Annotated in this window: 205 protein-coding genes, 4 tRNA genes, 1 pseudogene and 1 CRISPR repeat array (2 of these 211 cut by a window edge); of the genes and pseudogenes, 137 read left to right on the top strand and 73 right to left on the bottom strand. The window is 70.0% G+C overall.

Annotation, left to right across the window (positions count from 1 at the left end; genetic code table 11):
- Together DWB05_RS03135 and DWB05_RS14580 are read right to left on the bottom strand one after the other, a co-directional pair.
- Positions 1–108: the beginning of an AbrB family transcriptional regulator gene (locus tag DWB05_RS03135; protein WP_157967056.1), read on the bottom strand. 954 nt of this gene lie to the left of the window's left edge; 108 of the gene's 1,062 nt are visible here — the first part of the coding sequence; its start codon is at positions 106–108; the stop codon falls past the left edge of the window.
- A 2-nt stretch (positions 109–110) separates the two neighbouring features.
- Positions 111–368, bottom strand: a complete 258-nt coding sequence (locus DWB05_RS14580; RefSeq protein WP_157967055.1) for an Lrp/AsnC ligand binding domain-containing protein — start codon at positions 366–368, stop codon at positions 111–113.
- Positions 369–488: 120 nt separating this feature from the next.
- Between DWB05_RS14580 and DWB05_RS03130 the strand changes: the two genes are divergently transcribed.
- From DWB05_RS03130 to DWB05_RS03100, 7 genes are all read left to right on the top strand, one after another.
- Complete coding sequence (locus DWB05_RS03130) at positions 489–1,547, top strand: ABC transporter ATP-binding protein (protein ID WP_114374946.1); 1,059 nt, start codon at positions 489–491, stop codon at positions 1,545–1,547.
- Positions 1,547–2,563, top strand: a complete 1,017-nt coding sequence (locus DWB05_RS03125) for an ABC transporter ATP-binding protein (protein ID WP_114374944.1) — start codon at positions 1,547–1,549, stop codon at positions 2,561–2,563. The genes DWB05_RS03130 and DWB05_RS03125 overlap by 1 nt, the downstream gene beginning before the upstream one ends.
- Positions 2,560–4,908: a xanthine dehydrogenase family protein molybdopterin-binding subunit gene (locus DWB05_RS03120; protein WP_114374942.1), complete on the top strand. Its 2,349-nt coding sequence runs from the start codon at positions 2,560–2,562 to the stop codon at positions 4,906–4,908. The genes DWB05_RS03125 and DWB05_RS03120 overlap by 4 nt, the downstream gene beginning before the upstream one ends.
- Positions 4,909–5,008: 100 nt before the next feature.
- Positions 5,009–6,124 carry an efflux RND transporter periplasmic adaptor subunit gene (locus tag DWB05_RS03115; protein WP_157967054.1) on the top strand — a complete coding sequence of 372 codons (1,116 nt, stop codon included), beginning with the start codon at positions 5,009–5,011 and terminating at the stop codon, positions 6,122–6,124.
- A gap of 28 nt (positions 6,125–6,152) precedes the next feature.
- The gene (locus tag DWB05_RS03110; RefSeq protein ID WP_114374938.1) at positions 6,153–9,266 is read left to right on the top strand and encodes an efflux RND transporter permease subunit; all 3,114 of its coding nucleotides are present in this window, start codon (positions 6,153–6,155) and stop codon (positions 9,264–9,266) included.
- Positions 9,263–10,567 (top strand): MFS transporter, encoded by a 1,305-nt coding sequence (locus tag DWB05_RS03105; protein WP_114374936.1) that lies wholly within the window; start codon positions 9,263–9,265, stop codon positions 10,565–10,567. The genes DWB05_RS03110 and DWB05_RS03105 overlap by 4 nt, the downstream gene beginning before the upstream one ends.
- Positions 10,568–10,602: 35 nt before the next feature.
- Positions 10,603–12,420: a thiamine pyrophosphate-dependent enzyme gene (locus DWB05_RS03100; RefSeq protein ID WP_114374934.1), complete on the top strand. Its 1,818-nt coding sequence runs from the start codon at positions 10,603–10,605 to the stop codon at positions 12,418–12,420.
- Positions 12,421–12,424: 4 nt separating this feature from the next.
- Here the strand turns inward: DWB05_RS03100 and DWB05_RS03095 are convergent, their stop codons facing one another.
- Entirely contained in the window at positions 12,425–13,852 is a 1,428-nt protein-coding gene (locus DWB05_RS03095; RefSeq protein WP_114374931.1) for a mannose-1-phosphate guanylyltransferase/mannose-6-phosphate isomerase, read from the bottom strand.
- Between the two features lie 114 nt (positions 13,853–13,966).
- Between DWB05_RS03095 and DWB05_RS03090 the strand changes: the two genes are divergently transcribed.
- From DWB05_RS03090 to DWB05_RS03080, 3 genes are read left to right on the top strand one after another with little or no spacing between them, the layout of a single operon-like run.
- Positions 13,967–14,899 carry a M48 family metalloprotease gene (locus DWB05_RS03090; protein WP_114374929.1) on the top strand — a complete coding sequence of 311 codons (933 nt, stop codon included), beginning with the start codon at positions 13,967–13,969 and terminating at the stop codon, positions 14,897–14,899.
- 49 nt (positions 14,900–14,948) lie between these two features.
- A complete protein-coding gene (locus tag DWB05_RS03085) occupies positions 14,949–15,134 on the top strand; it encodes a DUF3553 domain-containing protein (RefSeq protein WP_114376521.1) in 186 nt (61 codons plus the stop codon).
- A gap of 53 nt (positions 15,135–15,187) precedes the next feature.
- On the top strand, positions 15,188–15,736 hold the full coding sequence (locus DWB05_RS03080; protein ID WP_332871700.1) for a GNAT family N-acetyltransferase: 549 nt from the start codon (positions 15,188–15,190) through the stop codon (positions 15,734–15,736).
- Here the strand turns inward: DWB05_RS03080 and DWB05_RS03075 are convergent.
- Positions 15,729–16,418, bottom strand: a complete 690-nt coding sequence (locus DWB05_RS03075) for a DUF2848 domain-containing protein (RefSeq protein WP_114374927.1) — start codon at positions 16,416–16,418, stop codon at positions 15,729–15,731. The genes DWB05_RS03080 and DWB05_RS03075 overlap by 8 nt on opposite strands.
- Before the next feature lie 104 nt (positions 16,419–16,522).
- On the opposite strand from DWB05_RS03075, the gene DWB05_RS03070 reads away from it, so the two are divergent.
- A complete protein-coding gene (locus DWB05_RS03070) occupies positions 16,523–17,323 on the top strand; it encodes a creatininase family protein (RefSeq protein ID WP_114374925.1) in 801 nt (266 codons plus the stop codon).
- Here the strand turns inward: DWB05_RS03070 and DWB05_RS03065 are convergent.
- Positions 17,320–18,216 (bottom strand): DUF429 domain-containing protein, encoded by an 897-nt coding sequence (locus tag DWB05_RS03065; RefSeq protein ID WP_114374923.1) that lies wholly within the window; start codon positions 18,214–18,216, stop codon positions 17,320–17,322. The two genes, DWB05_RS03070 and DWB05_RS03065, sit on opposite strands and share 4 nt — an antisense overlap.
- Positions 18,217–18,290: 74 nt before the next feature.
- Positions 18,291–18,971 carry a TenA family protein gene (locus DWB05_RS03060; protein ID WP_232818368.1) on the bottom strand — a complete coding sequence of 227 codons (681 nt, stop codon included), beginning with the start codon at positions 18,969–18,971 and terminating at the stop codon, positions 18,291–18,293.
- A 77-nt stretch (positions 18,972–19,048) separates the two neighbouring features.
- Here DWB05_RS03060 and DWB05_RS03055 point away from each other — a divergent pair, with 77 nt between their 5' ends.
- Entirely contained in the window at positions 19,049–19,636 is a 588-nt protein-coding gene (locus tag DWB05_RS03055; RefSeq protein ID WP_114374920.1) for a cytochrome b, read from the top strand.
- Between the two features lie 16 nt (positions 19,637–19,652).
- Here DWB05_RS03055 and DWB05_RS03050 read toward each other — a convergent pair whose 3' ends face one another.
- On the bottom strand, positions 19,653–19,883 hold the full coding sequence (locus DWB05_RS03050) for a hypothetical protein (protein WP_114374918.1): 231 nt from the start codon (positions 19,881–19,883) through the stop codon (positions 19,653–19,655).
- A 75-nt stretch (positions 19,884–19,958) separates the two neighbouring features.
- Here DWB05_RS03050 and DWB05_RS03045 point away from each other — a divergent pair, with 75 nt between their 5' ends.
- Both DWB05_RS03045 and DWB05_RS03040 read left to right on the top strand, forming a co-directional pair.
- Complete coding sequence (locus DWB05_RS03045; protein WP_114374916.1) at positions 19,959–20,291, top strand: DUF1491 family protein; 333 nt, start codon at positions 19,959–19,961, stop codon at positions 20,289–20,291.
- Between the two features lie 194 nt (positions 20,292–20,485).
- The gene (locus tag DWB05_RS03040) at positions 20,486–21,475 is read left to right on the top strand and encodes a glycerophosphodiester phosphodiesterase family protein (RefSeq protein ID WP_157967053.1); all 990 of its coding nucleotides are present in this window, start codon (positions 20,486–20,488) and stop codon (positions 21,473–21,475) included.
- 9 nt (positions 21,476–21,484) lie between these two features.
- On the opposite strand, the gene DWB05_RS03035 is transcribed toward DWB05_RS03040, so the two are convergent.
- Entirely contained in the window at positions 21,485–23,593 is a 2,109-nt protein-coding gene (locus tag DWB05_RS03035; RefSeq protein WP_232818441.1) for a ComEC/Rec2 family competence protein, read from the bottom strand.
- Positions 23,594–23,674: 81 nt separating this feature from the next.
- Between DWB05_RS03035 and gltX the strand changes: the two genes are divergently transcribed.
- Complete coding sequence (gene gltX, locus DWB05_RS03030) at positions 23,675–25,108, top strand: glutamate--tRNA ligase (protein WP_114374912.1); 1,434 nt, start codon at positions 23,675–23,677, stop codon at positions 25,106–25,108.
- 10 nt (positions 25,109–25,118) lie between these two features.
- Here gltX and DWB05_RS03025 read toward each other — a convergent pair whose 3' ends face one another.
- Positions 25,119–25,670 carry a GNAT family N-acetyltransferase gene (locus DWB05_RS03025; RefSeq protein WP_157967052.1) on the bottom strand — a complete coding sequence of 184 codons (552 nt, stop codon included), beginning with the start codon at positions 25,668–25,670 and terminating at the stop codon, positions 25,119–25,121.
- Positions 25,671–25,729: 59 nt separating this feature from the next.
- On the opposite strand from DWB05_RS03025, the gene DWB05_RS03020 reads away from it, so the two are divergent.
- Together DWB05_RS03020 and DWB05_RS03015 are read left to right on the top strand one after the other, a co-directional pair.
- Positions 25,730–26,356: a 2-dehydro-3-deoxy-6-phosphogalactonate aldolase gene (locus tag DWB05_RS03020; RefSeq protein ID WP_114374908.1), complete on the top strand. Its 627-nt coding sequence runs from the start codon at positions 25,730–25,732 to the stop codon at positions 26,354–26,356.
- Between the two features lie 183 nt (positions 26,357–26,539).
- On the top strand, positions 26,540–27,604 hold the full coding sequence (locus DWB05_RS03015; RefSeq protein ID WP_114374906.1) for an OmpA family protein: 1,065 nt from the start codon (positions 26,540–26,542) through the stop codon (positions 27,602–27,604).
- Between the two features lie 211 nt (positions 27,605–27,815).
- Here DWB05_RS03015 and DWB05_RS03010 read toward each other — a convergent pair whose 3' ends face one another.
- Positions 27,816–28,319 carry a hypothetical protein gene (locus tag DWB05_RS03010; protein WP_114374904.1) on the bottom strand — a complete coding sequence of 168 codons (504 nt, stop codon included), beginning with the start codon at positions 28,317–28,319 and terminating at the stop codon, positions 27,816–27,818.
- 168 nt (positions 28,320–28,487) lie between these two features.
- Here DWB05_RS03010 and DWB05_RS03005 point away from each other — a divergent pair, with 168 nt between their 5' ends.
- Positions 28,488–29,978, top strand: a complete 1,491-nt coding sequence (locus DWB05_RS03005; protein ID WP_114374901.1) for a circularly permuted type 2 ATP-grasp protein — start codon at positions 28,488–28,490, stop codon at positions 29,976–29,978.
- Positions 29,975–30,958: an alpha-E domain-containing protein gene (locus DWB05_RS03000; RefSeq protein WP_114374899.1), complete on the top strand. Its 984-nt coding sequence runs from the start codon at positions 29,975–29,977 to the stop codon at positions 30,956–30,958. Before DWB05_RS03005 ends, DWB05_RS03000 begins: the two co-directional genes overlap by 4 nt.
- A 39-nt stretch (positions 30,959–30,997) precedes the next feature.
- Here DWB05_RS03000 and DWB05_RS02995 read toward each other — a convergent pair whose 3' ends face one another.
- A complete protein-coding gene (locus DWB05_RS02995; RefSeq protein WP_114374897.1) occupies positions 30,998–32,113 on the bottom strand; it encodes an FAD-dependent oxidoreductase in 1,116 nt (371 codons plus the stop codon).
- Positions 32,114–32,226: 113 nt separating this feature from the next.
- Here DWB05_RS02995 and DWB05_RS02990 point away from each other — a divergent pair, with 113 nt between their 5' ends.
- The 3 genes from DWB05_RS02990 to DWB05_RS02980 are packed head-to-tail and all read left to right on the top strand — an operon-like array spanning position 32,227 to position 35,547.
- Entirely contained in the window at positions 32,227–33,732 is a 1,506-nt protein-coding gene (locus tag DWB05_RS02990; protein ID WP_114374895.1) for an ABC transporter substrate-binding protein, read from the top strand.
- A 4-nt stretch (positions 33,733–33,736) separates the two neighbouring features.
- Positions 33,737–34,684, top strand: coding sequence for an ABC transporter permease (locus tag DWB05_RS02985; protein ID WP_114374893.1), 948 nt, complete (start codon positions 33,737–33,739; stop codon positions 34,682–34,684).
- Complete coding sequence (locus tag DWB05_RS02980) at positions 34,681–35,547, top strand: ABC transporter permease (protein WP_114374891.1); 867 nt, start codon at positions 34,681–34,683, stop codon at positions 35,545–35,547. Before DWB05_RS02985 ends, DWB05_RS02980 begins: the two co-directional genes overlap by 4 nt.
- Before the next feature lie 88 nt (positions 35,548–35,635).
- Here the strand turns inward: DWB05_RS02980 and DWB05_RS02975 are convergent, their stop codons facing one another.
- The gene (locus DWB05_RS02975; RefSeq protein WP_114374889.1) at positions 35,636–36,034 is read right to left on the bottom strand and encodes a c-type cytochrome; all 399 of its coding nucleotides are present in this window, start codon (positions 36,032–36,034) and stop codon (positions 35,636–35,638) included.
- A gap of 336 nt (positions 36,035–36,370) precedes the next feature.
- Here DWB05_RS02975 and DWB05_RS02970 point away from each other — a divergent pair, with 336 nt between their 5' ends.
- The 15 genes from DWB05_RS02970 to ettA all read left to right on the top strand — a co-directional run bounded on the left by DWB05_RS02970 (position 36,371) and on the right by ettA (position 52,588).
- Entirely contained in the window at positions 36,371–36,940 is a 570-nt protein-coding gene (locus DWB05_RS02970) for a hypothetical protein (protein WP_114374887.1), read from the top strand.
- A gap of 235 nt (positions 36,941–37,175) precedes the next feature.
- A complete protein-coding gene (locus tag DWB05_RS02965) occupies positions 37,176–38,015 on the top strand; it encodes a 5-bromo-4-chloroindolyl phosphate hydrolysis family protein (RefSeq protein ID WP_114374885.1) in 840 nt (279 codons plus the stop codon).
- Positions 38,016–38,037: 22 nt separating this feature from the next.
- On the top strand, positions 38,038–39,180 hold the full coding sequence (locus DWB05_RS02960) for a toxic anion resistance protein (protein ID WP_114374883.1): 1,143 nt from the start codon (positions 38,038–38,040) through the stop codon (positions 39,178–39,180).
- Between the two features lie 4 nt (positions 39,181–39,184).
- Positions 39,185–40,312 carry an SPFH domain-containing protein gene (locus DWB05_RS02955; RefSeq protein ID WP_114374881.1) on the top strand — a complete coding sequence of 376 codons (1,128 nt, stop codon included), beginning with the start codon at positions 39,185–39,187 and terminating at the stop codon, positions 40,310–40,312.
- Positions 40,272–41,432: a TFIIB-type zinc ribbon-containing protein gene (locus tag DWB05_RS02950; RefSeq protein WP_157967051.1), complete on the top strand. Its 1,161-nt coding sequence runs from the start codon at positions 40,272–40,274 to the stop codon at positions 41,430–41,432. Before DWB05_RS02955 ends, DWB05_RS02950 begins: the two co-directional genes overlap by 41 nt.
- Before the next feature lie 90 nt (positions 41,433–41,522).
- Complete coding sequence (locus DWB05_RS02945; protein ID WP_114374876.1) at positions 41,523–42,536, top strand: efflux RND transporter periplasmic adaptor subunit; 1,014 nt, start codon at positions 41,523–41,525, stop codon at positions 42,534–42,536.
- 6 nt (positions 42,537–42,542) lie between these two features.
- Complete coding sequence (locus tag DWB05_RS02940) at positions 42,543–43,793, top strand: ABC transporter permease (protein WP_114374874.1); 1,251 nt, start codon at positions 42,543–42,545, stop codon at positions 43,791–43,793.
- Positions 43,790–44,485, top strand: a complete 696-nt coding sequence (locus DWB05_RS02935) for an ABC transporter ATP-binding protein (protein WP_114374872.1) — start codon at positions 43,790–43,792, stop codon at positions 44,483–44,485. The genes DWB05_RS02940 and DWB05_RS02935 overlap by 4 nt, the downstream gene beginning before the upstream one ends.
- A 185-nt stretch (positions 44,486–44,670) precedes the next feature.
- The gene (locus tag DWB05_RS02930; RefSeq protein ID WP_114374870.1) at positions 44,671–45,684 is read left to right on the top strand and encodes an ABC transporter substrate-binding protein; all 1,014 of its coding nucleotides are present in this window, start codon (positions 44,671–44,673) and stop codon (positions 45,682–45,684) included.
- The gene (locus DWB05_RS02925; protein ID WP_114374867.1) at positions 45,681–46,472 is read left to right on the top strand and encodes an ABC transporter ATP-binding protein; all 792 of its coding nucleotides are present in this window, start codon (positions 45,681–45,683) and stop codon (positions 46,470–46,472) included. Before DWB05_RS02930 ends, DWB05_RS02925 begins: the two co-directional genes overlap by 4 nt.
- A 12-nt stretch (positions 46,473–46,484) precedes the next feature.
- On the top strand, positions 46,485–47,270 hold the full coding sequence (locus DWB05_RS02920) for an ABC transporter permease (protein ID WP_114374865.1): 786 nt from the start codon (positions 46,485–46,487) through the stop codon (positions 47,268–47,270).
- Positions 47,271–47,274: 4 nt separating this feature from the next.
- The gene (locus DWB05_RS02915; RefSeq protein ID WP_114374863.1) at positions 47,275–48,078 is read left to right on the top strand and encodes a creatininase family protein; all 804 of its coding nucleotides are present in this window, start codon (positions 47,275–47,277) and stop codon (positions 48,076–48,078) included.
- On the top strand, positions 48,071–49,438 hold the full coding sequence (locus DWB05_RS02910) for an FAD-binding oxidoreductase (protein ID WP_232818367.1): 1,368 nt from the start codon (positions 48,071–48,073) through the stop codon (positions 49,436–49,438). The genes DWB05_RS02915 and DWB05_RS02910 overlap by 8 nt, the downstream gene beginning before the upstream one ends.
- Positions 49,435–50,811: an FAD-binding oxidoreductase gene (locus tag DWB05_RS02905; RefSeq protein ID WP_114374859.1), complete on the top strand. Its 1,377-nt coding sequence runs from the start codon at positions 49,435–49,437 to the stop codon at positions 50,809–50,811. Before DWB05_RS02910 ends, DWB05_RS02905 begins: the two co-directional genes overlap by 4 nt.
- Before the next feature lie 94 nt (positions 50,812–50,905).
- Positions 50,906–52,588 (top strand): energy-dependent translational throttle protein EttA, encoded by a 1,683-nt coding sequence (gene ettA, locus DWB05_RS02900; protein ID WP_114374857.1) that lies wholly within the window; start codon positions 50,906–50,908, stop codon positions 52,586–52,588.
- A 336-nt stretch (positions 52,589–52,924) separates the two neighbouring features.
- On the opposite strand, the gene DWB05_RS02895 is transcribed toward ettA, so the two are convergent.
- The 4 genes from DWB05_RS02895 to DWB05_RS02880 are packed head-to-tail and all read right to left on the bottom strand — an operon-like array spanning position 52,925 to position 57,890.
- Positions 52,925–53,248, bottom strand: a complete 324-nt coding sequence (locus DWB05_RS02895) for a hypothetical protein (protein WP_157967050.1) — start codon at positions 53,246–53,248, stop codon at positions 52,925–52,927.
- Positions 53,245–54,642: a hypothetical protein gene (locus DWB05_RS02890; RefSeq protein ID WP_114374853.1), complete on the bottom strand. Its 1,398-nt coding sequence runs from the start codon at positions 54,640–54,642 to the stop codon at positions 53,245–53,247. Before DWB05_RS02890 ends, DWB05_RS02895 begins: the two co-directional genes overlap by 4 nt.
- Before the next feature lie 9 nt (positions 54,643–54,651).
- Positions 54,652–57,345 carry a hypothetical protein gene (locus tag DWB05_RS02885; protein ID WP_114374851.1) on the bottom strand — a complete coding sequence of 898 codons (2,694 nt, stop codon included), beginning with the start codon at positions 57,343–57,345 and terminating at the stop codon, positions 54,652–54,654.
- A gap of 2 nt (positions 57,346–57,347) precedes the next feature.
- Positions 57,348–57,890 (bottom strand): hypothetical protein, encoded by a 543-nt coding sequence (locus tag DWB05_RS02880; protein WP_114374849.1) that lies wholly within the window; start codon positions 57,888–57,890, stop codon positions 57,348–57,350.
- A 62-nt stretch (positions 57,891–57,952) separates the two neighbouring features.
- Between DWB05_RS02880 and DWB05_RS02875 the strand changes: the two genes are divergently transcribed.
- A complete protein-coding gene (locus DWB05_RS02875) occupies positions 57,953–58,927 on the top strand; it encodes a tyrosine-type recombinase/integrase (RefSeq protein ID WP_232818366.1) in 975 nt (324 codons plus the stop codon).
- Between the two features lie 231 nt (positions 58,928–59,158).
- Here DWB05_RS02875 and DWB05_RS02870 read toward each other — a convergent pair.
- The 5 genes from DWB05_RS02870 to infA all read right to left on the bottom strand — a co-directional run bounded on the left by DWB05_RS02870 (position 59,159) and on the right by infA (position 61,473).
- Positions 59,159–59,234: transfer RNA gene (locus tag DWB05_RS02870), tRNA-Phe, on the bottom strand.
- Positions 59,225–59,449: a DNA gyrase inhibitor YacG gene (locus tag DWB05_RS02865; protein ID WP_114374845.1), complete on the bottom strand. Its 225-nt coding sequence runs from the start codon at positions 59,447–59,449 to the stop codon at positions 59,225–59,227. Before DWB05_RS02865 ends, DWB05_RS02870 begins: the two co-directional genes overlap by 10 nt.
- The gene (locus DWB05_RS02860; RefSeq protein WP_114374843.1) at positions 59,442–60,659 is read right to left on the bottom strand and encodes a ribonuclease E/G; all 1,218 of its coding nucleotides are present in this window, start codon (positions 60,657–60,659) and stop codon (positions 59,442–59,444) included. The genes DWB05_RS02865 and DWB05_RS02860 overlap by 8 nt, the downstream gene beginning before the upstream one ends.
- Complete coding sequence (locus tag DWB05_RS02855) at positions 60,635–61,258, bottom strand: Maf family protein (protein ID WP_114374841.1); 624 nt, start codon at positions 61,256–61,258, stop codon at positions 60,635–60,637. The genes DWB05_RS02860 and DWB05_RS02855 overlap by 25 nt, the downstream gene beginning before the upstream one ends.
- Complete coding sequence (infA, locus tag DWB05_RS02850; protein ID WP_114374839.1) at positions 61,255–61,473, bottom strand: translation initiation factor IF-1; 219 nt, start codon at positions 61,471–61,473, stop codon at positions 61,255–61,257. Before infA ends, DWB05_RS02855 begins: the two co-directional genes overlap by 4 nt.
- A 122-nt stretch (positions 61,474–61,595) precedes the next feature.
- Here infA and DWB05_RS14575 point away from each other — a divergent pair, with 122 nt between their 5' ends.
- The 3 genes from DWB05_RS14575 to DWB05_RS02840 are packed head-to-tail and all read left to right on the top strand — an operon-like array spanning position 61,596 to position 65,554.
- Positions 61,596–63,248: a DUF6311 domain-containing protein gene (locus tag DWB05_RS14575; RefSeq protein WP_157967049.1), complete on the top strand. Its 1,653-nt coding sequence runs from the start codon at positions 61,596–61,598 to the stop codon at positions 63,246–63,248.
- On the top strand, positions 63,245–64,747 hold the full coding sequence (locus DWB05_RS14570; RefSeq protein WP_157967048.1) for a glycosyltransferase family 39 protein: 1,503 nt from the start codon (positions 63,245–63,247) through the stop codon (positions 64,745–64,747). Before DWB05_RS14575 ends, DWB05_RS14570 begins: the two co-directional genes overlap by 4 nt.
- A 9-nt stretch (positions 64,748–64,756) precedes the next feature.
- Positions 64,757–65,554 carry a YdcF family protein gene (locus DWB05_RS02840; RefSeq protein ID WP_114374837.1) on the top strand — a complete coding sequence of 266 codons (798 nt, stop codon included), beginning with the start codon at positions 64,757–64,759 and terminating at the stop codon, positions 65,552–65,554.
- 3 nt (positions 65,555–65,557) lie between these two features.
- On the opposite strand, the gene DWB05_RS02835 is transcribed toward DWB05_RS02840, so the two are convergent.
- The 6 genes from DWB05_RS02835 to DWB05_RS02810 form a co-directional block, all read right to left on the bottom strand.
- Positions 65,558–66,427: a glycosyltransferase family 2 protein gene (locus DWB05_RS02835; protein WP_114374835.1), complete on the bottom strand. Its 870-nt coding sequence runs from the start codon at positions 66,425–66,427 to the stop codon at positions 65,558–65,560.
- 2 nt (positions 66,428–66,429) lie between these two features.
- Positions 66,430–67,275, bottom strand: a complete 846-nt coding sequence (locus tag DWB05_RS02830) for a glycosyltransferase family 2 protein (protein ID WP_114374833.1) — start codon at positions 67,273–67,275, stop codon at positions 66,430–66,432.
- Positions 67,268–68,395, bottom strand: coding sequence for a glycosyltransferase (locus DWB05_RS02825; RefSeq protein ID WP_232818365.1), 1,128 nt, complete (start codon positions 68,393–68,395; stop codon positions 67,268–67,270). The genes DWB05_RS02830 and DWB05_RS02825 overlap by 8 nt, the downstream gene beginning before the upstream one ends.
- Positions 68,392–69,459 (bottom strand): glycosyltransferase family 4 protein, encoded by a 1,068-nt coding sequence (locus DWB05_RS02820; RefSeq protein WP_114374831.1) that lies wholly within the window; start codon positions 69,457–69,459, stop codon positions 68,392–68,394. Before DWB05_RS02820 ends, DWB05_RS02825 begins: the two co-directional genes overlap by 4 nt.
- Positions 69,456–70,976, bottom strand: coding sequence for a flippase (locus DWB05_RS02815; RefSeq protein WP_114374829.1), 1,521 nt, complete (start codon positions 70,974–70,976; stop codon positions 69,456–69,458). The genes DWB05_RS02820 and DWB05_RS02815 overlap by 4 nt, the downstream gene beginning before the upstream one ends.
- Before the next feature lie 61 nt (positions 70,977–71,037).
- Positions 71,038–71,796 (bottom strand): sugar transferase, encoded by a 759-nt coding sequence (locus tag DWB05_RS02810; protein WP_114374827.1) that lies wholly within the window; start codon positions 71,794–71,796, stop codon positions 71,038–71,040.
- 146 nt (positions 71,797–71,942) lie between these two features.
- On the opposite strand from DWB05_RS02810, the gene DWB05_RS02805 reads away from it, so the two are divergent.
- Complete coding sequence (locus tag DWB05_RS02805) at positions 71,943–73,493, top strand: DUF6311 domain-containing protein (RefSeq protein ID WP_114374825.1); 1,551 nt, start codon at positions 71,943–71,945, stop codon at positions 73,491–73,493.
- Here the strand turns inward: DWB05_RS02805 and DWB05_RS02800 are convergent.
- The 3 genes from DWB05_RS02800 to glpD all read right to left on the bottom strand — a co-directional run bounded on the left by DWB05_RS02800 (position 73,431) and on the right by glpD (position 77,601).
- On the bottom strand, positions 73,431–74,489 hold the full coding sequence (locus DWB05_RS02800) for a glycosyltransferase family 2 protein (protein ID WP_269815551.1): 1,059 nt from the start codon (positions 74,487–74,489) through the stop codon (positions 73,431–73,433). The two genes, DWB05_RS02805 and DWB05_RS02800, sit on opposite strands and share 63 nt — an antisense overlap.
- A 74-nt stretch (positions 74,490–74,563) precedes the next feature.
- On the bottom strand, positions 74,564–76,060 hold the full coding sequence (gene glpK, locus DWB05_RS02795) for a glycerol kinase GlpK (protein WP_114374820.1): 1,497 nt from the start codon (positions 76,058–76,060) through the stop codon (positions 74,564–74,566).
- Entirely contained in the window at positions 76,057–77,601 is a 1,545-nt protein-coding gene (glpD, locus tag DWB05_RS02790; protein WP_114374818.1) for a glycerol-3-phosphate dehydrogenase, read from the bottom strand. Before glpD ends, glpK begins: the two co-directional genes overlap by 4 nt.
- Positions 77,602–77,713: 112 nt before the next feature.
- Here glpD and DWB05_RS02785 point away from each other — a divergent pair.
- From DWB05_RS02785 to DWB05_RS02660, 26 genes are all read left to right on the top strand, one after another.
- Positions 77,714–77,798 (top strand) — tRNA-Leu (locus tag DWB05_RS02785).
- Between the two features lie 47 nt (positions 77,799–77,845).
- Complete coding sequence (gene tig, locus DWB05_RS02780; protein WP_114374816.1) at positions 77,846–79,204, top strand: trigger factor; 1,359 nt, start codon at positions 77,846–77,848, stop codon at positions 79,202–79,204.
- 65 nt (positions 79,205–79,269) lie between these two features.
- Positions 79,270–79,911, top strand: a complete 642-nt coding sequence (gene clpP, locus DWB05_RS02775; protein WP_114374814.1) for an ATP-dependent Clp endopeptidase proteolytic subunit ClpP — start codon at positions 79,270–79,272, stop codon at positions 79,909–79,911.
- Positions 79,912–80,017: 106 nt separating this feature from the next.
- Positions 80,018–81,274 carry an ATP-dependent Clp protease ATP-binding subunit ClpX gene (clpX, locus tag DWB05_RS02770; protein WP_114374812.1) on the top strand — a complete coding sequence of 419 codons (1,257 nt, stop codon included), beginning with the start codon at positions 80,018–80,020 and terminating at the stop codon, positions 81,272–81,274.
- 164 nt (positions 81,275–81,438) lie between these two features.
- Complete coding sequence (gene lon, locus DWB05_RS02765; RefSeq protein WP_114374810.1) at positions 81,439–83,865, top strand: endopeptidase La; 2,427 nt, start codon at positions 81,439–81,441, stop codon at positions 83,863–83,865.
- 224 nt (positions 83,866–84,089) lie between these two features.
- On the top strand, positions 84,090–84,362 hold the full coding sequence (locus DWB05_RS02760; RefSeq protein WP_114374808.1) for an HU family DNA-binding protein: 273 nt from the start codon (positions 84,090–84,092) through the stop codon (positions 84,360–84,362).
- A 71-nt stretch (positions 84,363–84,433) separates the two neighbouring features.
- Positions 84,434–84,508 (top strand) — tRNA-Val (locus DWB05_RS02755).
- A 55-nt stretch (positions 84,509–84,563) separates the two neighbouring features.
- A tRNA-Asp gene (locus tag DWB05_RS02750) sits at positions 84,564–84,640 on the top strand.
- A 123-nt stretch (positions 84,641–84,763) separates the two neighbouring features.
- Complete coding sequence (locus tag DWB05_RS02745; RefSeq protein WP_114376515.1) at positions 84,764–85,129, top strand: NADH-quinone oxidoreductase subunit A; 366 nt, start codon at positions 84,764–84,766, stop codon at positions 85,127–85,129.
- 19 nt (positions 85,130–85,148) lie between these two features.
- Positions 85,149–85,697: a NuoB/complex I 20 kDa subunit family protein gene (locus tag DWB05_RS02740; protein WP_114374806.1), complete on the top strand. Its 549-nt coding sequence runs from the start codon at positions 85,149–85,151 to the stop codon at positions 85,695–85,697.
- Between the two features lie 13 nt (positions 85,698–85,710).
- A complete protein-coding gene (locus DWB05_RS02735) occupies positions 85,711–86,313 on the top strand; it encodes an NADH-quinone oxidoreductase subunit C (RefSeq protein WP_114374804.1) in 603 nt (200 codons plus the stop codon).
- Between the two features lie 55 nt (positions 86,314–86,368).
- Entirely contained in the window at positions 86,369–87,517 is a 1,149-nt protein-coding gene (locus DWB05_RS02730; protein ID WP_198669083.1) for an NADH-quinone oxidoreductase subunit D, read from the top strand.
- Positions 87,514–88,185 carry a complex I 24 kDa subunit family protein gene (locus DWB05_RS02725; RefSeq protein WP_114374799.1) on the top strand — a complete coding sequence of 224 codons (672 nt, stop codon included), beginning with the start codon at positions 87,514–87,516 and terminating at the stop codon, positions 88,183–88,185. Before DWB05_RS02730 ends, DWB05_RS02725 begins: the two co-directional genes overlap by 4 nt.
- A 4-nt stretch (positions 88,186–88,189) precedes the next feature.
- The gene (nuoF, locus tag DWB05_RS02720) at positions 88,190–89,488 is read left to right on the top strand and encodes an NADH-quinone oxidoreductase subunit NuoF (RefSeq protein WP_114374797.1); all 1,299 of its coding nucleotides are present in this window, start codon (positions 88,190–88,192) and stop codon (positions 89,486–89,488) included.
- Between the two features lie 36 nt (positions 89,489–89,524).
- Positions 89,525–91,579, top strand: coding sequence for an NADH-quinone oxidoreductase subunit NuoG (gene nuoG / locus DWB05_RS02715; protein WP_114374794.1), 2,055 nt, complete (start codon positions 89,525–89,527; stop codon positions 91,577–91,579).
- Positions 91,580–91,584: 5 nt separating this feature from the next.
- The gene (nuoH, locus tag DWB05_RS02710) at positions 91,585–92,601 is read left to right on the top strand and encodes an NADH-quinone oxidoreductase subunit NuoH (RefSeq protein ID WP_114376514.1); all 1,017 of its coding nucleotides are present in this window, start codon (positions 91,585–91,587) and stop codon (positions 92,599–92,601) included.
- 88 nt (positions 92,602–92,689) lie between these two features.
- A complete protein-coding gene (nuoI, locus tag DWB05_RS02705; RefSeq protein WP_114374791.1) occupies positions 92,690–93,178 on the top strand; it encodes an NADH-quinone oxidoreductase subunit NuoI in 489 nt (162 codons plus the stop codon).
- A 31-nt stretch (positions 93,179–93,209) separates the two neighbouring features.
- On the top strand, positions 93,210–93,893 hold the full coding sequence (locus DWB05_RS02700; RefSeq protein WP_198669032.1) for an NADH-quinone oxidoreductase subunit J: 684 nt from the start codon (positions 93,210–93,212) through the stop codon (positions 93,891–93,893).
- A gap of 4 nt (positions 93,894–93,897) precedes the next feature.
- Positions 93,898–94,209, top strand: coding sequence for an NADH-quinone oxidoreductase subunit NuoK (gene nuoK, locus DWB05_RS02695; RefSeq protein ID WP_114376513.1), 312 nt, complete (start codon positions 93,898–93,900; stop codon positions 94,207–94,209).
- A gap of 5 nt (positions 94,210–94,214) precedes the next feature.
- Positions 94,215–96,146, top strand: a complete 1,932-nt coding sequence (nuoL, locus tag DWB05_RS02690; RefSeq protein ID WP_114376512.1) for an NADH-quinone oxidoreductase subunit L — start codon at positions 94,215–94,217, stop codon at positions 96,144–96,146.
- A 3-nt stretch (positions 96,147–96,149) separates the two neighbouring features.
- A complete protein-coding gene (locus tag DWB05_RS02685) occupies positions 96,150–97,664 on the top strand; it encodes an NADH-quinone oxidoreductase subunit M (protein ID WP_114374787.1) in 1,515 nt (504 codons plus the stop codon).
- A gap of 17 nt (positions 97,665–97,681) precedes the next feature.
- Positions 97,682–99,106 (top strand): NADH-quinone oxidoreductase subunit NuoN, encoded by a 1,425-nt coding sequence (nuoN, locus tag DWB05_RS02680; RefSeq protein ID WP_456298224.1) that lies wholly within the window; start codon positions 97,682–97,684, stop codon positions 99,104–99,106.
- Positions 99,103–99,819, top strand: coding sequence for a biotin--[acetyl-CoA-carboxylase] ligase (locus DWB05_RS02675; protein WP_157967047.1), 717 nt, complete (start codon positions 99,103–99,105; stop codon positions 99,817–99,819). The genes nuoN and DWB05_RS02675 overlap by 4 nt, the downstream gene beginning before the upstream one ends.
- A 15-nt stretch (positions 99,820–99,834) precedes the next feature.
- Positions 99,835–100,611, top strand: a complete 777-nt coding sequence (locus tag DWB05_RS02670; RefSeq protein WP_114374781.1) for a type III pantothenate kinase — start codon at positions 99,835–99,837, stop codon at positions 100,609–100,611.
- Entirely contained in the window at positions 100,608–102,263 is a 1,656-nt protein-coding gene (locus DWB05_RS02665) for a ribonuclease J (RefSeq protein ID WP_114374779.1), read from the top strand. Before DWB05_RS02670 ends, DWB05_RS02665 begins: the two co-directional genes overlap by 4 nt.
- Before the next feature lie 3 nt (positions 102,264–102,266).
- Positions 102,267–102,509 carry a DUF1467 family protein gene (locus DWB05_RS02660; protein WP_114374777.1) on the top strand — a complete coding sequence of 81 codons (243 nt, stop codon included), beginning with the start codon at positions 102,267–102,269 and terminating at the stop codon, positions 102,507–102,509.
- 80 nt (positions 102,510–102,589) lie between these two features.
- Here DWB05_RS02660 and DWB05_RS14565 read toward each other — a convergent pair whose 3' ends face one another.
- Entirely contained in the window at positions 102,590–103,021 is a 432-nt protein-coding gene (locus DWB05_RS14565) for a hypothetical protein (RefSeq protein ID WP_157967046.1), read from the bottom strand.
- 15 nt (positions 103,022–103,036) lie between these two features.
- Between DWB05_RS14565 and DWB05_RS02655 the strand changes: the two genes are divergently transcribed.
- The 28 genes from DWB05_RS02655 (at position 103,037) to mazG (ending at position 132,265) form a co-directional block, all read left to right on the top strand.
- Positions 103,037–103,303 (top strand): hypothetical protein, encoded by a 267-nt coding sequence (locus DWB05_RS02655; protein ID WP_157967045.1) that lies wholly within the window; start codon positions 103,037–103,039, stop codon positions 103,301–103,303.
- 81 nt (positions 103,304–103,384) lie between these two features.
- Positions 103,385–104,707 (top strand): proline--tRNA ligase, encoded by a 1,323-nt coding sequence (gene proS / locus DWB05_RS02650; protein ID WP_114374772.1) that lies wholly within the window; start codon positions 103,385–103,387, stop codon positions 104,705–104,707.
- 8 nt (positions 104,708–104,715) lie between these two features.
- Positions 104,716–105,963 carry a lipoprotein-releasing ABC transporter permease subunit gene (locus tag DWB05_RS02645; protein WP_114374770.1) on the top strand — a complete coding sequence of 416 codons (1,248 nt, stop codon included), beginning with the start codon at positions 104,716–104,718 and terminating at the stop codon, positions 105,961–105,963.
- Positions 105,956–106,633 (top strand): ABC transporter ATP-binding protein, encoded by a 678-nt coding sequence (locus DWB05_RS02640; RefSeq protein WP_114374767.1) that lies wholly within the window; start codon positions 105,956–105,958, stop codon positions 106,631–106,633. The genes DWB05_RS02645 and DWB05_RS02640 overlap by 8 nt, the downstream gene beginning before the upstream one ends.
- Before the next feature lie 225 nt (positions 106,634–106,858).
- Positions 106,859–107,701 carry a 30S ribosomal protein S2 gene (gene rpsB, locus DWB05_RS02635; RefSeq protein WP_114374765.1) on the top strand — a complete coding sequence of 281 codons (843 nt, stop codon included), beginning with the start codon at positions 106,859–106,861 and terminating at the stop codon, positions 107,699–107,701.
- A 42-nt stretch (positions 107,702–107,743) separates the two neighbouring features.
- The gene (gene tsf / locus DWB05_RS02630) at positions 107,744–108,649 is read left to right on the top strand and encodes a translation elongation factor Ts (protein WP_114374763.1); all 906 of its coding nucleotides are present in this window, start codon (positions 107,744–107,746) and stop codon (positions 108,647–108,649) included.
- Positions 108,650–108,726: 77 nt separating this feature from the next.
- Entirely contained in the window at positions 108,727–109,455 is a 729-nt protein-coding gene (pyrH, locus tag DWB05_RS02625; RefSeq protein WP_114374760.1) for a UMP kinase, read from the top strand.
- A gap of 64 nt (positions 109,456–109,519) precedes the next feature.
- Positions 109,520–110,095: a ribosome recycling factor gene (frr, locus tag DWB05_RS02620; protein ID WP_114374758.1), complete on the top strand. Its 576-nt coding sequence runs from the start codon at positions 109,520–109,522 to the stop codon at positions 110,093–110,095.
- Positions 110,096–110,117: 22 nt separating this feature from the next.
- Complete coding sequence (gene uppS, locus DWB05_RS02615; RefSeq protein WP_114374756.1) at positions 110,118–110,870, top strand: polyprenyl diphosphate synthase; 753 nt, start codon at positions 110,118–110,120, stop codon at positions 110,868–110,870.
- Positions 110,871–110,903: 33 nt separating this feature from the next.
- Positions 110,904–111,779 (top strand): phosphatidate cytidylyltransferase, encoded by an 876-nt coding sequence (locus DWB05_RS02610; RefSeq protein ID WP_114374753.1) that lies wholly within the window; start codon positions 110,904–110,906, stop codon positions 111,777–111,779.
- Positions 111,767–112,951 (top strand): 1-deoxy-D-xylulose-5-phosphate reductoisomerase, encoded by a 1,185-nt coding sequence (gene dxr, locus DWB05_RS02605; RefSeq protein ID WP_232818364.1) that lies wholly within the window; start codon positions 111,767–111,769, stop codon positions 112,949–112,951. Before DWB05_RS02610 ends, dxr begins: the two co-directional genes overlap by 13 nt.
- 26 nt (positions 112,952–112,977) lie before the next feature.
- Positions 112,978–114,132 (top strand): RIP metalloprotease RseP, encoded by a 1,155-nt coding sequence (gene rseP, locus DWB05_RS02600; protein ID WP_114374751.1) that lies wholly within the window; start codon positions 112,978–112,980, stop codon positions 114,130–114,132.
- A gap of 67 nt (positions 114,133–114,199) precedes the next feature.
- Positions 114,200–116,524 carry an outer membrane protein assembly factor BamA gene (bamA, locus tag DWB05_RS02595; RefSeq protein ID WP_114374749.1) on the top strand — a complete coding sequence of 775 codons (2,325 nt, stop codon included), beginning with the start codon at positions 114,200–114,202 and terminating at the stop codon, positions 116,522–116,524.
- Between the two features lie 4 nt (positions 116,525–116,528).
- Positions 116,529–117,359: an OmpH/Skp family outer membrane protein gene (locus DWB05_RS02590; protein WP_114374747.1), complete on the top strand. Its 831-nt coding sequence runs from the start codon at positions 116,529–116,531 to the stop codon at positions 117,357–117,359.
- Between the two features lie 21 nt (positions 117,360–117,380).
- Positions 117,381–118,406 (top strand): UDP-3-O-(3-hydroxymyristoyl)glucosamine N-acyltransferase, encoded by a 1,026-nt coding sequence (gene lpxD, locus DWB05_RS02585; protein ID WP_114374745.1) that lies wholly within the window; start codon positions 117,381–117,383, stop codon positions 118,404–118,406.
- A gap of 14 nt (positions 118,407–118,420) precedes the next feature.
- Complete coding sequence (fabZ, locus tag DWB05_RS02580) at positions 118,421–118,930, top strand: 3-hydroxyacyl-ACP dehydratase FabZ (RefSeq protein ID WP_114376510.1); 510 nt, start codon at positions 118,421–118,423, stop codon at positions 118,928–118,930.
- A complete protein-coding gene (gene lpxA, locus DWB05_RS02575; protein WP_114374743.1) occupies positions 118,923–119,774 on the top strand; it encodes an acyl-ACP--UDP-N-acetylglucosamine O-acyltransferase in 852 nt (283 codons plus the stop codon). Before fabZ ends, lpxA begins: the two co-directional genes overlap by 8 nt.
- Before the next feature lie 2 nt (positions 119,775–119,776).
- The gene (locus DWB05_RS02570; RefSeq protein ID WP_114374741.1) at positions 119,777–120,616 is read left to right on the top strand and encodes an LpxI family protein; all 840 of its coding nucleotides are present in this window, start codon (positions 119,777–119,779) and stop codon (positions 120,614–120,616) included.
- Between the two features lie 26 nt (positions 120,617–120,642).
- Positions 120,643–121,035 carry a lactoylglutathione lyase gene (gloA, locus tag DWB05_RS02565; RefSeq protein WP_114374739.1) on the top strand — a complete coding sequence of 131 codons (393 nt, stop codon included), beginning with the start codon at positions 120,643–120,645 and terminating at the stop codon, positions 121,033–121,035.
- A 14-nt stretch (positions 121,036–121,049) separates the two neighbouring features.
- Positions 121,050–121,520 carry a MaoC family dehydratase gene (locus DWB05_RS02560; protein ID WP_114374737.1) on the top strand — a complete coding sequence of 157 codons (471 nt, stop codon included), beginning with the start codon at positions 121,050–121,052 and terminating at the stop codon, positions 121,518–121,520.
- Entirely contained in the window at positions 121,520–124,939 is a 3,420-nt protein-coding gene (gene dnaE / locus DWB05_RS02555) for a DNA polymerase III subunit alpha (protein ID WP_114374735.1), read from the top strand. Before DWB05_RS02560 ends, dnaE begins: the two co-directional genes overlap by 1 nt.
- A gap of 79 nt (positions 124,940–125,018) precedes the next feature.
- On the top strand, positions 125,019–125,999 hold the full coding sequence (locus DWB05_RS02550; RefSeq protein WP_114374733.1) for a lytic murein transglycosylase: 981 nt from the start codon (positions 125,019–125,021) through the stop codon (positions 125,997–125,999).
- Between the two features lie 18 nt (positions 126,000–126,017).
- Positions 126,018–127,262, top strand: a complete 1,245-nt coding sequence (locus DWB05_RS02545) for a D-alanyl-D-alanine carboxypeptidase family protein (RefSeq protein ID WP_114374731.1) — start codon at positions 126,018–126,020, stop codon at positions 127,260–127,262.
- 14 nt (positions 127,263–127,276) lie between these two features.
- The gene (gene tmk, locus DWB05_RS02540) at positions 127,277–127,927 is read left to right on the top strand and encodes a dTMP kinase (RefSeq protein ID WP_332871699.1); all 651 of its coding nucleotides are present in this window, start codon (positions 127,277–127,279) and stop codon (positions 127,925–127,927) included.
- Between the two features lie 11 nt (positions 127,928–127,938).
- Positions 127,939–128,988, top strand: coding sequence for a DNA polymerase III subunit delta' (locus DWB05_RS02535; RefSeq protein WP_157967044.1), 1,050 nt, complete (start codon positions 127,939–127,941; stop codon positions 128,986–128,988).
- A complete protein-coding gene (gene metG / locus DWB05_RS02530) occupies positions 128,981–130,528 on the top strand; it encodes a methionine--tRNA ligase (RefSeq protein WP_114374724.1) in 1,548 nt (515 codons plus the stop codon). The genes DWB05_RS02535 and metG overlap by 8 nt, the downstream gene beginning before the upstream one ends.
- A 2-nt stretch (positions 130,529–130,530) precedes the next feature.
- A complete protein-coding gene (locus tag DWB05_RS02525) occupies positions 130,531–131,322 on the top strand; it encodes a TatD family hydrolase (protein ID WP_114374722.1) in 792 nt (263 codons plus the stop codon).
- Positions 131,323–131,365: 43 nt separating this feature from the next.
- Positions 131,366–132,265 (top strand): nucleoside triphosphate pyrophosphohydrolase, encoded by a 900-nt coding sequence (gene mazG, locus DWB05_RS02520; protein ID WP_114374720.1) that lies wholly within the window; start codon positions 131,366–131,368, stop codon positions 132,263–132,265.
- On the opposite strand, the gene DWB05_RS02515 is transcribed toward mazG, so the two are convergent.
- The 11 genes from DWB05_RS02515 to dusB form a co-directional block, all read right to left on the bottom strand.
- Entirely contained in the window at positions 132,240–133,049 is an 810-nt protein-coding gene (locus tag DWB05_RS02515) for an inositol monophosphatase family protein (RefSeq protein ID WP_114376509.1), read from the bottom strand. The two genes, mazG and DWB05_RS02515, sit on opposite strands and share 26 nt — an antisense overlap.
- Before the next feature lie 20 nt (positions 133,050–133,069).
- Entirely contained in the window at positions 133,070–133,357 is a 288-nt protein-coding gene (locus tag DWB05_RS02510) for a co-chaperone GroES (RefSeq protein ID WP_114376508.1), read from the bottom strand.
- A gap of 54 nt (positions 133,358–133,411) precedes the next feature.
- Positions 133,412–134,701 carry a GTPase HflX gene (gene hflX / locus DWB05_RS02505; RefSeq protein WP_114376507.1) on the bottom strand — a complete coding sequence of 430 codons (1,290 nt, stop codon included), beginning with the start codon at positions 134,699–134,701 and terminating at the stop codon, positions 133,412–133,414.
- Between the two features lie 85 nt (positions 134,702–134,786).
- Entirely contained in the window at positions 134,787–135,074 is a 288-nt protein-coding gene (gene hfq, locus DWB05_RS02500; protein WP_114376506.1) for an RNA chaperone Hfq, read from the bottom strand.
- Positions 135,075–135,179: 105 nt separating this feature from the next.
- Positions 135,180–135,833, bottom strand: a complete 654-nt coding sequence (locus tag DWB05_RS02495; protein ID WP_232818363.1) for an HAD family hydrolase — start codon at positions 135,831–135,833, stop codon at positions 135,180–135,182.
- Positions 135,833–136,708, bottom strand: coding sequence for a D-amino-acid transaminase (locus DWB05_RS02490; RefSeq protein WP_114374715.1), 876 nt, complete (start codon positions 136,706–136,708; stop codon positions 135,833–135,835). The genes DWB05_RS02495 and DWB05_RS02490 overlap by 1 nt, the downstream gene beginning before the upstream one ends.
- A gap of 167 nt (positions 136,709–136,875) precedes the next feature.
- A complete protein-coding gene (ntrX, locus tag DWB05_RS02485; RefSeq protein ID WP_114374713.1) occupies positions 136,876–138,267 on the bottom strand; it encodes a nitrogen assimilation response regulator NtrX in 1,392 nt (463 codons plus the stop codon).
- The gene (locus DWB05_RS02480) at positions 138,257–140,536 is read right to left on the bottom strand and encodes a sensor histidine kinase NtrY-like (RefSeq protein ID WP_114374710.1); all 2,280 of its coding nucleotides are present in this window, start codon (positions 140,534–140,536) and stop codon (positions 138,257–138,259) included. The genes ntrX and DWB05_RS02480 overlap by 11 nt, the downstream gene beginning before the upstream one ends.
- 13 nt (positions 140,537–140,549) lie before the next feature.
- The gene (ntrC, locus tag DWB05_RS02475) at positions 140,550–141,998 is read right to left on the bottom strand and encodes a nitrogen regulation protein NR(I) (RefSeq protein WP_114374708.1); all 1,449 of its coding nucleotides are present in this window, start codon (positions 141,996–141,998) and stop codon (positions 140,550–140,552) included.
- Positions 141,995–143,155, bottom strand: a complete 1,161-nt coding sequence (locus DWB05_RS02470; RefSeq protein WP_114374706.1) for a two-component system sensor histidine kinase NtrB — start codon at positions 143,153–143,155, stop codon at positions 141,995–141,997. The genes ntrC and DWB05_RS02470 overlap by 4 nt, the downstream gene beginning before the upstream one ends.
- A complete protein-coding gene (dusB, locus tag DWB05_RS02465) occupies positions 143,152–144,288 on the bottom strand; it encodes a tRNA dihydrouridine synthase DusB (RefSeq protein ID WP_114374704.1) in 1,137 nt (378 codons plus the stop codon). Before dusB ends, DWB05_RS02470 begins: the two co-directional genes overlap by 4 nt.
- 85 nt (positions 144,289–144,373) lie before the next feature.
- On the opposite strand from dusB, the gene DWB05_RS02460 reads away from it, so the two are divergent.
- Positions 144,374–145,513 (top strand): bifunctional 2-C-methyl-D-erythritol 4-phosphate cytidylyltransferase/2-C-methyl-D-erythritol 2,4-cyclodiphosphate synthase, encoded by a 1,140-nt coding sequence (locus DWB05_RS02460; protein WP_114374702.1) that lies wholly within the window; start codon positions 144,374–144,376, stop codon positions 145,511–145,513.
- 29 nt (positions 145,514–145,542) lie between these two features.
- On the top strand, positions 145,543–146,490 hold the full coding sequence (locus DWB05_RS02455; protein WP_114374700.1) for a transglutaminase family protein: 948 nt from the start codon (positions 145,543–145,545) through the stop codon (positions 146,488–146,490).
- A 148-nt stretch (positions 146,491–146,638) separates the two neighbouring features.
- On the opposite strand, the gene DWB05_RS02450 is transcribed toward DWB05_RS02455, so the two are convergent.
- Genes DWB05_RS02450 through DWB05_RS02440 form a run of 3 tightly spaced genes read right to left on the bottom strand, consistent with a single transcriptional unit; the run spans position 146,639 to position 149,636 of the window.
- A complete protein-coding gene (locus tag DWB05_RS02450) occupies positions 146,639–148,036 on the bottom strand; it encodes an NAD(P)(+) transhydrogenase (Re/Si-specific) subunit beta (RefSeq protein WP_114374698.1) in 1,398 nt (465 codons plus the stop codon).
- 5 nt (positions 148,037–148,041) lie between these two features.
- The gene (locus DWB05_RS02445; protein WP_114374696.1) at positions 148,042–148,449 is read right to left on the bottom strand and encodes a proton-translocating transhydrogenase family protein; all 408 of its coding nucleotides are present in this window, start codon (positions 148,447–148,449) and stop codon (positions 148,042–148,044) included.
- A gap of 17 nt (positions 148,450–148,466) precedes the next feature.
- Complete coding sequence (locus DWB05_RS02440) at positions 148,467–149,636, bottom strand: Re/Si-specific NAD(P)(+) transhydrogenase subunit alpha (protein ID WP_114374693.1); 1,170 nt, start codon at positions 149,634–149,636, stop codon at positions 148,467–148,469.
- A gap of 165 nt (positions 149,637–149,801) precedes the next feature.
- Here DWB05_RS02440 and DWB05_RS02435 point away from each other — a divergent pair, with 165 nt between their 5' ends.
- Entirely contained in the window at positions 149,802–151,961 is a 2,160-nt protein-coding gene (locus tag DWB05_RS02435; RefSeq protein WP_114374691.1) for a malate synthase G, read from the top strand.
- 22 nt (positions 151,962–151,983) lie between these two features.
- Here DWB05_RS02435 and DWB05_RS02430 read toward each other — a convergent pair whose 3' ends face one another.
- Genes DWB05_RS02430 through DWB05_RS02420 form a run of 3 tightly spaced genes read right to left on the bottom strand, consistent with a single transcriptional unit; the run spans position 151,984 to position 155,777 of the window.
- A complete protein-coding gene (locus tag DWB05_RS02430) occupies positions 151,984–152,571 on the bottom strand; it encodes an exopolysaccharide biosynthesis protein (RefSeq protein WP_114374689.1) in 588 nt (195 codons plus the stop codon).
- Between the two features lie 18 nt (positions 152,572–152,589).
- Positions 152,590–153,972, bottom strand: a complete 1,383-nt coding sequence (locus DWB05_RS02425) for an ABC1 kinase family protein (RefSeq protein WP_232818362.1) — start codon at positions 153,970–153,972, stop codon at positions 152,590–152,592.
- Entirely contained in the window at positions 153,972–155,777 is a 1,806-nt protein-coding gene (locus DWB05_RS02420) for a M3 family oligoendopeptidase (RefSeq protein WP_114376504.1), read from the bottom strand. The genes DWB05_RS02425 and DWB05_RS02420 overlap by 1 nt, the downstream gene beginning before the upstream one ends.
- A 49-nt stretch (positions 155,778–155,826) precedes the next feature.
- Between DWB05_RS02420 and DWB05_RS14805 the strand changes: the two are divergent.
- The 3 genes and pseudogenes from DWB05_RS14805 to DWB05_RS02410 all read left to right on the top strand — a co-directional run.
- A pseudogene (locus DWB05_RS14805) lies at positions 155,827–156,705 on the top strand (AMP-binding protein); the annotation flags it as partial.
- 130 nt (positions 156,706–156,835) lie between these two features.
- Positions 156,836–157,615, top strand: a complete 780-nt coding sequence (locus tag DWB05_RS14800) for an AMP-binding protein (protein WP_232818361.1) — start codon at positions 156,836–156,838, stop codon at positions 157,613–157,615.
- Positions 157,616–157,899: 284 nt separating this feature from the next.
- On the top strand, positions 157,900–158,688 hold the full coding sequence (locus DWB05_RS02410) for a hypothetical protein (protein ID WP_114374687.1): 789 nt from the start codon (positions 157,900–157,902) through the stop codon (positions 158,686–158,688).
- A gap of 59 nt (positions 158,689–158,747) precedes the next feature.
- On the opposite strand, the gene DWB05_RS02405 is transcribed toward DWB05_RS02410, so the two are convergent.
- Entirely contained in the window at positions 158,748–161,747 is a 3,000-nt protein-coding gene (locus DWB05_RS02405) for an N-6 DNA methylase (RefSeq protein ID WP_114374685.1), read from the bottom strand.
- A 46-nt stretch (positions 161,748–161,793) separates the two neighbouring features.
- Between DWB05_RS02405 and DWB05_RS02400 the strand changes: the two genes are divergently transcribed.
- A complete protein-coding gene (locus DWB05_RS02400; protein ID WP_157967043.1) occupies positions 161,794–162,222 on the top strand; it encodes a hypothetical protein in 429 nt (142 codons plus the stop codon).
- A gap of 50 nt (positions 162,223–162,272) precedes the next feature.
- Here DWB05_RS02400 and DWB05_RS02395 read toward each other — a convergent pair whose 3' ends face one another.
- The gene (locus DWB05_RS02395; protein ID WP_114374681.1) at positions 162,273–162,572 is read right to left on the bottom strand and encodes a DUF2312 domain-containing protein; all 300 of its coding nucleotides are present in this window, start codon (positions 162,570–162,572) and stop codon (positions 162,273–162,275) included.
- 58 nt (positions 162,573–162,630) lie between these two features.
- Positions 162,631–162,945: a DUF1244 domain-containing protein gene (locus DWB05_RS02390; protein WP_232818360.1), complete on the bottom strand. Its 315-nt coding sequence runs from the start codon at positions 162,943–162,945 to the stop codon at positions 162,631–162,633.
- Between the two features lie 151 nt (positions 162,946–163,096).
- Between DWB05_RS02390 and DWB05_RS02385 the strand changes: the two genes are divergently transcribed.
- The 3 genes from DWB05_RS02385 to DWB05_RS02375 all read left to right on the top strand — a co-directional run bounded on the left by DWB05_RS02385 (position 163,097) and on the right by DWB05_RS02375 (position 166,261).
- Positions 163,097–164,326, top strand: a complete 1,230-nt coding sequence (locus DWB05_RS02385) for a glycerate kinase type-2 family protein (protein WP_232818434.1) — start codon at positions 163,097–163,099, stop codon at positions 164,324–164,326.
- A 9-nt stretch (positions 164,327–164,335) separates the two neighbouring features.
- A complete protein-coding gene (pyk, locus tag DWB05_RS02380) occupies positions 164,336–165,799 on the top strand; it encodes a pyruvate kinase (protein ID WP_232818359.1) in 1,464 nt (487 codons plus the stop codon).
- A 66-nt stretch (positions 165,800–165,865) separates the two neighbouring features.
- Positions 165,866–166,261, top strand: a complete 396-nt coding sequence (locus tag DWB05_RS02375) for a hypothetical protein (RefSeq protein WP_232818358.1) — start codon at positions 165,866–165,868, stop codon at positions 166,259–166,261.
- A 78-nt stretch (positions 166,262–166,339) separates the two neighbouring features.
- On the opposite strand, the gene DWB05_RS02370 is transcribed toward DWB05_RS02375, so the two are convergent.
- The 11 genes from DWB05_RS02370 to DWB05_RS02320 all read right to left on the bottom strand — a co-directional run bounded on the left by DWB05_RS02370 (position 166,340) and on the right by DWB05_RS02320 (position 176,125).
- Positions 166,340–167,710, bottom strand: a complete 1,371-nt coding sequence (locus DWB05_RS02370; protein WP_114374673.1) for an esterase-like activity of phytase family protein — start codon at positions 167,708–167,710, stop codon at positions 166,340–166,342.
- Between the two features lie 146 nt (positions 167,711–167,856).
- On the bottom strand, positions 167,857–168,948 hold the full coding sequence (locus tag DWB05_RS02365) for a 2Fe-2S iron-sulfur cluster-binding protein (RefSeq protein WP_114374671.1): 1,092 nt from the start codon (positions 168,946–168,948) through the stop codon (positions 167,857–167,859).
- Positions 168,949–169,003: 55 nt separating this feature from the next.
- Positions 169,004–169,540, bottom strand: a complete 537-nt coding sequence (gene paaD, locus DWB05_RS02360; RefSeq protein ID WP_114376501.1) for a 1,2-phenylacetyl-CoA epoxidase subunit PaaD — start codon at positions 169,538–169,540, stop codon at positions 169,004–169,006.
- Positions 169,541–169,571: 31 nt separating this feature from the next.
- The gene (paaC, locus tag DWB05_RS02355; protein ID WP_114374669.1) at positions 169,572–170,342 is read right to left on the bottom strand and encodes a 1,2-phenylacetyl-CoA epoxidase subunit PaaC; all 771 of its coding nucleotides are present in this window, start codon (positions 170,340–170,342) and stop codon (positions 169,572–169,574) included.
- Between the two features lie 16 nt (positions 170,343–170,358).
- The gene (gene paaB, locus DWB05_RS02350) at positions 170,359–170,646 is read right to left on the bottom strand and encodes a 1,2-phenylacetyl-CoA epoxidase subunit PaaB (RefSeq protein ID WP_114374667.1); all 288 of its coding nucleotides are present in this window, start codon (positions 170,644–170,646) and stop codon (positions 170,359–170,361) included.
- Between the two features lie 218 nt (positions 170,647–170,864).
- Positions 170,865–171,866 carry a 1,2-phenylacetyl-CoA epoxidase subunit PaaA gene (gene paaA, locus DWB05_RS02345; RefSeq protein ID WP_114374665.1) on the bottom strand — a complete coding sequence of 334 codons (1,002 nt, stop codon included), beginning with the start codon at positions 171,864–171,866 and terminating at the stop codon, positions 170,865–170,867.
- 34 nt (positions 171,867–171,900) lie between these two features.
- Entirely contained in the window at positions 171,901–172,821 is a 921-nt protein-coding gene (locus DWB05_RS02340) for a PaaX family transcriptional regulator C-terminal domain-containing protein (RefSeq protein WP_114374663.1), read from the bottom strand.
- 38 nt (positions 172,822–172,859) lie between these two features.
- Entirely contained in the window at positions 172,860–173,492 is a 633-nt protein-coding gene (locus DWB05_RS02335) for a TetR/AcrR family transcriptional regulator (RefSeq protein WP_114374661.1), read from the bottom strand.
- Between the two features lie 67 nt (positions 173,493–173,559).
- Positions 173,560–174,882 carry a phenylacetate--CoA ligase PaaK gene (paaK, locus tag DWB05_RS02330; RefSeq protein ID WP_114374659.1) on the bottom strand — a complete coding sequence of 441 codons (1,323 nt, stop codon included), beginning with the start codon at positions 174,880–174,882 and terminating at the stop codon, positions 173,560–173,562.
- Positions 174,879–175,331 (bottom strand): hydroxyphenylacetyl-CoA thioesterase PaaI, encoded by a 453-nt coding sequence (paaI, locus tag DWB05_RS02325; RefSeq protein ID WP_198669031.1) that lies wholly within the window; start codon positions 175,329–175,331, stop codon positions 174,879–174,881. Before paaI ends, paaK begins: the two co-directional genes overlap by 4 nt.
- On the bottom strand, positions 175,328–176,125 hold the full coding sequence (locus DWB05_RS02320; protein WP_114374657.1) for an enoyl-CoA hydratase-related protein: 798 nt from the start codon (positions 176,123–176,125) through the stop codon (positions 175,328–175,330). Before DWB05_RS02320 ends, paaI begins: the two co-directional genes overlap by 4 nt.
- 185 nt (positions 176,126–176,310) lie before the next feature.
- Between DWB05_RS02320 and paaN the strand changes: the two genes are divergently transcribed.
- The 6 genes from paaN (at position 176,311) to DWB05_RS02290 (ending at position 182,537) form a co-directional block, all read left to right on the top strand.
- Positions 176,311–177,981, top strand: a complete 1,671-nt coding sequence (gene paaN / locus DWB05_RS02315) for a phenylacetic acid degradation protein PaaN (protein WP_114374654.1) — start codon at positions 176,311–176,313, stop codon at positions 177,979–177,981.
- Positions 177,982–178,011: 30 nt separating this feature from the next.
- Positions 178,012–179,163 (top strand): ABC transporter substrate-binding protein, encoded by a 1,152-nt coding sequence (locus tag DWB05_RS02310; protein ID WP_114374651.1) that lies wholly within the window; start codon positions 178,012–178,014, stop codon positions 179,161–179,163.
- A gap of 80 nt (positions 179,164–179,243) precedes the next feature.
- Entirely contained in the window at positions 179,244–180,116 is an 873-nt protein-coding gene (locus DWB05_RS02305; protein ID WP_114374649.1) for a branched-chain amino acid ABC transporter permease, read from the top strand.
- Between the two features lie 3 nt (positions 180,117–180,119).
- A complete protein-coding gene (locus DWB05_RS02300; RefSeq protein WP_114374647.1) occupies positions 180,120–181,061 on the top strand; it encodes a branched-chain amino acid ABC transporter permease in 942 nt (313 codons plus the stop codon).
- Positions 181,058–181,849, top strand: coding sequence for an ABC transporter ATP-binding protein (locus DWB05_RS02295; protein WP_114374645.1), 792 nt, complete (start codon positions 181,058–181,060; stop codon positions 181,847–181,849). The genes DWB05_RS02300 and DWB05_RS02295 overlap by 4 nt, the downstream gene beginning before the upstream one ends.
- On the top strand, positions 181,836–182,537 hold the full coding sequence (locus tag DWB05_RS02290) for an ABC transporter ATP-binding protein (RefSeq protein ID WP_114374643.1): 702 nt from the start codon (positions 181,836–181,838) through the stop codon (positions 182,535–182,537). Before DWB05_RS02295 ends, DWB05_RS02290 begins: the two co-directional genes overlap by 14 nt.
- 48 nt (positions 182,538–182,585) lie before the next feature.
- Here the strand turns inward: DWB05_RS02290 and DWB05_RS02285 are convergent, their stop codons facing one another.
- On the bottom strand, positions 182,586–182,831 hold the full coding sequence (locus tag DWB05_RS02285) for a YgaP family membrane protein (protein ID WP_332871698.1): 246 nt from the start codon (positions 182,829–182,831) through the stop codon (positions 182,586–182,588).
- A 120-nt stretch (positions 182,832–182,951) separates the two neighbouring features.
- Here DWB05_RS02285 and DWB05_RS02280 point away from each other — a divergent pair, with 120 nt between their 5' ends.
- From DWB05_RS02280 to DWB05_RS02270, 3 genes are read left to right on the top strand one after another with little or no spacing between them, the layout of a single operon-like run.
- Positions 182,952–183,650 carry an ImuA family protein gene (locus tag DWB05_RS02280; RefSeq protein WP_114374641.1) on the top strand — a complete coding sequence of 233 codons (699 nt, stop codon included), beginning with the start codon at positions 182,952–182,954 and terminating at the stop codon, positions 183,648–183,650.
- A complete protein-coding gene (locus DWB05_RS02275; protein ID WP_114374639.1) occupies positions 183,643–185,139 on the top strand; it encodes a Y-family DNA polymerase in 1,497 nt (498 codons plus the stop codon). The genes DWB05_RS02280 and DWB05_RS02275 overlap by 8 nt, the downstream gene beginning before the upstream one ends.
- Positions 185,140–185,160: 21 nt before the next feature.
- Complete coding sequence (locus DWB05_RS02270; RefSeq protein WP_114374637.1) at positions 185,161–188,436, top strand: error-prone DNA polymerase; 3,276 nt, start codon at positions 185,161–185,163, stop codon at positions 188,434–188,436.
- A gap of 12 nt (positions 188,437–188,448) precedes the next feature.
- Here DWB05_RS02270 and DWB05_RS02265 read toward each other — a convergent pair whose 3' ends face one another.
- From DWB05_RS02265 to DWB05_RS02250, 4 genes are read right to left on the bottom strand one after another with little or no spacing between them, the layout of a single operon-like run.
- Positions 188,449–189,057: a hypothetical protein gene (locus DWB05_RS02265; protein WP_114374634.1), complete on the bottom strand. Its 609-nt coding sequence runs from the start codon at positions 189,055–189,057 to the stop codon at positions 188,449–188,451.
- Positions 189,057–189,452, bottom strand: a complete 396-nt coding sequence (locus DWB05_RS02260; RefSeq protein WP_114374632.1) for a VOC family protein — start codon at positions 189,450–189,452, stop codon at positions 189,057–189,059. Before DWB05_RS02260 ends, DWB05_RS02265 begins: the two co-directional genes overlap by 1 nt.
- 35 nt (positions 189,453–189,487) lie before the next feature.
- Positions 189,488–191,080, bottom strand: a complete 1,593-nt coding sequence (locus DWB05_RS02255; protein WP_114374630.1) for a cisplatin damage response ATP-dependent DNA ligase — start codon at positions 191,078–191,080, stop codon at positions 189,488–189,490.
- Positions 191,077–192,132, bottom strand: a complete 1,056-nt coding sequence (locus DWB05_RS02250; protein ID WP_114374628.1) for a ligase-associated DNA damage response exonuclease — start codon at positions 192,130–192,132, stop codon at positions 191,077–191,079. Before DWB05_RS02250 ends, DWB05_RS02255 begins: the two co-directional genes overlap by 4 nt.
- A gap of 81 nt (positions 192,133–192,213) precedes the next feature.
- Here DWB05_RS02250 and DWB05_RS02245 point away from each other — a divergent pair, with 81 nt between their 5' ends.
- From DWB05_RS02245 to DWB05_RS02205, 9 genes are read left to right on the top strand one after another with little or no spacing between them, the layout of a single operon-like run.
- Complete coding sequence (locus DWB05_RS02245) at positions 192,214–194,850, top strand: ligase-associated DNA damage response DEXH box helicase (protein ID WP_232818357.1); 2,637 nt, start codon at positions 192,214–192,216, stop codon at positions 194,848–194,850.
- A complete protein-coding gene (gene pdeM, locus DWB05_RS02240) occupies positions 194,847–195,530 on the top strand; it encodes a ligase-associated DNA damage response endonuclease PdeM (protein ID WP_114374626.1) in 684 nt (227 codons plus the stop codon). The genes DWB05_RS02245 and pdeM overlap by 4 nt, the downstream gene beginning before the upstream one ends.
- A gap of 11 nt (positions 195,531–195,541) precedes the next feature.
- Entirely contained in the window at positions 195,542–196,987 is a 1,446-nt protein-coding gene (locus DWB05_RS02235) for a cryptochrome/photolyase family protein (RefSeq protein ID WP_114376497.1), read from the top strand.
- Positions 196,988–198,313 carry an NAD(P)/FAD-dependent oxidoreductase gene (locus DWB05_RS02230; RefSeq protein ID WP_114374624.1) on the top strand — a complete coding sequence of 442 codons (1,326 nt, stop codon included), beginning with the start codon at positions 196,988–196,990 and terminating at the stop codon, positions 198,311–198,313.
- Complete coding sequence (locus DWB05_RS02225) at positions 198,310–199,074, top strand: DUF1365 domain-containing protein (protein ID WP_114374622.1); 765 nt, start codon at positions 198,310–198,312, stop codon at positions 199,072–199,074. The genes DWB05_RS02230 and DWB05_RS02225 overlap by 4 nt, the downstream gene beginning before the upstream one ends.
- A gap of 9 nt (positions 199,075–199,083) precedes the next feature.
- Positions 199,084–200,313 (top strand): SAM-dependent methyltransferase, encoded by a 1,230-nt coding sequence (locus DWB05_RS02220; RefSeq protein WP_114374620.1) that lies wholly within the window; start codon positions 199,084–199,086, stop codon positions 200,311–200,313.
- 9 nt (positions 200,314–200,322) lie between these two features.
- A complete protein-coding gene (locus DWB05_RS02215; protein WP_114374618.1) occupies positions 200,323–201,642 on the top strand; it encodes an MFS transporter in 1,320 nt (439 codons plus the stop codon).
- Positions 201,639–202,358 (top strand): metallophosphoesterase, encoded by a 720-nt coding sequence (locus DWB05_RS02210; RefSeq protein ID WP_114374616.1) that lies wholly within the window; start codon positions 201,639–201,641, stop codon positions 202,356–202,358. Before DWB05_RS02215 ends, DWB05_RS02210 begins: the two co-directional genes overlap by 4 nt.
- A gap of 16 nt (positions 202,359–202,374) precedes the next feature.
- Entirely contained in the window at positions 202,375–202,911 is a 537-nt protein-coding gene (locus DWB05_RS02205; RefSeq protein WP_114374614.1) for a DUF3833 domain-containing protein, read from the top strand.
- 223 nt (positions 202,912–203,134) lie between these two features.
- Here DWB05_RS02205 and DWB05_RS02200 read toward each other — a convergent pair whose 3' ends face one another.
- The 3 genes from DWB05_RS02200 to DWB05_RS02190 all read right to left on the bottom strand — a co-directional run bounded on the left by DWB05_RS02200 (position 203,135) and on the right by DWB05_RS02190 (position 205,458).
- Positions 203,135–203,443, bottom strand: coding sequence for a hypothetical protein (locus DWB05_RS02200; protein ID WP_114374612.1), 309 nt, complete (start codon positions 203,441–203,443; stop codon positions 203,135–203,137).
- 188 nt (positions 203,444–203,631) lie between these two features.
- Positions 203,632–204,429 (bottom strand): SDR family NAD(P)-dependent oxidoreductase, encoded by a 798-nt coding sequence (locus DWB05_RS02195; protein WP_114374610.1) that lies wholly within the window; start codon positions 204,427–204,429, stop codon positions 203,632–203,634.
- An 18-nt stretch (positions 204,430–204,447) separates the two neighbouring features.
- Positions 204,448–205,458 (bottom strand): OmpA family protein, encoded by a 1,011-nt coding sequence (locus tag DWB05_RS02190; RefSeq protein WP_114374608.1) that lies wholly within the window; start codon positions 205,456–205,458, stop codon positions 204,448–204,450.
- 933 nt (positions 205,459–206,391) lie between these two features.
- Between DWB05_RS02190 and cas6 the strand changes: the two genes are divergently transcribed.
- The 11 genes from cas6 (at position 206,392) to cas2 (ending at position 217,090) form a co-directional block, all read left to right on the top strand.
- On the top strand, positions 206,392–207,138 hold the full coding sequence (cas6, locus tag DWB05_RS02185) for a CRISPR system precrRNA processing endoribonuclease RAMP protein Cas6 (protein ID WP_157967042.1): 747 nt from the start codon (positions 206,392–206,394) through the stop codon (positions 207,136–207,138).
- Complete coding sequence (gene cas10 / locus DWB05_RS02180) at positions 207,135–209,642, top strand: type III-A CRISPR-associated protein Cas10/Csm1 (RefSeq protein ID WP_114374604.1); 2,508 nt, start codon at positions 207,135–207,137, stop codon at positions 209,640–209,642. Before cas6 ends, cas10 begins: the two co-directional genes overlap by 4 nt.
- Before the next feature lie 14 nt (positions 209,643–209,656).
- The gene (gene csm2, locus DWB05_RS02175; RefSeq protein WP_157967041.1) at positions 209,657–210,184 is read left to right on the top strand and encodes a type III-A CRISPR-associated protein Csm2; all 528 of its coding nucleotides are present in this window, start codon (positions 209,657–209,659) and stop codon (positions 210,182–210,184) included.
- Complete coding sequence (csm3, locus tag DWB05_RS02170; RefSeq protein ID WP_114374600.1) at positions 210,184–210,969, top strand: type III-A CRISPR-associated RAMP protein Csm3; 786 nt, start codon at positions 210,184–210,186, stop codon at positions 210,967–210,969. Before csm2 ends, csm3 begins: the two co-directional genes overlap by 1 nt.
- Positions 210,969–211,925, top strand: coding sequence for a type III-A CRISPR-associated RAMP protein Csm4 (csm4, locus tag DWB05_RS02165; protein ID WP_114374598.1), 957 nt, complete (start codon positions 210,969–210,971; stop codon positions 211,923–211,925). The genes csm3 and csm4 overlap by 1 nt, the downstream gene beginning before the upstream one ends.
- A complete protein-coding gene (locus tag DWB05_RS02160; protein ID WP_114374596.1) occupies positions 211,922–213,154 on the top strand; it encodes an RAMP superfamily CRISPR-associated protein in 1,233 nt (410 codons plus the stop codon). Before csm4 ends, DWB05_RS02160 begins: the two co-directional genes overlap by 4 nt.
- Positions 213,151–214,533, top strand: coding sequence for a TIGR02710 family CRISPR-associated CARF protein (locus tag DWB05_RS02155; protein WP_157967040.1), 1,383 nt, complete (start codon positions 213,151–213,153; stop codon positions 214,531–214,533). The genes DWB05_RS02160 and DWB05_RS02155 overlap by 4 nt, the downstream gene beginning before the upstream one ends.
- A 128-nt stretch (positions 214,534–214,661) precedes the next feature.
- Positions 214,662–214,946, top strand: a complete 285-nt coding sequence (locus tag DWB05_RS02150; RefSeq protein ID WP_114374592.1) for a CRISPR-associated endonuclease Cas2 — start codon at positions 214,662–214,664, stop codon at positions 214,944–214,946.
- 23 nt (positions 214,947–214,969) lie between these two features.
- Positions 214,970–215,959, top strand: a complete 990-nt coding sequence (cas1, locus tag DWB05_RS02145; protein ID WP_114374590.1) for a CRISPR-associated endonuclease Cas1 — start codon at positions 214,970–214,972, stop codon at positions 215,957–215,959.
- On the top strand, positions 215,937–216,722 hold the full coding sequence (locus tag DWB05_RS02140) for a CRISPR-associated endonuclease Cas1 (RefSeq protein WP_114374588.1): 786 nt from the start codon (positions 215,937–215,939) through the stop codon (positions 216,720–216,722). The genes cas1 and DWB05_RS02140 overlap by 23 nt, the downstream gene beginning before the upstream one ends.
- Before the next feature lie 11 nt (positions 216,723–216,733).
- Positions 216,734–217,090 (top strand): CRISPR-associated endonuclease Cas2, encoded by a 357-nt coding sequence (gene cas2, locus DWB05_RS02135; RefSeq protein ID WP_114374585.1) that lies wholly within the window; start codon positions 216,734–216,736, stop codon positions 217,088–217,090.
- Positions 217,091–217,168: 78 nt separating this feature from the next.
- A CRISPR array of direct repeats spans positions 217,169–222,947; the repeat unit is 36 nt; unit sequence GTTCAGAAGCAGACCCGTTCTTCAGGGGGTCAAAAC.
- A gap of 157 nt (positions 222,948–223,104) precedes the next feature.
- Here the strand turns inward: cas2 and DWB05_RS02130 are convergent.
- The 3 genes from DWB05_RS02130 to DWB05_RS02120 are packed head-to-tail and all read right to left on the bottom strand — an operon-like array spanning position 223,105 to position 226,079.
- Positions 223,105–224,676 (bottom strand): cryptochrome/photolyase family protein, encoded by a 1,572-nt coding sequence (locus DWB05_RS02130; RefSeq protein WP_114374583.1) that lies wholly within the window; start codon positions 224,674–224,676, stop codon positions 223,105–223,107.
- A 30-nt stretch (positions 224,677–224,706) separates the two neighbouring features.
- Positions 224,707–225,354 (bottom strand): DUF6134 family protein, encoded by a 648-nt coding sequence (locus DWB05_RS02125; protein ID WP_114374581.1) that lies wholly within the window; start codon positions 225,352–225,354, stop codon positions 224,707–224,709.
- A complete protein-coding gene (locus DWB05_RS02120; RefSeq protein ID WP_114374579.1) occupies positions 225,351–226,079 on the bottom strand; it encodes an SDR family NAD(P)-dependent oxidoreductase in 729 nt (242 codons plus the stop codon). The genes DWB05_RS02125 and DWB05_RS02120 overlap by 4 nt, the downstream gene beginning before the upstream one ends.
- Before the next feature lie 177 nt (positions 226,080–226,256).
- Here DWB05_RS02120 and DWB05_RS02115 point away from each other — a divergent pair, with 177 nt between their 5' ends.
- Positions 226,257–226,790, top strand: coding sequence for a SixA phosphatase family protein (locus DWB05_RS02115; RefSeq protein WP_114374576.1), 534 nt, complete (start codon positions 226,257–226,259; stop codon positions 226,788–226,790).
- Positions 226,757–227,149, top strand: partial view of a CYTH and CHAD domain-containing protein gene (locus tag DWB05_RS02105; protein ID WP_157967039.1) — the start only. Its footprint extends 1,236 nt past the window's final position; 393 of the gene's 1,629 nt are visible here — the first part of the coding sequence; it begins with the start codon at positions 226,757–226,759; the stop codon falls past the right edge of the window. Before DWB05_RS02115 ends, DWB05_RS02105 begins: the two co-directional genes overlap by 34 nt.

Here is a 227,149-nt window from a genome sequence, read left to right as displayed (position 1 = left end):
CATCCAGGCGAGCGGCACGCCAAGCCGTGCCGCCACCCAGCCCCCGCCCGCCGCCAGCGCGAAGGTCGCCGCCTGCCGAATGAGCAGACGGGCCCGATCGGCGGGCACGGTCAGCGCGGACGGTCGGTGGCGAAGGCGTTGAAGGTGATCAGGGTGAAGGTGTCCTTCACGCCGGGCAGGCGCTGCACGGTCTCGGTGACGAACAGGCCCGGGTCCTGGTCGGGCGCGAGATAGAACTTGCCGAGCAGGTCGTATTGGCCCGAAATCGAGTAAATCTCGCTCACTTCCGGAATGCGGTCCACCGCCTCGCGCGCCGTCTCGTAGGCGCGGCCCATCTCGCATTTGATCAGCACGAAGAGCGGGCGCATCCCTCTCGACCTCCTCACGTCTCCAAGGATGCTAGGCGGGGCAGGGGAGACCGACAACGCCCCGCGCTGCGGCATGCGGGTTGCCTGCCTGCAGGCGCGCAGGACAGGATCACGCCCGCCATGAGCCCCGTTTCCGCTTCCCGCGACCCGCGCGATCGCGGTGGTTCCGCCCAGCCGCTGCTCGCCGTACGCGACCTCACCCGCCACTTCGTGCTCGCGCGCGGCTTCTTCGGCCTTGGGCGTAGCGCGGGCGTGGTGCGGGCGGTGGACGGCGTGTCCTTCACCGTGGCCAAGGGCGAGACGCTCGGCATCGTCGGCGAGTCGGGCTGCGGCAAGTCCACCACCGCGCGGCTGTTGATGCGGCTGATCGAGCCTGATTCGGGCGAGGTCGTGTTCGACGGCGAAAGCGTGGGCCCCGGCGGGATGGAGCTGCGCGAGATGCGCCGGCAGATGCAGATGGTGTTCCAGGACTCCTACGCCTCGCTCAACCCGCGTCTGCCGATCGAGGACAGCATCGCCTTCGCGCCGATCGTGCATGGGGTGCCGAAGGCGCGCGCGCGGGCGAAGGCGCGCGACCTGCTCGCCGCCGTCGGCCTCGCGCCCGATCAGTTCGCGCAGCGCTACCCGCACCAGCTCTCCGGGGGGCAAAGGCAGCGGGTGAACATCGCCCGCGCTCTCGCCCTCGAGCCGCGGCTGATCGTGCTCGACGAGCCGGTGAGCGCGCTCGACAAGTCGGTGGAGGCGCAGGTGCTGAACCTGCTGCTCGATCTCAAGCGCGACTTCGGCCTCACCTACGTTTTCATCAGCCACGACCTCAACGTGGTGCAGTTCGTCTCCGACCGCGTGCTGGTGATGTATCTCGGCCGCGTGGTGGAGCTGGGCCCGGTGGAGGCGATCTACGGCGCGCCGCGCCACCCCTACACGCGCGCCCTGCTCGCCTCCCGCCCGTCGATGGACCCGGCGCGGCGGATGACGGAACCCCCGCTCACGGGCGATCCGCCGAACCCGATCAACCCGCCCTCGGGCTGCCGCTTCCGCACCCGCTGTGCCTTCGCCGAAGCCGTGTGCGCCGAGCGCGAACCCGCGCTCGCCGGTGCCTTCGCCGGCGATGCCCACCTCGCCGCCTGCCATATGACGGCCGCCGGCTCCGGCCACAGCCGTGCTCCCGGGAGGGCCTGATGACGACGACGACGGTGACGCTCGGCAACGACACGGCGACGGAACGAGCGCCGGCGCCGCTCGCCGAGGTGCGCGACCTCACCGTGCGCTTCGTCTCGCGCGAGGCCACGGTGCACGCGGTGAACGGCGTGTCGTTCACACTCGCGCCCGGCGAGGTGCTGGTGATCCTCGGCGAATCCGGCTCCGGCAAGTCGGTCACGCTGCGCGCGCTGATGCGGCTCTTGCCGCCCAAGCGCTCGATCATCGAGGGCAGGGTGCGCATCGCCGGGCACGACGTGCTCGCGCTCTCGCCCGCGGCACTCGAGGATTTCCGCGGCGGTGTCGCGTCGATGATCTTCCAGGAGCCGATGACCGCGCTCGATCCCGTGTTCACCATCGGCACGCAGATCGCCGAGACCATCATCCGCCACGAGGGAGTGAGCCGGGCGGAGGCGGACCGGCGCGCCCTGGAACTCCTCGAACTCGTGCAGATTCCCTCCGCCAAGCGCCGGCTTGCCGCCTATCCGCACGAGCTGTCGGGCGGGCTTCGCCAGCGCGCGATGATCGCGATCGCGCTCGCCTGCCGCCCCAAGCTCCTGCTTGCCGACGAACCCACCACCGCGCTCGACGCCACGGTGCAGATCCAGATCCTCCTTCTGTTGCGCCGACTGAAGGAGGAGCTGGGGATGGGCGTGATCTTCGTCACCCACGACCTCGGCGTTGCGGGGGAGATCGCCGATCGGGTGGCGGTGATGTACGCGGGCCGCTTCGTCGAGGCGGGCGAGGTGGCGGAGGTGATGAAGCGGCCGCTCCATCCCTACACCCAAGGGCTGATGGGGAGCACGGTGCACGCGGGGCTGCGCGGTTCCCGCCTCGCCGCGATCCCCGGTGCGCCGCCGGATCTCTCACGCCTGCCGCCGGGCTGCGCCTTCGCCCCGCGCTGCGCCTTCGCCGAAGCCGCCTGCCGCGAGCGCCTGCCTCAGGAGAAGCATCTGCCGCCGCGGCACATGGCGCGCTGCATCCGGGTCGCGGCATGAGCGATTGCGCGGGCATGGGCGGCTTCGGGGTCGGCCGGCCGGTCCGCCGCGTCGAGGACGACCGCCTCCTGCGCGGCCAGGGTCGTTTCGCCGACGACCTCGCGCCGCGCGAGGCCCTGTTCGCCCGATTCGTCCGTTCGCCGCACGCCCATGCCGACATCGCCGGCATCGATGCGTCGGCCGCACGCGCGGTTCCGGGCGTGGTCGCCGTCGTCACCGGCGAGGATCTGCGCCGGGCGGGCAGGGGGGCCTTGCCGTGCCTCCTTTCCTTCCCGCAGGCCGACGGGACGCCGGCGCGGTATCCGCCGCGCTTCGCCCTGCCGCACGACCGGGTACGTTTCGTCGGCGAGGCGGTGGCGATGGTGGTGGCGGAAACCCCAGCCGCGGCGGCCGACGGGGTGGAGGCGGTGGCGGTCGACTGGCGCCCGCTCGACCCGGTGATCGGTCTCGACGCCGCGCGCGAGGCCCCCGCCATCCATCCCGAGGTACCGGGCAACCGCGTCCACCTCTGGCAGGCGGGAGACGAAGCCGCGGTCGACCGCGCCTTCGCCACCGCCGCCCGCCGCGTCACCACGCGCGTGCCGATCAGCCGCGTCACCGCCGCCCCGCTCGAGACCCGTGGCGCGATCGCGCAGTGGGACCCCGTTCTGCGGCGCTTCACCCTCATCACTGCCACCCAGGGCACGACGGAGGCGCACACGGAACTGACGCAGCACGGCCTCGGCGGCCTGCCGGCTTCCGCCTTGCGCGTGCTCACCCCCGATGTCGGCGGCGGGTTCGGCATGAAGAACCACGCCTACCCCGAGCACGTGGCGCTGCTGCACGCGGCAGAACTTCTGGGCCGGCCCGTGCGCTGGCAGGCCGAGCGCACGGAAGCGTTTCTTGCCGACAGCGCGGGCCGCGCGCACGAGATCACCGTCTCCCTCGCCCTGGATGCCGAGGGGCGCATCACCGCCGTGCGCTGGCTGTGGCTGTCCGATCTCGGCGCCTACTGCGTGGGTTTCGGCCCTGCGGTGGGCACCATCGGCGGGCCGCGCATCGCCGTGGGGCCCTATCGCATCCCGGCCTTCCACGTCCGCTCCGAGGGCTATCTCACCACCACCGCGCCGATCGACGCCTATCGCGGTGCCGGCAAACCGGAGGCGGCCTACGCGCTCGAGGTCGCGATCGATCAAGCGGCGGCCGAGCTCGGCCTCGACCCGGCCGAGCTTCGCCGGCGCAACCTGATCCCGCCCGAGGCGATGCCGTATCGGACGCCGACCGGGCAGGTCTACGACAGCGGCGACTTCCCCCGCCTTCTGGAGCGTGCACTGGAACTCGCCGACCGAGTGGGCTTTCCGGCGCGTCGTGCCGCCGCCGCGCGCCAGGGCCGGCTGCGGGGCTTCGGCATCGGCTGCTATGTCGAGCCGTCGGGCTTCCGCGACGGTCGCATCCAGCTCGCGTTCGACCGTCAGGGGGGCGTGACGCTCGTCACCTCGGCCGTCTCCAACGGCCAGCCGCACGAGACGGTGTTCGCCCAAGTGCTGCATCAGCGGCTCGGCGTGCCGTTCGAGCGCATTCGCGTGGTGCAGGGCGATTCCGACCGCACCGGTTACGCCTCCGGCACGGCCGGGTCGCGCTCGCTCACCCTGGCTGCGGTCGGGGTGTTCCGTGCAGCCGAGACGATCGAGGCGAAGGCGAAGCGGATCGCCGCCGCCCTGCTCGAGGTCTCGCCGGAGGACATCGCGGTCGAGCGCGGCACGTTCCGGGTCGCCGGCACCGACCGCGCGGTCACCATCGAGGAGGTGGCGCGCGCCGCCTGGAACCCGGCCTTCGTGCCGGAGGACGAGAGCCTCGGCCTCGAGGCGTCCGCTCACCCCACGCAGCGCGTGGCCAATTTTCCGAACGGCTGTCATGTCGCCGAGGTGGAGATCGACCGCGCGACCGGTGCGGTGCGCCTCGTGCGCTACACGGCGGTGAACGACTTCGGCGTGGTGGTGAACCCGCTGACCTTGCACGGCCAGGTGGTGGGGGCGATCGCGCAAGGTGCGGGCCAGGTCCTGCTCGAGGGGCTCGTCTACGACGCCGAGACCGGACAGCTCGTCACCGCCTCCTTCATGGACTACGCCCTGCCGCGGGCGGATGATCTGCCCGAGATCGTCCGGGAGACGGTCGAGATCCCCTGCCGCACCAACCCGCTCGGCGTGAAAGGGGCGGGGGAGGCGGGGTGCGCGGGGTCGCTGCCGGCGGTGATGAACGCCGTGTCGGATGCGCTCCGATCCGCCGGCGTTCCGTCCTCGGCCCTGCCTCTCGCCATGCCGGTGCGCGCCGAAACCCTCTGGCGCCTGCTCGCGGCCGCGTCATGATTCGTTACGTCCGGCCGCGGCTTTGTGACCCTTTGGGAGATTGTTCCTCCCTGGCGTGAGTGTCATCGTCGCGGCCGAACGCGAAAGGGACCGCGCGCGGATGCGCCTCGCGACACAAATCGTGCTGCTCGCCCTCGCCGCCGGAGCCGGCGCCGGGTGGTGGATGTACGGCGACCGGGTCGGTCTGCCCGATCCGATGAAGTTGCTCGGGCTGATGCCGGCGCAGGACGCGGGGCCGCCGCGGCCTCCCGCCGGGGCGCGCATCGAGGTGGTGACGGCGCCGGTGCGGGTCGCCCCCCTCGTTGAGCGGGTGGAGAGCATCGGCACCGCCCGCGCGCGTGAGGCGGTCACCGTAACCAGCCGCGTGTCGGGGATCGTCGCCGCCATCCATTTCGAGGAAGGCCAGAAGGTCAGGGCCGGCGACATCTTGGTCGAGCTCGACCGCTCGGCCCAGGTCGCTGCCTACGATCGGGCGCGGGCGGCCGCCGACGATGCACGAACGAGGCTCGCCCGCGCCCGCCAGCTGCGCGCCACCCAGTCCGTGCCGGAGGCGCAGATCGACCAGCTCGAGGCCGCGTTGCGCCAGGCGGAGGCGCAGGTGCGCGAGGCGCAGGCGAGGATCGAGGAGATGAAGATCATCGCCCCCTTCTCCGGCCGGGTGGGCCTGCGCCAGGTGAGCCTCGGCGCGCTGATCCAGCCGGGAACCGCGATCACCACCCTCGATGACCTCTCGAAGATCCGCGTCGAATTCGCCGTGCCCGAGGTGTTCGTCGCCCGCCTCGCCCTGGGCCAGCCGGTGCTGGCGACTTCGCCTGCCTTCGGCGCGCGCAGCTTCGCGGGCGAGGTGACGGCGATCGACACCCGCATCGACCCCGCCACGCGCTCCATCCGCGCCGTTGCCGAGTTCGACAATCCGGACGAGACGCTCCGCCCGGGCCTTTTCCTCAACATCGTGCTCACGCTCGCGGAACGGCCCTCCGCCCTGCTCGTGCCCGAGGAGGCGATCGATCCGGTGGGCGACCGCGCCTATGTCTTCGCCGTGCGCCAGGGCCGCGCCATTCGCCAGGAGGTGAAGCTGGGCACGCGGCTGCCGGGCGAGGTGGAGATCGTCGAGGGGCTGGCGCCGAACGAGGAGGTGGTGGTGCGCGGCCTGCAGCGTCTGCGCAACGGCGTGCCGGTGAACGTCACCGAAACGATCCGCCGGCCGCTCAGCTGAAAGACGGAGGGAAGGAGTAGCGCGCAGCATGGTCCTCTCCGACGTCTCGATCAAGCGCCCCGTCTTCGCCACCGTGATGTCCCTGCTCCTCGTCGTGCTGGGCATCGCCTCCTTCCTGCGCCTGCCGGTGCGCGAACTGCCGGCGATCGACCCGCCGATCGTTTCCGTCACCACCACCTATCGCGGCGCTGCCGCCCCGGTGGTGGAGACGCAGGTGACCGAGATCATCGAAGGCGCGATCGCCGGCATCGAAGGCGTGAAGATGATCTCCTCCACCTCGCGCGACGAACGCTCGCAGGTGACGATCGAGTTCCGGCTGGGGCGTGACGTCGATGCCGCGGCGAACGACGTGCGCGATCGGGTGGCGCGGGTGCTCAACCGGCTCCCCGAGACGGCGGATCAGCCGGTGGTGGCGAAGCAGGACGCCGATGCGCGCGCCATCCTCTGGGCGACCCTCGTCTCCGACCGCCACAGCGGGCTCGAGCTCACCGACATCGCGCGCACGCTGATGGTCGATCGCCTGTCCACCGTGGACGGCGTGGCGAACGTCATCATCAGCGGTGAACGGCGCAAGGCGATGCGGATCTGGCTCGATCGCCGAGCTATGGCCGCACGCGGCCTCACGGTAGACGACATCGAGGCCGCGATCCGGCGCGAGAACGTCGAACTTCCGGGCGGGCGGCTGGAAAGCCTCGCGCGCGAGTTCACCGTGCGCACGGATACCCGGCTGTCCACGCCGCAGCAGTTCCGCAGCGTCATCGTCGCGCAACGGGGGGGGACCCAGGTGCTGCTCGGCGATGTCGCGCGGGTCGAGATCGCGCCGGAGGACGAGCGGGGCGAGCTTCGCCTGATGCGCCGGCCCGGCGTGGGCTTGGGCATCCAGCGCCAGTCCACCGCCAACACGCTTTCGGTGGCGCAAGGCGTGAAGGCGGAGATCGAGCGGCTGAAACCCGCCCTGCCGGAGGGGGTCGACGTCGTCTACGGCTACGACGAGAGCCTGTTCATCGCGCAGTCCATCTACGAGGTGTTCCACGCCCTGTTCATCGCCATCGCCATGGTGATCGGGGTGATCTTCGTCTTCCTCCGCTCGCTGCGTGCGACCTTCATCCCGGCGGTGGTGATTCCCGTCTCGCTGATCGGGTCGTTCATCGGGCTCGCCCTGATGGGCTTCTCGCTCAACGTGCTCACGCTCCTCGGCATGGTGCTCGCGATCGGCATCGTGGTCGATGACGCGATCGTCGTGCTCGAGAACATCCACCGCCGCATCGAGCAAGGCGAGGAGCCGCTCGTCGCCGCCTTCCTCGGCGCGCGGCAGATCGCCTTCGCGGTGATCGCCACCACCCTCGTGCTCGTCTCCGTGTTCCTGCCGATCTCCTTCCTCGAAGGCCAAGCGGGGCGTCTCTTCTCGGAGTTCGGCTTCGCGCTCGCCGTCTCCGTGCTGATCTCGGGCTTCGTCGCCCTCTCCTTCACGCCGATGCTCTGTTCGCGCTTCCTCAAGCCGCACGAGGGCGAGGGGCGGCTCGTGCGCTGGACGGAGCCGGTGTTCCAAGGCCTGAACGCTGGTTTCCGCTGGACGCTCGATCGCGCCTTGCGTGCCCCTCTCCTCGTGCTGGCCGGGGCCGGCGTACTGTCGCTGCTCGCCGTCTCGCTCTTTCAGGTGCTGCCGAAGGAATTTGCGCCGACGGAAGATCGCGGCGTCGTCGTCATCCCCGTCACCGCGCCGGAGGGTGCCTCCTTCGCCTACACCCGAGAGCACGTGATGAAGATCGAGGACATCCTGATCCCCTACGTCGAGCGCGGCGTGGGCTCGGTGGTGTTCGCCTCTATCGGCGGCTTCCAGCGGCCGGCGGTGTCGAACACGGCGAACGTGTTCCTCCGCCTCGTGCCCTGGGAGCAGCGCACGGTGAAGCAGCAGCAGCTCACCGCCGAGATCTTCCCGCGCGTGGCGAACATTCCCGGCGTGCGCGCCTTCGCCGTCAACCCGGGCTCTCTCGGCACGCGCGGCTTCCAGGCGCCGATCCAGCTCGTCATCCAGGGCCCCGACTACGACACGCTGGTGCGCTGGCGCGACGCCGTCATCGAACGTGCTCGCCAATCGCCCTTGCTCGTCAACCTCGACAGCAACTTCAAGGAAACGAAGCCCGAGGTGCGGGTCGAGATCGACCGCCGGCGCGCGGCCGACCTCGGCGTGTCGATCCAGACCATCGGGCGGACGCTGGAGACCATGCTGGGCGCGCGCGAGGTGGGCACCTTCGTCGAGCGCGGCAATGAATACCGCGTGCTGATCCAGGCCCAGGCGGAGGATCGCGCGACACCGTATGACCTGCAGAACCTCTTCGTCCGTTCGGGTTCCGGCGCGCTCATTCCCCTGTCCAATCTCGTCACGCTGTCGGAACGGGCTCGGCCGCAGGCGCTCAACCGTGAGGACCGGCTGCGCTCGATCACCATCACCGCCAACCTCGCCCCCAACGTCGCCCTCGGCGACGGCATGGCGGCGATCGAGGCGGCAGCGCGGGCCGTGCTGCCGCCCGAGGCGCGCCTCACCTGGCGCGGGCAGAGCCGCGAGTTCGTCGAGGGCTCCTCGGCGCTGCTGGTCACCTTCGCGCTTGCCCTGATCATCGTCTATCTCGTGCTCGCCGCGCAGTTCGAGAGTTTCATCCACCCCTTCATCATCCTGCTTTCCACCCCGCTCGCGGTGACGGGGGGCCTCCTGTCGCTGCACTTGCTCGGGCTTTCGCTGAACATCTTCAGCCAGATCGGCCTGGTGCTGCTGATCGGGCTGATGGCGAAGAACGGCATCCTGGTCGTCGAGTTCGCCAACCAGCTGCGCGACGAGGGGCGGAGCGTGCGCGATGCCGTGCTGGAGGCCTCGGTCGCGCGTCTGCGGCCGATCCTGATGACCACGATCTCCACCATCCTCGGCGCCTGGCCGCTTGCCGCCGCCACCGGCGCCGGGGCGGAGAGCCGCGAGGCGTTGGGTGTGGTGGTGATCGGCGGCATGACGCTCTCCACCTTGGTCACCCTCTATGCCATCCCGGCGCTCTATCTCCTGCTCGCTCCCTACACGCGGCCGGTGGGCGAGATCGCGCGCCGGCTCTCCGCGCTGGAGAGGCCTCAGGTCCGCCCCGTGCCGGCGGAGTGACAACGGACGCGACCACCGGAGCGGCGCACGCGCCCGGAGCCGGCCGCGCCGACACCATCTGGCCGGCCCTCCGGCGCATCTCGCTCCCGCTTGCCGCCGGTGCCGGGCTCAACCAGCTCAACCGCGCGATCACCGCGGTGATCGGCCCCGAACTTGCCGCCCGCTTCGGTCTCAGCGCGGCCGACTTGGGCTTTCTCGGCGCGGTGTTCTTCGCCGCCTACGGGCTGGCCCAGCTTCCCGTCGGCGCCGCACTCGATCGCTTCGGGCCGCGACGGGTGCAGACCGCGCTGATGGGGGTGATCGCCGCCGGCGCGGTCGTCTTCGCCACCGCCTCGGGCTTGACGGCTCTGATCCTCGGGCGCGTGCTGATGGGTGTCGGCGTCGCCGCGGCGCTGATGGCGCAACTGAAGGCGACGCGCACGTGGTTTGCGCCGGAGCGCGTCCCGGCGGTGACGGGTTGGTGCGTGGCGCTCTCGTCCTTGGGCGGCATCGTCGCCACCGTGCCGGTGGAATGGGCGAACGCCGCCATCGGCTGGCGCGGCGTGTTCCTGGCCGATGCCGCGGTGGCCGCTGCGGCCGGGCTTTGGATCTGGCGCTCGGTGCCCGACCTGCCGGGCCGCGAGCGCTCGGTGGGAGGGGTCGCGGAGGAGCTGCGGGTCATCGGCCGCATCGTTCGGCACCCGGCGTTCATCCGCCTCGTTCCCCTGGTGGCCATGCTGTCCGCTTTGAACTTCGTCTGGCAGGGCTTGTGGGCGGGGCCGTGGCTGCGCGACGTCGCCGGGCTCGACGCCGCCGCGCGCGCACAGGTCCTATTGGTCTACGCCGTCGGTCTCACCCTCGGCTCGTTCGCTTCCGGCAGCCTGCAGTCCGCCCTCGTGCGCCGTGGTGCCAATCCGCTGGCTCTGCTCGTCGTCTGCGCAGCGGGGCTGCTCGTCATGCACGCGCTGCTCATCGCCCGCGTGCCCGCGGCGTGGCCGTGGCTCTGGTTCGCCTGGCCCTTGCTCGCCTCGGTCGGGCCCGTGGGGTACATGCTGGTCGGCGCACGCTTCGCGGGCAGCGAAACGGGGCGGGTGTCGACCACCATCAACGCGCTGATGCTGCTGATGGTGTTCGTCATGCAGCAGGGCATCGGCTTCGTGCTCGACCTCTTTCCGCGCAACGAGTGGGGCGGATGGGATCCGCGCGGCTACGACACGGCGATCGCGATCTCGGCCGCGTGCCTCGCAGCGTCGCTCGTCTGGCTGGTGGCGCGGCGCGATGGGCGCAGCAGCGGCTCTGTTCCGCCTCGGCCGGCGCGCTGATAAGGTCTGCGCGCGAGAGGGAGGAGTTCGGGGCGATGGGTTACGCCGAGGCGAAGGGCGCGATCGCGACGGCGACGCACGGGCCGCGCATCGTGCCGCGGCAGGGTGGGCGCGTGCTGGCCGATGCGTTGCGTGCGCTCGGTGTGACGCACGTGTTCCAGGTGGCGGGTGAGAGTTTCCTCGCCCTGCTCGACGGTCTTTACGAGAACCGTGCCGCCATCCGCACCATCACCTGCCGTTTCGAGGGCGCGGCGGTGAACATGGCCGAGGCCTACGGCAAGCTGACGGGGCGGCCCGGTGTCGCGATCGTCACGCGGGGGCCGGGTGCCTGCCACGGTTCGGTCGGGGTGCACATCGCGCAGCAGGACAGCACGCCGCTCGTGCTCTTCGTCGGGCAGGTGCCGCGCGGCGACATGGATCGCGACGCCTTCCAGGAGGTCGATCACCGCCGGTTCTTCGGTGCGATGGCAAAATGGGTGGTGCAGATCGACGATGCCGCCCGCATCCCCGAACTGGTCGCGCACGCCTTCCAGGTCGCGGTCTCCGGCCGGCCTGGCCCGGTGGTGGTGGCGATTCCCGAGGACATGCAAATGGACGTGGTGACGGTCGCCGACCCGCGGCCCGTGATCGTTCCCCGCGCCCTGCCCGACCCGGCGGCGATGGCGGAACTGCGGCGGATGCTCCTGCGCGCCAAACGCCCGCTCGTCATCCTCGGCCAGGGCGCGGCATGGACGGAGCAAGGGCGGCAGGATCTCGCGCGCTGGATCGTCGCGAACGATCTGCCCGCCGCGGTCGGCTTCCGTCGCCAGTCCTGCTTCGACAATACGCTCGACCAGTACGTGGGCGATCTCGGCAATGGCGGCGACCCCGCCCTGTTCGCTGCCGCGCGCGAGGCCGATCTCATCATTTCCGTCGGCTCCCGCCTCGGCGAGCCCGTGACCCAGGGCTACACCCTGTTCACGCCGCCGGCGATGGGTGTGCCGTTCGTGCACGTGATGCCGGACGGGGCGGAACTCGGCCGCGTTTATCAGGCCGATCTGCCGATCCTTGCCGATCTGAACGCCTTCGCCGCCGCCGCGGCGGCGATGGAGCCCGTTGCTCCCGCCTGGCACGGTTGGACGAAGGCGTTGCGCGCCAACCGCCTCGCCTGGTCCACCGAAATTCCCGAGTATGACGGGCCGCTCAACCTTGCCGCCTGCATGCGCGCGCTGGAGGCGATGCTGCCGGAGGATGCGATCGTCACCACCGATGCCGGCAACTTCTCGGGCTGGGGCGTGCGCTTCATCAACTACCGCGCCAGCCAGCGCCTGATCGGGCCCTGTTGCGGCTCGATGGGCTACTCCGTGCCGGCGGGAATCGCGGCCAAGCTTCTCCATCCCGATCGTGTCGTGATCAGCATGACCGGAGACGGGTCGATGCTGATGACGGGGCAGGAGATCGCCACCGCCTTCCACCATGGCGTCAATCCGGTGGTGATGGTGTTCAACAACCAGATGTACGGCACCATCCGCATGCATCAGGAGCGCGAATTTCCCGGCCGCGTCTCCGGCACCGCGCTCACCAACCCCGATTTCGCCCGCTTCATCGAGGCCTTCGGCGGTCACGGGGAGGTGGTGCAGGCGACGGAGGAGTTCGTGCCGGCAATGGAACGGGCGCTCGCCGCCGGCAAGCCCGCCGTCGTCGAGATCCGGATGAACCCCGATCAGATCACCACCCGCACCACGCTCTCCGCCATCCGCGCCGCCGCGGTCAAGCGCAAGCCGGCCCCGAAGAAGGATCCCGCCAAGTCGAAGGCGGCGTCGGCGCGCGCCCGCGCGCTCGGCAAGGGCGGCGCCGCCAAGAAGGCGCGTTAGGCGGTCACGCTCGGCCGTACACGTCCTCGAGGCGGACGATGTCATCCTCGCCGAGATAGGCGCCCGATTGCACCTCGATCAGGGCAAGGGGGATCTTCCCAGGGTTCTCCAGCCGGTGCACGCACCCCAACGGCAGGTAGACGCTCTCGTTCTCGCGCAGGAGGATCTGTTCGTTGTCGCGTGTGACGAGCGCCGTGCCGTTGACCACCACCCAGTGCTCGGCGCGGTGGTAGTGCTTCTGCAGCGAGAGCTGCCGGCCCGGGCGCACCACGATCCGCTTCACCTGGAACCGCTCGCCGGCGATCAGCCCCTCGTAGAAGCCCCAGGGGCGGTAGATTCGGCGATGCTCGGTCGCCTCTCGCCGCCCTGCTGCCTTCAGCCGATCGACGATCCGCTTGACGTCCTGCGCCCGGGCGCGGGGAACCACCAGCACCGCGTCGTCGTCGGCGACCACGACGGTGTCCGCAAGCCCGAGCGCGGCGACGAGGGGTCCGTTGCTGCGCACGTACGACCCACGGCAGTCCTCCAGCAGCACCGAGCCGATGGCGGCGTTGCCGGCACCATCGCGCGGCGCGAGCTCCCACAGCGCGGCCCAGGAGCCGACGTCGGACCAGCCGAAGCCGCAGGGCACCACGGCAGCCCGGTCCGTCTTCTCGGCGACCGCGTAGTCGAGGCTGATCGCCGGCGAGGCGGCGAAGGAGGGGCCGAGGCGGAGGAAGTCGAGATCGGCCCGACGCTCCGCCACTGCCGCGCGCACCGCGCCCAGCACCTCCGGCGCCAGACGCTCCATCTCGGCCAGCAAGGTTTCCGCGGCGAAGACGAACATCCCACTGTTCCAGAACATGCCGCCCGCTTCCAGCAGCTGCCGCGCCGTCGCCGCATCGGGCTTCTCGATGAAGCGGGCCACGGCGAAGCACCCTTCGACGCCGGGGACCGGCTCGCCGCGGGCGATCCAGCCGTAGCCCGTCTCCGCCCGGGTCGGGGCGATGCCGAAGGTGACGATCCGTCCGGCCCGGGCCGCCCGAGCGGCGGTTGCCACCGCCACATGCAGCGCGGCGAGGTCGTCGATCACCGCATCGGCGGCCATCATCCACAGCACGGCGTGCCGGTCGGTCTCGGCGGCGAGCAGGGCGGCGGCCGCGATGGCGGGGGCGCTGTTGCGCCCTTGGGGTTCGAGCACGATGCGCGCGCCCTCGATGCCGGCCTCGCGCAGCTGCTCGGCGATGATGAAGCGGTGCGCCTCGTTGCAGACCACGATCGGGGGCGCGAAGCCGGCGGAGGCCGGCGCGCGCAGCGCGGTCTCGACGATCATCGGCCGCTCGGAGACCAGCGGGAGAAGCTGCTTGGGGTAGGTCTCTCGGCTGGCCGGCCACAGCCTGGTGCCCGAGCCGCCGGAGAGGATGACGGGGATGATCGCGGCGAGGTCCGACATCGGGCAACCAGGGCTGTTGGCGGGGCAAGCGGGTGCGCCCCCGTATAGCCGCGGCACTCGGGGCCGAACAGGCCGCCGCTTTCCTCTCCCGCGGCGAGGCCCCACCTTGGCGACATGGTACGCTATGCGGTCGACCCCGCCACGCTTGCCCGCCTGCAGAGACGGAACCGGCTCGAAACGGCGCTGACCCTGCTCGTCCTCGTGCTCCTTGCCGCCGCCATCGGCTGGCTGGCGGCGGGGCCGGACGGGCTCGTGCTCGGTGCGGCGATGATGGCGGGAGGGCTCGCCTTCGGCGCGCTGCCGGCCGATGCGGTGTTCCGTCAAGGCTTCGGCGCGGCGCGTCTCACCCCGTTCGTCGCTCCGGGCCTGTTCGCCCTTCTCGGCGAGCTGTCGCGGCGGGCGAACCTTCCCGTCACGCCCGCCCTATACCTCCTGCCGCAGCCCGTGCTGCAGGCGGTGGCCGCCGGCACCTTGGACAAACCCGGCATCGGCGTCACGCGTGCCCTGGTCGAAACGCTGACACCGGCGGAGCTCGCGGGCGTGCTCGCGCATGAGGTGAGCCACATCCGGCACGGCGATCTGTTCGTCATGCGCCTGGCCGCCCAGGCCTCCGCCATCACGCGGGCGATGGCGCAGGCAGGGGTTCTCGTTCTGCTGCTGTGGGGCACCGGTGCGGTCGGGGCCCACCCGTTGCTGCCCGCCCTTCTCGTCGTCGCCCCCCTGCTCTCCGACCTGTTGACCCTGTCACTCTCGCGCACGCGCGAGTTCCTGGCGGACGCCGGCGCGGTGGAGCTGACGGGCGACCCGCAGGGCCTCGCCTCGGCCCTGCTCACCCTGGAGCGCCTGCAGGGCGACGATTTCGAGCGGCTGGCGAGCCGTGGCCCTCGCTGGCTCAGGTTCTTCCGCACCCATCCCACCATCGCCGAGCGGGTGGCCGCCCTGCGCGAGGCGACCGTGGTGGTGCGGCCCGCCTTGCCGGTCTGGGCCGGCTCACCCTGGGGGGAGGTCCTGCCCAGCCCGCGGCGTCGCCTGCCCTGGCGGCGCTGAGCCGGCGGAGGCTCTTGGCAGGCCGGCCGAGGGCCCGCATGTGGTGATCATGAGCTGTCCCCTCGTTCCCGGCATGCGCGTGCGCAACCCCGCCCGTCCCGACTGGGGCGAGGGCCAGGTGCAGTCGGTGGTGGGCGCACGGGTGACGGTGAACTTCGAGAACGCCGGCAAGCTCCTGGTCAATGTCGCGGTGGTGAGCCTGGAGGCGGTCGAGGAGCCGCGCGACGCCCGTTAGGCCCGACGGCGGGGTCTTGGGGCACCCCCTCGCCAGCGAAGCGGGGCGGTGGCATGCAGACGGCGCGCAACCCCGAGCCCTCGACCGGCATGACCATCCGCGACGCGACAGACGCCGATCTCGACGCCATCCTCGAGATCACCAACGACGCGATCCTGAACTCGACGGCGAACTGGAACATCCGCCCGGCCACGCGCGAGGGGCGAGCAGCCTGGATGGCGGAGCGACGCGCGGCCGGCTTCCCCGTGCTCGTTGCCGAGGAAGCAGGGCGCGTCTGCGGCTTCGCGAGCTACGGACCGTTCCGCCCCTTCGAGGGCTATGCGCATACGGTGGAGCACGGGCTCTACGTCCATCCCACCGCGCAAGGCCGCGGCCACGGCAAGGCCCTGCTCGCCGCCCTCATCGCGCGCGCCGAAGCCCAGGGGATGCACGTGATGGTCGCCGCCGTCGAGGCCGGGAACGCCCCCTCCCTCGGCCTGCACGAGCGTTTCGGCTTCGTCCGCGTCGGTTTCCTGCCAGAGGTCGGCCGCAAGTTCGACCGCTGGCTCGACCTCGTGCTGCTGCAGCGGATCCTGGGGTCGCGCGGAGCGGAGGTCAGGTGAGCGGGAGCGTGCGCACCCGGTAGCCGTGCCGGATCACGCGCCCCAGTACCGGATCCTCGAGTTCCATCTCGAAGCGGCACGATGGCCTGATGCCGCCGCGCGCCGCGAAGGTGCCGCCGAACAGCACGGTGCCGACCGGCAACGGGGCCCCGCCGGTGAAGCCGGCGATCAGCTCGGCGGGCGGGCGGATGGCGGCAGCGACCCCCTCCTGGTAGGGCACGAGCCGGGGCGGGCTGCCCTCCTCGATCCAAGAGCGCAGGACCAGGCTGTCCCAATGCGGGGCCACCTCGTCGAAGCGCCAGAGCAGCGGTGCCATCGGCTTGGGGCAGAGCTGCTTCGAGACGTCGATGGCGTAGGTCTCGACCCTGCGGTCCGTGTGGTCGGAACCGAGGCCGACCCAGAGCCCGTCCGGCAGCGAGACGAGCACGAACTCCACCTCCCCGGAGCCGTCCGCGCCGAGGGTTTCGATTTCGGTGTCGGTGGTGAGCAGGTTGGCGCCGTTGCGGAAATAGGCGGGGATGGTCGCCGGCGGGCGAACGCCGAGGGCACGCAGCTCCTCCACGTGGTGCTCCACCGCCGCGCGGTCCCGCCCCGTCAGCCCGGCGATGACGACGGCGCGGGGAACGAACGACACGAGCATTTCCCCGGCGCGGGAGAGGCAGCGGAAGGCGAGGGGCGTCATGGCGAGCGGCTCCGGGCTTGCGGGCGCACTTTAGGGACTTGGCTTGCGGTCGAGGAGCGCCCGGCCTGGGCTTGGCGGATGCGTCGCGGCCGGGCAGGGTCGCGATGATGCCGTTCCGCTTTCGCCTGGCCGAACTGACCGGCGCCGAGGCGCGCGCCCGCCTCGCCGCCCGGCCCACCCTTCTGCTGCCGCTCGGCAGCCTGGAGGATCACGGGCCGCACGCCCCGATGGGCGACCACCTGCTGGTCGAGGCGATCGCCTTGCGGATCGCCGAACGCGCCGCGGCGCGCGACGCCGACACCCTGGTCGTTCCGGTCCTGCCTTTCGGTGGGGCGGATTTCTTCGGCCCCACGCCCGGCGGGATCGCCCTCTCGCCGGCCACCTTGCGCGCCGTGCTTGCCGACATGATCGCGCGTCTCTCAGCGCATGGGCTCGATCGCCTGCTCGTCGTGAACGGGCACGGCGGCAACCGCGCGGTCATCGAGGAGGTGGTGCGGGATGTGCGCGAGAGCCGCGGGGTGATCGTGCCGACGGTCCACGTCTGGGCGGTTCTTGCCGCCGCCTGGCCACGACTGGCGGGAGAGGGTGCCACGGCACGACTTGGTCATGGCGCCGACCCCGTGTGGTCGGTCGCGCTCGCCCTTCGCCCCGACCTCTGCCGCCCCGAGGCGATTCCCGCTCCGGCTGCACCGGCCACGGTGGCGGGCCTTCCCGTCAGCGGCTTCGGCACCGCGTGGTTCGGCGACCTCGAGGTCGCCCTGCCGGTTGCGATCGACGAGATCGCGCCCAGCGGGGTCGCGGCCGGCGCCCCCCGGCTCGGCGATGCGGCGACCGGCGAGCGGGCGGTCACGTGGCTCGCCGAGGAGGTGGCGCAGCTCATCGTCCACCTCCGGAGCAAGCACTAACCCTTTGATTTTGGGACATCCATCCGCCCGAGCATCCACCCCTCCCAGGCCCGGACGTCGGCCGGCAAGGCCGGCCCCTCCGGGTGGCGGCCCTCCGCGACGGGGATCATGCCGAGCGCGCCGAGGCACGAGTCGAAGGCATCCTCGCCGTCGGCAGACGGGCCGAAACCACCGCGCACGGCCGTAGCCGCCTCCGGCGTGAGCGAAACCCGGTGTTCCGCCGCGAAGGCGAGGATCGCCTCGGCCTGCGCCGCCCGCCAGGTGGGGTCGCGCTTGCGGGTCGGCCGGGCGAGGCCGATGCGGGCATAGGCCTCGGCCGGATAGGCCTCGGCCAGCACGACGCGGCCGGGGTGGGCGAGGGCGGCGAGATCGCCTTCGAACGGCCAGACCGCGACCGGCAGGCCGTTGCGTCGCGCGGGCAGCAGGAGGTCGCGCCAGCCGGCGATCGCCGCCTTGCCCACCTGATCGGCGCCCAGGGTCCAGAACACGCCGCAGGACGCGCGCACCGTCTCGCCACGCCGGTCGCAGAGGCGGAGTGCCGTTTCGGCATCGAGGCCGAGCCGGGCGAGGAAGTCCGCCTTGAGCCCCCGCCCGGCCAGGGGACCGGCCGGGAAGAACGGACGGGCGGCGGAGACCTCGTCGAGCGCGGCGGCAGGGGTGAGGAACGCGCCGTCGCACGCCCGTTCCAGGAAGGAGAGGAAGCCCCCCTCGCGCAAGCCGGCCGCGCGCACGAAGCCGAGCGGCAGGCCGATCGGGAAGTCGAGCCCGAGCACGGCCGCCCCGCCCGCAGCCTCGGCCGCGCGGGCGAGGTCGGCGACGAGCCGGAGCGGATCGGGCACCGGGGCGGGCGCCTCCAGCCGCCAGCCTTGCCCGGCTCGGCGGGCGATCGTCACCCGGCGCTTCGCCGCCGCACCGGTCTTCGCCCCGCTCCAGTCGGCATGGGCGACGATGGGGTAGGGAAGAGGGCTCAGGCGGCGTAGGCGGCGTCGAAGAAGGCGCGCTCGAGCGCGACCGCCCGTCGGAACAGGCTGGCGATGCGCTCGCGCCCGGCCTCGTCCGCCGCCTCGAAGGCGCGATCGAGTTCCTCGCGCAGGAAGCCGACGAGCGCCTCGAAGCCGGGCCCGGAATGCAGCGTGATCCACTCGCGGAAGACGAACCAGCCCGGGTCGCGGTCGGCGACCGACGTCGCCCAGGTGAGGTAGGACCACTCGGCCACCGTCAGCACGGCGAGCATCTCGCCCCACCGCCCGCCTGCCGCCGCCTCGCGCATCAGCGCCCGGAACCCGGCGGTGGGCGGCAGCAGGGCAGGGGCGGTGCGGTCCGCCTCGGGCACGCCGAGGGCATCGAAACTGCGCTGGAAGTAGGTGTTCTCCTCCGACACCACGAGGCCGAGGAAGCGGCCGAGCACGATCCGCTGCGGCAAGCCTGGCGCGGCGTGGATGGCGGCGCCGAGCAGGGCGACGAAGGAGTCGAGGAATTGATAGTCCTGCACGAGGTAGCGCCGCATCACGCCGTGATCAAGCGTGCCGGCGGCGAGTTCGGAGACGAAGCGGTGTCCGACGGCGGCCGACCAGTCGGGTTCGGAGAGGGCGCGCAACCGCTCGGTCGGTCGTGCCGTCGTTTCGGTCATCGGTGTCGTGCCGGTCATGTCACGGAGGCTACGCTTTCGCTCCACCCTGCCCAAGTGTATGCGCCGAAGGGGATCGGCAGCGGAGAGGGACGACGATGAGCCAGGCGACGGCGCGCTTGCTGGAGGGTACCGACGCGGCTCACCCCGACGGGCAGTACTCCACCGTCGCCAAGTGGTTCCACTGGATCACGCTCGGGCTGATGCTGATCGCGCTGCCCACGGGGTTCGTCATCAAGTACATCAAGCCCGACCCCTTCGCGACCAAGCTCGTCTTCTACGCCATTCACGAGAGTGCCGGACTCACCATCCTGTTCGTCTCCGTGGCCCGGCTCGCCTGGCGGATCGCCAACCCCCCGCCACCCTTGCCCGCCCACCTGCCGGTCGCCATGCGGGTGGGCGCGCAGGCGGTGCACGGCATGCTCTACGCCGCCCTGATCCTGCAGCCGATCTTCGGCTTCCTCGCCACCAACGCCTGGGGTTTCCCGATGCAGGGGGCCACCGCCTACTTGGGCTTCATCGACATCCCCGCGGTGGTGGCGAAAGACGAGACTCTGGCGCGGGCCCTGCAGGCGACGCACACCTGGATCGCTTACGCGCTCGTGGTGCTGCTCGTGCTGCACGTGGGGGCGGCGATCTGGCATCATGCCATTCGTCGCGACGGCACCCTGATGCGGATGCTCTGAGGCGTGAGCCGCCGGCTCAGCCCTTACCGCGCCCCAACAGGCGGCCCAAGACGCCGGACCTCTTGGCCGTCCGCACCGGCGTCGCGCCCGCGGCAGATGCCGCTGCTTCCGCGCGCTTGGCCTTCTCTTTCTGCGCCAGCCACTTCTCGAGGCTCATGCCGGCCTTCTCCGCCCGGCGCGCCTCGTAGGCGCGTTTCGCCTCGCTCATGCCGGCGGTCGGATCCTTCTCCGACTTGGTCTTCGCCATGGCTCTCCCTTCGCAGCGCGCCGGGTGTAACGGCCGGCTGAGCGTGCCGCAAGCCGCCGGCCATCGGGTGTCGCCGTGGATCCGCGGCTGAAGACGGCGCTCTGGGTGCAGGCGCTCGTTCGGCAGTGCGACCGGGCGGCGCGCACTGCCGTCGTCCTGCGCAAGGGCGATCCGGATTCGGGTGGCGTCGTCCTGGTCCTGCGCGCGCGGGAGGGCCCGGTGCCGCTCGTGGAGGCGTTCGACGGGCAGGGACGGCCCGCCTGGCTGCGCGCCCTCGGCGAGGGGCCGGCGGATGAAGCGGCGCTCGACGCGTATGTCGCGCGGGCGCTGCGGCGCGACCCCGATCTCTGGGTGGTGGAGATCGAGGCTCCCGACGGCACCCTGCCCTTCGAAGCGCGGATCGTCTGACCCGGCGCCGCAACGTCATGCCATCGTCACCCACGCCAGCGTCGGAGCGGGTAGATCGGTGTGCAGCGGAAGCCGTGCACGCCGAGGGGAGAGGGGAGCGCATGCGCAGGTCTTTGCTTGCCGGTCTGGTAATCGCCGGCGCTGCAGGCATGGGCCCTGATGTGACGGCCGGTCCCCTTGTGGAGCGGCCGATCGTGATCGCCCATCGCGGCGCTTCGGGCTATCTCCCCGAGCACACCATCGAGGCCTACCGGCTCGGCATCCGTCAGGGGGCGGATTTCATCGAGCCCGACCTCTTTCTCACCCGTGACCGTCGGCTCGTCGCCCTGCACGACGACACGCTGAACGCGACCACCAACATCCAGGAGGTCGCGGCGGCAAAGGGGTGGACCGATCGCGCCCGCATCGTGGGCGGGCGACCCCTCTATTACGTGTTCGACTTCGATCTCGCCGAGATCCGGCAACTGACCGCGCGCTCGCGCGGCACCGCCGGTTATTCGCGCCCCGGTAACGGTTTCTACGACGGCAGCGAACCGTTCAAGGTTACGACTTTCACGGAGGTTCTTGAGATCGCCTATGAGCATTGGCGCGACACGGGTCACATCGTCGGCGTCTATCCCGAGCTGAAGTTCACCCAGGCGCTCGGCCCGGCCGCCGGCATCGCCTACCTCACGGCGATGGCCGATGCGTTGCTCGCCGAACTCGCCGACCCACGCTGGGACGGGCTGTTCGAGCGACCGGAGGCCGTGTTCATCCAGTCCTTCATCCCGGCTGTCCTGCAGTATCTGCGGCCGAAGACCGCTCTGCCGCTGGTGGCGCTCACCTTCACCCTGCCGGACGGGTCGGGCTTCCCGCCGGTGCCGACCTGCCCCGCCACGGCCGAGGCGGCGGCTGCCCTGCGCGCCTTCGCCGACGGCATCGGGGTGAACGCCCCGGCGGCGACCGAGGCCTGCATCGGTACGGCGCAGGCTGCTGGCCTTCTCGTGCACGTCTACACACTGACCGACGATCCGGCGGCGTACCGGTTGTTTTTCGGCCGCGGCGTGGACGGGGTGTTCAGCAACCACCCCGACATCGGGGTGGCCGTTCGCAATGAACTCTTTCCGGTGCCGGAACCGGCCACTGCTGCGCTGTTCGGGCTCGCCCTCCTCGGCCTCGCCGCGGCGCGTCGGGTTTCGGCCTGAGGCCGGACGTCACTCGGCCGGGCGACGGCCGGGCAGCCGAACCCAGGGCCGCTCGCCGCGCCAAGCGGCGTCGGAGACGATCTCGGGGCCGTCGAAGCGGATCGCGTAGGCGCCGTTGCGCCATGGGGCGAAGCGATCGAGCACCACCGAGGCCGCACAGCGCCCGCGCACCGGCTCGAGCGAGACGATCAGCGGCGCGCGCCCGCACCAGGGTGAGACGGGGCCCTCGCGCAGGAGCAGGATCGCTTGCGGTCGCTCCTCGGGGCCGATCAGACACGCATCGCGATCGCACCGGAGGGCGGGCGAGGGAGAAGAGGCGAGGTCGAGCGGGAGGAACGCCACGTCGCCCGCCCGCTGACGCCACTGCGCCAGCACGAAACGGTCGGCATCCGGCCGAGCGTGCAGGTGCCACGTGCGCTCGACCCGCAGCGCGAGCGCCCTGCCGTCCGGGGCGATCAGCAGGTCGGGCTGCGGCAGGACGAACGCGGCGACTGGCCCGGCAGCGAGCAGCACGACGCCGACGAGCTTGAGCACGGGGCGGGCGAGGCAAAGAAGGACGAGCCCAATCCCGGCTGCGGCCGGCGTCCAGGACGGCGAGGCGGGAAGGGCCGGGGCAGCGAACGGCCAGGATGAGACGACCTCAGCCACCGCCACCACGGCGGAAATCCCCCAGCCCATCGGTGCGAGGGCGAGCCGCTCGAGCCCGAGCGGCATCAGGCCGAGGGCCACCAAGCCCCACGGCATGATCCAGACGCTCGTCAGGGGCACGGCGAGCGCGTTCGCCGCCACACCGTAAAGCGGCACGCGCTGGAAATGGTGCGCGACGAAGGGTGTGGTGGCGGCCGAGGCAACGAGCGAGGTGACGAGCAGGGCGGCGAAACCGACGGCGAGGCGGGCGGCGTGACTTCGCTCCCGACGGGGGCTGAGCCAACTCCGCCGCAACCCCTCCCAGGCGGCGACGAGGGCGAGCACAGCGGCGAAACTCATCTGGAACGAGGCGCCGACCAGCGCCTCCGGCTGCAGCGCCAGCACCACGAGGGCGGCGAAGGCGAGCGCGCGCAGGGCGGACAGCCGACGATCGAGCAGCACGGCGAGCGCGAACAGCGCGGCCATCGCCACCGCCCGCCGCATCGGCACCTGGCTTCCGGTCAGCAGCATGTAGCCGAAACCGGCCGCGACCCCGATCAGCACGGCCACCTTCTTCGCCGAAAGGTGCAGCAGGAGCGGCGGCCAGAGCGCGAGGGCGAAGCGGCAGACGAGGTAGGCGAGCCCGGCGACGATGCCGACGTGCAGGCCCGACACCGCAAGCAAGTGAGCGAGGCCCGATCGTCGGAGATCCTCCAGCACGGGCTCGGGGATCGCCTGACGCTGGCCGGTGAGCAGGGCGGCGGCGACCGCGCCTTCCACCCCGCCGAGGGTGGCGAGGACGCGGAGGATGATCGCCTGGCGCAGAGCGGCAAGGCTGGTCGAGGTTGGCGGGGCGGCCTCGGACGGCAGCCGCTCGGCCGGGGCGAGCGCGAAGCCCACACCGCCGAGGCCGGAGAAGAAGGCGTGGCGCTGGAAGTCGAAGGCGCCCGGCGCGGCCGGTGGCGCGGGCGGGCGAAGCAGCGCCCGCAGGTGGATCCTCTCGCCGGGAGAAAGATCCAGGGAATCAGCGCGATGCAGGCGGATCCTGAGGTCGCGCGGAAGTTCCGCCCCGTCCCCCTGCAGGATCGGCCGCGTCAGCCTGACCCGCCTGCCCTCCGGCAGGACGTCCACCGACGCGACCACCCCCTCCACCAGCACGGCGCGCGGCGGCAGATCGGCAAGGGGCGGTTGGCCGGCGGTGCGCAGCACGGCGGCGGAAAAGCCGAGCGAGGCGGCCAGCACGACAAGCGTGAGGGCGAACAGGCGCGATCGGCGCGTCATCGCGGCGAGGCCGGCGGCGATCAGGACGCCGGCGACCGCTGTCCAGACCGGGGGTTCGCGGGCCAGGGCGAAGTAGAGGGCGATGCCGCAGCCGAAGGCGACGGCGAGCCACGGCAAGCCGGGCGCGGCGGCGAGCGGCAGAGACCGGGCGAACTGGACGGGCGGGACCTGAGCCCCGAGGGCCGGAGGCGGGGAGGGGACCTGCAGCACGCTCAACGGCCTGCAACCTTCGCGTGCAGCTTACCGTGCCTCGCCCCGGTATGCTAACGCCGGCTTCGGAGATCAGCCCCGATGACGGTCGTCACCCGCTTCGCGCCCTCGCCCACCGGCTTCCTGCACGTCGGCGGTGCCCGCACCGCCCTCTACAACTGGCTGTTCGCGCGTCGCCACGGCGGGAAGTTCCTGCTGCGGATCGAGGACACCGACACCGCGCGCGAGGTGCCGGGCGCGGTGGAGCAGATCCTGGAGAGCCTCGCTTGGCTCGGCATCACGCCCGATGAGCCGCCCCTCTTCCAGCGCCAGCGGGAGGCGCGCCATGCCGAGGTGGCGCGCGCCCTGGTCGCCGCCGGCAAGGCCTACTACGCCTACGAGACGGCGGAGGAGCTGCAGGCCATGCGCGAGCGGGCGCTGAAGGAAGGTCGGCCCCCGCGCTACGACGGCGCTTGGCGCGACCGTGACCCCGCCGAGGCCCCGCCCGGGGTGCCGGGCGCGATCCGGCTGAAGGTGCCGCGCGAGGGCGAGACGGTGGTCGAGGACCTGGTGCAGGGCACGGTGCGGGTCGCCAACAGCGAACTCGACGACATGATTATCCTCCGCTCCGACGGCCGCCCCACCTACCTGCACGCCGTGGTGGTGGACGACCACGACATGGGCATCACCCACGTCATTCGTGGCGACGATCACCTCACCAACACCTTCCGCCAGTGCCAGCTCTACGATGCGCTCGGCTGGCAGCGCCCGGCCTTCGCCCACATCCCGCTGATCCATGGCCAGGACGGCACCAAGCTCTCGAAGCGTCACGGCGCCGTCTCCGTGCTCGAGTTCCGCGACCAGGGCTATCTGCCGGAGGCGGTCGCCAACTACCTGCTTCGCCTCGGGTGGGGGCATGGTGACATCGAGGTGATCGGCATGGATGAGGCGGCGGCGATCTTCGACCTCTCGGACGTCGGTCGGGGTGCCGCGCGGTTCGACTACGCCAAGCTCTTGCACCTGAACGGGGTTTGGCTCAGGCGGGCGGACGACGAACGGCTGGTCGCCGAGACGCTGCCGCGGCTCGAACGACGCCTCGGGGCCCCCCCGGGGGCGGAGGTCGCCGCCCGCCTGCGCGTGCTGATGCCGGGGCTGAAGGAGCGGGCGCGTACGTTGGAGGAGCTCGCCGACTCGGCCGTCTTCCTCGCCCATCCGGTGCCGCTGCCGTTCGACCCCAAGGCCGAGGCGTTGCTCACGCCGGCGTCCTGCGCGGCGCTCGGCGCGTTGCTCGAGGCATGGCGGGACACGGCATGGGAGCCCGGTCCGCTCGAGCAAGCCGCCCGCGCCTTCGCCGAGAGCAAGGGCATCAAGCTCAAGGACGTGGCGATGCCGCTGCGCGCGGCGCTGACCGGGATGACCACCTCGCCGCCGATCTTCGACGTTGCGGCAGCCCTCGGCCCGGCGGAGACACGCGTGCGGGTCGAGGCGGCGATCGAGCGTGCGGGGCGGCTCGCGGCCAGCGCGGTCGGCCCCTGAGCGCTCAGGGTCAGGCGAGCGCGGACGGCAGGCGGCGATGCACCCAGGCGATGACCGGCGTGCCGAGGAGATCGATCGGCCCCTCGCGCACCGCGCCGAGCTTCGCCGCCACCCGCTCCGAGGCGGTGTTGCCCGGCGCGATGTAGCTGGCGAGCCGCTCGAACGGAAACCGAGCCCACGCCCACTCGAGCACCGCGCGGCAGGCCTCGGTGGCGTAGCCGCGGCCCCAGGTGTGGCGCACGAGGGCGTAGGAGAGTTCGGGCTCGGGCCAAGCGGGAAGATGCACGATGCCGGCGCGCCCGACGAATCGACCGCTCGCGCGCTCCTCGACCGCCAGCATGCCGTACCCGCGCAGCGTCCACTGCCCGATCAGCGTGGCGAGCAGCGTCCAGGCCTCGTCGAAGCGGCGCGGTCTGCCGGCTTGGGTGCCGGTGCCGAGGAAGCGCACCACCTCGGGGTCGGCCATCATCGCGCACCAGGGGCCGAGATCCTCGGCCCGAAAGGGGCGCAGGCGAAGCCGCGGCGTCTCGAGAGTGGGCGGCAGGTCTGGCATGTCCGTCATGCCGGCACCCTGGCACGCCGCCCGTGCGGCGACCATCGCCTCTTTGCCGGCGCGAGGCCATGACCGAATCGTCCCGCATCGCGCCCTGGCTCGAACGCTGCCCGTTCGTCGCCATCCTGCGCGGCGTCACGCCGGACGAGGTGGTGCCGGTGGCGCGGGCCGTGGTGGCGGCCGGCTGGTGCGTGGTCGAGGTGCCGCTGAGCGCGCCGGCCGCGCTCGCCTCGATCGCGCGCCTGACGGAAGCCTTGCCGGCCGACATCCTCGTCGGTGCGGGGACGGTGCGCAGCGTGGCGGAAGTCGAGCGGGTGGCGGAGGCGGGAGGGCGGCTGATCATGATGCCGCACGCCGACCCGCGCGTGATCGCGCATGCCGATCGACTGGGGCTCGTCGTCCTGCCCGGGTTCTTCACCGCCACCGAAGCCCTGCTCGCCATCGAGGCCGGGGCGGACGCCCTGACCCTGTTCCCGGCCGAAACCGGGGGCCCTGCGCATCTCGCCGCGGTGCGCGCCGTGCTGCCGCCGTCCCTGCCGGTGCTTCCCGTGGGAGGCATCGTCGCCGACTCGATCGCCGCGTGGCGGGCGGCGGGGGCGGCCGGCTTTGCGGTGGGGCGCGCCCTGTTTCGGCATGGCGAGCGTCCTGAGGACGTGACGCGCCGGGCCGAGGCCTTCCGCCAAGCGCTCCGCTGACGGTCCAGGGGCGCAGGCGAGCCACACTGTGCTCTTGGTGCAACAGCCCGGGAAAATCCTCCGCCCCCCGCTGCACCGCGCGGCCGGCTTCTGTATGGTGCGGTCGACCGTAAGATTGCGAGGCGGTTGGGCGCGCGTGGTGCCGCCCGGCGTCTCGCCTCAGTTGGGGTAAGGAGAGAGAGGATGAAGCTGCGCACCGCGCTTCTGGCCGCGACGATGGGGGTGGTTCCTGCCCTGGCCAGCGCCCAGCCGGTCGACGGGCTCTACATCGGGCTGATGGGTGGGTACAACATCGTCCAGGACACGGACATCGGGACGAGGCCGACCGCAAATCCCAACAGCGAGGTCTCGTTCGACGGCGGCTGGGCGATCATCGGCCGCATCGGCTACGGCTTTGGCCGCCTCGCGCCCTGGCTGGGCGCGCGCGTCGAGCTCGAAGGCAACTACCGCGACAATAGCGTCGACGAAATCCGCTTGAATCGGGTTCGGCAGACCGGTGTCGGCGGCAACCAGCGCACCTATGGCGTGATGGTGAACGCCATTGCCGACCTGGATCCCGGCCTCGGCTTCCTGTACCCCTATGTCGGCGGTGGCGTCGGTTGGGCCTGGACGAATTGGGATGGCGTGCGTTGGGGCGGAGCGCAGCGCGTTGACGATACCGACAACAACTTCGCTTTCCAGGGTATCGCTGGCCTGTCGGTGCCGATCGACGCTGTGCCGGGTTTGGCGATCAACGCCGAATATCGGTTCTTCGGTACGCTTCAGAACGAGTTCGCCGTCCGCAACACGCCGGGCGTGAATCGGGTCGAGGCGGACAATTACAACCACACCTTCCTGATCGGCCTGCGCTACGCCTTCGGCGTCACGCCCCCGCCGCCGCCGGCCCCGGCTCCGGCCCCAGCCGCTGCGCCGGCTCCGGCCCGCACCTACCTGGTGTTCTTCGACTTCGACAGCGCCGCGCTGACCGACCGTGCGCGCGAAATCATCGCCGAGGCCGCCGCCAATGCCCCGCGCGTGCAGGCGACTCGCATCGAGGTCACCGGCCACACCGACACCGTCGGCACCGCCGCCTACAACCAAGCGCTGTCGCTGCGCCGCGCCAATGCGGTTGCCGCCGAGCTCGAGCGGCGGGGGATCCCGCGTTCGCAGATGGTCATCACCGGCCGTGGCTTCACCCAGCCGCTGGTGCCCACCGGGCCGAACGTGCGCGAGCCGCAGAACCGCCGCGTCGAGATCGTGCTTCGCTGACCCGATCACGAGGCCGCATTCGCAGGGGGCGCTTCGGCGCCCCCTTTCCTTTTCGGGACCGTGCGCATGGCGGCATCGAACACCCGCCGGAACCCCGACGGCTCCCGAGCACGATCCTCGCGGCGTGCTTGAGTGCAGACGAACGAAAACAAGCGGGCCGCTGGAGAGCGGCCCGCAGCACGTATGGGACTGGTCGTGAAAGCTCAGACGGTCAACGACGCTGCGTCGTCGGCTGCGCTGGCGTCTGCGCCGTGCGCACTTCGCACGGGGTCACCGCATAGGCCTGCGGCAGATTGGCTTGCGCCGCGAGCAGGGCAAGATCGTTGCCGCCCGACGAGGCCATGACCCGATCGAACATCGGGGCCACCCGGGCGCAGAACGTGTTGCCGTGCCGGATACCCTCCTGCGACTGCGCGTTGGCGAGCGCCGTGATGTACTCGTTCAGGTCGCGCTGGCCGCGGGCACCGTGCACGCGCGTGAAGTAGGCAGAGAGGTGGCGATGGGCCCCGGCCAGATCGCTCTGGAACCGGGTGACGAAGGCATTGTAGCGGTCATGCATGCCGCAGGAGAGCGCCCCGACCATCAGGTGCGTCTGCAGCGCACGCAGATCGAAGGCTGCCTTTTCCCGCGGGTTCGCACAGGCCTGCGCCGCGGCTTCCGCGGCACCGAGCCCGATTGCCGCGAACGCTGCGGCACTGAACAGGATCTGGCGCATCGTTCACTCCAGGGGTGACCGCGGCGCGAACCCGCCGCCGGCGATACGTTGAAGGTTATCAGGGAAAGCCCGCTCCCGTTCAAGGTTTCGCCTTGGCCGCAGGCACGATTGCGCTCTACTGTGACGTTTGGGAAACGCCGGCCACCGGCGCGGTGACCGGGAAGAGAGATGTCCACCGAACTGCGCGCCAGACTCGATGCCCCTGCGCTTGCGCCGTCTGCGGGCGTGTTCGACGGCTATGACCCCGGCCCCTATTTCTGCGAACTGACCACGCCGCGGCCCGGCGACGGGGGAGCGCTCGCCCTCATCGTGCGCCGCCTCGCCGCCCTGTCGCTCGAGGACTTCCGCCGTCGCACGGCCCAAGCCGAGCGCGACCTGTTCAATCTCGGCATCACCTTCACCGTCTACACCGAGGCCAACGCCATCGATCGCATCCTCCCCTTCGACCCGGTGCCGCGCGTCCTCACCGCGGCGGAATGGCGGCGGCTCGAGGCCGGCGTCGTCCAGAGGGTGCGCGCGCTCAATCTCTTCCTGCACGACGTCTATCACGACCAGAAGATCCTCAAGGACGGCGTAGTCCCCGCCGACCTCGTGCTCGGCAACCCGAACTACCGCGCGGAGATGCGCGAGTTCCCCGTACCTTTCGGCACCTACGTGCACATCTGCGGCATCGACATCGTGCGTGACGAGGGGGGAACGTTCCGCGTTCTGGAGGACAATGCGCGCACGCCTTCCGGCGTTTCCTACGTGATCGAGAACCGGCACGCGATGCTGCGCGCGTTTCCCGATCTCATGCAGGGGATCACCCTCCGCCCCGTCGACGGCTACGGCGTGCGGCTGCTCGAGGCCTTGTGCGACATCGCCCCGCAAGGCGTTGACGATCCGCAGGTCGTGCTGCTCTCCCCCGGCATCTACAACAGCGCCTATTTCGAGCACGTCTTCCTCGCCCGCGAGATGGGCGTGCCGCTGGTCGAGGGGGCCGATCTCGCGGTGGAGAACGACCGCGTGTTCATGCGCACGACGCGCGGGCTTTCGCCGGTGCACGCGATCTATCGACGCATCGACGACACCTTCCTCGATCCCACCGTGTTCCGCCCCGATTCGCTGCTCGGGGTGCCCGGGCTCATCGGGGCTTGGCGCAAGGGCAACGTCGCGCTCGCCAACGCGGTGGGCACCGGAGTGGCGGACGACAAGGCGGTGTACGCCTACATGCCGCGCATCATCCGCTACTACCTCGCGGAGGAGCCGATCCTCGCCAATGTCGACACGTTGATCTGCCGCGAGCCGGAAGGTCTCGCCGCCACCCTCGCCAATCTCGAGCGGCTGGTGATCAAGCCGGTCGGCGAATCGGGGGGCTATGGCATCACCATCGGGCCGCGCGCGTCGAAGGCGGAGCTCGAGGCGGCGCGCGCCAAGCTGCTTGCCGATCCGGCGAACTGGATCGCCCAGCCGATGATCGGGCTTTCCGTCGCGCCCACACTCACCCCCGACGGGTTGCGCCCGCGCCACCTCGATCTCAGGCCCTACGCCATCACCGGCCGCGACACCTGGGTGTTGCCGGGTGGGCTGTCGCGTGTGGCGCTGAAGGCCGGCAGCCTGGTGGTGAACTCCTCGCAAGGCGGGGGGTCGAAGGACACCTGGGTGCTGGTGGACGAATGAGCGCGCTCGCCGCCGCGCCCTTGCTCGCCCGCTACGCGGAGTCGCTGTTCTGGATGGCGCGTTACCTCGAGCGGGTGGAGAACCTCGCGCGAGTGATCGACGTCACGCAGACCTTCGAGTCGCCAGGCCGTCCCGCTCAGGCCTGGGAAAGCGTGGTTCGCATCAACGCCGACGAGATCCCGTTCCGTGACCGCTACGGTCCACCGGCCCCCGAGACCGTGCGGCGATTCTATCTTCTCGACGCCGACAATCCGACCTCGATCCCGGCCGCGGTCTCCGCCGCGCGGCGCAACGCGCGGACGCTCAGGCCCCTGATCAGCACGGAGATGTGGCGGCAGATCAACGAGTTCCACGGCTGGGTGACCGCGCTTTCGGAGGACGACATCGCGCCCGATCGCCTCTCCGCCCTTTGCACGCGGATCAAGGAGGCAGTGCAGCTGCAGACCGGCATCACCGAAGGCACCTTCTTCCGCGATCAGGGCTGGCTGTTTCTGGAGCTCGGCCGGCAGATCGAGCGCGCCGACCAGACCACGCGGTTGCTCGACATCAAGTACCACCTGCTGTTGCCGAGTGTCGCCGATGTCGGCTCCGCCCTCGATCTCTCGCAGTGGCACGCGCTCCTGCGCGCCGCCGCGGGCTACCACGCCTATCGGCGGGTGCATCCGCGCGGTCTCACTCCGGCCTCGGTTGCCGACTTCCTGCTGCTGAACGATGCCTTCCCGCGCTCGACCTTGCTTTGCCTGCGGCGCGCCGAGGGGATGCTCGACTCCTTGCGCCAGCGTTACGGGCTGAACGTGGCGCGACCGGCGGAGCGGCTCGAGGAGGTGCGGGCAGGCCTCGAGGAACGCTCGATCGAGCGGATCATCGCGGGCGGCCTGCATGAGTTCCTCGATTGGGTGCAGCGGATGCTGATCGCCGTCTCTGCGGAAATCGGCAACGCCTTCTTCCGCGACTGGCGGCCCGACACGCCGTCCCTTTAGCGCTGGCCCCGGCCAATCGCGCGCGGTGCCGGAACGATCTCATGCCGGCTCGGCAATCCGGTAGCGCGCGACGAAGCGGCGGTCGATCGAGTCCTTCCAGCGCCAGACCCACTCGCCCTCGAAGACGAAAGGCCCCCAGATCCCGATCGCCTGTTTCCAACCCGCGTTGATCAGCACGAGAGCCCGGCGCTGCGGCCGCCAGCTGCGCAGCGCCTGCCCTCTTGCCGCCAGGCGAAGATTCTCCGCCAGCACCGGTCCTGCCCGCACCGCCCAGACACCGGCTTTCGGCACCGACGCGCCCTCGATCGCCGCCACGTCGCCGGCGGCGAAGACGCGAGGATCGCTGACGCTGCGCAGGCTGCGGTCGACACGGACGAAGCCGCGCTCATCGAGGGCCAGGGCCGTGCTGCGCAGCCAAGGCGGCGCAGCCACGCCCGTCGCCCACACCACGGCATCGAAGAAGGCGGACTGACAGTAGCCCCGCTGCAGGATCTGCTCTTCCACAGTGACGACCGGATCGCCGGTGTAGGCCCGGCCGAGCCGCCAGCCCAGGCATCGCTCCACCTTGCGGGCGGCGGCGCGGGGAAAGTCCGGGAGCAGGCGCGGCGTGCCGCAGTGCAGGCTGATCTGCGCCGACCGGCGGTAGCGCATGCTCAAGGCCAGGGCGAGTTCGCAGCCCGCCGCGCCACCACCGACGACGGAAATCAACGCCGGCTCGTTGACGGACCGCACGATCTCGTCGAGCTCGCCAATCCGGGCGACGAAGCCGGCGATCGGGCGGGCGGGGATCGCATGCTCCGCCGCCCCCGGCACGGAGAGGTCGGCCACACCGCCGGTGTCGAGGGACACGAGGTCGAACGCGACGGTCTTCCCGCTCACGCAGCGCACCGTGCTCGCGGCCAGATCGAGACCGCAGACCTCGTCCACCAGGAAGCGCGCACCTGCGGCACGGGCGAGCGGTGCGAGCGGGATCGTCGCCTCCTCCAGCTCGTAGTCGCGAGCGATCACGCCCGGCACCATGCCGGAGTAGAGGGTCCGGGGCTCGCGGGCGATCAGGGTGAGCCTGAGGCCGGGCTCCGGTCGTTCGGCGAAGCGCCGCAGCACCTCGAGGTGCGCGTGCCCCCCACCCACCAGCACCAGATGCCGCGTCGTCATCGGCCGCCCCGTGGTTTCACGCCAACGGCGCCGGCCCACGCCACGGAGAGGCTCTTGCGCCACGCCGCCGAGTGGCGGACGGTTTGCATGTCGCGTCGCATGGGAGCCGCACGATGACCCGCTTTCTCACCGCCCTGCTCGCCGCCGGCCTTGCCATATCAGCCGCCCAGGCGCAGACCCTGCGCATCGGCCTGCGCGAGGATCCCGACATCCTCGACCCCACGCTCGCGCGCACCTTCGTCGGTCGCATCGTCTTCGCCTCGCTCTGCGACAAGCTGTTCGACATCAACGAGCGGCTGGAGATCGTGCCGCAGCTCGCCACCCGCTACGTGTGGGACGACGCGCAGACGCTCACCATCACGCTCCGCCCGGGGGTGCGCTTCCATGACGGCGAGACCATGGACGCACAGGCCGTCGTCTACAGCCTGACGCGGCATCTCACCATGCAAGGCAGTTTCCGCCGCGGCGAGATCAACGCGATGACGCGCGCCGAGGTGGTCGATCCGCTCACCGTGCGCATCCACCTCAGCGCGCCGTTCTCGCCCTTCCTCGCCCAGCTCACCGATCGCGCCGGCATGATCGTCTCGCCCAAGGCCGCCGAGGCGGCCGGCGCGCAGTTCGGCCTGCGCCCGGTCTGCGCGGGGCCCTTCCGATTCGTCGAGCGCGTCGCCCAGGACCGCATCGTGGTCGATCGATTCCCCGACTATTGGGATGCCGGCCAAATCCACCTGCAGCGCATCATCTACCTGCCGATCCCGGACGATACGGTGCGCTTCGCCAACCTGCAGGCCGGCGCGCTCGATCTCGTGCAGACGCTGGCCGCGACCGACGTGCCGGCCGCGCAACGCAACCCGCGGCTTCGCGTATCGATGAGCGACGAGCTCGGCTACCAGGGGATCACCTTCAACATCGCGCACGGGCCGCGCTCCGAAACGCCGCTCGGCCGCGATGCCCGGGTGCGGCGTGCCTTCGACCTCGCACTCGATCGCGAGACGATCAACCAGGTCGTGTTCGGCGGCCAGAACACGCCGACCGCACAGGCCGTGCCGCCCGCCTCGCCGTTCCACGTCCGTTCGCTCGCCGTGCCGAAGCGCGATGTGGCGCGGGCGCGCGCTCTGCTTCGCGAGGCGGGGGTCCGCACGCCCGTGCGGGTGGTGCTGACCGTGCCGAACAATCCGGAACTGCGTCAGGTCGCCGAGGTGATCCAGGCGATGACGGCGGAAGCTGGCTTCGAGGTGCAGATCAATGCCATGGAGTTCGCCTCCTCGCTGCAGGCGGCGGCGCGCGGCGATTTCGAGGCCTATCTGCTCGCCTGGTCGGGCCGGACCGACCCCGACGGCAATCTCTGGTCCTTCGTGCACAGCCGGGGTCCGCAGAACGATGGCCGCTACAGCAATCCGGAGGTCGACCGGCTGCTCGACGCGGCGCGGGTGGAAAGCGACGTCGAGAAGCGCGTCGCCCTCTATGAGCAGATGTATCGGCACTATCTGCTCGAGGACCAGGGGCGGATCTATCTCTGGCACCGCAAGAACATCGTGGCTCACACCGCACGGCTGTCGGGTTTCGTCCCGGTGCCCGACGGGCTGATCCGCGTCCAGGGGTTGAGGCTGTCCAACTGAGGCGATGGCGCGTTTCATCGCCGCGCGATTGGGGCAGGCGATCCCCACGCTGTGGTTCGTCTCCATCCTGATCTTCGGCCTGCAGCTGCTGATGCCGGGCGACCCGGCGCTGATCCTGGCCGGGGAGGAGCGCGGCGACCCGCAGGTGCTGGCGCAGATCCGGGCCGAACTCTTCCTCGATCGACCGCTGGTCGAGCAGTACCTGCGCTGGCTCGGCCGCGTCCTCGCCGGTGATCTGGGCTTCTCCTGGCGGATCCGCGAGCCGGTCGCCGCCGTGATCCTCGCCAAGCTGCCGGTGACGGTGCAGCTCGCGCTGATGGCCTTCGCCATCGCCTGCCTGCTCGGCATTCCGGCCGGCATCGCCTCCGCGCTCTGGAAGGATCGGGCACCCGACTGGATCGCCAACGGCGTCGCGCTCGCCGGGCTGTCGACGCCGAATTTCTGGCTCGGCATCATGCTGATCCTGCTGTTCAGCGTGCACCTGGGCTGGCTTCCGCCCTCGGGCTACGTGCCCCTCGCGGAGGATTGGCGGCGGAGCCTCGCCACCACCGTCATGCCGGCCTTCGTGCTCGGCACCGGGATCGCCGCGGTGTTCATGCGCCACACCCGCAGCGCGATGGTGCAGGCTCTCGCCGAGGACTATGTGCGCACGGCACGGGCGAAGGGTCTGGCCGAACGCGTCGTGGTCGCCAAACACGCGCTGCGCAACGCCCTCATTCCGGTGGTCACGCTCGGCGCGCTCGAACTCGGCACGCTGCTCTCCGGTGCGGTTCTGACGGAACAGGTGTTCACCATTCCGGGCTTCGGCAAACTGATCGTCGATGCGGTGTTCAACCGCGACTATCCGATGGTGCAGGGCGTGGTGCTGGTCACCGCCGTGCTCTATGTCGTGCTCAACCTCGTCGCCGACCTCCTCTATGCGGTGATCGACCCGCGGCTGCGCACAGCATGAGGGAGGGGCGGGGAGGGTACGGCGAGGGGCCGTGGCGTCGAGCGCTGCGGCGGTTCCTGCGCCACCGCGCGGCCATCGTCGGCCTCGTCGTTGTGGCGGTGTTCGTCTGCTGCGCCGTCGCGGCACCGCTGCTGGCGCCGCATGACCCGCTTCGTCCGTCGTGGACGGCGATCCGTCGCCCGCCGTCGCCGACGCACTGGTTCGGCACCGACGAGAACGGGCGCGACGTGTTCTCGCGCGTGCTGTTCGGGGCTCGCACCAGCCTGCTCGCCGGCGTCGTTTCGGTCGTGATCGCGCTCCTGCTCGGCGTGCCGCTCGGCATCCTGGCCGGCATGAGTGGGGGCTGGGTCGACGCGCTGATCGGCCGCGCGGCTGATGCGATGCTGGCCTGTCCGTTCCTGATCCTGGCGATCGCGCTCGCGGCCTTCCTTGGGCCGGCGCTCGAGAACGCGATGCTTGCCATCGGCATCAGTGCCGCACCGATCTTCGTCCGTCTGGCGCGGGGGGCGACGCTCGGCGTGCTCGCTCAGCCCTACGTCGAGGCGGCGCGCGCGCTCGGCAACCCTCCTTGGCGCACCGCCAGTGTGCACGTGTTGCCGAATATCCTGCCACCGCTCCTCGTGCAGGCGACGCTGACCATGGCCTCCGCGATCCTTGCGGAAGCGAGCCTCTCCTTCCTCGGGCTTGGCCAGCAGCCGCCCGCCCCGTCCTGGGGCAGCATGCTGAACACCGCGCAGCGCTTCCTGGAGACGGCGCCCTGGATGGCCGTCTTTCCCGGGGTGTCGATCTTCCTTGTCGTCTTCGCCTTCAATCTGGTGGGCGACGGGCTGCGCGACGCGCTCGACCCTCGCCTCGCGCGGTGAGGCTGGCACACAACGACGGTCAGACGAAAAGGAAAGGCCGCACCCCCGGCGAGGGATGCGGCCTGACCTGGTGCCTCTACGGCGCAGTTCAGCTCTGCGGGCCGTTCTGGCGGAGGAAGGCGATCAGATCCTCGAGCTGCTGCGGGTTGCGGATGCCGGCGAAGGCCATGGAGCCGCCGGGGACGACATCCCTCGGGTTGGTCAGATACTTGCGGAGGTTGTCCTCGGTCCAGGTCAGGCCCTGACCGGCAAGCTCCTGCATCTTCGCGGAATAGCGGAAGCCCTCGCGCTTGCCGGCAGGCTGGCCGACGATGCCCCAGATGTTGGGACCCACGCCGTGCCGGCCGCCCTCATTGATGGTGTGGCAGGCGCGGCACTGGTTGAACACGCGCTGGCCAGCCGCCGGGTCACCCGAAGCGGCGGCGGGGGTGGCGACGGAAACGATGGTGCCGGCGGCGAACGCGGCGGCGAGCAGATAAGAACGCATGGCGTCTCCCTTCATCCGGTGCACGCCGGCCTTCGAGACGTGGTGGACGGTCTCCCCTTGCCCGGCGTTGTTCTCAGCATAGGCAAATCTTCGCTTTTGTGAAGGCGGAGGTCGCGCCTGCGTGAGCAGCGGCCGGGTTGGCTGGCGAGGCCCGCCGCCTGCGTCAGTTTCGGACGCACAGGGAACGAACGATGTTCATCCTTTGTTCTGAAATCCGCATGCATCTTGCATAGTGTCCGTTGCCGACGATCCGACAGAACCCGACCGGGTTCACGAGTCGGGGGCGGATCGGGCGAGGGCGGACGGCGCCGTGTCCACGAGACACTGGAGGGTCGCATGTTCCGCTACGCGTTCACCGTCTTGACCGCATCCTTCTCCCTTATTGCAGCCCTCTCCGCTCCCGCGCTCGCTGCCCGCGAACCCTGCCCCCCGCCGGGCACGGTCGCGATCCGCGATGACGGCGCCCGCCTCGAATTCCTGGGGGAGGACGATGCGGAGGCCGGGCTGTGCGTCATCCGCCGCGGCGACCAGGAGGTGAAACTGCTGTTCGGCCTGTGGGCGCCGCCGGGTCCGGACATCGGCCAGGCGCGCGCAGCACTCGCTGCGCTGCTCGCCGGCGCCCCCGGCACCCAGGTCTCGCTCTCCGAACATGTCGCGACCGACACTTGGCACGAGACGTGGCGGCGTGGCGACGAGGAGGAGGTGGTGCTCGCCGGAGGCCGTCGCCGCGCCATCCGCCTTGAGCGGACGATGCGCATGAGCGGCCCCGTACCGCTCGCCGCCGAAGTCACCTATTGGGTGGATGCGGAAACGGGCGTGGTGCTGAAGGCGACGCATCGCCACGTCGCGGGGCTGCGTCTGCCGTACCGCGACCTCGTCATCACCCGCCTCGATCGCCGCGGCTGACGCCCCGGCGGCCCCGGCAGCCGGAGCGGAACGGGCAAGGGCGAGCGCGCCGCCTGCCGAGGCCTGCTTTGCGCGCCATCGCCCTTGCCTTCCGGGCTGGCGGCGGAGGATAACCCCGCAGCATTTGCAGCGGGGAACGGCGGGTGCAGCGTTTCGCCGGGTTCGTCTTGCTGATGGGGGGGCTCGGCGTGCCCTCGCTCGTCGCCTTGGCGATGAGCGTGGCGGCCGTCTTCCGATGACCGCGCCGCCGCCCCCACCTCCGAGGAAGCAGGCCCGGTTCGCGCCGCTCAAGGCCGCCCTCCTGTACCTTTTCGTCTGGCCGCTGCCGCTGGCCGCGCTGTTCGCCCTGTTTCGCGGCGATGGCGCCCTCCTGGTCGGCACGGCGCTGCCGTTCGGCCTGGTGGCGCTCGCCGCCTGGCTGCTCGGTCGGGGGATCGTGGCGCGCGAGCAGGAGAAGCCACCGGAGGGCTTCCCGAAACCCTTCACCGCGGCCGCCCTCCTCACCGGCGGGGCGGCCTTCCTCATTGCCATGTTTGCGGGCGGCTATTCGCCCTTGTTCTCGGCCGGCTTCGCGCTCGCCGCCGGCGCCGGTGTGGCACTCCTGTACGGAACCGACCCGGCCGGTGCGAAACCGCCCCTGCCCGAGGGTGTCGCTCCGTTCACCGCCGACGAACGCCGGCTGATCGAGCAGGCCAAGGCGTGCATCGCTTCCCTCGAGGCCGCCTCCGCCAAGCTCGCCTCGGCCGAGTTCCGCACGCGGCTCGACCGTGTGGCGCGCTGGGCCCGCGCCGTGGTCGACGAGATCGAGCGTGACCCGCGCGATCTCCGCCGCGCCCGCAAGTCGCTCACCGTCTATCTCGAAGGGGCGGAGCGGGTGACGGCGAAATACCTCGCCACCCACCCCCGCGCCGGCGACCAAGCCGGCACGCTCGAGGACGGCTACCGCCAGCTGCTCGACGAGCTCGAACGCGCCTTCGCCGAACAGCACGGCAAGCTCTTGGAGAACGACACGCTCGATCTCGACGTGCAGATCGAGGTCCTGACCAAGCGCCTCAAGCAGGAAGGCGTGATGTGACCTCCAGGGAAGGAGCCAGAGGATGACCGACACGCCCTCCGCGACCCCGATCGCGATCGCGCCCGTGACCACGCAAGTGGAGCGCGATGCCCTCATTTCCTACCGCGACGCCCCGCCCGATCGCCGCGCCCGCATCGAGGCGGCTCTGGCCACGCTCGATCTCAACGACAGCAATGCGATCCTCACCTTCGGCGCCAAGGCGCAGGAACAGGTGACGCTGATCTCCGACCAGATGCTCGAGGGAGTGCGCACGAAGGACGCGGGCGCGGCCGGCAACGCGCTCTCCGAGATGGTGGCCACGCTGCGTGGTTTCGACGTCGAGGAAGTGAGACGCGGCGGCTTCCTCTCCCGCCTGTTCGGTGCGGCGTCACCGATCGCGAGGATCCTGCAGCGCTACGAGGAGGTGCGCGGGCAGATCGACGCCATCACCGACAGGCTCGAGGAGCACAAGACCAGGCTGATGACCGACATCGCCGCGCTCGATCGGCTCTACCAGGCGAACCTCGAGTACTTTCACGCTCTCGCCGACTACATCGCGGCCGGCGAGGAGGCGCTGCGCCGGCTGGACGAGGAGACGATCCCCGCCCTCGAGCGCGAGGTCCAGGCCTCGGGAGAGATGCTGAAGGCGCAGCAGCTGCGCGACCTGCGTGCGCGCCGAGACGATCTCGAGCGGCGCGTGCACGACCTCAGGCTCACCCGGCAGGTGGCGATGCAGAGCCTGCCCTCGATCCGCCTCGTGCAGGAGAACGACAAGGCGCTGATCGGCAAGATCACCTCGACCATCGCCAATACCGTCCCGCTCTGGCGCACGCAGCTCGCCCAGGCGGTCACCATCGCGCGCAGTCAGGAGGCCGGCAAGACGCTGAAGGAAGCGACCGACCTGACCAACGACCTCCTGCGCGCGAACGCCGAGAACCTGCGCCAGGCGAACAGGGAGATCCGCGAGCAGCTCGAGCGTGGGGTGTTCGATATCGAAACGATCAAGAAGGCGAACGAGGACCTGATCGCCACCATCAACGAGAGCCTCGCCATCGCCGAGGAAGGCAAGAAGAAACGCGCGGAGGCGGAGAAGGTGCTCATCCAGTGCGAAACCGAACTGAAGCAGGTGCTCGCCGCCGCCAAGGCCCGCGCCACCCTGCCGGGAGGATCGGGGGCGAAGGGCTGAGGCGATGGTCTGGGATCTGATCCGCGGCCAGTTCGTCGACGTCATTGCCTGGACCGACGACAGCGGCGACACGATGTGCTGGCGCTTCCCGCGTCAGGGCAACGAGATCAAGTACGGCGCGCAGCTCACCGTGCGCGAGGGGCAGACGGCCGTGTTCGTCAACGAAGGCCGCATCGCCGACATCTTCCCCCCAGGGATGTACCGCCTGGAGACGAAGAACCTCCCCATCCTCTCCACGCTTCAGTCCTGGCCGCACGGCTTCGAAAGCCCGTTCAAGGCCGAGGTCTACTTCGTCGCCACCCGGCGCTTTCCCAACCTGAAGTGGGGCACGCGCAACCCGATCATGTTGCGCGACCGCGAGTTCGGCCCTGTGCGGCTGCGCGGCTTCGGCACCTACGAGGTGCGCGTGGCCGACCCAGCCACCTTCCTGCGCGAGATCGTCGGCACCGACGGGCGGTTCACCACCGACGAGATCTCGGAGGCGCTGCGCAACATGATCCTCACCCGGATCGCGACCGCGCTCGGTGCCGGCGCGATCCCGGTGCTCGACCTCGCCGCCAACCAGCAAGCGCTGTCCGAGTATCTCACCAACGCGTTGAAGCCCGACTTCGCCCAGTACGGCCTCGAACTGACGCGGCTTTTGGTCGAGAACATCTCGCTGCCGCCCGAGGTGGAGGCCGCCCTCGATACGCGCACGAAGATGGGCGTGATCGGCGATCTCCGCGCCTACGCCCAGTTCCAGGCGGCGGAGGCGATGGCGAAGGCGGCCGCCAACCCGGGCGGTGCGGCTGGGGCCGGGGTGGGGCTCGGTGCGGGGGTGGCGCTCGGCCAGCAGATCGCGGCCACACTGGCGCACAACCCCTGGGCCGCCGCTCAGGCCACCCCACCGGCGCCACCGCCGCCGCCCGCCGCCCCGCCACCCGTCCCGCCGCGGCAGTGGTTCCTGGCCTACGGCGGCACTGCGCACGGACCGATCGTGGAGAGTGCCCTCGCAGCCGAGGCGCGCGCTGGGCATCTGACCCGTGACACCCTCGTCTGGCGGGAAGGCCTGCCCGGCTGGGTGCGTGCGGGAGACGTGCCGGAACTCGCCTTTGGCCTGGTCCCGAACCCGCCCCCGCTCCCCGGGGCCTGACGCCGAGCCTGGCGGAGGCGCGGCGGAGGAGGGCGAGCGGCTCTCCCGCCTCGCCTGCTCCTCCTGCGGGGCGGAACTCACCTACGCGCCGGGTACGAGCGCGGTTCGTTGCGCCTATTGCGGACACGAGCAGACGATCGTCCCCTCGCCGTGGCAGGTGGTGGTCGAGCGCGACCTCGCCTCCGCCCTCGAGCGCGCCGCCGCCGAGCATCTCAGCGACGAACAGCGCGTGCTGAAATGCGAGACCTGTGCCGCCTCCTTCGAGGCGGACGAGCGGGCCGGGGCGCAATCCTGCCCGTTCTGCGGCAGCGCCATCGTCGCCTCGCCCGAGCGCGCGCGTCTCTTTCGCCCCGACGGCGTGGTGCCGTTCGCCATCCCGCGCGAGACGGCGCGGGAGCGCCTCAGGGCCTGGCTCGCGGGGCTCTGGTTCGCCCCCTCCGACCTCGGCCGCAAGGCGGAGGCCGAAGCGCGACTCGAGGGCCTCTACCTGCCGTTCTGGACCTACGACTGCGACACCGAGACCGAGTATCGCGGCGCGCGCGGCGTGCGCGTCACCCGCCACGTGCCGGTCACGCGCGAGGTGCAGGGAAGGGTGGTGACCGAGCTGCGGCCCGTGGTCGAACTGCACTGGACTCCCGTCTCGGGCCGGGTGGCGCGCCACTTCGACGACGTCCTGGTTCCCGCCACCGCCGCCTTGCCGCTTGCGGATCTCGGCCGGGCGGGGCGGTGGAACACGCAGTCCCTTCGCCCCTACGCCGCCGAGTGGCTGGCCGGCTTCCGCTCGGGCTTCTACGACGTGCCGCTCGATCGCGGCTTCGCCGAAGCCCAAGCCGTGATGCGCGCGGTGATCGAGACCGACATCCGGGCCGACATCGGCGGCGACGCGCAGCGCATCGAGGCGATGCGCACGCGTTGGCGCGCGGCGACCTTCAAGCACGTCCTGCTGCCGCTCTGGGTCGCCGCCTATCGCTACCGCGGGCGAACCTGGCGCTTCGTGGTCAACGGACAGACCGGAGAGGCACACGGCGAGCGGCCGTGGAGCATATGGAAAATCGCTGCCGCCGTGCTCGCCGCCGCGGCGCTGGCCGGCGTCGCCCTCTACTTCGCGGGTGGAGGCTGAAGCATCGGGAGTGGCCTCCTGCCCTCATCGTGCATGGGCGGGTTTGCGTCAGCGCAAGTCGCTGTCGCAGCCGCGTGGTAACGAGGGCTCATGGGTCTTCTTTCGCGCACCGCGATCGTGATCTCCCTGGCGGGTGCCGCCGCCGGCGGGTGGTGGTGGATTTCCCGTCCGCCTCTGGTCGAGACCGAAGCCGTCTCCCGCGGGCCTGCCGTTGAGGCGGTCTACGCCACCGGCACGGTCGAACCGGTGGTCTGGGCCCGCATCGGTCCCGTGGTGAAGGGGCGCCTCGTGTGGCTCGGGGCCCAGGAAGGCGATCGGGTCGAGCGGGGCGAGGTGCTCGCCCGGCTCGACGATACCGTGGCCCGTGCGCAGGTGCAGGAGGCCGAGGCGCGCGCGGCCTTCCTGCGCGAGGAGGCGGGGCGGTTGAGGGCGCTCGCGTCGCGCGAGATCGTCGCCCGCGCCGCCCTCGATCGGGCCGAGAGCGAAGCGAGGGCGGCGGAGGCGATCGTCGAGGCCGCCCGCCGCCGCCTCGACGATTACGTGCTGCGTTCGCCCATCGCCGGCGTGGTGCTGCGCCGCGACGGCGAGATCGGCGAGGTGGTGGACACGACGACAACGGTGTTCTGGGTCGGCGAGGCGCGCCCTCTGCGCGTCACGGCGGAGGTCGACGAGGAGGACATCCCCCGCGTCACACCCGGGTTGAAGGCGCTTCTGAAGGCCGATGCCTTTCCCGGCCGCACCCTGGACGGCACCGTGGCCGACATTACGCCCAAGGGCGACCCCAGGCTGAAGGTCTATCGCGTGCGCATCGCTCTGCCCGACGACACGCCTTTGATGGTGGGCATGACGGTGGAGGCGAACATCATCCTGCAGGCCGACCCCCAAGCCCTGCTCGTACCCACCTCCGCGCTGCGCGACGGCACGCTGTTCGTGGTCGACGGGGCGACGGTGCGGCGCGTGCCGGTGGAACTCGGCGTACGGGGCCCTCTCCGCACCGCGGTGAAGTCCGGGGTGGAGGAGGGGCAGCGCGTGGTGCGCGACCCGCCAGCAAAACTGGCCGACGGCGCGCGCATCCGTCTTCCCTCCGGTGCCGCGGCACGCTGACGCCAGATGTCGCTCACGCTGGCCATCGCGCTCGGGCACCTGAGGCGGCGCAAGCGCCAGACGATCGTCTCGCTGCTCGGAGTCGCACTCGGTGTCGGCTTCTTCATCGCCATCGCCGCCTTGATGCGCGGCTTTCAGACCTACTTCGTGCAGCAGGTGATCGACGTCGCACCCCACGTGGTGATGAAGGACGAGTTCCGCTCGCCCGACCTGCAGCCGGCAGAGCTCGCCTTCGCGGGCGGGGCGGTCGCGGTGCGCGGCGTGCGCCCGCGCGAGGCGGTGCGCGGCATCCGCGAGGCGGGCGCGAAGATCGAGGCGATCGAGGCGATCCGGGGCGTGGCGGTCGCTCCCGTGCTGCGCGGCCCGGTGCTGTTCCGATACGGCGCGCGCGACGTCGCGGTGAGCCTCGCCGGCATCGATCCGGTGCGGGAACGACGGGTGACCAATATCGAGAAGGACATGACGGCCGGGCGCCTCGAGGACCTGCGCGCGACCGCGAACGGTGTCATCGTCGGCATCGGCGTGGCGCAACGCCTCGGTGCCTCGGTCGGCGACACGGTGATCGCGGTCGCGCCTTCCGGGGTGACGACCAGTTTCCGCATCGTCGGGCTGATCGAGACGGGTGTGACCGCGCTCGATGAGCGCGAGGCGTACGTGCTGCTTCGCCTCGCCCAGGTGATCCTCGATCGGCCGAACGTGATCAACCAGATCCGCATCCGGCTCGATGACGTGCGCCAGGCCGAACCGCTGGCGCGCCGGCTCGAGGCGGTGTTCGGCTACCGCACGGAGAGCTGGGAGGAGAGCAACCGCAACGTGCTCGCGCTGTTCGTCATCCAGAACGCGATCATGTTTTCCGTCGTCGGCGCGATCCTGCTCGTCGCCGCCTTCGGCATCTACACCATCATTTCGCAGGTGGTGCACGAGAAGGCGCGCGACATCGCGATCCTGAAGTCGCTCGGTTTCCGGGCTGGCGACATCCAGGCGATTTTCCTCCTCGAGGGGGCGATCGTCGGGCTGGCGGGGGCGGTCGTCGGCTGGGCCGTGGGGTATGGGTTGATCGAAGTGCTGGCCCAGATCCGCTTCCAGTCCGCTGGGGGGCCGTTGCGCGGGCGGGAGGGCTTCATCCTCGCCCGCGAGGCCTGGACCTATCTCGCCGGCGGCGGCTTCGCCCTTGCCGCCGCGATGGTGGCGGCCTTCGTGCCCGCCCGGAAGGCCTCGCGCCTCAACCCGGTCGAGATCGTGCGCGGCGCGGCATGACCGCGCTGATCGCCGCCGAGAACGTCTCCCGCATCCTGCCCGGCCCCCAGCCGGTCGCCTTGGTGCGGGAGGTCTCGCTCGCCGTTCGCCCCGGCGAGTTCGTCGCCGTCACCGGGCCGTCGGGCTCAGGCAAGTCCTCGCTCCTCTACCTCCTCGGCCTGCTCGATCGACCGACCGAGGGCAGGATCCTGCTCGAGGGCAAGGACACGGCGCGGATGAGCGATGACGCGCTGGCCGCGGCACGGCTCGCCCGCTTGGGCTTCGTCTTCCAGTTCCACTTCCTGCTGCCGGAGTTCACGACGCTCGACAACGTGCTGATCCCGATGCGCCGGCTGGGTCGCCTGTCGGAGCGCGAGCAACAGACGCGGGCGAAGGCGCTGCTGGAGGCGCTGGGCCTTGCCGACGCGGCGGGGAAATACCCGGAGCAGCTCTCGGGCGGCATGCGCCAGCGGGTGGCGATCGCGCGGGCGCTCGCCAACGACCCGGCGGTGATCCTGGCCGACGAACCGACCGGGAACCTGGACACGAAGAACGCCTCCGCCGTGTTCGACATCTTCGCCGCCCTGGTCGGTTCGGGAGGGCGGAGCGTGGTGGTGGTGACGCACGATCAGGAGCTGGCCGCCCGGGCGACGCGCCAGGTTCGCCTGGTGGACGGGCGTATCACCTACGACAGCGCCGCCGCGGTGGCCTGAGGCCACTTCTGCCTTCGCTTTGGGCAGGTGGAGAGGCGCTAGGCAGGGCGAGGGCGGGGAAGCGCGGTGCGACTCGCCGCGTCGCAGGCGGCACGCCGCTTGCCTCGCGGCCCTCGAGCGGCCTTGCGCGGCCGCCCGCGACACGTCATCTCGCCCATGCGTGGAGGAGGAGAGGGGAGACGGGGATGCGTCGGTTCCGCATCGCAGCGTTGATCGCTTGCGTCTTTACGCTCTTCGGTGCGCCCGTGCGGGCGACCGATGTACGCTTCAGCCTGGACTGGGCGTTCCAGGGCCCGCAGGCGCCCTTCCTGCTTGCCCTCGAGCGCGGCTTCTTCCGCGACGAGGGGCTGAACGTGACGATGGACCGCGGCTTCGGCTCGGGCGACGTGCCGATCAAGATCCTCGCCGGGACCTACGACGTCGGCATCGCCGACCTCAACCCCACCATCCGGATGAAGCTCGAGCGTCCCGAGCTCGACATCTTTTCGCCCTTCATCATCTACGACGCGACGGCGCTGGCGGTGATGACGCTGCGTCGGGAGGGGATCACTCGGCCGCAGGATCTTGCCGGCAAGACCCTTGCCGCGCCCGAGGTGGATGCGGGGCGGCAGCTCTTTCCTGCCTTCGCGCGCGCGGTGGGCATCGACCCCGCTTCCGTGCGCTGGCTGACGGTCAGCCCGCAGCTCCGCGAGTCCATGCTCCTGCAGCGACAGGCGAATGCGATCACTGGCTTCATCACTTCGGGCATCCTGTCGCTGAAGGCGGGTGGCGCGCGCGCCGAGGACATCGTCACCTTCAAGTACAGCGAGTTCGGGGTGGATCTCTATTCGACGAGCCTGTTGACGACGCGGCGTTGGGCGGAAGCGAACCCGCGTGCGGTGACGGGGCTGATCCGCGCCATCGTGCGCGGCCAGAACGAGGCGCGGCGAGACCCGGATGCCGCCATCGCCGCCCTTCGTCGGCGCGATCCGCTGATCGACCCTGCGGTGGAGAAGGAACGCATGATCCTCGGCTTCACCGAACTGACCTTCACCCCGCACGTGCTCGCCAACGGCTTCGGCGCGGTGGACATGGCGCGTCTGCAGCGCTCGATCGACATCGCGCGCGGCGCTTTCGGCATCGCGCGCGAGATGAAGGCAGAGGAGGTCTATGACCCGAAGTTCCTGCCTCCCGCCGCCGACCTGAGGGTGGTTCCGTGAGAGCCGAACTGAAGTTCGTCGAGCTCGACAACGTCAGCCTCACCTATGGCGGCGGCACGCTCGCCGTCGACAAGCTCGACCTCTCGATCGCACGCGGCGAGTTCGCCGCCGTGGTCGGGCCTTCGGGCTGCGGCAAGTCCACGCTGATGAAGCTCGTCACCGGTCTTGCTCCGGCTTCGAAGGGCAATGTCGTCGTCGCCGGGCGCGAGGTGGCGGGCCCGCTGAAGATCGTCGGCATGGCGTTTCAGAACCCCACCCTGCTGCCTTGGCGCACCACGCTCGACAATGTGCTGCTGCCGCTCGAGATCGTGCAGCCCTACAAGGCGACCTTCCGGCGCGATCGCGAGAAGCATGTCGCCCGTGCCAAGGCCTTGCTCGCCACCGTGGGGCTGAAGGGGTTCGAGGAGCGTTATCCGTGGCAGCTCTCGGGCGGCATGCAGCAGCGCGCGAGCCTCTGCCGCGCGCTGATCCACGAGCCGGACCTCCTGATGCTCGATGAGCCCTTCGCGGCGCTCGATGCCTTCACCCGCGAGGAGTTGTGGGCGGTGTTGCAGGACCTCTGGCTGCAGCGCCGCTTCACCTGCATGCTGGTCACGCACGACCTGCGCGAGGCCGTCTATCTCGCGGACACCGTGCACGTGATGAGCGCGCGGCCCGGTCGGGTGATCGAGACGAAGACGATCGACATCCCGCGCCCGCGCACGCTGGAGACGACCTTCGAACCGCATTTCGTTGATCTCGTCCATCACCTGCGCGCGCGCATCGCGCAAGCGCGCGTCGCCGCCTGAGGAGAAGCCTCCGTGTCGCGTCGCTGGCAGGAAGCGCTCGGCCCCTGGTTCGTCGTGCTCGCGCTGTTCGCGCTGTGGGAAGGGGTGGTGATCGCTGCCCGCCTGCCCTCCTTCGTGCTTCCCGCACCGACCGAGGTGTTCGCCACCCTCGTGCAGTTCGCCGGGCCCATTTCCCAGCACTCGCTGCACACGCTGATGACGACGCTGATCGGCTTCGGCTTCTCCGTCATCGGCGGTGTGGCGCTCGGGGCGGCGATCGGCGCCTCGCAGGTCGCCTACAAGGCGGTGTTCCCGGTTCTGGTCGGCTTCAACTCCATCCCGAAGGTGGCGATCGTGCCGGTGCTGATCATCTGGTTCGGCATCGGCACGGTGCCCGCCGTCATCACCGCCTTTCTGATCAGCTTCTTCCCGATCGTGGTCAATGTCGCCACGGGGATCGCCACCCTGGAGCCCGAGTTGCGCGACGTGCTGCGCAGTCTCGGCGCCTCGAAGTTCGACATCCTGCGCAAGGTTGGCCTGCCGCGCGCCGCCCCGTACTTCTTCGCCTCGCTCAAGGTCGCGATCACGCTCGCCTTCGTCGGGTCCATCATCAGCGAGACCGTGGGGTCGAACGAAGGGGTTGGATACCTCATGTTGCAGGCCTCGTCGCGCTTTCAGATCCCGCTCGTCTTCGCCGCCCTCGTCGTCGTCGCCGCGATGGGCATCACGATGTATGCGATCTTCGCCGGGCTTGAGCGGCGGATGACGGGCTGGGCGACACGCGGCATGGACCAGGCGGCCTACGCGACGGGGCACTGAAGGAATGCCCGCGCGCTTCTGGCACGACCTCACTTGGCCGGAGTTCGCCGCCCTCGACCAGGCGCGCACGGTGGCGGTGCTGCCCATTGCGGCGACGGAGCAGCACGGGCCGCACCTCACCGTCTCGGTCGACACCACGATCAACGAGGGCGTGGTCGCGGCGGCGATGGGTGCGATCCCGGCTGACGTCGAGTGCCTCGTCCTGCCGACCCAGGCCGTCGGCGTTTCGGTGGAACACGGGCGGTTCCCGGGCTCGTTGACGCTTCGCCCCGAGACCGCGCTTGCCGCCTGGGAGGACATCGGCGCCTCCGTCGCCGCGGCCGGCGTCCGGCGTCTTCTCCTGCTCAACTCGCATGGCGGGCAGCCGCAGATCGCCGAGATCGTCTGCCGGAGGTTGCGCATCGCCCACCGCATGTTCGCGGCGACCGCGATGTGGAACCGGCTCATTCGCCTCGATGACCTCGTCGCCGCCGACGAGCTCCGCTTCGGCATCCACGCGGGCCAAGTGGAGACGTCGCTGATGCTCGCGCTTGCGCCGCAGCGCGTGCGCCGGGATCGGGTGCGTCCTTTTCTCAATGCCACCGCGGCCTGGGACAATCTCGTCGCCCTTCGCCGCGGCGGGGCGGTCGCCTTCGGCTGGCAGGCGCAGGACCTCAATCCGGCCGGCGCGGTCGGCGACGCTTCGGCAGCCTCCGAAACACTGGGTCGCGAGATCCTGCGCCGGGCCGGTGAAGCGGTGGCACGGCTGATCGCGGAGATGGCCGCGATCGACGTCGATGCCTTCCTGGCGGAGCAGGTCGGTGCCTGATCTCGACGCTCTTTTGGCCGATCTCGGCGGGATCGAGACCGAAACCGACCCCGTGGTGGTTCGGCTGAAGAGCCGCGACTTCTTCTGGTTCAGCCCGATCCTGAAGGCCGAACTCGAGGGCCGGCGGGGCGATCTCGTCATTCGCCCGCGGGCCGAGGACGAGGTGTTGGCGGCGCTGGGCGCCTGCGTGCGCCACCGTGTTCCCGTCACACCGCGCGGCGGCGGCACCGGCAATTACGGCCAGGCGGTGCCGGTCGCTGGTGGGGCGATCCTCGACCTCACCGGCATGGACCGCATGCTCGCGCTCGAGAACGGCATCGCCGAAGTGGAGGCCGGGGCGACGCTGCTGCAGATCGATGCCTGGGCGAGAGGGCTCGGCTGGGAGCTCCGCCTCTGGCCGTCGACCAAGCGGATGGCGACCATCGGCGGGTTCGTCGCCGGCGGCGGTGCCGGCGTGGGGGGGATCGCGTGGGGAACGTTGCGCGAGCGGGGCAATCTGGCCGGGGTCACCATCGCCACCGCCGAAGCGAGCCCGCGCCTGATCGCGCTGGAGGGAAGGGAGGCCGCACAGGCGAACCACGCCTTCGGCACCACGGGCATCATCACCCGCGTGCGCATTCCGCTCGCCCCCGCCGTCGCCTGGCGCGACCTCGCCATCGCCTTCCCCGATTTCGATCGCGCCGCCCGTTTCGCGGCTGCCTTCGGGCTGGCGGACGGGATCGCGAAGAAGCTCTGCTCGGTCATCGACTGGCCGCTCCCGTCGTACTTCAAGGGATTGGAGGAGGTCGTGCCCGAGGGGCGGCCGCTCGTGCTGGCGATGGTCTCACCGTCAGGTCTCGCTGCCACGCGCGATCTGGCTGACGAGCATGACGGCACCATCGTCGCCGAACAGGAGACGATCGCCGCCGAGCAGCACCACGACCGCACGCCGTTCTACGAATACGCCTGGAACCACACCACGCTGCATGTGCTGAAGCGCGCCAAGGGCGTGACCTATCTTCAACTCCTCTTTCCGCCCGATCGGCTGCTCGAGAGCCTGGCCGCCTTTCGCGACCGCTTCGCCGGCGAGGCATGGCTGCACACGGAGGTGGGCCGCTTCTCGGGCCGGGTGACGATGAGCGCGCTGCCGGTGGTGCGCTGGCAGGGGGCCGAGAGGCTGGCCGAGATGATCGCCACCTGCGAGGCGATGGGCATTCAGGTCGCCAATCCGCATGTCTACACGCTGGAGGAGGGGGCGCGCTGGAAGCTCGTCGCGGCGGATCGTCTCGCCTTCAAGCGCCGTGTCGACCCGTGGGGCCTTCTCAACCCGGGCAAGATGACGAGCTACGTGCCGGTGAGCGAGGATGAGGTGGCAGGATGAGCGGGGTCGCGGCTTTGCTTGCCGAACTCGACGGCATCGCGGTGGAAACCGACCGCGCGCTGGTGCGGCAGAAGAGCCGCGACTTCTTCTGGTATTCGCCGGTGCTGAAGCGCCAACTGAATGCCGTCGCCGGCGAGGCGGTGGTGATGCCGAAGACTGAGGCCGAAGTGGCGCGCGTTCTCGCCGCCGCCTTTCGCCATCGCGTTCCGGTCACGCCGCGCGGTGCCGGCACCGGCAACTACGGACAGGCGATGCCGATCCGGGGCGGCATCGTGCTCGACCTCTCGGCGCTCGATCGCATCCTCTGGGCCAAGCCCGGTGTGGTGCGGACGGAGGCCGGCGCGAAGCTGATCGACATCGACGCGCACACGCGCGCCGCCGTGGGCGGCGAGCTCCGCTTCCATCCCTCCACCCGGCGCACCGCCACCATCGGCGGCTTCATCGCCGGCGGCTCCTCTGGGATCGGCTCCTGCACCTGGGGCATCCTGCGCGAGCCCGGCAACATCCTGGGTCTTCGCCTGCTCACCATGGAGGAGACCCCGCGCGTGATCGAACTGCGCGGGCCCGACATCCAGAAGGCGAACCATGCGTACGGGACGAACGGCGTGATCACCGAGGTGGAGATGCCGCTCGCTCCGGCCTGGGAGTGGATCGACCTCGTCGCCGCCTTTCCCACGCTGATGGACGCCGCCCGCTTCGGCGATGCCTTCACCCGCCAGGACGGCATCCCGAAGAAGCTCGTCTCGATCATCGCCGCCGGCGTGCCGCAGGCGCACTTCAAGGCGCTCGACGGCAAGATCCCGGAGGGGCGCGCGGTGGCGCTGCTGATGGTTGCGGAGCCCTTCCTCGAGCATGCCCTGCCGTTCATCACCGCCCATGGCGGCGAGCTCGTGCACCGGGAACCGACCGAGGCGGCGGAAGTGCCGCTCTACGAGCACTCCTGGAACCACACGACGCTTCAGGTGCTGAAGACGGACAAGACCGTCACCTACCTGCAAACACTGTTTCCCCCGCCTCAGCATCTGGCGAAGGTGGCGGAGATGGAGGCCCGCTTCGGCGACGAGGTGCCGATGCATCTCGAGTTCGTGAAGTTCGGTGGCAAGGTGACGTGCTTCGGCCTGCAGCTGGTGCGCTTCACCACCGAGGAGCGGCTCGCCGAAATCATCGCCATCCACGAGCAGGCCGGTTGCCCGATCTTCAACCCCCACGCCTACACGCTCGAGGAGGGGGGGATGAAGAAGGTCGACCACGTGCAGCTCGCCTTCAAGCGCGAGGCCGACCCCCTTGGCTTGCTCAATCCGGGCAAGATGCTGGCCTGGGAGAACCCGGACTGGCGGCCCACGCAGAGCGTTCACCTCTACGAGACCGCGTAAGGCGGGGCGCGCTCCGCCGGTGGGGGCAGAGTTGCCGCTCGCGCGCGCTCCGGGCTAGAAGCGGCCGCGAACCGAACGGGAACGACCACGCCCCATGCCGTCCTATCAATACGTTTTCGTGATGAAGAACCTCACCAAGTCCTATCCGGGCGGGCGTGAGGTGTTCAAGGGAATCACCCTGTCCTTCCTGCCGGGGGCGAAAATCGGCGTGCTCGGCGTCAATGGTGCGGGCAAATCCACGCTGCTCAAGATCATGGCCGGCCTCGACAAGGACTACGGTGGCGAGGCCTGGGCGGCGGAAGGCGTGCGCGTCGGCTACCTGCCGCAGGAGCCACAGCTCGACCCGACCAAGACCGTCGGCGAGAACGTCAAGGCTGCGCTGGGCGACATCGTCGCCGCCCTCGAGCGGTTCAATGAAATCTCCGCCAAGTTCGCCGAACCGCTCTCCGACGAGGAGATGAACGCACTGCTAGCCGAGCAGGCCGAGCTGCAGGAGAAGATCGACGCCGCCAACGGCTGGGAAATCGACCGCCAGATCGACATCGCGCTGGATGCGCTGCGCTGCCCGCCGGCCGACAGCCCGGTGACGCACCTTTCGGGCGGCGAGAGGCGGCGCGTCGCGCTCTGCAAGCTCCTGCTCGAGAAGCCCGACCTCCTGCTGCTCGACGAACCGACCAACCACCTCGACGCCGAAAGTGTCGCCTGGCTCGAGAAGACGCTGCGCGACTATCCCGGCACGGTGATCGTCGTCACCCACGACCGCTATTTCCTCGACAACGTGACGGGCTGGATCCTCGAGATCGAGCGCGGCCGCGCCTACCCCTATGAGGGGAACTACTCCTCGTGGCTCGAGCAGAAGCGCAAGCGCCTCGAGCAGGAGGAGAAGGAGGAGACCGCGCGCATGCGGGCGCTGGCGGCGGAGCGCGAGTGGATTGCGGCAAGCCCGAAGGCGCGCCAGGCCAAGAACAAGGCCCGCATCCAGCGCTACGAGGAGATGCTGGCGCAGCAGAACGAGAAGGCCACGGGCGTGGCGGAGATCGTCATTCCGCCGGGGCCGCGGCTCGGCAGCGTGGTCATCGAGGCCGAGCACATCAGCAAGGGCTACGGCGATCGGCTGCTGATCGACGACCTTTCCTTCAAGCTGCCGCCGGGCGGCATCGTCGGCGTCATCGGGCCGAACGGTGCCGGCAAGACCACGCTGTTCCGCATGATCATCGGCACCGAGAAGCCGGACAGCGGCACCTTGCGCATCGGCGAGACGGTGAAGCTCGGCTACGTCGACCAATCCCGCGACACGCTCGATCCGAACAAGACCGTGTGGGAGGAAATCTCGGGCGGCGAGGAGGTCATTTATCTCGGCAAGCGCGCGGTGCAGTCGCGCGCCTATGTCGGCGCCTTCAACTTCAAGGGGCCGGATCAGCAGAAGAAGGTCGGCATCCTGTCGGGCGGCGAGCGCAACCGGGTGCATCTGGCGAAGATGCTGAAGTCGGGCGCGAACGTGATCCTGCTCGACGAGCCGACCAACGACCTCGACGTCGACACGCTGCGCGCGCTCGAGGAGGCGCTGATGGACTTCGCCGGCTGCGCGGTTGTGATCAGCCACGACCGCTGGTTTCTCGACCGTCTCTGCACCCACATCCTCGCCTTCGAGGGCGACAGCCACGTCGAGTGGTTCGAGGGCAACTTCCAGATGTACGAGGAGGACAAGCGCCGTCGCCTCGGCGAGCACGCCACCGATCCGCACCGAATCAAGTACAAGCCGCTGGTCAGGGTCTGAGCGGAAAAGGCCGGCGCCACCGACGCGGCGATCCAGGCGTCGCGAACGCCGACGGGTCGTGGGATAGCCTCGGTTCTTCGTTGGCTTCGGCGCGGCAGGTGTGAACCGAGCTCGACCGCCACGAGACGCTTGCGCGCGTCAGGTCAGTTGCCGCGTTCCGATCGTCGGGTCAGCGCACGGAGAGCGTCACGCCGTGGTGCCCAGGGGCGGAATCGAACCACCGACACCGTGATTTTCAGAGCGGGTGAAGTCGAGCCAGGTCAAGGGCTTACGCCAATTCGCACGCAAGCACGACTCCCGCCTCAGCACGCGAAGTTGAAAGACACCCTCTAGCTCTCAATCGGGCAACAATTCCGCGCCCGGATCGACCGCCAGCAGCTCCGCCACCCTCTCCTCCGACCACCCGAGCGTGGCCGCCACGCCCAGTACTCGCGCATCGTCCGACCAAACGTAAGACACCGCCCGCCACAACTCACGGTCGCGCAGCGGCAGCGCTGCGATCAGCGTCTCGAGCGCCGCCAGCTCGTCGTCCGTCATGCGCTCGACCAGCGTGCTGCGGCGCACCTTCCATCGCGCGACCGCACCGCCTTCGCCAGACGGCAGGGCACCGTCCGGCAGCTCCTCCACCCGCCCATCGGGGCCGAGCACCCGCACAGTCATGCACCGAGCCTCTTCGCCAGAACGCGGACCACGCCGGACACCATCGTCAGGTTGCCGCGCCACCTGAACCGCAGGTGCGTAATGGGAGGCTCGGTCGGGTGCGGCACAGGATGCGGGCCGACGATGCCGTGCCCACCGATCGTGTTGGGGCTACTGGTGTCGATGAACGTCGCTGTCGACACATAGTGGCCGCTGTTGCGCACGTCGGTCGATGACAGGCGCGACAGCCACAAGGTGCCGGAGCTCTGGGCGCGACCATCGTAGTTCGTCACGTGTGTGAGCGCCCAGGCGATTTCGTTCGTGTTCCAGGCCGACCCGCCGTGGCTGTTGAACCAGTTGGAGTATTGCCGCGACCACCCATGCGTGACCCACGACGCACCGCCGTCGGTCGAGTAATCGCAGCCGAAGAAACGGTTGCCTGCCAGCGTGACTGCAGGAGCAAGACGGATGTCGTGCCACTCCACGGCCACGGCATAGGGCACCGGCGGCAGCGGCACGATCACCGCCTGCACCGGTTCGCTGATCGTCGCGATGTGGAAGACTTCAGCCTCGCGCTGACCCCATCGCATCGCGTGGTGATGTGCCGTTGCCGCAGGCACGCTGAGCGGCTCGTGCGCCTGCAGGCCGGTGTTCCACAACGTCAGCTTCGGTGAACCGCCGGTGCGCAGTTCAACCACGTCAGCGGACGTCTGCACCATCCCCGTATCAGCATCGCCGGCGAACGCGAGCCCGCCCTCTGCGCCCGGCGCGATATGAAGCCGGCCCGTCATCGCTTGGCTGCCGTCGCGCAGGACTACGGCCGTGCTCGGTGCCACCTCGAGCCGCCCGCGCGCCGCCGCCGCGTCGGCCGACCCGATCAGCTCGGCGCCGTAGGCGGACACCGACACCCCCTCGATGGAGGCGCCCGTCGCCACCACTGGTTGGCCTTCAGCATCGAAGGCCAGCAGCCGGCCAGCGCGCTGTGACGCGAGCGGCAGCGCATAGCTCAGCCCCGCAGGGTCGGAGAGCGGGGGCCGGATCTGCCGCGCAAGCTCCTGCTCGAGCTGCTGGATGGCGATCCACAGCCGGTTGAGTTCACGGTTCAGCGCCTCGGCCGGGAAGGGTCCCGAGGGCGTGTATGCCGTCGTTCGCGCCGACACCTGCCGCGACGAGATGGTGATCACGTCGCCGGCTTGCGCGGCGTCCACCAACACCACCATTCCGCCCGTCGGTACGCCGAGGCCGGAGACGGCGAAATCCACCCCGGCCACGAGCGCCGTCACGGTCGTGTGGCGGCGGCGTTCCACCGCCAAATCCTCCGCCGCGTAGACGAGGAAGGTGAACGGGAACTCCGTCTGCCCTGCCGTTGCCACATACTGGTTGCGCCGCGCGGAGGGCGGCACGCTTGCCGTCATGGGCGCCTCCTAGAACACGTCCAGTTTCTCGCCCAGCCAAGGCAGCGGGGCCTGGCCGTAGTCGCGGTAGCGCTGCCGCTGCTGGCGGGCGAGGAAGCCAGGCGAGGCCGCTTCGCGCAGCTCGTTCAGGATCAGCCAATCGAGTGCCGGCCGCACATACCAGAGGTTGATGAAGGGTGTGTTGCGCAGCGCCCAGTTCAGCGCCTCGGCCGCCTTGGCTTCGCCGTCGCGCGCCCGCTGGAAGAGGTCGATCAGCGCCCCGGCTTCGCTCACCACCGGGCCGGCCAGCGTGCCCAGCGCGCCGGCGCCGAACCGGCTGGTCTCGGCGAACAGGAAGTCGCCGTAGATGCCGAGCCCGCCCGATTGCAGCATGGCGGCGAGGATCGTCTCGCGCCTGGTCGGATCACGCGGCCCGTAACCGCGAACGAAGTCCTTCGCCGTCATCGCCGCGTAGCCGCCGACGGCCAGCCCCGCGATCAGCATGGCGATGTTGCCGATGCCGGCGGAACGCTGGCTTGGCCCGCCGTGCCACTGGCGAGCAAGCGGGCCGACGGTGAACCCCACCGGCCAGGATTTGAACGCGGCAAGAAACCGCATGATCTCGCCGGCCCAGGTGCCGCGTTCGGTGCCCTGCAGCATCAGCCGTCGGATCTGCGCGTTCGGCTCGATCACGCTGAAGGCACGGCCCTCGTCGTACACCATGCCGAGGACGAGCAGCTGCAGCCGCCGCCGTTCCTCGCCGATCAGCCTAGCGCGCGTCGCTGCCGCCGCCTCGCGCCCGGCGCGCTCCGCCTCCGCGATTTGCTCCGCTGTCGCCGTCTGGCGCGTCACTCCGGCCTGTTCGAGCACGAGCCGCCGCGCCCGCTGCGCCGCTGCTTTTTCCGCCCGCGCGAGCTTCTCCGCGATGGCCGGCGCGATCGCGGCATCGGGCAGCGCGGCTACCGCGTCCGGGGTGAGCACGCGTCGGCCGGCTTCCACCGGCACTGCGGCCTTGCTGATCACCGCCCACTCGCGCGGCCCGATGCCGTGCAGGGTGAGCGCGTGCCGCATGCGCTCGTGCACGCCGTTCCAGCCGCCCCGGCGGAACTCGGCGGCGGCCTCGGCCAGGTCCTCGGCAAGCAGGCGGGAGTGCACGCTGCGCAGATGGTCGGTGAACCATGAGAGGCCCTGGTAGCGCATGGTCCAATTCAGCAGGCGCTGCATCACGCCGGGCTGGCCGTCGTGCACGAAGTAGCTCGTGGTGATGCGTTGCGCGAGCGTGTCGAACCCGGCGCCGAGCTTGTAGGCGAGGCGCTTGGCGTCGCGGTCGGTCGCGCTGCCGAGGAAGTCGCGCACATGCCCCGCGATCGCCTCGCCCCAGGTGCGGCCGAGGAAGCGGCTGTTGGCGATGCTGATCCAAGGATCGGTGAAGGCGGAGGAGAGGAACGCGCCGGCGAGTTTCACCACGCCCTGCCAGGCGCGCAGCTCGGAGGCGATTTCGGCCACCGTCTGCGATCCGCCGACGCCGAAGGTGAGCCCCTGCATCTCGGCATAGGCGGAACGGATGTCGCCGCGATCGAGGGTGAGCGCGCGCGCCAAGGCCGCCTTCTTCTCGGCCGGGATGGCGGGGTCGTTGCGGATGTCGAGGCGCAGCCGGTCGAGCGCCGTCTGCAGGGTGTAGGTCGGGTTGGGCCCGAGCACCTCCATCTGCCCTGCCATCCGTGCGGCGCGCTCGAGGTGCTTGATCATCGCGTCGAACACGTGGCCGGACGCGAACTGCTCGCGGTACTGCAGCCAGGCGGTGGCGTCCTTGAAGTGCAGCACGCGCGACCGCGCGAGGCTCCGTGCAAGGTTGGGCGTCGGTGTCACCCGGCTGGCGGCCGTCGCCTGGTCGCGCTCGGGGGCCAGGCGGTCGACATTCGCGGTGATGCTGTCGAACATCTCAGCGAGGATGCCGCGCACCGCGCGCTCGTCGCCTGCCGCGTCGGGAAAGCTGCGCTCAAGGTCGAGGCGAGGAAGAAGGAAGTCGATCCAGGCCTCGCGCCCGGCTCGGGCGATGCGGGCGCGGTCGTGCGCCTGCGGGCTCCAGCCTTCCAGCTCGCCCACCATGCCGCCGAGGCGATTGAGGTCCTGCCGCGCGCGATCAGCCGCTTCAGCGAAGACCACGGCGACCTTCTGCGCGAGCTCATTGCCCGTCACCGGCGGGCCTTGGACCTGCCCGCCGCGGCCGAGCGCGCGCATCTCCCGCACCACGGCGTCCTGGAAACCGGCCCCATCGCGCAGCGCGGCGATCACGCGCGGGCCAAGGGCGTCGAGCTTGGCGAACAGGCCGCCGAGGTAGTCGGCCCGGTAGGCGCCCACCACTTGGGCGACGGAGGCGCGGGCGCCGGGCACGCCGCGCGCCGTGCCTTCCAGCACGGCCAGCACCGCCTTGCGCGGATCGAGCCCGGCGGCGCGGAACACCGCGATCTGATCGAGCACGCGCTGGCGGGCGAGCACGGTCAGCGCAGCATGCTTGCGGGCCAGCGCCTGCTCGAGGCGCAACGCCTCGGCATCCTTCGCCACCCGGGTGCGAATCTCCGCATCCGCCCGTGCGGCGCGGCCCTCGGCCCGCACGCGGTCGATGTGCTTCTGCACGCGCTCGACGAGCTCCTCGACGTCGGCGTCGTCGATAAGGCCGCGGCCGGCGGCGCGGATCGCGGCGATGCAGTCCCGTGCCGCCACCGTTACGCCGCCCTCAGCATGCAGGCCGCCGCGGCATCGAGCGCATCCGCCATGGCGGCGGCCTTGGCGGCGGCGTCGTTGCCCTGGCGGATGGTGGCGAGGTCGGTCTCGTCGAGCCGCCCGAGCCGGGCAAGCTCGTCAACCGCCTCGGTCAGGACGAGGAGGTCGGCGTCGTCTCCGCTTCGGCTTGTGCCGGCGGCGTCAGCCGCGGTGCCAGGATCCGCTGCACGGCGGCGCGGATCGCCGGCTCCAGCCTGCTCGCCCACGGCGTCTGCGGCGCCGCGTCCGGATCCTGCATCCAGTCGAACATCGGCGAGGAGGTCTCGGCTTCCGTCGCGGAAGCGGGGTGGGCTGCCGCGGGGTCCGTCGGTCGTATAGTGCGCATGCTCATCGGCCAGCCCTCGCGTCTCCATGTAGGCGCGTTTCGGCCCATCCGCAACCGAAAGGACGTAGTCGGGGTCGACGAAGCGGCCCGTGGTGCGGAAGCGGTCGATCGCTCGTGCCGCCGCTTGTTCGGCCGGCAGGTCGGCCAGGATGAGGCTCACCCGATAGCCGGCGGTGGAACGCCGAGGTCGATGCCTGGCGCAAGGGCAGGGCGGTTGCCGGCGTGCGCCCGGCGGCGGAGGGTGCGCGGCCGCGCCGCCGCCCTATGCCCGGCACGGTGGCGGCGCTGATCGACGCGTACCAGGCCTCCGAGTACTGGCGGGCCCTCGAACGCTCGACCCAGGCGAGCTACCAGCGCGCGCTCGATCTGATTGCGCACTGGCTCGGCGATGCGCCGGTGCGCGCCATCACCGGGCTGATCGTGCGCAAGTTCCACGATCGCCTGGCGGTGACGGACGGGCGGCCCACGCCGGCCAAGGCTGCGGCCGCGGTGCGGGTGTTGCGGCTTCTGCTCGAGGCCGGGCGGTTTCTCGACTGCGGCACGGGGCAGCCGTTCGTGACGGTGAACCCGGCGGCCAAGCCCGGGCTCAGCTACCGCAAGCGGCGGCAGTCGCAGCTGTGGGAGGCCGAGGACATTCGGGTGATGGTCGCGGCGGCCGACCGGCTCGGCCTGCGTTCGGTGGCGACCGCGATCCTGCTGAACGAGTGGCTGGGGCAACGGCCGGGCGACTTGCTCGCTTTGCCGCCGCCCGATCTGGCGGATGGGTGGTTACGGTTTCGTCAGTCGAAGCGCGGGCGTCAGGTCGAGCTGCCCTTGGCAGTCGTGCCGCACTTGGTGGCGCGGCTGAAGGCGGAGGCGGAGCGGCCCGGCGCGGTGATTTCGCCCACGCATCTGTTGGTCAACGATCGCACGGGCCGGCCCTGGACGGAGGACGCGTTCAAGCGTGCCTTCGCCGAGGTGCGGGCCGAGGCAGCGAAGGAGCGGCCGGCGTGTGCGCGGCTGTGGTTCATGGAGCTTCGGCACACCTGCATCACGCGGCTGCACGAGGCCGGTTTGGATGCGATCACGATCGCGGGGGTGACGGGTCATTCGCCGGAGAGCGTGCAGGCGGTGATCGACCGACACTATCTCATTCGCACGCGCAAGGCGGTGGTGCGGGCGTTCAAGGCGCGGCTTGAGGCTGAAGGCTTGGGCTGAGGTTGTGCCCGCGTTGGTTGTGGTGTCGGCGTTGTGACAGGCGACCGGCCGTGGCGCGGTTGCGTCGGGACGGGAACGGTTCGGCTTCGGTTCGGAAGGGTTTTTCGTTGCGCGGCCGGTTTCGGTGCGGTTTCGTTGTGTTCTCGGTAAAAGTTGGAAGATGGTGTCGTCTTCCAACTTTGACCCCGCTTTGTTCCTGTGGATAAGTTCCGCTAACTCATTGATTGCAAATGGTGCCCAGGGGCGGAATCGAACCACCGACACCGTGATTTTCAGTCACGTGCTCTACCAACTGAGCTACCTGGGCCCACGGCGCGAGGGCGACCGTGTAGCCGGATCGGGCGCCTCTGTCCACTCCGCCTCCGTCGCCTCGGGCGCCTCATCCGTCGGCACGCGATAGACGCCGGCGAACCACCGGCCGAGATCGACATCGGCGCAGCGGCGGGAGCAGAACGGCCGCCAACGCGGTTCGGCCGGCTTGCCGCAGATCGGGCAGGTGGGAGGCCTCCTCGGTTCAGCCATCGCCCGCATCCTCGACCGACCAGGCGAGCGGCGCCAGGGCAGCATCGACCCGCCAGCATACGGCCCGCCCTGTGCGCGCTTCCGTCGCGGCGATCGCCTCGCGTTCCTGCGCCAAGGCCTCACCGACCATCCGTCCGAGTCGGAGGCGAAGCCGCGCTGCAGGCCGTGCCAAGCTTTCCCGCCACAGCGCACGCAAGGCGCGCAACGCCACCGTCGTCGCCGAGGGTCGGAACGCGATGTCCACCGCTCCCAGCACTTCGGCGAGCGGCGGCCTGACCCTCGGCCGCACGATCTCGACCAGGCCCGCTCGCGACACGCCGAGCACCCGCGCGCCCACAGGGTCGCCGGCGAGCGCCTGCGCCATCGCCCGCGCCAAAGCCTCGCGCGCCCCCCGCCGCGACGAGAGCCCGGCCGGGTCGAGCAGGATCACGCCGCCGAGGTTCCGCAGCACGATTTGCCGAGCGGCCTCGGCGATCGCGAGCCGGTTGGCGGCCTCGCGTCGGCGACTCGCCGCCGTACGATCCGATCCGCCGGCGAGATCGACGTCGATCACCGTCGCCCCCGGCGCCATCGTCACCTGCAGGGTGAGCCCGTCAGCGAGGACCACCGTCGGGTCGGTGAGCGCCTCCACCTCGTCTTCAAGTGCGGCATCGAGCAACGGTGCCGGCCCCGTATGCGAGCGGATGCGCGCACCGAGATCGGGCCTCGCCGCGCGCAGGGCCGGGATGAGGGCGGCGTCGTCGCACAGCACCTCGGTCACCTCCGGCTCCTCGGCAAGGAGTGAGACGGCGCGCGCCGGCGCGGCGGCGATCAGGCCCGGGGCGGATGGTGGCGCCGCCGGCACCTCGCCCTCCACGCCGCGTCGGCTGACGCGCAGCCCCTTGCCGCCCATCGCCGCCCGTACGACGCGGACGACGACGAGCTCGCCTTCCCGCACGCAGGTTTCGATGGGGCGGATCGGACCGCCCTCCGGTCGCGCCGGGTCGGCCTCCTCGGCCGGCAGGAAACCCTCCGTGCCGTCGCCGAGGGCGACGAACGCCCCGGCGAGGCCGCGCGCGATCGCCGTCACCCGCGCGGCGTGCACCTCGCCGACGCGGTCGGGCGCGCGCAGGCGCTCGATCTCGACCCGCACCAGGCGTTCGCCGGCGAGGCCGAGCAGCCAACGCTCGCCAGGCGGCGAGGCGATCAACAGCCGGCGCGCGCGATCCACGGCAGCGGCCGCCCGAGCCCGGCGAGTAGGGCGGCGGTCTCCGCGAGCGGAAGCCCGACGACACCGCTGTAGGAGCCGGAGAGGAAACGCACGAAGGCGGCAGCACGCCCCTGGATGGCGTAGGCGCCGGCCTTGTCGCGCCATTCGCCCGAAGCGAGGTAGCCGGCGATCTCAGCCTCCGTCAGCCGCTTGAAGGCGACGATGCTGGTGACGAGGCGCTCGGCCCGCCGCCCGTCCGGTGCCAGCACGGCCACCGCCGCGTGCACGCGGTGTCGGCGCCCGGAGAGCAGGGTGAGATGGCGCCGCGCCTCCTCTTCGCTCTCGGTCTTCGGCAGCACGCGGCGGCCGACGGCGACCACGCAATCCGCCCCCAGCACGAACGCGTCCGGGTAAAGCCGTGCCACGGCGGCCGCTTTCGCCCGCGCCAGCCGTCGCGCGAGCTGCGGGGGGAGTTCGCGTTTCCGCGGCGTCTCGTCGATCTCGGCCGGCACGACCGCATCGGGCTCGAGCCCGATCTGGCGCAACAGGTCGAGGCGACGCGGCGAGGCGGAGGCGAGGACGAGGGGGCCGGCGCCCGGCGCAGGGGAGGCCGGGCTCACTTGAAGCGGAAGGTGATCCGCCCCTTGGTCAGATCGTACGGCGTCATCTCCACCTTCACCCGGTCACCGGCCAGCACCCGGATCCGGTTCTTGCGCATCTTTCCCGAGGTGTGGGCGAGAATGACGTGATCGTTGTCGAGCTTGACGCGGAACATGGCGTTCGGCAGCAACTCCGTCACCGTTCCGTCGAACTCGATCATGTCCTCCTTCGGCATCAGCCCTCTTCGCGTATCTGTCCGTTCCGCCCCGGAACATGATCCTCACCCCCTGCAGGGTCAAGCGCGGCGGCGGGCAAGGCAGGCGTTCGTTCTCCCCGGCCGGCCCTGCGGCCCCTGACGTGCGCCGCCGGCACGCCGCGTCGGCGCTCTCGCTGGGCCTTGCCGTCCTGATCGGTGGCGGCCTGCCCCTCATCGCCTACGGCCCACGCATCCTCGACGTCGATGACATCGGCTGGATGCTGGCGGGTCCCCTCGGCCCCGATCCGGTCGCGTACTGGATCGCCTGGCGCTACTTTCGAACCACGCCGTGGCTGACGCCCCCCGGCCTCAATCCGAACTGGGGGCTCGAGCTCGGCTCCTCGATCTTCTACGCCGACGTCATCCCGCTCCTTGCCTTCGTCCTCAAGGCGCTGCGCGACGTCGTATCGGTCGAGCAGTACTGGGGGCCGTGGCTCGTCGGGTGCGGGGCGCTGCAGGCGGCGGCGGCATGGTGGCTGTTGGGTCGGGCGACCAACGACGCGATCGCGCGCGGCGCCGGGGCGGCGCTGTTCGCCGCCCAGCCGATGATGCTGAACCGCATGGGCGGGCACTTCGCGCTCGCCGCCCACTGGCTGCTGCTCGCAGCGCTCGCCCTCGCGCTTCGCCCGCCGACACGACGATGGCTGCAAGCCATGGGCTGGGCCGCGCTCCTCGGCCTCGCCGGCCTGATCCAGTCCTACCTGCTGGCGATGGTCGCTGCCCTGTGGGCTTCGGACCTGATCGACCGCTGGCGGCGCGACCGCAGCCTGGGTTGGACGGCTGCCGAAGCCTCAGTCGTGTCGGGGTCGACGGCGACTGCGCTCTGGGCCGCAGGCTTCTTCGTCCTCCGCGGTGCCCCGTCGCCGATCGGCGAGGGCTACGGGATGACCGCGCTCGATCTGCTAGCACCGTTCGATTCGGCGGAGTGGGGGCGGTTGCTGCCGGAACTGCGCACCTTGCGGCACTGGGAATATGGCGGCTCCTATCTCGGCCTCGGCTCGTTCCTGGTGCTGGGAGCGGGGCTCGCGGCCCTCGTGTCGGGCCGTCTCGGCTGGCGGACCGCCCTCGCGCGCCACGCCGTCCTGCTGCTCGCCCTGTTCGGCCTCCTCGTCTTCGCCGTCGGCAATCGCCCGGCGATCGCGGGGAAGGTCCTGTTCGAAGTCCCGCTGCCGGAGGCCATCCAGCGTGCTGCCGACCTGTTGCGGGCGTCGGAACGCTTCGTCTGGCCGCTCGCCTATGCCCTCCTGTTCGCCGCCATCGCCGCCGTCGCGGCGCGATGGCGCGGGCGAGGCGCGGCTGCGATCCTCCTCCTCGCGGTGCCGCTGCAGTTCGCCGACATCTCGGTCGGGCTCGAGCGGCTGCGCGGCTTCGTCGCGGCGGCGCCGCGCGAGCCGGCTCCCCGGCTGGTCGACCCGTTCTGGGAGGAGGCGGCCCGCCGCTACGGCCGCCTGCGTGCGGTGCCGGCCGGCAATTTCGGCGACCATTGGGAGTCGCTCGCCCGCCTCGCCGCCGTGCACGGTCTCGCCACCGACGCGGTCTATCTCGCCCGGGTGGATCAGCGTGTCGTCGAGCGGCTGCGCGCGGAGATGACGGAGCGCCTCGGCTCCGGCCGATACGAGCCCGCAACGCTCTACGTGCTGCGCGATGCCGACACGATGGCGCTCGCACGGGCCTCGCACGATCCGGCGCGCGATCTCTTCGCCCGCTTCGACGGCATCGACGTGCTTGCTCCCGGCTGGTTCACCTCGCGATGAGGCGGCTTCTCGACCTTCCCGGCGCGGTGCCGCTCCTGATGCTGCTGGTGGCCGCCGCCGCCCGCGGCTTCGCGTTCGTGCCGGCGGTGATCGACACCGACGAGGGCCTCTACCTGCTCCAGGCGCGCGCTTGGCGCGAAGGCGGTTGGCCGTTCCTCGCGGTGTGGGACATGCATCCGCCCGGCGCGCCTGCCCTGTTCATGCTCGCCTTCGCGGTGTTCGGCGAAAGCGTGCTTGCCGTGCGCCTGCTCGGGGTGATCGCGGTGGCGGCGACGGCGAGCCTGCTCGTCGCGATCGCACGCGCGCTGGGGGCGGGGAGGGCGGCTGCCCTCGCGGCGGGTCTCCTCTACGCCGGACAATCCTCGCTGCTGAGCGGGCTTGCGACCAACACCGAGATCCTGTTTGCGCCCTTTGTCACGGCCGCCCTGCTGATCGCGGTGCGCGCGGCCGGAGACGGGGGCGAAAGGGCGATCGGTTTCGCTGCCCTCGCCGCCATGGGTCTTCTCATCGGCTTCGCGCTGCTGATCAAGCAGGTGGTGGTCTTCGAGGGCTGTTTCGCCTTCGCCGTCGCCGTCCTGCCGGCGCTCGTCAGGCGGCGGCTGACCGGTGGTGGATTGGTTGGGCGCGCCATTGTCTACGCTGTCGCGTGCGGTCTGCCGACCGCCCTCCTGTTCGCCGGCTACGCTGCGATGGGGGCGGCGGGGGTGCTCTGGGATGCGCTCGTCCTTGCTCCGCTGCGGTATCAGGGGGATGCAATCCCGCCCGAGGTGCGGTTCTGGGCGATCACCACGCCGCTCGTCACCCTGCTTCCCGCGATCGGGCTCGCGCTGGTCGCTACCGTCCCGCCGCGTCGCGCGGACGGGACCATTCTGCTGTTCGGCTGGGTGTGGCTCAGCATCGCCTCCCTCGCGATCGCCGCACCGGGGATGTACTTCCTGCATTACTTCCTGATCGCGCTGCCGCCCCTGTCCCTGCTCGGCGGGCTCGGCGCAGTGCGCGTCGTCCTCTCCCTTCGCGCCGGCGCGCCAGGTGTCGCCTGGGGAGTGGTCGTCGCCGTCGTCGCGGGCTACGCGTTGCGGGACGAGGCGCTCTATCGGCTCCGCTCCGGCGCGGGGCTTTGGCGCCCCGACCCGGTGCGCGAGGTGGCGCGCGTGCTCGCTGCCGAACTCCCGCCACGCGCGCCGGTGCTCATGGCCAACTACCACGTCGCGGTGCTGTTCCTCGCGCGCCTGGAACCGGCGAGCCGCTTCGTCTTCCCCGCTCAGCTCACGGGCCATTACGCCGAGGTGCTGCCGGTCGATGCGGACGAGGAGCTCGCGCGCATCCTCGCTTCCCGCCCGGCCGCGATCGTCATCGACCGCGGCTGGATGCATGTGATCCGCGCCGAGGCGCTGGCGGCGATCGAGGCCGCCTTGGCCGAGGCCTACGAGCGCGCCGCCGCAGTGCCGGAGGAGCGCGGACCGGTCGAGATCTGGCGCCTTCGCGCATCGGCGCGCTAGGGGCGGTGCGTGGACACGCTTCTGCACATCCTCTCCAAGACCCTTTGGTTCACGCTGCGCCCCGGAACCTTCGCCCTGCTGCTCGCGCTGATCGGCCTCATCGCGATCTGGCGGGACCGGCGTTGGGGGCGCTGGCCGATCGCCGTCGGCCTAGGGATATACGTCGTGGTGCTTGCCACCCCGCTGCCGCCGCTGGTGGTGATGCCGCTGGAGGAACGCTTCCCTCGGCCCGCCGCTGCGCCCGCGCGCGTCGACGGCGTGATCGTGCTCGGCGGTGCGGTGGAACAGAACCTGACCGAAGCGCGCGGCATCCCCGCCCTGAACGGAGCGGCGGAGCGGATGACCGAGCTCGTCATCCTGGCGCGGCGCTACCCCGAGGCACGGCTCGTCTTCACCGGCGGGCAAGGCTCGCTCGTGCACGGTGCGCTGAGCGAGGCCGACGTGGCGCGCATGCTGTTCGTCGCGCTCGGCGTGCCGGAGGAGCGGCTCCTGTTCGAGAACGAGTCGCGCAACACCTGGGAGAACGCGCTGTTCACCCATCGTCTCGTCGGGCCGAAGCCCGGCGAGACTTGGCTGCTCGTCACCTCGGCAAGCCACATGCCGCGCGCCATCGGCGCCTTCCGCAAGGCGGGCTGGGACATCGTCGCTTGGCCGGTGAACTACCGAACGGGGCGGAGTTTCGCCGCGCTCTACGACGATCCGTTCCCGCAACGCCTGCAGCTCCTCGAGGCGGGGATCCGGGAGTGGCTCGGCCTCATCACCTACCGGCTCCTCGGCCGCAGCGACGCCCTGTTCCCGGCCCCCTGAGGCTCAGAGGGCCAGCGCGCGCTCGGGTTCCACCCGCCCGCGCGCAAGGTCGAGCAGAGCGAGGAGATTGCCCCGCAAGCGCCCGAAGCGGTCGACATGCGGTTCGGGAAAGAGGGACCGCGCGGCATTGATGGCGAGGTGGCGGGCGGCGGACGGGATGGCGTGGCGCCAGGGAAACGTGCCCTTGCGCGCAAGATAGATGGGGTTGACCACCTGGCTGTAGCCGAGCCGCAGCCCCGGCGTGCGCGCCTGCTTCACGCCGAGATGCACGCCGCGCGCCCCGGCCAGCCTGAGGATGGTGCCGTATCGGCCCAAGGCGCGCGTGAAGTCGATGTCCTCGTACCAGGCGTAGAGAGGGAGGCGCTCGTCGACCCGGATTCCCGTTCGCCGCACCACCTCCATCCGCACCGCCATGTTGCAGCCGTAGCCGTTGAAGTGGAGGGCGACGGCAAGGGGATCGTCGGGCGGGCGGTCGGCGGCGAGGATGGCGCGCGCCTCCTCTGGCGTGATGCCTGGGCCCTTCGCGCCGTCCGCGATCACGGTGCCGGTGGCGACGACGCAGTCGGGGTGGGCGGAAAACACGCGCTCCAGCACGGCGAAGTAGGCGGGAGCGGGAAAGAAATCGTCGTCGAGGAAGAGAAGGATGTCGGCCTCCGTCGCCTCCAGGATCGCATTGCGCTGCCGCGGCAGGCCCGGGCTCGTGCGCAGAAAACGGATGTCGGGCCGGCGCTGCGGCAACTCCCCCACATCCTCCGGCCCGACATGGCAGATGAGGAGCTCGTCGGCCCTCCGCGTCTGGCGCGCGAGTTCCGCGATCGTCTCGGCCAGGATCGCCGGCCGGCCGCGGGTGGCGATGCCGATGGCGAGCCGCATGGTCAGCCCCCCTCCCGCGCGAGCAGACCTTCGATCCGCCCCCGCAACGTGGCCGCGAAGTAGCGCGCCTCGAGCGCATCGCCCCGAAACAGCGCGCGCAGCAGGCCGCCGGCCGGGCGGACGAGGAAGGTCAGGATCGACGACAGAGGCGCGTGGCGACGCAGCACGACGCCGAGCCCGGCGCCGTAGACGCGAGCGCGCGCAGCCGCGATCTCCGTCCGTCGCTTGTCCGGGTGGATGACGTGAAGCGCCGGGTCGTAGACGGCACGGTGTCCGGAGCGGATCGCGCGCGCCACCAGGTCGTTGCCCTCGGCTGATCCGAAACGCGTGCCGGGGCCGAGGCGTTCGTCGAACCCGCCCAAGGCCTGCGCGACATCGCGCCTGAACCACAGGTTGAACTCGATCACGCTGGTCCAGACGGTGCGCAGATCGATCGCGCCCCCCTCGCGGCGCCAGCGACCGGACCCCAAGCCGCCGGAGGGCGATGCTGCAGGGCCGGTGAGCACGGGGAGGGTCGGGTCGTCGCGGAAGGCGCGATCGACGCGATCGAGCACGCCGGGGGGGAGGAGGCAGTCGTCGTCGGGGAAGGCGACGAGGTCGCCACGTGCCCGCGCAAGGCCGAGGTTGCGCGCGGCATTGGCGTGCGGACGCGGGGTGCGGAGATGGAGCAAGGGAAGCCGTTCGCGAAACGGCACGAGCACGGGCACGAGACGATCGTCGGCGTTCTGGTCGACCACGATCACCTCGACATCCTCGCGCCCTTGCGTGAGCACGCTCTCCAGCAGGTGGCCGAGCTCGATGTCGCGGCCGAGCGTGGCGACGATGAGGGAGAAGCGCGGCTCAGGCATGAGCAAGGTGGCGGGCGACGGCGTCGCGCAGGCCTTGCCGGAAGCGCGCGATGGAGAAACGCTCGGCGTTGGCGCGGCACGCGTGCGGCGTGAAGCGGGAAGCCTCGGCTTCGAATCGCTCCACCGCGGCGACGATCGCCTCCACCGACTGTTCGGCGAACAGGATCCCGGTCGGCTCGGCTCCCGTCTCCGGTGTGCGCACGATGTCGCGCGCACCACCGCGGCCGAAGGCGATCAGCGGCGTGCCGCAGGCTTGCGCTTCGACGAGCGCGATGCCGAAATCCTCCTCGGCGGCGAAGACGAAGGCGCGCGCCGTGCGCATCAGACGCACGAGCTCGCTGCGCGGCACGTGACCGCGGAGGTCGATGTTCGGCGCGCCTGCCGCCGCCGCATGCACCTGCGCCCTTTGTGGCCCGTCACCCACCACGACGAGTCGGCGGCCGGGCATATGCCGAAACGCGGCGACGACGAGATCGACCCGTTTGTAGGGCGCGAGCCGCGAGGCGACGAGATAGTGCGTGCGCGGTTCGGTGCCGACGGAAAACGCCTCCGTATCGACCGGCGGATGCAGCACCTCCGCCTCGCGCCGCCAGGCCTTGCGGATCCGTTCCGCGACGTAGCTCGAGTTGGCGAGAATCGCGTCGGGCCGTGCCGCACTCGCCTGGTCCCACAGCCTGAGCCGATGCAGGAGCCAGCGCACATAGGCGCCCTTGATGCCGCGCTCGAGCCCTGATTCGCGCAAGTATTGCGCCTGCAGGTCCCACGCATAGCGCATGGGGGAGTGCACGTAGGCGATGTGCACCGTGCCGGGGCCCGTGATCGCCCCCTTGGCAACGGCATGGGAGGAGGAGAGGACGAGGTCGTAGCCTGCGAGGTCGAGGCTTTCGATGGCAAGCGGCATCAGGCCGAGATAGTTGCGAAAGCGTCGCCGCGCGAAAGGGAGGCGCTGGATGAAGGTGGTGCGGGGCGTGCGGCCGCCCAGAAAGCCGCGCTCGCTCTCGGGGAGGAAGTCGCACAGCGCGTAGAGGTCGGCCTCCGGGAACACCGCGAGCATCTGCTCGAGCACCCGCTCGGAGCCCGCATAGGTGTCGAGCCACTCGTGCACGATGGCGACCTTCACCGCACCTCCTCCGGCAGGGCGTCGCGCAAGGCTTCGGCGGCGGCACGCCAGGTGAAGCGCGCCGCACGCCGCCTTCCATCTTCGCGCAAGCGGTGCGCGAGGTCGGCATCCTCGAGGACGCGATGGAGTGCGCCGATCAGGGCGCGCGCGTCCTCGGGCGGAAACAACAGCGCGTCCTCGCCGACCACCTCGGGCACCGCCCCGGCGTTGCCGGCGATCACCGGGCAGCCGCAGGCCATCGCCTCGAGCGGCGGCAGGCCGAAACCCTCATACCGGGATGGAAACAGCAGCGCGGCCGCGTTCTCGTAGAGGGCGCGCAATTCACCGTCTGTCACGCGCCCGACCGACACCGCGCCCTCGAGCGCGCCCGCGGGCCGGAACACCGCCGGATCGGCCCGTCCGGCCACGGCGAGCGCCAGGCCGCGCTCGGCGAGGAAGCCGCGCGCGGCGGCGAGCAGGGAGAGGTTCTTGTGCGCCGCCCCAGTGCCGACGGCGAGCACGTAGCGGGAAGGCAAAAGGCCGTTCCGTTCCAGTACCGAACAGTCCGCCGCCTCGCGCAGGATGTGCTCCGCTCCCTCGGGGATGACGGTGATGGTCGCGGGGTCGAGCCGCAAGGCGGCGGCGATGCGGCCGCGCGAGAACCGCGAGACGGTGACGATGCGCGCGCCGAACCGCGCAAGCGCCCGCTGCAGCAGTCGATACCAGGCGCGGAAGGCGAGGCTGTAGGACTCGGGCGTGTCGAAGGCGCCGGCGTCGTGGATCAGCACCGTCTGCCGCGCACCAACGGCAAGCGGTGCGGTGTTGCCGAGATTGAGCAGCCATGCTTGGCGCGCGGCGCGCGGCAGCACGATCTGTTCCCAAGCCTGACCGGACAGCGGGCCCACGGTTTCGACCGCGATCGCCTGCAACGACGGGTGCGGGGTGCCGGGTGGCGCGACAAGGCGGGACGCTGGCCAGCGTCCTTCCGCGGCGAGGGCCTCGGCGGCGGTGATCAGTTCGCGCGCGACCCGTTGCACGCCCGTGACGGCCTGGGCGAGGAAGCGCCCGTTGATGACGAGCCTCATCGTGCAGTGCGCAGCAGGTGGATGGGGCGGCGCAGGGCGGCGCGCTCGTCCGGCTCAAGCGCCCGCAGGGCGAAACCGACGAAGAGAGCGGCGGCGAGGGCGATCAGGACGGCCTGGCCGGTAGGGGAGAGCACCGGAGCAACCGCCAGCACGAGCCCTGCCGCAGCGACCGGCACCGCCGAACGATGGAGCGCCGCCGCAGCTGCGGGGTAGAGCCGTGCTGCGAGCAGGGTGCGTCCGGCCCACTCGCCGGCACAGCGCAGGGCCCAAGCGAGAGCGGCGCCCTCGATGCCGCCGAGACGGAGCAGCACAAGCAGGAGCGGGATCGAAACGACGGCGACTGCGAGCTGCAGCCGCGCGGTGACGTCTGGCCGCCCGATCGCCTCGAGCAGGCTTCCGGGCGCGAAGGAAGCGCAGGAGAACAGGATCCCCACCGCCAGGGTGCGGAGCACGCCCGCCCCGCCTTCGGCGAAGGCGGGGCCGAGCCAGAGCCGAAGCAGCGTTTCCGCCCCGCCCGAGAGCAGGATCGCACCGGGCAGGACGAGGGCGGCGATCAGCAGCACCCCCCGCCGCGTCAGCCGCGCCGTCTCCTCCGGCCGCGCTCGGAAGGTGGAGGCGAGGGCCGGCATCAAGGCTTGGGCGACGGCGACGGGCAGGATCCACAGCCGCATCGCGAGATCGAGCGGGGTGGCGTAGAAGGCGACCGCCGCGAGCGAGAGGAAGGCGCCGATCAGGAAACGGTCGAGGTAGAGGCTCGCCTGGGTGAGGACGCCAGAGAGGCTGAGCCAGCCGCCGAGCCGCAGCAGCGGAACGACGGCGCCCGGTCGAATGCGGCGAAAGGCGGAGAGCGGCACGAGGTCGCGCGTCAGCCAAGCGTAGCTCAGCGTGTTGAGCAGCCGCGCGGCGACCAGGGCGAGCATCACGCCGGCGAGCGAGTCCCAGACGAGGAGAACCAGGAGCGGCCCCAGATAATACAGCACCGCCACCGGCATGGTGGCGAGATTGGCGGCGCGAAACCGGCCGTGCGCGGCGAGCACGCCCCATAGTGCCGCGTTGACCACGACGAGCGGGGCGGCGGCCACGAGCACCCGGAAGCCTGCGATCGCTTCCGCCTGCAGGGCAGGCGGAACGGTGAGCGCCCGACCCATCAGCCACGGCACGGCGGCCCACAGGGCGGCGGCAACGCCGGCACTCAGCCCGACCAGCAGGAGCAGGGCGGACGCGATCAGCGCGTCCTCGCCCTCACGCTCGCCGCGCCCGAGCCGGTCGGCGATGGTGCGGGTGAGCGCCGCCCCAACCCCGAGGTCGAACACGCCGAACACGCCGACCAAGCCGAGCGCCAGGGTGAACAGGCCCCACCGCTCGATGCCGAGGGCGGATACGAGTGGGGGGGTGAGAGCGAGCGCCACCAGCAGCGGCAGACCGCGGCCGAGCAGGTTCCAGAACGCGCCGCCGAGGATGCGGCGGGTCGCGGTCGGGTCACCCGGGCCGGCGGCGCCGAGGGGGCGGTCTCGCATGGGAGGGAGGGGTAGCGCATCCGGAGCGGTGCCGCAGCACCGCTCCGGCTACGGAACGGCGTCAGTAGGCGCCCTTGCGGGCGAGCACGGCGAACGGCGTGCGCAGGAGGATGGCGAGGTCGGTCAGCAGCGAAAAGCGCTCGACATAGGCGACATCGAAGGCGACGCGCTCGGCGTAGGTGGTGTCGCTGCGGCCGCTGATCTGCCACGGGCCCGTCAGCCCCGGCCGAACGGCGCGGTAGTGCGCGGCGGCCGTGCCGTAGAACTGGGCGAGCTCCGACTGCTGCACCGGGCGGGGCCCGACGAGGCTCATGTCGCCGGCGAGCACGTTGAAGAGCTGGGGCAGTTCGTCGAGCGAGGTCGCGCGCAGAAAGCGCCCGATCGCGGTCACGCGGGGATCGCGTCGCAGCTTGCGGGTGGCCTCCCATTCGGCGCGGGCGAGCGGGTCGCGCTCCAGCAAGGCGGCGAGCCGGGCATCGGCGTCCACCACCATGCTGCGGAACTTCAGGCAGCGGAACGGCACGCCGCCGCGCCCGACCCGGGTATGGCCGTAGAGGACGGGGCCGCCGTCGCGCGCGACCAGGAGCGCGATGATCAGCATGACGGGGGCGAAGACGACGAGCAGGGCGGCAGCACCCGCGATGTCGATCGCCCGCTTCACCGCCCGCGCGATCGGCCCGGGGCGGCGCGTGGCGGCGAGATCGTTGGCGGGGAGGGGGAGGGTGTGGGCGGCGGTTTGCGTGAGCGGCAAACCGGCGGGCTCGACGGCGACGGCCGGCTGCTCGACCGGCAGCACCTGGCGAATTTCGGCGGAGAGCATTCGTTGGACCCCTTTCGCACCGGCGCATCGGCCGGCACGGTCGGGATCTTCGGAGAGACCTTCGTCGAGACGAGGACGGAGCTTTGGCGGGATTGTGGCGTGTTGAGACGGCACGCGTAGTCGGAAGCGGCGCGCTTGCCTACGGTGTGGCAGCGCTCCTCGGCGTGCTCGCGGCCGCCTGGCTGCTGCCGCGCGATTTCGTCCTGCCGCCCGCTCATCCCGATTGGCGAAGCCTCGGCGACATCGCCCAGCACATCATCGCCCAGCGCTCCTTCCTGGCCGAGCCCTGGGGCTGGCCGCCGTTGGTGGCGCGCCGGCTCGGTGAGGGGGGCACGAACATCGCGCTTGCTGACGGCATTCCCCTGTTCGCGCTGCTGCTCAAGGGTTTCCGCTCCCTCTGGCCGCCGGGGTTCCACGGCATCGGGCTTTGGCATGCGGTGGTGATGGTGCTGCAACCGCTCGCCGCGGTGTTCGCGCTGCGTTGCGCCGGCGAATCGAGGCTGCTGCCCGCTCTCGGTCTGGCTCTTGCCGCGCTCTCCATGCCGGCTTGGCTCGCGCGGCACGGCCATGCCGCGCTCATGGGTCATTTCCTGCTCCTGCTGGCCTTGGGACTGTCGCTGTCCGCCGTGCGTCGGCCAAGCGTATCGGTGTGGACCTGGGCCGTCGTCCTCGCCGTCGCGGCGCTGCTCGTGCACCCTTACCTTGCGGCGATGGTGTTGGCGGTGCTGGGTGCCGCACCTCTGACCTTGTTGCTGCGGCCCGACCGACGCTGGCTTGCCGCCGCGGTCGGGGCGGCGGTGGCGGCGGGTGCCGTCGGGCTTGCGCTTGCCCTCCTCGGCTATCTCGGCGCGACCGGGGAAGGAGGCTACGGCAACTACGCGCTCAATCTTCTTTCCCCCGTCTGGCCGGCGCGGTCGTTCTTCTTCCCTGGCATCACCCGCGAGATCGACGCCACCGGCTTCGGCGGCTGGGAGGGCTATGCGTGGCTCGGGTTGGGGCTGATCGCGGCGCTCGCCCTGGTGCTGGTCGGGCGGCTCGCCGCCGTGCTTGTGGTTGTTCGCCGCCACGCCGGCCTCGCCGTCGTACTCCTCGGCTTGACGGCCCTTGCCATCACGCACCGGGTCGGCCTGGGCGAGCACGTCGTGCTCGACCTTGGGCCGCCGCCCGGCTTCCTCGAGCAGTTCCGTGCCTCGGGCCGCTTCTTCTGGCCCGTCCTCTACGGGCTGCTGATCGGGTCGTTCGCCCTCGTCGCGCGGACGTTCCGATCCGGCCCCGTTCTCGTCCTCCTCTTCGGGCTCATCCAGGTCATCGATGCCGCGCCCAACCGGGCGGCACTGGCGGACTGGGCGTCTCGACGCGCGCCGTGGACGGTGGAGGCCGACGTGCTTCGCCCCCTCATCGCGGACGCGGAACGGGTGACGATCCTGCCCTCCTGGCCCTGCATCCCGCCCGAGGGCCACGCGACGCGCGAGCGCGTGCAGGAGCTGTTGCTGCTCGTGTCGGAATTCGTGAAGCCGACGAACACGATGCAGCTCGCGCGCTGGCCGGAGCCCCCCCTGTGCCGCGATGCCGAGACCGCCGCCGTGCCCCCCGTGCCGGGCGAGCTTCGCCTGATCCTGCCCGAGGCGCGGGCCCTACTCGGCGGCGCGCGGGGTTGCCGGGAGGTCGGCGCGCTGCTCGTCTGCCGCGGCGGCTGAAGGGGCGCGGCTCGGCAGATGCCGCTCGACGATGTAGAGCGGGCGGCCCTTCGTCTCGTTGAACACCCGCCCGAGATACTCGCCGATGATGCCGAGGGTGACGAGCTGCACGCCACCCAGGAACAGCACGACCGTGATCAGGCTCGGGTAGCCGGGGACGGGGTTGCCGAACAGCAGGGTGCGCACGACCATGAAGGTGCCGTAGGCGAGGGCGCCCGTTGCACAGAGCAGGCCGAGATAGGTCGCGACCTTGAGGGGGGCGACGGTGAAGCTGGTGATGCCCTCGAGCGAGAGGTTCCAGAGCTTCCAGTAGTTCCACTTGGTGGTGCCGGCCGCACGCGGCGCGCGATGATACAGCACGGCCTTGGACGGGAAACCGATCCAGGCGAACAGCCCCTTCATGAAGCGGTGCTGTTCGCGCAAGGTGAGCAGCGCGTCGGTGGCGCGCCGGCTCATCAGCCGGAAGTCGCCCGTGTCGCGGGGGAGTTTCACGCGCCCGCCGAGCCGTTCCATCACCCGGTAGAAGGCGGCGGCGGTGGCCCGCTTCAGCCAGGTCTCGCCCGCGCGCGCCCGGCGCTGCGCGTAGACGACGTCGTAGCCCTCGCGCCAGGTGCGCACGAGCTCCGGGATCAGTTCGGGCGGATCCTGCAGGTCGGCGTCGATGACGATCACCGCCTCCGACCCACGCGCGTGGTCGAGCCCGGCGGTGAGCGCGATCTCCTTGCCGAAGTTGCGCGAGAGGTTGACCACCGAGACGTGCGGATCGCGCTCGCGCAAGGACAGCATGACGGCGAGCGTGCCGTCGCGCGAGCCGTCGTTGACGTAGACCACCTCCCACGGCAGGCCGAGCCCGTCCATCACCGCGGCGAGGCGACGGTGGAATTCGGGCAGCACCTCCTCCTCGTTGTAGGCGGGCACGACGACGGAGAGGGCGGGCGGCGGCCCGGCGGCGGCCTCCGAACCGCGCCCGGCGAGGGGGAGGGGAAGGTGGGTCACGACCGGCATGGTAGCGCGGGCGAAGCACGCCGTCGCGGCGCCTCCGTGGCGGGACGGCGGCAAGGGTGGGTCGCTCAGCCCGGCGGGGCGGAGAGCGTGCGGCGCACGGCCTCGCGCCAGCGCTCAAGGACGGCGGCCCGCGCCCTCTCGTCGAGTTCGGGGACGAACCGGCGTTCGGCGGCCCAGGCGCGCGCCGTCTCCTCGGGCGAGGGGTAAAGGCCCGCGGCGAAGCCGGCGAGCCAGGCCGCGCCGAGAGCGGTCGTCTCCCGCATGGCCGGCCGATCGACCGGCGTGCCGGTGAGGTCGGCGATGCGCTGCATCGTCCAGTCGGAGACGGCGAGCCCCCCGTCCACCCGAAGGAGCGAGGGGCAATCCCCACCCCAGTCCTCCCGCATGGCGGCCAGCAGGTCGCAGGTCTGGAACGCGATCGAATCGAGCACGGCACGGGCGAGTTCGCGCCGTGTGGTGCCGCGCGTCAGCCCGAACAGGGCGCCACGGGCCTCGGCGTCCCACCACGGCGCGCCGAGCCCGGTGAAGGCCGGGACCAGGACGACGGGCTGGTCGGGGTCGGCCTCGGCGGCGAGGCGGTCGGTCTCCGCGGCGGTGGCGATCAGGCCGAGCCCGTCGCGCAGCCACTGCACGGCGGCACCGGCGACGAACACCGCGCCCTCCAGGGCGTAGGCCGTGCGGCCGGCGAAACGGTAGCCGAGGGTGGTGAGCATGCGGTTGCGTGAGGAGACGGGGGCGGCGCCGGTGTTGAGCAAGGCGAAGGCGCCGGTGCCGTAGGTCGCCTTCACCATGCCGGGGGCGAAACAGGCCTGGCCGATCAGCGCCGCCTGCTGGTCGCCCGCCACGCCGCGGATCGGGATGGCGGCGCCGAACAGCCGAGGCTCGGTGGTGCCGTAGTCGTCGGCGCAGTCGCGGAGTTCGGGCAGGATCGCGGGCGGGATGCGGAACAGGCGGCAGAGATCCTCGTCCCAGCGCAAGGTGGTGAGGTCGAGGAGCAGCGTGCGCGAGGCGTTGGTGGCGTCGGTGGCGTGGATTCGGCCGCCGGTAAGGCGCCAGAGCAGCCAGCTGTCGACGGTGCCGAAGGCGAGCCGTCCCGCCTCGGCGGCCTCGCGTGCACCCTCCACCCGGTCGAGAAGCCAGGCGATCTTGGTCGCCGAGAAATAGGGGTCGAGCAGGAGCCCCGTGCGGGCGGTGACGAAAGATTCGTGGCCTTCGGCGCGAAGCCGCGCGCAGGCCTCCGCCGTGCGGCGGTCCTGCCAGACGATGGCGCGATGGATGGGGCGGCCGCTGGCGCGGTCCCAGAGCAGGGTCGTTTCGCGCTGGTTGGTGAGCCCGATGGCGGCGATGGCGGAGGCGGCAAGCCCCGCACGCGCCAGGGCGGTGCGGGCCGTGGCGAGGGTGGTGCGCCAGAGGTCCTCCGGGTCGTGCTCGACCCAGCCGGGAGCGGGGTAGTGCTGCGGGAACTCCTCCTGGGCGGAGGCGATCAGACGCCGGTCGGCATCGAACACGAGTGCTCGTGTCGAGGTGGTGCCCTGGTCGATGGCGAGGACGAAGCCGCTCACGCCGCGGCCTCCGCCCGAAGGCCGTCGAGGGCGCGAGCGACAGCCTCGCGCCCGGCCGAATCCAGGCGAAGGCCCAGCTTGGTGCGGCGCCAGAGCACATCCTCGACCGTGCGCGCCCATTCGTGGCGGACGAGCCAGAGGAGTTCCGCCTCCGTGAGCCCCGCCCCGAGGTCGCGCCCGAGCTCCTGGGGCGTGCGGGCGTCGCCGAGCACACGCGCCGCGAGGGTGCCGTAGGACCGCGCGAGGCGACGGGTCCTGCGCGAATCGAGGAAGGGGAAGCGGGCGCGCAGGTCGCCGATCAGGGCATCGATGCCGTCGATCGGGAAATCCCCGCCCGGGAGAGGCGTGCGCCCGGTCCAGCCCGAAGCAAGACCGCGCACGGCGGGCAGATGCGGCGCGAGCTTGGCAAGCGCGGCCTCGGCGAGGCGCCGATACGTGGTGATCTTGCCGCCGAAGATGGACAGGAGGGCTGGGGCCCCCACCGGCGCATCGAGGGCGAGCACGTAATCCCGGGTCGCTTCCTGCGCGGCGGAGGCACCGTCGTCGTAGAGGGGGCGCACCCCGGCGTAGGACCAGACGACGTCGTCGGGCGAGACCGGGCGGCGGAACCAGGCGGAGACGGCGCGGCAGAGATAGGCGACCTCCTCCGCCGTCGCGTGCACCGCGGCTGGATCGCCGGTGTGATCGACATCGGTGGTGCCGATGAGGGTGAAGCCCTCCTCGTACGGGATGGCGAAGACGATCCGCCGGTCATCGTTCTGCAGGATGTAGGCCGAGGCGTGCGCGAACAGGCGTGGCACGACGATGTGGCTGCCGCGCACCAGCCGCACCGGGGCTGGGCTCTTGGTGCCGATCACCCGCTCCAGCACGTGCGCGACCCAGGGCCCGGCTGCATTGACCAGGGCGCGGGCGGCGAGGCCGCGGCGGGCAGCGGTTTCCGTGTCCTCGAGCGTGAGCCGCCACAGTCCCTCGCTCCGTTCGGCGGCAAGGAGGCGGGTGCGGGTGAGGATCCTCGCCCCGCGATCGGCGGCGTCGCGCGCGTTGAGCACGACAAGGCGGGCGTCGTCGACCCAGCAATCGGCGTAGGCGAAACCGCGCCGAAGCCCCTGGCGCAGCGGCGCGCCCTCCGGCGCGGTGCGCAGATCCAGCACCCGTGTCGCGGGCAGGCGCCGCCGCCCGCCCAGGTGGTCGTAAAGGAAGAGTCCCAGCCGGAGCAGCCAGGCGGGGCGATGGTTCCGATCATGCGGCAGGATGAAGGTCAGCGGCCGGACGATGTGCGGCGCGATTCCCCACACCACCTCGCGTTCGGCGAGCGCTTCGCGCACGAGGCGGAAGGCGTGGTGCTCGAGATAGCGCAGCCCGCCGTGGATGAGCTTGGTGGACGTCGAGGAGGTGGCCTGGGCGAGGTCGCCCTGCTCGATCAGCGCCACGCGCCAGCCGCGGCCGGCGGCGTCGCGCGCGATGCCGGCGCCGTTGATGCCGCCGCCGATGATCGCGAGATCGACGGGGGGGAGGTCTGCATCGTGAGGGGCGCTTGGCACGAGCTGTGTTTAGGGCCCGCTCGGGCCTACGCGCAACGGCGCCTTGCCCAGCGCACGGGGGTGCGCTAGACGCGCCCTCTCTCTCGCGGGTGGTGCGGTCGGCGCGGGTTCGGCGGGCGTGGCGGAACTGGCAGACGCGCCGGATTTAGGTTCCGGTGACGCAAGTCGTGGGGGTTCAAATCCCTCCGCCCGCACCAGTGCAGGCACCGCCCACGCGGGCGGGGTGAGGTGAGGCGGATTGCTCATGCAGGTGGTGGAAAAGCCGGCGGAAGGGTTGCGGCGCGCGTTCTCGGTGGTCCTGCCGGCGGCGGAACTCGCCGCGCGCAAGGAGGCGCGGCTGGCCGAGCTCGGTCGCCAGCTTCGCCTGCCGGGGTTCCGGCCCGGCAAGGTGCCGCCGAAGATCGTCGCCCAGCGCTATGGCCAGGCGGTAATGAGCGAGGTGCTGGAGCGCTCGCTCGATGACGCCGCGCGCCGTGTGGTTGCCGATCACGGACTGAAGCCGGCGGCGCGGCCGCGGGTCGACATCGTGAACTGGTCGGAGGGGGCGGATCTCGAGTTCACCCTCGACATCGAGGTACTCCCCGAAATCACTATCCCCGAGCTGTCCGAGATCGCGGTGGAGAAGCTCGTCGCCACCGCCTCGGAGGAGGAGGTGGCGCGGCGCCTCGAGGAGATCGCCCGGCGGCATCGGCGCAGTGAACCGATCGAGGAGGCCCGCCCGGCGGCGGTCGGCGACCTGCTGGTGGTCGATTTCGTCGGCCGGATCAACGGCAAGCCGTTCAAGGGCGGCACGGCCTCCGATTTCGAGATCGAGGTCGGGGGCACGGGCTTCATTCCCGGCTTCACCGAGGGGTTGGTCGGGCTCGCGCCCGGCGAGACGAAGGAGATCGTCGTCACCTTTCCCGAGGGCTATCCGGCGGCGGAGCTTGCCGGCAAAGAGGCCACGTTCACGGTGACGGCGAAGGCGCTCAGGCGCGCCCTGCCGCCGGCGGTCGACGACGAGCTCGCCAAGAAGCACGGCTTCGAGACGCTGGAGGCGATGCGCGAGGCCGTGCGCAACGCGATTCAGCGCGAGTACGACCAGCTATCGCGGCTTCGGCTGAAGCGGGCGGTGCTCGACGCGCTGGCCGAGCGCGCCGCTTTCCCCGTGCCCGAAGGCATGGTGGAAGCCGAGTTCGGCGGCATCTGGCAGCGCGTCGAGCAGGAGATGAAGGAGGGCCGCCTCGACGAGGCGGATCGCGGCAAGGACGAGGCCACGCTGAAGGCCGAGTATCGGGCGATCGCCGAACGGCGGGTGCGGCTTGGGCTCCTGCTGGCCGAGATCGGGCGGGCGAACAACCTGTCGGTGTCGCAGGACGAGCTGCGCCGGGCAGTGATGGCGGAGGCCTCGCGCTACCCGGGCCAGGAGCGCAAGGTGGTCGAGTTCTTCCAGCAGAACCCGGAGGCGGTGGAAAGGCTGCGGGCGCCGATCTTCGAGGACAAGGTGATCGACTTCGTGGTGGCGCTGGCCAAGGTGACCGAGCGCACCGTGGAGCCTGCCGAGCTTGCGCGCGACCCCGATGCGCCGGCGGACGCTCCGGCGGCTGGCGCGGCGGCGGGATGAGACTATATTGTTGAAGGTCGATCGACGGGACGATCGACAACCCTCGGAAACGGAAGGAAACAGCCTTGTTCCGCGAGCGTGACCCGCTGGAGGTGTACAGCAACACCCTGGTGCCGATGGTGATCGAACAGACCGCGCGCGGCGAGCGGGCGTTCGACATCTACTCGCGCCTGCTCAAGGAGCGGATCATCTTCCTCACCGGGCCGGTCTACGACCAGGTGGCAAGCCTCCTGTGTGCGCAGCTCCTGTTCCTGGAAAGCGAGAACCCGAACAAGGACATCGCCTTCTACATCAACAGCCCCGGCGGTGTGGTCACCTCGGGCCTCGCGATCTACGACACCATGCAGTACATCCGCAGCCCCGTGAGCACGGTCTGCATCGGGCAGGCGGCCTCGATGGGCTCGCTGCTGCTCGCCGCCGGCGCAAAGGGCAAGCGCTACGCCCTGCCGAACAGCCGGATCATGGTGCATCAGCCTTCGGGCGGTGCGCAGGGCCAGGCGACCGACATCGAGATCCAGGCGCGCGAGATCCTCGCCATCCGGGCCCGGCTGAACCAGATCTACGCCAAGCACACGGGCCAGGACATCGAGACCATCGAGCGCACGCTCGAACGCGACCGCTTCATGTCCGGCGAAGAGGCGAAGGCCTTCGGCATCGTCGACCAGGTGGTGGAGAACCGGCCCGCGCCAGAGGCCGAGAAGAAGTGAGGCGGTGGGGGCCGGTCGGGGTTCGGACCGGCCCACCGTCCTTGTCTCCATCTGCGGTCAGCCCTAACATCAGGGGCTTGGCGGCGTGCCGAGCTCGGGAGCGGGCATGAGCAAATCGAGCGATTCCAAGAACACCCTGTACTGCTCGTTCTGCGGCAAGTCGCAGCACGAAGTCCGCAAGCTGATTGCAGGCCCGACGGTCTTCATCTGCGACGAGTGCGTCGAGCTCTGCATGGACATCATTCGCGAGGAGCACAAGTCGCACCTCGTGAAGACGCGCGATGGCATCCCCACCCCGCGCGAGATCTGTAAGGTCCTGGACGATTACGTGATCGGGCAGGATCACGCAAAGCGTGTGCTGAGCGTGGCCGTGCACAACCATTACAAGAGGCTGGCGCACGGGCAGAAGAACAACGACGTCGAGATCGCGAAATCCAACATCCTGCTGATCGGGCCCACCGGATCGGGCAAGACCCTGCTCGCCCAGACGCTCGCCCGCATCCTCGATGTGCCGTTCACCATGGCGGACGCGACGACGCTGACGGAAGCGGGCTACGTCGGCGAGGACGTCGAGAACATCATCCTCAAGCTGCTGCAGGCGGCGGACTACAACGTCGAACGCGCCCAGCGCGGCATCGTCTACATCGACGAGGTCGACAAGATCAGCCGCAAGTCGGACAACCCCTCGATCACGCGCGACGTCTCGGGCGAAGGTGTGCAGCAGGCGCTGCTCAAGATCATGGAGGGCACCATCGCCTCCGTGCCGCCGCAGGGCGGTCGCAAGCACCCGCAGCAGGAGTTCCTGCAGGTCGACACCTCGAACATCCTGTTCATCTGCGGCGGTGCCTTCGCCGGGCTGGAGAAGATCATCGCCGCCCGCGGCAAGGGCTCGGCGATCGGCTTCGGCGCCGACGTCCGTGCCCCGGATGAGCGGCGCACCGGGGCGCTGCTGAAGGAGGTCGAGCCCGAGGATCTGCTGAAGTTCGGCCTGATCCCGGAGTTCATCGGCCGGTTGCCGGTGATCGCGACCCTTGAGGATCTCGACGAACAGGCCCTGGTCGACATCCTGACCAAGCCGAAGAATGCGCTGGTGAAGCAGTACGCGCGCCTGTTCGAGATGGAGGGCGTGAAACTCACCTTCACCGACGACGCGCTGCGCACCATCGCCGCGCGCGCCATCCAGCGCCGCACCGGGGCGCGCGGCCTGCGCTCGATCATGGAGAGCATCCTGCTCGACACCATGTTCGACCTGCCCGGGCTCGACGGGGTGGAAGAGGTGGTGGTGAACCGCGAGGTGGCGGAAGGCCGAGCAAGCCCTCTCTACATCTACGCCGAACGTCGCGGCGAGACCACCAGCGCTTGAGGAAACGGCGGCGGGTCGCTCCGGCTGCGTCCGCCGCGCAGCCGCCCTGCCACGACAGGGGTGCCGAAGCCCCGCGCGCTCCCCATATGCCGAACTGTCACAGACGGGGCCGGCCGGCGTGACCGAAGGTGCGACGGCAGGGCCGCCGACCAGGAGAGGATAGGATGACCGACCAGCCGAAGACGCCCGCCCAGGGTCCGGAGACCGCGGCCACGCTGCCTGTTCTGCCCCTGCGCGACATCGTCGTCTTCCCGCACATGATCGTGCCGCTGTTCGTGGGGCGCGAGAAGTCCGTCCGCGCCCTCGAGGCGGTGATGAAGGACGACAAGCAGATCCTGCTCGTCACCCAGAAGAACGCCGCGCAGGACGATCCGGGCACCGACGACATCTATCACGTCGGCACGATCGCCACCGTGCTGCAGCTCCTGAAGCTGCCCGACGGCACGGTGAAGGTGCTGGTGGAAGGCGGGCGGCGTGCGCGGATCGTCGCCTTCAAGGAAACCGAGGCCTACTTCGAAGGCTTCATTCAGCCGATCGAGGAGGTGTTCGGGGATGCGCGCGAGCTCGAGGCGCTGGCGCGTACGGTGGTCGGGCAGTTCGAGCAGTACATCAAGCTGAACAAGAAGATCCCGCCCGAGGTCCTGGTCTCGATCAACCAGATCGAGGACCCGGCCAAGCTCGCCGACACGGTCGCCTCGCACCTCTCGCTGAAGATCCCCGAGAAGCAGGCGCTGCTGGAGACCGCCAACGTCGCCGAGCGGCTCGAGAAGGTCTTCGCCCATATGGAGGGCGAGATCGGCGTGCTTCAGGTGGAGAAGCGCATCCGCAACCGCGTCAAGCGGCAGATGGAGAAGACGCAGCGCGAGTACTACCTGAACGAGCAGCTGAAGGCGATCCAGAAGGAGCTCGGCGAAGGCGAGGACGGCCGGGACGAGGCGGCCGAGATCGAGGAGAAGATCAAGAAGACCAAGCTCTCCAAGGAGGCGCGCGAGAAGGCGCTCGCCGAATTGAAGAAGCTGCGCACCATGAGCCCGATGAGCGCCGAGGCCACGGTGGTGCGCAACTACCTCGACTGGCTCCTCTCCATCCCCTGGAAGAAGAAGACCAAGATCAAGACCGATCTGGCGGCGGCGGAGAAGATTCTCAACGACGACCATTACGGTCTCGAGAAGGTGAAGGAGAGGATCCTCGAGTACTTGGCCGTGCAGGCGCGCAGCCAGAAGATCCGCGGTCCCATCCTGTGCCTGGTCGGACCGCCCGGCGTGGGCAAGACCTCGCTCGGCAAGTCGATCGCCAAGGCGACGGGGCGGAACTTCGTGCGCATGTCGCTGGGTGGGGTGCGCGACGAGGCCGAGATCCGCGGCCACCGTCGCACCTACATCGGCTCGATGCCGGGCAAGATCATCCAGGGGATGAAGAAGGCGAAATCCTCCAACCCCCTCTTCCTGCTGGACGAGATCGACAAGCTGGGCGCGGATTGGCGGGGTGATCCGTCCTCGGCGCTGCTCGAGGTGCTCGACCCGGAGCAGAACAGCACCTTCAACGACCACTACCTGGAGGTGGATTACGACCTCTCGGACGTGATGTTCGTCACCACGGCGAACAGCCTGCGCATGCCGCAGCCGCTGCTCGACCGCATGGAGATCATCCGCATCCCCGGCTACACGGAGGACGAGAAGGTCGAGATCGCCAAGCGCCACCTGATCCCGAAGGTGTCGGAGGCGAACGGGCTGAAGCCGTCCGAGTGGTCGATCTCCGACGACGCGCTGCGCGACCTCATCCGCTACTACACGCGAGAGGCCGGCGTGCGGAACCTCGAGCGCGAAATCGCCGGCCTCGCGCGGAAGGCGGTGCGCGAGATCGTGCAGAAGAAGGCCGGCAAGGTCGCCATCACGCGCAAGAACCTCGAGAAGTATGCCGGGGTGCGGAAGTACCGCTACGGTGAGGCCGAGGCCGAGGACATGGTCGGCGTCGTCACCGGGCTCGCCTGGACGGAGGTCGGCGGCGAACTCCTCTCCGTCGAGGCGGTGGTGATGCCCGGCAAGGGCAACGTCAAGCACACCGGCAAGCTCGGCGACGTGATGCAGGAGAGCGTGCAGGCGGCGATGAGCTACGTGCGCTCGCGCGCGTTGCAGTTCGGCATCGCGCCGCCCTTGTTCGAGAAGCGCGACATCCACGTGCACGTGCCGGAGGGGGCGACGCCGAAGGACGGGCCGTCGGCCGGCGTCGCCATGGCGACCGCCATCGTCTCGGCGCTGACGGGGATCCCGGTGCGGCGCGACATCGCGATGACCGGCGAGATCACGCTGCGCGGGCGCGTGCTGCCGATCGGCGGGCTGAAGGAGAAGCTGCTCGCAGCCCTCCGGGGCGGCATCACCACGGTGCTGATTCCGAAGGAGAACGAGAAGGACCTCGCGGAGATCCCCGACAACGTGAAGAAGGGGTTGAAGATCGTGCCCGTATCCTCGGTGGACGAGGTGATCCGCGAGGCGTTGACCCGCCAGCCGACTCCGATCGCCTGGGAGGAGCCGGTCGAGCCGGCGGCGGAGAAGGGTGCGACGGAGGCTGCGGTCGGGCGACTCGCGCACTGACGCGTCGGCCCGCGCCGTGCCGAGCGCCGAGTCGGTGGCCGGAAAGGCAGGCAAAACAAGGCTCCCGCTGCAGGAGGGCAGGGAAAGTGGCGGTTTTCCGCGACTTTTCCTGCCCCTCTGATTGACGGGGGCAAAATCCGCTGCCTAGAGTGCCGATCGGTACGGAGCCGGTTCCGAGTCGGCGCCGGCTTGGCCGATCTCGCAAGGGCAAGAGGGCAGCAGAGGTGAACAAGAACGATCTGGTGGCGCACGTCGCCGACAAGACCGACCTGTCGAAGGCCAAGGCGGCCGAGGTGATCGACACCGTCTTCGCCGCGATCGAGGGGGCATTGAAGAAGAAGCAGGAGGTGCGGATCGTGGGGTTCGGCACCTTCTCGACCTCCAAGCGCAAGGCCGGCAAGGGCCGCAACCCGCGCACCGGCGAGGAGATCAAGATCCCGGCGACCGTCAGCGTCCGCTTCAAGGCCGGCAAGGGCTTGAAAGAGGCGGTCAACTGAGGTTTCTCGCAGGGCACGCGGCCGGTTTCGGCCGGCACGCGCGGCTTCGCGATCGTGCTCGACGTGCAGGTGGGCGGTTAGCTCAGCGGTAGAGCGCCTGTCTTACACACAGGATGTCGGCGGTTCGACCCCGTCACCGCCCACCAGCCCGGTGCGGTGCTTGACTTCGCCGGGCACCGACCGTAGTTCCACATTGATCGCGCGGGTGTAGCTCAGTCGGTCAGAGCGCCGGCCTGTCACGCCGGAGGTCGCGGGTTCGAGCCCCGTCACTCGCGCCACTCTCTTCCGCCATTACGCACGAAACGCTTCGGCAAGCCGCTGGAAAAGCGGGGCGCGCCCCTCTATGCTAACGGTGGGTGAGCCTCGCCTGCTGGCGAGGCCGGGAGGAGCGTCTTTTCGTCGTGAGCGTCGATCTCGCCGAGTATTTCCCGATCCTGGTGTTCATCGGCATCGCGGCCGTCATCGCGGTCGCCATGGTTGTGGGCAGCCTGCTCGCGGCGCGCCAGAACCCCGATGCAGCCAAGCTGTCGCCCTATGAATGCGGTTTCGATCCGTTCGACGACGCCCGACGCCGATTCGACGTCCGCTTCTACCTGGTCGCCATCCTGTTCATCATCTTCGACCTCGAGGTCGCTTTTCTCTTCCCCTGGGCCGTGGCACTCGGCGACATCGGCTGGCTCGGCTTCGGCTCGATGATGGCCTTCCTTGCGGTTTTGACCGTCGGTTTCATCTACGAGTGGCGTAAGGGTGCTCTCGAGTGGGAGTGAGTGCGGGGGAGGATTGGCGATGACGACCTCGATTGCCTGGAACCGGGAGGCGCTGCCGCCGGGCCCCGCGCAGGACGCGGTGCTGAAGCAGGCGACCCAATCACTGGTCGAGAAGGGGTTTCTGGTTGCCCAGCTCGACAAGCTGGTGAATTGGGCCCGCACGGGCAGTCTCTGGCCGATGACCTTCGGGCTTGCCTGTTGCGCGGTGGAGATGATCCACGCCTACATGAGCCGCTACGATCTCGATCGCTTCGGCATCATCCCGCGCGCGAGCCCGCGCCAGAGCGACGTGATGATCGTCGCCGGTACGCTGACCAACAAGATGGCGCCCGCGCTCCGCCGCGTGTACGACCAGATGCCCGAACCGCGCTGGGTGATCAGCATGGGCTCCTGCGCCAATGGCGGGGGCTACTACCACTACAGTTACAGCGTCGTGCGCGGCTGCGACCGTGTGGTGCCCGTGGACGTGTACGTGCCCGGTTGCCCGCCGACGGCCGAGGCGCTGCTCTACGGCATCATGCAGCTGCAGAAGAAGATCCGCCGCAGCGGCTCCATCCTGCGGCGCTGATCGGGCCCTCCAGATGACGAGCACACTGGCCAGCTTGGGCGAGGACATCGCTGCCGCGTGCCCGCAGGCCGTCCTATCCTGGGGGGAACGGCTCGGCGAACTGCGCATCGATGCGCGGCGGGAACATCTGCTCGCGCTCATGCGCACGCTGCGCGACGATCCTCGATTCGCCTTTGTGCAACTGATGGATCTCTGCGGCGTCGATTGGCCGGAGCGGCCGGAGCGGTTCGAGGTCGTCTACAACCTGCTCGCACCGGTGCCGAACCGCCGCGTGCGCGTGGTCACGACGACGGACGAGGCGACCCCCGTGCCGTCGGTGGTCGAGATCTGGCCGGCGGCGGGCTGGTTCGAGCGCGAGGCCTGGGACCTGTTCGGCATCGTGTTCGAGGGCAACCCGGACCTGCGCCGCATCCTCACCGACTACGGCTTCGAGGGGCACCCGTTGCGCAAGGACTTCCCGCTGACGGGTCACGTCGAGCTTCGCTACGATGAGGAAACGAAGCGACTCGTCTACGAGCCGGTGAAGCTCGCTCAGGACTTCCGCAACTTCGATTTCCTCTCGCCGTGGGAAGGCATGACCACGCTGCCGGGAGACGAGAAGGTGTACCGTGGCTGAAGTCGTCATCGGCGCTGGCGAAACGGGGCCTGGGGCGGCGATCCGCACCCACACGATGAATTTCGGGCCGCAGCACCCGGCGGCGCACGGCGTGCTGCGCATGGTGCTGGAGATGGATGGCGAGGTGGTGGAGCGCGCCGACCCGCACATCGGCCTGTTGCACCGCGGCACCGAGAAGCTGATCGAGTACAAGACCTACATGCAGGCGGTGCCCTATTTCGACCGCCTCGATTACGTTTCGCCGATGTGCCAGGAGCACGCCTTCGCCCTCGCGGTCGAGAAGCTCCTCGGCATCACGCCGCCGCCGCGCGCGCAATACATTCGCGTCCTGTTCGCCGAAATCACGCGCATCCTCAATCACCTGCTGAACATCACCACCTATGGCCTCGACGTCGGCGCCATCACCCCGGCACTTTGGGGCTTCGAGGAGCGCGAAAAGCTGATGGAGTTCCACGAGGCCGCCTCGGGCGCGCGCCTTCACGCCAACTACTTTCGCCCGGGCGGTGTCGCGAAGGATCTGCCCGCCGGGCTCACCGATCGCATCGCCGCCTGGTGCGACACCTTCCCGAAGTTCCTCGACGACCTCGAGGGCCTGCTCACCGAGAACCGGATCTGGAAGCAGCGCACGGTCGACATCGGCGTGATGCCGCTCGAGGAGGCGCTCGCCTGGGGCTGGTCGGGGCCCTGCCTGCGCGCCTCTGGCGCGGCCTGGGACCTGCGCAAGGCCCAGCCCTACGACGTCTACGCCGAGATGGATTTCGACATCCCCGTCGGCCGCAACGGCGACTGCTATGATCGCTACCTCGTGCGCATGGCGGAGATGCGCGAGAGCCTGAAGATCATCCGCCAGTGCCTCGCGCGCATGCCCGATGGCCCCGTCAAGGTGCAGGACCACAAGATCACCCCACCCTCGCGCGCCGAGATGAAGACCTCGATGGAGGCGCTGATCCATCACTTCAAGCTCTACACGGAGGGTTACCACGTGCCGGCCGGCGAGACCTACACGGTGGTGGAGGCACCGAAGGGGGAATTCGGCGTCTATCTCATCGCCGACGGCACCAACCGGCCCTATCGCTGCAAGATCCGCGCGCCCGGCTTCGCGCATCTGCAGGCGATGGATCGGCTCGCCAAGGGACACATGCTGGCCGACACGGTGGCGATCATCGGCAGCCTCGACATTGTGTTCGGCGAGATCGACCGATGAGCGGGCCTGCGCACAAGCCGGCGCGCTGGACTCCCGCCCACCCCTTCGAGGGCGGACCGGAAACCTTTGCCTTCACGCCGGCCTATCGCACGAAGGCGGAGGCGCAGATCGCGAAGTATCCGCCGGGGCGTCAGGCCGCGGCCGTGAAAGCGCTGCTCGATCTCGCCCAGCGGCAGATGGAGGAGGAGACCGGCGCGCGCTGGCTTCCCCGCGCGGCAATGGACCATGTGGCGGACATCCTCGGCCTGCCGAAGATCCGCGTCTACGAGGTCGCGAGCTTCTACACCATGTTCAAGACGCGGCCCGTCGGGCGTTTCCATCTGCAGGTGTGCACCACCACGCCCTGCTGGCTGCGCGGCTCAGACGGCGTGCTCGCCGCCTGCCGTCGCGCTGCCGGCAACGTTCCGGACGGAGAAGTTTCTCCCGACGGCATGTTCTCGGTCGAGGAGGTCGAGTGCCTCGGGGCCTGCGTCAACGCGCCGATCCTCTGGGTGGGCGACGACTTCTACGAGGATCTCGACGGCGAGGCGACGGAGCGCATCCTCGAGGCCCTGCGCCGCGGCGAACGCCCCGCACCCGGCTCCGTGCGGCGCCGCCAGGCCTCGGCGCCGGAGGGCTGGCCTGAGGTCGAAGGCGCCACGCTCGTCGACATCGCCAAGACGGATTGAACCGATGCTGGCCGATCGCGATCGCATCTTCACCAATCTCTACGGCCAGCACGACTGGCGGCTCGCCGGCGCGCGCGCGCGCGGCGACTGGGACGGCACCAAGGCGCTGATCGAGAAGGGGCGGGAGTGGATCGTCGAGGAGGTGAAGGCCTCGGGCCTGCGCGGCCGCGGCGGTGCTGGGTTCCCGACGGGGCTCAAATGGTCCTTCATGCCGAAGCAGGTGAAGGACCGTCCCCACTACCTCGTCATCAACGCCGACGAGAGCGAGCCCGGCACATGCAAGGACCGTGACATCCTTCGCCACGAGCCACACAAGCTGATCGAGGGAGCCCTTCTTGCCTCCGTCGCGATGGGCGCGCACGAGGCCTGGATCTACATCCGCGGCGAATTCCACGCCGAGTACAAGCGGCTGCAACACGCGATCGATGAGGCCTATGAGGCGGGGCTGATCGGCAGGAACGCCTGCGGATCGGGCTACGCCTTCGACCTCAAGGTGACGCGCGGGGCGGGCGCCTACATCTGCGGCGAGGAGACCGCACTCCTCGAGAGCCTCGAGGGTAAGAAGGGCATGCCGCGGCTGAAACCGCCCTTTCCCGCCGCGGTCGGGCTCTGGGGCTGCCCGACGACGGTGAACAATGTCGAATCGATCGCGGTCGTGCCCGAGATCCTGCGCCGCGGCGCCTCCTGGTTTGCCTCGATCGGCCGGCCGAAGAACACGGGGACGAAGATCTTCTGCATCTCCGGCCACGTGAACCGACCCTGCAACGTCGAGGAGGCGCTCGGGATTCCGCTGCGCGAGCTGATCGAGCGCTACGCGGGTGGGGTGCGCGGGGGTTGGGACAACCTGCTCGCCGTCATTCCCGGTGGTTCCTCGGTGCCGCTGTTGCCGAAGGAGATCTGCGACACGGTGCTGATGGACTTCGACAGCCTGCGCGAGGTGAAGTCCGGCCTCGGCACGGCGGGCGTGATCGTGATGGACCGCTCGACCGACCCGATTCGTGCGATCGCGCGCCTCTCACGCTTCTACAAGCACGAATCCTGCGGCCAGTGCACGCCCTGCCGCGAGGGCACCGGGTGGCTGTGGCGGGTGATGGAGCGCATGGTCGAGGGCCGGGCGGAGATCGAGGAAATCGATGTGCTCGAACAGGTGACGCGGGAGATCGAGGGGCACACGATCTGCGCGCTCGGCGATGCCGCCGCCTGGCCGGTGCAAGGCCTGATCCGCCACTTCCGCCCGCTGATGGAGGAGCGGATCAGGGCCTACAAGGCACGCCGCGGCGCGGTGCCGCTGGCGGCGGAGTGACGGTGGGGCGGGCGTTGGCAGCCGAGTGAGGGGGCGATGCCGAAACTGACCATCGACGGCACGGAACTCGAAGTCCCCCCGGGGATCACGGTTCTGCAGGCCTGCGAGCTCGCCGGCAAGGAAATCCCACGTTTCTGCTACCACGAGCGCCTCTCCATCGCCGGCAATTGCCGCATGTGCCTCGTTGAACTCGAGAAGGCGCCCAAGCCGATCGCCTCCTGCGCCTATCCGGTAGCCGACGGCATGGTGATCCGGACCGACAGCCCGACGGTGCGTGCCGCCCGCCGCGGCGTGATGGAGTTCCTGCTGATCAACCACCCGCTCGACTGCCCGATCTGCGACCAGGGCGGGGAGTGCGACCTGCAGGACCAGGCGATGGCCTATGGCTTCGATCGCAGCCGCTATCACGAGAACAAGCGCGCGGTGCCCGACAAGGATTTCGGCCCGCTGATCAAGACGGTGATGACGCGCTGCATCCACTGCACGCGCTGCGTGCGCTTCCTCACCGAGGTCGCCGGCGTGCCGGAACTCGGAGCGACCGGCCGCGGCGAGCAGATGGAGATCACCACCTACGTCGAGCGCGCGCTGACGAGCGAACTCTCCGGCAACATCATCGACCTTTGCCCCGTTGGCGCGCTCACCTCCAAGCCCTACGCCTTCATCGCGCGGCCTTGGGAGCTGACGAAGACCGATTCGATCGACGTCACCGACGCGGTCGGCTCCTGGATCCGCATCGACAGCCGGGGCGGGCAGGTGCTGCGCATCCTTCCCCGCGTGAATGACGAGATCAACGAGGAGTGGATTTCGGACAAGGCGCGTTTCTCGCTCGACGGATTGGTGCGCCGCCGACTCGATCGTCCCTGGCTGCGCAAGGATGGGCGGCTTGTGCCGGCGAGCTGGACAGAGGCGCTGGAGACGGTGGCGAAGCGCCTCCGTGGCGCCGCGCCGGAACGGATCGCGGCACTCGCCGGGGATCAAACCGACTGCGAGACGATGGCGGCGGCGAAGGATCTCTTTGCGCGCCTCGGTTCGCCCAATCTCGACTGCCGCCAGGACGGGGCGCGGCTGGATGCCACGCGGCGCGACTTCTACCTGTTCAACAGCACCATCGCCGGCATCGAGCGGGCGGACGCGATCCTGCTCATCGGCACGAACCCCCGCCTCGAGGCGGCCGTGCTCAACGCCCGCATCCGCAAGCGCTGGCTTGCCGGCAAGGTCGCGATCGCGCTGATCGGCGAGGTGCACGATCTCACCTACGACTACGACCATCTCGGCGCCGGGCCGGCCGCGCTGCGCGCGCTCCTGCACGGCAACCATCCCTTTGCGCAGACCTTCCGGTCGGTTGAACGGCCGATGGTGGTGGTGGGGCAGGGGGCACTAGCGCGGCCCGACGGGGCGGCCGTGCTCGCCGCCGCCTGGACGGTCGCGCGCCAGGCCAACGCGCTCCGCCCCGACTGGCACGGCTTCAACGTGCTTCACACGGCGGCGGGTCGCGTGGGCGGGCTCGATCTCGGCTTCCTGCCGGGTGCCGGTGGACGCGACCTCCACGGCATTCTCGACGGCGCGCGCTCGGGCGAGATCGAGGTCGTGTTCTCGCTGGGGGCGGACGAACTCGACCCCGCCGATCTCGGGCGCGCGTTCCTCGTCCACATCGGCACGCATGGCGGCCCCATGGCCGCTCGCGCCGACGTGGTCCTTCCCGGTTCCGCCTACACCGAAAAGGAGGCGACCTTCGTCAATACCGAGGGGCGGGTGCAGACGACGGAGCGGGCGGTGTTCGCGCCAGGCGAAGCGCGGGAGGACTGGAAGATCCTGCGCGCCCTCTCCGACGCGCTCGGCCATTCCTTGCCGTACGACACGCTGGAGGAGCTGCGCGCGCGGCTCAGGCGGGAACCGCGCCTGTCGTCCTCAGTCGGTGCCGGCTGCACCGACCCCGCCGGTCCCTCCGGTGATCCGGACATGATGGGCGAGGCGCCGTTCGTCTCCCCCATCCGCGACTATTACCGCACGGATCCGATCGGGCGGGCCTCGCCGACCATGGCGGCTTGCGCCGCCTTGCGCGCCGCTCCCTCGGCCGTCGCCGCGGAGTGATCACGATGGACGGCTTCCTCGCCACCCCGGTGGGTCACTTCCTGTTCGTGGTCGCGGCCATCCTCGCGATCATGATCCCCGTTCTGGTCGGTGTCGCGTACCTCACCTACGCGGAGCGGAAGGTTCTGGCGGCGATCCAGCTGCGCAAGGGCCCTAACGTGGTCGGTCCCTTCGGGCTCCTTCAGCCGTTCGCCGATGCGCTGAAGCTCCTGATGAAGGAGACGGTCATTCCATCAGGGGCAAACCGCGTTCTTTTCCTGTTCGCCCCGATGCTCACCTTCGCGCTGGCCCTCATCGCGTGGGCGGTCATCCCGTTCGGGCCCGGGCTCGTGCTGGCCGACATCAACGTCGGCATCCTCTACCTGTTCGCGATCTCCTCGCTCGGCGTCTACGGCATCATCATCGCCGGCTGGGCCTCGAACTCGAAATACGCCTTCCTGGGCGCGCTGCGCTCGGCCGCCCAGATGGTGTCCTACGAGGTCTCGATCGGTTTCGTCATCATCACGGTTCTGCTCTGTGTCGGCAGCCTGAACCTCTCGCGCGTGGTCGAGGCGCAGAAGGACCTTTGGTTCGTCGTTCCTCTCTTTCCGATGTTCATCGTCTTTTTCATCTCCGCGCTGGCCGAAACGAACCGCGCACCCTTCGACCTGCCGGAAGGCGAAAGCGAGATCGTGGCCGGTTTTTTCGTCGAGTACAGCTCGATGGCCTTCGCCATGTTCTTCCTCGGCGAATACGCCAACATGATCCTGATGAGCGCGATGACCTCGATCCTGTTTCTGGGCGGCTGGCTGCCGCCCCTCGACATCGCGCCGTTCACCTGGATCCCGGGCCCCGTGTGGTTCGCTCTGAAGATCGCCCTCTGTTTGTTCGTGTTCCTGTGGGTTCGCGCAACGTTCCCTCGCTACCGCTACGACCAGCTGATGCGACTCGGCTGGAAGGTCTTCCTGCCGCTCAGCCTCCTCTGGGTGGTGCTGACCGCAGGCGCCCTGAAGCTGCTGGGCTGGCTGCCGACGGGGGCCTGACGTGCTGGCGGGCTTTGGTCCGGTGCGACAGGCGGCCGTTGCGGGCCGGCCGCTGCACGGCTAGGAAGCGGCAACCCTGGAGGCGGACATGGGCTTCGTCGATCGCAACGCGCGCTCCTTCCTGTTGAGCGAACTCGTCTCCGGACTCGCCCTGACCTTCCGCTATCTCTTCAAGCGGAAGGTGACCATCAACTACCCGCACGAGAAGGGGCCCATCAGCCCCCGCTTCAAGGGCGAACACGCGCTGCGCCGCTATCCGAACGGCGAAGAACGCTGCATTGCCTGCAAGCTTTGCGAGGCGATCTGCCCGGCGCAGGCGATCACCATCGAGGCCGAACCGCGCGAGGACGGCTCGCGCCGTACCACACGGTATGACATCGACATGACCAAGTGCATCTATTGCGGGCTTTGCGAGGAGGCCTGTCCGGTCGATGCGATCGTGGAAGGGCCGAACTTCGAATTCTCGACCGAGACGCGGGAGGAGCTGATCTACACGAAGGAACGGCTGCTTGCGAATGGCGATCGCTGGGAGGCGGAGATCGCGGCCCGCCTGAAGGCCGACGCGCCATATCGCTGATCGCCCTTCCCATCGTGCACCGGCGGCCATCGTGATCGTCACGCTCGCGTTCTACGCCTTCGCTGCGGTGCTGATTGCCGCGGCTGCCATGGTGGTGCTCGCGCGCAACCCGGTGCACGCCGTTCTCTACTTGATCCTCGCCTTCTTCAACGCGGCCGCCTTGTTCCTCCTCGCGGGTGCCGAGTTCCTCGCGATGATCCTGGTCATCGTCTACGTGGGCGCGGTCGCGGTGCTGTTCCTCTTCGTGGTGATGATGCTCGACGTCAATTTCGCCGAACTCCGCGAAGGCTTCGTGCGCTACCTGCCGATCGGGGCGGTGGTCGGCGTGATCCTCGCGGCCGAACTGCTGTTCCTCGCCTCGGTCTGGTCGCTGTCGGCCGAGGCGCCACGGCTGCTCGCGGAACCGGTGCCCGCGGGAGTGGACAATACGACGGCCCTCGGCCTCATTCTGTACACGGACTATTTTTATCTGTTCCAGGCTTCGGGGGTGATCCTGCTGGTCGCGATGATCGGCGCGATCGTGCTGACGCTGCGCGACCGCCCCGGCGTGAAGCGTCAGGACGTTGCGGCGCAAACCGCGCGGCGCGTCGAGGACACCCTGGCCCTGGTGAAGATGAAACCGGGTTCGGGCATGATCGTGGTGCCGAAGCCCGAGGCAAGTCGTGGCGAGGAGCGCGAGCGGGCGGTCGAACACACGCCGCATGGGGGGCACTGAAGCGATGCCGGCAGTCGGGCTCGGGCACTATCTTGCGGTCGCGGCCATTCTCTTCACGCTCGGAACGGTCGGCATCTTCCTCAACCGCAAGAATGTGATCGTGATCCTGATGTCGGTCGAGTTGATGCTGCTGGCGGTGAACCTGAACCTGATCGCCTTCGCCGCGCAGTTGGGCGACCTGACGGGGCAGATCTTCACCATGTTCGTGCTCACAGTCGCCGCCGCGGAGGCGGCGATCGGGCTCGCCATCATCGTCGTCTATTTCCGCAATCGCGGCTCGATCGAAGTGGACGACGTGCGCATGATGCGGGGTTGATCGGGATGCTCGAAGTCGGCGCGGTCTTCCCCCCACTCCTCGGCGCGCTGATTGCCGGGCTGTTCGGGCGCAGCCTCGGCGATCGCGGCGCGCAAGGCGTGACCATCGGCCTGATGTTGGTCGCCGCGCTGTGCGGCACCATCCTGTTCGTCGATGTGGCGCTGCATGGCAACCCCCGCACGGTCGATCTCGCCACCTGGATCGCTTCGGGCAGCCTGGAGGCGCGCTGGTCGCTCAGGTTCGACACCCTTTCTGCCGTCATGGTCGGGATGGTGACGGTCGTTTCGACGCTGATCCACATCTACAGCGTTGGTTACATGAGCCACGACCCGTCGATCCCCCGGTTCATGGCGTACCTGTCGCTGTTCACCTTCGCCATGCTCATGCTGGTGACGGCGGACGACCTCGTTCAGCTGTTTTTCGGCTGGGAAGGCGTGGGGCTGGCTTCGTACCTCCTGATCGGGTTCTGGTTCGACCGCGACAGCGCGAACGCCGCCGCCATGAAGGCGTTCATTGTCAACCGGGTCGGCGACGTCGGCTTCGCGCTCGGCATCGCCGGCGTGTTCGCGCTGACGGACAGTGTCGCTTTCAACGGGATCTTCGCTGCGCTGCCGGAGGTGGCGGCGCGGACGATCACCGCCGCCGGGATCGAGTTCCGAGCGGTCGAGCTGTGCGCGGTGCTGCTCTTCATTGGTGCCATGGGCAAGTCCGCCCAGCTCTTCCTGCACACGTGGCTGCCCGATGCGATGGAGGGGCCGACGCCGGTTTCGGCGCTCATCCACGCGGCGACGATGGTGACGGCCGGCGTGTTCCTCACCGCGCGCATGAGCCCGCTGTTCGAGCTTGCACCCACCGCACTCGCCATCGTCACCGTGATCGGGGCCGCGACGGCGCTGTTCGCCGCGACGGTGGGCTGCGTGCAGAACGACATCAAGCGGGTGATCGCCTACTCCACCTGCTCGCAGCTCGGCTACATGTTCTTTGCCGCCGGCGTATCCGCCTATCCGGCCGCGATCTTCCATCTTTTCACGCACGCCTTCTTCAAGGCGCTACTGTTCCTCTCCGCCGGCAGCGTCATCCACGCCATGGACGGCGAGCAGGATATTCGCCGCATGGGCGGCATCTGGCGCAAGGTGCCGATCACCTACGCGATGATGTGGGTCGGCAGCCTCGCACTCGCCGGCATCCCGATCTTCGCCGGCTACTACTCAAAGGACATGGTGCTCGAGGTCGCCTGGGCCTCCGGCACCACCGTCGGGCGCTTCGCCTTCGCCTGCGGGCTGATCGCCGCCTTCCTCACGGCGTTCTATTCCTGGCGCCTGCTCATCCTGACCTTCCACGGCGAGGCACGGGCGGACGCGCACACCATGAGCCATGTGCACGAGAGCCCGCCCGTCATGACCGTGCCGCTTGCGCTGCTCGCGATCGGTGCCGTCTTCGCCGGGCTCGTGTTCTACGAACCGTTCGTCGGTCACCATTACAGCGGGTTCTGGCGCGAGGCGATCGTGATTGCGCCTGAACACCGCGCCATGGAGCTCGCGCACGACGTTCCGGCCGAGGTGAAATACGCTCCGCTCGTGCTGGCGGGTGCAGGGATTGCGACGGCAGTGTTGTTCTATGGGCTCGCGCCGCGGCTGCCGGCGGCATTGGCCGAGGCCTTTCCGGGCGCGTACCGCTTCCTGCTCAACAAGTGGTACTTTGACGAGCTCTACGACCGCCTCTTCGTTCGCCCTGCCTGCGCGCTCGGCACCGCGCTCTGGAAGGGCGGGGATCTTGGCACCATCGATCGCTACGGCCCGGACGGCGTCGCAGCCGCGGCGCGCGGGATCGGGCGCGGCATCGTCCGCATCCAGTCCGGCTACGTCTACCACTACGCCTTCGCCATGCTGGTCGGGCTCGTCGTCCTCGTCACCCTCGCCGCGACCGGCCGGCTCTGACGCATGAGCACCGTCGGTTTTCCCCTTCTTAGCCTGATCATCTTCCTCCCGCTGGTGGGAGCGGCGATCATCGCCTCCGTCCGCGGTGACGAGCGGACCATCGCCTCCAACGCGCGTTGGACCGCGCTGTGGACCAGCCTGATCGTCTTCTTCCTCAGCCTCGTCCTGTGGGTCCGCTTCGACCGCAGCAGTGCCGATTTCCAATTCGTCGAGCGTGCGGCCTGGTTCGGTGATCTCGCCATCTCCTACCACGTCGGCGTCGATGGCCTGTCGGTCCTGTTCGTCCTCCTTTCCACCGCGCTCACCCCCATCTGCGTGATCGCCTCCTGGGAGTCGGTCGAGAACAAGGTGCGCGAGTACATGATCGCGTTCCTGGTGCTCGAAACCATGATGGTCGGCATGTTCGCGGCCCTCGACCTCGTCATCTTCTATCTCTTCTTCGAGGGCGTGCTGATCCCGATGTTCCTCATCATCGGGATTTGGGGAGGGCCGCGGCGAACCTACGCCGCGTTCAAGTTCTTCCTCTTCACGCTGGCGGGTTCGGTGCTGATGCTGCTCGCCGTGATCTGGCTCTATCTCGACGCGGGCACCACCGACATCCCGTTCCTGCTCGATCACCCGCTGTCGCGCAGTGCGCAAATTTGGCTGTTTCTCGCCTTCTTCGCCTCGTTCGCGGTCAAGGTGCCGATGTGGCCGTTCCACACCTGGCTGCCCGATGCGCATGTCGAGGCGCCCACCGCCGGCAGCGTGATCCTCGCCGGCGTGCTGCTGAAGATGGGCGGCTACGGCTTCCTGCGGTTCAGCTTGCCGATGCTGCCGGAAGCATCCGTCGATTTCGCACCGCTCATCTTCGCGCTGTCGGCGATCGCGGTCGTCTACACGTCGCTCGTGGCCCTGGCGCAGGAGGACATCAAGAAGCTGATCGCCTATTCCTCCGTCGCGCATATGGGGCTCGTCACCTTGGGCCTCTTCACCTTCACCACGCAGGGGATCGAAGGGGCGATCTTCCAGATGCTGAGCCATGGCGTGGTGTCCGCCGCACTCTTCCTCTGTGTCGGCGTGATCTACGACCGGATGCACACGCGTGAGATTGCGGCCTATGGCGGGCTTGCGCACCGCATGCCGCGCTACGCGCTCCTCTTCATGCTGTTCAGCATGGCCTCGGTCGGCCTTCCCGGCACGTCGGGCTTCGTCGGCGAGTTCCTGGCCATCGTGGGGGCGTGGCAGGTGAACCGGGTGCTTGCTCTGGTTGCTGCCTCGGGCATGGTCCTGGGGGCGGCGTACATGCTGTGGCTCTATCGTCGCGTGCTGTTCGGTGCGCTGACCAAGCCGGAGTTGAAGGCGCTGCTCGACCTGTCGCCGCGTGAGGTTGCTGCGTTCACGCCCCTCGCGGCGCTGACGCTGTGGATGGGCATTTATCCGAGCTCCTTCATGCAGTTCTTCAGCGTCTCGGTCGCGAGCTTGCTCGACCGGCATCAGGCGATGCTCGGCGCGTCCCGACAGCTGGCAGGCCTCTGACCGCCATGGAAGGCATCTTGAACTGGCACGCTGCGCTGCCGGAACTCGTGCTCGCCCTCGCGGCGATGGCACTGCTGATGCTCGGCGTTTTTCTGCGTCGAGGTGCGACCGACATCGTGTCGCCCCTTTCGGTCGGAACGCTTGCGCTGACCGCCGTACTCGTTCTGGGCAGCGATCGTCCTCGTGTTGCTTTCGGTGGTCTGTTCCTGGTCGATGATTTCGCCGTCTTCGTGAAGACAGCGGTGCTCGGCGCGGCGGCCTTCGCTCTTGTCCTCTCGCTCGAGTGGAACCGACGGGAGCGGATCGAGCGCTTCGAGTATCCGATTCTCGTGTTGTTCGCCGCCCTCGGCATGCTCATGATGGTGTCGGCGAACGACCTGATGAGCCTCTATGTCGGGCTCGAACTATCCTCGCTGTCGCTCTACGTGCTGGCGGCCGTGCGCCGCGACGATCTGCGCGCCAGCGAGGCCGGGCTGAAGTACTTCGTGCTCGGTGCACTCGCCTCCGCGATGATGCTCTACGGGATGTCGCTGACCTACGGCTTTGCCGGCACGACACGGTACGAGGGGATCGCGTCCGCAATCGGCGCCGGACCGATGGCCATCGGGCTCGTGGTCGGACTCTGCTTCGTCGCCGCTGGCCTCGCCTTCAAGGTCTCGGCGGTCCCGTTCCACATGTGGACCCCCGACGTGTACGAAGGCGCGCCGACGCCGGTAACCGCCTTCTTTTCGGTGGCGCCGAAGTTTGCGGCCATCGCGGTGCTGATGCGCGTCTTGGCGGGACCCTTCGGTGCGGCGGTCGCGCAGTGGACGCAGATCATCGTCCTGCTCGCCATCGCCTCCATGCTGGTCGGTGCCTTCGCCGCACTGAGACAAGTCAACATCAAGCGGCTGATGGCCTACTCCTCGATCGGCCATGTCGGTTACGCGCTGATCGGCTTGGCAGCGGGAGGAGAGGAGGGGCTGCGGTCCGTCCTGCTCTACATGACGATCTACGTGGTGATGAACCTCGGCGTGTTCGGCTGCATCGTCGCCATGCACCGTCAAGGGGGGGCGTGTGAACGGATCGAGGACCTTGCCGGACTGTCGGAAACTGCGCCTGGGCTCGCTCTGGCGATGGCGGTTCTCATGTTTGCCATGGCCGGCATTCCCCCGCTCGCGGGCTTCTTCGCCAAGCTCTGGGTCTTCCTCGCAGCCATCGAGGCAGGGCTTTGGCCCTTGGCTGTGGTCGGCGTGCTGGCCTCCGTCGTCTCCGCCTTCTACTACCTGCGCATCGTGAAGGTGATGTATTTCGACAAACCAGTGGGGGCCTTCGAGGCTCTGCATGGCGGCGTGGCGGTCGTGGTCGCATTCAGCAGCATTCTCACGGCAGGATTCGTGCTGCTGCCGTCGCCGCTGCTGATGGCAGCGGGCGGGGCGGCACGGTCGCTTCTCGTCCCGTGATCACCTCCGGCCGGCTGGAGATCCACGACGTCCTGCCGAGCACGTCCGATCGAGCCATCGCGCTCGCTCAGGCGGGGGCCGCGCCATGGACGGCGGTGCTTGCGCGGGAGCAGACGGCGGGACGAGGACGACATGGCCGACGTTGGCTCGGTGGCCGGGGCAACCTCTTCCTGTCGGTCGTGCTCGACCCGCGCACCGTTCGGCTGGTGACGGCGTGGTCGTTTGTCGCGGCCGTCGCGACGGCGGACGCTCTCGCGCCCCTGCTCCAGGATCCGCGTCTGCTGCGCCTGAAGTGGCCGAACGACCTCCTGCTTGACGGAGCGAAACTCGGGGGCATCCTGATCGAGTCTGCGGATGACGGTGCCTGGGCGGTTGCCGGGATCGGGGTCAACCTCCACTCGGCGCCGAAGCCCATGGATCGGCCAGCGATTGCTCTTTCCGCCTACGCGACCACCGTGCCGGAAGCGGAGGACTTGGCCCGAATGATCGTGCAGCGGTTGCAAGCCTGGGCGGAGGTGCTGGGGGGAGAGGGACTCGCGGCGGTGCTGGCCGGTTGGCAGTGTTACGCCGTGGCTCCGGGCACGGCGATGTCGGTTCGGCTCCGTCAGGAAACTCTCCAGGGCAGCTTCCTGGGTCTTGGCCCCGATGGGACACTCCTCCTTCGCATGGAAGATGGGGGTGTGCGCAGCATCGTCGCCGGCGAGGTTCTTTGACGGCGGGGGCTGACGGTGCTGCTCGCGATCGATGCCGGCAACACGAACATCGTGTTCGCCGTGTGGGATGGCACCACCTGGCGGGGGCAGTGGCGGCTTGCCACCATCGGTGAACGGACAAGCGATGAATATGCCGCCTGGTTGCATCAGGTCATGGCCTGGGAAGGCCTCTCTCCCGCCGACATCGATGCCGCCGTCATTGCGTCCGTGGTGCCGGCTGCGCTGTGGCACCTGCGTCGGCTCTGTTCCACCCGCTACCGCGTTGAGCCGCTGGTGGCGACGGCGGCCCTGGACTGGGGTTTCCGCATCCGAACCGATAACCCGGCCGAGGTCGGGGCCGATCGTCTCGTCAACGCGCTCGCCGCGCGTGCGCGCTTTCCGCGTCCGCTCGTCGTGGTCGATTTCGGCACCGCGACGACCTTCGACGTCGTCGATGCGGAGGGTGACTACATCGGCGGCGTGATCGCTCCAGGCATCAATCTCTCGCTCGAGGCCTTGCATCGGGCGGCGGCTGCCCTGCCGAGGGTCGGCGTGGCGAGGCCAGCCTCCGTCATCGGGCGTTCGACCGTTCCTGCCATGCAATCCGGCATTTTCTGGGGCTATGTCGGACTGATCGAGGGCATCGTGCAGCGCACCGCCGCTGAACTCGGCGCGAGCCCGACCGTCATCGCCACGGGCGGGCTGGCCCCACTGTTCGCGGACGGAACCTCCGTGATCGCGCACATCGTTCCCGATCTCACCCTCGAGGGGCTCGTTCTCCTCGCTGAACGCAACGCGAGGGGCACGGCGTGAGGCTCGATTCCGGCTGCTTCGCCTTCGTCCCGCTCGGCGGGGTCGGCGAGATCGGCGCCAACTTCTACCTCTATCACTTCGACGGGCGTTGGCTTGCGGTCGATTGCGGCCTCACGTTCGGCGACACATCGACACCCGAATTCGAGATCCTCGTCCCCGATCCCGGCTTCATCGCGGAACGGCGGAAACAGCTGGTCGGTCTCGTCATCACCCACGCGCACGAGGATCATCTGGGCGCGGTCGCTTGGCTGTGGCCGCAGCTCGAGTGTCCCGTTCACGCCACGCCGTTCGCCGCCGCCATCCTGCGTCGCAAGTTGGGCGAGCGGGGCCTCGCCGGGCGCGCGCCGCTCGTCGTCTACGAACCGGGAGGGCGGCTCGAGCTGCCACCATTCTCCTTGCGGTTCATTCGGATGGCGCATTCGACGCCGGAGGCGCAGGCGGTCGCGATCCGGGTGCCGGGCCGCACCGTCCTGCACACGGGGGACTGGAAGCTCGACCCCTCTCCCCTGGTCGGCCCACCGACGGATGAGGCTGCCCTGGCGGCCCTCGGGCAGGAGGGGGTCGACGTGCTCGTCTGCGACAGCACGAATGCGCTCGTCGAGGGACATTCCGGCAGCGAGGCTGAGGTCCGCCGCAACCTGATCGCGCTGGTGCGGAGCCTCGAGGGGCGCGTGGCGATCACCTGCTTCGCCACCAACGTCGCGCGCATCGAGTCGATCGCGCGAGCCGCTGCCGCCTCGGGCCGGACGCTGGCGGTGGTCGGGCGGGCCTTCCGCAACGTCATCGCCGCCGCGCGTGAGGTGGGCTATCTCAGCGACCTGCCCGAGTTGGTGGACGAGGAGGATGCAGGGTCGCTGCCCGACGACGCCGTGCTGTTCCTCGTCGCCGGCAGCCAAGGCGAGCCCAGAAGCGCGCTGTCGCGGATCGCCGCCGATACGCACCCGCACGTCGCCCTCGGTGAGGGCGACACGGTGATCTACTCCTCGCGGATGATCCCCGGCAACGAACGCGCCATCCACCGCGTGCAGGAGGCGCTGGCACGACGCGGCGTGCGCGTGATGACGGAACGCGACCACATGGTCCACGTCTCGGGGCACCCTGCGCGGGACGAGTTGCGTCGCCTGTATGCGCTGGTGCGTCCGCGTCACGTCGTGCCGATGCACGGCGAATGGCTGCACATGACGGAACATGCCGAACTCGCCCGAAGTCTCGGCGCCGTCCCGCACGCGATCGACAACGGCGACGTGCTTCGACTGTCGCCCGAGCCGGTCGAAGTGATCGACCACGTCGCCCACGGTAAGCTCGCGGTTGACGGCGAGCGTCTGGTGCCGTCCTCCAGCGAGGTGTTCGATGCCCGCAGGCGCATGCTCGACAGCGGACTCGTGGTGGCCTCTCTCGTCGCCGACTCGGCGGGACGCTTCCTCGGCCGCCCTGTCGTGTCGGCCCCGGGCGTGTTCGACGTGACGATGAACGGTGCGGCCGCCAGCCTTGCGGACGAGTTGGCGGCTGCCGTCGCCTCGCTGCCGCTTGCCGTGCGGCGGGACGACGATGCCTTGCGCGAGGCGGCGCGGGGGGCCCTGCGATCGCTGTTGCGTCGTTTGGTCGGCCCCAAGCGGCCTGCGGTGGAAGTGCATGTGCTCAGGGTGGCCTGAGCCGTGACGTGGTTCACCGGTCTTGTCGTCTATGTGCTCGTTTGGTGGACGGTGCTGTTCGCCGTCCTGCCGTTGTGGACGAGGCCAGTCGCCTCGCCCGAGCGACCGGAACACTTCCCTGGCGCGCCGGAACGCCCGCTGCTCTGGCGCAAGATCGTCCTCACCACCGTGATCTCGGCGCTGGTCTGGGGCGTGATCTGGCTCGTGGTCGAGAGCGGGGTGATTTCGTTCCGCGACCCGGCGTAATCGGGCTCCTCGGTTGGGCTTGACGCCCGTCCCGGAGTGCCGGTCGCCCTACTGACTGCTCACGCAGATCGATGGCTCGCTCAGGGGGAAAGGGGGGCGATGAAAAGATGGGCGGCTCTTCGCTCATTCCGCGCGCAGTAGGCCGAAAAAATGAGCAAGTTGAGCCACGACATGCGTAAAAAACCATCGTCAAGGCCGTTTTCCTCATTGCCTTGCTTTGGGATGGTGCCAAAATAAGCGGCAGGAAGAGGGTCGTCCTCTTCCTGCCGTGTGACTGGCGTTTCCTCCCTGAACTCGGGCCGCGTCGGCACCGCCGCGCGGCCCCTTTTTTTGCTTAACCGTTTGGCAACGATGGGTCCATATGTCTGCAAACGATTTCCCAACGGATTCGTGAAGAAATCGGGGATCCCTTGCGCTGGCGCCTGGCAACGCTCGGACCTCTGCTGGCCTTCGCGGCGGGCGCCGAAGCGCAAACCGTCACTGCGGCCGAATGTCGGTTGATCGCCCGTCACGTTCCGGCGGCGGACGTGGCCTATCGCTCTGGCATCGATGTGCGCGGCCGGCCCGTCGCTCCGGCCGATCTTGCCCCCGCTCCGACCGTGATCCCGGAGCGTTTCGTCATTGCCCTCTCCGTCGATCTTCGGCGCCGCCTCGGCTTGCCGGACGAACTGAAGCCCGAACTCCCGATCGGCGTGATCACGGTGGAGAACGGCACCCTGTTCCTGAACGGACGGCCGATTCCGGCCGACGCCGCCGGCGGTCTCGCTGCGGCCTGCGCCGCCGCCCTCCGCTGATCCGCGCACGGGCGCCGTTTCCGCCTCGGCGAATCCGCACTACTGTGCCGCGCTCCCGAACACCGGAGACGCAGCCCGACGATGCGACTGTCCCGCTACTTCTTGCCCACTCTCAAGGAAACGCCCGCCGAGGCGCAAATCGTCTCGCACCGGCTGATGCTGCGCGCGGGCCTGATCCGGCAGCAGGCGGCGGGCATCTACTCATGGCTGCCCTTGGGTTTCCGGGTGCTTGAGCGCATCGCGCGCATCGTACGCGAGGAACAGGATGCCGCCGGCTGCCACGAGATCCTGATGCCGACCATCCAGCCGGCCGAGCTCTGGAAGGAATCCGGTCGCTACGACGATTACGGCAAGGAAATGCTCCGCTTCCGTGATCGTCACGATCGCGAATTGCTCTACGGCCCGACCAACGAGGAGATGGTCACCGACATCTTCCGCGCCTTCGTCAAGTCCTACCGCCAGCTCCCGGTGCTGCTCTACCACATCCAGTGGAAGTTCCGCGACGAGGTGCGGCCGCGCTTCGGCGTCATGCGCGGACGCGAGTTCCTGATGAAGGATTCGTACTCCTTCGATCTCGACCAGGCAGGCGCCAGGCGCAGCTACAACAAGATGTTCGTCGCCTATTTGCGCACCTTCGCCAGGCTCGGTCTGAAGGCGATCCCGATGCGTGCGGAGACGGGGCCGATCGGTGGCGATCTCAGCCACGAGTTCATCATCCTGGCCGAGACGGGAGAGAGCCAGGTGTTCGTGCACCGCGATCTCGTCGAGCGTGACATCCTGGCCGAGGCCGTCGACTACGACTCCGACCTCCAGCCTCTGGTCGATTCCTGGACCTCGCTCTACGCGGCGACCGACGAGAAGCACGACGAGGCGGCGTTCGCCGCCATCCCGCCCGAGAAGCGCGTAGCGGCGCGCGGCATCGAGGTCGGGCACATCTTCTATTTCGGCACCAAGTATTCGGGGCCGGAGGCGATGAACGTCACCGTGCAGGGGCCGGACGGCAAACCCGTGCACCCCGAAATGGGCTCCTACGGCATCGGCGTCTCCCGCTTGGTCGGCGCGATCATCGAAGCAAGCCACGACGAGGCCGGCATCATCTGGCCGGAAAGCGTCGCGCCGTTTCGGGTGGCCCTGCTCAATCTCAAGGTCGGCGATGCGACGACGGATGCGCTCTGCGCCGACCTCTACGACCGGCTGCGCGCCAACGGCGTCGAGGTCCTCTACGACGACCGCGAGGAGCGGGCGGGGGTGAAGTTCGCCGATGCCGACCTGATCGGCCTCCCTTGGCAGGTCATCGTCGGGCCGAAGGGTGCCGCCGGCGGCATGGTCGAACTGAAGCGCCGCAAGGGCGGCGAGCGCCACGAGCTCGACCGTGATGCGGTGCTCGAGCGGCTGATCGGCTGAACCCTTCGATGTTCGGTCCCTTCGAGCGCATGGTGGCGTTGCGCTACCTGCGCGCGCGCAAGCAGGAAGGGTTCGTCTCCGTCGTCGCCGCCTTCTCTTTCGCCGGCATCGCGCTCGGCGTGGCGACCCTGATCATCGTGATGAGCGTGATGAACGGGTTTCGCCAGGAGCTGCTCGGCAAGATCCTGGGCCTCAACGGCCATCTCGGCGTGTACGGCGCGGGCGTGGCACTGACCGACTACGACGAGCTCGCACGCCGGATCCGCGCCGTGCCGGGCGTCGTTCAGGCGATCCCGATCGTCGAGGGCCAGGTGCTGGCCACGGGGGAGCGGGGAGGGGCGTCGGGCGTGCTCGCCCGCGGCATCCGGCGCGAGGATCTGGCCGCGCGCGCCATCCTCTCGCGCAACATCCTCGCCGGCTCGATCGATCGCTTCGAGGGCACGGACGCGATCCTGATCGGCACCCGTCTCGCCTCGCGCCTCGGCCTCACCGTGGGCGATCGGATCTCGCTCGTCTCCCCGCAGGGGCAGGTGACGGCCTTCGGCACCGTGCCGCGCATCGTCTCCTACACCGTGGTCGCGCTGTTCGAGGTCGGCATGTTCGAGTACGACAGCGCCTACGTGTTCCTCCCCTTCGAGGCGGCGCAGATCTATTTCCAGGAACCGGGCGCCACCCAGATCGAGGTGTTCGTCGAGGACCCCACACGGGTGCGGGCGGTGGCGAACGCCATCCGCGGTGCGCTCACCGGCACACCCATCCGCCTCCTGGATTGGCAGCAGGCCAACTCCTCGTTCTTCCAGGCGGTGCAGGTGGAACGGAACGTGATGTTCCTCATCCTCACCCTGATCATCCTGGTCGCTGCCTTCAACATCGTCTCCTCGCTCGTCATGCTGGTGAAGGAGAAAGGGCGCGACATCGCCATCCTGCGCACCATGGGGGCAACGAAGGGCGCGATCCTGCGCATCTTCGTCATGTGCGGGGCGGCGATCGGCGTCGTCGGCACGCTGATCGGCGTCGCCTTGGGCCTCGTCTTCTCGCTCAACATCGAATCGATCCGGCAGTGGCTGCAGGGGCTGACGGGACAGGAGCTCTTTCAGGCCGAGATCTACTTCCTCTCCAGGCTTCCCGCGGTGGTCGATCCGCGCGAGGTGGTCGAGGTCGCTCTGATGGCCTTGGGGCTTTCGCTGGTCGCCACCCTCTATCCCGCCTTCCGCGCCGCCCGGCTCGATCCGGTGGAAGCGCTGCGTTATGAGTGAGCCGGTGCTTCGGCTCGCCGGTGTGGAACGTCGCTTCCGCACCGGCGAGGGTAGCCTGCATGTGCTGCGCGGGGTCGATCTCGCCATCGCGGCGGGCGAGATCGTCGCCCTCGTCGCACCGTCGGGGGCGGGGAAATCCACCCTCCTCCACATCGCTGGCCTGCTCGAGAGGGCCGATGCGGGGCGCGTGATCATCGCCGGGCGGGACGCGACGGCGCTCGACGATGCCGCGCGCACGGCCCTGCGCCGCAGCGTGATCGGCTTCGTCTACCAGTTTCATCACCTGCTGCCGGAATTCGACGCGCTCGAGAACGCGGCGATGCCGCTGATCATCGCCGGGCGGCCGAAGGCGGAGGCGCGCGAGCGGGCGCGCAGCCTGCTCGAGGCGCTGGGACTCGGCGGGCGTTTGCGCCACCGCCCGGCGCGGCTTTCGGGCGGGGAGCAGCAGCGGGTGGCGATCGCGCGGGCACTCGCTCACCGCCCGCAGGTCCTGCTGGCCGACGAGCCCACCGGCAATCTCGACCTGGAGACGGCGGAGGTGGTGTTCGGCGAACTCCTCTCCCTGGTCCGCTCGCAAGGGACGGCGGCGCTGATCGCCACCCACAACCCCGACCTGGCGTCGCGCATGGACCGTACGCTGCGCCTGAAGGAAGGCCGCATCGTCGTCTGACCTCCCACGCGCGCCCGGCCCTTGCCCGAAGCCTTCCACCCCTGTATCTCCCGCGCCATCCCGGCCGGGGTCCGCCTCGGGCGGGAAATCCACACGCGGCGTGACCTTCCCGGGCCGCAAACCCCGGGGTCCGGTGCGGCGGGGGAGGGGGCGTAGGTGGCCCCCCCACGACCGCGCGGCGCCGCGGAGGCAGAACCGGACGACGGAAGGAAAGGATCCCGCCCCATGGCCATGCCCTCGTTCACCCTTCGCCAGCTCCTCGAGGCGGGCGTGCATTTCGGCCACCACACGCGGCGCTGGAACCCGAAGATGGCGCCCTATCTGTTCGGCGTGCGCAACCAGGTGCACGTCATCGACCTGCGCCAGACGGTGCCGTTGCTGCAGCGCGCGATGCAGGCGGTGCGCGACGTGGTCGCCGGCGGGGGGCGCGTGCTGTTCGTCGGCACCAAGCGCGCCGCCGCCGACATCGTGGCCGAGGCCGCCAAGCGGTGCGGGCAGTACTACGTCAATCACCGCTGGCTCGGCGGCATGTTGACGAACTGGAAGACGATCCAGAACTCGATCAAGCGCCTGCGCGCGATCGAGGAGCAGCTCGTCCAGGAGCAGACGGGGCTGACCAAGAAGGAGCTGCTCGGCCTGATGCGCGAGCGCGACAAGCTCGAGCGCGCGCTTGGCGGCATCAAGGAGATGGGGGGGCTGCCCGACATCCTGTTCATCATCGATACGAACAAGGAGCGGATTGCGGTCGACGAGGCGCGCAAGCTCGGCATCCCCGTGGTCGCGGTGCTCGACAGCAATTCGGATCCCGACGGCGTGACCTACCCCATCCCCGGCAACGACGATGCGATCCGCGCCATTTCTCTTTACTGCGATCTGATCGCCGGCGCGGTGCTGGACGGCATTTCGGCCGAGATGGCGGCCTCGGGGGTGGACATCGGCGCGGCGGAGGAGCTGCCGCCCGAGACCTTGCCGCCGGTGGAGGAGATGGCCGGGTTCGCTGACGAAGGCGCCGGCACGCCAGAGGGCGAGCCTGCCGAGGCGGCCGAGGAGAGCGCGACCCGGCACTGACCGGGATAGAACACCGAGAGATCTGCACGAGGGGACCTGAGGATGGCCGAGATTTCGGCGGCACTGGTGCGCGAGCTGCGCGACAAGACCGGGGCCGGGATGATGGACTGCAAGAAGGCGCTGGCCGAAACGGGGGGCGACCTCGACGCGGCGGTCGACTGGCTGCGCAAGAAGGGCCTGGCGGCTGCGGCGAAGAAGGCTGGTCGGACGGCAGCCGAGGGCCTGGTCGGGGTGCGCGAGGCGGGCGATCGCGCGGCGATCATCGAGGTCAACGCCGAGACCGACTTCGTCGCCCGCAACGAGACCTTCCAGGGCTTTGTCGAGACCTGTGCCGGGCTCGCTCTCGACGCGGGGGGCGACGTCGAGGCGCTGAAGGCGCTGGCCTATCCCGGCGCCGGGCGTTCGGTCGCCGAGGAGCTGACCCGGCTGATCGCCACCATCGGCGAGAACATGACCATCCGGCGCACCGCCGTGCTGGCTGCCCCGGCGGGCGGGTCGGTGGCCACCTACGTGCACGCCGCCCTGAAGCCGTCCTTGGGCCGGATCGGCGTGCTGGTGGCCCTCTCCGGCGGCACGCCCGAGTCGCGGGCAAGCCTCGGGCGCCAGCTCGCCATGCACATCGCCGCCGCCCGGCCCGATTATCTCGACATCGCCTCCGTCGACCCGAGCGCGCTTGCGCGCGAGAAGGCCGTGCTCGCCGACCAGGCGCGCGCCTCCGGCAAGCCCGAGGCGATCATCGAGAAGATGGTCGAGGGTCGGATCCGCAAGTTCTACGAGGAGGTCGTGCTGCTCGAGCAGCTGTGGGTGCACGACGGGGAAAGCCGGGTGAAGGACGTTCTGGCCAAGGCGGGGATGACAATCACCGGTTTTGTCCGCTACCAGTTGGGCGAAGGCATCGAGAAGGACGAGAAGGACTTCGCCGCCGAGGTCGCCGCCGCCGCCCGCTGAGCGCGGCCGGCGACCGGCCGGGCGGAGGGCTCGTGCCGCCGCGAGGCCAGGAAGGCATGCCCGAGGAGACCAGCCCGATGGAGGATGCGCCCCGCTACCGCCGCGTTCTCCTCAAGGTCTCCGGCGAGGCGCTGATGGGCAAGCGCGAGTACGGCATCTGCACCGAGACGGTGGCGCGGATCGCCCGCGACATCGCCGAGGTGGTGGAGCTCGGCGTCCAGGTGTGCCTGGTCATCGGCGGGGGCAACATCTTCCGCGGCGTCTCCGGTGCCGCGGCGGGCATGGAGCGGGCTTCGGCCGATTACATGGGCATGCTCGCCACCGTGCTGAACGCGCTCGCGGTGCAGAACGCGCTCGAGAAGCTCGGCCTGCAGACGCGCGTGCAATCGGCGATCCCCATGGCTTCGGTCTGCGAGCCCTACATTCGCCGCCGCGCCATCCGCCACATGGAGAAGGGGAGGGTGGTGATCTTCGCCGCCGGTACCGGCAACCCGTTCTTCACCACCGATACCGCCGCGGCGCTGCGGGCGGTGGAGACGGGGTGCGACGTCCTGCTGAAGGGTACCCAGGTCGATGGCGTCTACTCGGCCGATCCGCGCAAGAACCCCTCGGCCACGCGCTACGACCACCTGACCTATCTCGACGTGCTGGCGCGGGATCTCGCCGTGATGGATGCGTCGGCGATCAGCCTCTCGCGCGAGAACGGGCTTCCCATCATCGTCTTTTCGATCCATGAGCCCGGGGCCTTCGCCGCGGTGATGCGCGGCAAGGGAATCTACACTCTCGTCGCCGATGCTGCCGCCTGAGCGCGGGGGCCGCGGCACGGAGGGTCGAACGAAGCCTGGGGTGTGAGGCAGGAAAGGGTTGGACATGGCGAAGGCGCCGCCGACACTGGAAGACATCACGGGCGACCTGAAGCGCCGCATGGAGGGCGCTCTGGAGACGCTGCGCAAGGAATTCGCGGGGCTGCGGACCGGCCGCGCCACGCCCGCTCTGCTCGAGCCGATCAAGGTCGAGGTCTACGGCACCGAGATGCCGATCACACAGCTCGGCACCATCGGCGCGCCCGAGCCCCGCATGCTCACCGTTCAGGTGTGGGACCGTTCGGCGGTCGGCGCCGTCGAGAAGGCGATCCGCGAGGCGGGGCTCGGGCTCAATCCCGCTTCCGATGGCCAGCTCATCCGCGTGCCGCTGCCGCCGCTGACGGCGGAGCGGAGGGCCGAACTCGCCAAGCTCGCCGCGCGCTATGCCGAAGCCGCCCGGGTGGCCATCCGCGGTGTCCGTCGTGACGGGATGGAGACGCTGAAGAAGCTCGAGAAGGAGGGCGAGATCAGCCAGGACTTGCACCGGGACTGGGCGGAGGAAGTGCAGAAGCTGACCGATGCCTACGTCCGCAAGGTGGACGAGGCACTGGCCGCCAAGGAAGCGGACATCAAACAGCCCTGATCGCCCGCCATTTCCCCGCGCCATGAACGCGCCGCTTCCCGCCGCCCAGGCCGTTGCCGCCCTCGCCTCCGACGTCGCCGTCCAGCACGTCGCCATCATCATGGACGGCAACCGGCGCTGGGCAGCGGCGCGCGGCCTGCCGGTGCTCGCCGGTCATCGCGAGGGAACGGAAGCGGCCCGCCGGGCTGTCGATGCCGCCCTCGCCCATGGCATTCCCTGGCTCACCCTCTACGCCTTCTCCTCGGAGAACTGGCGGCGCCCCGCCTTCGAGGTGAACGGGCTGATGGGCCTCTTGCGCCAGGGCATCGAGCAGCACATGCGCGAATTCATCGATCGCGGCGTGCGACTGCGCATGATCGGCGATCGGACACGACTCGATCGCGGCCTGCGTCGCCTGATCGAGGATTTGGAGGCGGAGTCGACCGCGAACGACCGTCTCAACCTGGTGATCGCCCTCTCCTATGGCGCGCGTGGCGAGATCGCCGCTGCCGCCCGGCGCGCGGCCTCCCTGGTCGCCGCCGGCCGGCTCGACCCCGACGCCTTGGACGAGACGGCCTTCGCCGGCTTCCTCGAAACCTCCGGCATGCCCGACCCCGACCTCGTCATCCGCACCTCGGGCGAACAGCGGCTCTCCAACTTCCTGCTTTGGCAGGCGGCCTACGCCGAGTTCGTCTTCCTGGACGTGCTCTGGCCGGACTTCGGCCCGCAGCATTTCGCCCAGGCGCTCGCCGCCTTTGCCCGGCGGGAGCGGCGCTTCGGCGGTCGTCTCGGCTGAGGCGGGGCGCGCCCGTTCTCTTCGGGGGGCGCGGTGAACGGCACACTTGGGGGGCAGGACGCGCAACCCGCCCGGCCGCGCCGCTTCGCCGACTTCCGTCTGCGCCTTGCCTCCGCCCTCGTTCTCGGCCCGCTCGCCTTGGCGGCGATCTGGTTCGGTTCGCCGTGGTTCGCTCTCCTGGTCGGGGTGGCGAGCGCGATCCTCGCCTGGGAATGGGTCCACCTGTGCGGTCTGAGGCTGCGGGCCTTGCCGGGCACGGCGGTCGGCGCCTCGCTGCTCGCCGCCAGCATCTGCGCGGGCTTCCATCTCTGGCAGGCGGCCCTGGCCGCGCTCGCGCTCGGCACCGTGCTCGCTTGGCTCCTGGTCGAGCGCATCGCGCTGACCGAAGCGCAGCACCGCGCCGCGGTGTGGCTTGCCGCCGGCGTGGTGTATATCGGACTCGCCGCGGTCGGCCTCGTCTGGCTGCGTGCCGACAGTGCGGCGGGAAGAGCGAATGTCCTCTTTGTCGTCTTGGTCGTTTGGGCCTCCGACATCGGCGCCTATCTGGCCGGGCGCCTGGTCGGGGGCCCGCGTCTGGCGCCGCGGATCAGCCCCAACAAGACCTGGGCGGGAGCGGGCGGCGGCTTGGCCTCTGCCCTCGTCGTCGGCTTGGCTTCGGCTTGGCTTCTCGCGGGGCTGGGCTCGGTCCTGCTCGCCGCGGCGATCGCGCTGGTCGTGGGGGCGGCTTCGCAGGCGGGCGACCTGTTCGAGAGCTGGATGAAGCGCCGCTTCATGGTCAAGGACAGCTCGCGCCTCATCCCCGGTCACGGCGGCTTGCTCGATCGGGCGGACGGCCTGATCGCCGCGGCACCGGTGGCTGCCTTGCTTTCGCTCGCGACGGGACAGGGGAGGGTGCTGTGGCTGACCTGACTCGCCGGCCGCGGCGCGTGAACGTGCTCGGCGCGACGGGGTCCATCGGTCGCTCCACGCTGGACCTGATCGCCGAGGCACCCCCCGGGCAGTTCGAGGTCGAGGCGCTGGTGGCGAACGGCAATGCCCTGGCCCTGGCCGAGGCGGCGCGTCGCGTGCGGGCGAAGCGCTGCGTGGTGGCCGACGCCAGCGCTTGGCCGGCGCTGAAGGAGGCGCTTGCCGGCAGCGGCATCGTCGCGGAAGCCGGACCGGAGGCGGTGCTCGACGCGGCCGCCGCGCCGGTGGATTGGACGATGGCCGGCATCGTCGGCGCGGCGGGGCTGCGCGCGACCCTGACTGCGGTCGAGGCCGGCGGCATCGTCGCCATCGCGAACAAGGAAACTCTGGTTTGCGCTGGGCCACTAATCCTGGCGGCGGCGCAACGCTCCGGGGCGGTCTTGCTGCCCGCCGACTCCGAACACAACGCCATCTTTCAGGCTCTCGACCGGACGGCACCCGGCACGGTGGAACGGATCGTGCTGACCGCCTCGGGCGGTCCCTTCCGCACTTGGCCGCTCGAACGGATGCGCACGATCCGGCCCGAGGATGCGCTCCGGCACCCCGTCTGGCGCATGGGGGCGAAGGTGACCATCGACAGTGCCACCATGATGAACAAGGGGCTGGAGGTGATCGAAGCCGCCCGCCTCTTCCCCGTGCCGCCTGAGCGCATCGACGTGCTCGTCCACCCGGAGGCGGCGGTGCACGGCCTCGTGCAGTACGTGGACGGGTCGCTTCTGGCACAGATGGGGCCGCCCGACATGCACGTGCCGATCGCCCATACCCTCGCTTGGCCGGAGCGGATGGCGGTGCCGGCGCGCCGGCTCGATCTCGCGCGCCTTGGCAGGCTCACGTTCGAGCCGCCTGATCTTGAACGATTCCCCTGTCTGCGCTTGGCCAGAGCCGCGCTGGCGGCAGGTGGCATCACGCCGACGGTGCTGAACGCGGCGAACGAGGTGGCGGTCGAGCTCTTCCTGGCCGATCGCTTGCCGTTCCTCGGCATTCCGGCCCTTGTGGAAACGACCTTGGAGCGATTCGCGGCCGCTTCGGCCGATACCCTGGACGAGGTGCTGGCGGCGGACGGCGAGGCCAGGGAGGTGGCGCGCGATTTGGCTCGCCATCTTGTCGTCGCCTGAACCTCTTTTCGCAAGGAGATTAAGCCGTGTTCGATGTCCTCGGCGGCGCCTTCGGCACGATCGGCCCGTTCCTGGTCGTCCTCGGCGTGCTGATCTTCGTCCACGAACTCGGGCACTATTTGGCTGCCCGCTCCGTCGGCGTCCACGTCGAAGCCTTCTCGATCGGCTTTGGCGGCGAACTGTTCGGCTGGACCGATCGCGCGGGCACGCGCTGGAAGGTGTGCTGGATCCCGCTCGGCGGCTACGTTCGGCTGCACGGGGCGGAGAGCCCGGAGGACCGCGCGCGGCTGGAGGCCGAGGCGCGCGAGAAGGGCCTGCCGCTGCCCGAGTGGCGCCACGGCCAGACCTTCGCCGAGAAGAGTGTGGGCCGACGTGCCTGGGTCGTGGCCGCGGGCCCGCTCGCCAATTTCCTGCTCGCCGCCGTCCTGCTCGCCGCGACCTACAGCATCTCGGGCCGGCCGGACACCGCCCCCATCGTCACCGCGGTGCAGCCCGGCAGCGCGGCCGAACGGGCAGGCCTCGCCCCGGGCGATCGCATCGTCGCCATCGACGGCCGGACCATCCGCCGCTTCGAGGACGTCCAGGCGATCGTCCGTCTTCGGCCCGAGCAAACGCTGAGTGTTGCCGTCGAGCGCGACGGCCGCCCCCTCGTACTGACCGCCACCCCCGATTTGCGCGAGGTCTCCGACCGGTTCGGCAACGTCACGCGCATCGGCCTGCTCGGCGTGGCCGGGGGCGTGCCGGAGGTGCGGCGCCTCGACCCGTTGAGCGCGGTGGCCGCCGGTGCCGGCGAAACGATCCGCATCACCGAACAGACGCTGGTCGCGCTGTGGCAGATCATCGCCGGCACGCGCGGCACCGAGGACTTGGGTGGTCCGCTGCGCATCGCGCAGTTGTCGGGCCAAGTGGCCACAGGGGGGATCGGCCCGCTGGTCGCGCTGATCGCTCTCCTCTCCGTCAACTTGGCCCTGATCAACCTGTTCCCGATCCCGATCCTCGATGGCGGGCACCTCGTGATGTACGCCTACGAGGCGGTGCGCGGGAAACCCTTGCCGCCGCGGGCGCAGGAGTACGCGTTCCGCGGGGGCCTCGCCATCCTGCTCACCCTGTTCGTGCTCGCCACCTGGAACGACCTGATCCAGCTGCGCGTCGTCGACTGGGTGGTGCGGCTCGTCGGGTGACGGCACCGGTGCGCGAGGCTATGGTCCGCCATCCCTGATCGACTTCGGCCGAGGATTCCTGTCGACCGTGCGGTTCCCGTTCCTCCTTTCGCTGCTTGCTGTGCTTGTGCTGCAGCTGGTCGCACCCACGCCGGGCGAGGCACAAGGCACGGCCGCCGCGGCGCGTGCCGCCGGCCAGGGCGGCATCATCCGCTCGGTCCGCGTGGAGGGCGCGCAACGGATCGAGGAGGCGACGATCCGCTCCTACATGCTTGCCCAGCCGGGCGACCCGTTCGAGACCGATCGGCTGGATCGCACGCTGCGCGCCCTGTTCGGCACCGGGCTGTTCCGCGACGTCTCGCTGCGGCGTGAGGGCGACACCCTGGTGGTGACGGTGGTCGAGAACCCGATCGTCAACCGGATCGCCTTCGAGGGGAACCGCGCGCTGGGCGATGAGACCCTGCGCAACGAAATCCAGGCGAGGCCGCGATCGGTCTTCACCCGCTCCCTTATCCAGGCCGACCGCCAACGCCTGCTCGACGTCTACGCCCGGCGAGGCCGCTTCGCGGCGCGGATCGAGCCGAAGGTGATCGAGCTCGACCAGAATCGGGTCGACGTCGTGTTCGAGATCGACGAGGGGCCGACGGCGCTGATCCGCCGCATCAACTTCGTCGGCAACCAGGCGTTTTCCTCGGGTACGCTGCAGGAGGCGATCGCCTCGCGCGAGACCGCGTGGTGGCGTTTCCTGTCCACATCCGACATCTACGATCCCGAACGTCTTGCCTTCGACCGCGAATTGTTGCGCCGCTTCTATCTTCGCAACGGATACATCGACTTCCGCGTCATCTCGGCGGTGGCGGAACTCGACCCCGATCGGACCGGCTTCTTCCTCACCTTCACGGTGGAGGAGGGCAACCGCTATCGTGTGGGCAAGGTCGAGCTCCTCTCCCGCGTTCGCAACCTCGATGCCGAGACCCTGCGCGACGCGCTCAGGGTGCGGGAAGGGGCTTGGTACGCGGCGGACGATGTCGATGCGACCATCCAGGCGGTGCAGACGGCGGCACAGAACGCCGGTTTCGCCTTCGCCGAAGTTCGTCCCCAGGTTCGACGCAACCCTGAGGAGCGTACCGTCGACCTCACCTTCGAAATCGTCGAAGGGCCACGCGTCTTCGTCGAGCGCATCGACATCGTCGGCAATGTGCGTACGCAGGACAAGGTGATCCGACGCGAAATGCGCCTTGCTGAGGGAGACGCGTTCAGCGCCGCGCGCATCGCGCGCTCCCGCCAGCGCATCAACGACCTGCAGTTCTTCGGTGGCGTGAACATCACCAATCTGCCCGGCAGCACACCGGATCGCACCGTCGTACAGGTTGAGGTCCAGGAAAAGGCGACGGGCGAACTCACCATCGGCGGTGGCTATTCGACCGATGCCGGCGCGCTCGGCCTGATCGGGCTGCGCGAGCGCAACCTCGTCGGCACTGGAATCGACGCCAATGTGCAGCTGACGATTGCGCAACGCCGCCAGGCGATCGACCTCTCATTGACCGACCCTTATTTCCTCGATCGCAACCTGGTCGCCGGCATCGACGTCTTCGTGGTCGAGCGGAACGCTCGCGAAACGCTTGCCTTCGATGACCGTCGTGTCGGTTTCGCACTCCGCCTCGGCTACGCCTTCAACGAGGAACTGCGCCAAGTGTGGAGCTACACGCTGGCGCAGCGAGAAATCACCAACATCAGCCCGTTCGCCTCGATCTTCATCCGCGATCAGGAAGGCAAGAGCCTGCTCTCGCAGGTGAGCCAGGTGTTGACCTTCGATCGGCGAAACAGCCGCATTGACCCCACGGAGGGTTTCGTGGTCAGGCTGTTGACCGACGTCTCCGGTCTTGGCGGCAATGTTGGCTTCTTTCGCCCGCGCGTCGACGGCGCCTACTATCTTCCCGTCTCGCCGGTGCTTGGTCTGCGCGAGACCTATACGCTCGTCTTCACGGCAAGTGCCGGCTATCTTGTGCAGTATGGACGGCGGGAGCGGATCATCGACAACTTTTTCCTCGGCGGCGAGAACCTGCGCGGCTTCGAGCCCGGCGGAGCGGGTCCGCGCGATCTCCGCACGACCGACTCGCTCGGCGGGCGCGCGATCTGGACCGCTGGCACCGAGTTCCGCTTCCCGCTGCCGTTCGTTTCGGACGATCTTGGTTTGCAAGGACGCGCCTTCATTGACACCGGTGCACTCTGGGATCCGGGCTTCTCGGGAGCGAACGTGGCGGATGACCGCAGCGTGCGGGTTGGCGCCGGGGTCGGCGTGCGGTGGCGGTCGCCATTTGGCGTGATCAACGTCGATCTCGCGCAGGCGATCGTGAAGAAGGACTATGACAAGACCGAACTGTTCCGGTTCGGCTTCGGCACGAGGTTCTAGGCTCATGCTCGCTTCGCTCCGCCGCGCCGCCCACCTTGGGTCGCGCCTGGTGCTCGCGCTTGCGCTGGCTTTTCCGGCCAGCTCCGTCCTGGCGCAGCAGCAACAGCAACAACAGTGGTTCGTCCCCGGCCAACAGCAGGGCCAGCCGCAAGGGCAGCAGCGCCCGCCGCAGGCGCAGCAGCAACAGCAGCGGCCACCACAGGCCCAGCAACGACCAGCGCAGCCCACGGGGCAGGTTCCCGGGCCGACCGAACCGGGCGCGCCGCGCCTGCCGCCGCTCGATCGCTCACCGCCGCCGCCCCCCGCGGTGATCGGTGTCATCGGGGTGCAAGAGGTGTTCGAGGCCTCGGTCGCCGTGCGTCAGGTCCGTCAGACCATCCAGGAACGGCTGCAGCGGCTGAACGACGATGCTGCGCGCGAGCAGAACGCGTGGCGCGAGGCGCAGCAGCAGCTCGCGGCGCTGCGTGGTCAGCTGACGCCCGAGCAGATGCGCGAACGCGAGCAGGAGCTGCAGGAGCGGATCAGCAACGCGCAGCGGGTGTTGCGCGAGCGCAACGCCGCCATCCAGGCCGCTGGCCAGAAGGCGCTGGCCGAGATCGAACGCGTGATGCTGTTCGTCATCCGCCAGGTGGCCGAGGCGAGGGGCCTCACCATGGTGATCCAGCGCCAGGCGATCGTGCTTGCGGTCGAGCAGCACGACATTTCGGAGGCGGTGGCGAACCAGCTCAACCGCGCCCTCACGTCCGTGCCGATCGACCCGGAGCCGGAACTTCCCGGCGTTTCCCTCGCTCCAGCGAGGCAACCGGCGGCGGCACCCGCGCAGCGGCGGAATTGACCCCGTCGCGCTACCGCAGTGATGACGCCCGATCCGCGCTTCCACCAAGCCCCGCGCGGCCCGTTCACGGTGGCCGAAATCGCGCAGGCCTGCGGCGCGAGCATCGGTGAGGGGAGGGGGACACATCGGCGCCTGGCAGGCGTGGCACCCCTGCAAAACGCCGGGCCGGACGACGTCTCCTTCTTCGACAATCCGCGCTATCTCTCCGCCTTGGCTGAAACCCGGGCGGGTGCGGTCATCCTTCCCTCAAAGCATGCCAATCGGGTGCCGGCCGGAACGGTCCCGCTCGTCGCGGCCGCACCGCATCTGGCGTGGGCGAAAACGGTCGCCCTGTTCTTCCCGCCCGTCACTCCGGAACCGGGGATCCACCCGACGGCCGTGGTGGCCGGTACGGCGCTGCTCGGCCCACGGGTCCGGATCGAAGCGGGCGCGGTCATCGGCGAACGGGCTGCGGTCGGCGCCGGCAGCGTCATCGGCGCCAACGCCGTCATCGGGCCGGGGGTCGTGCTCGGCCGTGACTGCCGGATCGGGCCGGGGGCGAGCATCGTCTGCACCATCGCCGGCGACCGCCTCGTCGTTCACGCCGGGGTGCGAATCGGGCAGGACGGTTTCGGTTTCGCTTCCGGACCGGAGGGGCACGTCCCGATTCCGCAGCTTGGCCGAGTGCTGATCGGCGATGACGTCGAGATCGGCGCCAACACGACCATCGATCGCGGCTCGTTGACGGATACGGTGATCGGCTCGGGAACGCGCATGGACAACCTGGTCCAGATCGGGCACAACGTGCGTCTGGGGCGGGGCTGCATCATCGTCGCCCAGGTCGGTATCGCGGGCTCAGCGGTCGTCGAGGATGGCGCGGTTGTGGCGGGTCAGGCGGGTATCGCCGGGCATCTCACCATCGGCCGCGGCGCGAGGATCGGTGCCCAATCCGGTGTCATGACCGACATTCCGCCAGGGGAGACTTGGGTCGGCAGCCCGGCCCGTCCTGCGGTGCAGACGATGCGGGCGTTCGCCGCCCTGGAGCGTCTCGCCCGGCAGGGCCGCTGAACCAACGCATGACGATGCACGGCACCGAACAGGACACCGCGCAGTGTGGCCCCGCAGCCGAGACCCGGCGGGTCGAGGCGCTCGACATCGCGCGCATCATGCACGCGATCCCGCATCGGTTCCCCTTCCTCCTCGTCGATCGTGTGGTCGACGTGGTGGTGAACGAGAGCGCGGTTGGCATCAAGAACGTCTCGATCAACGAACAGTTCTTCCAGGGGCACTTCCCCTCGCATCCCGTCATGCCGGGGGTGCTGATCATCGAAAGCATGGCGCAGACGGCAGCGGTGCTGGTGGTGGAGACGCTGGGCGACGAGGCCGCCGGCAAACTCGTCTATTTCATGAGTGTCGAGGGAGCGAAGTTCCGCCGCCCCGTCGTTCCGGGAGACCAGATGCGAATCCATGTGCGCAAGGACCGCAACCGCGGGGCGGTCTGGAAGTTTTCCGCCGAAGCGAAGGTCGACGGCTCGGTCGCGGCGGAAGCGACGTTTTCTGCCATGATCCTCGATCGCCGCGCCGATGGCTGAGGTTCACGCGACCGCCACGGTCGCGCCAGGTGCCCGCCTCGCCGAGGGGGTTCGCATCGGGCCCTATGCGGTGATCGGGCCCGAGGTCGAGATCGGACCCGGCGCCGAGATTGGCGCCCATGTCGTCATCGATGGGCTGACGCGGCTCGGCGCTGGCGTACGGGTGTTCCCGTTCGCCACCATCGGCCTGCCACCGCAGGACCTGAAGTACCGCGGCGAACCGACACGGGTCGAGATCGGGCCGCGCACGCTGATCCGCGAACATGTCACCATCCATCGCGGCAGTGTCGGCAGCGGGATCACGCGCATCGGCGCCGACTGCATGATCATGTGCGTGGCGCACATCGCGCACGACTGCACCTTGGGCGATGGTGTGATCGTCGCCAACAACGTCATGTTCGGCGGGCACGTCAGCGTGGGCGATGGAGCCTACATCGGCGGAGGCGCCGCAGTGCACCAGTTCGTTCGCATCGGCCGCTTCGCTGCGGTCGGCGGCATGAGCGGGGTTGAGGGTGACGTCATTCCGTTCGGACTCGTCATGGGCAATCGGGCGCGGCTGTCCGGGCTCAATATCGTAGGGCTCAAGCGTCGCGGCTTCGCGCGGGCCGACATTGCTGTCCTGCGCGAGGCGTTTCGGCTCATCTTCAAGCAGCGTGACGGAACCTTCGCGGAACGTTTTGCCGCCACCGCCGATCGTCTCGGCGGCAACAGACTGGTCGACGAGGTGGTGGCGTTCGTGCGGGCGGGCGGCAAACGTCCGCTCTGCCGGGCAGCGCCGGAAACGGAAATCGATCTCGGCGAGGAGGTCGAGGCGGCGGAGCCCGCTGCCGCCTCGGCGGCCTGATCATGGGGCAGGGCCTGCAGGCGGCACCGCTCGGCATCATCGCCGGCGGCGGTGCCCTGCCTGCGATGCTGGCCGCCGCGGTGGTGGGCTCCGGCCGTCCGGTGTTCGTGCTGGCGCTCGAAGGCCATGCCGACGTGGCGTCACTGGCGCCTTTTCCGCATCAGCCCCTGCGTCTCGGCGCGATCGGGGAGGGGCTGAGCGCGTTGCGATCACGCAACATCGCCGACCTCGTGCTGGTCGGCACCGTGCGCCGCCCGTCGCTGTTCTCGCTGATGCCCGACGCCGAAGGCGCCCGCCTGCTCGGCCGGATCGGACGGGCCGCCTTCGCTGGCGACGACGGGTTGTTGAAGGCGATCGTGCGCGTACTCGAGGAAGAGGGGTTTCGCGTGCACGGCGTGCAGGCGATCCTGTCCGAACTGACGGCCCCCGAAGGTGTGCTGACGCGCCTTGCGCCGGACGCCCAGGCCGAGGCCGACATCGTGCGCGGCGCCGCCGTCTGCCGTCTGCTCGGCGAGGCGGATGTCGGCCAGTCGGTGGTGGTGCAGCAAGGGCTCGTGCTCGGCGTGGAGGCGATCGAGGGCACGGATGCGTTGCTTGAGCGTTGCGCCGCGCTCCGGCGCGAGGGGCCCGGCGGGGTGCTGGTCAAGCGCCCGAAGCCGCGTCAGGAGAGCCGGGTCGATCTGCCGACGATTGGCGTGCGCACGGTGGAGCGGGCGGCGGCGGCTGGGCTGCGCGGCATTGCGGTGGAGGCGGAGGCGACGCTGATGCCGGAGCGCACCGCCACCATTGAAGCGGCGAATCGTGCCGGGCTCTTCCTGGTCGCGCGGCGTTTCACCACCTGATGAGGCGAGAAGGCGGGGAGAGAGCGATGAGCGAAGGCCGTTTCCTGCACACCATGATCCGGGTCGGCGATCTCGACCGCAGCGTCGACTTCTACACGAGGCTCCTGGGGATGAAGGAGCTCAGGCGGCGCGACGTGCCGGAAGGCAAGTACACCCTCGTGTTCGTCGGCTACGATGAGGGAGAGCCGGCGATCGAGCTCACCTACAACTACGGCGTCGACCGTTACGAGCTCGGTAACGCCTTCGGCCATCTCGCCATCGGCGTGCCGGACATTCATGCCACCGTCGAACGGCTGCGCGCGGCGGGTGTGAAGATCACGCGCGAACCCGGCCCGGTGAAATTCGGCACCACGGTGATCGCCTTCATCGAGGACCCAGACGGTTACAAGATAGAACTGATCGAGCGTAAGCCGTCCTGAGCGGGAGACCGGGGATGGACCCCCGCGAACGCTGGTTCGAGGACCATCACGAAGGAGAGGTGCACGAGTTCGGCGACCGTCTGGTCACGGCGGAGGAAATCATCGCCTTCGCGCGGGAGTTCGACCCGCAGCCCTTCCATCTCAGCGAGGAAGGAGGGAGGGCGTCGCCGTTCGGCGGGCTGATCGCCTCCGGCTGGCACACGGCATCGATCGCGATGCGACTTTGGTGCGACCATGCCTTGAGCCGGCATGGCGTCGGCTCGCCAGGGCTGGATGAGCTGAAGTGGCCCGCGCCCGTGCGCCCGGGCGACCGCCTGCGCGCCCGCGCCACGGTGGTCGAGACGCGACGGTCGCGCTCGCGCCCCGAGCTCGGCATCGTCCGCACGCGTCTCGACCTCTTCAATCAGCGTAACGAACAGGTCTGCTCCTGGACCGCGGTCGGGTTCGTGCGCTGTCGCGATGCAGCTCCGCCGCCGAACGGCTGATGGCGTTCGTTCACCTTCGCGTCCACTCCGCCTATTCGCTCTCCGAAGGCGCGATCAGGATCGACGCACTTGCGGCGCGCGCGGCCGAGTTCGGCATGCCGGCGGTCGCGCTGACCGACAGCAACAACCTGTTCGGCTCCCTCGAGTTTGCCCAGGCCTGCGTGAAGCGCGGCGTGCAGCCGATCATGGGGCTGGAGCTCAGCGTACTCGAGGCGCATCGGGGTCGCGAGGCCGGGGTGCGGTCGCCGTCCGTGGTTCTTCTTGCGGCGACGCCGGAGGGCTGGTCGAACCTCGTGCGGCTGGCGTCGCTCGCTCATCTCTCGCCGGAACCGGGGCAGCTCGCGGGAGTCAGCGAGGAGACCTTGGTCGCGCACGCGGGGGGCCTTCTCCTGTTGACCGGGGGCGGGGAGGGGCCGCTCGCCGCCTTCCTGCGCGATGGCCAGACCGAGGTGGGGCGCCGCTGGCTCGAGCGCATGGCCGACGCCTTCGGCGATCGTGTCGCGGTCGAACTGCACCGCCTAGGGCTGCCAGGAGAACAGGACCTCGAGGCGGCGCAGGTTTCGCTCGCCGATTCGCTCGGCCTTCCGCTCGTCGCGACGAATGCCTGCTACTTCCTCGACCCCGATCAGCACGAGGCGCACGACGTGCTGATCTGCATTGCCGAGAAACGGCTCGCCGCGGAGGAGGATCGCCGTAGGGTCAGCCCCGAACAGTGGTTCAAGCCGGAGGCGGCGATGCGGGCCGCCTTCGCCGACTTGGCGGAAGCCTGCGACAACACGGTCGCCATTGCCCAGCGCTGCGCCGTGATGGCGACCACCCGCAAGCCGCTCTTGCCCGTCTGCCCGAAGGTCCCGCAAGGCGTGAGCGAACCCGACGCTTTGCGTGAGCTCGCGCAGCGCGGCCTCGCGCGTCGCCTCGCCGAGGCTCGCGTCACCGGTGATGCGGCCCGGCCCTACCACGAACGCCTCGATTACGAGCTCGGCGTCATCGAGCGGATGGGCTTCTCCGGTTACTTCCTGATCGTCGCCGACTTCGTGCAGTGGGCGAAGAGCAAGGGGATCCCCGTCGGCCCGGGCCGCGGGTCGGGTGCGGGTTCGGTCGTTGCCTGGGCGCTCACCATCACCGACCTCGATCCCCTGCGCTGGGGGCTTCTCTTCGAACGCTTCCTCAACCCCGAGCGCGTGTCGATGCCTGATTTCGACATCGACTTCTGCCAGGACCGTCGCGACGAGGTGATCGCCTACGTGCGCGAGGAGTACGGAGCCGATCGCGTCGCCCAGATCATCACCTTCGGCAAGCTGCAGGCGCGCGCCGTCGTGCGCGACGTCGGGCGCGTGCTCGGCCTGCCCTACGGCCTCGTCAACAAGATCGCCGAGCTCATCCCCAACAACCCGGCCAAGCCGGTCACGCTCGCACAGGCGATCGAGGCGGATGCGCAACTGCGACGCATGCGGGATGAGGACGAGCAGGTCGCCCGTCTGCTCGAGGTCGCGCTCCGTCTGGAAGGGTTGTACCGCCACGCCTCGACCCATGCCGCCGGCGTGGTGATCGGTGATCGGCCGCTGATCGAGCTCGTTCCGCTCACGCGCGATCCGCGCTCCGGCATGCTGGTCACGCAGTATTCGATGAAGCATGTCGAACAGGCTGGCCTGGTGAAGTTCGACTTCCTTGGTCTAGCCACGCTCACCGTGCTGCAGCGCGCCTGCGACCTGTTGCGTGAGCAGGGGATCGACATCGATCTTGCCGCCATCCCCCTCGACGACGAGGCGACCTTCGCCATGCTCCAGCGCGGCGACACGGCGGGCGTGTTCCAGTTCGAAAGCCAGGGCATGCGCGACGTGCTGAGGCAGATGAAGCCCGACCGCTTCGAGGACCTGATCGCGGCGGTGGCACTCTACCGCCCCGGCCCGATGGCGAACATTCCGGCCTACTGCGCGCGCAAGCACGGCGAGGCGTGGGAGCCGCCGCACCCCGCCATCCGCGACATCCTGGAAGAGACCTTCGGCATCATGGTCTACCAGGAGCAGGTGATGCAGATCGCGCAGCGCCTCGCCGGCTACTCGCTCGGCGGCGCCGATCTCCTTCGCCGCGCCATGGGCAAGAAGATCCGCGCCGAGATGGAGGCGCAGCGCAAGGTCTTCGTCGAGGGAGCGGTGGCACGCGGGCTCGATGCCGGCAAGGCGGCCGAGATCTTCGATCTGATGGAGCGCTTCGCCGACTACGGCTTCAACAAGAGCCACGCTGCGGCCTATGCCCTCGTCGCCTACCAGACGGCCTACATCAAGGCCAACCATCCGGTGGCGTTCCTGGCCGCCTCGATGTCGCTCGCCATCGCCAACACCGACAAGCTCGCCGCGCTCAAGGGCGAGGCGGAGCGGATGGGGATCGAGGTGCTGCCGCCCGACATCAATGCCTCGGCAGCGGACTTCCGCATCGAACGGACTGGCGAGGGGAAACTCGCCATCCGCTACGCCCTTGCCGCCATCAAGCGGGTGGGGCGTGCAGCGATGGACGCGGTGGTTGCGGAGCGCGACCGCGCGGGGCCGTTCCGGTCGCTCGCCGATTTCGCAAGCCGCATCGATCCGCACGCGCTGAACCGAATGCAGATCGAGGCGCTCGCCCGTGCCGGGGCGTTCGATCGGCTGGAGGCGAACCGCCGTCGCATCGTCGAGGGGGCGGAGGCGATCGTCGCCCGCGCTCAGGCCGCCGCCGAGGAGCGGGCGGCGAACCAGATCGGGCTCTTCGGCTCGGCGGCGGACGGGGGGCTGCGGCTGCCCGACGTGCCCGATTGGCCGCTGATGGAGCGGCTTGCCCATGAGGCGGAGGCGGTCGGCTTCCACCTCACCCGCCACCCGCTCGATGCCTATGCCGGCGCGCTGCGGCGGCTGAGGGTGACGCGGTCGAACGAGATCGTGGCCAGGGTCGCTGCCGGGGCGGAGCGGCTGAAGCTCGCGGGCAGCGTGGTGGCGGCGAAGCAACGCACGACCCGAACGGGGTCGAAGATGTGTTGGTTGCGCCTGTCCGACACCGCGGGCAGTTTCGAGGTCACGCTGTTCAGCGAGGTGCTGAGCCGGGTGCGCGACCTGCTCGTCGCCGGCGAGCGGCTGGTCGTCACGGCGGACGCTCGAGCCGAGGGCGAAGCGGTGCGGCTGACCGCGGTCGACGTCGAGCGGCTCGATCAGGTCGTGGCCTCGGCCGCCATGGGCGTGCGCGCCCGCGTGAGCGAGAGCCTCGCCCTCGATCGCCTGCGGGCCGTGCTCGACACGGCCGGTCCGGGCCGCGGCCGGGTCCTGCTCACCGCCGTCTTCGCTTCCGGCGAGGAGGTCGAGTTCGACATCGGCCGCGGCTGGGCGGTCTCGCCCGGCCTCATCTCCGCCCTGGAAACCGTGCCCGGCGTGGTCGCGGTCGAGGAGGTGTGAGCGCCGCGGCGGGGACGGCATCGTGCGGCCCCGCGCGCGTTTGTTGTCTCGCCGGGTCTTGGGTGGCAAACCAACCGCCATGGAGCGCACGCGAGTCTCGCGCCGAGTCGCACTGCTGGCCGCCGGCGGCATGCTGGCATCCGGCGATGCGTTCGCCGCCGCCGAACCGTTCGACGCGTGGCTCGCCGGGCTTCGCGCCGAGGCTCGCACCAAGGGCATCAGTGCGGAAACCATCCGCACGGCCCTCGGTGCGCTGCGCCCCAACCCGCGCGTGCTCGAGCTCGATCGTCGTCAGCCAGAACGCACGCTGACTTGGGCCGAATACCGCGCGCGCGTGGTCGCGGAGCCCCGCATCGGCCAGGGGCGCCGGGCGCTTGCCGACAATCGGGAACTGGTGCGCGCCGTGGAAGCCCGCTTCGGCGTAGCGGGAACGGTGATGACCGCGATCTGGGGCATCGAATCAAACTACGGCGCGATACTCGGCAGTTTTCCGGTCGTCCAGTCCCTCGCCACGCTCGCTTATGACGGGCGGCGGGCGACCTTCTTTCGGGGCGAGCTTCTCAATGCGCTGCGCATCCTCGATCAGGGGCACATCGGGCTCGCGCAGATGACCGGCTCTTGGGCGGGCGCGATGGGCCAACCGCAATTCATGCCGTCCTCCTTCCTGGCCTACGCGGTGGATTTCGACGGCGATGGGCGACGTGACATCTGGCAGAGCCGTGCCGACACCCTGGCCTCGATCGGCAATTATCTCGCCCGTGCGCAGTGGCGGCCGGGCGAAGGCTGGGGGTTCGCCGTGCGGCTGCCGGCGGGCTTCGACGTCGGGCTTGCCGATGGGCGCAGCATGCGGCCGCTGTCGGCGTGGAGCGCGCTCGGCGTGCGGCGGCACGACGGCTCGGCTCTCTCACCCGCCGCCGTGCAAGCGGCGATCGCTGCGCCGGACGGCGTGGACGGCGAGGCCTTCGCGCTGTTCGCCAACGCACAGGCGATCCGCCGTTACAACAATTCGACCTACTACGTGCTGGCGGTCGGCCTGTTGTCCGACCTGATCGCCTCGTGACCGGTGCGGGGGTTTCCGATGTACCTGACCCGCCGTCTTGTTCTGGCTTCCGCAACCTCGGGGCTCGTCTTCGCGGCGACCTCGGCGCAGGCGCAACAGCAGAGGCCGGCGCAGCGCCCGCCAGCGCAGCCGTCGCGTCCTGCCCAGCCGCAACAGGCACGCCCGCAGCCCCAGGGCACGCCCGCGACCACGCCGCTCGGCCCCGTCGACACGCTCGCCCGACATGCCTTGATCGTCGATTTCGAGACCGACGCCGTCCTGCTCGAAAAGGAGGCGGATGTGCCGATGCCGCCCGCCTCGATGAGCAAGCTGATGACGGCCTACGTCGTGTTCGAACGCCTGCGCGCGGGTCGGCTGCGCCTCGATCAGGAACTCCCCGTCAGCGAACGGGCTTGGCGCATGGGCGGCTCCAAGATGTTCGTCGAGGTTGGTTCGACGGTGACGGTGGAGAACCTGCTGCGCGGCGTGATCGTGCAGTCCGGCAACGACGCCTGCATCGTGCTGGCCGAGGCGATCAGCGGTTCCGAGGAACAGTTCGCCGAGCTTCTCAACGAGCGGGCGCGGGCGATCGGGCTCACCCGCTCGACCTTCCGCAACTCGACCGGCTGGCCGCACCCCGACCACCGCATGACGTGTCGCGACCTTGCCCTGCTCGCGAAACGCATCATCCTCGATTTTCCCGACTACTACCGCTACTACAGCGAGCGTTCGTTCCGTTATGCCAACATCACCCAGGAGAACCGCAACCCGCTCCTTTACCGCAACATCGGCGCGGATGGGCTGAAGACCGGCCACACCGAGGAGAGCGGCTTCGGCCTCACCGCCTCGGCGGTGCAGGGCGGGCGTCGCGTCATCCTCGTCGTCAACGGCCTGCCCTCGATGCGTGCCCGCGCCGAGGAGAGCGAGCGGCTGATGCGCTGGGCCTTCAGCGAGTTCGAGAACGTTCGCCTGTTTGCCGCCGGCGAGACCGTGGAGGTCGCGCCCGTCCATCTCGGCGTGAAGAGGGAGGTGGCGCTCGTCTCGCCGAAGGATGTCGTGTTCACCATGCCGCGCGGGTGGCGCCGCACCGCCCGCGTCGCCGTGCGCTATACCGCGCCGGTTTCCGCGCCCGTGCAGCGGGGCGCGGTGCTGGCGAGCCTCGAGGTGTCAGGGGAGGGCGTGCCGGCGACGACCCTGCCGTTGGTGGCCGGTGAGGACGTGCCGCAGCTCGGCTTCGTGCCACGCATCTTAGAGGGTCTGCGCACCCTCGCATTTGGTTCGTAACGGCCGCAGCGGTGGTGGCGGGGCGGGGCCTGTTCGTCACGTTGGAGGGCGGGGAGGGGGCCGGCAAGTCAACGCTGCTGCGCGCGATCGCTTCCGCGCTGGACGGGACGGGAAAGGAGGTGGTCGCCACGCGCGAACCCGGCGGCACGCCCGAGGGAGAGGCACTGCGCCGCATCCTGCTCGAGGCCGCACCGGGGGCGTGGGAGCCCATCAGCGAGGCCTTGCTTCACTACGCCGCCAGGGCTCAGCACGTCACACACGTCATCCGTCCGGCCCTTGCACGCGGCGCGGTGGTGCTGAGCGATCGTTTTGCTGACAGTACGATGGTCTACCAGGGATATGGGCTCGGCGTGGCGGGCGAGGCGATCGCGGCGATCCACCGTGCCGTGCTCGGCGATTTCCGTCCTGACCTGACCGTCGTGCTCGACGTGCCCGTTGAGGTCGGGCTTGCGCGCGCCGCGCGCCACCGCACGCCCGATCGCTACGAGGCCGACGAGCGCGCCTTTCATGAGCGGGTTCGCCAAGGCTTTCTCGCCATCGCGGCGGCGGAACCGGAACGCTGCGCGGTGGTGGATGCCACCCGGCCGGCGGACGAGGTCCGCGAGGCCGTGTTGCGTCTCATCGCCCGCCGGCTCGGTCTTCCGCTCGCGGCAAGTGCTGAATGACGGCGAGGAGCATGGCCGACGAGCCCTCGCTCGAGCCGCGGCGGGCGAGCCGCCTTGTGGGGCAGGGGGCTGCCGAGGCGGCATTCCTGCAGGCGTGGCGCGGCGGCCGCATCCATCACGCCTGGCTGCTCACCGGGCCGCCGGGCATCGGCAAGGCGACCTTCGCCTACCGCGTGGCGCGCTTCGTGCTGACAGGCGGCTGCGGAACCGAGGGGCTCGCCGCGCCCCCGACGCATCCGGTGGCGCGCAAGGTGGCCGCCGGGTCGCACCCCGATCTCATCGTGCTCGAGGGCTACGCCACCACGCCGATCGGCGCGATCCGCGAGCGCATCGGGGTGGATGAGGTGCGCGCGGCCGCCGCCGCCCTGCGCAAGACGCCGGCGGAGAGTGCCTGGCGCGTCGGCATCATCGATCCCGCCGAGGCGATGGGGCGCGAGGCGGCGAACGCCCTGCTCAAGCTTCTCGAGGAACCCCCTCCGCGCACGCTTCTGCTGCTCGTCTCCCACGCTCCGGGGCGGCTGCTGCCGACCATCCGCAGCCGCTGTCGTCGCTTGGCCCTGGCCCCGCTTGCCGAGGCCGACGTCGCGGCGCTGCTCGCTGCCCTTCGCCCCGATGCGGATGTTGCGGCGCGCGCCCGCGCGGCCGCGCTTGGCGGTGGATCGGTCGGCCGAGCGCTTGCCCTGCTCGACGATGAGGTTGCAGGCTGGCTCCCGGCGGCGGCGGATCCGATCGCCGCGCTCGCCGCTCTTGACACGCCGCGGGCGCACGCCTTGGCCGAGACCTTCGCGCGGCCCGGTGCGGAGGACTCGCTTGCGTTGTTCTTCGACCTCGTGCGGGCCGGCCTGGTGTCGCGGGCGCGCCGTCTCGTTCGCGAAGGGGGGCACGGGGAGGGGCCTTCGCTTGAAGCCTGTGCCCGGCTGTGGGAGAACCTGGGCGAAGTGTCGCGCCTGACGGCCGGTCTCGCCCTGGATCGCAAGCAGGCCGTTCTGACTGCGCTTGGCGCGATGTCCCGCGGTGTTCCCGTCCCCCTCGACCTCATCCGTCCGCGCGCCGATGCCTAGGCCAACCCGCTACATCACAACGCCGATCTATTACGTGAACGATGTGCCGCACATCGGGCACGCCTACACCACCATCGCCTGCGACGTGTGGGCGAGGTTCTGGCGGCTCGATGGCGCGGAGGTGTTCTTCCTCACCGGCACCGACGAGCACGGGCAGAAGGTGGCGAAGGCGGCCGAAGCCTCGGGCGAGAGCCCGCAGGCCTTCACCGATCGCGTCTCGCAGACCTTCCGCGAACTCGCGCGGTCGATGAACATCGCCAATGACGACTTCATCCGCACCACGGAACCGCGCCACTACCGCGCCTGCGAGGAGCTGTGGCGTCGCATCCACGCCGCGGGTGACCTCTACTTGGGCGAGTACGGTGGGTGGTACGCGGTGCGCGACGAGGCCTTCTATCGCGAGAGCGAAACGACGCTGGGCGAGGATGGCGTGCGCCGAGGCCCCACGGGCGCTCCGGTGGAGTGGGTGAAGGAACCGTCCTGGTTCTTCCGCCTTTCCGCCTGGCAAGAGCGGCTGCTCGAGCTCTACGAGCGCAACCCGGACTTCATCCAGCCCACCTCGCGACGCAACGAAGTGATCTCCTTCGTCCGCGCGGGCCTCGAGGACCTCTCCGTCAGCCGCACGTCCTTCGCATGGGGGGTGCCGGTGCCGGATTCCCCCGGCCACGTGATGTACGTCTGGCTCGATGCGCTGACGAATTATCTCACCGCCGCTGGCTTCCCGGACGAGACGCATCCGCGCTGGCGCTTCTGGCCGGCGGACGTACATGTGGTCGGCAAGGACATCCTGCGCTTCCACGCCGTCTACTGGCCGGCCTTCCTGATGTCGGCCGGACTTCCGCCGCCGAAGCGCGTCTTTGCCCACGGCTGGTGGACGGTCGAGGGGCAGAAGATGTCGAAATCGCTCGGCAACGTGGTCGATCCGCGCGAGGAGATCGCGCGCGTCGGGCTCGATCCGTTCCGCTTCTTCCTGTTGCGCGAGATCCCCTTCGGCCAGGACGGCGACTTCACCCGCCGCGGCCTGCTCAAGCGCCTCAACGTCGATCTTGCCAATGAGTTCGGCAACCTCGCCCAGCGCACGCTCGGCTTCGTCGCGCGCAACACCGGTGGCGTGCTGCCGAGCCCCGATGTGCTGAGTGAGGATGACCGCGCCTTGCTCGACGCTGCGGCGGGGCTGTTGCCGGCGATGCGGATCGAGATCGAGCGTTTCGCCTTCCACGCCGCCCTCGAGGGGGCCTGGCAGGTGATCCGCGACGCCAACGCCTACATCGATCGTGAAAAGCCCTGGGCGCTGCGCAAGGAGGACCCGGTGCGGATGGGCACGGTGCTGTGGGTGCTGGCCGAGACCCTGCGCCGCCTTGCCATCCTGCTGCAGCCGGTGATGCCCGACACGATGGGCCGACTGCTCGATCAGCTCGGCGTCGGCACGGAGGCGCGCGACTTCGCCGCCCTCGCCCACCCGCTGCCCGGCGGACGGCCCCTGCCCCAGCCAGAGCCGCTGTTCCGCAAGGTGGAGGAGACGGTGGGGCAGGGGGGCTGACCATGCTGATCGACAGCCATTGCCACCTCGACCATTGGCGTGAGGACGAGATCCCCGAGGTGGTGGCACGTGCCCGCACGGTCGGGGTGGGCGCGCTCGTCACCATCGGCACGCGCCTTGCCCAGGCCGAGACCGTGCAGCGCATCGCCGCCGCGCATCCGGAGGTCTGGTGCACGGTCGGCATCCACCCGCACAACGCCGCCGAAACGCCCGTGCCGACGGTGGAGGAGATCCTGCGCCTCGCCGACCACCCCCGCGTGGTCGGAATCGGCGAAGCGGGCCTCGACTACCATTACGATCGCGCGCCCCGCGCGGTGGCGGCCGAGGTGTTCCGGGTACAGATCCGCGCCGCCCAGCGGAGCGGTCTTGCGCTCGTCATCCATGCCCGCGACGCCGACGACGACATCGCCGCCATCCTTGAGGACGAGCACGCGCGCGGTGGCCCGTTCCGCTTCGTGCTGCACTGCTTCTCCTCAGGCCGCCGGCTGGCCGAGGTCGGCGTCGCGCTCGGCGGCATGGTCAGCTTCTCGGGGATCCTGACCTTCAAGCGCTCGGACGAGCTGCGCGCCATTGCGCGAGAGATTCCGGCCGACCGCCTCCTGGTCGAGACCGACGCGCCGTATCTCGCGCCGGAGCCCTATCGGGGCAAGCGCTGCGAGCCGGCGATGGTCGTGCACACGGCCGCGAGGCTCGCCGAGCTGCGGGGCATGAGCCCTCAGGCCTTGGCCGAACTGACGACGGCCAATGCCGAGCGGCTGTTTCGCGGGCTTCGTGTGCCGGCCGGGGTCGCATGAGGGCGGTCGGTTGTTTCCATAATCTTGCTTATCGGGCTTTGTGATGTCCGCGTCCGAGGCCTCCGCCGATCCGCCAGCGGCCGAAGTGGCAGATCAGGCTGCGGCCGACGCCTTCGCCCACCTGGTGGCGATCATGCGACGGCTGCGCGACCCTAAGACCGGCTGCCCGTGGGACCAAGTGCAGACCTTCGAGACCATCGCCCCCTACACGATCGAGGAGGCGTACGAGGTCGCCGACGCCATAGCCCGGCGGGACTGGGACGCGCTGAAGGACGAGCTCGGCGACCTCCTGCTTCAGGTCGTCTATCACGCGCGCATCGCCGAGGAGCGCGGTCTGTTCGACGCCGCCGCGGTGGCAACCGCCATCGCGGACAAGATGGTCCGTCGCCATCCCCACGTGTTCGGCGACGGCGCCGGGCGGGACACGTCAGCCCACCGCGAGGCCTGGGAACAGCAGAAAGCGGAAGAGCGCGCCGCCCGCGCGCTCACCGGCGCGCTTGCCGGTGTGCCGGTCGCCTTGCCCGCCCTCACTCGGGCACTGAAACTGTCCAAACGCGCCGCGCGCGTCGGCTTCGATTGGCCTGATGCGGCCGCCGTCCTGGAAAAGCTCGCCGAGGAAACGGAAGAACTGAAAGCGGAACTGGCTGGCGGCACCTCTTCGGATCGCTTGGCGGAAGAGATCGGCGACATGCTGTTCGTGCAAGTGAATTTGGCCCGCAAGCTCGGTCTCGACCCCGAGGCGTGCCTGCGGGCAGCCAACGCGAAATTCGAACGTCGGTTCCAGGCCGTCGAACAAGCCCTTGCCCGAGAAGGAAAAACGCCGAGTGAGGCGAGCCTAGAGGAGATGGAGCGACTGTGGGCTTTGGTGAAACGCGCCGAGGCTCCGGCTGCCGGCGATGAGGAGGATCCGGGGCGGCTCAGCGCTCGAACAGGGCCGACCTGACCGCTTCCCAACTCTCCTGATCGGGTGCGGCGAGCAGGCCACCCGCGTGCACCCCGGCATGGTAGGGCGCGCCGTCGAGCCGGCGCACGAAGCCACCGGCCTCCGCGAAGATCAGCGAGCCCGGCGCGTGATCCCACGGCAGAAGCCGCCAATAGAACAGCGCGTGGACGCGGCCCGAGGCGCCGAGACGCCATTCCTGCGCCGCGCAGCGCAACTCCCAGCCCGCACCGAACAGGCCAAGGCGAGGACGCACCAGCGCGGCACGCTCCGCCGGCAGCATCCGGTGCGAAATCACCGCCGCCATGCGGCCGAGCGGCACCGCCGGGGCGACCCGAAGATCCCGGCGATTCCCTTCCTCATCCTCAACCCAGGCCCCCTCGCCGCGCAGCGCGATCGCCGTGTCGCCGCGGATCGGGTCGTGGATCCAGGCGGCGACCGGCTCGCCGCGCCGGATCAGGGCGAGCATGGTGCCGAACAGGGGCAGGCCCGCCGCGAAGTTGGCCGTCCCGTCCAGCGGGTCGCAGACGAACACGAACTCGGCGGAACCGATCCCGGCCAGCAACCCAGGGTGGGCCGACGCGGCTTCCTCCCCGACCACCGGAATGCCAGGGAACAGCCGGGCGAGAGAGGAGCCGACCGCCCGTTCCACCGCCTCGTCCACCACGGTGACGAGATCGTGCGGGCCGGTTTTCGACCGCACCTCCGCGGCCTCAAGCCGCGTGAAGCGAGGAAGGATCTCGGCCCGTGCGATGTCGGCGAGCGTGCGGGCGACCTCGCCGGCCAGGCGTGCGTCGAGCTTCGGCGTCAGGCCTCGACCCCGAGGATGTCGGTCTCCTTCAGGATCACGTACTCCTTGCCGGCGATCTTCACCTCCGTGCCCGACCACTTTCCATAAAGCACGGTGTCCCCGGCCTTGACGTCCATCGGCAGCAGCCGGCCGTCCTCGTCCCGACGCCCGGGCCCGACCGCGACCACCGTGCCGCGGGTCGGCTTCTCGCTCGCCGTATCCGGAATGATGATTCCCGCCTTCGTCTTCGTCTCCGCGGGCAGGGGCTCGACGAGAACGCGGTCGCCAAGGGGGCGGAACGGCATCGGGATGCTCCTCGGTTGTGGCGGGCGGGATGGCAGCAGCGCGCGGCGCTTGCGTCAATCGGGCACCGTGGTCGCGCGACGGCGCTCGAAGCGGGCCAGGTTCTCGGGGCTGAGGCGAACGGCGAGTTCGATCGCCTCCGCCCCGTCCCGTCGCTCCAGCACCTCGCCGTGCGCATAGAGCCAAGCGAGCGACCCGCCATCCGACGGCGCGACCGCGACCCGGTGCACGACAAGGCCGGCGGAGAGACGCTGGTCGATCGCGCTCCGCAGCCGATCGAGGCCGGCCCCGGTCAGGGCCGAGACGAGCACCGCCCCCCTCGCCCGCTCGGCCAGCGCGATCCGCTCCTCCTCGCTCAGCAGGTCGGATTTGTTCAGCACCTCGATCACGCGCGACGGCCAGTCGGCATCGAGCGTGCCGGCACGCACCATGTCGTCGAGCACGCCGCGAACATCCCTCGCCTGGGCTTCGGTGTCGGGGTGGGCGATGTCGCGCACGTGCAGGATGACGTCGGCTTCCGCCACCTCCTCCAGCGTGGCGCGAAAGGCCTCGACCAGCTGGTGGGGCAGCTCCGAGATGAAGCCCACCGTGTCGGACAGGATGACGCGTCGGCCCGAGGGCAGTTCGAGCCCGCGCATGGTCGGGTCGAGGGTGGCGAAGAGCTGGTCCTTGGCCAGCACCGCCGCGCCCGTCAGCGCGTTGAACAGGGTCGATTTGCCGGCGTTGGTGTAGCCGACGAGGGCGACGATCGGGTACGGAACCCGCTTGCGTGCGGCGCGATGCAGGCCCCGCGTGCGCCGAACCTGCTCGAGCTCCCGCCGGATCTTCGCCATCCGCTCCGCGATCAGGCGGCGGTCGATCTCGAGCTGGCTCTCGCCCGGGCCGCCCAGGAAGCCGAAGCCACCGCGCTGCCGCTCGAGGTGCGTCCAGGACCGCACGAGCCGCGTGCGCTGGTAGTCGAGATGGGCGAGTTCGACCTGAAGCGCGCCTTCGCGGGTGCGGGCGCGCGCGCCGAAAATCTCCAGGATCAGCCCGGTGCGGTCGATCACCTTGCAGCCCCAGGCCTTTTCCAGCGTGCGCTGCTGCACGGGGGTGAGAGCGGCATCGACCACCGCCAGCCCGATGCCACGTACCGCGAGCTCCTGCTTCACCTGCTCGACCTGGCCCTCGCCCAGGAGGGTGGACGGACGGCGGCTGCGCAACGGAAAGATCGCGCGCCAAGCGACGGACAGACCGATCGACTGCGCCAGCGCCGTCGCCTCCTCGAGGCGCGCTTCGGCGGAGCGCTGCGCAGCCCCCTCCCCGCCCTCGTCAATGCGCTGCCCCTGCCGCTCGAACGGCAGGATGACGGCGGCGAGGTCAGCCGCGCGCTCGGGCGCCGCAGCGACCTTGCGTCGGGACCGCCGCGCCGTGTCCTCGGCGGTGACGGGCTCAGTTGCCCGGGGCGGCTTGCGCAGAGACAGGCTCCTTGCCGGCGGCCTCAGCCGCCTTTGTGGCGTCGAACAGCACCACCGGCGCACCCGGCATCACGGTCGAGATCGCGTGCTTGTAGACGAGCTGCGTGTGGCCGTCCCGGCGCAGCAGCATGGAGAAATTGTCGAACCAGGTGATGATGCCCTGCAGCTTGACGCCGTTCACCAGGAAAATCGTGACCGGCGTCTTGTTCTTCCTGAGGTGGTTCAGGAACACGTCCTGAACATTCTGTGCCTTTTCCGCCATTGTTGCCTTCGCTGTCTTTTCGTTCATGGCATGCATCCGTCGGGGAGAATTCGAAGGACGGCACCGATCGTCCGCCTCGCCCCGACCTCTGCATATACCACGCGCTCAGGCGCGAACAAGCCTCGCAAGCCCCTCGGCCAGATGCCGATGATCGGTGAAGCGCACGGCGTAGCCCGTCGTTTCCGCCCCGCCGTCATGCGCGGCATCGCCAATCAGCACCGGCAGCAAGCCGGAGTTGCGTGCCGCGAGCATGTCGAGCGCCGTGTCGCCCACGTACCAGATCTCTTCGCTCGCTTCCGCCCCGATCGCGCCCAGGGCGAGCCGGAACGGTGCAGGGTCGGGCTTGTCGGCCTCGGCGTCCCCGGCGCCGATCAGGGCGGCGAAATACCGCGACCAGCCGAGTGCTTCGGCTTCGCGCCGCAGGTAGCGCCCGGTCTTGTTGGAGACCACCGCGAGCGGAAGCCCCGAGGCCAGCGCCCTTTCCAGGGTCGCGGCCGCCCCGGGCAGCGGGGTGACATGCTGGAGGTGACTGCGCTCCAGGGCCTCGTAGAAGACGTCGCACGCCCGCTCCCACGCCTCGCCGAACAGGGCGGGAAAACTGTCGCGCAAGGAGCGTCGCACCCGGCCGCGCACCTCCGCGATCGACCACGGCCGAAGCCCGAACGCCGCGAAGGTCTCGTTCAACGCCCGCGCCACGCCCGGCCAGGCATCGACCAGCGTGTTGTCCCAGTCGAACAGGATCGCGCGCGGCGGCTTCATCAGGCCGCGGCGCGCTCGTTGCGTCCGCCCTCGACGTGGCGGGAGAAGATGGCGAACAGGCGCTGCGTCACCGGCCCCGGCTTGCCGTCGCCCACCGGTCGGCCGTCGATCGCCACCACCGGTTTGACGAAGGAGGAGGCCGAGGTGAGGAACACCTCGCGGGCATTCCTGAGGTCGTCGACGGTGAACGGTCCCTCCTCGACCGCGATCCCGTTCTCGGCCAGCAGGCCAAGCAGGACTTGGCGGGTGCAGCCGGGCAGGATGTTGGCGGTGAGGTCGCGCGTGCGGAGCTTTTTCTCCGCATCGACGATCCAGACCGAGGTCGAGGCACCTTCGGTCACCGTCCCGTCGGCGGCGACCAGGATCGCCTCCGTCGCCCCCTTCTCCACCGCGGCCTGGCGCGCGAGCACGTTCGGCAACAGGCCGACGGTCTTGATGTCGCAGCGTGCCCAGCGCTGGTCGGGGTGGGTGATGGCGGTCGCGGTCCAGCCTTCGAGCGAGCGCGGATAGGGCTTCAATCGTTTCGCGGTGATGACGAGCGCCGGCGGCACCGGCGTCTTCGGGAAGGCGTGATCGCGCCGGGCGACGCCGCGGCTGATCTGCAGATAGACGATGCCCTCGCTCAGGCGGTTGCGGCGGACGATCTCGCGCAGGATCCTCTCCAGCACGCGGCGGCTCACCGGCATCGGGATGCGGATCTCGCGCAAGGACCGCTCGAGGCGATCGAGATGCGGTTCCTCGTCGATCAGCCTTCCGTCATGCACGTGCACGACCTCGTAGACCGCGTCGGCGAACTGGTAGCCGCGGTCCTCGATGTGCACGGCCGCCTCGCCGTGCGGCACGTAGCGTCCGTTGACATAGGCGATGCGCGACATGGTGACCCTTCCCGCTGTGCTGCAGGATTTACCGCGCGCGCTCCATTCCTGCCAGCCGCGGGTGTGTGAGCCCTTGCCGCCGTCCCGCGGCGAGGCGAGACGACCTTGCGCGCCCGCGAGGGACCTCGTGCGACTACGGATGTGCGCGGCTTCGGCCGGGCGGCCGATCAGCTGCGATCCTCGGCGTGCACGCCGAGGCTCTTCAGCTTGCGGTGCAGCGCGCTCCGCTCCATGCCGACGAAATTGGCCGTGCGGCTGATGTTGCCGCCAAAGCGCGTCAGTTGCGCCAGCAGATACTGCTTCTCGAACAGCTCGCGCGCCTCGCGCAACGGCAGCGCCATGATCTCGCCCGCCTTGTCGGCCCGCAGAGCGGGCGGGGCGGCAAGCCCGATGTCGGCGGGCAGGTGCTCGGCACGGATCGGCTCCTTCGCCTCGCCCGGCGCCATGATGAGCAACCAGTCCATCAGGTTGCGCAGCTGACGCACGTTGCCCGGCCAGTCATAGGCCTGCAGCACGGCGAGCGCATCCTCGGCCAACTCGCGCGCGGGCAGGCCCGACTGTTCGGCGGAGCGCGCGAGGAAATGACGCGCGAGCAGCGGGATGTCCTCGCGGCGTTCCTTCAGCGGCGGCACGCGAAGGGGTACGACGTTGAGGCGATAGAACAGGTCCTCTCTGAAGCGCCCAGCCGCGATCTCGGCCGAGAGGTCACGATTGGTGGTGGCGATCACCCGCACATCCACCTTCACGCGCGTCGCTCCGCCGATGCGCTCGAAGGACTGGTCCTGCAGCACGCGCACGATCTTGCCCTGCGTCTCCAGCGGCATGTCCGCCACTTCGTCGAGGAGGAGCGTGCCGCCGTGCGCGTGCTCGAGCGTGCCGGCACGACGCGGCTGCAGCCGCGGATCCGGCCCCGCCTCGACGCCGAACAATTCGTCCTCCAGGCGCGCCGGGTTCAGGGTCGCGCAGTTCAACACCATGAAGGGCTGTCCGGCGCGACGGGAGCGCGCGTGCAGCATGCGCGCCGCGACCTCCTTGCCCGCGCCGGCGGGGCCCGTGATCAGCACGCGCGAGCCGGTCGGTGCGACCTTCTCGATCGCCGCCCGCAGTTCACGGATAGCAGGCGAGGTGCCGAGAAGCTCGGTCTCCGACCCGGCGCGCAGCCGAAGTTCGCTGTTTTCGCGCTTGAGTTGCGCCGCTTCGATGGCGCGGCGTACGACAAGCAGCAGACGGTCGGCCTTGAACGGCTTTTCGATGAAGTCGTAAGCGCCCTGCTGGATCGCCTGCACCGCCGTCTCGATCGTTCCGTGACCGGAAATCATCACGACCGGAACGACCGGTTCCTCCCCGTGCATGATCTCGAGAATGGCAAGCCCGTCCAGCTTCGAGTTCTGCAGCCAAACGTCGAGGATGACGAGGCTCGGACGGCGTTCGCGGAACAGGGCGAGCGCCTGATCGGAGTTCGCCGCCTCGCGCGTCTCGTAGCCCTCGTCGCGCAGGATTCCTGCCACCAACATGCGGATGTCGGGCTCGTCGTCGACGATCAGGATGTCATGCGCCATGGACGGGCTGGGCGAACTCGCTCACTGAGGACATCGTCTGCTCGCCGGGTGGCATCGGCAGCACCAGGGTGACCCGCGCGCCGGGGCTGCCGTCCGCACGGTCGGTCAGTAGCAGACGACCACCATGGTCTTCCATGATCTTCTTCACGATCGCAAGTCCGAGCCCGGTCCCCTTGGGTTTTCGCGTCACATAGGGCTCGGTCAGCGACTCGCGGCCATCCTTGGGCAGACCCTCGCCGTCGTCCTCGACCGCGATGTGCAATTCGCTGCCGCGGATCTCGACGTCGATCGCGACTCGGCCTGCGCCTTCGCGAGCGGCGATCGCATCGGCCGCGTTGGCCAGCAGGTTGGTCAGCGCCTGGCCGATGAGGCGGCGATCGAATGCGACGGGCGGCAGGCCGGGAGGGATCGAAACGGAATAGTCGATTTCGGGATGCGCCTGGCGCTGCAGGAACACCGCCTCGTGCACCACCTCCTCCACCCGCTCCGGTCGCAGCACGGGCTGCGGCATGCGGGCGAACGCCGAGAACTCATCGACCATGCGCCCGATGTCGCCGACCTGGCGGATGATGGTGTCGGTGCAGGTCTCGAATGTTTCGGGGTCCGATGTGATCTGGCCGCGGTACTTGCGCCGCAGGCGCTCGGCCGAGAGCTGGATCGGGGTGAGCGGGTTCTTGATCTCGTGCGCGATCCGCCGCGCGACATCGGCCCAGGCGGCTTGGCGCTGCGCCAGCACCAGAGCGGTGACATCGTCGAAGGTGACGACGAAGCCGCGCAGCTCGCCGCCGGCCGTCTCCGGGGCGATCCGCACCAGGAGCTGGCGTCGTCCAGACGGCGTCGCGATCCGCACCTCGCCCTGAACGGGGCGAGTGAGATCGGCGGCCGCGGCGTCGAGCAGAGGAGCGAACTCGGGCACCACCTCGGCGAGCGGCGCGCCGTGCCGCACGATCAGATCGAGCCCGAGCAGCTCGCTCGCCGAGCGGTTGGGAAGGTCGATCCGCCCCGCCGCGTCGAGCCCGATCACGCCGGCCGAGACGCCTTCGAGCACGCCTTCGGTGAACCGCCGACGCTCGTCGATCTGGCGATAGGCTTCCATCAGCTCGGCGCGGTTGGCCTCGAGCTGGCTCAGCATGCGGTTGAACGCGCGCGACAGCACGCCGATCTCATCGTCACGCGACCGCTCCGAGACGCGCACGGAGAGATCGCCCGCGCGCACGCGCTCGGCCGCCGACACGAGACCCGCAAGAGGTCGCGCGATCCGTCCGGCGATCAGCAGACCGATGAGCACCGCCCCGAACAGGATGACGAGCGCGACCACCGCGTAGACGAGGGCGAAGGTGATCTGCAGGCGCGATCGGCTCGCCTCGGCCTCGCGATACTGCAAGACCGCCTGTTCGGTGCGCGCGACATGGGCGAGCACATTCGCGTCCACGGGGCGTCCGATCAGCAGGAACGGGTCTCCCGGCAGGTCGAGATCGACGAGCGCGCGCACCCGTCCCCATTCCTCGGTCGGCAGCAGCGCGACCTCGCCCGTGCGCGCAAAGGCGATCGCCCAGGATGGAAGGACCTCGCCCGGCTGCGGCGACAAGAGCCCTCCCGAGGCGAGCACTTGCCCCGTCGTGCCGTCGAACACCACGGCCTCGGTCAGCCCGCGCAAGGCGGCCTGTCGTTCGAGCACGGCCTGCAGCAGGCGCGGGCCCTGGGCGAGAAGCAGCGGGCCAGCGCGCGCGAGTTCCGTCGCCATGGCGAGCGCCTCGCCGCGCAGCGCCTGCTCGTGCTCGCGCAGGTAGATCCGGCTGGCGGCAAGGCTTTCCTCGAGTGCCGTGCGCACGCGTTCGCTGAACCAGGACTCGAGGCCGCGATTGAAGAACACCGCCGAGAAGGCGGTGACGATGATGGTGGGCAGCACGGCGACCAGACCGAACAGCAGCACGAGCCGCACGTGCAACCGAGACCCCGCGATGCCGCGACGGCGCTCGATCCAAACCCGCACCACGCGCGCGGCGAGCACGGCGCCCAGCACGAGCAGCAGCGCGAGATTGAGGTTGACAAGGACCAGGATCGAGCCGGGCGGCAGGCCGAGCGCGCCTGCCCCGGTGATGGCGGCGAAAGTGACGAGGCCCGAGCCGAAGGCGGCGATCGCGAGCGCGATGGTGAGCCAGCGTCCGACGCGCCCGGAGAGCAGCGACGACACCGCCCTTCGCCACGGCCCGGGCCGCTTGAGGGCCCCCTCGGGCGGTGCCGCAGCGGAGGCGGACGCCTCGCTCATCGCTCCCCGCCGCTCAGGAGAGCCCGCGCACGAGCGGGATCTCGAGTTCGCGGATCTTCTTGCGCAGCGTGTTGCGATTGAGGCCCAAGATCGCGGCAGCCTTGATCTGGTTGCCGCGCGTTGCGGCCAAGGTGAGGCGAATGAGCGGCCGTTCGACTTCGGCGAGCACGCGGTCATAGACGCCGGCAGGCGGCAGGCCGTCCTTGTGCGAGGCGAAATAGGCACGCAGATGCCGCTCGATCGCCTGCGCCATGCTCTCGGCCTCGGCCACCGCGTCGGCAATCGCCGCTGGCGCGCTCTCTCGCTGTGCGGTGGTGGCGAGTTCGGCCGCGATCACCTCCTCGCCGATCGTCTCCTGCGGATAGAGCGCGGCGAGGCGGCGCATCAGGTTCTCGAGCTCGCGCACGTTGCCGGGCCACGGGTAGCTCTTGAGCCGTTCGATCGCCTCCGCTGTCAGCGTCTTCGCGGGCAGGCCCTTGGCACGCGCCTGGGCGAGGAAGTGGCGGGCGAGCAGCGGAATGTCCTCCACCCGCTCACGCAACGGCGGCAGCCGGATCGGCACCACGTTGAGGCGGTAGAACAGGTCCTCGCGGAACAGGCCCTGACGGATCAGCGCGCGCAGGTCGCGGTGCGTGGCGGCGACGATGCGCACGTTGACGCGGATCGGCGTGCGTCCGCCGACGGAGGTGAACTCCCCCTCCTGCAGCACGCGAAGCAGCCGCGTTTGCGCCTCGGGCGGCATGTCGCCGATCTCGTCGAGGAAGAGCGTGCCGCCATTCGCCTGCTCGAAGCGGCCCTGATTGCGCGCAAGCGCGCCGGTGAAGGCGCCGCGCTCGTGCCCGAAGAGCTCGCTCTCGATCAACTCGCGCGGGATCGCCGCCATGTTCACCGCAACGAAGGGAGCGCCCCGGCGAGGTCCGAAATCGTGCAGGGCGCGCGCGATCAGTTCCTTGCCGGTGCCGCTCTCGCCGGTGATCATCACGGTGAGATCGGTCGTGGTGACGCGCGCCACCGTGCGGAAGATCTCCTGCATCGCCGGGCTGCGGCCGACGAGCGGAACCTTCTCCTCCTCCTCGTCGGCCGGCGCGTCGGCGGGTGGCGGAGCGGCGAGAGCGCGCCCGACCACGGCGAGCAGCTCGTTGAGGTCGAAGGGCTTCGGCAGGTACTCGAAGGCGCCGCGTTGCGCCGCCTTCAGCGCGGTGGCGAAGGTCGACTGGGCGCTGATCACCACGATGCGCAGGTCGGGGCGAAGCTTGCGGATGCGGGGGATCAGGTCGAGCCCGTTCTCGTCCGGCATCACCACGTCGGTGATGACAAGATCCCCCTCCCCGTCCTCGACCCAGCGCCACAGCATCGAGGCCGTCCCGGTGCTGCGCACTTGGTAGCCGGAACGGGTGAGCGCCTGGGACAGCACGGTGCGGATGGAACGATCGTCATCCGCAACAAGGATGGTCCTGCTCATGCGTCTTCGGTCTTCGACTCCGGAGGCTGAATGGGGAGGTGAACGCGAAAGACGGTGCGGCCCGGGCGGCTGTCGCACTCGACGAGCCCGCCATGGTCGCCGACCAGCTTGGCGACGAGAGCCAAGCCGAGCCCGGTGCCGCTGCGCTTGCCGGTGACGAAGGGATCGAACAACGAGGAACGGATCGCGTCGGGGATGCCGCAGCCATTGTCGCGCACCGACACCACGAGCGGCAGGTGCACGCGCCGCGCCCCGCCGGGCAACGCAAGCCGCACCCCGTGCTGGTAGGCGGTGACGAGCTCGATCACCCCGCCCCGCTCCGGGATCGCTTCGGCGGCGTTCTTCACCAGGTTGAGGAACACCTGCACGAGCTGGTCGCGGTTGCCCCAAACGGGCGGCAGCGAGGGGTCGTAGGTCTCGATGATGCGCGCGTGGCGGGCAAAGCCCGTCTCCGCCAGCCGCCGAACGTGGCCCAACACCTGGTGGATGTTGACGGGACCACGCTCCACCGGACGGTCGGAGAAGATTTCCATGCGATCGACCAGGGCGCGGATGCGATCCGCCTCGTCCTGGATGAGCTGGGTGAGTTCCCGATCCTGGTCCGGAACGACGCTCTCGAGGAGTTGCGCCGCGCCGCGAATGCCAGAGAGGGGGTTTTTCACCTCGTGGGCAAGGATCGCCGCCATGCCGCTGACGGACCGGGCAGCGTTGCGGAACACCATCTGGCGGTCGAGCTTCTGCACCGTCGAACCGTCGGCGAGCGTGACCACCACGCAGTCGGGATGATCGGGGATCGGGGCGACGGTGACCGAAATGTTTCGCCGCGTGAGCCGAGGGCTTTCGAAGCTCATGTCGTGGTCGGCGATGATTCCGGTCTCGGCCCGGGCGAGATCGAGCATCGCGAACAGCGGATGGTCGGGCGGGATCAGCTCCTCGAGCCGCATGCCGGTGAGCGTGGCGGCGGAGAGGGCGAAGAACGCCTCGGCCGCCTGATTGGCGAAGCGGAACCGATGCGCCGCGTCGAGCACGACCACCGCCGGTGCCATCGCGGCGAGGATGGCAGCGGCGGGCGGCGCCTCGAGCTCGACCTCGACCGGCAGGTCGGGCTCGATCTCCGCCAGCGCCTGCGTTGTCGTCGTTTCCCGCGCGAGCGTCATGCCGCCTCCCGCTCGAGCACGAGCTCGCCCGGGCTGCGCTCGCCTTGCCAGCCGCCTTCGATCAGCGGATCGTAGAAGCGATCGATCAGGGCGATCGTTTCGGTGGCGGTCTCCGCCCGGTTCACCGCGGCGCGGAACTCGGCCGAGCCGGGCAGGCCCTTCGAGTACCAGGAGACGTGCTTGCGGGCGAGGCGCACGGCGTAGGCCTCCCCATGATGGTCGAGCATCGCGCGGTAGTGCGCGAGCAGGATCGCCTTCTGCTCGGCGAGCGGAGGATCGGGCAGGCGTTCGCCGGTGGCGAGGTAATGCGCGACCTGGCGCAGGAACCAGGGCCTGCCGTAGGCGCCACGCCCGATCATCACCCCGTCGGCGCCGGACCGGGCGAGAGCCTCGGCCGCGTCCTCCTCCGTCACGATGTCGCCGTTGACGATGACCGGAATGCCGACCGCCTGCTTCACCTGCGCGACGAAGTCCCAATCCGCCGTGCCGGTGTAGAATTGCTGCCGCGTGCGCCCGTGCACCGTCACCATGCGCACGCCGCACGCCTCAGCGATGCGCGCCAGCCGCGGCGCGTTGAGTGAGCCGTGGTCCCAGCCCATGCGCATCTTCACCGTGACGGGGATGCGCACCGCACGCACGGTCGCCTCCATCAGCCGGGCGGCGAGCCTCTCATCGCGCATCAGCGCCGAGCCGGCGTTCTGCCCGTTGGTCACCTTCTTCACCGGGCAGCCGAAATTGATGTCGATGATGGCGGCGCCGCGATCCTCGTTCATCCGCGCCGCCTCGGCCATGGCCTCAGGCTCGCAGCCGGCGAGCTGCACCGCCATCGGCCCCGCTTCGGCATCCGTCTCCGCCATCTTCGCGGTCTGCCGGTTCTGGCGGATCATCGCCCAGGAGGCGATCATCTCGGAGACGACGAGCCCCGCTCCTTGCGCGCGCACCAAGCGGCGGAACGGGAGGTCGGTCACCCCCGACATGGGTGCCAGGATGACGGGCGGGTCGATCACCGCGGCCGGCCCGAGCACGATCGGCGGCGGCAGCTGAGGCTGCGCGCCCCCTGCGGCTGCACGCGCGATGGGCGAGGCTGCCTCGGCGGGCAGCGCCTCGGCCGGGTTGCAGGCGGCCTTGCTCATGATTTGGGCAAACTAGCGGAGGCAGGGCACGGTGACAACGCGATGCGATTGCCCTGCCTCTCTCCTCCCCATAGCGTGAGCCATCATGCGGATCGATGCGCTGATCCTCGCGGCGGGTTCCGGCACGCGCTTCGGGGGCGGCCTGCCGAAGCAGTTCCTGCCGCTCGCCGGGATGCCGATTCTCGCCCGCTCGGTCGCCGCCTTCGCCGCGCACCGGCGGGTGCGGCGGGTGGTGGTGGTCGGCGATCGGGAGGCGATCCGGCGGCATTGCCCGACCGTGGCGGCGCTGCCGGTCGTCGCCGGCGGCGCCACGCGTCAGGCCTCGGCGCGCGCGGGGCTCGAGGCGCTGGCCGAGGATGCACCGGATGCCGTGCTGATCCACGACGCCGCCCGCCCCCTGGTGCCCGAACGCGTCATCGATGCCGTCTGCGACGCCTTGGCACAGGGCGCGGAGGCCGCGATCCCCGCCCTCCCCGTCACCGATACGCTGAAGGCGGCCCGTGCCGGGGTGGTGGAGCGCACCGTGCCGCGCGAGGGCCTCCATCGGGTGCAGACGCCGCAGGGGTTCCGCTACAGCGCGATCCTCGCCGCGCATCGCGCCGCGAGCGTGCCCGACTGCACGGACGACGCGGCCGTCGCCGAGGCGGCGGGGCTCACCGTTCGGCTGGTCGCCGGGGCGGAGGACAACCTGAAGGTGACCACGCGCGAGGACCTCATCCGCGCCGAGGCGCTGGTCGGTGCCCGCCTGCTGCCGCGCGTCGGCACCGGCTTCGACGTGCATCGCTTCGCGGCGGGGCGTCCGCTGATGCTGTGCGGGGTGGCGGTGCCGCACCCGCTCGGGCTTGCCGGTCATTCGGATGCCGATGTCGGCATCCACGCCCTGTGCGATGCGATCTACGGGGCGCTCGGCGAGGGCGACATCGGCACCGCGTTTCCGCCCTCGGACGCACGCTGGAAGGATGCCGACAGCGCACTCTTCCTGCGCCATGCCGCCGGGCGGGTGGCGGCGCGGGGCGGCAGGATCCTGCACGCCGACGTCACGCTGATCTGCGAGAGGCCGAAGATCGCGCCCCATGCCGCGGCGATGCGCGCCCGACTCGCCGACCTCATGGGGATCGACGTCGCCTCGGTCTCGGTGAAGGCGACGACGACCGAGGGGCTCGGCTTCACTGGTCGCGCCGAGGGCATCGCCGCGCAGGCTGCCGCCACCGTGCTGCTTCCCTGATCCCGGTCCCTCGTCGCCTGGAGGACATCATGCCGCGCGTCACCATCGTGCACCGCACCACCTACCACTACGCGAGGCCGGTGCGGTTCGGCGACCACCGGCTGATGCTGCGGCCGCGCGACAGCCACGACCTGCGCCTCGTCTCCGCCACGCTCACCACCACGCCGCCGGCGCGGCTTCGCTGGAAGCACGGGGTGTTCGGCAACTCGATCGCGATCGCCTCGTTCGACGACGAAAGCGACGTGCTCGAATTCGTCTCCACCATCGCGCTCGAGCACTACCCGGCGGCACCGCTCGACGTCGCCTCGCTGATCGAGCCCTATGCCGAGACGCACCCCTTCGCCTACGCGGCCGAGGAGGCGGACGACCTCGCCCCCTATCTTCGCCGCCACGATTCCGATCCGGAACGGACGGTGGATCTGTGGGCGAAGTCCTTCCTCAACACCGAAGGACCGACGCGGACGGCGGAGCTGCTTGCGGCGATCACGCGCGCGATCAAGGCGGACTTCGCCTACGAAGCGCGGGAGGAGGAAGGGACGCGGCCCGCGCCCGAGACCTTGGCGCGACGAAGCGGCGCGTGCCGCGACTTCGCGCTCCTGATGATGGAGGCCTGCCGTAGCCTCGGCATCGCCGCCCGTTTCGTCTCCGGTTACCTCTACGACGACCGGCTGATCGGCTCGGAGAACCCGATGGTCGGCGGCGGTGCCACCCACGCCTGGTGCGACGTTTACGTTCCCGGTGCGGGCTGGGTGGAGTTCGACCCGACGAACGGGCTGTTGGCAGGGCGCAACCTGATCCGGGTGGCGGTCACCCGCACGCCTGAGCAAGCGGTGCCGGTCAGCGGCAGCTTCATCGGCGGGGCAGGCGACTTCCAGGGGCTCGCCGTGTCGGTCGATGTCACCGTCGCCGCCCTGCCGGGAGAGGTGGTTTCAGCGACCGCGGAGAGAGCCGACAGCGACCAAGCGGCTCCCGCCTGACACTCCTGAACGGTGGCGGTGTGCGGCACGGCCTTCCGCCCGCGCACCAAGCCGTGTCGCCACGGCATCGCCGCAAGCCGTCGGCCGCGCGGCCCAGGACGCTCCTGCTTCCTTCGTCTTGCGTTGAGCGGGGCGTACGCCCCGCCCGTCAGTGCCCGAGCGCCTGGACGATCTCCTCCGTCATCTTCTTCGCGTCCCCGAACAGCATCATGGTGTTGGGGCGGTAGAAGAGTTCGTTCTCCACCCCGGCGTAACCGGACGCCATCGAGCGCTTGACGAACAGTACCGTCTTCGCCTTGTCCACCTCGAGGATGGGCATGCCGTAGATCGGGCTCTTCGGATCCGTCTTCGCCGCCGGGTTGGTCACGTCGTTGGCGCCGATCACGTAAACGACGTCGGCGGTGGAGAACTCGTTGTTGATCTCCTCGAGTTCGAACACCTCGTCGTACGGCACGTTCGCCTCGGCGAGCAGCACGTTCATGTGGCCCGGCATGCGGCCGGCGACGGGGTGGATGGCGTACTTCACCTCGACGCCTTCCTTCTTCAGGAGGTCCGCCATTTCGCGCACCGCGTGCTGCGCCTGCGCCACCGCCATGCCGTAGCCGGGCACGATGATCACCTTGGAGGCGTTCTTCATGATGAACGCCGCATCATCGGCCGCACCGGCCCGGACCGCCCGATCGCCCGCCGCCCCGGCAGCCGCGGCGGTCGCGGCGTCGGTGCCGAAGCCACCGAGCAGCACGTTGATGATCGAGCGGTTCATCCCCTTGCACATGATGTAGGAGAGGATCGCACCCGAGGCGCCGACCAGGGCGCCGGCGATGATCAGCATCAGGTTGCCCACCGTGAAACCGATGCCGCAGGCCGCCCAGCCGGAGTAGCTGTTCAGCATCGAGATCACGACCGGCATGTCCGCCCCGCCGATCGGGATGATGATCAGGAAGCCCAAAGCGAAGGCGAGAGCCGCGATCACCCAGAACAGCAGGTGCGATTCGGTGCCGACGAACACCGCCACCAGCACCAGCAGCAGGATCGCCAACACGAGGTTGAACAGGTGCTGATTGGCGAAGATGATCGGCTTGCCGGACATGATGCCCTGCAGCTTGGCGAAGGCGATCACCGACCCCGAGAAGGTGATGGCGCCGATGGCGAGCCCGAGGCTCATCTCGATCAAGGAGGCGGTCTTGATCGCGCCCGGCGTGCCGATGCCGAAGGATTGCGGGCTGTAGAGCGCGGCGGCGGCGACGAACACCGCCGCCATGCCGACCAGCGAGTGGAAGGCGGCGACGAGCTGCGGCAGCGCCGTCATCTGGATGCGCTGCGCGATCACCGCGCCGATGGTACCGCCGATGGCGATGGCGAGCAGGATCCAGAGGTAGCCGCCCATGCCCGGGCGGAGCAGGGTGGCGATGATCGCGATCGCCATCCCCGCCATGCCGAACAGGTTGCCCTGGCGCGAGGTTTCGGGATGCGACAAGCCCCTCAGGGCAAGGATGAAGCAGACGGACGCGACGAGATAGGCGAGCGTCGTCAGCGTGGCCCCCATGACGCTCAGCCTCCCTTCTTGCGGAACATCGACAGCATGCGGTGGGTGACGAGGAACCCGCCGAAGATGTTCACCGAGGCGAGCAGCACGGCGAGGAAGCCGAACACCTGAGCGATGGGATCTTCGGCGAGGCCGACCGCGAGCAGGCCACCGACCACGATGACGGAGGAGATCGCGTTCGTCACGCCCATCAGCGGCGAATGGAGCGCCGGCGTGACGTTCCACACCACGTAGTAGCCGACGAAGCAGGCAAGGAGGAAGATCGAGAGCAGGAACAGGAACGGCTCGATCACTTCGGCCGCGGGCCCGGCGGCGGCGGCCGCCTGGGCGGCCAGCGCCTGGGCGCGTTCGGCCAAAGCGGCCGCGTCGCGCGCGAGATCGGCGGCCGACGATGCGAAGTCGGTCGTGCTCATCGACAGGTTTCCTTTCGTCAGGCGGCTTCGGCGGGCTTCGGCGCGAACTGCGGATGCACGACCGCACCGCCGCGGGTGAGCAGCACGCCGCGCACGATCTCGTCGTTGGCATCGAGTTTCGGAGCCTTCGCCTCCTTGTCCCAGAAGGCGGTGAGGAAGGTGAGCAGGTTGCGCGCATACAGCGCCGAGGCGGCGACGGGGATGCGGGCAGGCCAGTTGCGCCAGCCGAGGATCGACACGCCGTTCTCCGTCACCACGCGTTCGCCGGGCCGGGTCAGCACGCAGTTGCCGCCGGCATCGGCGGCGATGTCGACGATCACGGATCCGGGCTTCATCGAGGCGACCATTTCGGCGGTGATGATCTTCGGTGCGGCACGGCCCATGGTGAGCGCGGTGCAGATGATGACGTCCTGCTTCTTCACCGTCTCGGCCATGAGTTCGGCCTGGCGGCGCTTGAAGTCCTCGCTCATCTCCTTGGCGTAGCCGCCCGCGGTCTGCGCCTGTTTGGTCTCCTCGGTCTCCACGCCGACGAAGGTGGCACCGAGCGACTTGATCTCCTCCTTCGCGGCCGGGCGTACGTCGGTCGCCGACACTTTGGCGCCCAGACGACGGGCGGTGGCGATCGCCTGCAGCCCAGCCACGCCCGCGCCGATGACGAAGACTGCCGCCGGAGCGACCGTGCCGGCCGCCGTCATCATCATCGGAAAGGCGCGCGGATACTCCATCGCCGCCTCGATCACGGCGCGGTAGCCGGCAAGGTTCGCCTGGCTGGAGAGGATGTCCATGCTCTGCGCACGGGTGATGCGCGGCAGCAGTTCCATCGCGCAGGCGTCGATCCCGCGCTGCGCATACGCCTCGGCTCGCTTCGGGTCGGACCAGATGTTGAGGCCGCCGATGAGCAGCGCGCCGCGGGGGATGAGCGAGAGCTGGTCGATCTCGCCCTCGCCAGGGCCGAGCGGGGCCTGCACGCAGAACACGATGTTGGCGTCGGCGAAGGTGGTCGCCGGGTCGGGGGCGAGCTCCGCCCCGGCCGCCAGATACTCCGCATCGGGGATCGCGGCGCCGGCGCCTGCGCCGGACTCGACGACGATGGTGAGCCCGAGCCCGCGCAGCTTCTTCACCGTCTCCGGGGTGGCGGCGACCCTCGCCTCGCCCGGACGACGCTCCTTCGGCACCGCAAGGCGCATTGTCCACATACCCTTGTCTTTGGGAGCGGGGCCGGCCCCCCGCCTCGAACCCCGCTTGTCTGCCCGATCGGGCAACGCTCAGCAAGGGCCGACGACGGACGCTCTCGACAAACGATGACGGATCGGTGATAGGGGATTGCTGCACTGCAACGGAGGGAACGCAGCATGTCGCGCATCACGCTCGCCGGCCTTTCGGTCGCGCGCGAGTTGGCGGCCTTCGTCGCCGACGAGGCGATCCCGGGCACGGGGCTTTCGGCGGAGGCGTTCTGGCAGGGCTTCGCGGCCCTGCTGGCGGAGCTCGCGCCTCGCAACGCTGCCTTGCTCGCGGAGCGGGATCGGCTGCAGGGCGAGATCGACGCCTGGCACCGCGCCCGGCGGGGGCGGCCGCACGACGCTGCCGCCTATGAGGCGTTCCTGCGCGAGATCGGTTACCTCGTCCCCGCTCCGCCCCCGTTCCAGATCCGCACCGAGAATGTCGATGCCGAAATCGCGCTAACCCCTGGGCCGCAGCTCGTCGTTCCGGTCTCGAATGCACGGTATGCGTTGAATGCCGCGAACGCCCGCTGGGGCTCGCTCTACGACGCGCTTTACGGCACGGATGCGCTCGAGCCTCTGCCGGCGAATCTCTCCGGCTATGATGCTGCCCGCGGTGCGAAGGTGATCGCCAAGGGCCGAGCCGTGCTCGATCTCGTCGCTCCCCTCGCCCGCGGCAGCCACGCGGAGGCGGAGGCGTATCGGGTTCGCAACGGCGTCCTCGTCGTGTCGATCGCGGGTGCGGAGACGGGTCTGCGGGAGCCCTCCTCGTTGGTCGGTTTCAACGGTGCGCCGGAGGGCCCCTCCTCCATTCTCCTGCGTCACCATGGCCTGCACGTCGAGATCGTGCTCGATCGTGACCACCCGATCGGGCGGACGGACCGCGCCGGCATCGCCGACATCGTGCTGGAGAGCGCGGTGACCACGATCCAGGACTGCGAGGACTCCGTCGCCGCCGTCGATGCAGCGGACAAGGTCGCGGTCTATCGCAACTGGCTCGGGCTGATGCGCGGCACGCTCACCGCCACCTTCGAGAAGAACGGCCGGATCATCGAACGCGCGCTCAACCCGGACCGCAGCTGGACCGCGCCCGGTGGCGGAACCGTCACGCTGCCGGGGCGCAGCCTGATGCTGGTGCGCAACGTCGGCCACCACATGATGACCGATGCCGTGCTGGATGCCTCCGGTAACCCGATCCCGGAGACCTTCCTCGATGCCGCCGTCACCAGCCTGATTGCGCTGCACGACCTCAAGGGCCTGGGCCGGTTCCGCAACAGCCGTGCGGGGTCGATCTACATCGTCAAGCCGAAGCTGCACGGCCCGGCCGAAGTGGCGCTCGCCAACGACCTGTTCGCGCGCGTCGAGGATCTGCTCGGCCTGCCGCGCTTCACCCTCAAGATGGGCATCATGGACGAGGAGCGGCGCACCAGCGTCAACCTCGCCGCCTGCATCCGCGAGGCGGCGGATCGCGTGGTGTTCATCAACACGGGCTTCCTCGATCGCACGGGCGACGAGATCCACACCTCGATGGAAGCGGGCGCGATGATCCGCAAGAACGAGATGAAGAACGCCGCCTGGATCCGCGCCTACGAGGACGGCAACGTGGATGTCGGGCTCGCCTGCGGCCTGCCCGGGCGGGCGCAGATCGGCAAGGGCATGTGGGCGATGCCGGACCGGATGGCCGACATGCTGGCGCAGAAGATCGCACACCCGAAGGCGGGGGCCAACACGGCCTGGGTCCCCTCGCCCACCGCAGCCACGCTGCACGCCCTCCACTACCACGAGGTGGACGTGCTGGCGCGGCAAAAGGAAATCGCTGCCCAGGGCCCGCGCGCCAAGCTCGCCGACCTGCTGACCATTCCGGTGGCCGATCGGCCGAACTGGAACCCTGCCGACGTCCAGGCCGAGCTCGACAACAACTGCCAGGGCATCCTCGGCTATGTCGTGCGCTGGATCGATCAGGGCATCGGCTGCTCGAAGGTGCCGGACATCAACGACGTCGGGCTGATGGAAGACCGCGCGACGTTGCGCATCTCCTCGCAGCACATCGCGAACTGGCTCGCCCACGGCGTGGTCACCGAGGCGCAGGTGATGGAGACGCTGAAGCGCATGGCGGTGGTGGTGGATCGCCAGAACGCCGGCGACCCCGCCTACCGGCCGATGGCGCCGCGCTACGACGGCCCGGCTTTCCGTGCCGCCTGCGATCTGATCTTCAAGGGGCGGGTGCAGCCGAACGGCTACACCGAGTTCCTGCTCACCGAGTGGCGCCGGGTGGCGAAACAAGCAGCGTGACGTCGCACGCGCGGGAACCGGCTCATCGCGCCTGCGCCAGCACCAACCAAAAAGCCCCCGCCGCGATGGTCGCGGTCACGGCTAGGGACATCGCGAATACGATCCCGTCACGTTCCAGGTATCCAACCGCGAGAACGACCAGCGCCGCGCCGAATGGCACGCCGATGAACGGAAACGGCGCGGCCAGCAGGAGAAGGGCGAGAACGACCACGAGGAGCCCGGTGACGCGCCTCGTCAACGCGAACGGTGTCGGCCAACGCGGTCGCACCTGGCGCTCGAGCCGCACCAGCCACGGCGTTGCGGTGGTCACCATTCGTCTCAGGTTGGCGACCGTGATGCGACGCCTGCCGAGAAACGCCGGAAAGGATGCCCTGTCCCGCCCGAGCATCATCTGCACGCCAGGAAACAGAAGAAGGATGCCCGCGAGAACGCTGACCCCGGGCAGCTGCGACAAGGCTCCCAGAAGGGCGATGATCAAACCGAATGAGCGTTCGCCCAGCCGTCCGACGACCCAGTCGAGGTCTACCGTGTCGCCGCTCGCCTCAACGCTCAGCCGCAGGAGCCGAGCCGAGGTCGGCTCTCCTTCGGTGGGAAGATCGCGCTCGCCCATCTCATCCGGGGCGCCCCGTCAGGCCGCAGCCGGCACCCCCGCTTCGGCCAGGGCCTGCTTCTGTCGCGCATCCACCGCCGCGACGTCGAAGTCGGCGATCAGCTCGTGGAACAGGCGGTGCCAGTTCAGCTTGGCGCGCGTGCGCAGGAAGACGCTGCCGAGCCCGATGGCGGCGCGGTCCATCAGCAGGAATTCGCGCGGCGGTTTCACCCCACCGATGCGCTTCAACCCCGCGTGCACTTCGAGCGCCACCTTGCGGCCGAACTGCGGATCGTCCGATTCCTGAATCAGCCGCTCGCGGTCCTGCATCAGGGGTTCGTACAGGAACTCGGCCCAGATGTTCAGCACCGCCATCTTCTCGCGCGTGAGGTCCTTGAACCCCCAGACGGTGTAGGCGTGGTGCGCCTTTTCCTCATCCTTGTCGCGGATCGCCTCGTAAAGATCGATCACGCCGCGGATGAAGTGGGCGGGGAAGACGCGGATGCAGCCGAAATCGAGCAGGTTGACGGAATGATCCGCCCGCGCCTGGTAGTTGCCGAGGTGCGGGTCGCCGTGGATCACGCCGTAACGATACAGAGGCACGTACCAGGCCTTGAACAGGTTGGTGGCAAGGCGATTGCGCACCTCCTGCGGCGGGTCTTCCTCGATCACCCGCATCAGAGGCCTGCCCTCCAGCCACGTCATGGTCAGCAGGCGTGGGGTGCAGTAGCCCTCGATCGGGGTCGGCACGTGCACGTCCGGGTCGCGTTCGAAGATCCGGCCATAGAGCCGCATCTGCGCGGCCTCGCGCGAATAGTCGAGCTCCTCGCGCAGCCGCTCCGCGATCTCGGCGTAGAGCTCCTCCTGCTGGATCGCGTTGTCCATGCGGCGGTAGAGCGCCATGGCGAGCTTCAGTTGGCGCAGGTCGGCCTCGACCACGCTCGCCATGTCCGGATACTGCAGCTTGCAGGCAACGGCGCGGCCATCCGGCAAGGTGGCGCGGTGCACCTGGCCGAGCGAGGCCGCGGCCGCCGCTTCGCGGCCGAAGGAGGCGAACTTCGCCTGCCAATCGGGGCCGAGCTCGGCCTGCATGCGGCGATTGACGAAGGGCCAACCCATCGCCGGCGCGTTCGCCTGCAGCTGCGACAGTTCCGCCGCGTATTCCTGCGGCAGGGCGTCGGGAATGGTGGAGAGGAACTGCGCCACCTTCATCAGTGGGCCCTTCAGCCCGCCGAGGATCGCCTTCAGCTCCGTCGCGTGCTCGGCGCGATCGGTCTTGAAGCCGAACAGCCGCTCTCCCGCCACCCGCGCGGCGATGCCCGTCACCGCGCCCGAGGTGCGCGCGAGACGCTTCAGTTGCCCGAAGACAGAGGCCTTCTCCTCGGCTGCCATCGCCCGCGTCGCCACAGCCTGGTCCGCCATCACGGCATGTCCTTCTCGAGCTCGTCGATGAAGCCCGCGATCACGTCGAGCCCCTTCTTCCAGAAGGCGGGGTCGGAGGCATCGAGACCGAATGGAGCGAGCAGCTCCTTGTGCCGCTTCGTTCCGCCTGCGCGGAGGAGCTCGAGGTACTTCGCCTCGAAGCCCGGGTGCCCCTCACGATAGAGCTGGTAGAGCGCGTTCACCAGGCAGTCCCCGAAGGCGTAGGCATAGACGTAGAAGGGGCTGTGGATGAAATGGGGGATGTAGGCCCAGTAGTACCGGTATTCGTCGGCGAAACGAAAGGCGGGGCCGAGGCTTTCCGTCTGCACGGACAGCCAGATTTCACCCAGCCGATCGGCCGGCAGTTCGCCGGAGCGGCGCTCGTGGTGCACCTGCTGTTCGAAGCGGTAGAAGGCGATCTGCCGCACCACCGTGTTCAGCATGTCCTCCACCTTGCCGGCGAGCAGGATGCGGCGCCGACGCGCGTCCTTCTCCTCGTCCAGCATGGCGCGGAAGGTGAGCATCTCGCCGAACACCGAGGCGGTCTCGGCCAGCGTCAGCGGTGTGGAGGACATCAGGTAGCCGTTCGAGGCGGCGAGGATCTGGTGCACGCCGTGGCCGAGTTCGTGCGCGAGCGTCATCACGTCGCGTGCCCGCTCGTGGTAGTTGAGGAGCAAGTACGGATGCGCCGACGGAACGGTCGGGTGCGCGAAGGCGCCCGGTGTCTTGCCCGGCTTGAGGCGGGCATCGATCCAGGCGTGGGTGAAGAAGCGATCGCCGATGTCGGCAAGCTCCGGGGAGAAGGCGCGATAGGCCGCGCGGACGCGGCGCGTCGCCTCGTCCCAGGGGATCTTGCGGTCGTCATCCTCCGGCAGCGGCGCGTTGCGGTCCCAGTACTCGAGCTTCTCAAGCCCGAGCCAGCGCGCCTTCAGCGCGTAGTAGCGGTGCGAAAGCCGCGGATAGTCGGCGGTGACGGCGGAGACCAGCGCCTCGACGACCTCGTCCTCGACCATGTTGGCGCGGTTGCGGAAACTCTCTGGGCGCGGGTAGTGCCGCCAAGTGTCGATGATCTCCTTGTCCTTGGCCAGCGTGTTCGTGATCAGGCCGAACAGGCGGATGTTGCGCCCGAGTACCGAGCCGATGGCGCGGGCGGCCGCCTCGCGCCGGGCGCGGTCGGGGTCGGAGAGGCGATTCAGCGCATCCGACAGCGTCAGTTCCTTGCCCTCGACGGGGATGCGCAGATCGGCGAGCGTCTCGTCGAACAGACGGTTCCAGGCCGCCCGTCCCGTGACATCCTTCTCGTGCAGCAGACGCTCGAGCTCGTCCGACAGCTGATGCGGCCGGAACACCCTGAGGTCGCGCAACCAGGGCCGCCAGCGGGCAAGCGGCGTGCCGCGCATCTTCGCCTCGAGCTCGCCGTCCTCGAGACGATTGAGTTCGAGGGTGAAGAAGATGAGGTGGGAGGAGATCGCGGTGACCCGCTCGTTGCAGCCTTGGTAGAAGCGGCCGACCTTGGGGTCGGTCGCGTCCTCGGCGAAGACGAGCTGGGCATAGGACATCACCCGGCCGAGGATCTCCTCGATCCGCTCGAACTCGGCGATCGCCTCGGCAAGCTCCGCCCCGGAGAGGGTCGCCAGCTTGCCCTTGTAGGCATCGGAGAACCGCCGCGCCTCGGCTTCGGCGCGGTCGAGGTCCGCCTTGATTTGCGGGGCGTCCATCCCCGGATAGAGATCGCTGAGGTCCCAGGCCGGCAAGGCGGCAGGCTCGGCCTGGGCGACGGGGGCTTCGGGCGCGGCCGTTGGCATCGGATGGAGAAGCACGGAGGAGTCCTGCACTGACGCGTCTGGCGCCGATATGGCACGGCAGCCGGGGCATGCAACCGGTTGCGAGGACGGTGACGGTCGCAAGGAAGCGAGGAGACCGGGGGTGACGGCGTCCTATCCCGATTGGCCGAACTGCGCGGCAATGATTTTCGAGCGTGCCGAGCGCTGGGGAGCGCGCCCGGTGCTGTGGCGCAAGCGTCCCGACGACTGGTACCCGATGGTCTGGAGCGAGCTGGGCCGGCGGGCGGCCGCCCTGGCCGTCACCTTGCGTTCCCGCGGGGTGGCGCCCGGCGATCGGGTGCTGATCGTCTCCGAGAACCGGCCCGAGTTCCCGATCGCGGATACGGCGGTGATGGCGCTGCGGGCGATCTCCGTCCCCACCTACACCAGCAACCTGCCGGCGGATCATGCCCACATCCTGCGCGACTCGGGGGCTCGGGTCGCCATCGTGTCCAACGTCGCTCTCGCTCGGCGCGTGCTCGAGGGAGCACGCCTCGCCGACGGGCTCGATCTCATCGTCGCCATGGACGACGTGGGCGAGATCGAGGGCGTGCCTGTCGTTACTTGGGGCGAAGCGACGGGCCGGCCGATGAGGATCGACGAGATCGCCGCCGAGGCCGCCCTCATCCCTCCCGAACAGACGGCCTGCCTGATCTACACCTCCGGCACCGGCGGTCTGCCGAAGGGGGTGATGCAGCCGCACCGCGCCATCCGGGCCAACTGCCGCGGTGCGTGGGAACTGCTCTCTCCCTTGGGCCTGATCTACAACTCCGAGGTCTACCTCTCCTTCCTGCCCCTCTCCCACTCCTACGAGCACACCTGCGGGCAGTTCTTCCTGCTCTCCATCGGCACCAACATCTTCTACTCCACCGGCGCAGAACGGCTGGCGGCGGAGATGCTGGACGTGCGGCCGACCGTGATGACGGCGGTGCCCCGGCTGTTCGAGGTCATCCGCGACCGCATCCTGCTTCAGGTCGAACGTCGGGGGGGGGTGGCGCAAGCGGCTGTTCGACCTCGCCCTCGAGGCCGGGCTGAGGCGCGTGCGCGGCGAGCCCTTGGGCTGGCTCGGCCTCATCGACCCTCTGCTCGACCGCCTGGTGCGGCGGAAGGTGCGTGCCCGCTTCGGCGGGCATCTGAAGGGGATCATGTCGGGCGGCGCGCGGCTCGACCCCGAGGTCGGCCGGTTCTTCCTCGCCCTCGGCGTGCCGATCTTCCAGGGCTACGGGCAAACGGAGGCAGGGCCGGTGATCTCCGCCAATCCGCCGGGCGCGATCCGCATCGAGACCGTGGGCAAGCCCCTGCCCGGGGTCGAGGTGAAGATCGCCGCGGACGGCGAGATCCTGGTCCGGGGCGACCTCGTCATGCAGGGCTACTGGAACAACCCCGAAGCGACCGCCGCCGTGCTCGACGCCGAGGGTTGGCTGCACACGGGCGACATCGGCCGCCTCGACGACGGCTACCTGATCATCACCGACCGCAAGAAGGACTTCCTCAAGACCTCGGCGGGCGAGATGGTGAGCCCGGCGCGGGTGGAGGGCGTGCTGATGCGCGACCCCGCGATCGCCCAGGCCGTGGTGGCCGGCGACGGGCAGCCGCATCTGGTCGCGCTGATCGTGCCGGCGGAAGGCGCGGACGAGGCGGCGGTGGCGCTGGCGGTCGAGGCCGCGAACAAGCAGCTCGCCGTGCACGAGCGCGTGCGGCGTTGGAAGATCGTGCCGCCGTTCACGATCGACAACCAGTTGCTCACGCCCACCCAGAAGGTGCGGCGGGCGGCCGTGCTCGCCGAGCACGCGGAAGCGGTGGCCTCGCTCTACCGCTGAGGGCGCCGCTTTACGCCCTTGGCCCTTTGGACCTTTGGGCGTTCCGGCCGCGCCGTCGTCCGGGCGCGCGAAACCCTTCCGCGTGGCGAGGCTACCCCGCGGCTGCGTCAGCCCCGGACGGGCTAGGGGGATGGGGGCATGCGGGGGAAGGGACCCGTCCCTTCCCCCGCGAGGGGATCGGGACGCCACACGGGGGAAGGGCCGATGGGCCCTTCCCCCGCACCCCTATCCCGGGAAACGTCTCCAGGAAACGTCTCCGCCGCCCCAACCCCTGCCGTCGCCCGATGTCCACACCCAGCCCGCTCGACACATCCTGGTGGCACGACCTTCCCGCCGAGGCTTGGTCGGCCCGCAGAACGGACCTTCTCTGGTCTGCCTTCGGGCCGACCGCGGAGGCCGCTTGCCTCGACCGCTTGGCCGAGGCCCTCCCCCTCGCCCGCCGGCCCTTCACCGCCGGCGACCTGGCCCGCTACGATGGCTGTCGCGCCGTCGTGCCACCCACCGAGCCCCCCATCCACCTGCTCGGAGTGCCCGAGGGTGTCGGCCACCTCCTCTTCCAGGCCGACCCGACCGAGGATGGGTTCGTCCTCACGCACATCGTCCCCGACCTGTTCTGCGGGCCGGACATCGGGCTCATCCTCACGCGCACCTGGCTTGCGCCCGATCGCCGGGCGGCCATCCTCGAAGCGATCGGCGAAGAGACCGGAACGATCGCCTTCTACGACCTGTTCTGGCCGCTGACCCGCGACCTCTATCAGCCCCACCGGCCCATCCGGTTCGCCGTCGGTCTCCTCGCCTACGGTGTCGTCTTTCCCGCCACGCCGATGGAAACTTGGCTCACACCCTGCCCCGCACCGGACGAGGCCGTCGTTTGCGGCACCGTGACCCGCGTCTGGGACCCGCTGCCCGAGCCGTTTCTCGGCACCCGGGTGCGGCGCGTCGACGTCGCAGCGGGCGGGCGCAAGATCGGCGTGCTGATGACCGACGCGGTGTCTGGCGGATGTCAGCCTCAAATCGGTGAGGGATTCATGGCCGAAGGCTGGCTCTCCGGCCGCTTCTGGCAACTGCCCTAGCCGGTGGGTCTTGCCGGCGCATGGCGGGGGAAGGGCCGATGGGCCCTTCCCCCGCACCCCTATCCCAGGAGTTCGGCGACGAGCGCGTGCAGCTCCGCCGCCAGCCCGGCCTCGGCCAGCGCCCGGCGGATGGCGGCGCGCTGGGCGCGGAAGTGCCGCGACTCCTCGAGCGGAACAGACGCTGCGATGGCCTCCGCCTGCGCGGCCGCCTCGGCGAGGCGGCGATGGATGCAGTTGCGGGGATCGAACTCGGGGATGGCGAGCACCTGCCAGACCAACTTGTCGAAATGGCGGGGCCCGAACAGCCCCCGGGCCTGGAAGCGTTCGACGCGCTGCCGGGTTTCGTCGGCGTTCAGGATGGCGGTGAGGTAGCGCCCCTCCTCCATCGTCTCCACGGCTGCCCAATACGCTGTGTGGTCGACCAGCGCCGAGGAGCCGCTGAGGATCGCTGCCGCGAGGTGAGTGCCAGCCTTCGCGTAGACAACCCGCAGCGGGGCCGGCGGGTGCTGGATCGAGAGCTTCCGCAAGTGATCGAGATTATCGCGCAAGCCCATCTTCAGCTCCCCGCTTGCCCGCCGCGACGCATGCGCCGCCCACTTCGCCTCCGCATCCCGCAGCCAAGCAGTCAGATTGGGAAACCCCGCAATGTCGGCCGCCCGCGCATCCATCACCGTTCCGTTCTCCCCCATCGGCACCACCGCGGTGGCCGGCGTCCGCAGGAGGAAGGGCAGGATGGTTTCCCCCAGCACCACCGGGCGCAGGAAGCGGGCCTCCACCGGGCCCTGCGGCGGCGTCACCGCGTTCCACGGCGGTTTGTCCAGGTTTCCCGCCCGCCCGCGCACCCGCGGCGCAGCCGGGTTGGCGCCGAGCCTGCCAGCGGGCAACGGTTCGACGAAAAACAACCGCCTCGGATAGATAGTCGCTCCGTCGCGAAAACGCCGTGCGTACGGGCTCCGCCCCTCGTGCTCCACCTCCTGCGGCCAGGGCTCGTCGCGTACGCGAAGCGCCTGCGCCGCCTCCGCCGCCGTCGCGTCCCGCCGCGGCAGGTGCCCCACCCAGGCCCGCACCGTCGCCGGCAGCACCGTCGCCTCCCCATGCCCCCGGGCCGGCCGGGCAACACGCCGCGCGAACAGCACGCAGGCGAGATTCGGAAACACCGGCTCCGCCCCATCCAGGCGCCAGCCCGCCTCGATGACGAGCCGAGTGGTCGCATGCACGCCCTGCCGCACCCCACGAAAAGCCGGGCGCGTGAGAAACCCGTGCGGCAGCACGAACGCGATCCTGCCACCCTCGTTCAGGTAGCGCTCGGCACTGCGCACCCAGAAGAGGGCGGCAAGATCCTGGCTGGTGGCATAGCGTTGCCCGGCCCAGAGGCGCTCGCGCCTGAGCGCCTCACGCAACCGGTCCTGCATCGCAGGGGCGAGGTCGTTGTAGCGAACCCAGGGCGGATTGCCGATCACCACCTCCGCCCGATTCTCCGCCCGCGACAGCCAGAGCGGGCGCACCAAGTTGCGCAGCACGAAGGGCCAGATGTCGTTCCGCCCAGCCTGGTAGAGCGCCCTCAGCCTTCGGAACGGCGCCACCATGGCGCGGGCATCCGCTTCCGACACCCCATTCAGCCGGCGGAGGGCGGCAACAAGGCCCTCCTCGGTCCCCTGCCGAAGCGCTCGCGTAAGCTCGGCGAGCCCCGCGTCGTAGGCCGCCTGGTTCTCGGCGAAGCCGGCCGGAATGGTGATCGGCGCATCGTCGGGCACCGCCACCACCACGTCGCGCCCGCCCACCGCCTCGCGCAGGTTCCACTGCATCGAATCGCCGAGGAAAACCGGAACCGACAGACGCTCCGGCCTCTGCCGCACCGCCTCGCCGAGGGCGAGCAGCCACGTCACGCGGGCGAAGATGACCGCGACCGGGTGGATATCGATGCCGCGCACGCGCTCCGCCGCCAGCGCCACCGCCTCGCGGATGGGCCGCCGGGCCTCGCGTGCGGCCTCCAGCAGGCGGCGCACGGCGCGGAACAGGAAGGTCCCCGACCCGCAGGCCGGGTCGAGCACGGTCTGTTCGAGCGGGCGGGGGATCGCCGCCCGCACCATTTCGGCCGCGAGCCAATCGGGCGTGTAGTACTCGCCGAGGATCCTGCGCTCGGACGGATCGATCAGGTTCTCGTAGAGCGCCTTCAGCACGTCGGTCTCGGCGTCGTGCAGGCGGAAGCGCTCGGTCTGGCGCGCGAGCCGAAGCACGAAGTCATCCCCGCCCGGCGCGTGCAGGACCCAGTCGAAGAAATCGGACTCGACCGCGCCGACGATGCCGGCCTCGGCGAGCGCCCGCCCCGACAGCAGCGCCTCCGCGCTTTCGGCCCGCGTCTCCAGCACGTGCAGGGCGATCGTCTTGGCGACGATGGTCAGGTAGGTGTGCTGCAGGAACAACGCCTCGTCGCCGATGCGCGTGCCGTACACCTCGGCCAGCAGGTCGTCCCACAGCTTGCGCTTGAGCTGGGCCTCCGGGTTGTCGGCGAGCGTGCGCCAGAGCCGTGCGAGCTCTCCCCTCGCCCTGGCCCAAACCAGGCTCTCGCGCCCCAGCTCCTCGCGGACCGTCTGCGCCTCCGGCGCAAGGTCGCCCCTCACCCCCACCGCCGGTTCGAGCCAGCGCAACAGGGCGGCGGGGTCGGCGGTGTCGGCCGCAAGCTCGAAGCGGCGAAGCTCGGCGAGGCCTTCCTCGCCGCGCTCGAAGGCGATCCAGACCGCCCCGTCGGTCGCGATGCCGAGCGCACGGCGCCCCGTCTCGCGCTCGACATCGGCCAGGTAGTCGGGCAGGCGGCGTTCGACCTCCGCCCGCTCCTGCCTCAGGTCACGCTTCAGTTCGAACAGCGTGTCGCCGAACAGGGTGTCGATTCGGCCGCGCACGCGGGCACGCCAGTCCTCCTGGCGGAGCTGGGCGGGGTCGATGCCGAGGCCTTCGCGCAACAGCTCGGCGAGCAGGACGCGCACCTGCTCGTGGCCCGGGCGGCGCGCAAGGGCCGCGATGACCTCCGGCAACCGCGCCTCGCGCCAACGATTCGTCACCGCGCCCCTCCCGACCATGCGACGGAGGGCGAGGATTTCAGCGCAAGTGGCTGATGGCAAGCGGCTGCACGCAGGACGGTTGCGGGCGGGCCGCATGCTGCCTACCCTCTCCGCCATGGCACGACGCAACCAGGCGCAGGGCGACCTGTTCAGCACCACACCCGCCCAGCGCGACCTCTTCGATGCCGACCCGGAGGCGGATCGCAAGCGCGCCGAGCTGCAAGCCTACCTGTTCGACCACATGCGCCGGGAGATGGACGCGATCGACGCCAAGCTCGCCGCGGCGAAGGACGTCTTCCCCTTCCGCGACTACGGCGAGGCGCTGATGACCGAACTCTCCTACAAGCACTGGTGCGCGCAGCTTCCCGAAGGCGAGGAGCGCTACGCCCGCTTCCTCGTCGAGATGCAGCGCGTCTACGACATCGAAAACCGCCGCCTCGGCTATCTCGACGACGATGAAGGAAAAGAGGGATAGGGGTGTGGGGGAAGGGCCGATCGGCCCTTCCCCCACATGCCCCCATCCCGTCACCCCATCCCAAGCGCCCGCTTGTAGAGGTCGAGCAAGGACTCCTGCTCCTGCACCTCGGCCTGGTCCTGCCGGCGCAGACGAATGAGCTGGCGCATCACCTTGACGTCGAACCCGGCCGATTTCGCTTCCGCGTAGACGTCCTTGATGTCGGCGGCGAGCGCCCGCCGCTCCTCCTCCAGCCGCTCGATCCGCTCCACCAGGCTGCGCAGGCGGTCGGCCGCGATGCCGTAGCTCGCGTCGTCCGCCTCCGCCGTGCCCTTGCGGGTCGCGGTCGCCGTCTGCTGCGCCTTGGCCATGCATGGCCCTCCTTCGGAACCCGGGGGCCGGGAGGCATAGTCCGCCCCCGGGGCGGGATCAATGCTCGTGCGGGCGGGCCTTCTCGAAGGCGGCGAGCTGCGCGGCACTCGCCTCGCGCTGATACTTCGCCTGCCACTCCTTGTACGGCATGCCGTAGATGATCTCGCGCGACTCGGGGTCGGAGAGCGCGATGCCGCGCTCCTCAGCCGCCGCCCGATACCACTTGGCGAGGCAGTTGCGGCAGAAGCCGGCGAGGTTCATCAGGTCGATGTTCTGCACGTCGGTGCGCTCGCGCAGGTGCTGAACGAGGCGCCGGAAGGCCGCGGCCTCCAGCTCCACCCGCGTGCGGTCGTCGATCTCGGCAACTGTCATCCTTTCCTCCATGGGCCGGGTCGCTCTCGCCTGCTACATGGCGCGGGCTCAGGCGATCGACCAGACTCCGCCGCAGGAACGGAAACGAGGGAACGGCACGGTGAGGGCAGAGGCGCTGAACGACGACAGGGCGAGGGCCGCACTGCGGGCGATGCTGGACGCCGCGATCGCCGCCGCCGACCCGGCCCCGCGCCTCGCCGCCTGCCTGCCGCCGAAGCCCCCAGGCCGGGTGGTGGTGGTCGGTGCCGGCAAGGCCGCGGCGGCCATGGCCGCCGCCGTCGAAGCCGCCTGGGGCGAGGTCGCGGGCGTGGTGGTGGTGCCGGACGGGCATGGCGCGCCCACCCGGCACATCAGCGTGCTCGAAGCCTCGCACCCGGTGCCGGATGCGCGCTCCGAAGCCGCCGCACGGCGCATCCTCGCCGCCGTGCAGGGCCTCGGGCCGGACGATCTCGTGCTCGCCCTCATCTCCGGCGGCGGGTCGGCGCTGATGGCCCTGCCCGCGCCCGGCCTCACGCTCGCCGACAAGCAGGCGGTGAACCGCGCCCTGCTTGCCTCCGGCGCCACCATCCACGAGATGAACTGCGTGCGCAAACACCTCTCCGCCATCAAGGGCGGGCGCCTCGCCGCCGCCGCCCACCCGGCGCGGGTGGTGACGATCGCGATCAGCGACGTGCCGGGCGACGACCCCGAGGTGATCGCCTCCGGCCCCACGGTGCCGGACCCCACCACCTTCGCCGAGGCGCGCGCGATCATCGATCGCTACCGGATCGAGGTGCCGCCCGCCGTCGCCGCCCACCTCGCCCGCGCCGAGGACGAGACCCCGAAGCCCGGCGACCGGCGGCTTGCTTCCGCCGCGTTCCGCTTCCTCGCCACCCCCTTTGCGAGCCTCGAGGCGGCGGCCGGGGTGGCGCGCGAACGGGGCCTCACCCCGCTGATCCTGGGCGATGCGATCGAGGGCGAGGCGGCCGTGGTGGGGACGGCGCTCGCGGGGATCGCGCGCAGCGTGCGCGACCACGGCGTGCCGGCGGCGGCACCCTGCGTGCTCCTCTCCGGCGGCGAGACCACGGTCACGCTGCAGGGCGCCTCCGGCCGGGGTGGGCGCAACACCACCTTCCTGCTGGGGCTCGCGCTCGCGCTCGGCGGACGGGAGGGCATCTGGGCGATCGCCGCCGACAGCGACGGCAAGGACGGCAACCTGGAGGCCGCCGGCGCCATCGTCGCGCCCGACACCTTGGCCCGCGCTCGCGCCATGGGGCTCGACGCCCGCGCGATGCTGGCCGCCAACGATGCCGGAACGTTCTTTGCCCGGCTCGGCGATCTCGTCGTCACCGGACCCACCCTCACCAATGTCAACGACATCCGCGCCATCCTCATTGCCTGAGCAGGATCCATGTCGCCCTCCCACTCCCCGCCCGCCCCGATGCGCGAGAGGCCCGCGCTCAGGCGCCATCGCCGCACCAAGATCGTCGCCACCCTGGGCCCCGCCTCATCGAGCCCTGAGATGATCGCGGCCCTGTGGCACGCGGGCGCTGACGTGTTCCGCCTCAACTTCAGCCACGGTTCGCACGAGGATCACGCCGCGCGGCTGGAGGCGATCCGGGCGCTCGAGAAGCGCGCGGGGCGGCAGATCGCGGTGCTGGCGGATCTCCAGGGGCCGAAGCTCCGCCTCGGCGTGTTCCGCGGCGGCAAGGTGCAGCTGCAGCAGGGCCAGACCTTCCGCCTCGACCTCTCGCCGGTGCCGGGCGACACGCGACGCGTGCAGCTCCCTCACCCGGAGATCATTCACGCCGCGCGCATCGGCTCCACGCTGCTGATCGATGACGGCAAGGTGAAGCTCCGTGTGGCGAAGGTGCGGCCCGACCATCTCGAGTGCGAGGTGGTGGTGGCGGGCGCGATCAGCGACCGCAAGGGCGTGAACGTGCCGGACGTGACGCTGCCAATTCCGGCGCTGACGGAGAAGGACCGCCGCGATCTCGACTTCGCGTTGCAACGCGGGGTGGAGATCGTCGCCCTCTCTTTCGTGCAGCGGCCCGAGGACGTGGCGGAGGCGCGCGCGCTGATCGACGGCCGGGCCTGGGTGATGAGCAAGCTGGAGAAGCCCTCCGCGCTGGAGCAGCTCGACGAGATCGTCGCCCAATCGGATTGCGTGATGGTGGCGCGCGGCGACTTGGGCGTTGAGTTGCCCCCCGAGAACGTTCCGCTCGTGCAAAAGCGCGTGGTGAAGGCCTGCCGGCGCGCGGGCAAGCCGGTGGTGGTGGCGACGCAGATGCTGGAGAGCATGATCGCCGCCCCCACCCCCACCCGCGCCGAGGCCTCCGACGTCGCCACCGCCGTGTTCGACGGGGCGGATGCGGTGATGCTCTCGGCCGAGAGCGCGGCCGGCGCCTACCCGCGCGAGGCGGTGGCGATGATGGACCGCATCGTCGCCCGCGTCGAAGCCGATCCCACCTTCCGCGAGATCCTGGAAGCCACGCGCTCGCCCCCCGAGCGGCGATCGGCCGATGCGATCGTCGCCGCCGCCCGCCAGGTCGCGCACACCATCGGGGCGCGCGCCATCGCCACCTTCACCATGTCCGGCTCCTCCGCCTTGCGGATGAGCCGCGAGCGGCCTGAGGCTCCGATCCTCGGTCTCACCCCGCGCGAGGAGACGGCGCGCCGGCTTTGCCTCGCCTGGGGTGTGTATCCGATCGTGACGGCGGATGCGCACTCGATGAGCGAGGCGGTGGCGAAGTCGGTGCGCATCGCCGCACAAGAGGGGTTCGCGCAGTCGGGCGAGGAGATCGTCGTCATCGCCGGCATGCCCTTCGGTACCTCGGGCACCACGAACGCGCTGCGAATCGCCACCATGCCCTGAGGCGGAAAACCGTGTAGGCTCGCCTGCCGTGCGCCGCCTCTTCGCCCGCACGGCCGAGGAGCCCCCATGGTCCAGAGCCTTCGCCTTGCGGCGCCCGTCCTGTTCGCCCTGCTTGCGTTTCCGCCGACGCTCGCCGCGCAGGCGCCGTCCGACTTGCGCGGCATCTGGTCGGCCGATCCGGCTTGCGACGAGAACGCGCTGCGCCACGTCATCGGCGAGCGCAGCCTCGAGTGGCGCGAAGGCGGCCGTCGCATCGCGTACGCCGAAACCCGAGTCCAGCTCCGCGGTGATCAGATCCGCTTCGAGATCCGCTCCGCCGACCCGCCCGATGGGCCGATCCGCGTCGGCGACGTCGTGCGCTATCGCCGCGTGCCGGGAGGACTCGTTCCGATCGCGATCGAGCGTGCGGGAGTGGTGATCGATCTCGCCGCCGATCGACCCTTCGTCTCCTGCCGCCGCTGAAGACTGATGGAACGAGGCCCCGGGCGGGGATGACCCACCCGGGACCGGAACGTCACGACGAGGAACGCGGCTCGCCGCTCAGCGCGCGGCGAGCAGCTCCGGTACGCGCAGCAGGATGAACTCGTTGTCGGCGGCGCGATCCAGCGCCCGCCCCGACGAGAACGGCAGGTTGTTGTCCACCGCGACCAGGATGTGCGCGTCGTCAACCTTCATCACGTTCTCGATGGTGAAGAAGGGGAAGGTGAACTTGCCGCGCAGGTCGCGCCGCGCCGCGGTGGGCAGGCGGGCAAGGCCCTCGGGGTCGGCGATGTCCATCAGGTCGATGTGCGCGACTTTGCGCACGAAGCCTTCGGCATCGACGCTGCCCGTGTCGATCAGCACCACGCGCTTGAAGCGCGCGGGCAGCGGGAAGCAGTCGCGGCGCGGCTCACGCGGGTTCTCGCAGGCGAGCGAGGGGTCGCCCTCGCCGTTGTCGCGCTCGATCACGAGAGCCCGGCGGTTGTCGATGAAGTTGAAGTCGCCGATCGCGGTCGCGCCCTCGTCGAGACGGTACTTGAACTCGCGCCCCGTCCAGCGCCCGGCCTTGGGGTCGAACTCGAGCACCGGCACGAAGTTGCCCTCAGGCTGACCGTTCTCGGCCAGCAGCGGCCGCTCGATCATCGCCCACAGCATGCCCGTCTCGGGATGGAGCGCCAGACCCTCGAAGCCCGCCGAGCGCGGCACCACCCACTCACGCCCGGCCTGGGCGGGGATCACGAGCGCCGGATGGTCGGGGCTGCGGATCTCGCGCCCGCCCCGCAGGGTGGGAAAGACGCCGGTGACGCGCCCATCCAGCGTGGCGGAGATCAGGAAGGGTCCGAACTCGTCGCCGATCCACACCGTGTCGCCGACCACCTGGATCGATTCGGGATCGAAATCCCCACCCGTCAGGTAGCGCGCCTCGGTGTCCTCGTTGACGATTCGGAACGGCACCTTCTTGTCCGGGTCGCGCAGCCAAACGACCTCGCGCACCTCCACCGTACCCTGCTGCCAGTTGGGCGCGAGGCGGGTGAAGTAGAGCAGCGCGTCGGGCGAGTTGCGCTTGTTGCCGAACCCGTTGTCGACGAGCGCGTAGATCGAGCCATCCGCGTGCCGCGCCATCGCGAAGCCGGAGAAGCCCTGCAGCGGCTGGCCGAGGAAGGGCAGGCGGATCCCCGTCTCGCGGTGGCCGTGCATCGCCCCCGTGTTGCCCATCACGCTCATCGGCCGCTCGTTGCGCTCATTGCCGGGGCCGGTGAACTTGCCGGAGATCCACGCACCGCGCGGCGCATCGGCCGGCGGGGCGAGCATGCTCATCGCCGGGATGATGGCGTGGCCGGCGAGCACGGCGGGTTTCCGCTCGTTGGCGAAAGCCCCGCACGCGAGCACCGTGCCCGCGAGCAGGAGGGCGGCAAAGATGGAACGACGCATCGGTCTCTCCTCGCGTTCAGGGAGCGCGCCTTCGCGGCGAAGGCGCGGGCAGGCACCCCTAGCGAGGCTCGATTGCACACGCTTGACGCGGGCGTGACCGTTTCGTTGCGCCGCTCCGACGGTCTCGCGGCGGTGTCGGCGAACGCTCAGGCGGCGTCGTAATCGACGGCGAGGCGCTCCGTCTTCGGCCGGCTCTGGCAGGTGAGCACGAAGCCCGCTTCGAGCTCCCAGGGCTGCAGCGACCAGTTGCGGTCCATCGCCACCTCGCCTTCGGTGAGGCGGGCGCGGCAGGAGCAGCACATGCCGCCGCGGCAGGACCACGGCGCATCGATGCCTGCGCGCAGCACGGCCTCGAGCACCGTCTCGCCTTCCGCCATCGGCACGTCGCGCGTCGTGCCGTCGACGGTGACGGTCAGGCGGGCGATGATCGGCGTGTCGGCGGTGACGGGGGCGGGCCGCGGCGCCGGCGCCGCCCCATCGGCCGGAGTGAAGCGCTCGACGTGGATGCGCTCGCGCGCCACACCGAGGCCCGTCAGCGCCTGCTCCGCCGCCTCCGGCAAGCCGACCGGGCCGCAGAGATAGGCGGCGTCGATCTCGGCCGGAGCGACGAGACCCGGCAGCAGGGCGGCGATACGGTCGCGATCGAGCCGCCCGTGCAGGGAGGCGAGCTCCGAGGCCTCGCGCGAGAGCACGTGCACCACGGTGAAGCGCGCGAGATGGCGGTCCTTCAAATCCTCGATCGCCTCGCGGAACATGATGTCGGCGCTGGTGCGGTTGCCGAACAGCAGCACGAAGTGGGAGGCGGGTTCACGCGCCAGCAGCGTGTGCGCGATGGAGAGGATGGGCGTGATGCCGGAGCCCGCCGCGATGCCGACGACGCTGCGCGCCGCCGCCGGATCGGGCTGGAGGATGAACCGGCCTTCCGGCGGAGCGGCCTCGATCACGTCGCCCTCGCGCGCCTCCTCCACCGCCCACGTGGAGAAGCGCCCGCCCGGCACGCGCTTGATGCCGACACGAAGAGTCCCTTCGTCGAGCCCGGCGCAGATGGAATAGGAACGACGCACCTCCTCGCCCCCGATCTCGCGCCTGAGCGTGAGATACTGGCCGGGCAGGAATCGGAACGCCTCCTCGCCGCCGGGCGGCGGAACCAGGGTGAGCGCGACGGCATCGGGGGTGAGCCGCTCGATTTGCGCGATGGTGAGCGGACGGAAACGTGTCGCCGTGGTCACCGCGTTCATGCTGTCGTTCCTCCCTCGTTCCGTCCCGTTCGCGTATCGGCCCGAGCCCCCGTCCTCAGAGGCACTTGAAGGCATGGAACGGCTCGCCGCAGGCGCGGCAGCGTCGCAGCGCCTTGCAGGCGGTGGAGCCGAACTCGGAGATCAGCTCCGTCTCGGCCGACCCGCAGTGCGGGCAGGCGACGGGCGCCTCCGCGCCGAACAGGGCGCGGCGCGAGGCGGCGGGTGGGGGTGGCGCGATACCCGCTTCGAGCAGGGCGGCGCGGCCCGCCGGCGTGATCCAATCCGTCGTCCAGGCCGGGGCGAGCACCAGGTTCACCCGCGGTCGGCCGCACCCCGCGCGTTCCACGGCCGCCTCGACCTCGAGCGCGATCATCCGCATCGCGGGGCAGCCCGAGTAGGTGGGGGTGATGTCGATCTCGACCACGCCGTCCGCGCCGAGCCGGACGTCGCGCAGCACGCCGAGATCGGCGATGGAGATGGTGGGGATCTCTGGGTCGACGACCGAAGCGGCGGCGGCGCGGGCGGCCGCGAGCAGGCGCGCGGGGTCGGCGGAGAGCGTTGCGGGAGCAGTCCGTTCCGCGATCGTTGCCATCATCCCCTCCTTCGCCACGCCGCCACGGGCGTCACCAGGTGCAGCCGGGGTAGGCGCGCTGCAGGTGCTGCATCACCGCCAGCATGTGGCCCAGATGTTCGGTGTGCCGCCCCGATCGCCCGCCCGTCTGCATCCAGCCGTCGGCGGGCCGCGGCAGCAGCGCCTCGTCGAACACGCGCGTCACCGTCGCCTCCCAGGCGGGGCGGAGGGTCGCGGGGTCGGGCAGCACTCCGGCCGCGATCATCGCCCGATCCGCCGCGTCGGCCTCGAACAGCTCCCCGGTGTAGGGCCAGAGCGTCTCGAGCGCGGTGAGCATCCGCCGCCGGCTCTCCTCCGTGCCGTCGCCGAGGCGGATCGTCCACTCCCCGGTGTGACGCACGTGATAGGCCGCTTCCTTCTCCGCCTTGGCGGCGATGGCGGCGAGCTGCGCATCCGCCGAGCGCGCGGCTGCCTGCCAGAACGGATGGGCCCAGGCCGAAAGCAGGAAGCCGCGTAGGATGGTGAAGGCGAAATCCCCGCGCGGCAGTTCCGCCATGAGAACGTTGCGGTACTGCGGGGCATCGCGCAGGTAGGCGAGATCGTCCTCCGTCCGGCCCGCCCCCTCGACCTCGGCGGCGTAGGCGTAGAGCGCGCGCGCCTGGCCCAGGAGATCGAGGGCGAGGTTGGCGAGAGCGAGGTCCTCCTCGATCATCGGCGCATGCCCGCACCATTCGGAGAGCCGATGCGAATGGACGAGCGCGGTGTCGGCGAGGCGAAGGAGCGAGAGGACGAGCGGGGTCTCGGCGACCGCGATGGTGGTCATGGCGCGCCCTCCCCGCTCACATATGCCCGACTTCGGGCGGGATGTCGTAGAAGGTCGGGTGCCGGTAGGGCTTGGAGGCGGTGGGTTCGAACAGGGCGTCCTTGTCGGCCGGGTCGGAGGCGGTGATGGCGGCCGAGGGCACCACCCAGATGGAGAGGCCCTCGCCGCGGCGCGTGTAGGTGTCGCGCGCCGCCTGCAGCGCCATTTCGGCGTCCGCCGCGTGCACCGACCCCACGTGCCGGTGCGCAAGCCCAGAACGCGCGCGGATGAACACCTCCCACAGCGGCATCTTCGGTTCCGTCATCGTCCGTCCTCCCTCCTCCCGTTCCTCACTCTTTCGTGCGGCCCGCCCTGCTCCCGTTGCCGAAGCCGCTCGTTCCGCTTGCCGTCCGTTGCCGGCCCGTTCGACCCTGCAGCCTACTCGCTCAGCACCACGTGCAGCAGGATCAGGCCGATCATGGCGATGACGATCTCGAACACCATCCACTCGCCCATCGGCCCCTCCCCACCCCGCGCCGCGCGCTATTCGGCGGCGATCTTCGCCGCCGCCGCCCGGGCGCGGCGCTTCGCCGCGTGCGCCAGGGCCGCTTCGCGCACCCAGGCCCCTTCCTCATGCGCGCGGCGGCGGGCTTCCATCCGTTCGCGGTTGCACGGCCCGTTGCCGGCGAGCACCTGGCGGAACTCTTCCCAGTCGATCGCACCGAAGCGCCAGTGCCCGCTCGCCGCGTCGTAGCGGAGGTCGGGGTCGGGGATGGTGAGGCCCAAGTAGTGCGCCTGCGGCACGGTGGCGTCGACGAACTGCTGGCGCAGCTGATCGTTGGTGAAGCGCTTGATCTTCCAGCGCATCGACTGTTCGGTGTGCACGCTCTGCGCGTCGGGCGGCCCGAACATCATCAAAGCGGGCCACCACCAGCGATCGAGCGCGTCCTGCGCCATCGCCTTCTGTTCCGCGCTGCCGCGGCAGAGGGCGAGCATGATCTCGTAGCCCTGGCGCTGATGGAAGCTCTCCTCCTTGCAGATGCGGATCATCGCCCGCGCGTAAGGACCGTAGGAGGTGCGGCAGAGCGGGATCTGGTTCATGATCGCCGCCCCATCCACCAACCAGCCGATGCAGCCGATGTCGGCCCAGGTGAGGGTCGGGTAGTTGAAGATCGAGGAGTACTTCGCCCGCCCCGTGAGCAGCTGATCGATCAGCTCCTCGCGGCTGACACCGAGCGTTTCGGCAGCGGCATAGAGGTAGAGGCCGTGCCCGCCCTCGTCCTGCACCTTGGCGATCAGCGCGGCCTTGCGACGAAGCGTGGGCGCGCGGGTGATCCAGTTGCCCTCGGGCAGCATGCCGACGATCTCGGAATGCGCGTGCTGGCTGATCTGGCGCACCAGCGTGCGGCGATAGGCCTCCGGCATCCAGTCGTTCGGCTCGATCCGCTCCTCGGCGTCGATCTTCGCCTCGAAGCGGGCGAGCTTGTCCGCGTCCTCGATGACCTTCGGCCCGGTGTCGGCCTGGTTCAGGGCCTGGGTGTACATCGGCGCTGTTCCTCCCCGTCTCTCGGCTTGGATATTACGGAAAACTGACTGCACCGTCAAGTTTCGTAATATCGGTGGGGCTGCCGAGATCGGCGAACCGTTCCGCAAGGCCGGGGTCGGGTGGCGGCAGGGGTGAGTCACCGCGGCTGCCGTGCGCATCGAGCCACGCCTCGGCGGCCGGCAGCAGGCGGGCATAAAGGGCGGCGCACAGCCCGCGCGCGCGCAGCCCCGGCCAGTCGGGCGGCAGCCAGGCGGGCGGCAGCAGCGGGTCGCGCAGGATGGCGCGCCGGAAGTCGTGGATGAGGAGAAGCCGCGCCACGGCGGCGACGAGCGGTGCGGGCTGCCTCGTCCGTGCCAGGCTTTTCGCCGCTTCCGTATAGGTGTCGAGAAAGTCGGCGTAGCGCGCGGCCACCGCCTCGAGCGGCCAAGCGGAGGCGGCGAGCGCGACGAGATCGTGCCCCCGTTCCGCCCGCGCGATGAGGCGGATCGCTCCCGCCACGTTCGGCATTTCCCGCCCGGCCGGGGCGACCGCCACGGCGGGTGCCGCGAAGCCCCAGCCGGCGTCGGCCAGCTTGGCGCGCGCCTCGTCCCGCCCCTCACCGTCGGCCAGGAGGATCAGCGCGATCTCCTCGGTGGCGGGCGGTGGAGGGCCATAGATGCGGGCCGTGGCGCGGGCGAACTCGGCCCGCGCGGAAGCGGTGAGGCGGTAGACGCCGCGCGCCTTGCCCGCCCGCTCCAGCCACCCTTCCGAGACGAGGCGCGAGACGGCGGTGCGCACGACCGGGCCGCCGATGCCCATCGGCTCGAACAGCGCGATCACGGTGGCGACGGCGAGCACGCCACCGCGCGGCACCACCGCATCGCCGAACAGGGTGATGATCAGGGAGCCGGTGCGCGGCGGGCCATCATGCAGGGCGGCGAGCCGACGCTCGAGCCAGCGGGGGAATTCGGACATGCCGCGCCGGATGCCACAAACGGCGCGGGCGGAAAACGTCAGCGGGCGCCGGCGAGCACTTCTGCCTTCCCGGCGGTGGCGTCGCGCGCGCCGGCGAGCACCATGCGCGCGCACATCCGCGCATACTCGGCGCGCGCCAGGGGCCCGTCGTCGCGAAACCACATGAAGGCCCAGTTCAACATGCCGAACAGGCTCATCGTCAGCGGCTTGAGCAGCCTGCGATTGCCGGCGAGCGCGGGTTCGGCCTCGGCGAGTGCGGCGGCGAAGAGGTCGACGAGACGGCGCTCCAAGGCCTTCAGCGCTTCCTGTGCCTGCTCGGGCAGAAGGCGAAGATGAGCGACCTGTACGCGGTGCTCATCATCGGCATCGCGATAGGCCTCGAGGAGCGCGACCGCCATGTCGGCCAGACGCGTGGCGGGATCACGCGCATCTCGCCGCCCCACCTCCTCCACCACGGCGACGAGGTCGCGCAGATGCCGGCCGATGATGTCGGCCAGCACCGCGTCCTTGTCGGCATAGTAGTGGTACACAAGGCCTTTCGACACCCCGGCCGCCTCGCCGATCATGGCGAGCGAAGTGCGGTCGTAGCCGTGGCGGGCGAACAGCGCGGCGGCGGTGTGCAGGAGGTGGTCGCGTTTGGCTTCGTAGTCGTGTGCGCGCTTGCGGGCCACGCGGGCGTGTCTCCTCGTCTCGTCCGTTCCGTGATCAGGCCGTTCCGTACCCGGTTCGGCCCCCCGATCACTCCTTCGGGCGGCGGTCGATCACCCGCTTCGCCTTGCCGGTCGAGCGTTCGATCGCACCGGGGTCGAGCACGGCGACCGAGGCCGAAACCCCAATCACGCTCTTGATGTGGTGCGCAAGTTCCGCCGCCATCGCGGCGCGCTCCCCAGTCCCCGGCAGGGCCTCGACCTCCACGGTCATCGAATCGAGCCTGCCCTCGCGGGTGAGCACGATGCGGTAATGGGGGGAAAGTCCGTCCACGCGCAGGATCTGCTCCTCGACCTGCGAGGGGAAGACGTTGACGCCGCGCAGGATGATCATGTCGTCGGACCGGCCGGTGATCTTCTCCATCCGCCGCATCGACCGCGCGGTACCGGGCAGGAGCCGGGTGAGGTCGCGCGTGCGGTAGCGGATCACGGGCATCGCCTCCTTGGTCAGCGATGTGAAGACGAGCTCGCCCTTCTCGCCGTCGGGCAGGACTTTGCCGGTCGCGGGATCGATGATCTCGGGGTAGAAATGGTCCTCCCAGATGTGCAGCCCGTCCTTCGTCTCCACGCACTCGTTGGCGACACCCGGCCCGATCACCTCGGAGAGCCCGTAGATGTCGACCGCGTGCATGTCGAAGGCCTCCTCGATCTCGGCCCGCATGGCGTTGGTCCAGGGCTCGGCACCGAAGATGCCCACACGCAACGAACACGCGCGCGGGTCCTTTCCCTGGCGGCGGAACTCGTCGAGGATCGCGAGCATGTAGGAGGGGGTGACCATGATGATGTCTGGGCGGAAGTCCTCGATCAGCGTCACCTGGCGTTCCGTCATCCCGCCCGACACCGGCACCACGGTACAGCCCAGGCGTTCCGCGCCGTAATGCGCGCCCAGGCCCCCCGTGAACAGGCCGTAGCCGTAGGCGACGTGCACCATCATCCCCGGCCGGCCTCCCGCCGCACGGATCGAGCGGGCGACCACCTCCGCCCAGGTTTCGATGTCGCGCCGCGTGTAGCCGACCACGGTGGGCTTGCCCGTGGTGCCCGAGGAGGCGTGGATGCGGATCACCTTCTCGCGCGGCACGGCGAACATGCCGAAGGGATAGGTGGCGCGGAGATCCTCCTTGGTGGTGAAGGGGAACTTGGCGAGGTCCTCGAGCGTGCGGAGATCATCCGGATGCACGCCGGCAGCCTCGCACTTCGCGCGCCAGTGCGGCACGTTGTCGTAGGCGTGGCGCACCGACCACTTCAGGCGGGAGAGCTGCAGCGCCGCGATTTCGTCGCGGCTCGCGATCTCGATCGGGTCGAGCTCCTCGCGGCGCGGAGCGAGGCCCGCGCGCTTCGCGCTCAGCGTGCTCATGACGTTTCCCCTTCTTCCTTGGTGATCCTGCCGCCGATGGTGCGTGAGTGGCCGCGGAACAGCGCGATCACCGCCCCGGTCTCGTCGCGCACCGTCACGTCCGTCACGCCCGACCGTCCCTGCCGCAGCACCTCCACCGCTTCGGCGGTCAGCCGCATGCCGAGGCGGGCCGGGCGGACATAGGTGATGGCGCAGTGCGCGGCCACCGTGCGCTCGTCCGTCCAGTTGCAGGCGAAGGCGAAGGCGCTGTCGGCGAGGGTGAAGATGAAGCCGCCGTGGCAGATGCCGTGCCCGTTCACCATCGCCTCCGTCACCGGCATCGACAGCACGGCGCGCCCTTCGCCGGCTTCCTCAAGCCGCATGCCCAAGCCCCGCGAGGCGTTGTCTTCCGCCCACATGGCGGCGGCGACGTCGGCCGGGTGGGCACGGGTGGCGGTGTCGCTGCTCATGCCGGGGTTCCTTCGTGTCGAGAGAGATTTGCGAAGTTCGGCGTGCGCTTGGCGAGGAAGGCTGCGAGGCCCTCGGCATACTCCGCCCCCTGCCCGGCGGCGCGCTGCGCCTCCGTTTCGCGAGCGAGCGCCTCGATCAGCGTCCCGGTCGCGGCCTCGTCGATCAGCCGGCGGGTGGCGACGAGGGCCGCGATCGGCCCTTCAGCGAAACGGTTCGCCACCGCAAGCGCCTGGTCGGAGAGCGCCGCATCCTCCACCGCCTGCCAGACCAGCCCCCAGGAAGCGGCCTGCTCGCCGCTCAGCGTCTCGCCCAGCATGGCGAGGCCGCGCGCCCGCGCGGGCCCAACGAGGCGCGCGAGCTGCCACGACGCCCCGCTGTCCGGCACGAGGCCGATGCGCGCGAAGGCGAGCAGCAGTTTCGCCGACCGCGCGGCGAGCACGAGGTCGCAGGCGAGCGCCACCGCAAGCCCCGCCCCGGCGGCGACGCCATGCACCGCGGCGACGCTTGGCAGCGGGAACGAGGCGAGGCGCCGGACGAGCGGGTTCCAGTGCCGCTCCAGCACCGCGCCGAGATCGCGCTCGTCCTGCACCGCCTCGAGGTCCTGCCCGGCCGAGAAGGCGCGGCCCGCACCGACGACCAGCAGGGCGCGCGCCGAAGGATCCGCCGCCACCTCGTCCAGCGCCGCGGCGAGGCGCGCGTGCATCGCCTGATCGAAGGCGTTCAGGCGATCGGGCCGGTTCAGCGTGATCCGGCGTACCGCGCCGAGCCGTTCCAGCACCACCGGCTCGTTCATTCCGTTCCCTCCCGCCGATCCGCGCGGCCCTTCGGCGCACGCGACATCGGACTCATCTTCATCGGCCCCACCCGCGCTGCCTGCCGGCGCGCGCAAAATCAGGCTTGCATTCATCGACCGGCCGGTCAATCATTGCGCACCACAACGCCGGGCGTCAACCGCCGGCGGGGGAGGAAACCGGAACCATGCTGCAGCCGACGACGGCAGAGGCGCTGTTCGAACGCCACCGCGCCACGCTGGAGCGGGCGCTCGACGCCATCCGCACCCGCACCTACTGGTCGGCCTATCCGGAAGTCCCCTCCGGCAAGATCTACGGCGAGACGGCGAAGGGCGACGGCGAGGCTGCCTTCCGCGCCCTGCTCGGCACCCCCTTCCCGCTCGATCAGGCGAGCCACGGTGCGCCGATCGGGGCGGAGGTCTCGCCCTGGGGGCTCGAACTCGGCATCACCTATCCGCGCCCCGACCCCGAGGCGCTGATCGCCGCCGCCCGCCGCGCCGCCGACGCCTGGGCGGACGCAAGCGGGGAGGCCCGGGTCGGCGTCGCCCTCGAGATCCTTGCCCGGCTCAATCGCGACTCCTTCCTCCTCGCCAACGCGGTGATGCACACCACCGGCCAGGCCTTCGTGATGGCCTTCCAGGCCGGCGGCCCGCATGCACAGGACCGCGGCCTGGAGGCGGTGGCCACGGCTTGGGCCGAGCTCACCCGCTTGCCCCCCGCGGCGCGCTGGGAGAAGCCCGCCGGCAGGACCACGCTCGTCCTGGAGAAGGAATGGCTCGCCGTGCCGCGCGGTGTGGCGCTCATCATCGGCTGCGGCACCTTCCCGACCTGGAACGCCTACCCGGCTCTCTTCGCCTCGCTCGCCGTCGGCAACGCGGTGATCGTCAAGCCGCACCCGAACGCGATCCTGCCGCTCGCGCTCACCGTGCGCACCGCGCGCGCCGTGCTGCGCGAAGCGGGCTTCGACCCCGACATCGTGCAGCTCGCCCCCGACACGCCGGAGGCGCCGATCGCCCAGCGTCTCGCGCTCGATCCCGCCATCGCCACGGTGGATTTCACCGGCTCGCCCGGCTTCGCGCGCTGGCTCGAGCAGAACGTGCGCCACGCCCGGCTGTTCACCGAAGCCGCGGGCGTGAACCCGGTGGTGATCGCCGGTGCGCAGGATTTCCGCGCCATGTGCACCAACCTCGCCTTCTCGCTCTCCCTCTATTCGGGGCAGATGTGCACCGCGCCGCAGAACCTGTTCATCCCGGCCGACGGCATCGCGACCGACGAGGGCCACAAGACGTTCGACGCGGTCGCGCACGGCATCGCCGCCGCGATCGATGCGCTGCTCGCCGAACCGGCGCGCGCCCAGGCCGTGTGCGGCGCCATCGCCTCGCCCGCCACGCTCGAGCGAATCGCCGATTGCCGACGCCTCGGCACCATCGTCCGCGACTCCGCCCCGCTGGCGGAGGCCGGCAACGCCCGCACCGCCTCCCCGCTCCTCGTCGCGGTCGAGGCGGAGAACGAGGCGGCCTACGGCGAGGAACGCTTCGGCCCGATCGCCTTCCTCGTCCGCTGCCGCAACACCGAGGAGGCGCTCGCCCGCGCCGCCCGCATGGCGGCCGAGAAGGGCGCGATCACCGCTTCGCTCTACGCCACCGAGGAGGGCTTCATCGCGCGCGCGAAACGGGCCTTCGCCCGCGCCGGCGCGCCGCTTGCCATCAACCTGACGGGAGATGTGTTCGTCAACCAGTCCGCGGCCTTCAGCGACCTGCACGTCTCGGGTCTCAACCCCGCCGGCAACGCCACGCTGACGGACGCGGCCTTCGTCGCCGACCGTTTCCGCTTCGTCACCATCAAGCGGGCGGCCTGAACCACCAACCACCAATACGGGAGAACGACCATGCAGAGGAGACAGTTCTTCGCCGGAATGGCCGCAGCGGCCATGCTCGCCTTCGCCGCCCCGGGCCACGCCCAGGCGCCGATCCGCATCGGCTCGGTGCTCTCCGTCACCGGCCCGGCTTCCTTCCTCGGCGACCCCGAGGCGCGCACGCTCCGGCTCTACATCGACCGCATCAACCAGGCGGGCGGCGTGCTGGGGCGGCGGCTCGAGCTCGTCCTCTACGATGACGGCGGCGACGCCAACCGCGCCCGCACCTTCGCCACCCGCCTGGTCGAGGACGATCGCGTCATCGCCGTCGTCGGCGGCACCACCACCGGCACCTCGATGGCGATGATCCCGGTGTTCGAGGAGGCGAAGATCCCCTTCATCAGCCTCGCGGGCGGCATCGAGATCATCGAGCCCGTCAAGCCCTTCACCTTCAAGACGCCGCACACCGACAAGATGGCGTGCGAGAAGATCTTCGACGACCTGCGCAAGCGCGGGCTGACGCGCGTGGGGCTGATCAGCGGCACGGGCGGCTTCGGCGCCTCGATGCGCAACCAGTGCCTGCGCGTCGCCGGCGAGTTCGGCATTCAGATCGTCGCCGACGAACGTTACGGGCCGGGCGATACCGACATGACGCCGCAACTGACGCGCATGCGCAACGTGCCGGGCGGCGTGCAGGCGGTGATCAACGCCGATTTCGGCCAGGGCCCCGCCATCGTCACCCGCAACTTCGCCCAGCTCAACATGGGCGTGCCTCTGTATCAGAGCCACGGGGTCGCATCCCGCAGCTTCATCGAGCTCGCCGGTGCTGCGGCGGAGGGCGTGCGCCTGCCTGCCGCCGCGCTCCTCGTCGCCGAACAGCTGCCCGACAACGACCCCCAGAAGCGCGTGGTGATGGCGTACAAGCAGCTCTACGAGAGCACGCAGAACCAGCCGGTCTCCACCTTCGGCGGCCACGCCTATGACGGGCTGATGATCCTGGTCGAGGCGATCAAGCGCGCGAATTCGACCGACGGCACGCGCATCCGCGACGCGATCCGCGCCACCAGGGGCTTCGTCGGCACGGGCGGTGTCGTGAACATGAGTGCGACCGACCACATGGGCCTCGATCTCTCGGCCTTCCGCATGATCGAGATCCGGAACGGCACCTGGAAGCTGATCGACTGACCTGACGTCCGCGCGGGGGCCGGCCGGGCAGACCGGCCGCCCCCGCGGCTGCCGACACCGCACCCGCGCGAGCCCCGCCGATGGACCAGCTCCTGCAGTTCGTCTTCTCCGGCCTCACCGTCGGCGCGGTCTACGCCCTCGTCGCGCTGGGGTTCACCCTGATCTACAACGCCTCCGACGTGATCAACTTCGCCCAGGGCGAGTTCGTCATGCTGGGCGGGATGGTCACCGTGTTCGCCTATGCCGCCGGCGTGCCGCTGCCGCTCGCCGCCCTGCTCGCGGTCGCGGTCGCGGTGGCGACCGGGCTCGCGCTCCATCGCTTCGCCATCGAGCCCGCGCGCGGCGCCAACGCCGTCACCCTCATCATCATCACCATCGGCGCTTCGATCCTGATCCGCGGCATCGCGCAGATCGTGTTCGACAAGCAGTTCCACCGCTTCCCGTCCTTCTCCGGCGAGGACCCGATCGCGGTGCTGGGCGCGAGCATCCTGCCGCAGAGCCTGTGGGTGCTGGGCGGGGCGGCGATCATCGTCGCCCTGCTGTGGCTGTTCATGGAGAAGACGCTGCTCGGCAAGGCGGTGCGGGCCACCGCGGCGAACCGGCTTGCGGCGCGCCTGGTGGGGATCGACACCGCCCTCGTGCTGGCGCTCGCCTTCGGCGTGTCGGGGGCGATCGGCGCGCTCGCCGGCATCCTGGTCACGCCGATCACCCTGACCTCCGTCACCGTCGGCACGCTGCTCGCGCTGAAGGGCTTCGCGGCGGCGATGCTGGGCGGCATCGGCAACCCGGTGGGGGCGGTGGCGGGCGGGCTCGCCTTGGGCCTGCTCGAGGCGCTCGCCGCCGGCTTCATCTCCTCCACCTACAAGGACGCGGTCGCCTTCGTCGTCATCATCGCCGTGCTGTTCGTCCTGCCGCAGGGCCTGTTCGGCAAGCGGGCGGTGGAGCGCGTCTGAGCCATGCGTCTTGCTCCCCGCCACGCCACGCTTCTCCTCGTCCTCGCGGTCTTCGCCGCGCTGCCCTTCCTGCTGCCCTCCTCGTTCCACCTCCGTGTCGCAACGCTGGTGTGGGTCCAGGCGCTCGCCGCGGTGGGGCTCAACCTGCTGATGGGGCTTGCGGGCCAAGTGAGCCTCGGGCACGCGGGGTTCTTCGGCATCGGCGCCTATGCGGTGGCGCTCGGGCCCCGCCACCTCGGGCTCGACCCACTGCTCTCGGCGCTTGCCGGCCTCGTCCTCTCGGGCTTGCTCGCGCTCGTCGTCGGCCGCCCCATCCTGCGGCTGCGCGGGCACTATCTCGCGGTCGCCACCCTTGGGCTCGGCATCCTCGTCTGGCTCGTGCTGAACAGCGAGGTCGGGCTGACGGGGGGCCCGGACGGGATCCAGGTGCCGCGGCTCGTGCTGTTCGGCTGGCGCGTGGCGGGTGCGGAGACCTGGTACTGGATCACCGGCCTTGCCTTGCTGCTCGGCGTGTGGCTCGCGCTGAACCTGGAGGACAGCCCCCTGGGGCGGGCGCTGCGGGCGTTGCACGACAGCGAGGTGGCCGCACGCGTCGCCGGGATCGACGTCGCGCGTGCCAAGCTCGTCGTCTTCGTCATCGCCGCGATCTACGCCGCACTCGCGGGTTCCCTGCTCGCTCTCTTCAACCGCTTCGTCACCCCGCAGGTGGCGGATTTCCTGCACTCCATCGAGCTCGTCACCATGGTGGTGATCGGCGGCATGGGCTCCACCTTGGGTGCGATCGTGGGGGCCGCCATCCTCACCGTGCTGCCGCAGGCGCTCACCGTGTTCCACGACTACGAGCACGCGGTGCTGGGCCTGATGATCATCCTGTTCATGATCTTCCTCCGCCAGGGCATCGTGCCGGGGCTTGTCGCGCTCCTGCCGCGGAGGGCGGTGGCATGAGCCCGCCCGTCATCGAGGCCCGCGGGGTCGGCATCTCCTTCGGCGGCGTACGCGCCCTCGATGACGTATCGTTCGCCGCCCGCGCCGGCGAGGTGTTCTCCATCATCGGTCCCAACGGGGCGGGCAAGACCACGCTGTTCAACATCGTCTCGGGCCTGTATCGGCCCGATGCCGGAAAGGTTTTGCTCGCGGGCGAGGACGTCACTGCCTTGCCCCCCCATCTCCTGGCCGCGCGCGGGCTTTGCCGCACCTTCCAGAACCTGCAGATCTTCTTCCGCATGACCGCGCTCGAGAACGTCATGGTCGGGCGGCACCTGCACGAGGAGCGGGGCTTGCTTCCCGCCCTGTTCCGCCTGCCCTCGGTGTTGCGGCAGAACCGCGCCACACGGGAACGGGCGCGCGACCTCCTCGCCTTCGTGGGTCTCGAGAAGCGGGCCGATGACCCTGCCGGTGCGCTGCCCTACGGCGCGCTCAAGCGTCTCGAGATCGCGCGCGCGCTGGCCGCCGAACCGCGCGTCTTGCTGCTCGACGAACCAGCCGCCGGCTGCAACGCGGTGGAGACGGAGGAGATCGACCGCCTCATCGTCACCATCGCCGAGCGTGGCGCGGCGGTGGTGCTGGTCGAGCACGACATGAAGCTCGTCATGCGCATCTCCACCCGGATCCTGGTGTTGAACCACGGGCGGATGCTGGCGGAAGGCACGCCGGCCGAGGTGCGCGCGAACCCGGAGGTGGTGGCGGCCTACTTGGGGCGGCACGCGGCGGAGGCGGCGCATGCTGCGGGTTGAGGGGCTCCGTTCCGCTTACGGGCGGATCGAGGCGATCAAGGGGGTCGACCTCGAAGTGCGGGCGGGCGAGATCGTCGCGCTCATCGGTGCCAACGGCGCGGGCAAGACGACGCTGTTGCGCGCGATCTCCGGCGTGCAGCCGATCACCGCCGGCACGATCCTGTTCGAGGGCGAGCGCATCGAGACGCTGCCCCCGCACGCGCGCGTCGCGCGCGGCATCGCCCAGGTGCCGGAGGGGCGGCAGGTGTTCGGCCCGCTGTCGGTGGAGGACAATCTCCGCCTCGGCGCCTTCCGGCGGGGGGGCGAGCATGCGGCCGAGGGCCTGGCCCAGGTCTATGCCCTGTTTCCGGTGCTGGCCGAGAAGCGCCGGCTGCCGGCGGCGGGGCTTTCGGGCGGGCAGCAGCAGATGCTCGCCATCGGCCGGGCGCTGATGAGCCGCCCGCGTCTTCTCTTGCTCGACGAGCCCTCGATGGGGCTTGCGCCCTTGCTGGTCGATCAGATCCTGGAGGCGGTGGCGGCGTTGCGGGCGCGCGGCCTCACTGTGCTCCTGGTCGAGCAGAACGCCGCCGCCGCGCTCGCCATCGCCGATCGCGGCTACGTGCTGGAAACGGGCCGCGTCACCCACGAGGGCGAAGCGCGCGCGCTCCTGCGCGACCCCAGGCTGCGCGAGGCCTATCTCGGCGTCTGACCGGCCGCGAAGGACCGAGGGGCGGCGCGACGACCGCCCCCGCCTGCGTCAGGCCTTCGAGGTGCCGCAGGTGTTCATGCCCAGAAGTGTGTAGGCCGGGCAGTAGCCGAGGATGGAGGTGACGAGCGGCACCACCCCGATGTAGCCCCAAAGCCCGATCTGGCCGAACAGCGCGAGCGCGATCAGCAGCACGCCCACCGCAGCACGGATCGCACGGTCGGCCGTGCCCATGTTCAGTTCCATCTTCATGGCGAAACCCCTTTCCTTCGGTTCGGCGAAGATACCATAGAGCACGGGTGCGTGCCGTGCGACCTTGATGTGGGTCAGCCTCCGTCCAGCGCGAACCCCCACCCCGCGCGCGGTTGACTTGCGCCCTCGCGACCAGAACAAATCAAGAACACACGCGAGGACCCCATGCCGGCCACCCCCCACGCGACGGATGATCGCCGCACCGTGCTCGACCGCCTGCGAGCCCGCCTCGCCCGGCTGGAGACACCGCCCGCGCGCCCGGCCCTCTCGCCGCTGCCGCTCGCCCCGGCGATCGACCGCGCCCTGCCCTGGCGCGGGCTCTGCCGCGGCGCGCTGCACGAGATCGTGGCCGCCGACGAGGGCGCGGGGGTGGCCTTCGCCTGCCTGATCGCCGCCCGGGCGGGGCCCGCCGTCGCCTGGATCGCCACCCGGCCCGACCCCTGCCCGGCCGGGCTGCGGGCTTGGGGGATCGATCCCGCCGGCCTGCTGGTGGTGCGTGCACGCCCCGAGGATCTGCTTTGGGCGGCGGAGGAATGTTTCAGGAACAAGGCATTGGATGCCGTTCTCCTGTTCGCGCCGGCACTTTCCCTCACCACCTCGCGCCGCCTTCACCTTGCGGCCGAGGAGAGCGGCTGCACAGGGCTGATCCTGCAACAGGACATCGAGGGGCGCGCCCCCTCCGCCGCGCGCAGCCGCTGGCGCGTCTCGCCCCTGCCCGGTGCTGCCGGCCCCGCCCACCTGATGCCCGCCCCCCGCTGGCGGCTCGAACTCCTGCGCGCCCGTGGCGGCGACCCCGCCGCCTGGACCGTGCAGTGGGACGAGGCCCGCCGCGCCTTGCTCGTCGAAGGCCGGGCCGATGGCTGAGCCGCGGCGTTTCCTCGCCCTCGTCCTGCCCCGCCTCGCCACCGACCGGCTGGCGCGCCGCGACCCCGCCCTGTCCCGTCGCCCCTGCGCGACCTGGCAGGCCGTCGGGTCGGCGCGGCGGCTGGCGGCAGTGAACGCGGTCGCCGAACGCGCGGGCCTCTCCCCCGGCCTGCCGCTCGCCGATGCGCTGGCCGCCCTGCCCGCCCTCGTCGCCCTGCCCGCCGATCGGGGAGCCGATGCCGCCGCCCTGCGCGCGCTCGCCGCCTGGGCGAGCGGCTTCACCCCCCTCGCCGCCCCCGCCCCGCCCGACGGCGTGATCCTCGACATCACCGGCTGCGCCCACCTCTTCGGCGGCGAGCCGGGCTTGCTCGCGGCTGCCGCCGGCCGGCTCCGCCGCGCGGGCTTCACCGTGCGTGCGGCGCTGGCCGACACCGCCGCCGGCGCGCTTGCGCTGGCCCGCGGTTCGGCCGAAGACCGGATCGTTCCCCCTGGGCAGCAGGCCGAGGCCGTCTCCCGCCTTCCCCTCACCACCCTGCGCCTTCCCCCCGAGGCCGCCGAACTCTGCGCCCGGCTCGGCCTCGACACGGTGGGCGCGCTCGACTCCCTCGCCCGCGGCCCGGCGGCCCGGCGCCTCGGCCCCGCCACCCTCGCCCTGCTCGACGAGGCGATGGGGCGAAGCACCCGCCCGATCAGCCCCCTTCGCCCCGCCCCTCCCCTCCGCGCGGTGCTCGACTGCCCCGAACCCTTGCTGACGGCGGAGGCGATCGCCACCGCGCTTTCGCGCCTCCTCGCCTCCCTCTGCCGGGATCTCGCCGAGCGGGACCTCGGCGCGCGTCGCCTCGGCCTCGCCTGCCACCGCACGGATGCCACTCTCCAGCGCCTCGGCATCGGCACGGCGGAAGCAAGCCGCGACCCCGATCACCTCGCGCGGCTTCTTGTGCCGAAGATCGCGCGCATCGACCCCGGTTTCGGCATCGAGCGGCTGGTGCTGGCGGCGGAGTCGGTGGAACCGCTCGCGGCCCGCCAGCGCGGCCTGCCGGCGACGGGCGGCGAGGCGGCGGCCCGGCGCGAAGCACTTGCCCGGCTGATCGACCGGCTGCGCAACCGGCTCGGGCAGGGGGCCGTCTTCCGCCTCGACCCGTTCCCCGCGCACTGGCCCGAGGCGTCGCTGCGCTCGGCCGACCCCGCCTCGCCCCCGCGCCGCGGCCCCTGGCCGGAGCGGCCGCGGCCCCTCCGCCTCCTCCCCTGCCCCCGCCGCCTGCCCGCCCGCGCGCCCCTGCCCGACGGCCCGCCGGAGACGATCGGGCAGGAGCCCGTCACCCGCGCCGAGGGGCCGGAGCGGATCCTCCCCGCCTGGTGGCTCCCTCCCGCCGGCCAAGCCGCGCGCGACTACTGGCGGGTGGAGACCGCCTCCGGCCGCCGGCTCTGGGTGTTCGCGACCGGCGAGGGAGCCACCCGCGCTTGGTTCCTGCACGGCCGCTTCGGCTGAGGCCCCGCCTCCCCGCCCGCCATGACAGCCTACGCCGAACTGCAGGCCCTCTCCGCCTTCACCTTCCGCGAGGGCGCCTCGCACCCCGACGAACTGGTGCTGACCGCGCGCGCTTTGGGGCTCGCCGCGCTCGCCATCACCGATCGCAACACGGTGGCGGGGCTGGTGCGCGGCCACCTCGCCGCCAAGGCGCAAGGCCTGCGGTTCATCCCCGCCGCCCGGCTCGACCTCGCGGACGGCTCCTCCTTCCTCTGCTACCCCGCCGATCGCGCCGCCTGGGGCCGGCTCTGCCGCCTGCTTTCCACCGGAAAGCTGCGCGCGCCGAAGGGCGAGTGCCGGCTCGACCGCGCGGACCTCCTCGCGCATGCCGAGGGCCAGGTGCTGATCGCCCTCCCCCCGCCCGCGCCCGCCCTGCCCGATGCGGGCTTCGCCCGACGCCTTCGTTGCGATGCCGAGGCGTTGCGCGGCCGCACCGTGCTTCCCCTCCTGCTCGGCGCTTCGGTCGGCTTGCGCGGTGACGATCAGCGCCGCCTCGATGCCCTCGCCGCCCTCGCCGAGGACGCCGGTACCCCGCTCGTCGCCCTCGGCGACGTGCGCTACCACGCCCCGGAACGTCGCGCACTCGCCGACGTGCTCACCGCCATCCGGCTCGGCTGCACGGTGGAGGAGCTCGGCTTCGCGGCGGAGGCGAATGCCGAACGCCACCTCAAGTCGCCCGAGGAAATGGCGCGTCTCTTCGCCCGCCACCCCGAGGCGGTCGCGCGCACGCTCGAGGTGGTCGCCGCCACCCGCTTCTCGCTCGACGATCTCCGCTACGACTATCCCGACGAGATCGTCGAACCGGGCCGCACGGCGCAGGAAACCCTCGTCGCGCGCACCTGGGAGGGGGCGGCGGAGCGCTGGCCGGAGGGGGTGCCGGAACCGGTACGGGAGCGCATCGAGCACGAGCTCGCGCTGATCGCGCAGCTGAACTACGCGCCCTACTTCCTCACCGTGCACGAGATCGTCCGCTTCGCCCGTTCGCGCGGCATCCTCTGCCAGGGGCGGGGGTCGGCGGCGAACTCGGCCGTCTGCTACGCGCTCGGCATCACCGCCGTCGATCCCGCCAAGCACGACCTCCTGTTCGAACGCTTCGTCTCCGCCGCCCGGCGGGAACCGCCCGACATCGACGTCGATTTCGAGCACGAACGCCGCGAGGAGGTGATCCGGTGGATCTACGACCGTTACGGGCGCGACCGGGCGGGGCTCGCCGCCACGGTGATCCACTGGCGCACGCGGATGAGCGTGCGCGAGGTGGGCAAGGCCTTGGGGCTCTCCGAGGACGTGACGGGGCGCATCGCGGCGGCGACCTGGGGGCCTGGGCGGGAATCCTCCTTGCCGGAGATCGCGCGCGCGCAAGGCCTCGATGCCACCGAACCGCGCCTCGCCCTCGCCCTCTCGCTTGCCGAACAGCTCACCGGTTTCCCGCGCCACCTCTCGCAGCACGTGGGCGGCTTCGTCATCACGCGCGGGCCCTTGGTCGAGCTCTGCGCGGTGACGAACGCCGCCATGGCCGGCCGCACCACCATCGAGTGGGACAAGGACGATCTCGATCGTCTCGGCATCCTCAAGGTCGACGTGCTGGCGCTGGGGATGCTCACCTGCATCCGCAAGGCCTTCGACCTGATCGCCACCCATCACGGACGGCGCCTCACCCTCGCCACCGTGCCGGCCGAAGACCCCGCCGTCTACGCCATGCTCTCGCGCGCCGATTCCTTGGGCGTGTTCCAGGTCGAGAGCCGGGCGCAGATGGCGATGCTGCCGCGGCTGAAACCCGCGTGCTTCTACGATCTCGTCATCGAGGTGGCGATCGTTCGCCCAGGCCCCATCCAGGGCGACATGGTGCACCCCTACTTGCGGCGGCGGAACGGCGAGGAGCCGGTGTCCTTTCCCTCGCGCGAGCTCGAGGCGGTGTTGGGGCGCACGCTCGGCGTGCCGCTCTTTCAGGAACAGGCGATGAAGATCGCCATCGTCGCCGCGGGCTTCACGGCGGAGGAGGCGGATCGGCTGCGCCGGGCGATGGCGACCTTCCGCAAGGTCGGCATCATCCACGAGTTCCGCACCAAGCTCGTCGAGGGCATGGTGGCGCGCGGCTATGAGCGCGACTTTGCCGAACGCTGTTTCCGCCAGATCGAGGGTTTCGGCACCTACGGCTTCCCGGAAAGCCACGCCGCCTCCTTCGCGCTTCTGGTTTACGTCTCGGCCTGGCTCAAGTGCCACTACCCGGCCGCCTTCGCCTGCGCGCTGCTGAATGCACAGCCGATGGGGTTCTACGCCCCGGCGCAGATCGTGCGCGATGCGCGGGCGCATGGCGTGGTGGTGCGACCGCCGGACGTGAACGCCTCAGAGTGGGACAGCACGCTCGAATCGTGTGCGGAGAGTGCGGGCGGGGTCGCGCTGCGCCTGGGGCTGCGCGAGGTGAAGGGGCTGGCGGAGAGGGACGGGCGGGCGATCATCGCCGCCCGCGTGCGCGGCAACGGCAAGCCCTATGAGAGCCTGGAGGAGATCGCCCGCCGCGCCGGCGTGGGTCGGGCCGGGCTCGAACGCCTCGCCGAGGCCGATGCCTTCGCCTCCCTGGGCCTTCCCCGCCGGGCCGCGCTGTGGGCGGCGCGCGCGCTCGAAGCGCCACCCCCGCTCTTCGCCGCCGCGGAGGGCGATCTCTTCGCCGAAACCGCCCCCGCCCTGCCCGCCGCGCCCCTCGGCGAGGAAGTGGTGGCGGACTACGCCGCCCTCGCTCTCTCCCTGCGCGCCCACCCGCTCTCCTTGCTTCGCCCGACTTTGCTTCGTCTCGGCTGTCGCGACAGCAGCACCCTCTCTGCCGCGCGCGAAGCCTCCCGCGTGCGGCTCGCCGGGCTCGTTCTCGTTCGGCAACGGCCTGGCAGTGCCAAGGGTGTGGTGTTCGTCACGCTGGAGGACGAGTTCGGCCAGGCGAACGTCGTCATCCTGCCTCCCGTGCTCGCCCGTTTCCGCAGCGCGATCGTCACCGCCCGGCTGATGGTGGTGGACGGCGTGGTGGAGCGGCAGGACTACGGGGCGGCGCCCATCATCCACCTGGTGGCGAAGCGGGTGGTCGACCGCTCGGACCTGCTCGCCACCTTGCGCGCGCGGGAAGGCGACGCGGCGGCGTGGCAGAGGGCGATGGCGCGGGCGGATGAGGTGCGCCGCCCGAACGATCGCGACGCGCGCACCCGCCCACCGCGCCGGGTGTTGGGCGAGGACCCGGCCGCGTTCCTGCCCGATGCCCGCGATTTCCGCTGATCTCTCCCGCGCTCAACGCCCGAGCGGAATGCGCCAGCCGAGCGCGACCACGTTCGAACCGTCGCGCACCCCACCGATCGCGCCGAAGATGCCGCTGCGGTGGTGCCAGCGCAGCACGATCTCCTCGCCTTCGCGGCCAGGGATGCCGAACGCGATCTCCGGCGAGAAGTAGTGCAGGACGTGCGACCGGTTCTCGAGCCGTACCCCGTCATCGAACCGTTCCGCATGGGGAAGGCGCGAGACGACGGAAAGCCCCGTCGAGGCGCCGAGTGCGGTGGGCACGCGGTGGGACCACGGCAAGGCGTCGAAGCGCAGGTAGAGCGCGCTCCAACCCTCCACCCCGCCGAAACGGCCGAAGCGTGCGCCCGCCCCCGCCTCGGCATCGAGCCTCAAGCCCGGCAGGGGCCGGCCGAGCCCCTGGGAAAGGGCCGCGCCCAGGAACACCTCCTGCCCCGCCTCCTCCGCGAAGGGCCGCGTCATGGCCGAGGAAAGCCCGGCACCGTCGATGGACGGACCGGCGAAAAGGGTGAGGGTGGTCTGCGGCACGGCCGCCGCAACCCTCGCCGCCAGCGCAAGGGCGAGCGCGGTCGCGACGCAGAGCCGACGGGCAGGGGGGCACATCAGCCGTAGCGGCCGTGGCGCTGCAGCACCTCGATGCGATAGCCGTCGGGGTCGGTGAGGAAGAAGAACCGCGCCATCAGCTTTCCGTCGCGGTGGAACTCCTTGATCGGCTCCGGCGCGAGCCCCGCTGCCGCAAGCCGCGCATGCTCGGCATCGAGGTCATCGACCGCGACCGCGACGTGGCCGTAGCCCTCGCCGCGCGCATAGGGCTCGGTGCGGCCGTGATTGATGGTGAGCTCGATCTCGAACGGGCTCTCCTCCCCGCGCAGATAGACCAGGGTGAATGTGTCGAACATGAAACGATCGGCCACCTTCAGCCCGAGCGCGGTTTCGTAGAAGGCGACCGAGCGTGCCTCGTCGAGCACGCGGATCATCATGTGGATGGGTTTGGCCATCGGGACCTCCCGGATCTGGTCAATGGGGCGGCGGTTCACGCCGCATCGCGGCGGTTCTCGACCAGTGCCAGCACCTGCGCAAGCCGATCGGCCTCCGCTGCCGGCTTGTCGGTGCGGATGCGGTTGACGCGCGGGAAGCGCAGCGCAACCCCCGAGCGGTGCCGGTTGGAGAGCTGGGCAGCGTCGAAGGCGATCTCGAGCACGAGCGACTTCTCGACCTCGCGCACCGGGCCGAAGCGGGCGACGGTGTGGTTGCGGATCCAGCGATCGAGCCAGGCGAGCTCGGCATCCGTGAAGCCGAAATAGGCCTTGCCGACCGGGACGAGCTCGCCCTCATCCGTCCACACCCCGAACGTGTAGTCGGAGTAGTAGGAGCTCCGTTTGCCATGGCCGCGCTGGGCGTACATCAGCACGGCGTCGATGACGAAGGGGTCGCGCTTCCACTTGAACCACGGCCCCTTCGGTCGGCCGGGCACGTAAGGGGAGGCGCGGTGCTTCAGCATCAGCCCCTCGATGCCGGCCTCCCGGGCGGCAGCGCGGAGGGCGGCGAGCTCGTCCCAAGAGCGGAACGGAACGAGCGGGGACAGATCCATCCGCGGCGGGGAGGCTCGCCTCACCCACGCCTCGAGCCGCGCCCGCCGTTCGTCGAACGGCAGATGCCGCACATCCTCCGCCCCCTCGTACAGCAGGTCGTAGAGGCGGATCATCGCCGGATGGTCGCGCAGCAGGCGCGAGGAGACCGACTTGCGGTTCAGCCTCTGCTGCAGCTCCGAGAACGGCGCGACACGGCCGTCGCGTACGACGAGGAGCTCGCCGTCCAGCACGGCATGCAGGCCGCGCAGCGCCTCGGCGACATCCGGGAAGGCCGCCGTGATGTCCTCGCCCGCGCGCGAAAAGAGCGCCACTCCCCCTGGGCCGGCGCAGGCCTGCACGCGGATGCCGTCCCACTTCCACTCCGCGCGGTAGTCGGCGGGGTCGAGGTCGGCGAGGTCGGCCTCCTCCAGCGGGTTGGCGAGCATCGGCGGGCGGAAGACGGGACGGTCGGCGCTCAGCGGCATCGGCCCGCGCCCTTCGAGCCAGGCGAAGAGGGCGAGGTAGGGCGGGGCGGTCGCGGGCCAGGCTTCCTCGATCGCGTTGACGTCGACACCGTAATGTTCCGCCAAGGCGACCTTCACCAGGCGGGCGGACACACCCACGCGCACCCCCCCGGTGATCAGCTTGATCAGCGCGAAGCGTGCGGAGGCGTCGAGCGAATCGAGCCAGCGCGCAAGCAGGGCGGGAAACTCGGCCCGCGAGACGCCGCCTAGGGCGGCCACCACCTCGGGCAGCGTGGGGGCGGGACCGGGAGGCGTGGCGGGGCTCGGCCAGATCAGGCTCACCGTCTCTGCGAGGTCGCCGACGTAGTCGTAGGACCAGCCGAACAGCACGGGGTCGGTCCGTTCCGCCACCAGGGCGCGGATCAGCCCGGGCTTGGCGGCGGAGAAGGCGAGCTCGCCCGAAATGGCAGCCAGGCCCCAGCCGCGCTCGGGGTCGGGTCGGGTGGCGATCCAGTCGCGCAGGAGCGCGATCTTGGCACTTCGCGCGGGGGAGAAGACCAGGCGTTCGAGCAGGTCGGCGAAGGGGGTCATGCCGCCACCTCGCCTGCCGGCAGCGCTTCGGGGCCGCCGCCCTCGTCCTCCTCGCCGCGGCCGACGAGGGAGAGGGCGCGGCCGCGGATGCCCCGCGCGGCGAGCGCGTGGATCAGTGCCTCCTCCCGCCCATGCGTCACCCAGACCTCGCGTGCCCCGCTGAGCTCGGCGGTGGCGTTCAGTTCGTCCCAATCCGCATGATCGGAGATGACGAGAGGGAGTTCCACGCCGCGCGACTTGGCGCGCTGGCGCACGCGCATCCAGCCCGAGGCGAGCGCCACCACGGGATCGTGCAGGCGCCGCGCCCAGCGGTCCTGGATCGCGCCGGGGGGCGCGATGACGAGCGCGCCCCTCAGCGCCGACTTATCGGCCGCGGTGGCCGGGCGGAGGTCGCCGAAGTCGTGACCGAAGGCGCGATAGACCTCGATCAGCGGAAACAGCGCACCATGCAGGAAGATCGGCGCATCGTAGCCCGCTCCGCGCAGGAGCGCGATCAACCTCTGCGCCTTGCCGAGCGCATAGGCCCCGACGACGTGGGTGCGGTCGGGGAAGAGGGCGAGCGAGCGAAGCAGGCGCGCGATCTCGCCCTCGGCCAGCGGGTGGCGGAACACGGGCAGGGCGAAGGTCGCTTCGGTGACGAGGAGGTCGCAGGGGATCGGGGCGAAGGGCGCGCAGGTGGGTTGCGGGCGGGGGCAATAGTCGCCGGTGATGACGACGCGCACGCCCCGCCATTCGAGCAGGACCTGCGCCGAACCCAGCACGTGCCCGGCGGGGAAGAGGGTGATGCGCACGCCGTTGACGTCGAGGCTCTCGCCATAGGCGAGCGGCTGCTGCGTGAGCCCCGCCCGGCCCTCGCCGAGGCGGCGGGTCATCAGGGCGAGGGTTTCGGGGGTGGCGAGCACTGCGCCGTGCCCCGGCCGGGCGTGATCGGAATGGGCGTGGGTGATGAGCGCGCGCGGCACGGCGCGGGCGGGGTCGATGAACAGGTCGGCCGGTTCGCAGTAGAGGCCCTCGGGGCGGACGGAGAGCCAGGTTTCGGGGTGCGGAGTCATCGCCGGCGATGTGGGCCCCGCCCGCCGGGCCGTGAACCCCGGGGGTGTGGCGGAGGAACGGGGCGCGCCTACACTGAGGGCGTGCCGGAGCCCATCCCTGCCCCGCCCGACCTCGCCCCCCTCCCCGCGCCGCTCGCGGCCTGGTTCGCGCGCCGCGGCTGGCAGCCGCACCCGCACCAGCGCGCCGTCCTTGCCGCCGCCCGCGCGGGCCGCTCCGCCCTCCTGCTCGCCCCCACCGGAGCGGGCAAGACGCTCGCGGGGTTCCTGCCCACCCTCGCCGACCTCGCGGAAACTCCTCGCCCCGGGCTGCACACGCTCTACGTCTCTCCCCTGAAGGCGCTCGCCGCCGATATCGCGCGCAACCTGGAACGCCCCATCGCGGAAGCCGGACTTGCCATCACCCTCGACGTCCGCACCGGCGACACCGATCAGGCGTCCCGGCGACGCCAGCGGGAGGCCCCGCCCAACATCCTGCTCACCACCCCCGAGAGCCTCGCCCTCCTCCTCTCCTTCCCGGACTCCGCCCGGCTGTTCGCCGACCTGCGCACGGTGGTGGTGGACGAGATCCATGCGCTTGCCGGCACCAAGCGGGGCGATCAGCTCGCCCTCTGCCTCGCCCGACTCGGCACCCTCGCCCCCGGCGCGGTGCGCATCGGGCTTTCGGCCACCGCGCCCTGGCCCGACCACCTCGCCGCCTTCCTCTCGGCGGATGGGCGCGGCACGGGGGTGGAGCGGATCGCGGCTCCGCCCGGGGCGGCGCCGGCGATCGAGATCCGCCTGCCCGAGGGCCCGCTGCCCTGGTCCGGCCACATGGGGCTGATGGCGGCGGAGGCGATCTACCGCCTGATTCGCGCCCATCGCTCGACCATCGTCTTCGTCAACACCCGCGCCCAGGCGGAACTCGTCTTCGCCGCGCTGTGGCGGCTGAACGACGACGCACTGCCGATCGCGCTGCATCACGGCAGCCTCGCCCGCGACCAGAGGCTGAAGGTCGAGGCGGCGATGGCGCGGGGCGAACTCCGCGCCGTGGTCGCCACCTCCTCGCTCGATCTCGGCATCGACTGGGGCGAGGTCGATCTCGTCGTCCAGGTCGGCGCACCGAAGGGGGTGTCGCGGCTTTTGCAGCGCATCGGGCGGGCCAACCACCGCTGGGACGAGCCCTCGCGCGCGGTCCTCGTTCCCGCCAACCGCTTCGAGCTGCTCGAGTGCCTCTGCGCCCTGGATGGCGTGCGCGAGGGGGCGCTGGACGGCGACCCGTCCCCCCCGGGCGGGCTCGACGTGCTCGCCCAGCACGTCATGGGCACGGTCTGCGCCGGGCCGATCCATCCGGACGAGCTCTACGCCGAGGTGACGCGCGCCGCCCCTTACCGCGACCTCGCGCGCCGGGATTTCGACGACGTGGTGCGTTTCGTCGAGGACGGGGGCTACGCGCTCTCGGCCTACGAGCGCTACCGGCGCCTCTTCCGCGACGCCGAAGGCCGCCTTCACCTCGCCGATGAGCGGGCGGCGCGGCGCTGGCGGCTCAACATCGGCACCATCGTCGAAGCCCCCCTCCTCAAGGTGAAGCTCGGGCGTGGCTTCGGTGGCGCGACCTTGGGCGAGATCGAGGAGTACTTCGTTTCCCTCCTCAACCCGGGCGACACGTTCCTGTTCGCCGGCCGCCTGCTGCGCTTCGACCGCCTGCGAGAGACGGTGGTGGAGTGCTCGCCAGCCCATGGCGACGACCCGAAGGTCCCGGCTTACGCGGGGGGGCGTCTGCCGCTCACCACCTATCTCGCCGACCGCGTGCGCGCGCTGCTGCAGGATCGCCGCCGCTGGCAGGGGCTTCCGGCGGACGTCGCCGAGTGGCTCGAGCTGCAGCGCCGCCGCTCCCGCCTGCCGGGGCCCGCCGACCTCCTGGTCGAGACCTTCCCGCGCGGCGGGCGGTGGTTCCTGGTCGCCTACTGCTTCGAGGGGCGGAACGCGCACCAGACGCTGGGCATGCTGCTGACCCGGCGCATGGAACGGGCGGGTTTCCGTCCCTTGGGCTTCGTCGCCACCGACTATGTGCTCGCCGTGTGGTCGGCGGCGGAACCGCGCGACGTCGCCCGGCTCTTCGACGAGGAGATGCTGGGCGAGGACCTGGAGGAGTGGATGGCCGAATCGTCGCTGCTCAAGCGAACCTTTCGCCATGTCGCGGTGATCGCGGGCCTTGTCGAGCGCAACCACCTCGGTGGGGCGAAGACCGGGCGGCAGGTGACGGTGAACACGGACCTGATCTACGACGTGCTGCGCAAGTACGAACCCGACCACGTGCTGCTGCGCGCCACCCGGGCGGATGCCGCGCGGGGCCTCGTCGATGTCGGCCGCGTGGCGCTCATGCTGCGGCGCGCGCGGGGGCGCATCGTGCACATGGCGCTCTCCCGCGTCTCCCCGCTCGCGGTTCCCGTGCTGCTCGAGGTCGGCAAGGAGCACGTCGCGACCGGCGAAGGGCAGGATGCGTTGCTCGCCGAGGCCGAAGCCGCCCAGCTTCTCGCCGAGGCGCGCGGCGAGGCCGACCCCCCGGCCGTCACCCCGCCTCCGCTGCGCGCCGAACGCCCCGTCCACCCCGTCCATCGCGCCAACGTGGCGCGCGACCGCAAGCGCCGCCCCGGCGGTATCGCCCTCGGCACGCAGGGCCGGGCCACCCTGCGCACCATCCGCTCCCGACGCCAGGCCTCGCTGCCTTTGCCCGAATGACCGCCGCCCCCGTCCATCTCCTCGGCGAGCGGCTGATGCTCGACCCCGCGGGCGCGCTGTGGTGGCCGGCCCGCCGTCTGCTCGCCATCGCCGACCTCCATCTCGAGAAGGGCTCGGCGCTGGCCGCACGGGGCTCGCTCGTTCCCCCCTACGATTCGCGCGCCACGCTGGAGCGGCTCACCCGGCTCGTGCGCCTTTATCGGCCCGAGCGTCTGCTCCTGCTCGGCGACTCCTTTCACGACCCCAAGGGCGCGGCGCGCCTCGGCGCGGCGGAGCGGGAGGCGCTGGCCGCGCTCTCCCGCCTCACCGCGATCACCTGGCTCGCGGGGAACCACGACCCGGGTACGGCGGAGGAGGTGCACGAGCCTCCTCTCACCTTCCGCCACGTCCCGCGTGGGGAGACGGGGGAGGTCGCGGGGCACCTGCACCCCAAGGCGGCGGTGACCGTCCGCGGGGCGTGGGTGGCGCGGCCTTGTTTCGTCGCCGACTCTCGCCGCGTGCTGCTGCCCGCCTTCGGCGCCTACACGGGCGGGCTCGACGTGCGCGACCCCGCCATCCGCAGCCTTTTTCCGCGCGGGGCACGGGTGTTCCTGCTCGGCAAGGACCGGCTGTTCAGTTTCCCGTTGGCGGCCGCCGCCCCGCTTTCGGAACCAGCCGCCAAGGCCATGTCAGGCGCGTGAACGACGCCGCGATGTCCGCCCCCGTTCTCATCTGGTTCCGCCAGGACCTGAGGCTCGCCGACAACCCGACCGTCTCCGCCGCCGTTGCGGCCGGGCGGCCGGTGATCCCCATCTTCGTGCTGGATCGCGAGAGCCCCGGCCGCTGGGCGCCGGGTGGTGCCTCCCTGTGGTGGCTGCACCATTCGCTGGCGTCGCTCGATCGGTCGCTGCGCGCGCGGGGGTCCCGCCTGATCCTGCGCCGCGGCCGGTGGGAGGAGGCGATCCCCCGCCTCGCCGCCGAGACGGGTGCCACCCTGGTGCTCGCGAGCCGGCTCTACGAGCCCTGGGCCCGCGAGGCCGACAAGCGCACGGCCGAGGCGCTGCGCCGGGTGGGCGTGGATATCCGCGGGTTCAACGCCTCGCTGCTGTTCGAGCCCTGGACGATCCGGACCAAGACGGGTGGGCCCTACGGCGTCTACACTCCCTTCTCCCGCGCCTGTTTCGCCGCCGGGCCGCCGCCGAAGCCCCTGCCGGCGCCCGACCGTCTGCCTGCGCCCGACACCTGGCCCGGCTCGGACGATCTCGCCGCGTGGCGCCTTCTGCCCACCGCGCCCGACTGGGCCGGGGGCCTGCGCGAGACCTGGACCCCCGGCGAAGAGGGGGCGGAGGCGCGGCTCGAACGCTTCCTCGCCCGCGGCCTCGCGGCCTATGCCGAAACGCGCAACCGGCCCGATCTCGACCTCACCTCCGGCCTTTCGCCTCACCTCCATTGGGGCGAGATCTCGCCCGCCCGCGTCTGGCATGCGGTCGAGGCCTCCGCCCACGCCCACAGCCTCTCCGCCGAAACCTTCCTCAAGGAACTGATCTGGCGGGAATTCTCCTACCACCTGCTGTGGCACCGGCCGGAGATGCCCGACGAGCCGCTGAAGGCCGATTTCGCCCGCTTCCCCTGGCGCGAGGACCCGGCCGCGCTCAAGGCCTGGCAGCGCGGGCGGACGGGCTACCCCATCGTCGATGCCGGCATGCGCCAGCTCTGGCACACCGGCTGGATGCACAACCGGGTGCGCATGATCGTCGCCTCCTTCCTGGTCAAGCACCTCCTGCTGCCCTGGCAGGACGGCGAGGCGTGGTTCTGGGACACGCTGGTCGACGCTGACCTCGCCTCCAATTCCGCCTCGTGGCAATGGGTGGCGGGAAGCGGGGCCGACGCCGCACCCTATTTCCGCATCTTCGCCCCCGTCACCCAAGGGCAGAAATTCGACCCGAAAGGAGACTACGTGCGACGCTGGATCCCCGAACTCGCGAAACTGCCGGCGGACGTGATCCACGCGCCCTGGACCGCGCCCCCCGTGGTGCTTCGGGACGCCGGCGTGGAGCTCGGGCGAAGCTACCCGCGCCCGATCGTCGATCACGCCGCCGCCCGCGCCCGGGCACTCGCCGCGCTCGCCACCATCACCCGCGACAAGGTTCCCGCCTGAATGCACGGCACGCTTCCTCCGCCGCGGCGCGAGCGCATCGCGGTGATCGGCGCCGGCATCGCCGGGCTCTCCGCCGCGTGGCTGCTGCGCGACGCGCACGACGTGGTTCTCTACGAGGCAGAGCCGCGCCTCGGCGGCCACGCCGACACACAGGCGGTCGAGGTCGCGGGCGAGCCGGTCGCGGTCGATACGGGCTTCATCGTCTACAACGAGGTGAACTACCCCAACCTCGTCGCCCTCTTCGCCGCCCTCGGCGTGGCGACCGAACCCTCCGACATGTCGTTCTCGGTCGCCCGGCTCGATCGCGACCTCGAATACGCAGGCGGCAGCTTCGCCCAGCTCTTCGCCGACCCGCGCAACGCCCTCTCGCCGCGCTTTTGGGGCATGCTCGCCGACGTGCTCCGCTTCTACCGCCGCGCCCCTGCCTTGCTCGCCTCCGGCGACGATGCGCTCACCTTGGGCGACTATCTCGACCGCGAGAGGTATGGTGCGGCCTTCGTGCACGATCACCTGCTGCCGATGGGGGCGGCGATCTGGTCGGCCTCCGTCGCCGGGATGCGCGAGTTTCCCGCCCGCGCCTTCGTGCAGTTCTTTCAGAATCATGGACTTCTCAGGCTGTCTGACCGTCCGCGCTGGCGCACCGTGACGGGCGGGTCGCGCCGCTACGTGGCGAGGATCGCGGCAGCCCTGGGCCCTCGCGTGCGGGCAGGCCGCCCGGTGGTCGCGGTGCGCCGCGATGGCTCAGGCGTGTGGATCCTCCGCGAGGGCGACGTTCCGGAACGCTTCGACCGCGCCGTGCTCGCCGTTCACGGCGACCAGGCCTTGCGCCTCCTCGCCCCGCCGACGGAGGCCGAAGCCCGCATCCTCTCCGCCGTGCGCTACCAGGAGAACCGGCTCGTGCTGCACACCGACGCGGCCTTGATGCCGCGGCGGCGCAAGGTGTGGTCGTCCTGGAACTACCTCTCGACCGGGGTGGCGGACGAGACGCAAGCCGTTTCCGTGAGTTACTGGATGAACCGGCTGCAGAACCTGAACACGAGCCTGCCCCTGATCGCCTCGCTCAACCCCTTCCGGGAGCCGGATCCGCGCTCGGTCCTGATCGAGCGACTGTATCGCCACCCGCAGTACGACCCCGCCATGCTCGCCGCCCAGAAGGCCCTCCCCGCCATCCAGGGGCGGGATCGCGTGCATTTCTGCGGTGCGTGGTGCGGCTACGGCTTCCATGAGGACGGTATCGCCTCGGCGGTCCGTGTGGCCGAGGCGCTGGGGGCGCCCCCACCCTGGCGCAGCACCTCCGCCCCCGCCCCGGGCGAGGCCCTGCCGTGAGCGTGGCCCCCGCGCAGCTCCTCACCGCGCGGGTGGTGCACGTGCGGCACCGCCCGTTCCGGCACCGGCTCGACTACCGCATCTGGTCGCTGCTGCTCGATCTTGATCACGTTGCCGAGGCGGCGCGTGCCTCGCGCCTGTTCCGGCTCGAGCGCCCAGGCCTCGTCTCGTTCCGGGCGAGGGATCATGGCGCCCGCGACGGCTCCCCCCTCCGCCCGTGGGTGGAGCGCCAACTTGCCGCGCAGGGCCTGCCCGCTCCCGCCCGCATCCGCCTGCTCGCCCTGCCACGCGTGTTCGGCTACGTCTTCAACCCGATCTCGCTGTTCCTCTGTTCGGACGGCGCCGGTCGCGACAGCGCCGTCGTCTACGAGGTGAAGAACACCTTCGGCGACCAGCACGCCTATGTCGCCGCGCTCGCGGGCGAGGGGCCGCACCGCCACGCTGCCGACAAGACCTTCCACGTCTCGCCCTTCATCGGCATGGACGCACGGTATCGCTTCACGCTGTCGCTGAAGGACGACCGCTTCGGCCTGGTGATCGACGAGACGGAAGGGGGCGAGCGGCTGCTCACCGCCTCCATGGTGGGGCGGCTCGAACCGATGACCGACGCTGCCCTCGCGCGATCCTTGCTCCGCTTCCCTTTCGTCACGCTGAAGGTGATCGCCGGCATCCACTGGCACGCCCTCCACCTCTGGCGCAAAGGGGCACGCTACCATCGCTACCTGCCTCCGCCGGAGGTCGAACCCACCCCCGCCCGCTGAGCCTCGCGCATGTCGGTTTCCGAAGACGTCCTGCCCCGCCCAGCCGACGCCCCTTCGCCTCCGCGCGGCCTCGCCGCGCGCGCCCTGCGGCTCGCCGGGCTGATCCGGTCGGGCGAGCTCACGCTGATCCTGCCCGACGGGTCGGTGCACCGGGTTGTCGGCGACCGGCCAGGTCCGTCGGCCGTGGTGCGCCTTCGGAGCTTGCGGGCGGTACGCCGCTTCGCCTTCGGCGGTTCGCTCGGCTGGGCGGAGGCCTGGCTGGATCAGGATTGGACCACGCCCGACTTGCGGGCAGTGATGGCGTTGGCGGCGGCGAACGAGGAGGAGTGGCGGCGCGTGCTGAACGGCCGGCCGCTGATGCGCTTCCTCTCCCGCCTCGCCCACCGTTTCCGGCCCAACACGAAGCGGGGCGCGCGGCGCAACATCGCCGCCCACTACGACCTCGGCAACGACTTCTACGCCGCCTGGCTCGACCCCACCCTGACCTATTCCTCAGCCGAGTTCGCCGACCCGGCAACCGAGACGCTCGAGCAGGCGCAGAGGCGGAAGGTGCACAACCTGATCGCCGCCCTCGAACTCCGCCCCGGGGCCCGGATCCTCGAGATCGGCTGCGGCTGGGGATACTTGGCCGAGACGGCGGCGCGCGAGTTCGGCCTCTCCGCCGTCGCCATCACCCTCTCGAAGGAGCAGCACGCCTACGCCTCCGCCCGCATCGCCGCCGCAGGCCTTGCCGATCGCGTCGAGGTGCGGCTGCAGGACTATCGCGACGTGCGCGAGAGCTTCGACGGCATCGCCTCCTGCGAGATGTTCGAGGCGGTGGGCGAGCGCTACTGGCCGGCCTTCTTCCGCACCGTGCACGAGAGGCTTCGCCCGGGCGGGCGGGCGGCGCTGCAGATCATCGCCATCGCCGACCGCTTCTTCGACGACTATCGGCGCGGCGCCGACTTCATCCAGCGCTACGTGTTCCCTGGCGGCATGCTGCCCTCGCCGGGCCGGCTGCGCGCGGAGGTGGGGCGGGCCGGTCTCGTCTGGGCCTCGGACACCTGGTTCGGCGCCTCCTATGCCGAAACACTCGCACGTTGGCACGAGCGGTTTCGCGCCGCTTGGCCCGCGCTTGCCGCCTCGGGCCGCTACGACGAGCGGTTCCGCCGCCTGTGGGAATACTACCTCCTCTACTGCGAGACCGGGTTCCGCGCCGGCTGGATCGATGTCGGGCGGATCGTGCTCGCCCGGCCCTGATCGGTCGCCATGCCTTCACCTGCGCGGCGTCTGCCGCGCCCGATCCTTGCCGCCTACGGGCTCGCCGCCTTCCCGCTCGCCATCCTCGGCCTGCCGCTGAACGTCTACCTGCCTGCGTTCTGGGGGGAGACGATGGGGCTCGGCTTCTCCACCGTCGGCGCCGTGCTGCTCGCCACCCGGCTGCTCGACGGCATCACGGATCCGCTGGCCGGCGTGCTCTCCGACCGCACGCGCTCCCGCTTCGGCCGCCGCCGGCCCTGGATCGCCGCCGGCGGCGTGATCGCCGCGCCGGCGGTGTGGCTGCTGTTCGTGCCCCCCGAGGGCGCGGGGCCGCTCCATCTCTTCGTCTGCGCCTCCCTGGTCTATTTGGGTTGGACTCTGATCAACGTGCCGCATTCGGCCTGGGGGGCGGAGCTCTCCACCGACTATGACGAGCGCGCGCGCATCACCGCTTGGCGCGAGGCGGCCACCTTGGGCGGCATCGTCGCCTCGGCTCTGGTGCCCGTCCTCGCTCCGGGGGGCATCGCCGCCGACCTGCGCAGCCTCGCCACCGTCACGCTCGCCCTTGCCGCGCCGGCGTTGCTTCTCCTGCTGAGCGCAGTGCCGGAACCACCGCCGCCGGCGCGGCGCGCCCCGCGCCGGCCGCTGCGGGAAACGATCGCCATCCTCGCCCGCAACCGCCCGTTCCTGCGGCTTCTCGCCGCCTGGATCGTCAACGGCGTCGCCAACGGTCTTCCCGCCGCGCTGTTCCTGCTCGTTGTCACCCACCTGCTGCGCGCCGAGGCGCAAGCCGGCGTGCTTCTGCTCGCCTACTTCCTCGCAGGGATCGCCGCCGTGCCGTTCTGGACGTGGCTCGCCACCCGAACCTCCAAGCACCGCGCCTGGTGTCTCGCCATGCTCTGGGCCTCGGTGGTGTTCGCCTTCGTGCCCTTGCTCGGGCCCGGCGACTGGCCGGCCTTCCTCCTCATCTGCGTGCTGACGGGCGCGGCCTTGGGGGCCGATCTCGCCCTTCCCCCCGCCATCCAGGCCGACGTGATCGACCTCGACCACCTGGAGGGCGGCGTGCCGCGGGCGGGCCTCTTCTTCGCCGCCTGGTCGATGGCGCAGAAGGGTGGCAACGCGCTGGCCGTGGGCCTCGGCCTGCCTCTGCTCGAGGCGCTCGGCTTCCGGGTGAGCGACGGCGTGGCGCAGGGGCTCGGCGCCCTTGTCCTCCTCTACGCGACGACGCCGATCGCGCTGAAACTCGGCGTGGCGGCGCTGATGTGGCGCTTCCCGATCGATCGCGCGGCGCAAGGCGCGATCCGGGCCCGCCTCGAGGGGCGGGCGTGAGGCTTGAGCTGCCTTCGCGCTTCACCGGCATCCGCGTCGTCGGTGACGTGCACGGCGAGGCCGCGCCCTTCCGGGCCGCAGTGGAGGGGGCGCGGGCAGCGCGGCTCTTTCTGCTGCAGCTCGGCGATCTCACCGATTACGGCCCCGATTCGCCCGGCGTGCTCGCGCTGATGCTCGACCTTCTCGAGCGGGGCGATGGTGTGGCCCTGCTCGGCAACCACGACCAAAAGTTGGCGCGGGCGCTCGCCGGGCGCCCTGTCCAGATCGAACCGGAAGGATTGGGACGGACGCTGGCGCAACTCGAGGCCCGGCCGGACCGCGCGGCGCTGGTGGCGCGCACCACGGCGGCGCTGGCGCGCGCACCGCTCTGGCTCCTCTGGCGCGATGCCCTGTTCGTGCACGGCGGCTTTCACACCGACATGCTGACCCGACCGTCTCCCGTAGGGGCCGAGGTGGGTCGGCCCGACGCGCTGGCCGCGCGCGCCCTGTTCGGCGAGACGGTGCGGGGCGAGGCGGATGCGCGGGGGTTCCCCCTTCGTCGGATCGACTGGGTGCATCGCATTCCGGCCGGGCTCACGGTCTATTGCGGGCACGACAATCGCGGTGCGGGCGGTCGCCCCCATGTGGTGGAAGGGCGCCTTGGCGGGCGTGCCGTCTTCCTGGACACGGGGGCGGGCAAGGGGGGCGTGCTTTCCTGGCTCGACCTCGCGGTGTGATCGATCGAGGGAACGCATGCGACGCATCATCGCGGGGCTTGCCGCGCTTCTTCTTCTCGCCGGCTGCGGAGGGGGCATGAAAGTCGAAACGTTTGCCGGGCGCACGCCCGAACTGAAGCTCGAGGAGTACTTCGTCGGGCGGATCAAGGGCTCTGGCCTGTTCGAGGACCGCTTCGGCACGGTGCGCCGCACCTTCACCTTCACCATGGAGGGGCGGATGGAGGGCAACACACTGATCCTCGCCGAGGATTTCCTCTATGACGACGGCGAGCGGAAGCAGCGCGTGTGGCGGCTCGCGCGCACCGGCGACGGCACCTGGGAGGGCCGGGCGGACGATGTGGTCGGGGTTGGCATCGGGCGTGGTGCGGGCAATGCCTTCCAGCTCACTTACGTGCTCAAACTGCCGGTGAGCGGGTCGGTGTGGGAGGTGCGGTTCGACGACTGGCTGTTCCGCCTCGACGAGGAGACGGTGCTCAATCGGGCCAACGTTTATCGCTGGGGCCTCTGGATCGGCCAGGTGATCACCACCATGCGCAAGCTGCCGGCGGGCTGATGGCGGCAGCCGCCGGCCGCTGCGCAGGGGTCGGGTCGTGCCACGCGGCGGGCGCGTCGCCCTGGCGCGCGGAGCCGGTGCCTTTCAGGCCGGCGACGCAGGCGCGGCGTGAGGCGCCGGCGTCGTTCATTCGCAGCCGGCAGAACATCGGGTGAAAGGCGCGGATGAGGCGATTTGCCGGGAAGACCCCTTTCGGCGATTCTTGCTTCGGTGCTGCGAGAGATCAGCTGGCGGTCTCGAGCAGGGCGGGTTCCACGCGCGCTTCATTGCGCTCGCGCGCATAGGCCTGCAGCACGCGCTCGGGCGGAATGGTGCGGGCCACCTCGCCCGACTTGTCGAAGAATTCGAGCACCACGACGCCCGCTTCGCTATCGAAACGGAGCGACGGGTTCAGCAGCGGAGGCGGCAGGCCAATCCGCGCCGCCTGTGCGCCCGGCGACGGCGCATCGGCGCCGCCGGCCGGGGCCGTGCCGCTCCGCCATGCGGCGAGGCCGGAGGGGGAGCCGGCAGCACTCGCACTCGATGCAATCATCGTTTTGCCCTCCTGGCCTGGCCGATGACGCCAACGCGGCGCCACCGCAGCCGGCCGATCGGCCTCCGCAGGCGACCGCCCCATAAGGGAACCCGCCCGATGGGCCCGAAGCCGATGGCGCGCCAACCTGCGGAGGCTCACGCGTCAGCCTGCCAGGGAAAGGGTTAACAAAGAGTTAACGGTGCGCCTCAGCGACGCCCGGTCGTCAGCCCCACCAGCGGGAAATAGAGCGCATAGGGCAGCACGCGCAGCGTCTTCAGGATCGCGACGAACCGCCACGGGAAGGCGATCTCGAACCGCCCGCGCGCGAGCCCGTCCGCGATCCGCTCCGCCGCCCGCTCCACCGGTATCAGGAATGGCATCGGAAAGTCGTTCTTGTCGGTGAGTGGCGTCTTCACGAAGCCGGGGTTGACCAGGTTGATCATCACCCCCGTCCGGTCGAGGTCGAATTTCAGGCTTTCGCTCATCGCGATCAGCGCCGCCTTGGTCGCCCCGTAGGCGATGGCGCGCGGCAGGCCGCGATAGCCGGCGACGGAGGAGACGATCGCCACCTGCCCGCCCCGGCGGGCGATCATCGCCGGCATCACGGCGGCGAGCGCGTTCGCCGTGCCCAGCACGTTCACCTTCACCTGCAGGGTGAAGGCAGCGAGGTCGAAGCCTTCCGCACTGTCCGGCAGATACGTGCCGGCATTGAGGACGGCGAGCGCGATCGGTCGTCCGCCCCGCGTCTCCACCTCCCGCACCGCCTGCGCCACCGCCTCCGGCTCGGTCACGTCGGCCGGGGCGGGCAGGATGCGGCCCGCGGGCGCTTCGGCGGCAAGCCGCGCCAGCTCCTCCGCCCGGCGTGCGGTCACCGCCACCGTCCAGCCGCGGCGAACGAGCTCGAGGGCGAGCTGCCGGCCGATCCCCGACGAGGCGCCGGTGATCCAGGCAAGACCGTCCTCGGGCCGGGCCGGTCGAGGCTGGCGCCCCTCGCCCTCAGCCATGCTCGCCCCTCCGTCGCCTCATCGCTTCACGATCTCCACCCGCCGGTTCTGCGCCTTGCCCTCGGCCGTGTCGTTGGACGCCACCGGTGCGGCCATGCCGGCACCGAAGGCAGTGAGCCGGGCCGCGGGGATGCCGAACTCGCGCGTGAGAATCGCCACCACCGCGGCGGCGCGCCGGCGCGAGAGATCGACATTGTAGTCGAAGCCGCCCTGGCTGTCGGTGTGCCCGACCACGATCACGGCCACCTGCGGATTGGCCCGGAGATACTTCGCGATCTCTTCGATCGCGGGCCGCGAATCGGGGCGAGGGTCGGCGCGGTCGGTGTCGAACAGGATGCCGTAGAGCGCGACCTTGCCCGAGGCCGCGATCGCGCGGGCCATCTCGTCGGCCGAGACGACGACCACCTTGTCGCGTTCCATCCCCTTCGTCTCGAGCACGTCGACGAGCGTGGCGGGCCCCCCGCCGGGCGCGTTCGGCACGCCATAGAGCGAGACCCAGACGTCGCCCTCCGCCCTCTCCCAGCGCAGCAGGGCATAGACGCCGCCCTCCCAGTTCGAGGGCATGATCGTCTGCTTGATCGGCGGTTCGTTGACCACGGCGAACCAGAGATCCGACCCCGAACCGCCGCACTCGGCCATGCGGCAGGTGAACACGACGCCGAAGCCGAGCCGCTCAAGCCTCTCTTGCAGGTTGCGCACCACCTCCAGCGGCGAACGGTCGGCCGGGCCCGTGTAGACGAGGCGCGTGAGCTTGCCGGCCACCGCCACCGAGTTGCCGGCATCGAGCCTCGGCTGGCCGCCCTGGCGGTTGCGCACCGCGGCGGTGGGGAAGCGGGTCTCCTCGTAGTCGCGCACCTGGCGGAAGCGCTGCTGGGACCCCTCGTAGCGGCCGACCAGAGGGTGGTCTTGGCCCTGCGCGGCCTGCGCCGGTGCGCGCTGGGCTGCGGGCTGCTGCCGTTGCTGGGCCTCGACCGCGACGGGGGCGGCAAGGAGGGCGAGGGCAAGGGTGGTGATGGTCAGGCGGCGCATGGCGGAGGGCCTCTCCCCTTAGGATGGGCGGTCAGTCTGGCCCAGGGGACGTGAACGGATCCACCACACCGTTCGGTCGGCGTTCGCGACAGGCCGTATCGAGGGGGCGCGTTCGCGTGCTCGTCTCGTTCCGGCGTCGTCATCGCGATGGGCGGCTGGCAGTCCTTGCTCGGTCGGCAAGCGCCGGGGGATCCTCCGTCATTGCCCGGATCGTGCGGCGGATGCGCCTGTCACCGATCGAACCCGGCGACGCGCTGCGACATGGCACGCCGCCGGAGGAGGCGGGGTAGGGGATCATCGACATTGCGCGGCCACAACGTTCCTTCTCCGGAAGGCGCGGACGCCATGGCGTTCTCCTGCTTCCACCAAGAGCGACAGGAACTGACGCACTCGACGACGGCGAGGTTGACCCGATTGCATGCCCGATGACAGTGTCCTGGAAGGACGGATGATGATCGCCTTTTCCCGATCGAGTGTCGCAAGGTTCACGAGGGATCCATCAGGATCACGCACCGGGGGGCGAGGAACGGTTGGGCGCACCCCGCCTCCGCCCTCTCGCGAAGGAGGCGGATCGTCTCGCCAGGCGATGGCCGCCCTCGATCTGCCGGGAGCGAGCCCCGTGCGGTTCACCGGCTGGTCGCGGCGCGCCCGCCACGGTGCCGAGTCGAGGAACGTTTTGATGTCATGACAATGACCTCTCCCGCTCGTTCCGGCGCGAATGACAGTTCGTGCCGTGTCACCTTCGGGACGGCCAGCCGTCCGGCCGTGGTGGAGGTGCCCGTTCGCCGGTTCATCGCGACCGCCACCCTGTCCGGTGGACTTGCTTCGCAACGGTATCAAGGGTCGGCCTGGCGGGGGAAATTCGCGCAAGTCTTCAAACGGCTGGTGTGCGTCCTGCGGCACCGCCCCTGCGCCGGCTGTCCGTTGGAGCGCGTGTGCCTCTATCCGCGACTCTTCGGTCCGACCGAGGAGACGGCGGGGGCCGCACGGCCCTTCATCATCCATCCCCAGGTGGTCGTCGAGCCGAGAGAAGACCGGGCGACGGCCCGCCTTCGGGTCACCCTCTCCGTGTTTCCACCCCTGCTTCCTGCCCTCGGCTATCTCGGGAGAGCCTTCGAGCAGGCGGTCGCGGAAGGACCGGACCGCTATCGAGGTCTGATCGGGAACGTCCGCCTGGAGGAGGAGACGGTCGTTCTCGACCTCTCCGCGCGGGCTGCGCCGCTTTGGGCAGGTCCCGTCGCGGTCACCTTCGAGACGCCGCTGCGCCTGCGGCTGAAGGGCGACCTCGTCGTTCCGGAACGGCTGACCCCTGCCATGCTGGTCCATGCGGCCCTGCGCCGCGCCAGGGCGCTCGGCCTTCCCTTGCCGCAGGAGCTCGCCGTCGCGGCGCGGACGCAGGCGATGCGACTCGCCTTCGACCGCGCTCATCTGCGGTGGTGCGAGACGAGGCGGTATTCCAGCCGCCAGGACATGCTGATGGCGTTCGGCGGAGTCGTCGGCCGGGCGGAACTCGACCTGACCTCGGCCGCGGCCGTCGCCTCCATCCTCGAGGTCGCGGCGATTACGCATCTCGGCAAGGGCGCCTGCATGGGGTTCGGTCGCATCGCCCTTCACCCCGCGAGCGTGGCGGCCGCAGCGACCGCCCCACCGCATCCGACGGTCTTGCGCCAGGATCCATGATCTCGCCGCACGAAGCCGCCCTCGCCGGCCTGCTGCACGACATCGGCAAGCTCGCCCAGCGCGCGCATCTCGACGAGGCGCCGCTTCGCGATCTCTACGGCACGGATCTCGCGGGCACTGAAACCGCTATCCTGCCGCGGTCGGGAGAGGGGCGTTACACCCACCGCCATGCCCTGTGGAGCGATTTCGCCATCCGGCTTGCGGAACGCGACGGCCTGCGCTGGCCGCAGGAGATCGACGGGCCGCGGCTGTCGGCCGTCGCCGTGCGTCACCACCATCCGCGCGACGACGTCGCCGCGGACTGGATCGTGGCGGAAGCGGATCGACTGGCCTCCGGGCTTGAACGGAAGGAGAAGGACGAGATCGAGGAGGCGCGCGGTCTGCGGCTGCGCGAGTGCGAACTGCGTGCGCTCGTTCCGACCGTCCGCATCGGTCGCGGCGATGTGACGGGGCCGCTGTGGCACCCGGCGGAGGAAGCGTCACCCGATGCCCTGTTGCCGCGCTCCGACACGCCGCAGGACCAGCCCCGACGCCTCGGTCTGCTCTGGTCAGCCTGGCAGGCCGGCCTGCTGGCGTTCGGCCGCCACGGCCTGTCGGCGAAACGGTTCGAGCGTGCACTGCTCGCCCTCTCCGAGCGCGTGCTGTGGGCGGTTCCCTCCTCGACGGTCGATCAACCCGACGTGTCGCTGCATGACCATGCGCGGGCGGTGGCGGCGATCGCGGCGGCGCTGGCGGCCTGGCACGCTGCACACGGCGCGCACGAGGTGGCGACGGTGAAGGACCGCACCCTGCCGAAATTCCGGCTGGCGGTGGTCGATCTCTCCGGCATCCAGAAGGCGCTGTTCCGGCTCGCCGGGCAGAAGGGCGCGAGTCGCATCCTGCGCGCACGCTCCTTCCTGATGGCGCAGACGGTCGAGGCGGCGCTCGACCTGGTGCTGGACGAACTGGGGCTTCCCTTCTCCTGTGTGCTGCTCAATGCCGGCGGCAAGGCCGAGTTCCTGCTGCCGGACCTTCCGGACCTCGAGGCGAAGCTTCAGGGCGCGCGCGAGGCCCTCGACCGGTGGATGGTCGAAACGTGGCAAGGCGACCTCGCCCTGGTCCTGGCCGCCGGCCCCCCCTTCCCCGCAGCCCAGTTCCTGCGGCGCGGATCGCACGGCGAAGTGGCGGAAGGCTACCGGGAGGAGCGCGCGCGACTCGCCGCCGCGCTCGAGGAAGCGAAGCTTCATCCGCTTGCGGGCTGGCGCGAGGGGGGCGGTCTCGTCGGCACAGGCGTGATCCCGGCCCCGTTCGATCCCGCCCACGGCGCGTGCGCGAGCTGCGGCGTGCGGCCGGCCACGCTGCGCGACGCGCACGAGGAGGTCTGGCGCTGCCGGGTCTGCGACGCCGCCCATCGCCTGGGCCAGCGCCTGCCGCATGCCGACGGCTTCGCCCTGATCGGCGCATCGACCGCCCCGGCCGATGCCCTGGACATCCTCCCGGGCGGCCTGTCGTTCGCGCCCTGGTCGGAACGCGGGGCGGATGCCGAGATGAGCGTCACCTTCTCACGCCAGGACGTCGGCAGCGCCGTCTTCCGCGCTCCTGCCTACGTGCCCCTGCAGACCGATCCTCAGGATCCTCGTTACCAACACGCGGGGATCGCGCCGGAGGATCGCAGCGACGTCGGCGAGTTGCTGACCTTCGCCGAGATCGCGGCCCATGCCCTCGAGGAAGTTTCCACGGGGGACGGAAGGACACGGATCGTGGGCCGCGATCTCCTCGCCATCGTCAAGGCGGATGTCGATTTCCTCGGTCGCATCTTCGCCGAAGGGCTGGGTGGGGACCGTTCGCCTGCGCGCATCGCCCAGCTGTCGCGCCTGCTCGACGGCTACTTCGCTGAGCGCCTGTCGTGGCTGCTGCGGCGCGATTTCCCGTCGACCTACACGGTGTATGCCGGCGGCGACGATCTCCTGCTCGTCTCGCCGTGGCGGCAGGCGCTGCCGCTCGCTCTCGCCCTGCGGAAGGATTTCGCCGCCTTCGCCGGCGGCAACCCCAACCTCACGCTCTCGGCCGGGGTTGCGTTCGTCCACCCGAAACACCCGCTCGCGCTGGCTGTCGAGGAAGCGGAGGAGACGCTGCAGGAGGCGAAGAGCTCGCCGCCCGAGGAACCGCAGAAGGATCGGATCGGCGTTTTCGGGCGTGTCCTCACTTGGCCAGAGCTGACGGCGACTCTGGATCTCGCCGAGGCGCTGAACGATGCGGTGCGCCGCGGGGACCTGCCGCCGACCATCCTTCATCGCATGCGCTGGTTCGCCGCCCGGCGCCGTGCGGCCGAGCGTGGCGACGCAGATGCGGCCGACTGGAACCCGAAGTGGCGCTACCACGAGGCGCGGTTGCTCTCGCGGGTGCCGCGCGCGGCGCGCGAAGACGTGCAGGCGCTGCTCTTGCGCGCGCTGCCGGCGCCCGCGCAGCCGCAGACGGCGGATGCGGAGATCGCGATGACCATCGCCTTGTGGCGCAACCGATGAACCTGGAGGGGCGAATGAGCGGGCAGGGAAACAGGCCGACGCAGATGATGCCGGGGCACCGGACGGGACACCCCGGTGGCGGGCAGCAGAAGCGGTTCGACGCACCGCGTCCGCAACAGTCCCCGCACGCCCCCGGCGCGCAGGTGACGGTGTCCTATTTCGACAATGGACACATTCGCGAACGCCTGTTCCGTCACGAGGCCGTCGACGCGGCGGAGCGGCTGGAGGGTGTCGACCAGACCCAGATCCGGCGCTACTTCGGCGCCGTCGAGCAGCTGCGACGAAGGATGCGCTCGCAGGAGATGGCGGCCGAGGAGCTCTTGGCGATGCTCGCCCTGATCCAGATGCGCGCGATCTACTCGGCGGCGCGTGATCAGAAGAACAAACCGCTCGCGGAGTTCATCGCGCGCCACGTCAAGGCCATCGCCCGGGAGGCGGACCCCGTGCGCGCGTTCGGCGAGGGCTTCTTCCGCCACTTCGAGGCGGTGATCGGTTTCCACAAGGCCTTGAAGGCGGGCCTTCCGGTCAAGGAGCTCGTGTGATGGCGCAGACGCTGCACCTCGTCCGCTCGATCGCGATCATGGGCAAGATCCGCCTCCTCTCCGGCCTGCACATCGGTGCGGGCAAGGATTCGGTCGAGATCGGCGGCATCGACAACCCGGTGATCAAGCACCCGCACACGGGCGAACCCTACATCCCGGGCTCCTCCATCAAGGGCAAGCTCCGCTTCCTGCTCGAGTGGGCCTTCGGGACAGTGCGCGAGGACGGCCAGGCCTGGGGCTTCAACGACGACCAGCCGGTCGATCCCGCCGACCCGGTGCTGCGGATCTTCGGCAACGCCCTGAAGGACTGGCAGGGCGGCCCGACGCGGCTGATGGTGCGCGACGCACCCCTCTCGGAGGAGGACCGTGCGCGCTTCCGCGAAGCGCCCGACACGTTCTTCGAGGAGAAGACGGAGGTGCTCATCGACCGCATCAGCGGCAAGGCGCATGATCGGGTCGGGCCTCGCCAGACGGAGCGCGTGCCCGCCGGCGTCAGCTTCGATTTCGAAATGGCCTTCCGCCTCTACGACCTCGGCGACGGTGCCGTGCGCGATCTCGAGTGCCTGAACTGGACCCTGCAGGCCCTCGACCTCCTCGAGCAGGACGCCCTCGGCGGCTCGGGCTCGCGCGGCTACGGACGGATCGCCTTCGACAACCTCCACCTGCAGGTGCCGGGGCGGGAAACGCCGATCACGCTCGACAACCGCTTCCGCGGCCACCGCTTCGACCGCGCCTGCCCGGCCGCCATCGTGCAAGCGGAGGAGATCCTCGGGGTGCCGGCCTGATGGAGATCCGCCGCCATCGGCTGACGCTCGACGCGAGCTCGCCCTTCGGCACACCGCCCGGCTCGGGCACGCTGTTCGGGCATCTCTGCTGGGCGAAGCGCTGGCGCGACGGGGCGGAGGCGCTGCGCGCTTGGCTGCGGCGGTTGCCGCACGAGCCGTTCCTGATTTCGGACCTGCTGCCTGCCGATCACCTGCCGAAGCCTCTGCTCGCCCTCGCCCCAACCGAGAGCGCCGCAGCATCCGATGCCAAGGCCTTGAAACGAAGGCGATACGTTTCGCTCGAGGCGTGGCGCACGCTGCGCTCGGCCGTCTCGGCGGAGGCGCTGGCGCAGGCATTGCGCAGCGCGAAAGGCGATCCGCCCCTGTTCGCGTCCGCCCGGTCGCCGCACAACCGCATCGACCGCCGCAGCGGCAAGACGCCCGAGGCGGGCGGCGGCGGCCTCTGGTTCGCCGACGAACTTTGGCCCACGCAGAGGGGCGACCATGCCGGGCCGATCGCGGCAGACCTCTACGTGCAAACCACCCTGCCGGCGCGCGAGGTCGAAGCGCTGCTTGCCGACATCGGCGCTTGGGGCTTCGGACGCGACGCCTCGCTCGGCCGCGGCCGCTTCCGCGTGGAGGGCAGCGAGCCGGCCGGCTGGCTTGCGGACGCACCGACAGGCGCAGGAACCCTGCGCATGCTTTCACTCTCGCAGGGCGTCATCAGCCAGAACATGCGCGAGGCGCGCTGGCAGCGCTTCGTGCTGTTCGGCAAGGTCGGTCGGCCGATGATGGCTGCAGGCAGGCGACCGTGGAAGCTTCCCGTCGTGCTCGCCGAAGCCGGCGCGACCTTCCTCCCCGATGGTGCAGGCCCCTTCGGCGCGTGGCTGACCGGCCTTCACCAGGACGACGATCCGACCGACCCGATCGGCCACAACGCTTTCCACCTCGCCATCCCGTACACGGAGGCGGCATGAACGCCTATGCCGGGCAGCCGCGGTCCCTCGTCCGCATCACCCTGCGCCTCGTGCCGCTGACGCCGATCCACATCGGCGACGGCACCGAGCTGCGGCCCAACGAATACCTGCTGGAAGAGCCGACGCCGGCGAACACGCGATACGACGAATTCGGCGAGGAGGTCGCGACGACGGCCGCTCCGGCCATTTCGATGCTCTGCCGTTTCGATCCGGTGCAGGCGATCCGCCTGATGAGCGCCACCCAGAACAGCGCCTTCCGGGCGGCACTCGACGCCGGCAAGCTCGGCGAAGCGGCGCGGGCGCTGCGCGAGGCGGGCCAAGGCGCGATCATCGAACGCATCCCGATCTCGGCGCGGTCGGCGGCCGAACTCCGCAAGGCCTTCGCCGACCCTGAGGCGCGGTCGGGCCAGGTGAAGCCGTTCATCCGCTCAGGCGGCCGCCCCATCATCCCCGGCAGTTCGATCAAGGGTGCGTTCCGCACCGCCCTCGCTTCGGCCTTTCTGCCAAGAGAGCATCACCCCGTCGATGGCTGGACGCATGAGCGCGCCATGCAGGAGGCCTTCGGCCTGGAACACGGGAAGACGGAAACCGATCCGCTGCGGTTCCTTCACGTGGCGGATGCCGTGCTGCCCCACAGCATGACGGTGATCGATCGCACTGAACTGGTGAAGCTTGGAGGCACGCCCGCAACGTCATCGCGGGGCGGCATCCAGATGCACTACGAGCGCACCCGCGCCCTGACCGACGGCGAACCCGCACCCGTCTTCGACGTTCCGATCGCGATCGATCGCCGCGCTGTCCTGCATGGGCCGCACGGTGTCCGCCGCAGCGAGGCGCGTTTCGACGCCATGCGTCTCGTCCAAGCCTGCCGCATGTTCCATCAGCGCCTGTTCACCACCGAAATGGATCGCTTCTTCCGCGGCGACACGAAGAACATTCTGCAGCGGAAGCTGCTCGGGCATCGCAGCCCCGACGGACGCCATCCGGTCGAGAACAACGCCTGGAACCGCGGGTTCGTCCTGCTCCGCCTCGGCCGCTTCGGCCATTTCGAGAGCAAGTCGCTGGAGGGCGTCCGCCGCGGCCACTTCCCACAAGCGAAGGAGCCGGCGAAGAAGACCCGCGCACCCGACGAATGGGGCACGACGCGCACCGTCACCCGAGACGCGAACGGCAATCCGATCCCCTTCGGATGGGTGATCGGCTGGGTGGTCGAGGAGCGGCAACCGTGACCGACGAGGTCACCGACACCGACGCAAGCGAACATCCCGGCGATCAGGATGGCGCCCCGCCCAAACCGATCATCCTCATCGCCTCGGTCGGCGGCTCGCCGCAACCCATCCGCAGCGCGATCCGCGACCTCCGGCCCGCCTTCGTGCTCTTCGTCGCCTCCGAGAGCGTGGGGGATCGCCCCGGTTCGGCGGCCGAGGTGCCCGCCATCCTCGAGCCGGTGCAGGCGCCCAGCCTGCCGCACGACATCCTCACCGTGCCTCCGGACGAGCCGCAGACGATCTTCCTCCGCTTGCGCGAGCGCATCGCGCAGTTGCGGCGCACCTGGCCCGAGGCCCGCCTCGTCTTCGACTACACCGGCGGCACCAAGTCGATGACCGGTGCCCTCTTCCAGTGCGGCATCGCAACCCCCGGCGCCGAGGTGCAGTTCATGCTCGGCGATCGGCGCGACCTGCAGAAGGTGGCGGACGGCACGGAACGCCCGGCCCCGATCGCCATCGAGTGGCTGATCGCGGAACGCGTGGAGCTCTCGCTGCGCAGGGCCTGGGCCTCCTACGACTACGCCAGCGCAAAGATCGGTGCCGAAGCCCTGCTGGCCGAGCATCGACGGGACCAGACGCCGCAACATGCCGAGCACGCCCGCAAGCGATTGTCCCTGCTGAAGGAGCTGTCGCACGCTTTCGACCTCTGGGACCGCTTCCAGCACGACGATGCCGCGAACGAACTCGGCCGCCCTCTCAAGCGCACCGAGATCAGACAAGACGCGATGGCGGCGCGAACCTTGGACGAGTATCGCGCGCTTGCCGAACGGTGCGCGCGAAGCGAGCCCGCCCGGCTGCTCGACCTCGTCCGCAACGCCGAACGATGTGCGGCGCGCGGCCGCTACGACGATGCCGTCGCCCGCCTCTATCGCCTCGTCGAATGGACCGCGCAGTGGCGGTTGAAGGCGAAGCACGGCATCGACAGCAGCAACGTCGACTGGTCGCGCTTCACGGAGGAGGAACTGCGCACCGCCAAACTCGAGGACCAGAAGTCCCGCAGCGCATCCCATCGCAAGCCCAATCTCGGTGGCCTCGAACGAACGCTCTCGGCCCTGCGCGTGAAGGAGCCCGAGGGGCCGCTCGCGCGCTGGCTTTGCGGCACCGTTCCGGGAACCGACAAGACCGGCGAACACGTCCTGCTGCGTGATCTCATTCCCATCCGCAACAAGTCGCTCCTCGCGCATGGCGAGGCGCCGGTCACCGAACGCGCCTGGGAGCGGTGGTCGGAGATTTGCGCCCTCTGGTGCGACCACGTGCTCTTCCCCTTGCTGCGCGACGCCGGTGAACCGGCGGAACTGCCGCCGCAACTCCCTTCCGATCCCGCGGAACTCGGCCTGTAGGTCCGGCCGTTCGGCCCGCCACGCCCCGCGCCCTGCAGGCGCCCGGGCACGTCAGAAGCGGACGCAGTCCGTTCCGAACGCGCGTCTTTCCGCTTCCGTTCGGCTGAGGGACGCGCAACGACTCAGCCATGCCGGAGCGGGTCCTGTTCGTCTTCGCCTACGACATCACCTCGCCCAAGCGCCTTCGCCGCGCCCTGCACGCCTGCCGCGCCTTTGCGTCGGGCGGCCAGAAATCGGCCCATGAGTGCTTCCTCACCGAGGCGGAGCGGTTTGCCCTGCTGCGTCGTCTCGACGGGCTGATCCACCCTCGTCATGACCGGCTGATCGCGCTGCGGCTCGACCCGCGCTCTCCGCCGCGCTGCCTCGGCATCGCCCGCCCGCCGCGCGATCAACGCGTGCTCATCATCGCCTGAGTGCCGGAGGTCTCGCCCTGTCGATGACCACGCTGTTTCTCGACCGGCGCGACGCCCTCATCGACAGCGAGGCCCGCACCCTGCTCGTCCGCACGCCGGACGGCGACCTCACGCGGCTTCCCCTCGCGCATGTCGAACGGGTGGTGCTGCGCGCGCCGGCACGTCTGACCACCGCCGCCATCGCCGCCATTGCCGAGGCCGATGCCGGGCTCCTCGTGCTGTCGGGTCGCCGGTCCGAGCCGGTCGCCACGATCCTTGGCCGGCCCCATGCCGATGCGGCGATCCGTCTGGGCCAGATGCGCCTTGCCCTCGACCCGGTTTCCCGCCTTGCCGTCGCCCGCGTGATCGTGCGCCGGAAACTGCTGGCCCAGGCGCGCACGCTGAGCGCCGCCCTCGCCCGACGCCCGGACCGGCGTCTGCCTCTCAGCCGCGGTCTCGCTGCCCTCCGAGACACTCTTGCCACCCTCCGGCTTCGTCCGCCGCCGGATGCCGCCACTCTCTCCGGCCTCGAGGGCGCGGCTGCCGCCGCCCACTTCGCGGCCCTTGCCGCCCTGTTCCCGCCGTCTCTCGCGTTTTCGGGGCGAAACCGCCGCCCCCCGCGCGACCCGGTCAATGCCGTGCTGTCCCTCGCCTATACCCTGGCGCACGCCGAGGCGGTGCGCGAGGCGCAGCTCGCCGGGCTCGATCCGGCGATCGGCTTCCTGCATGCGCTTGCTCCCGGCCGCGCGTCGTTGGCCTGCGACCTGGTCGAGCCGATGCGCGGCCCCATCGATCACTTCGTCTGGCGGCTGTTCGCGGAAGAGACGCTGCGCAAGCCGCACTTCACGCGCGACGGGGAGGCGGTGCTGCTCGGCAAGGCCGGGCGGCTGGCCTTCTACACGGCGTGGGAAGCTGCCGCCGCGCCGCTGCGCCGTGCCCTCCGTCGTGGCCTCCGGCCCCTCGTCGCCGCCTGCCGGCAGGCCGCCGCCGACCTGCCGTGGGAGAAGGGCGATGCTGCAGAGCCTGCATCTTGACGGTTCCGAACGTCCGGTCGCGGTGCTGCTCGAAGGCCCTGCCCTTCGCCTGCGCCGGCAGGGGGTGGCGGACGTCTTCGCCCCGCTCCCCCGCCTCGGCCGGGTGGCTGTGCACGGCACGCGGGTGCAGTGGCGCACCGAGGCACTCGCGGCCTGTCTCGAGAGTGGCGTTCCCGTTCTCTTCCACACGCCGCGTGGGGAGTGGCTTGGGACCCTCCTGCCTGCGCGCGTTCCTGCCCATCGTCGTGACTTGGCCGGCCTCATCGACATGGCGGCGGCGGTGCCCGGCTTCCGCCACCGGCTCTCCGACTTCCTGCGTGCCGAGGAGGCGCGCGCCGCGGTGGCCGCCCTAAGTCAGTACACGGGGGCCGAAGCGCTTCCTCAGCCTCACCCGGCCGTCTTGCGTCGCGCCATCCTGGCCGCTTGCCCGGACCCCGCCAAGGCCGAGGCCGTGTGGCGATACCTCGCCGGGCTCGCCGCCGGGCTGGTGGCCGCCGAACTCGCGCGGCGCGGTGTCGGCCCGCGTTTCCTGTGCCGTCGCACCGGCGGCATGGCGCTCGCCGAGGAGATGGGGCGCATCCTCGCGTGGTGCTTCGGCCCGCGGCTGCCGGGGCTCGCTCGGCTGGTCGTCTTCGGCGGCGACGGAGCCCCCGATTCCCGCGCACGGCGCCTGCTGCTGCATGAATTCGAACGCCAAGGCCTGGAGGCCGGTTGCGCGCAGCTCCTCTCTCGGCTCGCCGGCCTTCTGGCGGATGACGTCTAGGGAGGGAGGGGGTGCGTCACAGACGGGTTTGGCTCATCGGCTACGACATCGCCTCTCCCCGGCGGCTGCGCCGGGTTGCGGCGTGGCTGGAGAAGCACGCGATCCGCGTGCAATACTCGCTGTTCCTGGCGGCGTGGACGGAAGCCGAGTTCGCCCGCGTCTGGCGTGGGGTGGCGGAGCGGATCGATCCGCGTCGCGACGATGTTCGGGCTTGGCCCGTGCCGGAGCGGCCGGACGTGGTGGTGATCGGGGCGCCGTTGCCGTCGGGCGTCGTTTTCGGTGATGGACGCCATCCCCTGCTTGGTGAAATCCTGAGTGGGGGACCGGCGGCTGGGTTGCGACGCGTTCGGTCTCGGTCTGGGCGATGACGACATCGCAACGATGGCGCGGTGCTGCGACCGCCTCTTGGAGGTCTTTGACAGGGTTGGTCTTTTCGGGGCGGAGGGGTTCAGAAGCAGACCCGTTCTTCAGGGGGTCAAAACTGGGCGACCCTGTCGGTGACCTTGACCCCAGGCTTGTTCAGAAGCAGACCCGTTCTTCAGGGGGTCAAAACTCGATGGCTCGCTCCATCGGTCCCTCCTCGGTTGTTCAGAAGCAGACCCGTTCTTCAGGGGGTCAAAACCAGCGACCCTCTGCCCAGCCGTCGATGATGGACTGGGTTCAGAAGCAGACCCGTTCTTCAGGGGGTCAAAACCCATCGGTCCCTCCTCGGTTCGCCCGCCGGCCCGTCCGGTTCAGAAGCAGACCCGTTCTTCAGGGGGTCAAAACCCTGCGCCGCCATGATGACGGCCCGCCGCGTTCAGAAGCAGACCCGTTCTTCAGGGGGTCAAAACGCGGATGCCGTGCACAACCAGCTGCCGGATGATCTCGTTCAGAAGCAGACCCGTTCTTCAGGGGGTCAAAACCGCCGAGCCCAGCGACCCTCTGCCCAGCCGTCGGTTCAGAAGCAGACCCGTTCTTCAGGGGGTCAAAACGGGCGACCCTGTCGGTGACCTTGACCCCCTGGCGGGGTTCAGAAGCAGACCCGTTCTTCAGGGGGTCAAAACGCTTGACCCCGGCGTAGGCATCCGCCAGCTTCTGGTTCAGAAGCAGACCCGTTCTTCAGGGGGTCAAAACGAACGCGGTCCCGATAACTGCCGCCCTTTCAGTCAGTTCAGAAGCAGACCCGTTCTTCAGGGGGTCAAAACCACCGGCCGCCAGAATGGCCCGGACGGCCGGCCCGTTCAGAAGCAGACCCGTTCTTCAGGGGGTCAAAACCCGCTCGGCCGCGTGGGGGTCGCTGGCGGCGGAGGTTCAGAAGCAGACCCGTTCTTCAGGGGGTCAAAACCGGCGTGACATGGGCTGTGTGAAACAGCCCGGATGGTTCAGAAGCAGACCCGTTCTTCAGGGGGTCAAAACCCCAAAAGAAGTCCCAAACCGCTGCCCCTATGAGGTTCAGAAGCAGACCCGTTCTTCAGGGGGTCAAAACATTGTCAACGGCTTCTGTCTTGCCGCCATATCGAGTTCAGAAGCAGACCCGTTCTTCAGGGGGTCAAAACGTAAAAAACTTAACATCGCGGGCGGCGTATTGTTCAGAAGCAGACCCGTTCTTCAGGGGGTCAAAACGGGTCATCTCACTGATTGTCGCCTTCAAACGTGTCGTTCAGAAGCAGACCCGTTCTTCAGGGGGTCAAAACATGGTGACGGGGGCACTATGTCAGCGCCTCTGACGTTCAGAAGCAGACCCGTTCTTCAGGGGGTCAAAACGCACGGCTCTCCAAAGCCTGCCATTCCTCATCAGGTTCAGAAGCAGACCCGTTCTTCAGGGGGTCAAAACGCGCAGTGTCAGCCGCCATGTCGGCAACGGCGCCGAGGTTCAGAAGCAGACCCGTTCTTCAGGGGGTCAAAACTCATCCGCTGTTGGCGTCTCGCCGCTGGCCAACACGTTCAGAAGCAGACCCGTTCTTCAGGGGGTCAAAACGCCGGAACCGACCCTCCGTATCGATGTGCTCGGCGTTGTTCAGAAGCAGACCCGTTCTTCAGGGGGTCAAAACACGCCACCCGATGGATTGTGTCCCAATGCGCCAAGGCGTTCAGAAGCAGACCCGTTCTTCAGGGGGTCAAAACCAAGGGAACCCCTTGGTGTTCCGTGCCTCTGGCGCGTTCAGAAGCAGACCCGTTCTTCAGGGGGTCAAAACGGCCGTGCCCCGTTGGGCTTCAGTCCTACCGCTTCGTTCAGAAGCAGACCCGTTCTTCAGGGGGTCAAAACGCAAGATCGCCCGTGTAGTATCGGACCTCACCGGTTCAGAAGCAGACCCGTTCTTCAGGGGGTCAAAACATGCGCCAAGGCGTAGCCATGGCGCTCAAGAACGTTCAGAAGCAGACCCGTTCTTCAGGGGGTCAAAACCAATGCCAGTGTTCGGCTTTCAGCACTGGCAGGGTTCAGAAGCAGACCCGTTCTTCAGGGGGTCAAAACCCGGTCTTGTCGATGGTTTCGACCGGGCCGAACTTGTTCAGAAGCAGACCCGTTCTTCAGGGGGTCAAAACCCTGAGGCGACCAGGGCGTTTGGCGGGTCTTGGTTGTTCAGAAGCAGACCCGTTCTTCAGGGGGTCAAAACGGGATCCCTTGGTGCTCTGTCCCCCGCGCCCCGTAAGTTCAGAAGCAGACCCGTTCTTCAGGGGGTCAAAACTCCTCGAGGAACTTCTCGATTTCGGCTTGCCATTCGTTCAGAAGCAGACCCGTTCTTCAGGGGGTCAAAACCGCATAGTAGTCCATTCTACCCTCCTTGCCTTCGCGTTCAGAAGCAGACCCGTTCTTCAGGGGGTCAAAACTGCCCGTGCCCTCGTTATTGTCCGATGCCCCGACTGGTTCAGAAGCAGACCCGTTCTTCAGGGGGTCAAAACTCGAGAACCCAATCCCTGACCTCAGGCGGGAGTTCAGAAGCAGACCCGTTCTTCAGGGGGTCAAAACGAACAATCTCGGGCTCGTTGTGCTTGCTCATGAGGTTCAGAAGCAGACCCGTTCTTCAGGGGGTCAAAACGTAGGGGCGAAAGGGATAGTCCTCGGAGAGCCCGGTTCAGAAGCAGACCCGTTCTTCAGGGGGTCAAAACAGAAATCCCAAACCGCCGCCCCTACAAGCTTTTGTTCAGAAGCAGACCCGTTCTTCAGGGGGTCAAAACCAGGATAGCTTCTGACGGTGTGACGTGTGTAGTATGGTTCAGAAGCAGACCCGTTCTTCAGGGGGTCAAAACATTTTGTTCCATGTGCGTCCTCCGCTCGGTCTGGCGTTCAGAAGCAGACCCGTTCTTCAGGGGGTCAAAACCAAAAGAAAAGCCCCGCACCGACTGGCACGGGGGTTCAGAAGCAGACCCGTTCTTCAGGGGGTCAAAACCGTTGATGACGCGCAGAGTATAGCGCTCTTCACGCGGTTCAGAAGCAGACCCGTTCTTCAGGGGGTCAAAACCACGGGGCTTGCAAGTTTGGGGCGAGCCCGCTAGTCGTTCAGAAGCAGACCCGTTCTTCAGGGGGTCAAAACCCGCGTCTGACGATGAGGGCGCGTTCAAAATCATGAGTTCAGAAGCAGACCCGTTCTTCAGGGGGTCAAAACAGAAACCATAACGGCCTCCTTTTCTCGATCAACGTTCAGAAGCAGACCCGTTCTTCAGGGGGTCAAAACAAAAGACTACTGCATATTTTCCATCACAATTCTTGTTCAGAAGCAGACCCGTTCTTCAGGGGGTCAAAACAGGCCGTCTCCGCAAAATTTGTAAAAAGACACATTCGTTCAGAAGCAGACCCGTTCTTCAGGGGGTCAAAACCCAACTCCGGCGGCGACTGCGGCAGCGTGAGCCGCGGTTCAGAAGCAGACCCGTTCTTCAGGGGGTCAAAACACTGCCCTTTCTGGCAGGGTCATCTCACTGATTTTGGTTCAGAAGCAGACCCGTTCTTCAGGGGGTCAAAACCCCCCGCGCATATCTGCTATGTTTTCATTGGTCGTGTTCAGAAGCAGACCCGTTCTTCAGGGGGTCAAAACCACTATAGCTGCCTTCAGTCTCATTTTATCTCCCGTTCAGAAGCAGACCCGTTCTTCAGGGGGTCAAAACGCGTGGGACGGCAGCGCGGCCAACAGCCGCGCCGTTCAGAAGCAGACCCGTTCTTCAGGGGGTCAAAACCCTCAAGAGTCTGAATCCTCATCTTTTCCTCCTTTCGTTCAGAAGCAGACCCGTTCTTCAGGGGGTCAAAACGACCGCACCGAGAAAAAGTGACGCCTCGTGGGGCGGGTTCAGAAGCAGACCCGTTCTTCAGGGGGTCAAAACGGGCCGACGCGGTCCCAGTGCCGCGCAAAGGCGCGTTCAGAAGCAGACCCGTTCTTCAGGGGGTCAAAACATGACGCGGCCTTCGTTGTCGCGGACGGCGGTGGGGTTCAGAAGCAGACCCGTTCTTCAGGGGGTCAAAACAGACATCGCGCTGCGGATTGATCGCTACAAGTCGGTGTTCAGAAGCAGACCCGTTCTTCAGGGGGTCAAAACTCCACGATGTCGACGTTGATGAGCCGCAGGCCGCGGTTCAGAAGCAGACCCGTTCTTCAGGGGGTCAAAACCCAGGACCGGGCGGCGGCCACTGCCCAGCGCGGCGCGTTCAGAAGCAGACCCGTTCTTCAGGGGGTCAAAACTCAAGTCGCTGCTCAGTCGTCTCGTTGTCGATAGGGTTCAGAAGCAGACCCGTTCTTCAGGGGGTCAAAACCCACTTTCGCAACGATCATCATTCCGCACTCGCAACAGTTCAGAAGCAGACCCGTTCTTCAGGGGGTCAAAACCCGAAATGCTCCATGAAATGTTTCGCCTTTGCAACAGTTCAGAAGCAGACCCGTTCTTCAGGGGGTCAAAACCCGCTTCCCTGAAGCGGCCTTGTATTCAAACACCGGAGTTCAGAAGCAGACCCGTTCTTCAGGGGGTCAAAACCGAACCAGGCGGCGACCGCCTGGGCGACGCGGTCGCTCGTTCAGAAGCAGACCCGTTCTTCAGGGGGTCAAAACCGTGCTTGGGGTGGCTCGCGTCGAACCAGGCGGCGACCGTTCAGAAGCAGACCCGTTCTTCAGGGGGTCAAAACTCCTTGCCTGGTTAGACTGATGATGGAATCGGTTCAGAAGCAGACCCGTTCTTCAGGGGGTCAAAACCCCTCGCGCCGTGCCCAGAACTCCACCGCCATGTCGGCGTTCAGAAGCAGACCCGTTCTTCAGGGGGTCAAAACAAACCTTCAGCCCCACCGCTTCAAGCAGAGCCTGCAGTTCAGAAGCAGACCCGTTCTTCAGGGGGTCAAAACATGATGAGATCGTCTCCGTAGGGCTCAACGGCAACAGTTCAGAAGCAGACCCGTTCTTCAGGGGGTCAAAACCCCGACGTTGTCGTGTATTCGAAGTTTGGAACGTGTTCAGAAGCAGACCCGTTCTTCAGGGGGTCAAAACGTGCCGCGCCCAAGCGATGTCGGCGGTGACAGGGTTCAGAAGCAGACCCGTTCTTCAGGGGGTCAAAACCACACGGCCTGGCCGACGCCATACTTTGGGCCGAGGATGGTTCAGAAGCAGACCCGTTCTTCAGGGGGTCAAAACCCGGCTTCGGCGATTGCCCTTGCCGCGTCTACGTTCAGAAGCAGACCCGTTCTTCAGGGGGTCAAAACCCTTTGGCGCCGTAGATGGCGCGTGGGTTGCTGGCGTTCAGAAGCAGACCCGTTCTTCAGGGGGTCAAAACGCGTCACGCCTGGAAGGTAGCCCGCCACACGGCAGGTTCAGAAGCAGACCCGTTCTTCAGGGGGTCAAAACATTTCGCGCACGTCCTCGGGAACGCCGGCCACGTCCGTTCAGAAGCAGACCCGTTCTTCAGGGGGTCAAAACTCGGTGATCGCCCTTGCAGCGTCCGCGGGGCGTTCAGAAGCAGACCCGTTCTTCAGGGGGTCAAAACCCGCTTTCCAGAGGCTGCCTTGTATTCGAACGCGGGGTTCAGAAGCAGACCCGTTCTTCAGGGGGTCAAAACCGACGCTCGTCGAGGGGCTTTGGGGTAGAGGCGGAGTTCAGAAGCAGACCCGTTCTTCAGGGGGTCAAAACCCCCGTCGGAGCACTGGATGATCCGTTGGACGACGGCGTTCAGAAGCAGACCCGTTCTTCAGGGGGTCAAAACTCAAATTCCAACCAGTTGACCCCCACAAAAAATTCGGTTCAGAAGCAGACCCGTTCTTCAGGGGGTCAAAACCGGAACATCAGGCTGCGCAACGCAAAAGGCTTTCCCGGTCACCAAACCGGCGGCGCCATCAAGTGATCCGCTGAACCGACGGCGCTGCGAGGCTCGGCCACCAACCCCTCCGCCACGCGCCAACGACGCTCCCGCACAGCGTGCGCAACCCGGACCCTCACGCCGCCCGCTCCGCCGCAGCGCGCCGACGCGGCGCAACGCGGTCGAGAAAGGCCGCCGCCTCGCGCCGCAGCGCCGCCACCCGGGCCGGGTCCATGCGGTCGAGCGTGCGGTACATCTGCGCCATGCGGGGGTTGGCTTCGAAGCGCGGGCGGTGGCGGGCGAGGAAGTCCCAGTACAGGAAGTTGAACGGGCAGGCCCCCTCCCCGGTCGCGCGCTCGACGTCGTGGCGGCAGCCCGCGCAGTAGTCGCTCATCCGCGCGATATACTTGCCCGAGGCGGCATAGGGCTTGGAGGCCATGATGCCGCCGTCGGCATGGATCGCCATGCCGTGGGTGTTGGGAAGCTCCACCCATTCGAAGGCATCGGCGTACACCGCCATGTACCACTCGTTGATCTCCTCCGGGTGGATCCCCGCGAGAAGGGCGAAGTTCCCCGTCACCATCAGCCGCTGGATGTGATGCGCATAGGCGAGCTCGTGCGTCTGGCGCACCACGGCGTCGATGCACGCCATGCCCGAGTCCCCCGTCCAGTAGAACCCGGGCAGGGAACGATCCGCCTCAAGAACGTTCAACGCCTTGTAGCCCGGCATCTGCACCCAGTAGAGACCGCGCACGTACTCGCGCCAGCCGAGGATCTGGCGGATGAAGCCCTCCACCGCGTTCAGCGGCGCCTTGCCCGCCCGCCAGGCGGCCTCGGCGCGGCGACACACCTCGCCCGGCAGGAGAAGGCCGACGTTGAGCGAGGTGGAGAGCAGCGAGTGGAACAAGGTCGCCTCGCCCGCCGCCATCGCGTCCTGGTAGTCGCCGAACCGCGCCAGCCGTTCGGCGATGAAACGCTCGAGTGCCGCTTCCGCCTCGCGCGCGGTCACCGGCCAGGCGAAGGTGTCGAGCCTGCCCCAGTGGTTCGGGAACCGCTCGGCGACGAGGGCCATCACCTCGCGCGTGATCGCATCGGGCTTGGCACAATACGGTGCAGGAACGGCGAGATCCTTCGGCAGACGCTTGCGGTTCTCGGCGTCGAAGTTCCACCGCCCGCCGGCCGGCTCGTCGCCCTCCATCAGGATCCCGGTGCGACGGCGCATCTCGCGGTAGAAGAACTCCATGCGCAGGCTGCGCCGACCTTCGGCCCAGGTGCGGAACCAGGGAAGCGGACAGAGGAAGCGGTCGTCCTCGCGGACGTCGACCGGCACCCCGGTGGCCCGCTCCCACCCCAGCATGTCCTCGTGCACGCGCCACTCGCCCGGATGGGTGGCGATGATGCGCGAGGGCCGATGGCGCTGCACCGCCCGCGCCACCTCGCCCGCCAGCGTGCCGGTGTTGGCGGGATCGTCCAGCCGGACGTAATCGACCCGCACGCCGCGGGCGGCGAGCGCGCGGGCGAAGTGCCGCATGGCGGAGAGCACGAGCACGATCTTCTGCGGGTGGTGGCGCACATAGGTGCACTCGCCCACCACTTCGGCCATCAGCACCACGTCGCGCGTGGGATCGAGCCCGGCGAGCGAGGCGATCGTGCGCGAGCACTGGTCGCCGAGCACGACCCGAAGCGCCCCGCCCGTCGCCTCCGTCACCGTCCCCTCCCCCGCCGACGGTGCCGGCCCTCAGGTCCGCACGTAGCGGATGGTCGAGCCGTCCTCGCCGGTGAACAGCAGCCCCGACCACACGCCGTCGGCGTCGTACCAGATGTCGAGAGTGAGATCCCCCGTCACGCGGAAGCGGCGGGCGGGGCGCATCCCCGCCCCCGCCGGCACGATCTCCTCCTCCACGGGCTCGATGCGGGTGGAAAGGAGCCGCCCGCCCTGGGTGTCGATCACCCGCGAGCGGAGGAAGCGGGCGTGCCAGTACGAGGTCGAGGTGGCGTCGGGCGGGGCGCGATAGGCGCCGGACTGCGAGCCCTCGACCTCGATCCCGTCAGCCACCGCCCGCGCCCGCACCCAATAGGGGCGGCCGTTGCGGTCCGTTTCGCTGTCGATGGAGAGCAGCCGGTCGTGCTCCCACAGCTCCGTGTTGCGATGCCGGTAGCGATAGGCGACGAGGCCGAGGAACCGCACGGCGAGGTCGATCGTGATCCGCACCTCGACGCGCTCGCCTTGCGGCGTGAAATCGAGCACGTGGCTGCCGATCGGGCTGTCGTTGCGCGTCACCCGGAAGGCGAGGCGGTTGTCCGGCGGCACCGCACCCCAAGCCGGACCGACGGGAACGAGGGCGAGGGCAGGAAGGGCAGCGAGCAGCGGGCGTCGTCCGATCATGACTTCGTCCTCACGGTGGAACGGCCGCCATCGACGGCGAACACCTGGCCGGTGATCCAGGAGGCTTCCGATGAGAGGAGGAAGGCGGCAAGCGCGGCCACGTCCTCCGGCTCACCGAGGCGAGGAATGGGATGATGGGCGGCGATCGCCTTCGCGAGAGCCTCGTTCTCCGTCAGCGGTCTTGCGATCCCGGTCCGGGTCAGCGAGGGGGCGATCGCGTTCACCCGAACCTGCGGGGCGAGCTCGGCGGCGAGTGCGACGGCGAGCCCCTCGACCGCCGCCTTGGCCGGGCCGATCACGCCGTGGTTCGGGAAACCCGCGCGGGCGGCGACGGAGCTGAACAGCACCACCGCCCCCTGCCCGGCTTTCAGCGCGGGTGCGGCGAGGGCGACGGCACGGGCGGCGGCCACCACGTTCAGTCGATAGGCCGTTAGGTGATCCTCGACGGTCGCGCGCGCGAGCGGCTTCAGCACGATGGAGCCCACGCAGAACGCGAGCCCACCGAGCGTCCCTCCCGCCGCCGCCTCGGTCACCACCCGGGCGAGGCTCGCCTCGTCGCACACATCGGCCGCGGTGGCAGGAACCCCGAGCTCCGCCGACAGGGCAGCGAGCCTCTCGCCATCGCGACCGGAGAGATGCACCGCCACGCCCTCGCGGACGAGACGCCGCGCCAGCGCGCCGCCGATGCCTCCCGTCGCGCCGAACACGAGAACTCGCCCCGTCATGCCGACTGACCGATCCCTCTCTGCCTTGGTGATCGTCACTCAACCGTTACATGGTCGGGCCAGCGTGGGCGGCGACCGCCTGCCCACAGAGGTGTGATGCGGTCCCGCGGGGCAGACGGAACGGCGATTTCATGCGATGGTCCCAGCTCGGGGATCCGTACGGGCCGCGACCAGACGATGCGTCAGCTTCTGCTCCTTCGCCATGCCAAGTCGTCCTGGGACGATCCCTCGCTGCCGGATCACGACCGGCCGCTCGCCCCGCGCGGCCAGGCCGATGCAGCCGCGATGGGGGCGGAGATGCGCGCCCTCGGCCTCGATCCCGACATCGTGCTCGTCTCCACCGCGCGGCGCACGCGCGAGACCCTCGCGCTGATCGAGCCCTTCGACGAGGCCCCGGTGGTGGACGCGCTCGAGTCGCTCTATCTCGCCTCCGACCAGAAGATCCTCGACCTGTTGCACGCCGTGCCCGAGACCGCGCGCAGCGTGCTGGTGATCGGCCACAACCCGGGCCTGCACAACCTCGCCCTCGCGCTGATCGGCCCCGCCGCCATGGCCCGGCGCGACCCCGATGCGCTGAGGCTCGCCGAGAAATTCCCCACCGGGGCACTGGCCGAGTTCGCCATCGCCACGCCCTGGTGGGGGCTCGAGCCGGGCGGGGGAAGACTGGTTCGCTTCCTATGCCCGCGCGACCTGCGCCAACACGCGTCCTGACCACCCCGTCCGACGAGGCGGACACGCCGCACACGGCCGGTTCCGCCTCCCAGAGCGAGCCGGCCGAAATCTTCGAGTTCCGCCTCGACCCCTCCGCCGTGCCCGCGCTGCTGCGCCACCCTGCCATCGCGCGACGGCGCGAGGGCCGGGCACGCTCCTCTTCCGTCACCCTCCTCTGGCACGATGCGGCCGATGGGCGTCTCGCCGAGGCCGGCGTCCTGGTCGTGCTGGAGACGCGTGGGAGGAGCAGGGTGGAGCGGCTGGAGCGGATCCTGCCGGGTTCCGCCGACCGGCTCGATCCCGCCCGGCCGCTGCCGGTGCTGGCCGAGGCACCTTCCGTCGGGCCGGTCGGCCCGGCG

It is taken from the genome of Elioraea thermophila (ex Habib et al. 2022) (genome assembly GCF_003336755.1).
In the GTDB taxonomy this organism is placed as follows: Bacteria; Pseudomonadota; Alphaproteobacteria; order Acetobacterales; family Acetobacteraceae; genus Elioraea; species Elioraea thermophila.
The sequence above is the reverse complement of the archived record's forward strand: the minus strand, read 5'-3'. Positions and strand labels throughout refer to the sequence as shown.

Bases quoted from the DNA above. Each gene is read 5' to 3' on its own strand.
- paaB (WP_114374667.1), bottom strand. From the start codon at position 170,646: ATGACGGAACCGAAGATGCCGCTGTGGGAGGTGTTCATCCGCGCGCGT.
- DWB05_RS02395 (WP_114374681.1), bottom strand. From the start codon at position 162,572: ATGGCCAAGGCGCAGCAGACGGCGACCGCGACCCGCAAGGGCACGGCG.
- DWB05_RS03080 (WP_332871700.1), top strand. From the start codon at position 15,188: ATGCAGACGGCGCGCAACCCCGAGCCCTCGACCGGCATGACCATCCGC.
- DWB05_RS02430 (WP_114374689.1), bottom strand. From the start codon at position 152,571: ATGGGCGAGCGCGATCTTCCCACCGAAGGAGAGCCGACCTCGGCTCGG.
- DWB05_RS02310 (WP_114374651.1), top strand. From the start codon at position 178,012: ATGCAGAGGAGACAGTTCTTCGCCGGAATGGCCGCAGCGGCCATGCTC.
- DWB05_RS03095 (WP_114374931.1), bottom strand. From the start codon at position 13,852: ATGTCGGACCTCGCCGCGATCATCCCCGTCATCCTCTCCGGCGGCTCG.
- DWB05_RS02230 (WP_114374624.1), top strand. From the start codon at position 196,988: ATGCACGGCACGCTTCCTCCGCCGCGGCGCGAGCGCATCGCGGTGATC.
- tig (WP_114374816.1), top strand. From the start codon at position 77,846: ATGCAGGTGGTGGAAAAGCCGGCGGAAGGGTTGCGGCGCGCGTTCTCG.
- DWB05_RS02320 (WP_114374657.1), bottom strand. From the start codon at position 176,125: ATGAACGAGCCGGTGGTGCTGGAACGGCTCGGCGCGGTACGCCGGATC.
- DWB05_RS02990 (WP_114374895.1), top strand. From the start codon at position 32,227: ATGACCCGCTTTCTCACCGCCCTGCTCGCCGCCGGCCTTGCCATATCA.
- DWB05_RS02955 (WP_114374881.1), top strand. From the start codon at position 39,185: ATGGTCTGGGATCTGATCCGCGGCCAGTTCGTCGACGTCATTGCCTGG.
- DWB05_RS02265 (WP_114374634.1), bottom strand. From the start codon at position 189,057: ATGTGCCCCCCTGCCCGTCGGCTCTGCGTCGCGACCGCGCTCGCCCTT.
- csm3 (WP_114374600.1), top strand. From the start codon at position 210,184: ATGGCGCAGACGCTGCACCTCGTCCGCTCGATCGCGATCATGGGCAAG.
- DWB05_RS02550 (WP_114374733.1), top strand. From the start codon at position 125,019: ATGGAGCGCACGCGAGTCTCGCGCCGAGTCGCACTGCTGGCCGCCGGC.
- DWB05_RS02975 (WP_114374889.1), bottom strand. From the start codon at position 36,034: ATGCGTTCTTATCTGCTCGCCGCCGCGTTCGCCGCCGGCACCATCGTT.
- DWB05_RS02300 (WP_114374647.1), top strand. From the start codon at position 180,120: ATGCGTCTTGCTCCCCGCCACGCCACGCTTCTCCTCGTCCTCGCGGTC.
- dusB (WP_114374704.1), bottom strand. From the start codon at position 144,288: ATGAGCAAGGCCGCCTGCAACCCGGCCGAGGCGCTGCCCGCCGAGGCA.
- DWB05_RS02640 (WP_114374767.1), top strand. From the start codon at position 105,956: ATGAGTGAGCCGGTGCTTCGGCTCGCCGGTGTGGAACGTCGCTTCCGC.
- DWB05_RS03110 (WP_114374938.1), top strand. From the start codon at position 6,153: ATGGTCCTCTCCGACGTCTCGATCAAGCGCCCCGTCTTCGCCACCGTG.
- DWB05_RS02440 (WP_114374693.1), bottom strand. From the start codon at position 149,636: ATGCGCCTTGCGGTGCCGAAGGAGCGTCGTCCGGGCGAGGCGAGGGTC.
- nuoF (WP_114374797.1), top strand. From the start codon at position 88,190: ATGCTGGCCGATCGCGATCGCATCTTCACCAATCTCTACGGCCAGCAC.
- dnaE (WP_114374735.1), top strand. From the start codon at position 121,520: ATGGCGTTCGTTCACCTTCGCGTCCACTCCGCCTATTCGCTCTCCGAA.
- DWB05_RS02455 (WP_114374700.1), top strand. From the start codon at position 145,543: ATGCCGCGCGTCACCATCGTGCACCGCACCACCTACCACTACGCGAGG.
- DWB05_RS02645 (WP_114374770.1), top strand. From the start codon at position 104,716: ATGTTCGGTCCCTTCGAGCGCATGGTGGCGTTGCGCTACCTGCGCGCG.
- DWB05_RS02280 (WP_114374641.1), top strand. From the start codon at position 182,952: ATGCCGGCCACCCCCCACGCGACGGATGATCGCCGCACCGTGCTCGAC.
- DWB05_RS02125 (WP_114374581.1), bottom strand. From the start codon at position 225,354: ATGATCGGACGACGCCCGCTGCTCGCTGCCCTTCCTGCCCTCGCCCTC.
- DWB05_RS02930 (WP_114374870.1), top strand. From the start codon at position 44,671: ATGCGTCGGTTCCGCATCGCAGCGTTGATCGCTTGCGTCTTTACGCTC.
- DWB05_RS02960 (WP_114374883.1), top strand. From the start codon at position 38,038: ATGACCGACACGCCCTCCGCGACCCCGATCGCGATCGCGCCCGTGACC.
- hfq (WP_114376506.1), bottom strand. From the start codon at position 135,074: ATGGCGGAAAAGGCACAGAATGTTCAGGACGTGTTCCTGAACCACCTC.
- gloA (WP_114374739.1), top strand. From the start codon at position 120,643: ATGAGCGAAGGCCGTTTCCTGCACACCATGATCCGGGTCGGCGATCTC.
- DWB05_RS02740 (WP_114374806.1), top strand. From the start codon at position 85,149: ATGACGACCTCGATTGCCTGGAACCGGGAGGCGCTGCCGCCGGGCCCC.
- DWB05_RS02810 (WP_114374827.1), bottom strand. From the start codon at position 71,796: ATGCTCTCCGCCGAAATTCGCCAGGTGCTGCCGGTCGAGCAGCCGGCC.
- DWB05_RS14570 (WP_157967048.1), top strand. From the start codon at position 63,245: ATGAGGCGGCTTCTCGACCTTCCCGGCGCGGTGCCGCTCCTGATGCTG.
- paaA (WP_114374665.1), bottom strand. From the start codon at position 171,866: ATGTACACCCAGGCCCTGAACCAGGCCGACACCGGGCCGAAGGTCATC.
- DWB05_RS02545 (WP_114374731.1), top strand. From the start codon at position 126,018: ATGTACCTGACCCGCCGTCTTGTTCTGGCTTCCGCAACCTCGGGGCTC.
- DWB05_RS02150 (WP_114374592.1), top strand. From the start codon at position 214,662: ATGCCGGAGCGGGTCCTGTTCGTCTTCGCCTACGACATCACCTCGCCC.
- DWB05_RS03075 (WP_114374927.1), bottom strand. From the start codon at position 16,418: ATGACGCCCCTCGCCTTCCGCTGCCTCTCCCGCGCCGGGGAAATGCTC.
- clpX (WP_114374812.1), top strand. From the start codon at position 80,018: ATGAGCAAATCGAGCGATTCCAAGAACACCCTGTACTGCTCGTTCTGC.
- lon (WP_114374810.1), top strand. From the start codon at position 81,439: ATGACCGACCAGCCGAAGACGCCCGCCCAGGGTCCGGAGACCGCGGCC.
- DWB05_RS03015 (WP_114374906.1), top strand. From the start codon at position 26,540: ATGAAGCTGCGCACCGCGCTTCTGGCCGCGACGATGGGGGTGGTTCCT.
- DWB05_RS02410 (WP_114374687.1), top strand. From the start codon at position 157,900: ATGTCCACACCCAGCCCGCTCGACACATCCTGGTGGCACGACCTTCCC.
- DWB05_RS02895 (WP_157967050.1), bottom strand. From the start codon at position 53,248: ATGACTGTGCGGGTGCTCGGCCCCGATGGGCGGGTGGAGGAGCTGCCG.
- cas10 (WP_114374604.1), top strand. From the start codon at position 207,135: ATGATCTCGCCGCACGAAGCCGCCCTCGCCGGCCTGCTGCACGACATC.
- csm2 (WP_157967041.1), top strand. From the start codon at position 209,657: ATGAGCGGGCAGGGAAACAGGCCGACGCAGATGATGCCGGGGCACCGG.
- mazG (WP_114374720.1), top strand. From the start codon at position 131,366: ATGTCCGCGTCCGAGGCCTCCGCCGATCCGCCAGCGGCCGAAGTGGCA.
- DWB05_RS02865 (WP_114374845.1), bottom strand. From the start codon at position 59,449: ATGGCTGAACCGAGGAGGCCTCCCACCTGCCCGATCTGCGGCAAGCCG.
- DWB05_RS02735 (WP_114374804.1), top strand. From the start codon at position 85,711: ATGACGAGCACACTGGCCAGCTTGGGCGAGGACATCGCTGCCGCGTGC.
- nuoH (WP_114376514.1), top strand. From the start codon at position 91,585: ATGGACGGCTTCCTCGCCACCCCGGTGGGTCACTTCCTGTTCGTGGTC.
- uppS (WP_114374756.1), top strand. From the start codon at position 110,118: ATGAACGCGCCGCTTCCCGCCGCCCAGGCCGTTGCCGCCCTCGCCTCC.
- DWB05_RS02390 (WP_232818360.1), bottom strand. From the start codon at position 162,945: ATGACAGTTGCCGAGATCGACGACCGCACGCGGGTGGAGCTGGAGGCC.
- DWB05_RS03130 (WP_114374946.1), top strand. From the start codon at position 489: ATGAGCCCCGTTTCCGCTTCCCGCGACCCGCGCGATCGCGGTGGTTCC.
- DWB05_RS02385 (WP_232818434.1), top strand. From the start codon at position 163,097: ATGCTGGACGCCGCGATCGCCGCCGCCGACCCGGCCCCGCGCCTCGCC.
- ntrC (WP_114374708.1), bottom strand. From the start codon at position 141,998: ATGAGCAGGACCATCCTTGTTGCGGATGACGATCGTTCCATCCGCACC.
- DWB05_RS03010 (WP_114374904.1), bottom strand. From the start codon at position 28,319: ATGCGCCAGATCCTGTTCAGTGCCGCAGCGTTCGCGGCAATCGGGCTC.
- DWB05_RS02525 (WP_114374722.1), top strand. From the start codon at position 130,531: ATGCTGATCGACAGCCATTGCCACCTCGACCATTGGCGTGAGGACGAG.
- tsf (WP_114374763.1), top strand. From the start codon at position 107,744: ATGGCCGAGATTTCGGCGGCACTGGTGCGCGAGCTGCGCGACAAGACC.
- DWB05_RS02445 (WP_114374696.1), bottom strand. From the start codon at position 148,449: ATGAGCACGACCGACTTCGCATCGTCGGCCGCCGATCTCGCGCGCGAC.
- DWB05_RS02270 (WP_114374637.1), top strand. From the start codon at position 185,161: ATGACAGCCTACGCCGAACTGCAGGCCCTCTCCGCCTTCACCTTCCGC.
- DWB05_RS02915 (WP_114374863.1), top strand. From the start codon at position 47,275: ATGCCCGCGCGCTTCTGGCACGACCTCACTTGGCCGGAGTTCGCCGCC.
- DWB05_RS02985 (WP_114374893.1), top strand. From the start codon at position 33,737: ATGGCGCGTTTCATCGCCGCGCGATTGGGGCAGGCGATCCCCACGCTG.
- DWB05_RS02370 (WP_114374673.1), bottom strand. From the start codon at position 167,710: ATGCGTCGTTCCATCTTTGCCGCCCTCCTGCTCGCGGGCACGGTGCTC.
- nuoK (WP_114376513.1), top strand. From the start codon at position 93,898: ATGCCGGCAGTCGGGCTCGGGCACTATCTTGCGGTCGCGGCCATTCTC.
- paaD (WP_114376501.1), bottom strand. From the start codon at position 169,540: ATGGCAACGATCGCGGAACGGACTGCTCCCGCAACGCTCTCCGCCGAC.
- DWB05_RS03060 (WP_232818368.1), bottom strand. From the start codon at position 18,971: ATGACCGGCACGACACCGATGACCGAAACGACGGCACGACCGACCGAG.
- DWB05_RS02510 (WP_114376508.1), bottom strand. From the start codon at position 133,357: ATGCCGTTCCGCCCCCTTGGCGACCGCGTTCTCGTCGAGCCCCTGCCC.
- DWB05_RS02940 (WP_114374874.1), top strand. From the start codon at position 42,543: ATGTCGCTCACGCTGGCCATCGCGCTCGGGCACCTGAGGCGGCGCAAG.
- nuoI (WP_114374791.1), top strand. From the start codon at position 92,690: ATGGGCTTCGTCGATCGCAACGCGCGCTCCTTCCTGTTGAGCGAACTC.
- DWB05_RS02215 (WP_114374618.1), top strand. From the start codon at position 200,323: ATGCCTTCACCTGCGCGGCGTCTGCCGCGCCCGATCCTTGCCGCCTAC.
- paaN (WP_114374654.1), top strand. From the start codon at position 176,311: ATGCTGCAGCCGACGACGGCAGAGGCGCTGTTCGAACGCCACCGCGCC.
- DWB05_RS02255 (WP_114374630.1), bottom strand. From the start codon at position 191,080: ATGACCCCCTTCGCCGACCTGCTCGAACGCCTGGTCTTCTCCCCCGCG.
- DWB05_RS02235 (WP_114376497.1), top strand. From the start codon at position 195,542: ATGTCCGCCCCCGTTCTCATCTGGTTCCGCCAGGACCTGAGGCTCGCC.
- DWB05_RS03055 (WP_114374920.1), top strand. From the start codon at position 19,049: ATGAGCCAGGCGACGGCGCGCTTGCTGGAGGGTACCGACGCGGCTCAC.
- DWB05_RS02685 (WP_114374787.1), top strand. From the start codon at position 96,150: ATGAGCACCGTCGGTTTTCCCCTTCTTAGCCTGATCATCTTCCTCCCG.
- DWB05_RS02120 (WP_114374579.1), bottom strand. From the start codon at position 226,079: ATGACGGGGCGAGTTCTCGTGTTCGGCGCGACGGGAGGCATCGGCGGC.
- DWB05_RS03000 (WP_114374899.1), top strand. From the start codon at position 29,975: ATGAGCGCGCTCGCCGCCGCGCCCTTGCTCGCCCGCTACGCGGAGTCG.
- proS (WP_114374772.1), top strand. From the start codon at position 103,385: ATGCGACTGTCCCGCTACTTCTTGCCCACTCTCAAGGAAACGCCCGCC.
- DWB05_RS02220 (WP_114374620.1), top strand. From the start codon at position 199,084: ATGTCGGTTTCCGAAGACGTCCTGCCCCGCCCAGCCGACGCCCCTTCG.
- DWB05_RS03050 (WP_114374918.1), bottom strand. From the start codon at position 19,883: ATGGCGAAGACCAAGTCGGAGAAGGATCCGACCGCCGGCATGAGCGAG.
- ettA (WP_114374857.1), top strand. From the start codon at position 50,906: ATGCCGTCCTATCAATACGTTTTCGTGATGAAGAACCTCACCAAGTCC.
- gltX (WP_114374912.1), top strand. From the start codon at position 23,675: ATGACGGTCGTCACCCGCTTCGCGCCCTCGCCCACCGGCTTCCTGCAC.
- fabZ (WP_114376510.1), top strand. From the start codon at position 118,421: ATGCACGGCACCGAACAGGACACCGCGCAGTGTGGCCCCGCAGCCGAG.
- DWB05_RS02195 (WP_114374610.1), bottom strand. From the start codon at position 204,429: ATGGCTGAGGGCGAGGGGCGCCAGCCTCGACCGGCCCGGCCCGAGGAC.
- paaK (WP_114374659.1), bottom strand. From the start codon at position 174,882: ATGAGCACGCTGAGCGCGAAGCGCGCGGGCCTCGCTCCGCGCCGCGAG.
- DWB05_RS02560 (WP_114374737.1), top strand. From the start codon at position 121,050: ATGGACCCCCGCGAACGCTGGTTCGAGGACCATCACGAAGGAGAGGTG.
- DWB05_RS02980 (WP_114374891.1), top strand. From the start codon at position 34,681: ATGAGGGAGGGGCGGGGAGGGTACGGCGAGGGGCCGTGGCGTCGAGCG.
- DWB05_RS02420 (WP_114376504.1), bottom strand. From the start codon at position 155,777: ATGCCAACGGCCGCGCCCGAAGCCCCCGTCGCCCAGGCCGAGCCTGCC.
- DWB05_RS02480 (WP_114374710.1), bottom strand. From the start codon at position 140,536: ATGAGCGAGGCGTCCGCCTCCGCTGCGGCACCGCCCGAGGGGGCCCTC.
- DWB05_RS02140 (WP_114374588.1), top strand. From the start codon at position 215,937: ATGCTGCAGAGCCTGCATCTTGACGGTTCCGAACGTCCGGTCGCGGTG.
- DWB05_RS02495 (WP_232818363.1), bottom strand. From the start codon at position 135,833: ATGAAGCCGCCGCGCGCGATCCTGTTCGACTGGGACAACACGCTGGTC.
- DWB05_RS02190 (WP_114374608.1), bottom strand. From the start codon at position 205,458: ATGCGCCGCCTGACCATCACCACCCTTGCCCTCGCCCTCCTTGCCGCC.
- lpxD (WP_114374745.1), top strand. From the start codon at position 117,381: ATGACGCCCGATCCGCGCTTCCACCAAGCCCCGCGCGGCCCGTTCACG.
- DWB05_RS14580 (WP_157967055.1), bottom strand. From the start codon at position 368: ATGCGCCCGCTCTTCGTGCTGATCAAATGCGAGATGGGCCGCGCCTAC.
- DWB05_RS02205 (WP_114374614.1), top strand. From the start codon at position 202,375: ATGCGACGCATCATCGCGGGGCTTGCCGCGCTTCTTCTTCTCGCCGGC.
- DWB05_RS03020 (WP_114374908.1), top strand. From the start codon at position 25,730: ATGACCGAATCGTCCCGCATCGCGCCCTGGCTCGAACGCTGCCCGTTC.
- DWB05_RS02535 (WP_157967044.1), top strand. From the start codon at position 127,939: ATGGCCGACGAGCCCTCGCTCGAGCCGCGGCGGGCGAGCCGCCTTGTG.
- DWB05_RS02970 (WP_114374887.1), top strand. From the start codon at position 36,371: ATGTTCCGCTACGCGTTCACCGTCTTGACCGCATCCTTCTCCCTTATT.
- DWB05_RS02450 (WP_114374698.1), bottom strand. From the start codon at position 148,036: ATGGGGGCCACGCTGACGACGCTCGCCTATCTCGTCGCGTCCGTCTGC.
- pyrH (WP_114374760.1), top strand. From the start codon at position 108,727: ATGGAGGATGCGCCCCGCTACCGCCGCGTTCTCCTCAAGGTCTCCGGC.
- nuoG (WP_114374794.1), top strand. From the start codon at position 89,525: ATGCCGAAACTGACCATCGACGGCACGGAACTCGAAGTCCCCCCGGGG.
- rpsB (WP_114374765.1), top strand. From the start codon at position 106,859: ATGGCCATGCCCTCGTTCACCCTTCGCCAGCTCCTCGAGGCGGGCGTG.
- DWB05_RS02725 (WP_114374799.1), top strand. From the start codon at position 87,514: ATGAGCGGGCCTGCGCACAAGCCGGCGCGCTGGACTCCCGCCCACCCC.
- csm4 (WP_114374598.1), top strand. From the start codon at position 210,969: ATGGAGATCCGCCGCCATCGGCTGACGCTCGACGCGAGCTCGCCCTTC.
- metG (WP_114374724.1), top strand. From the start codon at position 128,981: ATGCCTAGGCCAACCCGCTACATCACAACGCCGATCTATTACGTGAAC.
- DWB05_RS03090 (WP_114374929.1), top strand. From the start codon at position 13,967: ATGGTACGCTATGCGGTCGACCCCGCCACGCTTGCCCGCCTGCAGAGA.
- DWB05_RS02820 (WP_114374831.1), bottom strand. From the start codon at position 69,459: ATGAGGCTCGTCATCAACGGGCGCTTCCTCGCCCAGGCCGTCACGGGC.
- DWB05_RS02295 (WP_114374645.1), top strand. From the start codon at position 181,058: ATGAGCCCGCCCGTCATCGAGGCCCGCGGGGTCGGCATCTCCTTCGGC.
- DWB05_RS02490 (WP_114374715.1), bottom strand. From the start codon at position 136,708: ATGTCGCGCATCGCCTATGTCAACGGACGCTACGTGCCGCACGGCGAG.
- cas1 (WP_114374590.1), top strand. From the start codon at position 214,970: ATGACCACGCTGTTTCTCGACCGGCGCGACGCCCTCATCGACAGCGAG.
- DWB05_RS02290 (WP_114374643.1), top strand. From the start codon at position 181,836: ATGCTGCGGGTTGAGGGGCTCCGTTCCGCTTACGGGCGGATCGAGGCG.
- DWB05_RS02965 (WP_114374885.1), top strand. From the start codon at position 37,176: ATGACCGCGCCGCCGCCCCCACCTCCGAGGAAGCAGGCCCGGTTCGCG.
- DWB05_RS03025 (WP_157967052.1), bottom strand. From the start codon at position 25,670: ATGACGGACATGCCAGACCTGCCGCCCACTCTCGAGACGCCGCGGCTT.
- DWB05_RS03005 (WP_114374901.1), top strand. From the start codon at position 28,488: ATGTCCACCGAACTGCGCGCCAGACTCGATGCCCCTGCGCTTGCGCCG.
- lpxA (WP_114374743.1), top strand. From the start codon at position 118,923: ATGGCTGAGGTTCACGCGACCGCCACGGTCGCGCCAGGTGCCCGCCTC.
- DWB05_RS02340 (WP_114374663.1), bottom strand. From the start codon at position 172,821: ATGTCCGAATTCCCCCGCTGGCTCGAGCGTCGGCTCGCCGCCCTGCAT.
- DWB05_RS02835 (WP_114374835.1), bottom strand. From the start codon at position 66,427: ATGCGGCTCGCCATCGGCATCGCCACCCGCGGCCGGCCGGCGATCCTG.
- DWB05_RS03070 (WP_114374925.1), top strand. From the start codon at position 16,523: ATGATGCCGTTCCGCTTTCGCCTGGCCGAACTGACCGGCGCCGAGGCG.
- pyk (WP_232818359.1), top strand. From the start codon at position 164,336: ATGTCGCCCTCCCACTCCCCGCCCGCCCCGATGCGCGAGAGGCCCGCG.
- DWB05_RS02905 (WP_114374859.1), top strand. From the start codon at position 49,435: ATGAGCGGGGTCGCGGCTTTGCTTGCCGAACTCGACGGCATCGCGGTG.
- DWB05_RS02935 (WP_114374872.1), top strand. From the start codon at position 43,790: ATGACCGCGCTGATCGCCGCCGAGAACGTCTCCCGCATCCTGCCCGGC.
- DWB05_RS03085 (WP_114376521.1), top strand. From the start codon at position 14,949: ATGAGCTGTCCCCTCGTTCCCGGCATGCGCGTGCGCAACCCCGCCCGT.
- DWB05_RS02830 (WP_114374833.1), bottom strand. From the start codon at position 67,275: ATGCCTGAGCCGCGCTTCTCCCTCATCGTCGCCACGCTCGGCCGCGAC.
- DWB05_RS02115 (WP_114374576.1), top strand. From the start codon at position 226,257: ATGCGTCAGCTTCTGCTCCTTCGCCATGCCAAGTCGTCCTGGGACGAT.
- DWB05_RS02200 (WP_114374612.1), bottom strand. From the start codon at position 203,443: ATGATTGCATCGAGTGCGAGTGCTGCCGGCTCCCCCTCCGGCCTCGCC.
- infA (WP_114374839.1), bottom strand. From the start codon at position 61,473: ATGCCGAAGGAGGACATGATCGAGTTCGACGGAACGGTGACGGAGTTG.
- DWB05_RS02250 (WP_114374628.1), bottom strand. From the start codon at position 192,132: ATGACTCCGCACCCCGAAACCTGGCTCTCCGTCCGCCCCGAGGGCCTC.
- ntrX (WP_114374713.1), bottom strand. From the start codon at position 138,267: ATGGCGCATGACATCCTGATCGTCGACGACGAGCCCGACATCCGCATG.
- DWB05_RS02435 (WP_114374691.1), top strand. From the start codon at position 149,802: ATGTCGCGCATCACGCTCGCCGGCCTTTCGGTCGCGCGCGAGTTGGCG.
- DWB05_RS02365 (WP_114374671.1), bottom strand. From the start codon at position 168,948: ATGAACGCGGTGACCACGGCGACACGTTTCCGTCCGCTCACCATCGCG.
- DWB05_RS02425 (WP_232818362.1), bottom strand. From the start codon at position 153,972: ATGGCGGACCAGGCTGTGGCGACGCGGGCGATGGCAGCCGAGGAGAAG.
- DWB05_RS02570 (WP_114374741.1), top strand. From the start codon at position 119,777: ATGGGGCAGGGCCTGCAGGCGGCACCGCTCGGCATCATCGCCGGCGGC.
- pdeM (WP_114374626.1), top strand. From the start codon at position 194,847: ATGACCGCCGCCCCCGTCCATCTCCTCGGCGAGCGGCTGATGCTCGAC.
- DWB05_RS03120 (WP_114374942.1), top strand. From the start codon at position 2,560: ATGAGCGATTGCGCGGGCATGGGCGGCTTCGGGGTCGGCCGGCCGGTC.
- DWB05_RS03100 (WP_114374934.1), top strand. From the start codon at position 10,603: ATGGGTTACGCCGAGGCGAAGGGCGCGATCGCGACGGCGACGCACGGG.
- DWB05_RS02590 (WP_114374747.1), top strand. From the start codon at position 116,529: ATGCTCGCTTCGCTCCGCCGCGCCGCCCACCTTGGGTCGCGCCTGGTG.
- DWB05_RS02815 (WP_114374829.1), bottom strand. From the start codon at position 70,976: ATGCGAGACCGCCCCCTCGGCGCCGCCGGCCCGGGTGACCCGACCGCG.
- DWB05_RS02305 (WP_114374649.1), top strand. From the start codon at position 179,244: ATGGACCAGCTCCTGCAGTTCGTCTTCTCCGGCCTCACCGTCGGCGCG.
- DWB05_RS02160 (WP_114374596.1), top strand. From the start codon at position 211,922: ATGAACGCCTATGCCGGGCAGCCGCGGTCCCTCGTCCGCATCACCCTG.
- DWB05_RS02375 (WP_232818358.1), top strand. From the start codon at position 165,866: ATGGTCCAGAGCCTTCGCCTTGCGGCGCCCGTCCTGTTCGCCCTGCTT.
- DWB05_RS02995 (WP_114374897.1), bottom strand. From the start codon at position 32,113: ATGACGACGCGGCATCTGGTGCTGGTGGGTGGGGGGCACGCGCACCTC.
- DWB05_RS02730 (WP_198669083.1), top strand. From the start codon at position 86,369: ATGAATTTCGGGCCGCAGCACCCGGCGGCGCACGGCGTGCTGCGCATG.
- paaI (WP_198669031.1), bottom strand. From the start codon at position 175,331: ATGAGCAGCGACACCGCCACCCGTGCCCACCCGGCCGACGTCGCCGCC.
- DWB05_RS03125 (WP_114374944.1), top strand. From the start codon at position 1,547: ATGACGACGACGACGGTGACGCTCGGCAACGACACGGCGACGGAACGA.
- DWB05_RS03115 (WP_157967054.1), top strand. From the start codon at position 5,009: ATGCGCCTCGCGACACAAATCGTGCTGCTCGCCCTCGCCGCCGGAGCC.
- frr (WP_114374758.1), top strand. From the start codon at position 109,520: ATGGCGAAGGCGCCGCCGACACTGGAAGACATCACGGGCGACCTGAAG.
- DWB05_RS02275 (WP_114374639.1), top strand. From the start codon at position 183,643: ATGGCTGAGCCGCGGCGTTTCCTCGCCCTCGTCCTGCCCCGCCTCGCC.
- DWB05_RS02890 (WP_114374853.1), bottom strand. From the start codon at position 54,642: ATGACGGCAAGCGTGCCGCCCTCCGCGCGGCGCAACCAGTATGTGGCA.
- paaC (WP_114374669.1), bottom strand. From the start codon at position 170,342: ATGACCACCATCGCGGTCGCCGAGACCCCGCTCGTCCTCTCGCTCCTT.
- DWB05_RS02260 (WP_114374632.1), bottom strand. From the start codon at position 189,452: ATGGCCAAACCCATCCACATGATGATCCGCGTGCTCGACGAGGCACGC.
- nuoL (WP_114376512.1), top strand. From the start codon at position 94,215: ATGCTCGAAGTCGGCGCGGTCTTCCCCCCACTCCTCGGCGCGCTGATT.
- DWB05_RS02945 (WP_114374876.1), top strand. From the start codon at position 41,523: ATGGGTCTTCTTTCGCGCACCGCGATCGTGATCTCCCTGGCGGGTGCC.
- DWB05_RS02470 (WP_114374706.1), bottom strand. From the start codon at position 143,155: ATGACGCTCGCGCGGGAAACGACGACAACGCAGGCGCTGGCGGAGATC.
- DWB05_RS02460 (WP_114374702.1), top strand. From the start codon at position 144,374: ATGCGGATCGATGCGCTGATCCTCGCGGCGGGTTCCGGCACGCGCTTC.